This is a genomic window from Pseudomonas sp. P9_31, assembly GCF_034008235.1.
Classification (GTDB): Bacteria; Pseudomonadota; Gammaproteobacteria; order Pseudomonadales; family Pseudomonadaceae; genus Aquipseudomonas.
Window position 1 is genome coordinate 2984645 of the sequence record NZ_CP125375.1, and the last position, 228197, is coordinate 3212841.

199 protein-coding genes, 2 tRNA genes and 12 pseudogenes (2 of these 213 running past the window's edge) are annotated in these 228197 nt (G+C 59.2%); 87 read left to right on the forward strand and 126 right to left on the reverse strand.

The features are described from left to right. The 3 genes in view from QMK51_RS13090 to QMK51_RS13100 are tightly spaced (at most 2 nt apart) and all read left to right on the forward strand, a layout consistent with a single transcriptional unit that may run on beyond the window. Positions 1 to 192, forward strand: the final stretch of a protein-coding gene (locus tag QMK51_RS13090) for an efflux RND transporter periplasmic adaptor subunit (protein WP_320394330.1). It extends 1005 nt beyond the left edge of the window; the window shows 192 of its 1197 coding nt (coding positions 1006-1197); its start codon lies off the left edge, out of view; its stop codon occupies positions 190 to 192. A gap of 2 nt (positions 193 to 194) precedes the next feature. Further along, a complete protein-coding gene (locus QMK51_RS13095) occupies positions 195 to 3341 on the forward strand; it encodes an efflux RND transporter permease subunit (RefSeq protein WP_320394331.1) in 3147 nt (1048 codons plus the stop codon). Next, positions 3338 to 4735, forward strand: coding sequence for an efflux transporter outer membrane subunit (locus tag QMK51_RS13100; RefSeq protein WP_258700370.1), 1398 nt, complete (start codon positions 3338 to 3340; stop codon positions 4733 to 4735). The genes QMK51_RS13095 and QMK51_RS13100 overlap by 4 nt, the downstream gene beginning before the upstream one ends. Positions 4736 to 4814: 79 nt before the next feature. On the opposite strand, the gene QMK51_RS13105 is transcribed toward QMK51_RS13100, so the two are convergent. The 15 genes from QMK51_RS13105 to QMK51_RS13175 all read right to left on the reverse strand — a co-directional run bounded on the left by QMK51_RS13105 (position 4815) and on the right by QMK51_RS13175 (position 25097). Then, on the reverse strand, positions 4815 to 6350 hold the full coding sequence (locus QMK51_RS13105; protein WP_320394332.1) for a tyrosinase family protein: 1536 nt from the start codon (positions 6348 to 6350) through the stop codon (positions 4815 to 4817). 43 nt (positions 6351 to 6393) lie between these two features. Then, positions 6394 to 8571 carry a multicopper oxidase family protein gene (locus QMK51_RS13110; RefSeq protein WP_320394333.1) on the reverse strand — a complete coding sequence of 726 codons (2178 nt, stop codon included), beginning with the start codon at positions 8569 to 8571 and terminating at the stop codon, positions 6394 to 6396. 113 nt (positions 8572 to 8684) lie between these two features. Beyond that, positions 8685 to 9065: a hypothetical protein gene (locus tag QMK51_RS13115; RefSeq protein ID WP_320394334.1), complete on the reverse strand. Its 381-nt coding sequence runs from the start codon at positions 9063 to 9065 to the stop codon at positions 8685 to 8687. A gap of 204 nt (positions 9066 to 9269) precedes the next feature. Next, positions 9270 to 10325: a hypothetical protein gene (locus QMK51_RS13120; protein WP_320394335.1), complete on the reverse strand. Its 1056-nt coding sequence runs from the start codon at positions 10323 to 10325 to the stop codon at positions 9270 to 9272. Between the two features lie 31 nt (positions 10326 to 10356). Beyond that, the gene (locus QMK51_RS13125) at positions 10357 to 12165 is read right to left on the reverse strand and encodes a hypothetical protein (protein WP_320394336.1); all 1809 of its coding nucleotides are present in this window, start codon (positions 12163 to 12165) and stop codon (positions 10357 to 10359) included. A 3-nt stretch (positions 12166 to 12168) separates the two neighbouring features. Continuing rightward, positions 12169 to 13461: a hypothetical protein gene (locus tag QMK51_RS13130; protein WP_258700376.1), complete on the reverse strand. Its 1293-nt coding sequence runs from the start codon at positions 13459 to 13461 to the stop codon at positions 12169 to 12171. Between the two features lie 19 nt (positions 13462 to 13480). After that, the gene (locus tag QMK51_RS13135; RefSeq protein WP_258700377.1) at positions 13481 to 14404 is read right to left on the reverse strand and encodes a hypothetical protein; all 924 of its coding nucleotides are present in this window, start codon (positions 14402 to 14404) and stop codon (positions 13481 to 13483) included. Positions 14405 to 14477: 73 nt separating this feature from the next. Further along, positions 14478 to 16838 carry a hypothetical protein gene (locus QMK51_RS13140; protein ID WP_320394337.1) on the reverse strand — a complete coding sequence of 787 codons (2361 nt, stop codon included), beginning with the start codon at positions 16836 to 16838 and terminating at the stop codon, positions 14478 to 14480. A 12-nt stretch (positions 16839 to 16850) separates the two neighbouring features. Further along, positions 16851 to 17990, reverse strand: coding sequence for a hypothetical protein (locus QMK51_RS13145; protein ID WP_320394338.1), 1140 nt, complete (start codon positions 17988 to 17990; stop codon positions 16851 to 16853). Further along, the gene (locus QMK51_RS13150) at positions 17969 to 19414 is read right to left on the reverse strand and encodes an alkaline phosphatase family protein (protein ID WP_320394339.1); all 1446 of its coding nucleotides are present in this window, start codon (positions 19412 to 19414) and stop codon (positions 17969 to 17971) included. The genes QMK51_RS13145 and QMK51_RS13150 overlap by 22 nt, the downstream gene beginning before the upstream one ends. Then, positions 19404 to 20636: a metabolite traffic protein EboE gene (gene eboE / locus QMK51_RS13155; RefSeq protein ID WP_258700381.1), complete on the reverse strand. Its 1233-nt coding sequence runs from the start codon at positions 20634 to 20636 to the stop codon at positions 19404 to 19406. Before eboE ends, QMK51_RS13150 begins: the two co-directional genes overlap by 11 nt. Further along, a complete protein-coding gene (locus QMK51_RS13160; protein WP_320394340.1) occupies positions 20633 to 21517 on the reverse strand; it encodes a TatD family hydrolase in 885 nt (294 codons plus the stop codon). Before QMK51_RS13160 ends, eboE begins: the two co-directional genes overlap by 4 nt. A 12-nt stretch (positions 21518 to 21529) precedes the next feature. Continuing rightward, the gene (locus tag QMK51_RS13165; protein ID WP_320394341.1) at positions 21530 to 22327 is read right to left on the reverse strand and encodes an EboA domain-containing protein; all 798 of its coding nucleotides are present in this window, start codon (positions 22325 to 22327) and stop codon (positions 21530 to 21532) included. Continuing rightward, complete coding sequence (locus QMK51_RS13170; protein ID WP_320394342.1) at positions 22324 to 23214, reverse strand: UbiA family prenyltransferase; 891 nt, start codon at positions 23212 to 23214, stop codon at positions 22324 to 22326. The genes QMK51_RS13165 and QMK51_RS13170 overlap by 4 nt, the downstream gene beginning before the upstream one ends. Continuing rightward, entirely contained in the window at positions 23214 to 25097 is a 1884-nt protein-coding gene (locus QMK51_RS13175) for a 3-dehydroquinate synthase (RefSeq protein ID WP_320394343.1), read from the reverse strand. Before QMK51_RS13175 ends, QMK51_RS13170 begins: the two co-directional genes overlap by 1 nt. 449 nt (positions 25098 to 25546) lie before the next feature. Between QMK51_RS13175 and QMK51_RS13180 the strand changes: the two genes are divergently transcribed. Then, positions 25547 to 25795, forward strand: coding sequence for a hypothetical protein (locus QMK51_RS13180; protein WP_320394344.1), 249 nt, complete (start codon positions 25547 to 25549; stop codon positions 25793 to 25795). A gap of 121 nt (positions 25796 to 25916) precedes the next feature. Here the strand turns inward: QMK51_RS13180 and QMK51_RS13185 are convergent. From QMK51_RS13185 to QMK51_RS13200, 4 genes and pseudogenes are all read right to left on the reverse strand, one after another. Then, positions 25917 to 26255 (reverse strand): annotated as a pseudogene (locus QMK51_RS13185) (CesT family type III secretion system chaperone); the annotation flags it as partial. A 61-nt stretch (positions 26256 to 26316) separates the two neighbouring features. Beyond that, positions 26317 to 27081 carry an ABC transporter substrate-binding protein gene (locus QMK51_RS13190; protein ID WP_320394345.1) on the reverse strand — a complete coding sequence of 255 codons (765 nt, stop codon included), beginning with the start codon at positions 27079 to 27081 and terminating at the stop codon, positions 26317 to 26319. A gap of 193 nt (positions 27082 to 27274) precedes the next feature. Further along, positions 27275 to 27763: a hypothetical protein gene (locus QMK51_RS13195; RefSeq protein WP_320394346.1), complete on the reverse strand. Its 489-nt coding sequence runs from the start codon at positions 27761 to 27763 to the stop codon at positions 27275 to 27277. After that, the gene (locus QMK51_RS13200; protein WP_320394347.1) at positions 27764 to 28039 is read right to left on the reverse strand and encodes a hypothetical protein; all 276 of its coding nucleotides are present in this window, start codon (positions 28037 to 28039) and stop codon (positions 27764 to 27766) included. It abuts the gene before it with no gap. Between the two features lie 75 nt (positions 28040 to 28114). On the opposite strand from QMK51_RS13200, the pseudogene QMK51_RS13205 reads away from it, so the two are divergent. Next, positions 28115 to 28525, forward strand: a pseudogene (locus QMK51_RS13205) (methyl-accepting chemotaxis protein); the annotation flags it as partial. Between the two features lie 14 nt (positions 28526 to 28539). On the opposite strand, the gene QMK51_RS13210 reads toward QMK51_RS13205, so the two are convergent. From QMK51_RS13210 to QMK51_RS13220, 3 genes are all read right to left on the reverse strand, one after another. Further along, positions 28540 to 29493, reverse strand: coding sequence for a PDR/VanB family oxidoreductase (locus tag QMK51_RS13210; protein WP_320394348.1), 954 nt, complete (start codon positions 29491 to 29493; stop codon positions 28540 to 28542). Positions 29494 to 29529: 36 nt separating this feature from the next. Beyond that, on the reverse strand, positions 29530 to 30597 hold the full coding sequence (locus QMK51_RS13215; RefSeq protein ID WP_320394349.1) for an aromatic ring-hydroxylating dioxygenase subunit alpha: 1068 nt from the start codon (positions 30595 to 30597) through the stop codon (positions 29530 to 29532). Between the two features lie 88 nt (positions 30598 to 30685). Then, on the reverse strand, positions 30686 to 31585 hold the full coding sequence (locus QMK51_RS13220; RefSeq protein WP_320394350.1) for an alpha/beta hydrolase: 900 nt from the start codon (positions 31583 to 31585) through the stop codon (positions 30686 to 30688). A 123-nt stretch (positions 31586 to 31708) separates the two neighbouring features. On the opposite strand from QMK51_RS13220, the gene QMK51_RS13225 reads away from it, so the two are divergent. Together QMK51_RS13225 and QMK51_RS13230 are read left to right on the forward strand one after the other, a co-directional pair. Then, positions 31709 to 32539 carry a p-hydroxycinnamoyl CoA hydratase/lyase gene (locus tag QMK51_RS13225; RefSeq protein ID WP_320394351.1) on the forward strand — a complete coding sequence of 277 codons (831 nt, stop codon included), beginning with the start codon at positions 31709 to 31711 and terminating at the stop codon, positions 32537 to 32539. A gap of 164 nt (positions 32540 to 32703) precedes the next feature. After that, a complete protein-coding gene (locus QMK51_RS13230) occupies positions 32704 to 34608 on the forward strand; it encodes a feruloyl-CoA synthase (RefSeq protein ID WP_320394352.1) in 1905 nt (634 codons plus the stop codon). A gap of 53 nt (positions 34609 to 34661) precedes the next feature. Here the strand turns inward: QMK51_RS13230 and QMK51_RS13235 are convergent, their stop codons facing one another. Continuing rightward, complete coding sequence (locus QMK51_RS13235; RefSeq protein ID WP_320394353.1) at positions 34662 to 35153, reverse strand: MarR family transcriptional regulator; 492 nt, start codon at positions 35151 to 35153, stop codon at positions 34662 to 34664. Between the two features lie 78 nt (positions 35154 to 35231). Next, the gene (locus QMK51_RS13240; protein WP_320394354.1) at positions 35232 to 37007 is read right to left on the reverse strand and encodes a sigma 54-interacting transcriptional regulator; all 1776 of its coding nucleotides are present in this window, start codon (positions 37005 to 37007) and stop codon (positions 35232 to 35234) included. Between the two features lie 293 nt (positions 37008 to 37300). On the opposite strand from QMK51_RS13240, the gene QMK51_RS13245 reads away from it, so the two are divergent. The 6 genes from QMK51_RS13245 to QMK51_RS13270 all read left to right on the forward strand — a co-directional run bounded on the left by QMK51_RS13245 (position 37301) and on the right by QMK51_RS13270 (position 46474). Next, on the forward strand, positions 37301 to 38776 hold the full coding sequence (locus QMK51_RS13245) for a benzaldehyde dehydrogenase (protein ID WP_320394355.1): 1476 nt from the start codon (positions 37301 to 37303) through the stop codon (positions 38774 to 38776). A 76-nt stretch (positions 38777 to 38852) separates the two neighbouring features. Beyond that, complete coding sequence (locus QMK51_RS13250; protein ID WP_320394356.1) at positions 38853 to 39620, forward strand: coniferyl-alcohol dehydrogenase; 768 nt, start codon at positions 38853 to 38855, stop codon at positions 39618 to 39620. Positions 39621 to 39798: 178 nt separating this feature from the next. After that, positions 39799 to 41448, forward strand: a complete 1650-nt coding sequence (locus tag QMK51_RS13255) for a DUF1302 domain-containing protein (protein WP_320394357.1) — start codon at positions 39799 to 39801, stop codon at positions 41446 to 41448. A gap of 15 nt (positions 41449 to 41463) precedes the next feature. Further along, positions 41464 to 42825: a DUF1329 domain-containing protein gene (locus QMK51_RS13260; protein ID WP_320394358.1), complete on the forward strand. Its 1362-nt coding sequence runs from the start codon at positions 41464 to 41466 to the stop codon at positions 42823 to 42825. 69 nt (positions 42826 to 42894) lie between these two features. Then, positions 42895 to 43998: a WD40/YVTN/BNR-like repeat-containing protein gene (locus QMK51_RS13265; RefSeq protein WP_320394359.1), complete on the forward strand. Its 1104-nt coding sequence runs from the start codon at positions 42895 to 42897 to the stop codon at positions 43996 to 43998. A 52-nt stretch (positions 43999 to 44050) separates the two neighbouring features. Then, entirely contained in the window at positions 44051 to 46474 is a 2424-nt protein-coding gene (locus QMK51_RS13270) for an efflux RND transporter permease subunit (protein WP_258700402.1), read from the forward strand. Between the two features lie 431 nt (positions 46475 to 46905). On the opposite strand, the gene QMK51_RS13275 is transcribed toward QMK51_RS13270, so the two are convergent. Continuing rightward, a complete protein-coding gene (locus QMK51_RS13275; protein WP_320394360.1) occupies positions 46906 to 47844 on the reverse strand; it encodes a class I SAM-dependent methyltransferase in 939 nt (312 codons plus the stop codon). Positions 47845 to 48044: 200 nt separating this feature from the next. Between QMK51_RS13275 and QMK51_RS13280 the strand changes: the two genes are divergently transcribed. Next, positions 48045 to 48452, forward strand: coding sequence for a response regulator (locus tag QMK51_RS13280; protein WP_320394361.1), 408 nt, complete (start codon positions 48045 to 48047; stop codon positions 48450 to 48452). A gap of 131 nt (positions 48453 to 48583) precedes the next feature. Next, the gene (locus tag QMK51_RS13285; protein ID WP_320394362.1) at positions 48584 to 49252 is read left to right on the forward strand and encodes an HAD-IA family hydrolase; all 669 of its coding nucleotides are present in this window, start codon (positions 48584 to 48586) and stop codon (positions 49250 to 49252) included. Positions 49253 to 49285: 33 nt separating this feature from the next. On the opposite strand, the gene QMK51_RS13290 is transcribed toward QMK51_RS13285, so the two are convergent. Next, on the reverse strand, positions 49286 to 49945 hold the full coding sequence (locus QMK51_RS13290) for an isoprenylcysteine carboxylmethyltransferase family protein (protein ID WP_320394363.1): 660 nt from the start codon (positions 49943 to 49945) through the stop codon (positions 49286 to 49288). A gap of 257 nt (positions 49946 to 50202) precedes the next feature. Here QMK51_RS13290 and QMK51_RS13295 point away from each other — a divergent pair, with 257 nt between their 5' ends. After that, on the forward strand, positions 50203 to 51150 hold the full coding sequence (locus tag QMK51_RS13295) for a pyridoxal-phosphate dependent enzyme (protein ID WP_320394364.1): 948 nt from the start codon (positions 50203 to 50205) through the stop codon (positions 51148 to 51150). 44 nt (positions 51151 to 51194) lie between these two features. Here the strand turns inward: QMK51_RS13295 and QMK51_RS13300 are convergent, their stop codons facing one another. Next, positions 51195 to 51512, reverse strand: a complete 318-nt coding sequence (locus tag QMK51_RS13300) for a DUF2388 domain-containing protein (protein WP_258700408.1) — start codon at positions 51510 to 51512, stop codon at positions 51195 to 51197. A 292-nt stretch (positions 51513 to 51804) separates the two neighbouring features. On the opposite strand from QMK51_RS13300, the gene QMK51_RS13305 reads away from it, so the two are divergent. Then, the gene (locus QMK51_RS13305) at positions 51805 to 52311 is read left to right on the forward strand and encodes a DinB family protein (protein WP_320394365.1); all 507 of its coding nucleotides are present in this window, start codon (positions 51805 to 51807) and stop codon (positions 52309 to 52311) included. 146 nt (positions 52312 to 52457) lie between these two features. On the opposite strand, the gene QMK51_RS13310 is transcribed toward QMK51_RS13305, so the two are convergent. Beyond that, the gene (locus QMK51_RS13310; protein ID WP_320394366.1) at positions 52458 to 53852 is read right to left on the reverse strand and encodes a HAMP domain-containing sensor histidine kinase; all 1395 of its coding nucleotides are present in this window, start codon (positions 53850 to 53852) and stop codon (positions 52458 to 52460) included. Continuing rightward, complete coding sequence (locus tag QMK51_RS13315) at positions 53830 to 54513, reverse strand: response regulator transcription factor (protein ID WP_048397077.1); 684 nt, start codon at positions 54511 to 54513, stop codon at positions 53830 to 53832. The genes QMK51_RS13310 and QMK51_RS13315 overlap by 23 nt, the downstream gene beginning before the upstream one ends. Before the next feature lie 161 nt (positions 54514 to 54674). On the opposite strand from QMK51_RS13315, the gene QMK51_RS13320 reads away from it, so the two are divergent. From QMK51_RS13320 to hcnC, 4 genes are all read left to right on the forward strand, one after another. Beyond that, positions 54675 to 54998, forward strand: a complete 324-nt coding sequence (locus QMK51_RS13320) for a hypothetical protein (protein ID WP_320394514.1) — start codon at positions 54675 to 54677, stop codon at positions 54996 to 54998. Positions 54999 to 55408: 410 nt separating this feature from the next. Further along, the gene (locus tag QMK51_RS13325; protein WP_320394367.1) at positions 55409 to 55723 is read left to right on the forward strand and encodes a (2Fe-2S)-binding protein; all 315 of its coding nucleotides are present in this window, start codon (positions 55409 to 55411) and stop codon (positions 55721 to 55723) included. Next, positions 55720 to 57129 carry a cyanide-forming glycine dehydrogenase subunit HcnB gene (gene hcnB / locus QMK51_RS13330; protein WP_258700412.1) on the forward strand — a complete coding sequence of 470 codons (1410 nt, stop codon included), beginning with the start codon at positions 55720 to 55722 and terminating at the stop codon, positions 57127 to 57129. The genes QMK51_RS13325 and hcnB overlap by 4 nt, the downstream gene beginning before the upstream one ends. Further along, on the forward strand, positions 57122 to 58381 hold the full coding sequence (gene hcnC / locus QMK51_RS13335) for a cyanide-forming glycine dehydrogenase subunit HcnC (RefSeq protein WP_320394368.1): 1260 nt from the start codon (positions 57122 to 57124) through the stop codon (positions 58379 to 58381). The genes hcnB and hcnC overlap by 8 nt, the downstream gene beginning before the upstream one ends. A gap of 51 nt (positions 58382 to 58432) precedes the next feature. On the opposite strand, the gene QMK51_RS13340 is transcribed toward hcnC, so the two are convergent. The 8 genes from QMK51_RS13340 to QMK51_RS13375 all read right to left on the reverse strand — a co-directional run bounded on the left by QMK51_RS13340 (position 58433) and on the right by QMK51_RS13375 (position 66753). Then, positions 58433 to 59302, reverse strand: coding sequence for an isocitrate lyase/PEP mutase family protein (locus tag QMK51_RS13340; RefSeq protein WP_258700414.1), 870 nt, complete (start codon positions 59300 to 59302; stop codon positions 58433 to 58435). A 248-nt stretch (positions 59303 to 59550) separates the two neighbouring features. Beyond that, positions 59551 to 60585, reverse strand: a complete 1035-nt coding sequence (astA, locus tag QMK51_RS13345; protein WP_320394369.1) for an arginine N-succinyltransferase — start codon at positions 60583 to 60585, stop codon at positions 59551 to 59553. 61 nt (positions 60586 to 60646) lie between these two features. Continuing rightward, complete coding sequence (locus QMK51_RS13350) at positions 60647 to 61663, reverse strand: arginine N-succinyltransferase (protein ID WP_320394370.1); 1017 nt, start codon at positions 61661 to 61663, stop codon at positions 60647 to 60649. Between the two features lie 119 nt (positions 61664 to 61782). Next, the gene (locus QMK51_RS13355) at positions 61783 to 63132 is read right to left on the reverse strand and encodes an APC family permease (RefSeq protein ID WP_258700417.1); all 1350 of its coding nucleotides are present in this window, start codon (positions 63130 to 63132) and stop codon (positions 61783 to 61785) included. A 55-nt stretch (positions 63133 to 63187) separates the two neighbouring features. After that, positions 63188 to 63940: an N-formylglutamate amidohydrolase gene (locus QMK51_RS13360; protein ID WP_320394371.1), complete on the reverse strand. Its 753-nt coding sequence runs from the start codon at positions 63938 to 63940 to the stop codon at positions 63188 to 63190. Further along, complete coding sequence (locus tag QMK51_RS13365; RefSeq protein ID WP_320394372.1) at positions 63924 to 65255, reverse strand: glutamine synthetase family protein; 1332 nt, start codon at positions 65253 to 65255, stop codon at positions 63924 to 63926. Before QMK51_RS13365 ends, QMK51_RS13360 begins: the two co-directional genes overlap by 17 nt. Further along, positions 65252 to 65896, reverse strand: a complete 645-nt coding sequence (locus tag QMK51_RS13370; protein ID WP_258700420.1) for an isochorismatase family cysteine hydrolase — start codon at positions 65894 to 65896, stop codon at positions 65252 to 65254. The genes QMK51_RS13365 and QMK51_RS13370 overlap by 4 nt, the downstream gene beginning before the upstream one ends. Positions 65897 to 65898: 2 nt before the next feature. Next, positions 65899 to 66753 (reverse strand): MurR/RpiR family transcriptional regulator, encoded by an 855-nt coding sequence (locus QMK51_RS13375; RefSeq protein ID WP_320394373.1) that lies wholly within the window; start codon positions 66751 to 66753, stop codon positions 65899 to 65901. A gap of 405 nt (positions 66754 to 67158) precedes the next feature. On the opposite strand from QMK51_RS13375, the gene QMK51_RS13380 reads away from it, so the two are divergent. Both QMK51_RS13380 and cobF read left to right on the forward strand, forming a co-directional pair. Further along, positions 67159 to 67731, forward strand: coding sequence for a histidine phosphatase family protein (locus tag QMK51_RS13380; protein ID WP_320394374.1), 573 nt, complete (start codon positions 67159 to 67161; stop codon positions 67729 to 67731). Then, positions 67731 to 68486 carry a precorrin-6A synthase (deacetylating) gene (gene cobF, locus QMK51_RS13385; RefSeq protein ID WP_320394375.1) on the forward strand — a complete coding sequence of 252 codons (756 nt, stop codon included), beginning with the start codon at positions 67731 to 67733 and terminating at the stop codon, positions 68484 to 68486. The genes QMK51_RS13380 and cobF overlap by 1 nt, the downstream gene beginning before the upstream one ends. Positions 68487 to 68503: 17 nt before the next feature. Here cobF and QMK51_RS13390 read toward each other — a convergent pair. Next, positions 68504 to 68815 (reverse strand): annotated as a pseudogene (locus QMK51_RS13390) (DUF3422 family protein); the annotation flags it as partial. Positions 68816 to 69189: 374 nt separating this feature from the next. Here QMK51_RS13390 and QMK51_RS13395 point away from each other — a divergent pair. The 4 genes from QMK51_RS13395 to QMK51_RS13410 all read left to right on the forward strand — a co-directional run bounded on the left by QMK51_RS13395 (position 69190) and on the right by QMK51_RS13410 (position 72235). Next, positions 69190 to 70077: a universal stress protein gene (locus tag QMK51_RS13395; protein ID WP_320394376.1), complete on the forward strand. Its 888-nt coding sequence runs from the start codon at positions 69190 to 69192 to the stop codon at positions 70075 to 70077. Between the two features lie 65 nt (positions 70078 to 70142). Continuing rightward, positions 70143 to 70823 (forward strand): phosphoribosyltransferase, encoded by a 681-nt coding sequence (locus tag QMK51_RS13400; protein ID WP_320394377.1) that lies wholly within the window; start codon positions 70143 to 70145, stop codon positions 70821 to 70823. A 75-nt stretch (positions 70824 to 70898) separates the two neighbouring features. Continuing rightward, positions 70899 to 71228, forward strand: coding sequence for a hypothetical protein (locus QMK51_RS13405; RefSeq protein ID WP_258700426.1), 330 nt, complete (start codon positions 70899 to 70901; stop codon positions 71226 to 71228). Between the two features lie 281 nt (positions 71229 to 71509). After that, complete coding sequence (locus QMK51_RS13410; RefSeq protein ID WP_320394378.1) at positions 71510 to 72235, forward strand: transporter substrate-binding domain-containing protein; 726 nt, start codon at positions 71510 to 71512, stop codon at positions 72233 to 72235. Between the two features lie 66 nt (positions 72236 to 72301). Here the strand turns inward: QMK51_RS13410 and QMK51_RS13415 are convergent, their stop codons facing one another. Next, positions 72302 to 72982: a glutathione S-transferase family protein gene (locus QMK51_RS13415; RefSeq protein ID WP_320394379.1), complete on the reverse strand. Its 681-nt coding sequence runs from the start codon at positions 72980 to 72982 to the stop codon at positions 72302 to 72304. Between the two features lie 318 nt (positions 72983 to 73300). Between QMK51_RS13415 and QMK51_RS13420 the strand changes: the two genes are divergently transcribed. Next, positions 73301 to 74218 carry an alpha/beta hydrolase gene (locus QMK51_RS13420; protein ID WP_320394380.1) on the forward strand — a complete coding sequence of 306 codons (918 nt, stop codon included), beginning with the start codon at positions 73301 to 73303 and terminating at the stop codon, positions 74216 to 74218. Here the strand turns inward: QMK51_RS13420 and QMK51_RS13425 are convergent. The 4 genes from QMK51_RS13425 to QMK51_RS13440 are packed head-to-tail and all read right to left on the reverse strand — an operon-like array spanning position 74195 to position 78811. Further along, the gene (locus QMK51_RS13425) at positions 74195 to 74659 is read right to left on the reverse strand and encodes a response regulator (protein ID WP_258700430.1); all 465 of its coding nucleotides are present in this window, start codon (positions 74657 to 74659) and stop codon (positions 74195 to 74197) included. The genes QMK51_RS13420 and QMK51_RS13425 overlap by 24 nt on opposite strands. Then, complete coding sequence (locus QMK51_RS13430; protein WP_320394381.1) at positions 74656 to 76983, reverse strand: ATP-binding protein; 2328 nt, start codon at positions 76981 to 76983, stop codon at positions 74656 to 74658. Before QMK51_RS13430 ends, QMK51_RS13425 begins: the two co-directional genes overlap by 4 nt. After that, positions 76980 to 77630, reverse strand: coding sequence for a response regulator transcription factor (locus tag QMK51_RS13435; protein ID WP_320394382.1), 651 nt, complete (start codon positions 77628 to 77630; stop codon positions 76980 to 76982). Before QMK51_RS13435 ends, QMK51_RS13430 begins: the two co-directional genes overlap by 4 nt. Further along, a complete protein-coding gene (locus tag QMK51_RS13440) occupies positions 77627 to 78811 on the reverse strand; it encodes a sensor histidine kinase (RefSeq protein ID WP_320394383.1) in 1185 nt (394 codons plus the stop codon). The genes QMK51_RS13435 and QMK51_RS13440 overlap by 4 nt, the downstream gene beginning before the upstream one ends. A gap of 170 nt (positions 78812 to 78981) precedes the next feature. Here QMK51_RS13440 and QMK51_RS13445 point away from each other — a divergent pair, with 170 nt between their 5' ends. Further along, a complete protein-coding gene (locus QMK51_RS13445) occupies positions 78982 to 79500 on the forward strand; it encodes an SgcJ/EcaC family oxidoreductase (protein ID WP_258700434.1) in 519 nt (172 codons plus the stop codon). A gap of 112 nt (positions 79501 to 79612) precedes the next feature. Here the strand turns inward: QMK51_RS13445 and QMK51_RS13450 are convergent, their stop codons facing one another. Beyond that, the gene (locus tag QMK51_RS13450; RefSeq protein WP_320394384.1) at positions 79613 to 80581 is read right to left on the reverse strand and encodes a bifunctional methylenetetrahydrofolate dehydrogenase/methenyltetrahydrofolate cyclohydrolase FolD; all 969 of its coding nucleotides are present in this window, start codon (positions 80579 to 80581) and stop codon (positions 79613 to 79615) included. A 654-nt stretch (positions 80582 to 81235) separates the two neighbouring features. Here QMK51_RS13450 and nirB point away from each other — a divergent pair. From nirB to QMK51_RS28970, 5 genes and pseudogenes are all read left to right on the forward strand, one after another. Further along, positions 81236 to 83797 (forward strand): nitrite reductase large subunit NirB, encoded by a 2562-nt coding sequence (gene nirB, locus QMK51_RS13455; RefSeq protein WP_320394385.1) that lies wholly within the window; start codon positions 81236 to 81238, stop codon positions 83795 to 83797. Next, on the forward strand, positions 83797 to 84183 hold the full coding sequence (gene nirD, locus QMK51_RS13460) for a nitrite reductase small subunit NirD (RefSeq protein ID WP_320394386.1): 387 nt from the start codon (positions 83797 to 83799) through the stop codon (positions 84181 to 84183). The genes nirB and nirD overlap by 1 nt, the downstream gene beginning before the upstream one ends. 31 nt (positions 84184 to 84214) lie before the next feature. Beyond that, on the forward strand, positions 84215 to 84655 hold the full coding sequence (locus QMK51_RS13465; protein ID WP_258700438.1) for a CBS domain-containing protein: 441 nt from the start codon (positions 84215 to 84217) through the stop codon (positions 84653 to 84655). A gap of 165 nt (positions 84656 to 84820) precedes the next feature. Continuing rightward, a pseudogene (locus QMK51_RS28965) lies at positions 84821 to 85576 on the forward strand (MCP four helix bundle domain-containing protein); the annotation flags it as partial. A gap of 132 nt (positions 85577 to 85708) precedes the next feature. Further along, positions 85709 to 86434 (forward strand): methyl-accepting chemotaxis protein, encoded by a 726-nt coding sequence (locus QMK51_RS28970; protein ID WP_408980628.1) that lies wholly within the window; start codon positions 85709 to 85711, stop codon positions 86432 to 86434. Between the two features lie 30 nt (positions 86435 to 86464). Here the strand turns inward: QMK51_RS28970 and QMK51_RS13475 are convergent, their stop codons facing one another. After that, positions 86465 to 87238: an L-iditol 2-dehydrogenase gene (locus QMK51_RS13475; RefSeq protein ID WP_320394389.1), complete on the reverse strand. Its 774-nt coding sequence runs from the start codon at positions 87236 to 87238 to the stop codon at positions 86465 to 86467. 619 nt (positions 87239 to 87857) lie between these two features. Here QMK51_RS13475 and QMK51_RS13480 point away from each other — a divergent pair. The 3 genes and pseudogenes from QMK51_RS13480 to QMK51_RS13490 all read left to right on the forward strand — a co-directional run bounded on the left by QMK51_RS13480 (position 87858) and on the right by QMK51_RS13490 (position 89218). Then, a pseudogene (locus QMK51_RS13480) lies at positions 87858 to 88543 on the forward strand (helix-turn-helix domain-containing protein). Between the two features lie 320 nt (positions 88544 to 88863). Beyond that, a tRNA-Cys gene (locus QMK51_RS13485) sits at positions 88864 to 88937 on the forward strand. A 194-nt stretch (positions 88938 to 89131) separates the two neighbouring features. Then, a tRNA-Leu gene (locus QMK51_RS13490) sits at positions 89132 to 89218 on the forward strand. Positions 89219 to 89291: 73 nt separating this feature from the next. Here the strand turns inward: QMK51_RS13490 and QMK51_RS13495 are convergent. Continuing rightward, positions 89292 to 89840, reverse strand: a pseudogene (locus tag QMK51_RS13495) (tyrosine-type recombinase/integrase); the annotation flags it as partial. On the opposite strand from QMK51_RS13495, the pseudogene QMK51_RS28975 reads away from it, so the two are divergent. Both QMK51_RS28975 and QMK51_RS13505 read left to right on the forward strand, forming a co-directional pair. Then, positions 89794 to 90258 (forward strand): annotated as a pseudogene (locus tag QMK51_RS28975) (DUF3644 domain-containing protein). The pseudogenes QMK51_RS13495 and QMK51_RS28975 overlap by 47 nt on opposite strands. 641 nt (positions 90259 to 90899) lie before the next feature. Further along, positions 90900 to 91004 (forward strand): annotated as a pseudogene (locus QMK51_RS13505) (DUF159 family protein); the annotation flags it as partial. A gap of 790 nt (positions 91005 to 91794) precedes the next feature. Here QMK51_RS13505 and QMK51_RS13510 read toward each other — a convergent pair. Then, the gene (locus QMK51_RS13510) at positions 91795 to 92121 is read right to left on the reverse strand and encodes a hypothetical protein (RefSeq protein ID WP_320394391.1); all 327 of its coding nucleotides are present in this window, start codon (positions 92119 to 92121) and stop codon (positions 91795 to 91797) included. 428 nt (positions 92122 to 92549) lie between these two features. On the opposite strand from QMK51_RS13510, the gene QMK51_RS13515 reads away from it, so the two are divergent. Both QMK51_RS13515 and QMK51_RS13520 read left to right on the forward strand, forming a co-directional pair. Then, positions 92550 to 93707, forward strand: coding sequence for a two-component system response regulator (locus QMK51_RS13515; RefSeq protein ID WP_320394392.1), 1158 nt, complete (start codon positions 92550 to 92552; stop codon positions 93705 to 93707). Positions 93708 to 93750: 43 nt separating this feature from the next. Then, a complete protein-coding gene (locus tag QMK51_RS13520; protein ID WP_320394393.1) occupies positions 93751 to 98139 on the forward strand; it encodes a response regulator in 4389 nt (1462 codons plus the stop codon). A gap of 204 nt (positions 98140 to 98343) precedes the next feature. Here the strand turns inward: QMK51_RS13520 and QMK51_RS13525 are convergent. Beyond that, a pseudogene (locus tag QMK51_RS13525) lies at positions 98344 to 99027 on the reverse strand (transposase); the annotation flags it as partial. A gap of 292 nt (positions 99028 to 99319) precedes the next feature. On the opposite strand from QMK51_RS13525, the gene QMK51_RS13530 reads away from it, so the two are divergent. From QMK51_RS13530 to QMK51_RS13575, 10 genes and pseudogenes are all read left to right on the forward strand, one after another. Then, entirely contained in the window at positions 99320 to 100372 is a 1053-nt protein-coding gene (locus tag QMK51_RS13530) for an alpha/beta hydrolase family protein (protein ID WP_223490085.1), read from the forward strand. An 800-nt stretch (positions 100373 to 101172) separates the two neighbouring features. Next, positions 101173 to 101633: pseudogene (locus tag QMK51_RS13535) on the forward strand (tyrosine-type recombinase/integrase); the annotation flags it as partial. Positions 101634 to 102339: 706 nt separating this feature from the next. Beyond that, positions 102340 to 102870, forward strand: a pseudogene (locus QMK51_RS28980) (iron-containing redox enzyme family protein). A gap of 66 nt (positions 102871 to 102936) precedes the next feature. Continuing rightward, complete coding sequence (locus QMK51_RS13545) at positions 102937 to 103800, forward strand: thymidylate synthase (RefSeq protein WP_320394395.1); 864 nt, start codon at positions 102937 to 102939, stop codon at positions 103798 to 103800. After that, positions 103784 to 104347 (forward strand): inosine/xanthosine triphosphatase, encoded by a 564-nt coding sequence (locus tag QMK51_RS13550; protein ID WP_320394396.1) that lies wholly within the window; start codon positions 103784 to 103786, stop codon positions 104345 to 104347. Before QMK51_RS13545 ends, QMK51_RS13550 begins: the two co-directional genes overlap by 17 nt. Beyond that, a complete protein-coding gene (locus QMK51_RS13555; RefSeq protein ID WP_320394397.1) occupies positions 104344 to 105024 on the forward strand; it encodes an HAD family hydrolase in 681 nt (226 codons plus the stop codon). The genes QMK51_RS13550 and QMK51_RS13555 overlap by 4 nt, the downstream gene beginning before the upstream one ends. Then, positions 105014 to 106306, forward strand: coding sequence for an amidohydrolase family protein (locus QMK51_RS13560; RefSeq protein WP_320394398.1), 1293 nt, complete (start codon positions 105014 to 105016; stop codon positions 106304 to 106306). The genes QMK51_RS13555 and QMK51_RS13560 overlap by 11 nt, the downstream gene beginning before the upstream one ends. Beyond that, entirely contained in the window at positions 106303 to 106932 is a 630-nt protein-coding gene (gene purN / locus QMK51_RS13565) for a phosphoribosylglycinamide formyltransferase (protein ID WP_320394399.1), read from the forward strand. Before QMK51_RS13560 ends, purN begins: the two co-directional genes overlap by 4 nt. Next, positions 106913 to 108121 carry an MFS transporter gene (locus QMK51_RS13570; RefSeq protein ID WP_320394400.1) on the forward strand — a complete coding sequence of 403 codons (1209 nt, stop codon included), beginning with the start codon at positions 106913 to 106915 and terminating at the stop codon, positions 108119 to 108121. The genes purN and QMK51_RS13570 overlap by 20 nt, the downstream gene beginning before the upstream one ends. Before the next feature lie 57 nt (positions 108122 to 108178). Then, positions 108179 to 109177 (forward strand): nucleoside hydrolase, encoded by a 999-nt coding sequence (locus QMK51_RS13575; protein ID WP_413817529.1) that lies wholly within the window; start codon positions 108179 to 108181, stop codon positions 109175 to 109177. A 57-nt stretch (positions 109178 to 109234) separates the two neighbouring features. Here the strand turns inward: QMK51_RS13575 and QMK51_RS13580 are convergent, their stop codons facing one another. From QMK51_RS13580 to QMK51_RS13620, 9 genes are all read right to left on the reverse strand, one after another. Next, a complete protein-coding gene (locus QMK51_RS13580) occupies positions 109235 to 109471 on the reverse strand; it encodes a hypothetical protein (protein ID WP_320394401.1) in 237 nt (78 codons plus the stop codon). A gap of 33 nt (positions 109472 to 109504) precedes the next feature. Continuing rightward, on the reverse strand, positions 109505 to 109765 hold the full coding sequence (locus tag QMK51_RS13585) for a DUF6429 family protein (RefSeq protein WP_258696221.1): 261 nt from the start codon (positions 109763 to 109765) through the stop codon (positions 109505 to 109507). 69 nt (positions 109766 to 109834) lie between these two features. Continuing rightward, entirely contained in the window at positions 109835 to 111352 is a 1518-nt protein-coding gene (tnpC, locus tag QMK51_RS13590; RefSeq protein ID WP_320394402.1) for an IS66 family transposase, read from the reverse strand. Positions 111353 to 111370: 18 nt separating this feature from the next. Further along, positions 111371 to 111730, reverse strand: coding sequence for an IS66 family insertion sequence element accessory protein TnpB (gene tnpB / locus QMK51_RS13595; protein WP_320394403.1), 360 nt, complete (start codon positions 111728 to 111730; stop codon positions 111371 to 111373). A 299-nt stretch (positions 111731 to 112029) separates the two neighbouring features. After that, on the reverse strand, positions 112030 to 112302 hold the full coding sequence (locus tag QMK51_RS13600) for a hypothetical protein (RefSeq protein ID WP_258700466.1): 273 nt from the start codon (positions 112300 to 112302) through the stop codon (positions 112030 to 112032). 1022 nt (positions 112303 to 113324) lie between these two features. Beyond that, on the reverse strand, positions 113325 to 113588 hold the full coding sequence (locus QMK51_RS13605) for a hypothetical protein (RefSeq protein WP_320394404.1): 264 nt from the start codon (positions 113586 to 113588) through the stop codon (positions 113325 to 113327). 109 nt (positions 113589 to 113697) lie between these two features. Beyond that, positions 113698 to 114384, reverse strand: coding sequence for a phytanoyl-CoA dioxygenase family protein (locus tag QMK51_RS13610; RefSeq protein ID WP_320394405.1), 687 nt, complete (start codon positions 114382 to 114384; stop codon positions 113698 to 113700). Positions 114385 to 114456: 72 nt separating this feature from the next. Beyond that, a complete protein-coding gene (locus QMK51_RS13615; RefSeq protein WP_320394406.1) occupies positions 114457 to 115200 on the reverse strand; it encodes an anti-sigma factor in 744 nt (247 codons plus the stop codon). After that, positions 115193 to 115705 (reverse strand): sigma-70 family RNA polymerase sigma factor, encoded by a 513-nt coding sequence (locus QMK51_RS13620; RefSeq protein WP_320394407.1) that lies wholly within the window; start codon positions 115703 to 115705, stop codon positions 115193 to 115195. Before QMK51_RS13620 ends, QMK51_RS13615 begins: the two co-directional genes overlap by 8 nt. 153 nt (positions 115706 to 115858) lie before the next feature. Between QMK51_RS13620 and QMK51_RS13625 the strand changes: the two genes are divergently transcribed. Both QMK51_RS13625 and QMK51_RS13630 read left to right on the forward strand, forming a co-directional pair. Further along, positions 115859 to 116827: a metallophosphoesterase family protein gene (locus QMK51_RS13625; protein ID WP_320394408.1), complete on the forward strand. Its 969-nt coding sequence runs from the start codon at positions 115859 to 115861 to the stop codon at positions 116825 to 116827. A 14-nt stretch (positions 116828 to 116841) separates the two neighbouring features. Continuing rightward, entirely contained in the window at positions 116842 to 117150 is a 309-nt protein-coding gene (locus QMK51_RS13630) for a cupredoxin family copper-binding protein (protein WP_320394409.1), read from the forward strand. A gap of 18 nt (positions 117151 to 117168) precedes the next feature. Here the strand turns inward: QMK51_RS13630 and QMK51_RS13635 are convergent, their stop codons facing one another. The 8 genes from QMK51_RS13635 to QMK51_RS13670 form a co-directional block, all read right to left on the reverse strand. Further along, the gene (locus tag QMK51_RS13635) at positions 117169 to 117291 is read right to left on the reverse strand and encodes a hypothetical protein (protein WP_320394410.1); all 123 of its coding nucleotides are present in this window, start codon (positions 117289 to 117291) and stop codon (positions 117169 to 117171) included. 54 nt (positions 117292 to 117345) lie between these two features. Then, positions 117346 to 117630 (reverse strand): hypothetical protein, encoded by a 285-nt coding sequence (locus QMK51_RS13640; RefSeq protein ID WP_258700473.1) that lies wholly within the window; start codon positions 117628 to 117630, stop codon positions 117346 to 117348. 372 nt (positions 117631 to 118002) lie between these two features. Continuing rightward, the gene (locus QMK51_RS13645) at positions 118003 to 118233 is read right to left on the reverse strand and encodes a hypothetical protein (protein ID WP_258700474.1); all 231 of its coding nucleotides are present in this window, start codon (positions 118231 to 118233) and stop codon (positions 118003 to 118005) included. 132 nt (positions 118234 to 118365) lie between these two features. After that, positions 118366 to 118626 carry a hypothetical protein gene (locus tag QMK51_RS13650; protein ID WP_258700475.1) on the reverse strand — a complete coding sequence of 87 codons (261 nt, stop codon included), beginning with the start codon at positions 118624 to 118626 and terminating at the stop codon, positions 118366 to 118368. Between the two features lie 83 nt (positions 118627 to 118709). Continuing rightward, positions 118710 to 119789: a molybdenum ABC transporter ATP-binding protein gene (gene modC, locus QMK51_RS13655; RefSeq protein ID WP_258700476.1), complete on the reverse strand. Its 1080-nt coding sequence runs from the start codon at positions 119787 to 119789 to the stop codon at positions 118710 to 118712. 3 nt (positions 119790 to 119792) lie between these two features. After that, positions 119793 to 120473, reverse strand: coding sequence for a molybdate ABC transporter permease subunit (gene modB, locus QMK51_RS13660; RefSeq protein ID WP_320394412.1), 681 nt, complete (start codon positions 120471 to 120473; stop codon positions 119793 to 119795). Further along, positions 120474 to 121232: a molybdate ABC transporter substrate-binding protein gene (modA, locus tag QMK51_RS13665; RefSeq protein ID WP_320394413.1), complete on the reverse strand. Its 759-nt coding sequence runs from the start codon at positions 121230 to 121232 to the stop codon at positions 120474 to 120476. Between the two features lie 280 nt (positions 121233 to 121512). Beyond that, positions 121513 to 122577: a nitronate monooxygenase gene (locus QMK51_RS13670; RefSeq protein WP_320394414.1), complete on the reverse strand. Its 1065-nt coding sequence runs from the start codon at positions 122575 to 122577 to the stop codon at positions 121513 to 121515. 177 nt (positions 122578 to 122754) lie between these two features. Here QMK51_RS13670 and QMK51_RS13675 point away from each other — a divergent pair, with 177 nt between their 5' ends. Together QMK51_RS13675 and QMK51_RS13680 are read left to right on the forward strand one after the other, a co-directional pair. Beyond that, positions 122755 to 123738, forward strand: coding sequence for an MDR family oxidoreductase (locus QMK51_RS13675; protein WP_320394415.1), 984 nt, complete (start codon positions 122755 to 122757; stop codon positions 123736 to 123738). Between the two features lie 53 nt (positions 123739 to 123791). Further along, positions 123792 to 124280 (forward strand): GyrI-like domain-containing protein, encoded by a 489-nt coding sequence (locus QMK51_RS13680; protein ID WP_320394416.1) that lies wholly within the window; start codon positions 123792 to 123794, stop codon positions 124278 to 124280. Here the strand turns inward: QMK51_RS13680 and ada are convergent. From ada to QMK51_RS13705, 5 genes are all read right to left on the reverse strand, one after another. Further along, entirely contained in the window at positions 124244 to 125317 is a 1074-nt protein-coding gene (ada, locus tag QMK51_RS13685; protein ID WP_320394417.1) for a bifunctional DNA-binding transcriptional regulator/O6-methylguanine-DNA methyltransferase Ada, read from the reverse strand. The genes QMK51_RS13680 and ada overlap by 37 nt on opposite strands. An 87-nt stretch (positions 125318 to 125404) precedes the next feature. Beyond that, the gene (gene alkB / locus QMK51_RS13690; protein ID WP_320394418.1) at positions 125405 to 126085 is read right to left on the reverse strand and encodes a DNA oxidative demethylase AlkB; all 681 of its coding nucleotides are present in this window, start codon (positions 126083 to 126085) and stop codon (positions 125405 to 125407) included. Continuing rightward, entirely contained in the window at positions 126075 to 126743 is a 669-nt protein-coding gene (locus QMK51_RS13695; protein WP_413817538.1) for a 2OG-Fe(II) oxygenase, read from the reverse strand. The genes alkB and QMK51_RS13695 overlap by 11 nt, the downstream gene beginning before the upstream one ends. 171 nt (positions 126744 to 126914) lie before the next feature. Next, positions 126915 to 127091, reverse strand: coding sequence for a hypothetical protein (locus QMK51_RS13700; protein WP_320394420.1), 177 nt, complete (start codon positions 127089 to 127091; stop codon positions 126915 to 126917). Positions 127092 to 127113: 22 nt separating this feature from the next. Then, entirely contained in the window at positions 127114 to 127416 is a 303-nt protein-coding gene (locus QMK51_RS13705; protein WP_007900033.1) for a DUF1883 domain-containing protein, read from the reverse strand. Between the two features lie 212 nt (positions 127417 to 127628). Between QMK51_RS13705 and QMK51_RS13710 the strand changes: the two genes are divergently transcribed. Further along, positions 127629 to 127985 (forward strand): hypothetical protein, encoded by a 357-nt coding sequence (locus QMK51_RS13710; protein ID WP_258700485.1) that lies wholly within the window; start codon positions 127629 to 127631, stop codon positions 127983 to 127985. A 72-nt stretch (positions 127986 to 128057) separates the two neighbouring features. After that, complete coding sequence (locus tag QMK51_RS13715) at positions 128058 to 128288, forward strand: hypothetical protein (protein ID WP_258700486.1); 231 nt, start codon at positions 128058 to 128060, stop codon at positions 128286 to 128288. Between the two features lie 170 nt (positions 128289 to 128458). On the opposite strand, the gene QMK51_RS13720 is transcribed toward QMK51_RS13715, so the two are convergent. Both QMK51_RS13720 and QMK51_RS13725 read right to left on the reverse strand, forming a co-directional pair. Beyond that, on the reverse strand, positions 128459 to 128740 hold the full coding sequence (locus QMK51_RS13720; protein ID WP_320394421.1) for a hypothetical protein: 282 nt from the start codon (positions 128738 to 128740) through the stop codon (positions 128459 to 128461). 144 nt (positions 128741 to 128884) lie between these two features. Further along, positions 128885 to 129073 (reverse strand): hypothetical protein, encoded by a 189-nt coding sequence (locus QMK51_RS13725; RefSeq protein ID WP_033055162.1) that lies wholly within the window; start codon positions 129071 to 129073, stop codon positions 128885 to 128887. A 281-nt stretch (positions 129074 to 129354) separates the two neighbouring features. On the opposite strand from QMK51_RS13725, the gene galU reads away from it, so the two are divergent. After that, positions 129355 to 130194 (forward strand): UTP--glucose-1-phosphate uridylyltransferase GalU, encoded by an 840-nt coding sequence (galU, locus tag QMK51_RS13730; protein ID WP_258700488.1) that lies wholly within the window; start codon positions 129355 to 129357, stop codon positions 130192 to 130194. Positions 130195 to 130323: 129 nt separating this feature from the next. Further along, a complete protein-coding gene (gene gorA / locus QMK51_RS13735) occupies positions 130324 to 131682 on the forward strand; it encodes a glutathione-disulfide reductase (RefSeq protein ID WP_320394422.1) in 1359 nt (452 codons plus the stop codon). Here gorA and QMK51_RS13740 read toward each other — a convergent pair. Beyond that, positions 131679 to 132698: a DNA-binding protein gene (locus QMK51_RS13740; RefSeq protein WP_320394423.1), complete on the reverse strand. Its 1020-nt coding sequence runs from the start codon at positions 132696 to 132698 to the stop codon at positions 131679 to 131681. The two genes, gorA and QMK51_RS13740, sit on opposite strands and share 4 nt — an antisense overlap. Positions 132699 to 132876: 178 nt before the next feature. On the opposite strand from QMK51_RS13740, the gene QMK51_RS13745 reads away from it, so the two are divergent. The 3 genes from QMK51_RS13745 (at position 132877) to ahpF (ending at position 136211) form a co-directional block, all read left to right on the forward strand. Beyond that, complete coding sequence (locus tag QMK51_RS13745) at positions 132877 to 133815, forward strand: site-specific integrase (RefSeq protein ID WP_320394424.1); 939 nt, start codon at positions 132877 to 132879, stop codon at positions 133813 to 133815. Between the two features lie 138 nt (positions 133816 to 133953). Next, on the forward strand, positions 133954 to 134517 hold the full coding sequence (gene ahpC, locus QMK51_RS13750; protein WP_095079203.1) for an alkyl hydroperoxide reductase subunit C: 564 nt from the start codon (positions 133954 to 133956) through the stop codon (positions 134515 to 134517). A gap of 131 nt (positions 134518 to 134648) precedes the next feature. Continuing rightward, on the forward strand, positions 134649 to 136211 hold the full coding sequence (gene ahpF, locus QMK51_RS13755) for an alkyl hydroperoxide reductase subunit F (RefSeq protein ID WP_320394425.1): 1563 nt from the start codon (positions 134649 to 134651) through the stop codon (positions 136209 to 136211). A gap of 173 nt (positions 136212 to 136384) precedes the next feature. On the opposite strand, the gene gloA is transcribed toward ahpF, so the two are convergent. Beyond that, positions 136385 to 136906 carry a lactoylglutathione lyase gene (gene gloA / locus QMK51_RS13760; RefSeq protein ID WP_320394426.1) on the reverse strand — a complete coding sequence of 174 codons (522 nt, stop codon included), beginning with the start codon at positions 136904 to 136906 and terminating at the stop codon, positions 136385 to 136387. Positions 136907 to 137040: 134 nt separating this feature from the next. Between gloA and QMK51_RS13765 the strand changes: the two genes are divergently transcribed. Beyond that, entirely contained in the window at positions 137041 to 137565 is a 525-nt protein-coding gene (locus tag QMK51_RS13765; protein ID WP_320394427.1) for a DUF4946 domain-containing protein, read from the forward strand. A gap of 174 nt (positions 137566 to 137739) precedes the next feature. On the opposite strand, the gene QMK51_RS13770 is transcribed toward QMK51_RS13765, so the two are convergent. Beyond that, positions 137740 to 138105 carry a histone-like nucleoid-structuring protein, MvaT/MvaU family gene (locus tag QMK51_RS13770; RefSeq protein WP_258700495.1) on the reverse strand — a complete coding sequence of 122 codons (366 nt, stop codon included), beginning with the start codon at positions 138103 to 138105 and terminating at the stop codon, positions 137740 to 137742. Positions 138106 to 138436: 331 nt separating this feature from the next. Next, entirely contained in the window at positions 138437 to 139309 is an 873-nt protein-coding gene (locus QMK51_RS13775) for a LysR family transcriptional regulator (RefSeq protein ID WP_320394428.1), read from the reverse strand. 77 nt (positions 139310 to 139386) lie between these two features. On the opposite strand from QMK51_RS13775, the gene QMK51_RS13780 reads away from it, so the two are divergent. Both QMK51_RS13780 and hppD read left to right on the forward strand, forming a co-directional pair. After that, positions 139387 to 140334, forward strand: coding sequence for a DMT family transporter (locus tag QMK51_RS13780; protein WP_320394429.1), 948 nt, complete (start codon positions 139387 to 139389; stop codon positions 140332 to 140334). A gap of 244 nt (positions 140335 to 140578) precedes the next feature. Then, the gene (gene hppD, locus QMK51_RS13785) at positions 140579 to 141655 is read left to right on the forward strand and encodes a 4-hydroxyphenylpyruvate dioxygenase (protein ID WP_258700498.1); all 1077 of its coding nucleotides are present in this window, start codon (positions 140579 to 140581) and stop codon (positions 141653 to 141655) included. 99 nt (positions 141656 to 141754) lie between these two features. On the opposite strand, the gene rarD is transcribed toward hppD, so the two are convergent. Continuing rightward, on the reverse strand, positions 141755 to 142633 hold the full coding sequence (gene rarD, locus QMK51_RS13790) for an EamA family transporter RarD (RefSeq protein WP_320394430.1): 879 nt from the start codon (positions 142631 to 142633) through the stop codon (positions 141755 to 141757). A 226-nt stretch (positions 142634 to 142859) separates the two neighbouring features. After that, positions 142860 to 143873 (reverse strand): aldo/keto reductase, encoded by a 1014-nt coding sequence (locus QMK51_RS13795; RefSeq protein WP_258700500.1) that lies wholly within the window; start codon positions 143871 to 143873, stop codon positions 142860 to 142862. 445 nt (positions 143874 to 144318) lie between these two features. Here QMK51_RS13795 and QMK51_RS13800 point away from each other — a divergent pair, with 445 nt between their 5' ends. After that, the gene (locus QMK51_RS13800) at positions 144319 to 144678 is read left to right on the forward strand and encodes a DUF6124 family protein (protein ID WP_320394431.1); all 360 of its coding nucleotides are present in this window, start codon (positions 144319 to 144321) and stop codon (positions 144676 to 144678) included. A gap of 208 nt (positions 144679 to 144886) precedes the next feature. On the opposite strand, the gene QMK51_RS13805 is transcribed toward QMK51_RS13800, so the two are convergent. Next, positions 144887 to 146197 carry an MFS transporter gene (locus QMK51_RS13805; RefSeq protein ID WP_320394432.1) on the reverse strand — a complete coding sequence of 437 codons (1311 nt, stop codon included), beginning with the start codon at positions 146195 to 146197 and terminating at the stop codon, positions 144887 to 144889. A gap of 168 nt (positions 146198 to 146365) precedes the next feature. Between QMK51_RS13805 and QMK51_RS13810 the strand changes: the two genes are divergently transcribed. From QMK51_RS13810 to QMK51_RS13825, 5 genes and pseudogenes are all read left to right on the forward strand, one after another. Then, the gene (locus QMK51_RS13810; protein ID WP_320394433.1) at positions 146366 to 147487 is read left to right on the forward strand and encodes a sugar diacid recognition domain-containing protein; all 1122 of its coding nucleotides are present in this window, start codon (positions 146366 to 146368) and stop codon (positions 147485 to 147487) included. Positions 147488 to 147759: 272 nt separating this feature from the next. Then, a complete protein-coding gene (locus QMK51_RS13815; protein WP_320394434.1) occupies positions 147760 to 148902 on the forward strand; it encodes a glycerate kinase in 1143 nt (380 codons plus the stop codon). Positions 148903 to 149231: 329 nt separating this feature from the next. Continuing rightward, positions 149232 to 149999, forward strand: a pseudogene (locus QMK51_RS28985) (MCP four helix bundle domain-containing protein); the annotation flags it as partial. Continuing rightward, positions 149994 to 150857, forward strand: a complete 864-nt coding sequence (locus QMK51_RS28990) for a methyl-accepting chemotaxis protein (RefSeq protein ID WP_408980629.1) — start codon at positions 149994 to 149996, stop codon at positions 150855 to 150857. The pseudogene QMK51_RS28985 and the gene QMK51_RS28990, both read left to right, overlap by 6 nt. 40 nt (positions 150858 to 150897) lie before the next feature. Beyond that, positions 150898 to 152085, forward strand: coding sequence for a pyridoxal phosphate-dependent aminotransferase (locus QMK51_RS13825; RefSeq protein ID WP_320394436.1), 1188 nt, complete (start codon positions 150898 to 150900; stop codon positions 152083 to 152085). A gap of 145 nt (positions 152086 to 152230) precedes the next feature. On the opposite strand, the gene QMK51_RS13830 is transcribed toward QMK51_RS13825, so the two are convergent. The 5 genes from QMK51_RS13830 to QMK51_RS13850 all read right to left on the reverse strand — a co-directional run bounded on the left by QMK51_RS13830 (position 152231) and on the right by QMK51_RS13850 (position 157574). Further along, positions 152231 to 153208: a D-glycerate dehydrogenase gene (locus tag QMK51_RS13830; RefSeq protein ID WP_320394516.1), complete on the reverse strand. Its 978-nt coding sequence runs from the start codon at positions 153206 to 153208 to the stop codon at positions 152231 to 152233. A gap of 21 nt (positions 153209 to 153229) precedes the next feature. Continuing rightward, positions 153230 to 154528: an MFS transporter gene (locus QMK51_RS13835; protein ID WP_320394437.1), complete on the reverse strand. Its 1299-nt coding sequence runs from the start codon at positions 154526 to 154528 to the stop codon at positions 153230 to 153232. A gap of 61 nt (positions 154529 to 154589) precedes the next feature. Next, complete coding sequence (locus QMK51_RS13840; protein WP_320394438.1) at positions 154590 to 155609, reverse strand: sugar kinase; 1020 nt, start codon at positions 155607 to 155609, stop codon at positions 154590 to 154592. Further along, a complete protein-coding gene (locus tag QMK51_RS13845) occupies positions 155602 to 156384 on the reverse strand; it encodes an AP endonuclease (RefSeq protein WP_320394439.1) in 783 nt (260 codons plus the stop codon). The genes QMK51_RS13840 and QMK51_RS13845 overlap by 8 nt, the downstream gene beginning before the upstream one ends. A gap of 164 nt (positions 156385 to 156548) precedes the next feature. Beyond that, positions 156549 to 157574, reverse strand: coding sequence for a LacI family DNA-binding transcriptional regulator (locus tag QMK51_RS13850; protein WP_320394440.1), 1026 nt, complete (start codon positions 157572 to 157574; stop codon positions 156549 to 156551). A 258-nt stretch (positions 157575 to 157832) separates the two neighbouring features. Between QMK51_RS13850 and QMK51_RS13855 the strand changes: the two genes are divergently transcribed. After that, entirely contained in the window at positions 157833 to 160679 is a 2847-nt protein-coding gene (locus QMK51_RS13855; protein WP_320394441.1) for a hypothetical protein, read from the forward strand. 239 nt (positions 160680 to 160918) lie between these two features. Continuing rightward, a complete protein-coding gene (locus QMK51_RS13860) occupies positions 160919 to 163456 on the forward strand; it encodes an autotransporter outer membrane beta-barrel domain-containing protein (RefSeq protein WP_320394517.1) in 2538 nt (845 codons plus the stop codon). A gap of 100 nt (positions 163457 to 163556) precedes the next feature. On the opposite strand, the gene QMK51_RS13865 is transcribed toward QMK51_RS13860, so the two are convergent. From QMK51_RS13865 to QMK51_RS13875, 3 genes are all read right to left on the reverse strand, one after another. Next, entirely contained in the window at positions 163557 to 164198 is a 642-nt protein-coding gene (locus tag QMK51_RS13865) for a DUF1345 domain-containing protein (RefSeq protein ID WP_258700513.1), read from the reverse strand. A gap of 191 nt (positions 164199 to 164389) precedes the next feature. Beyond that, positions 164390 to 167488, reverse strand: a complete 3099-nt coding sequence (locus QMK51_RS13870) for an efflux RND transporter permease subunit (protein ID WP_320394442.1) — start codon at positions 167486 to 167488, stop codon at positions 164390 to 164392. 14 nt (positions 167489 to 167502) lie between these two features. Further along, complete coding sequence (locus tag QMK51_RS13875; RefSeq protein WP_320394443.1) at positions 167503 to 168660, reverse strand: efflux RND transporter periplasmic adaptor subunit; 1158 nt, start codon at positions 168658 to 168660, stop codon at positions 167503 to 167505. A 294-nt stretch (positions 168661 to 168954) separates the two neighbouring features. On the opposite strand from QMK51_RS13875, the gene QMK51_RS13880 reads away from it, so the two are divergent. Continuing rightward, positions 168955 to 169656 (forward strand): response regulator transcription factor, encoded by a 702-nt coding sequence (locus QMK51_RS13880; protein WP_320394444.1) that lies wholly within the window; start codon positions 168955 to 168957, stop codon positions 169654 to 169656. A gap of 4 nt (positions 169657 to 169660) precedes the next feature. Continuing rightward, positions 169661 to 170962 carry an ATP-binding protein gene (locus QMK51_RS13885; protein ID WP_258700517.1) on the forward strand — a complete coding sequence of 434 codons (1302 nt, stop codon included), beginning with the start codon at positions 169661 to 169663 and terminating at the stop codon, positions 170960 to 170962. A gap of 135 nt (positions 170963 to 171097) precedes the next feature. On the opposite strand, the gene pncA is transcribed toward QMK51_RS13885, so the two are convergent. Continuing rightward, complete coding sequence (gene pncA / locus QMK51_RS13890) at positions 171098 to 171727, reverse strand: bifunctional nicotinamidase/pyrazinamidase (RefSeq protein ID WP_258700518.1); 630 nt, start codon at positions 171725 to 171727, stop codon at positions 171098 to 171100. A gap of 295 nt (positions 171728 to 172022) precedes the next feature. Between pncA and QMK51_RS13895 the strand changes: the two genes are divergently transcribed. Both QMK51_RS13895 and nudC read left to right on the forward strand, forming a co-directional pair. After that, positions 172023 to 172835 (forward strand): crotonase/enoyl-CoA hydratase family protein, encoded by an 813-nt coding sequence (locus QMK51_RS13895; RefSeq protein ID WP_320394445.1) that lies wholly within the window; start codon positions 172023 to 172025, stop codon positions 172833 to 172835. 6 nt (positions 172836 to 172841) lie between these two features. After that, a complete protein-coding gene (nudC, locus tag QMK51_RS13900) occupies positions 172842 to 173672 on the forward strand; it encodes an NAD(+) diphosphatase (protein ID WP_320394446.1) in 831 nt (276 codons plus the stop codon). On the opposite strand, the gene QMK51_RS13905 is transcribed toward nudC, so the two are convergent. After that, entirely contained in the window at positions 173640 to 174419 is a 780-nt protein-coding gene (locus QMK51_RS13905; RefSeq protein ID WP_320394447.1) for a TSUP family transporter, read from the reverse strand. The genes nudC and QMK51_RS13905 overlap by 33 nt on opposite strands. 190 nt (positions 174420 to 174609) lie before the next feature. Further along, entirely contained in the window at positions 174610 to 175848 is a 1239-nt protein-coding gene (locus QMK51_RS13910; protein ID WP_320394448.1) for an acyl-CoA dehydrogenase family protein, read from the reverse strand. Between the two features lie 338 nt (positions 175849 to 176186). On the opposite strand from QMK51_RS13910, the gene sfnG reads away from it, so the two are divergent. Continuing rightward, a complete protein-coding gene (sfnG, locus tag QMK51_RS13915) occupies positions 176187 to 177287 on the forward strand; it encodes a dimethylsulfone monooxygenase SfnG (RefSeq protein WP_258700523.1) in 1101 nt (366 codons plus the stop codon). A 57-nt stretch (positions 177288 to 177344) separates the two neighbouring features. Here the strand turns inward: sfnG and QMK51_RS13920 are convergent, their stop codons facing one another. Both QMK51_RS13920 and QMK51_RS13925 read right to left on the reverse strand, forming a co-directional pair. Continuing rightward, positions 177345 to 177821: a nuclear transport factor 2 family protein gene (locus tag QMK51_RS13920; RefSeq protein WP_258700524.1), complete on the reverse strand. Its 477-nt coding sequence runs from the start codon at positions 177819 to 177821 to the stop codon at positions 177345 to 177347. A gap of 56 nt (positions 177822 to 177877) precedes the next feature. Then, a complete protein-coding gene (locus QMK51_RS13925) occupies positions 177878 to 178441 on the reverse strand; it encodes a TetR/AcrR family transcriptional regulator (RefSeq protein WP_258700525.1) in 564 nt (187 codons plus the stop codon). Between the two features lie 218 nt (positions 178442 to 178659). On the opposite strand from QMK51_RS13925, the gene pssA reads away from it, so the two are divergent. The 7 genes from pssA to QMK51_RS13960 all read left to right on the forward strand — a co-directional run bounded on the left by pssA (position 178660) and on the right by QMK51_RS13960 (position 187243). Beyond that, entirely contained in the window at positions 178660 to 180003 is a 1344-nt protein-coding gene (pssA, locus tag QMK51_RS13930) for a CDP-diacylglycerol--serine O-phosphatidyltransferase (protein ID WP_320394449.1), read from the forward strand. A gap of 204 nt (positions 180004 to 180207) precedes the next feature. Next, positions 180208 to 181224, forward strand: coding sequence for an AraC family transcriptional regulator (locus QMK51_RS13935; RefSeq protein ID WP_258700527.1), 1017 nt, complete (start codon positions 180208 to 180210; stop codon positions 181222 to 181224). 274 nt (positions 181225 to 181498) lie between these two features. Further along, the gene (locus QMK51_RS13940) at positions 181499 to 183163 is read left to right on the forward strand and encodes an AMP-binding protein (protein WP_320394450.1); all 1665 of its coding nucleotides are present in this window, start codon (positions 181499 to 181501) and stop codon (positions 183161 to 183163) included. A gap of 16 nt (positions 183164 to 183179) precedes the next feature. Further along, entirely contained in the window at positions 183180 to 183941 is a 762-nt protein-coding gene (locus tag QMK51_RS13945; RefSeq protein ID WP_320394451.1) for an SDR family NAD(P)-dependent oxidoreductase, read from the forward strand. A 12-nt stretch (positions 183942 to 183953) separates the two neighbouring features. Continuing rightward, positions 183954 to 185147, forward strand: a complete 1194-nt coding sequence (locus QMK51_RS13950) for an acetyl-CoA C-acyltransferase (RefSeq protein WP_320394453.1) — start codon at positions 183954 to 183956, stop codon at positions 185145 to 185147. 180 nt (positions 185148 to 185327) lie between these two features. Beyond that, a complete protein-coding gene (locus QMK51_RS13955) occupies positions 185328 to 186455 on the forward strand; it encodes an acyl-CoA dehydrogenase (RefSeq protein ID WP_258700530.1) in 1128 nt (375 codons plus the stop codon). Between the two features lie 14 nt (positions 186456 to 186469). Then, a complete protein-coding gene (locus QMK51_RS13960) occupies positions 186470 to 187243 on the forward strand; it encodes an enoyl-CoA hydratase (RefSeq protein WP_320394454.1) in 774 nt (257 codons plus the stop codon). 136 nt (positions 187244 to 187379) lie between these two features. Here the strand turns inward: QMK51_RS13960 and QMK51_RS13965 are convergent, their stop codons facing one another. The 11 genes from QMK51_RS13965 to argH all read right to left on the reverse strand — a co-directional run bounded on the left by QMK51_RS13965 (position 187380) and on the right by argH (position 199622). After that, entirely contained in the window at positions 187380 to 188531 is a 1152-nt protein-coding gene (locus QMK51_RS13965; protein WP_258700532.1) for an acyl-CoA dehydrogenase family protein, read from the reverse strand. A 3-nt stretch (positions 188532 to 188534) separates the two neighbouring features. After that, entirely contained in the window at positions 188535 to 189641 is a 1107-nt protein-coding gene (locus QMK51_RS13970; RefSeq protein ID WP_320394455.1) for an enoyl-CoA hydratase/isomerase family protein, read from the reverse strand. A 243-nt stretch (positions 189642 to 189884) separates the two neighbouring features. Further along, the gene (locus QMK51_RS13975) at positions 189885 to 190580 is read right to left on the reverse strand and encodes an HPP family protein (protein ID WP_258700541.1); all 696 of its coding nucleotides are present in this window, start codon (positions 190578 to 190580) and stop codon (positions 189885 to 189887) included. Between the two features lie 159 nt (positions 190581 to 190739). Beyond that, a complete protein-coding gene (locus QMK51_RS13980; RefSeq protein WP_320394456.1) occupies positions 190740 to 191918 on the reverse strand; it encodes an MFS transporter in 1179 nt (392 codons plus the stop codon). 102 nt (positions 191919 to 192020) lie between these two features. Beyond that, entirely contained in the window at positions 192021 to 193484 is a 1464-nt protein-coding gene (locus tag QMK51_RS13985) for an MmgE/PrpD family protein (protein ID WP_320394457.1), read from the reverse strand. Continuing rightward, positions 193481 to 194368: a polysaccharide deacetylase gene (locus QMK51_RS13990; protein ID WP_320394458.1), complete on the reverse strand. Its 888-nt coding sequence runs from the start codon at positions 194366 to 194368 to the stop codon at positions 193481 to 193483. Before QMK51_RS13990 ends, QMK51_RS13985 begins: the two co-directional genes overlap by 4 nt. Further along, positions 194361 to 195209 carry a polysaccharide deacetylase gene (locus tag QMK51_RS13995; protein ID WP_320394459.1) on the reverse strand — a complete coding sequence of 283 codons (849 nt, stop codon included), beginning with the start codon at positions 195207 to 195209 and terminating at the stop codon, positions 194361 to 194363. The genes QMK51_RS13990 and QMK51_RS13995 overlap by 8 nt, the downstream gene beginning before the upstream one ends. A gap of 279 nt (positions 195210 to 195488) precedes the next feature. After that, a complete protein-coding gene (locus QMK51_RS14000; RefSeq protein WP_320394460.1) occupies positions 195489 to 196313 on the reverse strand; it encodes an ABC transporter substrate-binding protein in 825 nt (274 codons plus the stop codon). A gap of 53 nt (positions 196314 to 196366) precedes the next feature. Continuing rightward, positions 196367 to 197131, reverse strand: a complete 765-nt coding sequence (locus QMK51_RS14005) for an amino acid ABC transporter ATP-binding protein (protein WP_223484254.1) — start codon at positions 197129 to 197131, stop codon at positions 196367 to 196369. Positions 197132 to 197142: 11 nt separating this feature from the next. Beyond that, on the reverse strand, positions 197143 to 198021 hold the full coding sequence (locus tag QMK51_RS14010; RefSeq protein ID WP_105346141.1) for an amino acid ABC transporter permease: 879 nt from the start codon (positions 198019 to 198021) through the stop codon (positions 197143 to 197145). A 173-nt stretch (positions 198022 to 198194) separates the two neighbouring features. Beyond that, positions 198195 to 199622 (reverse strand): argininosuccinate lyase, encoded by a 1428-nt coding sequence (gene argH, locus QMK51_RS14015; RefSeq protein WP_258700547.1) that lies wholly within the window; start codon positions 199620 to 199622, stop codon positions 198195 to 198197. A gap of 339 nt (positions 199623 to 199961) precedes the next feature. On the opposite strand from argH, the gene QMK51_RS14020 reads away from it, so the two are divergent. Further along, on the forward strand, positions 199962 to 200927 hold the full coding sequence (locus tag QMK51_RS14020; protein ID WP_320394461.1) for a LysR family transcriptional regulator: 966 nt from the start codon (positions 199962 to 199964) through the stop codon (positions 200925 to 200927). Between the two features lie 2 nt (positions 200928 to 200929). Here QMK51_RS14020 and QMK51_RS14025 read toward each other — a convergent pair whose 3' ends face one another. The 16 genes from QMK51_RS14025 to QMK51_RS14100 form a co-directional block, all read right to left on the reverse strand. Next, entirely contained in the window at positions 200930 to 201298 is a 369-nt protein-coding gene (locus QMK51_RS14025) for a GNAT family N-acetyltransferase (protein ID WP_320394462.1), read from the reverse strand. A 22-nt stretch (positions 201299 to 201320) separates the two neighbouring features. Further along, entirely contained in the window at positions 201321 to 202943 is a 1623-nt protein-coding gene (locus QMK51_RS14030) for an ArnT family glycosyltransferase (RefSeq protein ID WP_320394463.1), read from the reverse strand. Further along, complete coding sequence (locus QMK51_RS14035; protein ID WP_320394465.1) at positions 202916 to 204295, reverse strand: UDP-glucose/GDP-mannose dehydrogenase family protein; 1380 nt, start codon at positions 204293 to 204295, stop codon at positions 202916 to 202918. Before QMK51_RS14035 ends, QMK51_RS14030 begins: the two co-directional genes overlap by 28 nt. Then, positions 204292 to 204705, reverse strand: a complete 414-nt coding sequence (gene arnF, locus QMK51_RS14040; RefSeq protein ID WP_320390578.1) for a 4-amino-4-deoxy-L-arabinose-phosphoundecaprenol flippase subunit ArnF — start codon at positions 204703 to 204705, stop codon at positions 204292 to 204294. Before arnF ends, QMK51_RS14035 begins: the two co-directional genes overlap by 4 nt. Then, on the reverse strand, positions 204702 to 205046 hold the full coding sequence (arnE, locus tag QMK51_RS14045) for a 4-amino-4-deoxy-L-arabinose-phosphoundecaprenol flippase subunit ArnE (protein WP_253423060.1): 345 nt from the start codon (positions 205044 to 205046) through the stop codon (positions 204702 to 204704). Before arnE ends, arnF begins: the two co-directional genes overlap by 4 nt. After that, on the reverse strand, positions 205043 to 206698 hold the full coding sequence (gene arnT, locus QMK51_RS14050) for a lipid IV(A) 4-amino-4-deoxy-L-arabinosyltransferase (RefSeq protein ID WP_320390579.1): 1656 nt from the start codon (positions 206696 to 206698) through the stop codon (positions 205043 to 205045). The genes arnE and arnT (QMK51_RS14050) overlap by 4 nt, the downstream gene beginning before the upstream one ends. Further along, a complete protein-coding gene (arnD, locus tag QMK51_RS14055) occupies positions 206695 to 207582 on the reverse strand; it encodes a 4-deoxy-4-formamido-L-arabinose-phosphoundecaprenol deformylase (RefSeq protein WP_320390580.1) in 888 nt (295 codons plus the stop codon). The genes arnT (QMK51_RS14050) and arnD overlap by 4 nt, the downstream gene beginning before the upstream one ends. Then, positions 207579 to 209573, reverse strand: a complete 1995-nt coding sequence (arnA, locus tag QMK51_RS14060; RefSeq protein WP_320390581.1) for a bifunctional UDP-4-amino-4-deoxy-L-arabinose formyltransferase/UDP-glucuronic acid oxidase ArnA — start codon at positions 209571 to 209573, stop codon at positions 207579 to 207581. The genes arnD and arnA overlap by 4 nt, the downstream gene beginning before the upstream one ends. Further along, the gene (arnC, locus tag QMK51_RS14065) at positions 209570 to 210589 is read right to left on the reverse strand and encodes an undecaprenyl-phosphate 4-deoxy-4-formamido-L-arabinose transferase (protein WP_320390582.1); all 1020 of its coding nucleotides are present in this window, start codon (positions 210587 to 210589) and stop codon (positions 209570 to 209572) included. Before arnC ends, arnA begins: the two co-directional genes overlap by 4 nt. Continuing rightward, entirely contained in the window at positions 210586 to 211734 is a 1149-nt protein-coding gene (gene arnB, locus QMK51_RS14070) for a UDP-4-amino-4-deoxy-L-arabinose aminotransferase (protein WP_320390583.1), read from the reverse strand. Before arnB ends, arnC begins: the two co-directional genes overlap by 4 nt. Positions 211735 to 212233: 499 nt before the next feature. Beyond that, a complete protein-coding gene (locus QMK51_RS14075; RefSeq protein ID WP_258700559.1) occupies positions 212234 to 213304 on the reverse strand; it encodes an ABC transporter ATP-binding protein in 1071 nt (356 codons plus the stop codon). Further along, the gene (locus QMK51_RS14080; RefSeq protein ID WP_413817539.1) at positions 213301 to 214782 is read right to left on the reverse strand and encodes an ABC transporter permease; all 1482 of its coding nucleotides are present in this window, start codon (positions 214780 to 214782) and stop codon (positions 213301 to 213303) included. Before QMK51_RS14080 ends, QMK51_RS14075 begins: the two co-directional genes overlap by 4 nt. 121 nt (positions 214783 to 214903) lie before the next feature. Beyond that, positions 214904 to 215920, reverse strand: coding sequence for an iron ABC transporter substrate-binding protein (locus tag QMK51_RS14085; RefSeq protein WP_320390585.1), 1017 nt, complete (start codon positions 215918 to 215920; stop codon positions 214904 to 214906). A 200-nt stretch (positions 215921 to 216120) separates the two neighbouring features. Then, positions 216121 to 217650: an ArnT family glycosyltransferase gene (locus QMK51_RS14090; protein WP_320390586.1), complete on the reverse strand. Its 1530-nt coding sequence runs from the start codon at positions 217648 to 217650 to the stop codon at positions 216121 to 216123. A 44-nt stretch (positions 217651 to 217694) separates the two neighbouring features. Beyond that, positions 217695 to 219416, reverse strand: a complete 1722-nt coding sequence (gene arnT / locus QMK51_RS14095) for a lipid IV(A) 4-amino-4-deoxy-L-arabinosyltransferase (RefSeq protein WP_320390587.1) — start codon at positions 219414 to 219416, stop codon at positions 217695 to 217697. A gap of 187 nt (positions 219417 to 219603) precedes the next feature. Beyond that, the gene (locus QMK51_RS14100; protein WP_320390588.1) at positions 219604 to 220284 is read right to left on the reverse strand and encodes a histidine phosphatase family protein; all 681 of its coding nucleotides are present in this window, start codon (positions 220282 to 220284) and stop codon (positions 219604 to 219606) included. A gap of 291 nt (positions 220285 to 220575) precedes the next feature. Here QMK51_RS14100 and QMK51_RS14105 point away from each other — a divergent pair, with 291 nt between their 5' ends. Then, the gene (locus QMK51_RS14105) at positions 220576 to 221847 is read left to right on the forward strand and encodes a HAMP domain-containing sensor histidine kinase (protein ID WP_320390589.1); all 1272 of its coding nucleotides are present in this window, start codon (positions 220576 to 220578) and stop codon (positions 221845 to 221847) included. Between the two features lie 6 nt (positions 221848 to 221853). Here the strand turns inward: QMK51_RS14105 and QMK51_RS14110 are convergent, their stop codons facing one another. The 7 genes from QMK51_RS14110 to QMK51_RS14140 all read right to left on the reverse strand — a co-directional run. Then, complete coding sequence (locus tag QMK51_RS14110; RefSeq protein WP_320390590.1) at positions 221854 to 222408, reverse strand: PqiC family protein; 555 nt, start codon at positions 222406 to 222408, stop codon at positions 221854 to 221856. A gap of 16 nt (positions 222409 to 222424) precedes the next feature. Beyond that, complete coding sequence (locus QMK51_RS14115) at positions 222425 to 224080, reverse strand: intermembrane transport protein PqiB (protein WP_320390591.1); 1656 nt, start codon at positions 224078 to 224080, stop codon at positions 222425 to 222427. Then, entirely contained in the window at positions 224061 to 224717 is a 657-nt protein-coding gene (locus QMK51_RS14120; RefSeq protein WP_320390592.1) for a paraquat-inducible protein A, read from the reverse strand. Before QMK51_RS14120 ends, QMK51_RS14115 begins: the two co-directional genes overlap by 20 nt. Continuing rightward, the gene (locus QMK51_RS14125; protein ID WP_320390593.1) at positions 224714 to 225310 is read right to left on the reverse strand and encodes a paraquat-inducible protein A; all 597 of its coding nucleotides are present in this window, start codon (positions 225308 to 225310) and stop codon (positions 224714 to 224716) included. Before QMK51_RS14125 ends, QMK51_RS14120 begins: the two co-directional genes overlap by 4 nt. 188 nt (positions 225311 to 225498) lie before the next feature. Next, positions 225499 to 226800 (reverse strand): NAD(P)/FAD-dependent oxidoreductase, encoded by a 1302-nt coding sequence (locus QMK51_RS14130; RefSeq protein ID WP_258700726.1) that lies wholly within the window; start codon positions 226798 to 226800, stop codon positions 225499 to 225501. Next, positions 226797 to 227885, reverse strand: a complete 1089-nt coding sequence (locus QMK51_RS14135) for a polyamine ABC transporter substrate-binding protein (protein WP_320390594.1) — start codon at positions 227883 to 227885, stop codon at positions 226797 to 226799. The genes QMK51_RS14130 and QMK51_RS14135 overlap by 4 nt, the downstream gene beginning before the upstream one ends. A 150-nt stretch (positions 227886 to 228035) precedes the next feature. Further along, a protein-coding gene (locus QMK51_RS14140) for a glutamine synthetase family protein (RefSeq protein ID WP_320390595.1) crosses the window boundary here: on the reverse strand, positions 228036 to 228197 show its 3' portion. 1197 nt of this gene lie beyond the right edge of the window; only the last 162 of its 1359 coding nucleotides appear in the window; its start codon lies beyond the right edge, outside the window; the stop codon is at positions 228036 to 228038.

Genomic DNA, 228197 nt, shown 5'->3' on the forward strand with positions numbered 1-228197 from the left:
CAACGCGTGCTGACCATCGACCGCGCCGTGGGCAACCAGTGGTGGGTCACCTCCGGCCTGACGGCGGGTGATCAGGTGATTGTCGAGGGCGGGCAGAAAGTCCGGGTCGGCGCCCCGGTGCTGGCGCAGAACCCCGGCACTCGCAGCCGCACGCTGCACTCGGCGCCTACCGCCATTGCGCAGGAGGGTTGAGCATGGCGCGGTTCTTTATCGATCGACCGATTTTTGCCTGGGTCATCGCCATCGTCATCATGCTTGCCGGGGCCTTGTCGATCAGCCAGTTGCCGCTGGAGCAGTACCCGGACATCGCGCCGCCGACGGTGCGGATCTCCGCCACCTACACCGGCGCCTCGGCCAAGACCGTGGAAGACTCGGTGACCCAGGTCATCGAACAGCAGATGAAAGGGCTGGATAACCTGACCTACATGTCGGCCTCCAGCAGTTCGGCGGGCAGCGCCAGCATCAGCCTGACCTTTGCCGCCGGCACTGACCCGGATGTGGCGCAGATGCAGGTGCAGAACAAGCTGCAGCAGGCCGAGTCGCGACTGCCGCAATCGGTGCAGAGCGAAGGGCTGACCGTGACCAAGGGCGGTTCGGACTTCCTGATGATCGCCGCCCTGGCCTCCGACAACGAGAGCGTCACCGGTACCCAGATCGGCGACTACATTTCCAGCACCTTGCTGGACCAGATCAGTCGCATCGATGGCGTCGGCGACGTGCAAACCCTCGGTTCGGGATATGCCATGCGCATCTGGCTGGACCCGGCCCTGTTGGAAAAGTACGCGCTGATGCCGTCTGATATCAGTAGCGCCCTGGAAGCACAGAACACCGAAGTGTCCGCCGGCCAGCTCGGTGCCTTGCCAGCGGTGGCCGGGCAGCAACTGAACGCCACTATCAGTGCCCGCAGCAAGCTGCAAACCGCCGAAGAATTTCGCAACGTCGTGGTCAAGTCCACCAGCAAGGGTGCCGTGGTGCTGCTGGGGGATGTCGCGCGGGTCGAACTGGGCAGTGAAAGCTACGACGTGAGTACTGCCCTCAACGGCAAACCCGCCGCCGCCATGGGCGTGCAGCTCGCCGCCGGGGCCAATGCCCTGAGCGTGGGTGAAGCCGTGAAGGCCAAGCTCAAGGAGCTGGAGCCTTTCTACCCAACGGAAATGCAGCTCAAGAACGTGATCGCTTACGACACCACACCCTTTGTCAGCCTGTCCATCGAAGAAGTGGTCAAGTCCCTGGGGGAGGCCATCGTGCTGGTGGTGCTGATCATGTTCCTGTTCCTGCAGAATCTGCGGGCCACGCTGATCCCGGCGATCACCGTGCCGGTGGTGCTGTTGGGCACCTTCGGCGTGCTGGCGCTGTTCGGCTATTCGATCAATACCCTGACCATGTTCGCCATGGTGCTGGCCATCGGCCTGTTGGTGGACGATGCCATTGTGGTGGTGGAAAACGTCGAGCGGGTGATGGGCGAGCAGGGGCTGTCGGCCCTGGCGGCGACGCGTCAGTCCATGGCGGAAATCACTAGCGCGCTGATTGGCATCGCGCTGGTCCTCAGCGCCGTGTTTATTCCCATGGCGTTTTTCGGCGGTTCCACCGGGATTATCTATCGGCAGTTTTCGGTGACCATTGTTTCGGCGATGTTGCTGTCGGTGCTGGTGGCGATGACGCTGACGCCAGCCTTGTGTGCAACCTTGCTCAAGCCGTCCGATGCCCTGGGCCATGGCGCGCAAAACGGCTTCTTCGGCTGGTTCAATCGCAGTTTCGAACGCAGCGCCAAGCGCTATCAACAATGTGTGGGCGGCATTCTGCAGCGCGGGCGTCGGAGCCTGCTGGTGTACGGGGTGATTCTGCTGGCAATGGGCGCAGGTTATGCCAGCCTGCCCACTTCGTTCTTGCCGGATGAAGACCAAGGCATCCTCATGGCGCAGATCCAGTTGCCGGTGGGCGCCACCGATAGCCGCACTCAGGCGGTGATGAAGCAGTTCGAGGGCTACATGCTCGAACAGCCGGAAGTTGAGGCGCTGATCAGCATCAGTGGCCTGGGCATGGGCGGCAACAGCCAGAACACCGGCCGGGCTTTCATCAAGCTCAAGGACTGGAGCGAGCGATCGGGGAAAGGCCAGGATGCGGCCTCGATAGCCCAGCGGGCGACCCAGGCGCTGGCGAGCATTGGCGATGCCAACGTGTTTGTCATGCAGCCGCCGGCCGTGCGCGGCCTGGGGCAAAGTTCGGGTTTTGATCTGCAACTCAAAGACCTCGGTGGTCTGGGGCATGACGCCCTGGTCGCCGCGCGGGAGCAGTTTATCGAGTTGGCGAAAGAAGACCCGCGACTGCTGGGGGTACGCAGTATTGGTCTGGACGATACACCGCAGCTCAAAGTCAGCATCGATGATCGCAAGGCCGGCGCCTTGAGCCTGAGCACCAGCGACATCAACGCCACCTTGTCCACGGCGTTGGGCGGCACTTACGTCAATGACTTCCTCAATCAGGGCCGGGTGAAGAAGGTCTACGTGCAGGGCGAGGCCTCGGCGCGCATGCAGGCGGCCGACCTGGAGCATTGGTTCGTGCGCAACAGCAACGATGAGATGGTGCCGTTTTCCTCGTTCGCCAGCAGTTCGTGGAGCTATGGCTCGCCGTTGCTGGAACGCTACAACGGCAACGCCTCGCTGGAGGTGGTTGGCGATCCGGCGCCGGGGGTGAGTTCCGGGGTCGCCATGGACGCGGTGGAAGCGATCATCAAGCAACTGCCCGAAGGCATCGGCTACGAGTGGACCGGGCAGTCTTATCAACTGCGCCTGTCCGGCTCCCAGGCACCGCTGCTGTACGGGATCTCGGTGCTGTTTGTGTTCCTCTGCCTGGCGGCGTTGTACGAGAGCTGGTCGGTGCCGTTCTCGGTGATGCTGGTGGTGCCGCTGGGGGTGGTCGGCGCGGTGCTCGCGACCCGTTTCAGTGGTTTGAGCAATGACGTGTACTTCCAGGTCGGCCTGTTGACCACCGTGGGCCTGGCGGCGAAGAACGCGATTCTGATCGTCGAGTTCGCCAAGCACCTGCAAGAGCAGGGCAACAGCCTGCGGGACGCGACCCTGACCGCCGTGCGCCAACGCCTGCGACCGATTCTGATGACGTCTTTGGCCTTCATGTTCGGCGTGTTGCCACTGGCGTTGAGTTCCGGCGCCGGTTCCGCCGGGCGCCAGGCCATCGGCACCGGTGTGCTGGGGGGCATGTTCAGCGCCACGGTGCTGGGGATCTTCTTTGTGCCGTTGTTCTTCGTGCAGATCCGTCGCCGTTTCGGTCGCGTATCCACCGCATCGACCGCCAACCCAACCGTCCAGAAAGGTGATGCATGATCAAGTTTCATTGGCCATTGTTGGCCGCTCTGGCGTTGCTCAGCGGCTGTATCAACCTGGCGCCGCAGTATCAGCGCCCCGAGGCGCCGGTTTCCGGGCAATGGATGCCGGCGACCCGCATGCCTACAGGCGATGCGGCGGCGGATATCCACTGGCAGCAGTTCTTTACCGACAGTCGCCTGGCGCGCTTGCAGACCCTGGCCCTGACCAACAACCGTGACTTGCGTCTGGCCAGCCTGAACATCGAAAAGGCCCAGGCTCAATACCGCATTCAGCGGGCGGCGGCGTTTCCCGCCATCGATGCCGGCGTCAGTGGCACACACAGTCGCACACCAGGCTCGGTGTCCAGCAGCGGCGCGGCGAGTACCAGTCATGAGTACAGTGCGCAACTGGGTTTGAGCAGCTACGAGCTGGATGTGTTCGGGCGGGTGCAGAACCTTCAGGACGAAGCGCTGGAAGACTACCTGGCGCTGACCGAAACCCGGCGCAGCACCCAGATCAGTCTGGTGGCGGAAGTGGCCACGGCCTGGCTGACCCTGGCGGCGGACAACGAGCGCCTGCAACTGGCCGAAGAAACCCTGCGCAGTCAGCAGGCAACCTACGAACTGACTCAGCGCAGTCACGCCTTGGGTGGTTCTTCCGGTCTGGCCCTGGCCCAGGCGCAAACCACCGTGGAATCGGCCCGGGGCGATGCGGCGGTCTACGCCAGTCAGATTCTCCAGGACCGCAATGCCTTGCGCTTGCTGGTCGGCAGCGATATACCCGATGAGCTGCTGCCCGGCGCCAGTCTGCAATCGGCCGCGCTGCTGGTTCAGGTGCCGGATGAGTTGCCGTCCAGTCAGTTGCAACGGCGCCCGGATGTCCTGGCCGCCGAACACACGCTGAAGTCGGCCAACATCGATATCGGTACGGCCCGTGCGGCGTTCTTTCCGAGCATCAGCCTGACCGCCAATGCCGGTTCCGCGAGCTCGGCCCTGTCCGGCCTGTTCAAGGCCGGCAGCGGCGCCTGGACCTTTGCCCCGAGCGTCAGCCTGCCGATCTTCGATGCCGGCAGCAATCGTGCGACGCTGGATGCGGCCAGGGTCGAGCGTGAAATCCAGGTGCAGACCTACCAGCAAACCCTGCAGACAGCCTTCAAGGAAGTGGCCGACGCCTTGGCGGTACGCAGCACCCTGGACCAACGTCTTGAAGCTCAGCAAGCCTTGACCGACGCCAGCCGTAAAAGCTTTGAACTGGCCGACGCGCTCTATCGCGGCGGCTCGCAAAGTTACCTCGAAGCCCTGGACGCCCAGCGTTCGTTGTACAGCGCGCAACAGGACTTGATCACCCTGCGACTGGCCGAGCAGAGCAACCGGGTAAGTTTGTACAAGGTGTTGGGGGGTGGCTGGAATTAAAGGTTGATGCCAGCCACGGTTGCCCTACAAATCGCTTCCAGGCCCAGAGATATCCAACCCTCTGAGCCTGGCGGCAGCGCTACTGCGTTTCCAACAACAGATGCACCTCAATGGTGGGGTTGCCCATTAGCTTCTGCGGGAACCGATCACCGATGAAGTCCTTGTTCACGGGTTCGACCCAGACGCTCAGCTGGCCGCCCTGTACAGCGGTTATCGGCAGTTTGAAATCGAAGTGGGCCAGGGCGTTGGCCACGCAGTTGGCGCATGTCTGAACCTCCACGGGCTGAAACAGTGCTTTGGAGGCGATGGTCTTTCCATCCTTCTGCAAGTGCACCGAGAAGCTGCCGGGGATCTTCAAGCGGTTCACGCCGCTGACCCGCACGTTGACCTGGTCGGCTTCGACCGAGAACCCCCTGGACGCAGCGAGCGTGCGCTGGGTCTTGGGCAGGAAGTCTACCGGCGAGGCCGCCGCTGGGGGGGCGTAGTCGACGTCGAGCTGATTCACCGAGTCAATGATCGAGAGCGTGTTCAGTTCCGGCGGGTTGCTGGTGAACGGGTTCAGGGACTGTAGCGCGGCATCGTTGAAGATCTGATAGCTGAGGGGATCGGATACGTCGTTGATGGTGGTGAGCAGGCCATGCAGGTCGGTGGCCCCCATCTTCTTCTGCCATTCCCAGAACAGCCTGTCCCAGTTGCAATGGAAGAACCAGAACACCGGGTCGAAGGCCGCCACTTCCTGATGCTGCATGGTCAGGCCGATTGAGTTGTGGCCACTGTCATGGGCGGCAATGATGGTGTCGTAGTCGGCATCGGACCAGTAACCGTGAAAGTCTTCCCAGTCAGTCTTGCTCATGGCCCGATTGATGTCGGCAGTCACGCCGTACTGCACAAGGTTCTGGGCAATCTGGTCATAGTCAAAACGTGTGGTGACGTAACCCTCGGGATACTTGGGGCCTACCGCTTGCGGCAGTACGTACTGGTCGAAGGGCGGGCTCTTGAGTACGTCGGGGAAGGGCGTGGTGATATCCCAGTAGGGCAGGGTCACGCTCTCGCAGCCAGGCACCGACCTCAGGGCGTTTTCGAAGCTGATCAGATAGGCCCGGTGCCAAGGGTTGTAGCCCGGCACATGGTGCATGCAATACGTATTGGGGGCTGGCAACCAGTGGTATCCGGCCTGCACGAAATAGCTGTTCGGGTCGCTGGGATCCTTGTCCAGGAGGGCGGAAAACGCTTTCTTGAGCAGATCGAGTTCGTAGCTGGACAGCGTGGTGATGTCCTTGCGGACCCTGCCGACAGGTGCCGCGACGCTGAACAGGGACCTGGCGGCGAAATTCGTTTCGGTGGCGTTGGCGGGGGGCGTTCCCTTTGGGTAGCCATTGTTCATCCAGTTGAGAAAGGTGCCCACCCAATCGGCAGGCCAGGGATTACCTCGCGGCATGTTGCCCGCCGCTACCTGTTGATAGATGTTGCCGGCGTGGTCCATCACGACGTTGTAGCTGGCCAGATCAAGGCCTAGCCTGGCCATGTGTTCTCTGTCTACGGAGGTAAATAGATCGCGGATCTGCCCGTACCAGGTGGGGTTGGTGACAGGGGCTGTTGTGGAGGTAAGCGTCATGACCGACTCCTTGTCGTCAATTTTGGTGCAAAAGGATCGCCCATCAGTGCTGGTGGGTGTCCGACGGTTGATTCGAGGCGTGCTTCATACCTGCCATGCCAATGCCGCCGCCCTTGGCATTGAGGTCTGGAACGATCTGGATGTTGGTCATCATGCCGCCGTCTTCGTGGTCGAGGATGTGGCAATGGATGACGAACTCACCGATGTAGCGGTCGTAGTGCGTGCGCACCAGAACCTGGTAGTCGTTCTGCACAAAGAGGGTGTCCTTGAACTCATGCCACATGCCGCAGTACTGGTTTTGCAGCCCCAGCTCGTCGGCCGGCACCAGGCACTCGCCGTTGGGGCCGAAAATGCTCTTGGGTTTCTCGCCGGGTTTGGCGTAGAGCACGTCCATCACCTGGAACGGGTTGACGTGAATGTGAAAAATGTGGGGTTCTCCCTGTGAAGTCAGGACCCAGTCGTCTGTCGTGTTGACCTGGCGGGTGAAGTCGATGCGGTCCGGGTCATAAGACTTGTAGTTGATGAAAAATCCGAACGCACCGGTCCAGGGATCTCCCGGCTTTTGGGGGGCTGTGGCTGGCGGCGAGGGCGGGAAGGGTGGATGGCCGATGAAGAAGTCGACCTTCTGGATGTCGTCGTTGATCACCGCGTTCTTCAGATCATCCATCCCGCGCCAGGGTTTCAGGTCGCCGGTTCGCAGTCCTTCGAGGGCCGCGACAGGGAGCGATTTGTCCGCTTTGTTGGCGTCGTACAGCGCTTGCTGGATATAGCTTTGCGGATCGTCTGTCACGGCCTTGCCGCCAGACACGATGACCGTGGCCAGCAATTGAGTTTCGTTCGGGCCTTGGCCGCCCGGGCCGCCTTTGGGGCCGGCATTGGCGCGTTCAGCGGGTGTCGCCGCCTGGTTCAGCACACAGTAGGTGCCGTCGCGGGGGAACATGAGCAGCACATCACTGCGATAACCGGGTTGCAGGAAGTTGCTGCCGATGCCGCCGCTCACGCTCTTTTTGTTCACGCCGATGGGGCGGATCGCGGTGCGCGTGAGTCCGTCGGCGGCGATCTCGAACTGAGGCACGAGTTCGACCGGTTTGCTGGTGTCCGGCACGGTCGCCGGGCACAGGTCGGCGATCATGGCGGCCTGTTCCTTCGGCGTACCGCTGAGCACACCTTTCAGCGCGAGCAGGGCTTTTGGACTGGTTGTATTCATGGGCACGATCTGCAGGTTCACAGTGTCGTGGATACCCCCATGAATGAAGCGCCAGCGTTGTATTTCTCCCGCGGCGATGCCCTCAAGCGTCGGCTGGACCACGCCGTTGATGCTGGTGAACCGACCGCTCTCGTCCCAGACCGTGGCCGAGGAGAGCTGCGCATCGAAGTCTTCCACCACGCCTGTTTTCCCGCTGGGGCACGTCCAGGTGCCATCCTTCTGCATGATGTCTCCCTTGTCGTCGAAGCAGGCATAGGGGATTTGCTGGAACAGAAAGACCTGCTCGGTAATGGGGCGTCCCGAAGCGTCTTTGAGAATGGTGTCGATGTCTCCTGGCTTGCCACCGGTGTAGGGACGGTCGCCGCGGACGATCAGGGCCCCCGCGGCACCGCTGGCGACTTGCAGCGCAGTGGAGCCATGTCGATGGGCGTGGTACCAGAAGGTACCCGAAGGGTGATCGGTGGGGATGTTGACCTCGTACTCGAACCTGGTTTGCGGAGCAATGTTCAACAGCACATTGTCACTGTTGCCCGAAGGCGAGACGTGCATCCCGTGGTAATGCAGATTGATCGTGTTGAAGCAGCCCGGCTTGCCATTCGCCGGGTCGCCTCCGCCCGGACAGCTTGGATCGTTTTTTTCCAGTTGGTTGTCCAGGTGCACACGCAGGGTGTTGCCTGGCCGCACATCGATGAGCGGCCCGGACAGGCAGCCGCCATAGGATCGCAGTTTGACCTTGTCTTTCGCGCCATCGGGATTGCCCGGGTTGTAGATCTGATTTTCGCGTTTCTGGACTTGCAGGTTCAGCTCGACGGTTTGACCGTCGCGGGTGATGTCGCCCGCGGGGTTGCAGCCTGTTTTCTCAAGCGCCAGCTCGTTCGCCTTCAGCGTGCCGGGAGGTCCTTTTTCAAGGAGTCTGGGCGGTGCCAGGAAAGGTTGTGGAGCAAGTTCGGCGAGTGCTGCCGAGGATGTCGTACAGACCATCAGCCCGGCCAAGACCATGCGAAGCAACGTCATGTTGTTCTCCCTGCGCCATTGCGCGAATGAAGGCGACAGCCTGTTCGGCCGCGTGTCCTTTGATCATCTGACTTTCGTGGGGACCAGCATCAACCCTGCGGTTGCTGCACTTTTTACGGCGGATAACCTTTGCTCTTGAGCACTTGCGTGACGGTCTCGGCCATGCCGGAAAATTCACACGTGCTGCCGGCGCCAGGGGTATGGACAGGTGGCCGGGCGACGGAGGGATCGCCGCGGGTGAAGGGAGGACAAGGATTGTACTGGAGGGTCAGTTGCACCTTTTGGGCAACGACGTCGCTGGAAATCAAGGCGATGATTTTCAGCGCCTCATCCAGTCCCGACGAGATGCCGCCGGTGATGCGTTGTCTGTCGACGACGTAACGTGGATGACCTCCACGGCGCATGGCCTGGCTGTTGCGACAAGGCGAAGCGGCGGATTTTGCCGCCTCGGTCTGCGAGGGTGCGCTGCTGGCGTACCGTCCTGGTGCGGGCATGGCTCCCTCCTTGGGGAACACCGCGCGGCGAACGCGTTTGCGTCGCCAGGTGATGAAGCTTCCTGCTAATCAGCGATGCGATGCCCGGACGGCAAGACCGGAGGTCCTGCTGCCCGGAGCCAATGTCCTGCGGGGCAGCTCTGGGGAGCATAGCCCGCACCCGTTCACGTGCAAGGTGTTTTCGTCGGCTGGTGGCCATGCTTTTCAGAGCGGCACCCGACGCAGTCGACCGCTCAACGGGACGACGTTGTCGTCTGGCGTGGGCAGTGGCCGGCCGGCTAATCCCATGCCTTCGCTCACCAGTACCGCCCCCTCCAACAGGCACAGGTTGGAAGGGGTATCCAGGCCGCGGGCGAGCACGGCGACCTGGGCGGTTTGCAGGTTGCAGCTCAGCAGTCGCCCCGTGAAACGTGTGAAGCCTCCATGCAGTGGTTCGCCGTTCCAGTCCGGCGGCAAGGGTTGCTGAAGGCGGTCGCAGAGCTCCAGGACCAGTACATTCCCCTTCGGGCACAGCGCCAGTCCGGTGGGCAGTTGCAGGCCGCGAATCAGGATCTCGATTTGCCCGCTGGCAGGCCAGACCCGAATCACCTGGCCGGCCTTATCGGTAAAGTCGATGCCCTTGCGCGAGGGGTCGCCCTGCAGCTCTCCGGAGAACAGACTGATCAGCACGGCGTCTGTCGCCGGTTCGTACACCAGGGTCACGGGGACGGCTTCCTGGCCCTGGTCCAGTTCGGGCAACTGGACCAACACACGCTCGTCCTGTCCTGTGGTGAACTCCACCAACTGGTTGGTATCGGGTTTGACCGCCAGCCAACTGCGACGGGTCGGGTGATAGCACAGCGCATTCAGATTGCCACGGCTGTGAAACACCGGTTCGGGCGGTGTGAATTGCAGGTCCAGCAGTTTGGAACCTTCGACGTAATCGGTCTGGCTGACCAGACAGCGCCCGTCACCACAGGCGATGTCCGACAGCCCCATGATTTCATCGCGCAGCATGCGGGCCTGCATGTTCATGGCGCGAAAACCTTGCGCCAGTGTTTCGCGGGGCAGGTAGGCGCCGGGCCTGTGCGGATCCGGCCGAAGTCGACTGATGCGGCCGCTGAAGGGCTGGTCCGGCAGGCCCGAGCCGGCTTCGGTCAGCAGCAGGCTGCCATCGGCCTGCACACAAATGCCCCGAGGGTTCAGCAGGCCCTCGGCGATGATCGTGCTCGGGCGCAACGTTTCAGTCGGTTGCGCCGGGATATGAACGGGAACGGGCATAAGGTCTCTCTCCATGGACAAGGGGGCACGACTACTGCGGCGGTTGCCACGGTTCACCGGTGAGATACGCCCGGAGCAGTGCCCGCTGGCAGGGCGACATCGAGCGCACCACGGGCATGAACAGGGTGGTGCCTTTGTAGGCGTCCGAGGTGCGGGCGAGGATGGGGTTCTTGGCGCCCATGACCGCGTCGGGCTGATTGAGCGGGATGTAGCGCGACATGGCGGGGAAGGCCAGGTAGTGAAAACGCAAGACGTTCGGGTACATCAGCTCCCAGGTGATGGGGGTGCCCGCGGGGATGCCGAAGTCGGTCTGTGCGTATTTGCGAAAACTGGTGAAGTAGCCACCGTTTTTAAAGCCATTGATCGCGTAGGTCAGCGCGACAAAGCCCGCTTGGGCGGCAGTACCCGGTTTGACGGTGACAGGGAAACTGACTGCGAGCTGGCCGGGTTCTACGGTCAGCGAGGCCGGAAACTCGAGGAAATTCCAGTACTGCGGATTTTTGTATACCGCAGGTGGACTGGCTTTCAGGTCGATTTCGGTGGCTTTGGTGACCGGGCCGCCCAGACATCTCACCTGCAGGGTGATCGACAGGCCATTGGGGTAGTCCTCCAGATAAACGTTGCGCTGATCGGCATACACCCTATAGGTCGATTCGATTGCGTTTAGTGTGGTGTCGGCAACTTCGTCGGGTGCGGTGATGGCCAGCTCGTTGGTCCGCACCGCGTCCTGTTGGCTGGTACTCAGGGGCAGGTCGACGATGCCGCCATACACGTAGTAGTTGAATAACGGACTGGTTGTCGGGTCGAGGGTGGTCAGGGTGGTTGCGCCTGCAGAGATGGTGACGAGACCGTAATCCGCGTTCGGTCCGATGGGGCTGGTGATGTCGTCTCTGACGGCCCTGAAGGTTTGCTTCGGGATGACGTTCACCATGTCGATGCTCAGGATGCCGCTGTCGCCCAGATCGGCATAGCCAGTGCTCTTGGTGCTCTGGTTGACCAGCTGCCGGCCCGGCTGACAGTTCTTCGGTTCGTCCGCGAAAGCCGGAGCCAGTGTACCGATGACCCGGCCGATGCTCGGATTGGGGGTGTATCGGCCGGCGGCGTAATCGGCATCCAGTTGCTCGGTGGTCATCGTGGGGCACATCTCGAACATGACAAAGCGCAGGACAATGCCTGTCGCACCCGGCGCCTGGATGATCGATCGCAGGCCACTGCTGTTCTGGTTCCAGCTGACGATGCTGCTCAGGGGAAAGGTCAGCTGAAACGTGCCGCTGAGGCGGAAAGAACCCGGCGCATCCATCTCCTCTGGCTCCAACACCCGCTTTTTGACATCCAGGCTGCTGCAGACCGTGTTCGCGCGAATCAGCAATTGGATGTCGCTGTTACCGCCAATTTGCAGACCGCCGACGAATATCTGGGTGGTCGTTGAGGAGGTGGGGTCCAGGTCGACCATCATCGGGCCGGAAACGGGGCCCTGTCCGGTCACCGGGTCCACCGAGCCGAGCAGATAGACCGGCTGGCCCACCATATCGCCGGTGGTGCTGATGCTGCCCGGATTACCCTGGGAACTGATCAAGGCGTTCTGCATGTCGACGACGTGCTGCCCGTAGTGATTCCAGCCGCCGGCGGTGTAGTAGTCGCCGTCGGGCGCGTTGATCATGTTGTTCAGCTGATCGTCGGTGTAAGACTGGGCACCCGGTGCCAGGGTCGAGGTGGTCAGGTCGAAGAGCGGCCATTCCTCATCACCGTCGTAAGGGATGGTGGGTGAGTTGTTCGGCAAGCTGACGTCCGTGCGGATGCCGCCCCAGAAATTCAGCCGTGGTCCATTGAGTATGCTCATGATCTATTCCTCGTCCTTGGTGGTTTTGCCGACAGGCGCATTGGCGAATTTGAACAGGTAGGAGTAATCGGACTTGTAGGGGCTCTTGACCGGTGTCGCCATGGAGTGGCAATTCATGCAGCTGCTGTTGGGCTGGATGTAGCTCTCCATGGTCACGTTGGCCGACAGGGAGGGTGTCGGCTGCCCCAGTGGGTTGCTGGGGTTGTCCGGCATCAGCGGGCGTTGTGTGGTGATGAGCTGGTAGTACTTCAGCACGCTTCTTTGCAGGTCCGGGTCGGTGCGGTAGTTGGTGTTGACCCCGTTGGTGACTTCGGCAATCGGGGTGACCCGGTTCAGCGGGTTCGGTGTCTGGAACGTGGTGCCGGGTTTGGGCACGCAGACCAAATGTGCGCCCTGAGTCTGCCAGTCGCAGGGTGATTGGTTGAGGGAGGCGGCGGGGGCGGCGGGGTTGAAGTAGGAGTAGGCTGTGCCGGATGTTGGCTGGTCGACCCACTGGCCGTTCACCAACGCCTTGGGCGCAACGTTGTCGATCTGCTCGAAAGTCGACCAGATCCACTGGGGATAACCGTTCGCCTTGGTGATGATGTGCAGGCCCACCAAACCCAGGTAAGCCTCGGTGACGCCGGTGCGCTGGCCTTGGTCGTCGAACTTGGCCACGCGCGCGAGCATGGTCAGGTAGTGACTGGCGTTGTCGTTGGGGGTGAGGATGCGCCAGCTCGATTTGACCTCGATGACCCCATAGGGAAAGTTGATGTTGTTGGCTTTGGAAACGACATCGGCGTTATAGAAGCTGTTGTCGACGATGTAGTTATAGGACGTCTCGTTGGCCGAGATGTCGTAGTAAGTCGGGTTACCGGCCTGGTCGATCAGCCAGCCGCCGACAGCCTGGTCGACGGCATTCACCTGAGTGCTGTTCTTCAGCGCGGCGATATTGATGATGCCCAGGCTTTTGGCGGTCTGCGGGGTATTCCACGGGCCAGGATCGGCCCCCCTCGGCAGAAAGATTTCCTCCACGGTCTTGTAGGTCTGCCAGACGGTGTAGCCGGGATCCCCAGGCTGTTTGGCGCAGTCAGGATCACCTCGCTGCCCATCCTGTGCAGGCCAGTTCAAGGCGATGAACATCTGCCAGCTGTATTGATCGAACAGGTCCTGACTGGCCGTGGCGGCCGGCGCGGTGCTGGGGGGTTGGCAATTCAGGTTGCTGGTCTGTGTCGACGGCATGGCCTGTTCCCGGGCCAGTGTCGGCAGACTGGCCAGGCCCAGTAGCATCATGGTGAGACTGAGTGTGGTTTTCATGGCGATCCTTCGTCGTTGTTCAGGGTTTGCGCTGCATGAGCTTGTTCCACTGCGCCTTTTGGCCGTTGCTCTGTGACGCCGGTGGCTCGAACAATTGGCAGGGCGGCGGATTCGCCGGGCACATGGCGGCCACCTGCGCCCAGGTCTGGGCCGGGTCCGGTTTGGCGATGCGGAAGTTGGTGTAGTTCTGGCTGACGATGGGGGCATTGGCGACGCTGGTGTCACCGGAGAAAAAGAACGACTGGGGATGCCGGTAGGGCGGTTGTCCCGACGGTTTTTTGTAGAAGGCATAGCCGAACAGGATCGGACCTTGCGGTGATTCGAGGTCCAGAGCGTAGGCCTGCACGCTGCCATCGAGGTTTTTGCTGCGCTCGGCGCTGTAGGGCAGGTGCTGGATGAAGTCTTGCCGCGGCGGATGATTCATCGGCGAAAACATGCAACAGGCCGGCATGTCTTTGGGGCGGTCTTGCGGGTAAGTCAGGAAGTACGCCTTGTTGCCCAGGGACACGAAGGAGCAGGTGTAGTTGTTGTTCTTGATCGGGAAGATCGGCAGGCAGTATTTCTCGTAGTGCTCCATCATGGCGCCGAAACCGTCGCCATCCGGCGGGATGTAAGCGGTGTCGTAGTAGCTGGTACCTCGGGAGACGGTGTAGTCCGCCGGGGTGAGCGTGGTGGGTGGATTGCTGTAGGGCGGCGGGTTTTTCTCGTAGTTGTGCATCACCCGGTACATGGTCCAGTCGCTGATCCAGTACGCCGGGAAAAACGGATCGGAAGGGTCGCCCGGTGCTCGTTTAGCGATGCAATTGCCATTCTGTTCATTGCACCCCTCGGTGTTGTGCACCCCCATGGTGAAGTACACGGCGCCGCTGTCCGCCTGGGCGAATAGAGCTGGGCTGAGCAGCAGGGTCAGCAGCAACAATCGGTTCAAGATGCTGGCTTTCATATGACACTCCTGTGAAGTGCCGGGTGACAGGCTCGTCACCCGGTGGTCCTGCGTGAGCGTTGTTGTTATAGCCTTACTCGTAGTCGCTCATGTTGAGCTGGAAGGGTGGGTATTTCTGTTGCACCAGGGCCTGCGCCCAGAGCTCCAGTACTGCGCGTCGGCTTTGTGACATATCGCGGGTGATGGGCATGGCGAGTGTGCTTTCTTCCTGGTACTCCTTGCTGATCAGCACAATGAGTTGGTCGACGGCACCCTCTATCCGTTCCAGCGAATTGAGCGGCATGTATTTGCTCATGATCGGGTACAGGTAATAGAAGGGCTGCAGGATGCGCGGGTAGATGAAGCTTTCCCATATCAGGACCCGGGCATCGGGTTTCGTGCAGATCTGGTTCCATTCGTCGACAAAATCCTGCTGCATTTGGGGCTCCAGCGGCAGGACCCGCAACGGTGCGAGGAAGTCTGTATAGGCGCTCATGTAGTTGAAGCTGAAAGGGATCTCGGGCGGCTGCTCACCTTCCTGCACGAAGAAACGCAAGATCGGGAAGCCCGGAGCCTGTGCCTTGACGGTCAGTCGTGCGATGCCATCGGCGTCGGTCTGAATCTGCGTCAGGCAGTAGTGCACGGTGCTGTTTGGGGGATCCTGAAGAACACCTTCCATGAGGATGGGGTTGTCGAACGACAGGCAGGGGCTCAGGGCGACCGAGCCGGGTGTCGGCAGGTATTCCTGATAGCTCACCGGTCTCCCGGTATCGGTATCATCTGCGGCCTGAGTTGCCATGAGCCGACGGCCAGCGCCCTCGGTCACCAGGCTTTGTACCGCGCAAGTACCGGTAAATTGCGGCAGGTTGGAGCTGTTGTTGGCGCGATTTTTCGGATGGTCTTGGAACAACGCAAAGTCGGCCGGATTGCTGAACGCCAGATAGTAATCAGTCGTGCACATCATGTAGGCGTTGCCATACTCCGCCACCGATAACACGGTGCCGGCCGGTGCCGGCCGGCCGTCATATTGCACCATGATCTGCAGCGTCTTGCTGTCGCCCACGTCGATGAAACTTGCGCTCTCAACCACTTCGGCCGTCCACATCTGCTGGGTCGCGGCTTGCAAGGGGGTTGTTCCCTCCAGTTGCAGCTCCAGCGATCCGGTTTGCAGCTTTTTCTGCGCGTCGGCGCTGAGTGGCAGGTCAAGGATGCCGGAGCGTTTGTCGAACGCCGCCTGTTGATAGTCTTCAAAGCCAAAACTGGCCAATGGGGTGAATTGTCCGTCCTGGCGTATCCCCAGTTGGTAGTTGCCGGCATCGTATTTTTCGGCCATCGGGATGTCAGCTGCCTTGTCGATCGGATAGCACGGGAAGGTGTTGGTGAGGTCCAGCGACAAGGTATCGCCATGGGCCTGTGCCGAGATTACGCCCAGCGTCATGCTGGTGGCGTCGGAACCGGGTTTTTGAAGAGGCACAGCCTTGCCGGGGACCAGACGCCGACCTGCCGGTGCGGTGGGGAACTCGTCGTCAAACCACAGGCCCAGGGTACCTACGGTGCGGCTGTAGGCGGGGTTGAAGAAGATGCTGGCGACGTTATCCAGTCCTTTCTGGTACATCTCTTGTACATAGGCCATGTCCGTCGGGGTGGTGGAGTGGGAGTTGATGTAGGGGTAGTTGTTGAAAATGCCGTTTTTGTCGTAGCAGGTCAGGTAGGTGGAAAACCGGAACATCAGGCCTTTGGCTTTTTGTAGTTCCATCTGTTCCTGGAGGTTTTTCAGCAGGGCCGAATTGCTGATCGCCCAGGTCAGGTTTTCTTTCGGGAAGCAGGTTTGCCAGGTGGTGGTCACATAAATCAGGCCACCCAGGTTTGCCCAGTTGAAGTTCAGGAAGCGATCGAGCATCCGGTGTTGACGCTTGAGCGTCAGGCCGCATTGATCGTCGCCCAGCACCAGTTTGTCGAAGTACAACGCTGTGAAGGTGTTCTGCCAGGGGCTGACGTCGACAAAGCGGGCCGGGGTGGGGCTCTTGCTGCCAAAGGGATTGCCGAGCAAGTTGTAGCTCTGGTTAATCAGGGCATCCTGATCAACGTACCCGCCGGTCGGGAGTTCGCCGCCGATGATGACGGACTGGGTCTGGTTGTAGCTGACGGTGCCACAGGCGTTGTCACCGAACAGGTTCCATTCTCCGGGGATCATCGTTGGAGGATTCTGTTTGACATTGCCCGGCACCTGCGTGACGTAGTCGGGCGCCTCGTGTAACACCCGAGGGGCGATAGTCCAGGGCATCAGTGTGCTGGCGGCATTCTCTGGCGTGATGTTGTAGTAATCAAGAAACCGCCAGTTCATCTGCATTTTTACCGCATCGTAGAGCGGGTACATATCGTTGTTGTTGGCCGTCGGCGGGTTCCAGAACATGTGGCCGTTGAGGTAGATACGGGGGAAATTCAATACGCTCATGTCATGCTCTCCTTAGCGTTGCCACTGGGCGCGTTTGAGCGACCAGACGAAGTCCAGTTTGTTGTAACCGGTGAAGGCCGAGTCCGGCAGGGCGGCGGTGGGGTAGACGATGCCGCCCTGTTCTTGCATGGCGAAATTGAAGTAGCCCTTCTTTCTCGAGTACGCGGCGGTGTCATGGCAGGCAAAGCACGACGACTGGCTCTGAAAGGCGGACTCCAGCTGAGAGTTGGCCAGCAAGGTCGGGTTGGTTTTGGACTGGACTGCGATCAGTTCGTACTTCGACAACCCGGGATATTGAGCCTGGAATTGGCTATTGACGGGCTTGGCAGCGGCTGTCGGCCCGGTGCTGTTGGTTATCGGGGTGGGCGGGATGGCGTTGGTGACGGTGTACTTGCTGTTGTTGATGTTTTCGAAGGTGGTCCAGACCCAGCCGGGATTCAGCTTGTTGACGACGTGCAAGCCGCTCAGCGCCGCATAACCGACCTGGTAGTTGCCGTCTTGCAGGTAATAGGCCTGGGCGATGTAGTAACCGTCGTTTTCCAGTGTCTGTTTGTAGGTCGTGTCGGAGCCGATCCACAGCCAGGCGGATTTCAACTCCCAGGCGGTGGAGGGGAACTCCAGGCTGCTGGTCAAGGCAGCCTGGCCGTTCATGTTGTAGACCTGGCGTTGCACGATGTAATCGAAAGTTCCCTCGCCCATCAGCAGTTGAAAGCGCACGGGTTGGCCAATTTCTGTCGTCGGCACCGCACCGCCCATTTCCAGAATCAAGCCATCGACCTGTTGCGTGGCGTTGATGTTATGGAAGGTTCGGGACAGGTCCATTCCTTGTGTCTTGGCTTTCGTCAGCACGGCGTCCGGGGGCGGCACGGGCGTGCCGTAGGCGGCGGGCTTGGCACCATCGGCCAGGTAGACCTGGTCGGAGGGCTTCATGGATTCCCACTCGCGGTTGGGGCTGCCCGCGGCGGCGGGCTGGTTCAGGCAGACGAACCAGTTCCAGGCCATGGTCTCGGGACTTTGCGCAAACGCAGTCCGGGTCTTGTCGACGTCTCCTTCAAACTGCAGGAAGTTGTTGCAGTCAAAGGTGTTCGTGCTCTGAGCCTGAGCCAAACCGGCCAGGGCAGTCAGAACTGTTATAGAAATGGCTCGCCGCATGGAAGCTCCTTGGCATTGGCCGGGTCGGTGTGTGGGTGCCCCAGGAAGTGTTCCAGGAGCAGTTGCTTCACCGCCGTGGCCGCAAGGCGCTGGGGCAACGGCAGATCGCAATTGGTGATGAGCAGCGGGCCGGTCTGTTCGCTTTCGGGCAGGCGGCCATGGCTGCCACGGACCAGACGGGTGTCCAGCGGAATCAGGTCCATGTAGTAGCGAAAACCGAGTTTTTTCTGCAGCAGGCGACGCGCCACTTTCAATTTCGGGAAGCGAATGGCCGGGTCGATGAACAGCTCCAGTGGGTCGTAGCCAGGCTTGCGATGGATGTCCACGGTGTGGGCAAAGTCGGGAGCCTTGCTATCGTCGAACCAGTAGTAGTAATCGAACCAGTAACCCGGCGCGGCCACGGTCACCAGCTCGCCGCTGCGCGGATGATCCAGCTGCCAGGTCCGTTGTTCGGCTTTATCCAGCACCTGCTCGATGCCGGGCTGGCGTTGCAACAGCGCTTTGACGCGAGGTATGTCTTGCGCCTGCTTCACGTAGATATGAGCAATCTGATGATCGGCCACGGCAAAGGCCGCGCTGGCGCCGGGGTCGAGCAACTCCCAGGTCAGCGATTGGCGCACCTGCAACAAGCCTTCCGAGCGCAACAGCCGGTTGATGGAAACAGATTGCTGTACCGCTTCGATCCCGTACTCGGACAGCAGCATCACCGCCGCGCCTTGCTCCTGGGCAAAGGTCAGCAGGCGACCGACTTCACTGTCGATGGCCCGTACCTCGTCGGCAATCGACGGATGATCAGGGCCCAGTCGCTGCAGGCTGTAGTCGAGATGGGGCAGGTAGACCAATTGCAGGTCGGGCTGATCGAGCTGGAATTCGGCGATGGCGCAGTCGACGATCCAGCGGCTGGATGCGATGCCGGCCGCCGGGCCCCAGAAGCTCGGAAAAGGGAATTCGCCGATCTGCTGCTCGATACGCTCGTGCAACGAGGCCGGTGTCGAATACAGGCCGAACATTTTGCGGCCATCAGCCGGGTAGTGAGGGCGTGGGGTGATGGCGGCATCCACGTCCGCATACATGTTGTACCACCAGAACAGCTGGCTGCAGCGAAACCCGGGGAGCTCACGCTTGAGCTGCTGCCAGACTTTTTCACCCTGGATCAGTGCGTTGGGTTGCAGCCAGAAACGCACTTCGGCCTGGTCGCGAAAATACCAGCCATTGCCCACAATGCCGTGTTCCGACGGCGACAGGCCGGTGAGGATCGAGGACTGCACCGTGGACGTGACGGCCGGAAACACCGGTTGCAGGCTGGCCATTTTGGCCGTTTTCAACAGGGCATTGATGTGCGGTGTCGCCGGCCCCAGCAGCGCCGGTGTCAGCCCGACCACGTTAATCAGCAGCAGCGGTTGACGCGGTTGATCAGAGGGCATCGGCGTACGCCTCCCACGATTGGGGTTGCAGCAATTTTCGCTGCCGCAATTGGTCTTCTACCCAGTGCAGTTCCGCAACGATTCCCTGGAGTTGGGCGTGCTCGGTAGTGGGCCGCAGTTGGGCGGGCAGGACGCCCCAGCTGTAGGTTTCCACTTCCAGCACAGGACGAAAATCCCCATGGTCTGCGAGAAAGTCGAAGGTCTGCGACAGGGCGATCTGGCTGCCGCTGAGTTCCGGCAGCAGCAAGTGTTCGCTGAACAGCGGAATGTGGAAATGAATCCGCAGTTCGGGGTATTGCCCCAGGTTGTTTGCGCAATCCTCTAGCGCTGCGGGAAGGTCGGCCCAACCCGACAACCGCTCCTGCGCATCACGGGCTTTGACTTGATGCAGGTAGGTGGTTTCGGCGAAGTCGCTCAAGGTTTTGAGGACGTGTTCGCGTCGGTTGTCGTTTTCAGCGGGCAGGCGACAAATCAGCGCGTTGGACAGCTGAATCTTGCCGACGGGCACTCGGGCCTGACGCAGCTTTTCCAGCGACTGATAGCAGTGCTCGAAGACCACGGCCTGGTGGCAAACATCAAAACACAACGCCAAATAGTCATGGTGCGGGTCCGTGGCTTGCCAGCGGTGGAAGAAGGCGATGGCCTGGTCGGTGTTTTCCAGCACGCAGTCCGGCTCCATCTCCAGGCAGAACACGATCTTCTTGCCCGTCTCCAGGTGCAGCCTGGCCAGCGAAGCGGTGAGTTGGCGCAGCAGATGCTCGGCACGCTGCTGTAACTGCGGGTTCCAGTTGGCGGCGTAGCCCAGCGGCACGGTGGAAATTACACCCTGGGGACAGTCCGGCGGCAGGGCATCGGCGAGGATCCGCGCCAGATTCAGGCTGTACGCCAGCCGTTCAGACTCCGCCCAACTCGGCAAATAAACCTCGGCTTTCACCGCGCCCTGATGAAACTGGCCGTAGGGAAAGCCGTTAAGGGAGGTCAGGCGCAGCCCGCTGCGTTGCAGCAGGTCCAGGAAGTCCGCGCGAGCCGATGGCTGCTGTAATTCGGCCGCGGCGAGGGCGCTGATCCACAGTCCACTGTCCTGCTCGTCCAGCCCGCGCAGTGTTCGCACGCCCTGAAAATGCTGTTCGATGGATGACCGTAGCCCCGCCAGGTCACGGGTCGGGTGCACATTGCTGCAATAACCGACCTGCGCGGCAGCCCAACCCGTGCCGGCACTCATTTGATCACCGGTTCCTGGCCGCGCAGGGCGGAGTTGTCCTGCCACTGCCGACGCTGGTCGATGGGCAGCGGGGTGCTGACGAGGGCTTTGTCCAGTTGGCCGCTTTGGGCAAAAAAGTCCACGGGGTTGTGGAACAGCACCTGTTCGACCTGGGCTTCACTGAACCCTGCAGCCAGCATCGCCTCGCCCGTTTTTGGCACCTTGAGCGGGTCGCTGATCCCCCAGTCGGCGGCACTGTTGACCACCATCTTCTCAGTGCCGTACTCCTTCAACAGGGCGACCATGCGCTGTTCCGACATCTTGGTGTTGGGGTAAATGGAGTGGCCGCGCCAGCAGTCGCTGTCCAGCACCAGCGGCAGAGTCAACTCGTTGAGGTGGTCGATGATCACCTGATGCTCGGCAATCCCGACTTCGCGAATCACCGCCAGGGTGCGTTTGGTACCACCGATCTTGTCGCGGTGCGGAGTGTGCACCAGCACCGGCAAATTGAATTGTTTGGCCAGCTCCAACTGAGCGGCGAGAAAGCGATCTTCCTCGGGGGTGATGTCGTCGTAGCCGATTTCGCCGACCGCCACGACGCCGTCTTTCACCAGGTAGCGCGGCAGAATCTCCAGCACTTCATTGGCCACCGACAGGTCATTGGCCTCCTTGGGGTTGAGGCCGATGGTGCAGAAGTGATGGATGCCGAACATGCTGGCGCGAAAGCGTTCCCAACCCAACAGCGTGTCGAAGTAGTCAATGAAACTGCCGACACTGGTCCTGGCCTGGCCCTGCCAGAAGGCCGGCTCGATCACCCCGGTGATGCCGGCGGCCGCCATGTTCTGGTAGTCATCGGTGGTGCGGCTGACCATATGAATATGCGGGTCGAAGTACTTGAGCATGGTGAATCCTCGTCAAGGGGCGGGAGCCGTTGTGCGTGAGTTCAGTGGGGGGCCGGCCAGATGCTCGTGCCATTCCGGTGGCAAGCGTTGCTGCTGGCTCAGGTTGACCAGGCGCTGGCGTTGCGCCGGGCTGAGCAGGTCGAAGGCAATCACCCAGGGCAATCCCGCGGACACCGTTCGTTCGGCTGCGAGCTGTTCGTCCAGCAGGTCGAGGGCCAACTGGTTGAGGGCGACGCTGTGTCGTTGGGTCAGGCCGATCAGGCGTCGTACGTCGAGCCCCATGCCCAGCGTCTTCAACACCAGTTGGTGGAAGGCCCGTTCGCTGTAGTGACGCGACGGGTAGAGGGTGTCCAGGGCGAGGGCGGCGAACACCTGGCTGTTACTGGTTCGCCCGGCCTGCAATGCCAACTCCACACAGAGCCCACGGCTATCGAGCCAGTCGAGGGCCTTCAAGGTGGCGATCTTTTCCTGATCGTCGCCCCACAGAAACAGCTGGCGCAGCAAGGGCAGTTGCCTGGCGAGGGGGTGTTGCTCCAGGACCTGAGCCAGCAACAACGCCCGCGCCAATTGGACCTGACTCCAGCCATTACTGTCGGGCAGTGCCGACGCCTTGAGGCTGCGCTTGCACTGGCTGCTCAAGAGCGCCGCGGTGTTGGCGTCCGGGCGTTGGTCAAGCTGCTCCTGCGCCTGACGCCACCATCGCAACTCAGCATCATCGAGCTGCTGAGTGAGGGCCAGGCGTTGTTCGGCGAGGCAGTCGTGGCGCATTTCGAGGGCCGCCGATGGCGGCGCAGCGACGTCCATGTTCATGTCGGTTTGATCCAGCGCTGGAAGTGTGGAAGCAGGAAAAACACCAGAACACATAACAGGCTGCCCAGTGGCTGGTTGGCCACGGCCAGCACCAGGGCATCGAACAGCGGCAGGGCCGCCAGGCCAGCGCCGATAAAGGCACGGACCTGCCGTTGCTGCGGGTTGGCCAGGTTGTGCCAGTAGTGCCAGCCCAGCCAGCCAAGCCAGAGCGTCAGCACGGGCCAGAACCAGACATTGTCGGAATAGATCGCCAGCGCCAGTGGGCTCAACATCAGGAGTAGAGGGAGGCGGCTGAGCAACTGGTTGCGATGTTCCTGGCGGGCCAGGTAGGTCAGGCCGCTGATGTAGACGCCGAGCAACATGGCGCAGAGCCAGATTGGCTCCGGTGGTACCGCCAGGCTGGCCGCCGCCGTGAGGTAGAGGGCCGAGCGGCAGGCGCCCATCAACCAGACGCTATGGGCGTATTTCTTGTGCAGCAGGTTGTAGCCGAGAATGCAGCTCACCAGCAGGGTGACGCTGCCCAGCAACCAGTGCGGCTGGTCGATCAGCCGGCTCAGGCCCAGCACCGAGGCCGCGGCCAGTATCAGCAACAGCACAGTGGCCAGCCCCACTTGCTGGCGGCTGACCAGGCCCAGGGTGATGGGACGGGGGTTATGGTGTTGTTGGTCCCAGTCGGCGTCGAGCCAGTCATTCAATAACATGCCGGCCAGATACAGCAGCGACAGTGCGGCCAGCAGCAGGATCCACACCAGCGACGACGGCGGCGCCAGGGCACCTGCGCTGCTGGCCAGCAGAGCGGCGGCCAGGGTGTTGGTCCACACGGTGGGCAGGTTGGATACCCGGCCGAGGGTCATCCAGGTCTTCAGGTTCAGCGGTGTCTGGCTCATTACGCGCAGCCCTCGCTCAAGCCGAGCACCGGGTCGATGCGGGTGGACAGCCGTTGCAGTGCTTGCTCCATCCGCGCGGCATCGATTTCATGCAGGTCCACCGACTCGCCAATCCGGCTGAGCATGGGGATGGAGAGTTGCCCGCCCAAGTGTTGGCGGAACTCCTCCAGACCGAGCAACACCTGCGAGCGTCCCTGTGCATCTTTCAAGGCCAGTTCCGGCGGGCACAGGCTGAAGCCGAGCTTGAGCAGCAGGTTCAGAACCCGTTCAGTGTCGGCATCGCTCAACAGCCCCAGGGCATTGGCATAGAGGCCATCCAGGGCCATGCCCACCGCCACGGCTTCACCATGGCGCAGCCGGTGTTGGCTGAGGTTTTCCAGTTTGTGCGCGGCCCAGTGCCCGTAATCCAGTGGTCGCCCGTTACCGCGTTCGAAGGGGTCGCCGGCACCGGTGATGTGCGCCAGGTGCAGTTCGGCGCAGCGGCGGATGGCATAGCGGCTGGCCGGGTGATCGAAGTGGGCGAGGGCGTCGGCCTGTTGCTCCATCCATTGGAAAAACGCCTGGTCCTTGATCAGCGCCACCTTGACTGCCTCGGCCAACCCGGCGATCTGGTCACGGCGGGTCAGACTGGTCAGCAGCTGGAAGTCGTTGATCACCGCGGTGGCGGGGTAGAAGGCGCCCAGCAGGTTTTTCTGGCCGAAGGCATTGATGCCGTTTTTCACACCAATGCCTGCATCGTTCTGCGCCAGCACGGTGCTCGGGATGCGGATCAGGCGAATGCCACGGTGGAAGGTGGCGCAGGCGTAGCCCACCGCATCCAGCACCGCGCCACCGCCCAGGGCCAGCACATAGCAATGCCGGTCCAGCCCATGGTGCAGCATGTCGGTGTACAGCTGCTGCAACACCTGTGAGTCCTTGCTCAGTTCGCCGGCCGGCACCGCAATCGGCGCGGTCTGCAACCGCAGGTCCGCCGCATGGGCAGCAAAGTAGGCATCAATCTGTTGCAGCAGTTGCGGGGTGCTTTGCAACAGGTGTTCATCGGCGAACACCAGCACCGTCACCGGGCCCCTGTGCTGTGGGGTGAGTCGTGCGGTGAGTTGGTGATGCAGGCAAGGATTGGACGGATCGAACAAGTGATCGGTAAACACCACCGGATAGTCGTAACGGACCTCGAAACGTCCATGCAGCGGTTGCTCCGCGTTGTGCCGACGCAAGGTCTTGAACAGGCTATACCCGGCGATAAACAGCCCGGGCAATACCATGCTGGCGAGAATGGTCACCAGCAGCGCGTTCTGCTCGACGAGGAAGGTGCCGATCACGCTGTAGGCCAGCGCCAGGCCGGCATTGGCCAGGGTAGTGACCAACACAAATGCGCGCAGCGGATAACGTTGCATACCAGCGGCCACCACCGAGGTTTCCGCCAATACCGGCACGCCGCGCAGGCAGATCAACGACAGCGTGCCCAGCCGATACGCCAGCTGCCCAGGTTGGCGCTGATGCAGGCCCAGGCGGCCAGACAGCAAGCGAAAATAGCCGGCCCCCAGCGCATAACCCAGCCCGGCACCCAGGCACAGGCCAATGAAAATCACCAGGTAGCCGCCAAGACTGCCCAGCATGGCCACGGCCAGCAGCGCGACCATGCTCGAAGGTACCGGCAGCACCACGTCCAGCGCCAGCAGGGCGATCAGCAACAGCGCCAGGTTGAGTTTCTGGGAAGGCGTGGAGGGCAGGTACAGGTTGAGATGGTTCAGGAAGTCCTGGATCTGTTGTTCGAACAACAGAAAGCTGGCGATCACCAGGCCCGAGAAGCAAAGCAATGAAACCCAGAAATGTCCGGCTGGCCCTTTTTGCGAGAACGCACGATACCCACAGCTGCGCTTCATCAAGCATCCCTCTTTATTGTCATGACTGATTCCATGTCAGTAACTAAAAGCAGCGTCTGGTGTGTTTTAGATCAATGGACTCTCTCGCCTGAGGGGCTGGTTTATGTACGGTTTGGTTACGCCTGTAGAGATAGTTCTGAACTTAGACGGTCGTGGTGTTTTTGCAAGGTAGCCTGATGGCAATCTGACTTTTTTCACCTGCGTGAACGCGACCTTGTAGCAGCAGTCGAGCTTGCGAGGCTGCGTTCGGCTGCGCAGCAGTCGTAAAACCAGACATTGCGATGTATCAGGCAAACCGCGTCAGCCGGATTCACGACGGCTTCGCCGCCGAACGCAGCCCCACAGGCTCGGCAGCTGCTACAGAGCGCGCGTCGCGGCTATCGATGCTCCTGAGTCAATGTTAAGAAATGTTATTTTAAAAAAATACTTCACATTATCTGATCATTGGAGTGGGGGTACGCCTTGGCCAGGCCTCGGTGATCCTGGCCAGGCAATATGGTCTGGAAACGGTGGTGTCATGGATCATGGGTGCGAACAAGCCGAGCCAGCACATCGTTCAGGCCATCGGCGCGCGTCTGTGGGCGCGCCTGCCGAATATCGCCCGATTCGGTGAAACCCGTGCCAATGTCCTGCTGTTTGGCTTGCCGCTCCATGAAGAGCTCTCGAGCCCGCCGCCACTGTTCAATCAAGACGCTTGATAGGACACAGATCAACCTGTGGGAGCGGGCTTGCTCGCGAAGGCGGTGTGTCAGGCGACATGGGTGCCGGCTGACACTCCCTCTTCGCGAGCAAGGCGGCTCCCACAGGGGATTTCGGTGTCGCGATTTCGCGCATCAATACCGCAACGCTCACCTTTTCCCGGGCGATGCTTTGATAGGCAAAATACAAACCGCTGCCGGCATCCCAGCCGAGGCCCGGACCGGCGCTGACGAGGGGGTTGAGTGCGCCGCCCAGCAAGCGCTGCAAGGGCAGGTCTTTTGGCGTCTCGAGCAAACCGATCAGCAGCAGGCGCTGGTGAGGGTCATTGCATGCCAGCTTCAGTGGATAGGTGTCATCGATGATCAGATCGCACATTCCCCGGGCGTCGAACGCCAAGGGCTGCATCTCGAGGGCGGTGGAAAGATCTTTGAGCAAGGTTTTGTAGAAGAGGCCACTCATGGCTTAACCCGTAAATGATGGACATAGGGGCTAAGTGGTGCGGCGGGTGCTGTCGGTTTCGTTATTGCGGTAAATAGCTCTTTTGTATACGTGCCAGGGTGCCGTCTTTGCGAAGCGTTTCAACCGCCTCGCGCAAGTCTTGCACCAGTTGAGCGGAGCAAAGTTTGGAGCACGCCAGATAGAGTTCCGCTCTGCTCATGACGGGGCTCATCCGCAGTTTTTGTTCCGACACCTTCGTCCAGATGTATCGACTCTCCGGGATACCATTGAACCAGGCGTCGATGCGACCTTTCAGGAGCATCTGCGCGGGGTTGTCGCCAATGGTCAGCGGGTAGATCTGATCATCGCTGAAGCCTTGCGTACGCAGGATTTCCTCCTGAGCACTGCCCAGGCCTACGCCGATCACCCGGTAGGTTTTCTTCGCTTGCTCGAAGCTTTCCACCGGCCGCTCAAGGCTGAAAAAAGCGCGCTCCATGGGCATGATCGACGCGATCCAGGTGAAGCGATCCTCACGTTCTGGCGTGCGTGACAAGGGTGCGATCAGCATATCCTGCTTCTCGCTGACGTGTTTTTGCGATCTGGCCCAGGGCAGCCCATGGACATGAGCGACATAGCCGGCGTTGGCGATGGCCGTCAGGACGGCTTCTCCAACCATGCCGTGGCCTTGGGAGCCATCGACGAACGTCAGTGGCGGAGCATCCGGGATATACAGTTCGAGCGGCAAGGATGCGCCACACGCGTTATAGGCAATCAGCAGCGATGCCGACAGACAAAACCCGCAAAGCGCCTTTGGATAGGCAGTTAATACCCGTGAGCTCGCGCTCATGGTTGATCGTTCAGGCATTGAAGGTAAAAGAGCGCCACAATTCACCAGTGGTGTTGATCACAGGGATGATGAGTCTGTTTTTCTATTGGATCCGGTACGAACACGGCATTCTACGCAGACTTTAGGCGGGGGCACATCCTCCCGCAGGTGAATGTGTCAGGCGGGAGCCGCGACCCTATGGCAGGGTCGCCTGTTACTCGTTGGTCATTTGCGCAATCAGTGCGCACAGATACGCAGGCCCCCTCTCACCGATCGCGTTGCGCAAAGTCCTCTCGCTTGCCGTGACCGCGTTATGGTTGGCTGCCCGGCAAAATCGATACACCAGATCCACGGTTTTTTGCGGGTCCGGCGCCTGCTGTGCGTGCGCATCACAATGGGCAAGCAGCAGGTAGCGCAAGGTCAAGGTCCGGATGGCCAGTGTGGTCGCCCACTCGGTCAGGCTCACGCCGTAATCGACCACGGCACTGGTACTGGAAATGAACGGAAAACCCGTGTGAGTCATTTCGGCGGCAATGAAACGCTTCAGGATCGGCTCGCTGCAGGCTATTGACGGTTCATATTCTGCCGCCAGATTGGGTAGCTCTTCGGCCCAACCGGCATAGGGTAACGTTGTCAGCCGAGCAGCGATCCAGTGCAGGCGCAGCAATACCTGGCCGGTGGACAGTTGCGACGACAGCGCCATCTACAACACAAAGCCGACCACTGAACGCCATTGCGACGAGTCCAGGCCCGCAAACGCCTGGTTACTGGCCCCGTAAAGATGGAAGTCGTCTTGTTGGCTTTCCTCGATATGGTACGGGTCATCGCCATACAGCCCCAGACGGGCAATTTCCGGGCAGCTCATGGTCGCAGACTTCACCAGTGCGCCATTGATCCGGCGATACATGCGCGGGTAGTTGGCACAAGTATCGGTGAGTACCTGTTCGCCCTGCTGCGCATGAGCGAGCAAGCACCCCAAGCGGTAGAGGTCTTGCTGGCCGAAGCCCGGCCGGCGTTTGTGGAGTGGTTGCGAGTGGTCAACCAAAAGGCGGCTACCGAGAAGAATACGCAGCACATGCACAAGCAGAGTGATGAAGTGATCCAGGCCGCCACGGCGGTCAACCAGATGAGTACGGTCGTCGATGATGTGGCACGCAATGCCGCGTCGACTTCAGATTCATCGGTCATCGCCAATCGCTCTTCCCGCCAAGGGCGGGACCAGGTGCTTGCAACGGTCGGCGCGATTCAGAATATGGCCGATGAATTGGGCCAGACCTCGGCATTGGTCCTGGGGCTGGCCGATAAAAGCCGGGAAGTCGGCCGGGTGCTGGATGTGATCCGTAACATTGCCGATCAAACCAATCTATTGGCACTCAATGCTGCCATCGAGGCCGCCCGTGCCGGCGAAAGTGGCCGAGGTTTCGCCGTTGTGGCGGACGAGGTGCGGGCTCTGGCACACAGAACCAGAGCGTTGCAGGCTCAGAGATCAAGCACCAGCATTGCGCTTCTGGAGCGTGAGCAACAAGGTGTGAATTGATCATTGAGGGCCTGTTCCTCCTCGGTCAGGAACAGGTCGCGATGCTCCGGTTCGCCGGCCAGGACGCGAGTCAGGCAAGTGCCGCAGATGCCTTGTTCGCAGGACATGGGAATGTCAAAGCCTTTGCCCAGCAGCACATCGATCACCCGGGTGTCGGCGGGAATCGACAGCACCTCGCCGGTACTGCTGATTTTCACTTCAAAGGCGCCATCCGCCGAATGATCCATCGGTGCGGCGCTGAAGTATTCACGGTGCAACCGCTCCTCGGGCCAGCCTTGGGTCCGGGCGCTGGCCAGAATGTACTCCATGAATCCCCCCGGCCCGCAGACGTACAGGTGGCTATCCGGCTCGGGGTTTGCCAGGACTTCGGCAGCCTGCAGCTTCTGCGCATCGGTGCCGCTGTCGTAATGAATCTGCACTTGCCCGGCAAACGCTGCCTTCGCGAGGCGCTCACCGAAGGCGGTACGCTCCGCTGAACGAGTGCAGTAATGCAGCGTAAAATCGGCACCGATGCTGGCGAGTTTTTCGGCCATGCAGAGGATTGGCGTGACCCCGATGCCACCGGCGAACAGCAGCGTGCGGCGAGCATTGTGGCGCAGCGCGAAGAGGTTGCGCGGTTCACTGATCTGCAATACGTCGCCGACCCTGAACTGCTCGTGGATATGGCGCGAGCCACCCCTGGAGTCAGCATCCTTGAGCACCGCGATCTGGTAGCGATGCTGCTCGTGGGGAGGGTTGCACAAGGAGTACTGGCGGGTCAGTCCATTCGGCAAATGCACATCGATATGCGCGCCGGCCTCGAAGGCGGGCAGGGCGCCTCCATCGGCCAGTGCCAGTTCAAAGCTGCAGATATCCAACGCTTCGGTGTGTCTGGCGACTACTTTTACTTCGAGCATGGCGGCACCTGTTGAAAGATCCGTTAGGGGGCTGACTCAGGCGCTGGCGATCAGCGTCGAGGGGGCGGTCGATCCGGCGGCTGTTTCCTGGGCGATGTACCTGTCAAGGACGCGCCGCGCCTGCACGCCACCGGCATCGATATTGAGCTTGAGCAGGCTGCGCTCGGGATGCGCGAGCAAGTTCTGTTGCTGGCGTTCGAGCATTTCCAGGTCTTCGGAGAAGATCTTGCCCTGGCCTTCGCGGATGCTCTCGGTGAGCGCTTGGTCCTGTGGGTTGAAGTTGCGCGCCATCCCCCAGAAGTACCAGATCGAGGTGTCGGTTTCGGGAGTGATGAAGTCAATCACAATGCTGGCGGCCTTGTGGGCGGGGTCGGCGTTGTAGCCACCTTTACCGGCGTGCGCTACACCGACTTCGATCATCACGTGGCTGGGAGGGGTGAAGCGGCAGATCTGCCAGCGGTCTACCGGAACGTCGTCGGCCAGACCGTTGCCACGCAGGGCCATGCGCCAGAACGGTGGTGCGCCGATGTTTTCCATGTGGCGACTGGTGACCACCAGGTCGCCGTCGACAGTGGTCTTGGGCGCGGCTTCGTCGATTTCCTTTTGACCGATGCTGCTGGCATGGACGTAGGTCTCGTGGGTCAGGTCCATGAGGTTGTCGATCATCAAGCGATAGTCGCAGTTGATGTGAAAGAGCCCGCCGCCGTAGGCCCAATCCGGGTGGTCGGCCCATTCCAGAGGGTGAATCGAGGCAGGGTCGGCGAGGGCCTGGTCACCGGTCCAGACCCAAATGAAGCCGTAGCGCTCTTCGACGGCAAAGGCGCGGATGGCGGGGAAACCACGGACACGCTGCCCCGGCATTTCCAGTGTTTTTCCGTCACAGCCCATGGTCAGGCCGTGATAGCCGCAGATCAGCTTGCCGTCCTCGACAAAACCCAGAGACAGCGGAGCGCCACGGTGTGGGCAGAAGTCTTCAAGGGCCGCCACACGACCCTCCGGGCCACGGTAGAAAACGATTTTCTCACCACAGATCTGCCGGCCCAGGGGCTTTTCCTGGATTTCATCGGGCGTGCAGGCAACGTACCAGGCATTTCTCGGGAACATGATGAAGGTCTCCTAGGGGTATTTGTTTTTATTGGCTCAATAGTTATATGTGGTAACTATGTTCGTCAACCTAAAGCCCGGGCCGATGTCAACGACCCAGGTGCCGAAGAAGAAAGGCGCTGATCTGGTCCAGTGCGCGGCGGGCTTCTTCGAGTTGATCGCCCATGCTCTGGAAGACATGAATCATCCCCGGCCAGACGTCCAGGTGTACCGCCACTTCGGCGGTGGCCAGGCGGCTGGCGAGCCGGGTTGAGTCGTCCAGCAGGCATTCCCGACTGCCGACCTGGATCAGCACTGGCGGCAGGCTTTGCAGGTCGCCGTATAGAGGGGAGGCCAGCGGATTCAGTGGCTCGGCGCCCTGCAGATAGGTGTCGGACATCAGGGTCTTGCCAGCAAGCGGGCCGAGCAATGGATCTCGATCCTTCTGCAAGTTCCAGGACTCACCGGTCTGAGCCATGTCCACCCAAGGCGACATCAGTACCGCAGCCGCCGGCAGCGGCAAACCAGCGGCCTTGGCGGCCAGCATCAGGGCCATGCACAGACCGCCGCCGGCACTGTCGCCGGCCAGTACCAGGTGCTCGGCGCTCACGCCTTTTTCGAGTAGCGCGCGGTAGACCTCCAGAGCATCTTGTATGGCGGCCGGAAAAGGGTGTTCCGGGGCCAGGCGGTAATCGATGCAAAGGGTACGAATCCGGCTGCGGGCCGCCAATTGGCTGATGAGCGGGCGATAGGCCCGGGCACTGCCGAATGAGTAGCCTCCGCCATGCAGGTACAGCAACACGAAGTCAGGCCGGGTATCGGTGGGAATGGCCCAGAGCCCGCTGACGCTGGCCAGGCTGGCGGACTCGAAGGTCACGCCCTCGGCACAGGAGGCGGCACCGAAGAGCTGTTCGGCCTGTTGACGTTGTTGATCGGGCGTCAGCGAGCTGAGGGGGGGCAGTTTGCTGAGTTGTTCGATGAGGCCGTCGATGTTGTTGTCAGGGGGCATGTGGTCTCCGGGGCGCGCTTTGTGGGTTAAACAAGTTAGCTGTGATAATAGTTAATTGACATAACTAAATTAGCAAGATAATTTCGCTTCATCCACAGCGAACAACAACAGAGGGTGTGTGAAATGAGCAACTACGAAGGCCGTTGGCAGACCGTTAAGGTCGACGTCGAAGAGGGCATCGCCTGGGTCATCCTGAACCGACCGGAAAAACGCAATGCCATGAGCCCGACCCTGAATCGGGAAATGGTCGAGGTGCTCGAGGTGCTTGAGCAGGACGCGGATGCCAAAGTGCTGGTGTTGACCGGGGCCGGCGAGGCCTGGACGGCGGGGATGGACCTCAAGGAGTATTTCCGTGAGGTCGATGCCGGGCCGGAGATTCTCCAGGAGAAGATCCGTCGCGAGGCGTCGCAATGGCAATGGAGGCTGCTGCGCATGTACAGCAAGCCGACCATCGCCATGGTCAATGGCTGGTGTTTCGGCGGTGGTTTCAGCCCGTTGGTGGCGTGCGATTTGGCGATTTGCGCCGACGAGGCCACCTTCGGCCTGTCGGAAATCAACTGGGGCATTCCACCGGGCAACCTGGTCAGCAAGGCCATGGCCGACACCGTAGGCCACCGTCAGTCGCTGTACTACATCATGACCGGCAAGACCTTCACCGGGCAGAAGGCTGCCGAGATGGGGCTGGTCAACCAGAGTGTGCCGCTGGCGCAGTTGCGTGAAGTCACCCTGGAACTGGCTCGGAACCTTCTGGAGAAAAATCCGGTGGTGCTGCGCGCCGCGAAGATTGGCTTCAAGCGTTGCCGCGAGCTGACCTGGGAGCAGAACGAGGATTACCTGTATGCCAAGCTGGATCAGTCACGTCTGCTCGATACCGAAGGCGGACGCGAGCAGGGCATGAAACAGTTCCTCGATGACAAAAGCATCAAGCCCGGCTTGCAGAGCTACAAGCGCTGATCGCCTTCCCCGGGCGCATCCCGGGGTTGACCAAGCTGTTCGAATAATCACAAAAACAAGCTGTTCAACAAGGTCATAACAAGCACAAGGTAGCGGCCTGGCGCCGCAATGCGCTGCAGATGTCCCGCTCTTGCGAGCCGGCATGAATCGCAGCGCGACCCTTGATGGAGGAAGGCGAAGTGAGTGTCGAGCCCCAATCGCAGTCGGTTTTGTCCACCGCTGCCCAGCCGATTTACCGCCGCGTATCCATCGGCCATGCGCCGATTCAGGTGCGCGAGGATGAGCGCGGCATCCTGCATATGCAAGCGTTGGAGCCATTGAGTCCGCTGCCTCAACGCTTGCTGGATCGTCTGGTGCACTGGGCCAGTATCTGCTCGGAAAAAACCTTTATCGCCGCGCGTCAGCAAGGGGGAGAGTGGCGGCACATCAGCTATGCGCAGATGCTTCAGAGCACCCGAGCCATTGCCCAGAGCCTGCTCGGCTACGGGTTGTCCGCCGAGCGGCCGCTGGTGATTCTTTCAGGCAATGACCTGGAGCACATTCAGTTGGCCTTCGGTGCGATGTACGCGGGCATTCCCTATTGCCCGGTGTCGCCGGCCTATTCCCTGCTGTCGAAGGACCTGGCCAAGCTTCGGCATATTGTCGACCTGCTGCAGCCGGGGCTGGTGTTCGCGGCCGACGCGCAACCGTTCCAGCGGGCCATTGAAACCCTGCTAGCGGATAGCGTTCCCCTGATCTTCACCCAAGGCCGATTGGCCGGTCGCCCGTGCGTCTCTTTCGACAGCCTGCTCAGTGAACCGGGGGGCGCCGAGGCCGATGTGGCGTTCAGGGCGACCGGGCCTGACAGCATCGCCAAGTTCCTGTTCACCTCCGGTTCGACCAAGCTGCCCAAGGCGGTGCCGACGACCCAGCGGATGCTTTGTGCCAATCAGCAGATGCTCCTGCAGACCTTTCCGGTGTTCGGCGAAGAGCCGCCGGTACTGGTTGACTGGCTGCCCTGGAACCACACCTTCGGTGGTAGCCACAACGTCGGCATCGTCTTGTACAACGGTGGCAGTTTCTATCTGGACGACGGCAAACCGACGGCTCAAGGGTTCGCCGAAACCTTGCGCAATCTCAAGGAGATTTCACCGACGGCTTATCTCACGGTGCCCAAGGGCTGGGAGGAACTGACGCGCGCGCTGGAGAACGACGGTGAGTTGCGCGAGCGCTTTTTTTCCCGGATCACCTTATTCTTTTTTGCCGCCGCCGGGTTGTCGCAAAGTATCTGGGATCGGCTCGACCGGGTTGCCGAGGCCCATTGTGGCGAACGCGTGCGCATGATGGCCGGGCTGGGCATGACTGAAGCCGCGCCTTCTTGCACCTTCACCACCGGACCGTTGTCGATGGCCGGTTACATCGGGCTGCCGGCACCAGGCTGCGAGGTCAAACTGGTCCCGGTGGACGGCAAACTCGAGGGCTGTTTCCGTGGCCCGCATGTCATGGCCGGGTACTGGCGCAACCCTGAACAGAACGCCGAGGCGTTCGATGCACAAGGTTATTTCCGTTCGGGTGATGCGCTCAAACTGGTCGATGTAAACAACCCGCAACTGGGGCTGATGTTCGACGGCCGCATCGCCGAGGACTTCAAGTTATCGTCGGGTGTGTTTGTCAGCGTCGGCCCGTTACGCAATCGTGCGGTACTGGCGGGTGGGCTGTATGTACAGGATGTGGTGGTCGCCGCGCCTGATCGAGAGTGCCTGGGATTACTGGTTTTCCCCCGGTTGGCGGATTGCCGGACACTGGCCGGACTGGCCCGCGATGCGTCGGATGCCCAGGTGCTGGCGGCAGCGCCGGTGCGCAACTGGTTCTCCCATTGGTTGCACCGCTTGAACGACGAAGCCACGGGTAACGCCACGCGGCTGCAATGGATCGCTCTACTGGTGGAGCCACCTTCGATCGATCTCGGCGAGATCACCGACAAAGGTTCGCTCAACCAGCGAGCAGTCCTGCAATGGCGTGCGGCGAAGGTCGATGCGCTGTATCGCGGTGAAGACGACAGCCTCATCTACGACGGTAACGGTTTGTAGCCGTATCAGCTGAACCTGTGGGAGCGGGCTTGCTCGCTCCCACCATGGGATCCTCACTCAGCGTTTTCGTTGTGATAAACCTTGTGCAGCAACGCCAGCAACTGCTGGCGTTCGACCGGACTCAGGCTTGAGGTGGCAGTGATGTCACTCTGGGCTGCGATCTCCTTGAGTTGTTTGAGGAGTACTTCCCCGGCTTTGCTCAAAAAGATGCCGTACGAGCGCTTGTCAGGTTTGCAACGAACCCGCACCGCCAGGCCACGGCTTTCGAGCTTGTTCAGCAACGTAACCACTTGTGGCGGCTCAATGGTCAGTGCGCGGGCCAGATCGGTTTGCATCAGCCCTGGCTCACTCTCGATGATCACCAATGCAGAGAACTGTGCCGGGCGCAGGTCGAACGGGCGAAAGTCTTCGATCAACTGCTGGAACATTTTCAATTGCGCGCGACGCAGGGCATAGCCAATCAGCGAATCCAGAGAAGCGTCCAGTGGAACGTTCTCGTCAGGAGCGGAAAGCGCTTGGGTAGTGGCGCCAGGCTTTCTGGGCATGGGGTGAGAATCCTTGAGTTTCATAGTTAACATCGTTAATCATTTTCGCACTGTTCACCGTGCACTGACCAGCCTGAATCAGGCCAAGGCTTGTCGGTACTTCTTCAGTCGGTAAGCAAACTGCGCGCGGCTCAGCCCTAGCAGTCGCGCGGCGGCGGCGAGATTGCCTTCACTCTTTTGCAGCGCTTCGTCGATCAGGCGCGACTCCAGTCCTTCAATGGAGAAGCCGTGTTCCAGGCGAGCCAGGGTTTCCAGCAAGGCTGGACGCGGTTGTGTGCCGGCGGGACTCTGGTCGATTGCTGCGAGGCTGCCATTACCGTCCAGAGAGTACGCCTCCTGCGGCATGGGTTCGTTGCGAAACAGGTGGACCAGATCGATGGCTTGACCGTCTTCGCTGGCGATCAGGCCGCGCTCCACCAGGTTTTGCAGTTCCCGTACGTTGCCGGGGAAGTCATAGCGCAACAACACCTTGAGCGCGCGCATGGTCAGCCCGGCGGGCTTGCGGGCATAGGCCTGACAGAAGCGCCGCAGGAACGCGTTGACCAGCAACGGGATGTCGTCGCGACGTTCGCGCAGTGGCGGCAGGGTGATGGGGTAGACGTTCAGCCGGTAGAACAGGTCCTCGCGAAAGTCTCCCGCCGCCACGGCCTTGCGCAGGTCGACATTGGTGGCCGCCACCACCCGGACGTCAACCTTGATCGGCTGACTGCCGCCGATGCGCTCGATCTCGCGCTCTTGCAATGCACGCAGCAACTTGCCCTGGCCCGGCAGGCTCAGGCTGGCGATTTCGTCGAGGAACAGGGTGCCGCCATGGGCGCGCTCGAAGCGTCCGGGGCGCGAATGGCTCGCGCCGGTATAGGCGCCGCGTTCGACACCGAACAGTTCCGCCTCGATCAAATTGTCCGGGATCGCGGCGCAGTTGAGGGCCACGAAAGGCGCTTGGTGGCGGGGGCTGAACTGGTGCAACTGACGGGCGAACAACTCCTTGCCGACCCCGGACTCGCCGCTGAACAGCACCGTGGCAGGCGTCGGCGCAACGCGCTGCAAGGCGAGGGTCGCGGCGTTGAAGGCTGCGCTGGCGCCAATGGGTTTTTGCCCGCCGGATAGCTCGCTGTCTTCGTCCTGGGGGGCGGGCGCCGGGGCTGGACGTTGTCTGGGGACGACGCCGGAGGGCGAGGCGGTGAGATAACTCAGGTCCTGTTCGACATCGCCCCATTGCTCGGCGGTCTTGCCGATCACCCGGCAGCACTCATGGCCCATGCCCCGGCATTCGGTTTCACGGAAGATCACCAGACGGCCGAACAGCCCGCTGACATAACCGATGGCATAGCCCAGTTCGGTCCAGCACACCGGGTCCTGACCGATCCCGTACGCGGCGATATGTTCATCGGCCTCACAGGAGTGGTGCCAGAGGAATTCACCTTCGTAGAAGCCTGAGTCGGCGTCGAATTTGAAGTGCAGGGGTTCGACCTTGGTCATGCCTTCGAGTGTATGCAGACGCGTGCCAGCCGAGAAAATGGCCGCGGCGTCGGCGTCTGGCCAGCGCTCGCGGATCAATCGCGCATCCCGTGCGCCGGACAGATAGCCGGTGCGGGTAAACAGACCGCGGGTTTGCTCCAGCCCCTGGCGGTCGATGATCTCCCGCCGCAGCGCGCCGAAGGATGAACTGTGCAACAGCAGCATGCGCTGGTCGTTGAGCCAGATACGTCCGTCGACGGGGGAAAAGAACAGGCACTCGGCTAACTCGGCCAGGGTCGGTGAGTTGCCCTCGGCCAGTTGCGTGCTGTCTCCTCGGGGCGAGAAATGCTCATCCTGCACCGTGAGATGAGGAAGCAGCGAATGGGGATTATTCATTGTTATGCCCCTGAGCGAGTCGACTGATCGAAATGATCAGTTAGCAAAACAGTTATTAAACATAACTTTATCATTTGGACAAGTGGCGGGGGTGCCCACCCTGCGCCGAACACCTTGTCCTATTTGTCAGTGCTCCTCCCAAGCCAGCAGGCCAGAGCCTTCGCCACCTAAAGCGCGGCGCAATGCAGAAAGTCGGCACAGCCCTTGCTCTACAGCTTTCACGACGCAGACGACCTACATCGTTTAGTAAGGCCGCGTCAGGCAATTACAAACACAAGAGCCGGGAGACCGAAATGTCGGTAAGTGAACCATCTGATTTTCTGCGGGACGAGCTGTGGTGCGAGCGCATCTTCAATGGCGACTGGATACGTCCATTGGGCGGCAGCAACAGCGTCATCGAACCGGCCACCGGTGAGGTGCTGACTGTCACAGGTTTGGCCGATGCGGCGGACATCGCGTTTGCCAGCCTGAACGCTGCCCGTGCTCAACCGGCCTGGGCGGCCTTGGGGCCACGGGAACGCGCCGGGATCTTTCGCAAAGCCGCAGCACTGGCCCAGCAACACTTTGCCGAGCTGGCGCTGTACATCGCTCGGGAAAGTGGCGGCAGCCTGTTCAAGGGTGAACATGAAGTCCGTGAGGCGATCGTCTTGCTGCATCAGGCTGCCGGCCTGCTGTCGCAACCCCATGGCCTGGTCCTTCCCAGCGAGGCGGGACGTTTGTCTTATGCGCGCCGGCTGCCCCATGGCGTGGTCGGGGTGATCTCGCCCTTCAACTTTCCTCTGGTGCTGTCCCTGCGTTCAGTGGCACCGGCGCTGGCGGCCGGCAACGCCGTGGTGCTCAAGCCCGATCCGCAGACCCCGGTCAGTGGCGGTTTCATTATTGCCCGGTTGTTCGAGGCGGCCGGTCTGCCCAAGGGGCTGTTGCAGGTTTTACCGGGCGCCGCAGTGGCCGGTGAGGCCCTGTGCCGCGACCCGCATGTCCGGATGATCGCGTTCACCGGTTCGACGGCGGCCGGGCGCAAGGTCGCGGAGGTGGCCGGGCGTCATCTGAAAAAAGTCGCCCTGGAGCTGGGCGGCAAGAACTCGCTGATCGTGCTCGAGGATGCCGATCTCGAGCTGGCAGCCAGCAACGCCGCGTGGGGTGCCTGGCTGCACCAGGGCCAGATCTGCATGGCCACCGGACGCATCCTGGCCCATGAGTCAATCGCGCAAGAGCTGATTCGCCGGCTGGCAGAGAAGGTACGGGCGATCACGGTCGGCAATGCCGCTCGTGGCGAGGCGGTACTGGGGCCTTTGATCAACAAGCGGCAGTTGCAACGCGTGCATGAAATCGTCACCGAGAGTGTGAAGGCCGGGGCAACTCTGGAAGCCGGCGGCGAGTTTGAACGGCTCTTTTACCAACCGACGGTACTTTCCGGCGTGCGCCCGGGCATGCGCGCATTCGACGAGGAGATCTTCGGCCCGGTCGCCACGGTGGTGAGTTTTGCCAGCGACGAGGAAGCCATCGAATTGGCCAACCACACCGAATATGGCTTGTCCGCGGGGATCATTTCGCCTTCGGTCGGGCGCGCGATGGCGATTGGCGAGCAACTCAATTGTGGTCTGCTGCACATCAACGATCAGACGGTGGCCGACGAGTGCATCAATCCATTCGGCGGACGCGGCAGCTCGGGAAATGCCGGCAGCGTTGGCGGCCCGGCCGACTGGGACGAATACACCCAATGGCAATGGGTGACGGTCAAGGACACCGCGCCGCGCTACCCGTTCTGACGGGCCAGCTTTTTTTACCGGGGCCGACGAGATGGGTCGGCCCACCGAGTACACAAAAATAATAAGAGGACTCAACATGAAACTCGACAACAAGATGGTGCTGGTGACCGGAGTCTCCTCGGGTATCGGCGCCGCCACTGCAAACCTGCTGCGCGCCCACGGCGCCCACGTGATTGGCGTGGATCTGAAGGCCCCGCACATGACCCTGGACGGTTTTGTGCAAGGTGATTTAAGCAGTGCCGAGAACATCGACCGGCTATTGCCGCAGTTACCGGCACGGATCGACAGCCTGTGCAATATCGCCGGGGTGCCGGGCACCGCAAACCCGCAACTGCTGGCGACGGTCAACTACCTGGGGTTGCGTCACCTGAGCCGCGCATTGCTGCCGCGCATCAGCGCTGGCGGCAGCATCGTCAATATCGCCTCGATCCTCGGCGCCGAGTGGCCGTTACGCCTGGAACAGCACAAGGCGCTGGCACGCATCGAAGGTTTCGCCGCCGCACAAGCCTGGCTGGCCGAGCACCCGGTACCGGACGAGACCTGCTACCAGTACTTCAAGGAAGCCTTGATCGTCTGGAATTACCTGCAGGCCCAGCCCTGGTTTCTCGAACATTCAGTGCGCATGAACAGCGTGGCGCCGGGCCCGGTGTTCACACCCATCCTCGGCGACTTCGTGAGCATGCTCGGTGAAGCACGGACCCAGGCCGATGCCCATCGCATGAAACGCCCCGGCTATGCCGATGAGGTGGCGGCGGTGATCGCTTTCCTGTGTGCCGACGAGTCGCGCTGGATCAACGGCGTCAACCTGGCAGTCGATGGCGGACTGGCCTCCACCTACATCTGAAACGCTGTGGTGAGGGGGCTTGCCCCTGTTCGGCTGCGAAGCAGTCGTAAAACCGGCACACGAGTCTCTTGAGAGAACTCGTTGCCTGAATTCAGGGCCGCTGCGCGCCCCAGCGGGGCAAGCTCCCTCGCCACACGTGCAAAGCCATGCCAAAAAATAAAAATAATGAGGAGCGTCCATGAACAACGTTAAACGTTGCTTTCGTTTCAAGCATTGCGCCCTGTTTCTGGCGTTATGCAGCGCAGGCGTGATGGTCGAAAGGGTCGAGGCCATGCAAATGGAGCTCGGGGATTCCGACTGGAAACTGCGTTGGGACAACACCATCAAGTACAGCCAGGCCTGGCGTCTGCAAGGTCAGGACAGCCGATTGGTCAACGCGCCGACCGCCAACGGCCTGTACCCCTCTATCCAGAGTCAGGGCGATAAAAACTTCAGCAGCGGCCTGGTCTCCAACCGTCTGGATCTGTTCTCCGAAATGGACCTCAGCCGGAAAAACTATGGGCTGCGCGTGAGCGGCGCGGCCTGGTACGACGATATCTATAACCAGGACACCGACAGCAGCGAGCAAACCCACTTCCTCAGTGAAACCCGCAAGCTCCACGGTCGCGACGCTGAAATTCTCGACGCCTTCGTGTTCCTGCGCGGTGACCTGGGCGAAGACTCCCAGGGCGTGGTGCGTCTGGGGCGGCACAGCTTGATCTACGGTGAAAGCCTGTTCTACGGTGGCAACGGCATCGCCAATGCCCAAGGCCCGACCGATGTGGTCAAGTTGCTCAGCGTGCCGGGCACCCAGTTCAAGGAGATCCTGCGTCCGGTCAACCAGATCTCCGGGCAGTTGCAGATCAACCCGCAGTTGTCGGTGGGCGCCTACTACCAGTTCGAGTGGGAGCGCTCCAATCTGCCCGGTGCCGGCAGCTACCTGAGCGATGTCGATGCCATCGGCTACGGCACCGGTTCGCTGCGCGAAGTGTTCGGCAACGACACGGTGAATGGCGGTGATTTGAAACCGCGAAATTCGGGGCAGGGCGGTATGCAGATTCGCTTCAAACCCGCCGGGACCGAGCTGGAGCTGGGTTTCTATGCCGCGCAGTATCACGACAAAACCCCGATTGGCCTGTATGCCTACCTCGACGGTGCAGCCGCGGCGGCCACCGGGTTGCCGATCCTGAGTTCCTATCGTCAGGTCTACGCCGAAGATATCAAGACCGCCGGCGTCAGCTTCTCCACCGCTTATGGGCCGTTCAACTTTGCCGGTGAAACCTCCGTGCGCTGGAATGCGCCGCTGGTGAGCAACCTGCAAGTGGTGACCCCAGGCATGGAGGCCGATGGCGGCGATGACTCACTGTTTGCCCGGGGCAAAACCGCTCACGCCAACCTGTCGGCGATTTACCTGCTATCGCCGACGGCTTTCTGGGACGGCGGCTCGGCACTGGCCGAACTGGCGTGGAACCGAACCCTGAGCGTCACCGAGAACGCCGCCGCGCTGGATGCCAATACCACCCGCGATGCCACGGCGCTCCGGGTATTGGTGGAGCCTGCGTACTTCCAGATTGTCGACGGGATCGACCTGACCGTGCCGATCGGCATGGGCGTGGTGCTCGACGGGCGTTCTTCGGCCGTCAACAAGTCGGGCTTCGGCAATACCCATTCCGGCGACTGGAGTGTCGGGCTCAAGGCCACCTACCTACAGCGCTGGGATGTCGGCCTCAACTACGTGAACTTCTTCGGCGCACCGAAAGCCGGGCTGCGCGAGGACGGCAATTTCAGTTACGGGCAGTCGCTGGCCGACCGCGACTTCGTTTCGCTCTACGTGAAAACCTCATTCTAATAAGGTGGATTCGCCATGCAGAACAATGCTTTCCTGAACACTTGCGTCCTCACCCTGGCCCTGGCTGGCATCAGCCTGGCGCAGGCGGCGGTATCGCCTGAGCAGGCTGCACGTTTGAAGTCTGAACTGACGCCTCTTGGCGGCGAGCGCTCCGGCAACGCCGATGGCAGCATCCCGGCCTGGGATGGCGGCTACACCAAGGCCGCGCCGGGCTACAAACCGGGTGACAAACGTCCCGATCCATTCGCCGGCGAGAAGCCGCTGTATTCGATCAAGGCCTCGAACATGGAGCAGTACGCCAGCGTGCTGGCCGAAGGCACCAAGATTCTGTTGAAGAAATACCCGGACTATCGCCTGGACATATACCCGACCCATCGCTCGGCGGCAGCCCCGCAATGGGTGTATGACAACACCAGCAAGAATGCCACCCGTGCCACGCTGGATGTGGAAACCGAAAAAGTCGCCAGCGCCTATGGCGGCATTCCGTTCCCGATCCCGGAGAACGGCGCGCAAGTGCTGTGGAACTACCGGTTGTCCTGGCAGGGCGGCGAGACCATCAGCTCGCCGTTCGATACCTGGCTGATGACCGCCGGTGGCAAGAAGGTCCAGGCGACCCGAGCCCTGTTCAGCTATCAGTTTCCCTACTACTCGGAAAGTGGCAGCCTGGAAAATTTTGCCGGCAAGTACCAGGTTGGCAAGCTGCTGACCGAACTGCCGTCATCCAAGGCCGGCGAAGGCTTGATGACCCATTGGGACATGGACCCGGCCAACCGTGCGGCCTGGCAGTATCTGGTCGGTCAGCGCCGGGTACGCCGAGCGCCGAACATTGCCTACGACACCCCGGACTTCGTCACCTCTGGCGTCGGTCTGTTTGACGAAGCGTTCATGCTGTTCGGGCCTACCGACCGCTACGATCTCAAGCTTGCGGGCAAGAAAGAACTGATCGTCCCCTACAACAATAATCGCGCCGGCCTTGCCAAGAGCGACGACTTGGTCAAACCGAACTTTCTCAATCCTGATCTGGTGCGCTGGGAGAAGCATCGGGTCTGGGTGGTCGAGGCCACGCTCAAATCCGGCAAGCGCCATGTGGTGCCGCATCGAACCTACTACGTCGACGAGGACTCCTGGCAGATCCTGATGGTCGACGGGTATGACGCCCAGGGCAAACTGGGACGGCAGATGTATTCGCTGACGCTGCTGGCGCCAGACCTGCCGGCGCTCACTGCGCAAGTCATGTGGGGCAGCTACAACCTCGATACCGGCGCCTACTTCCTTAACTCTTCGAGCAACGATCTGGCGGTCCAGTACCAGACGATCGCAAAACCTTCAGCTTCCTATTACACACCGGACGCCATGGCCAACGAAAACATGCGTTGAACCATGGAGCGCCGTGACGAGCGAAAAGCTCGTCGCGGTCGCTAGCGATTTTCCAGGCAGGATAAAGACATGAACGTTGAAAAAATCTTTGCGAGTTTTGGTCTGCGATGGAGTGCCTGCGCGCTGGCGTTGTGTCTGTTGGCGAGTACCTCCATAGCTGCGCAGGCCGCGACGTTCGCGGTACTGCAGCAGCCGGCACCGCCGACCGCCAAGGCTGCGCGTGCGGTATTGCTTGGGTTGGCCCGGGCTGGAGAGCGCCTGGTGGCGGTCGGCGAGCGCGGCATCGTGCTGCTCTCGGATGACTCTGGAATGACTTGGCGCCAGGCCCGTGTGCCGGTCAGCGTCAGCCTGACCGCGGTGCAATTCGTCGATGCCGAGCAGGGCTGGGCGGTCGGTCATCTGGGCGTGGTGTTGCACACCGAGGACGGTGGCGAAACCTGGCACAAGCAACTCGACGGTGAGCGTGCCGCCGCGCTGGCGGTGCAGGCCGCGGAGCGCGATGCCGATCAACCGGGCGGTGCCAGCAACCTTGCGCAGGCACGGCAGATGCTCGACGACGGGCCGGATAAACCGTTTCTCGACCTGTACTTCAGTGACCGCCTGCATGGCTACATCGTTGGCGCCTACAACCAGATCTATCGCACCGACGACGGCGGGCGAAGCTGGCGGCCGTGGATGCAGCATGTGAACAATCCGCAGGGCCTGAACCTGTATGGGATCCGCGCTTCGGGTAACGACCTGCTGCTGGTGGGGGAGCGCGGTTTGCTGTTGCGATCCTCCGATGCCGGGCATTCGTTCCAGGCCCTGAAGTCACCTTATGAAGGCAGCTTTTTCGGTGTGCTCGGCACTCGCGGCGGAGCCTTGATTGCCTATGGTTTGCGCGGTAACGCCTGGTGGTCCGATGACCGTGGTGGCAGTTGGCGACGGCTCGACACCGGCATCGAATCAACGTTGGCGAGCGCCATCGAACTGCGCGATGGCAGCCTGCTGTTGGCCAGCCAGAGCGGTGAATTGTTGTTCAGCCATGACCAGGGTCGCAGCTTCGACAAACGGCGGAGCCGTAGCGGCGGGACGGTCGCCGCCCTGCAACAGGCGGCCGACGGCAGCCTGGCCAGCGTCGGTTTGAGTGGCGCGGCGGCTGACCAGGACCCGCGGGCCTCCGGCAAACCTTGAAACTTCACGGTGTAGCGCTAGCGGGCCATGGCCCGTGCAACAGGAGTCAGACTTGAAAGACGACAAAACCCAAACCGTGATCGGCCGCCTGGAAGACTTCGACCAGGCGTCGGGCAACTTCGCTGAGCGGATGATCTTCAATCATCGGCCGCTGGTGATCCTGCTGTGTCTGCTGGTGACCCTGGTGCTCGGCTGGCAAGCCACGCGCATCGGCATCAATGCCAGCTATGAGAAGACCATCCCGACCGGCCACCCCTATGTCGCCAACTTCCTGGAGAATCGCAGCGAGCTGAGCGGCCTGGGCAACGCGTTGCGAATCGCCGTGGAGGTCAAACAGGGCAGCCTCTTCACCAAGGACTACCTCGACACCCTGGCCCGGCTCAACGACGAGCTCTATCTGCTGCCGGGTGTCGACCGGCCTTACATGAAATCGTTATGGACCCCGACCACGCGCTGGACCGCCGTGACCGAGGAGGGGCTCGATGGGGGCACCGTGATCCCCGACGACTACGATGGTTCGGCGGCCAGTATCGAACAGGTGCGAACCAACGTCGCCCGTTCCGGTGAAGTGGGTCAACTGGTGGCCGGTAACTTCAAGTCCAGCGTGATCTTCGTGCCATTGCTTGAAATCAGTCCGCAGACCGGCAAAGCCCTGGACTACGGCGAGTTTTCCCGGCAGCTGGAAGCCCTGCGAGACAAATACCAGACCGATGACCTGCGAATCCACATCACCGGTTTCACCAAGATCGTCGGCGACCTGATCGAGGGGCTGACCCAGGTCTTGTTGTTCTTCGTGATGGCGGTGCTGGTGACTGTGGTGGTGCTTTACGGCTACACCCGCTGCGTGCGCAGCACTCTGGTGGTGGTGACCTGTTCGCTGGTGGCGGTGCTCTGGCAGATGGGCCTGCTCGCGATGCTGGGGTATGAGCTGGACCCATACTCGGCGCTGGTGCCGTTTCTGGTGTTCGCCATCGGCATGAGCCATGGCGCGCAAAAGATGAACGGCATCATGCAGGACGTCGGTCGCGGCACCCACCGGGTGGTGGCCGCGCGTTATACCTTTCGCCGCCTGTTCGCCGCCGGCATGACCGCTTTGCTCTGCGATGCGGTGGGTTTCGCGGTGTTGCTGCTGATCAACATCCGGGTGATTCAGGATCTGGCGATTACCGCGAGCCTCGGCGTGGCGGTACTGATCTTCACCAACCTGATTCTGCTGCCCATCCTGCTCAGCTACATCGGGGTCAGCCCGGCAGCGGCGCAACGCAGCCTGAGTTCGGAAACCGCCGAGTTGCAGGCGCAGATCAAGCATCCGTTGTGGCGTGTGCTCGATTTGTTCACCCAACGGCGCTGGGCCATTGGCGCCATGCTGGGCGGCCTGCTGCTGGCAGCGTTCGGTTTTGCCGTGAGTCTGCACCTGAAAATCGGCGATCTCGATCCCGGCGCCCCGGAGTTGCGCGCCGACTCGCGCTACAATCAGGACGCACTGTTCATGACCCGCAACTATGCGGCCAGCTCGGATATTTTCGTGGTCATGATCAAGACGCCGGAAGATCAGTGCACGCGCTACGCCAGCCTGTCCGCGGTGGACGCATTGGCCTGGCGACTGGAGCAATTGCCAGGCGTGGAGTCGACCACCTCGATGGCGGCGCTGAGCAAGATCGCCACGGCCGGTTACAACGAAGGCAATTTCAAATGGTACGAGCTGATCCCCAATGACGGTGCGCTGGGCGCAGTGCAGACCAGGGCCCCGCGGGAGCTGTTCAATCAGGGTTGTTCGATGCTGTCGCTGTACGTTTACCTGGCCGATCACAAGGCCGATACCCTGAATCGGGTGGTGGAGGCCAGCGAGAAATTCATCAGCGAGCATCAGGTGCCAGAGGTCAAATTCATGCTGGCCGCCGGCAGCGCCGGGATCGAAGCCGCGACCAATATCGTGGTGAAAAAATCCATGCGCGAAATGCTGTTCTGGGTCTACGGCGCGGTCAGCCTGTTATGCCTGGTGACCTTCCGCAGTTGGCGCGCAACCCTGTGCGCGATGCTGCCACTGATGCTCACCTCGATTCTTTGCGAGGCGCTGATGGTGGGGCTGGGCATGGGGGTGAAAGTGGCGACACTGCCGGTCATCGCACTGGGCGTGGGCATTGGTATCGACTACGCACTCTATGTCTTGAGTGTGATCCTGGCTCGAATGCGTGCCGGTGACACCCTGGCTCAGGCGTATTACCAGGCACTGTTATTCACCGGCAAAGTGGTCTTGCTGACCGGCATGACACTGGCGGTCGCGGTATCGACCTGGGCCTTCTCACCGATCAAGTTCCAGGCCGACATGGGCATCCTGCTGGCCTTCATGTTCCTGGTGAACATGCTCGGCGCCTTGATCTTGCTGCCGGCACTGGCCTGGTGGCTGCTGCCGCAGAAGGTCTTTGCAAAGAAGCCTGAAACGAACCTGCTTGCGCAGTTAGTCAAGGAGCGTTGAAGGGCTGAGGTAATGCCGGTCAGTTAAGCGCAATCCTATGTGGGGGCGCTTAAGTGAACAGCATTATGGTCGGATACCGGGCTTTATGGGGGCTGCAATTCTTGCAGGCAAAAAAGAGCCTCGAGGCTCTTTGATGGGGAGGAAGTAGAGCCCAGAGGCTCAAGATGCGCATGAAACAAGTGGTGAGCTTATTGGGGTTCAGTTCACCCACCACCTACGCAACGGCTTTAACCTCCAACCGCTGCGTATCATCATCGTAGGAAGCCACGGGTTCGCGCTCAAGTACCATTAGTCTAATCCCCCCTGCCATGACTCAACGTCAAAAGATCGCAGCCTTCGGCAGCTCACATTGGAGTCGCGTACACCCGTGAAATATCGGGGCGGGCACAAATTCTGTGAGCTGCCGAAGGCTGCGATCCTTTGATCTTCAATTAACCCTGCCTGAACACCAACGCCTTCAACCCGCACTCAACATCGGCATCGGGAAACTCCGGCGGATTCTCCAGCCGCTGCTCAAACCGCAGGCTCGGCGCTTCGCGGGTAACGCCGTCGATGAGAAAGTCCGCACCAAAGGCCGGGTCGTTCATGCAGGCCAGTACCGTGCCTTGCGGGCTGAGCAATTCCGGCAGACGGCGCAGTACGCGCTGGTAATCCTTGGTCAACAGAAAACTGCCTTTCTGAAAGGACGGTGGGTCGATGATCACCAGGTCGTACGGGCCCTTGCCGATCACCTTGCCCCAGGACTTGAACAGGTCGTGGCCGAGAAAACTCACTTTGCTCAGGTCGTGCCCGTTGAGCCGGTGATTGTCGCGACCACGGCTCAGGGCCGGGCTGGACATGTCCAGATTGACCACCTGCAACGCCCCTCCCTCGATGGCCGCCACCGAGAAGCCGCAGGTATAGGCGAACAGGTTCAACACCCGCTTGCCATGCGCATTGGCCCGCACCCAATCACGGCCGTAGCGCATGTCGAGAAACAGGCCGGTGTTTTGTTTGCGGCCCAGGTCCACCCGATAATGCAAGCCGCCCTCGGTGATCGTTATCTCGTCGATTGGCTCCCCGAGCAGCCATTCGCTGGTGCTTTCCAGCAGGTAGCGATGTTGCAGCAGCAAGGTATGCGCGCCGGATGTCTTCCACGCAGGCGATTGCGTGATCGCCATCAGCCACTGCTTCAAATCCTCCAGTTGCGCCGCTTGCGGTTCCTTGAACACGCATACCAGGACCACGCCCTGCAGCCAATCGACGGTCAACTGTTCCAGTCCCGGCCAGCAGCGGCCACGGCCGTGGAACAGCCGACGGGTTTCTGCGGGGGCGTCCGCAAGCGCGGTCAGCAAATGGTCGTGAAGGACGGAGAGGGCGTCTGGGTTCATCGGGCAAGGTCGGCAAAGTAGAAGGGGCGGCATTTTAACCACAATTATGCGCTGACAAACGGTCGTGTTTGTCGGCCTGGACGCAGAATGTCCAAGTCAGGTGTATCAAAAATGAATTTCCACGCTGTCCACTGCTCATACCTGTAGGGGGCGGGTTTGGGCCTGCGAAATCATTTACGTAATCAGGGAGTGGCACAGTCATGAGTCCAGTATCGACGGCGGGCGAACACTTGTCTGACGGTTTGATTCTTGTGGTTGAGGACGACCCGTTGATCCTGGAGTTTCTTTGCGAAATTCTTCAGGAGGAGGGCTTTGCGGTTGAACCGCAGGTCAGCGCGGATGCTGCATCGCAGTTTCTGGAGCAACACGCTCCGCAGGTGGGACTGCTGCTGACGGACATCACCATGCCGGGCAAACTCAATGGCGCGGACCTGGCCAATCAGTTTGGCGACCGTTGGCCAGGCAAACCGATCATGATCATGTCCGGCTTCGAAACTCCGAAAAGTGCCGGGGTCAAGCACCCTGTTTCGTTCATCAAGAAACCCTGGGCAGTGGGGCAGTTGCTCGATTGTGTGCAAAGCGCCTTGCAGTCGAGCCGCACCCTGTAGGAGCTGCCGCAGGCTGCGATCTTTTGATCTTCACTTTAAAAGCAAAAGATCGCAGCCTGCGGCAGTTCCTACAGGGGTGGTGTACATTGGCCGACAATACTTGCCTGGTTCTTGCGAAAGGAAGTCGCCCTTTGTCTGTGAACACATCCCTGCTCAACAGGTCATACCGAGCCTTCTTGTTCGATATGGACGGCACCGTCCTCAACTCGATCGCCGCCGCCGAGCGGATCTGGACGATCTGGGCCCTGCGCCACGGCGTCGATGTCGAGACCTTTCTGCCGACCATTCATGGCGTTCGCGCGATCGACACTATCAACCGTCTGGCCTTGCCCGGGGTGGACGCTGAAGCTGAAGCCGCATGGATCACCGAGGCGGAAATCGACGATGTGGAGGGGGTTGTCGAGGTGTCCGGCGCGGCGAGTTTCCTCAAATCGCTGCCCGCCAACCAATGGGCCATCGTTACCTCCGCGCCACGAGCGCTGGCCCTGCGCCGAATGGCGGCGGCCGGTATTCCCGAGCCGGGTGTGATGGTCACCGCCGAAGACGTCAGCGCCGGCAAACCCGACCCTGCGGGCTATCGGTTGGCCGCCCGTCGACTGCAAGTGGAGCCCGCCGAGTGCCTGATCTTCGAAGATGCCGCCGTCGGTATTCGCGCAGGCGAAGCGGCGGGTGCCAACGTCATGGTTATCACCGCGACGCATGTCCATCCGCTCCAGACCCCGCATGCCACCCTGGCCAGTTATGACGTGGTCGAGGCACGAGTGGATCTCGACAACCAAATCAGCCTGTACACAATCTAATGTGGGCTTGCTCCCAAAGTTGATTGTGGTCGGTCAGTAAACCCCGGGAATCAATCGCCAGCTACGGGCGCAGTAAGCCTCGTATTCACTGCCGAACTGCGCATGTAACAGGGCTTCTTCGGAGCGAATGCGTGCGATCAGCGGGATCAACATCAGCGCGACTAATAGCAACCCGACACCGGAACGAAAAGCCAGCGCCCAACCCACGGCATTGATCAGCAGGCCCAGATAGCTGGGGTTGCGCACGTTCCTATAAATCCCGTCGGTGACCAGGCGGTGCCCCGGCTGAATCGCCACCAGTCCACTGAAACGTTTGCCCAGCACAAACACCGGCCACATCCGCAGTGCGCCGCCGCCGATGAACAGCAGCGCCCCCAGCCAACGTACGCCCTCACCACCGAAGGTCCAGAAGTCGATCCGGTCGGTGTAGGCCGGCAGATACCCGCTCAACAACCCAAGCACCCCGAAAACCGGCAGCACCCAGCGATTGGCCCGGTCTTCACGTTCACCGGAGCTCAGGTTGCCCTCGCTGAACAAGGACAGAATTGCCATCACCAGGGTTGCCAGCGCAATGACCACCAGCGGCGGGTGGGAGAAAAAAACCGCTAACCCGCCCAGCCCGAACACCGCGAGAGCGAGGTAGGCAAGGGTGGTGGTGAGGGTGAAAAACGCGAGTTTGGCCGAAATTTTCATGACTGACTTCGCAAAAAGGGCATATGACCAGTGTAGGAGCTGCCGAAGGCTGCGATCTTTTGATCTTTCGGGCGGTGTTGGTAGGTGCAAATCAAAAGCAGAGTCAAAAGATCGCAGCCAGCGGCAGCTCCTACGGGGGGGCAGCGCGTTATGAGGACGGTAGTCGTGAACTAAGCTTGGATAAGGATGAGCCTGTCCGTTCCCCCCTGGCTTGTTGAAAGATCTCAACGAGCCGGTACTGCCACAAGGAGCACACGATGCTTCACATCAGAACACCTCTGATTCTGCACCCGGGCCTGTCGACCCCGGCCCGGCGAATCTGGCTCAAGCTGGAAAACCTGCAACCCAGCGGCTCGTTCAAACTGCGCGGCATGGGCTTGCTGTGCAGCCAGGCAGCGGAGCAGGGCAAGCGCAAAGTCGTCTGTCCTTCCGGTGGCAACGCCGGTTTGGCCACCGCCGTGGCCGCCGCCAGCCTTGGGCTGAAAGCCTGCATTGTGGTGCCGAACACTACCCCGGAAACTACCCGCGCCAGGATCAGGAAAACCGGTGCCGAGGTGATTGTCCACGGCAAGGTCTGGGACGAAGCCAATCAACGGGCGAAAGAACTCGCACAGGGTGCGGACACCGAATATGTACCGGCCTTCGATCACCCGGTGTTGTGGGAAGGACACAGCACGATGATCGATGAGATCCTCGAGGACTGTCCTCAGGTCGATGTGTTGGTGACGTCGGTGGGGGGCGGCGGATTACTGGCGGGTCTGCTCACCGGACTGATCCGTCATCAGCGCATGGATTGTCGAATCGTTGCGTGCGAAACCCAGGGCGCGGCGTCTTTCGCGGCCGCCGTCAGTGCCGGACACCCGGTCAGACTGCCGCGCATCGACACCGTCGCCACATCACTCGGCGCGGCGCAAGTGGCCGCCTGGCCGGTGCAGCACATCCTCGACTTTACGCACGAATGCGTGGTGCTCAGCGATGATGAAGCGATCATGGGGGTGGTTCGTTACGCCAACGACCTGCGTCAGTTGGTCGAGCCGGCGTGCGGTGTTTCATTGGCGGTGGCGTACCTCGACCATCCGGCGATTGCCGAGGCCCATGATGTGGTGATTGTGGTGTGCGGCGGCGTCAGCATCAGCGCGCAGTTGGTTGCCGGCTGGGCACGCCTGTCCGTCGGGGTCGAGAAAAACAGCGCTGAAGCAAAGTAGGGCTGGAAACGCTATCCAGCCCCTATCGCTTACGTTTGCAGACGTTAGTTACCTGCTGAAATGCCTTCCTGAACGAGGATCGCTCTGGCCAGGTCTTCGTCGCTGGCCTTGAGGCCGGGATGATTTTGGCGAATTTCCTTCAACACCGACTCCAGGTAAACGCCACGGATCGTACCGCCACTGGCGACGAAACTGGAGGCGTCATCCCGGGCGGGAATGGCCATTTTGTGATCCTTGAACGTCGAATACAGCGATGCGGAAACCCCGGCCGAGGTGGCGACATCGCCCGCATCCACACGGGCCATGGCCGAACCAAAGGGCAAACAGAGCACGAGTGAAGAGACTAATAGCAGACGGCGCATGACGGTGTCCTCTGAAAGCGTGAAGCGTAAAAGAAGTACCACATATTTTAGGATTCCTGGTGGCGGTCAGGAGTTCCCTGGCGAAGTCATATATGCACCAGCGGCACGTTCACCCGTCAGTTCGGTCGTCATGCGATCCGTAGCAGCCTTCGGCAGCTGCTACGCAGATCGTTTGTAACGGTGATGTGGTCATGATCGCCCGTTAACGAGGATTCCGGTGATCGGCGGCTGCGATGCCGATCGCCACGGGGGCTATTCTTGGCAATGCGCCCATCGACATGGGAGACCTCTGATGATCAACGTACGCACTGCCCATATGCTCGCCGATTACAGACGCTGGGCCGATCAGCGACTCTTCGACAGCCTCATGGCGCTGCCACCGGAGGAGCTCAACCGCAAACGGTTGTCGGTGTTCAACAATATGATCGGTACCTTGAACCACATCTACGTGGTGGACTGCATCTGGCAAGCCCACCTGGAGGGCCGGGGGCACGACTTCAAAACTTCCCATGACCTGCTCCATACCGAGCTTGCCGAGCTGAGAATGGCGCAACAGGAGATCGATCAATGGTTCTGTGGATGGAGCTCGGCCCAGACCGATGACTCGTTGGATGAACCCATCGAATTCACCTCCGTGTCGGGGGAAAACGGGGTCATGAGCGCCGGCGCCATGCTGTTGCACGTGGTTAACCACGCCAGTTATCACCGGGGCTGGGTGATCCAGATGTACTTCGAGATTCCGGCGATGCCGCCGATCACCGACCTGTCAGTGTTTCTGCGCGAGGTGCCGGGGTATTGAGTCGAGTTTCCCGGCCCAAACAAATCCAATGTGGGAGCGAGCCTGCTCGCGATGACCTAGTGTCAGACAACATCAGTGTTGACTGAAAGGCAGCCATCGCGAGCAGGCTCGCTCCCACAGGGATCTTCTTTGTTATCGAGATTGGGTCAGGCCTGAGAAATCAGGCTCTGCCGGCAATCGAGCACCAACAGCGCACCACCCAGTTCGCTGTTGCCGACTTCCAGCGTAAACCCATGCAGGCTGACAATCGCCGCGACGATCGACAGCCCCAGCCCGAAACCGCTTTGCGGGTTGCCACCTTCGGCGCGATAGAAACGCTGAAACACCGCCTCACGCTCGGCCAGCGCAATGCCGGGACCGGAGTCGAGCACTTCAATCCGCGTGTGCCCAGCGTCATTCACCCCACGCAAAATCACCTGGCCACCCGGCGGCGTGAACTTGATCGAGTTGCTCAGCAAATTCGCCACGGCTTCGAACAACAGCGCCCGGTCACCGTTCAGTCGGGGCAGGGATTCGGGTAGTTGCAGTTCAAAGGTCAGCTCACCTTCTTCCGCCAGCGGCAGGTAAAAGTCATGCAGCTCTTGCAGCAACGGCACCGGGTCCAGTTGCACGAAACCCGAACGACGCTGACGATCTTCCAGCTCGGAAATCCGCAGCAAGCCACGAAACCGCGCCATCAAGGTATCCGCTTCGCCGAGCACGGAATCCAGTTGCACGGCCAGCGTCGATCCGTCATCGGCCTGCTGCTGAATCCGGTACAGCTGGGCCCGCAGGCGCGTCAGCGGCGTGCGCAGGTCGTGGGCGATGTTGTCGCATACGCCCTTGACCTCGTGCATCAAGCGCTCGATGCGTTCGAGCATGGCGTTGACGATGGCGGCGAGCATGTCCAGCTCGTCGCGGCGATTGGACAGTGGCAGGCGTCGGGTCAGGTCGCCGGCGACGATGGCTTCGGCGCTGGCCTGGATCGCCCGGATCCGCCGCAGCGGGCGCCGCCTTAATAAATGCCAACCGGCGATGCCGGGCAGAATGGTCAGCGACACGCCCCACAGCAGCGCGTGCAGGATGATCCGGGTCACGGCAAACAATGAACCGTTGTCCCGCACCAGCACCAGCCAGCGCCCGTCCAGGGTGCGGGTCGCCACGGCGTCGCAGCTGTCGGTGGGCAGGGTCGGGTCGTCGGACTTGGCGCAGTCGCCGAGCATGTGAATCTTGCCGTCCAGCGGCAGGCCTTCGGGGATCTGGCGCAGGGCACCGCTGAGGTAGCGCTGCTGGTCATCGAACAGGCCATAGGCATCGATGCCGCGAATGTCGAAGGTCATGCTGGCTGCGAGGGCGTCCACCAGTTGCTCGCCCTGAAAGCGTGCAAACAGATGCTGACGTTGCATCAGCGAATGCTTGGCCAGGGTGTCGAGGTAGCTGGACACCTCGTAGTACATCACCCCCATGAGAATCCCGCTCCAGGCCACGAACAGCGAGCTGTAAAGCGCCAGCAAGCGGCTGCTGGAGGAGCGCCAGCCTTTAGAGGGGTTCAGCAATGACATAACCCGAGCCTCGCACGGTCCGAATCAGTGGGACTTTGCCTGGCGGGTCGATCTTCTTGCGCAGACGGCCGATGTGCACGTCGATCAGGTTGGTGCCAGGGTCGAAGTGATAACCCCAGACTTCTTCGAAAATCATCATCCGCGACAGAATCTGCCCGGTGTTGCGCATCAGAAACTCCAGCAACTTGTACTCGGTGGGCAATAGCGTCAGCAACTGGCTGTCGCGGCTGGCTTCGTGGCTGATGAGGTTCAGCTCCAGATCGGCTACGCGCAATGTGGTGGCCTGGGCCGTCACGGTGTTCTGCCGGCGCAGCAAGACTTCTACCCGGGCGGCCATTTCATCGGTGGCGAACGGCTTGGTCAGGTAATCGTCGCCGCCGGCGCGCAGGCCGCGAACCCGTTCATCAACGTCGGAGAGGGCGCTGATCATCAGGATCGGCGTGGCCACGCCCATGGTGCGCAGGGTGGTGACAATCGCCAGGCCATCGAGCTCCGGCAGCATGCGGTCGAGGGTGATCAGGTCGTAGTCGCCGCTGACCGCACGCGCCAGGCCTTCACGGCCATTGTCGACCCAATCCACGTCAAGGCCGTGGCTACTCAGTTCGGCGACGATTTCCCGGGCGGTCACAGCGTCGTCTTCGATGGTCAAGATGCGGGTCATAGGGCTGGCCTGATAATCGGTTCAATACGAAGTTGGGGGCATTTTGCCAAGAATTGAGCGCGGCTTTTTAAATTAACTTTCATGTGGCCTCGTGAGCCAGGCCAGAACGTTGATATCATCCGGCCATAACTCTAAAGGGAAGCTGCACTGTGCGCACTTTAATGATTCGTGGCTGGATGCCGATGTTACTGCTGCTGTTGTGCATGTTCGGCTCATCCGCCTGGGCTGCCAACACGCCGTGTTCAGGGAAGAAGGGCGGTATCGATCGTTGCGACGGCGATCTGTTCCTGTGCAATGACGGCTCCATCAGCGGCTCGAAGAAAAGTTGCTCGGCGATGTTTGGCAGTAAAAGCCAGGCGCGACCGCAGACCCTGTTACAGGATACCGATGGCTGTGCCTGCGGCACCGGTACGTTTTGCACCGGGCCAAGAGGCGGGGTGTATTGCCTGACGCCCAGCGGCAACAAGAGTTACAAGCGCAAGTAGTTCGTTTGCAGCCAAAAAACGGGTCGCCCAGCTGCCGCTTCTACCTCGAGTAGAGGCGGCAGTTTGCTTTTTGGGCCTAGAAGCGACGATGTTGCCTGCCATGCCGTCTTCGCGAGCAGGCTCGCTCCCACATTAGTCCGTGGTGTTCAGGAGCTTTGTGCCTGCCCCATAACCCCTGTGGGAGCGAGCCTGCTCGCGAAAGCGACCTGTCAGGGCGCAGACGTTTTCACTGGCCTGGATCAATATTTCCTTCGGCGAAACTTCCTAATATAAAAGTTCCAGGCCCCTCCTGCGGCATCGGCCACAGTGCTCTGGCGCGCAACGGTTGCGCTATCCGGTTGGCCGGCAAGGTGTAAGTGCAGCATGGAGCTGGCAACCCTTACCTGAACTTTTCAAGGATGAACTTCGCAATGCAACGCTTAGACAGAACCTTCGATATCCAGCCGCTGATGCAGGCGGATTTGACTGTGCGCATCAATGGCCAAACCGTCAGCGCCGCCATCGGCGAAACCGTCCTGACGGTCATTCAATCACTGGGCATTCGCCAGGTGGCCCGTAACGATCACGATCAAATCAGTGGTGCCTATTGCGGCATGGGTGTGTGCCAATGCTGCCTGGTGAAAGTCAATGGTCGGCACAAACGTCGCGCCTGCCAGACGATCGTGCGTGAGGGCATGAGCGTCGAAACCCGGGTCAACCGTATCGCCGGGCAGGAGGTGTCATGAGCCTGCGTCCGGTGATCGTCGGCGGCGGGCCGGCGGGTATGGCCGCGGCCATTGAACTGGCCCGGCACGGTGTGCGCAGCACCTTGCTTGAAGAAGCTTCGCGGCTCGGTGGGGTGGTCTATCGCGGCCCCTTGCGCGATAACGTTCAGCTCGACTATCTGGGGCCGCGCTATTCAGAAGCGCTGGCCAAACTGCATGGGGAGTTCCAGGATCAGTCGAGCCTGATCGATGTGCGCTTGAACCATCGCGTGGTCGGTGCCGAAGGCACTCGCGCACTGGTGCTGCTGGACGCCGATGAGCGTTTGCAAGAGGTCGAGTATCCGCAGCTGCTGTTGGCGGCCGGTTGCCACGAACGCAGCGTGCCATTCCCCGGCTGGACCTTGCCCGGCGTGATTCTACTGGGTGGTTTGCAGCTGCAGATCAAGAGCGGCGTCGTTAAACCCCAGGGGCCGGTAGTGATCGCGGGCACCGGCCCGTTGTTGCCGCTGGTGGCCTGCCAGCTGCACGCGTCGGGGGTGAGCGTCGCCGGGGTTTACGAGGCGTGCGCGTTCGGCAAGATCGCTCGGGAAAGCCTCGCGCTGTTGAACAAGCCGCAGCTGTTTCTCGATGGCTTGAGCATGCTCGCGTACCTGAAACTGCACGGCATCCCCATGCACTATGGCTGGGGTGTGGTCGAGGCACAGGGCGAGGGTGAGTTGAATTCAGTGACCGTTGCGCCGTACTCCAGTACCTGGGAGCCAGACCTGAGCCGCGCCGTACGAGTGGCCGCGCAAACTCTGGCGGTCGGCTACGGCTTCATTCCACGCACCCAACTCAGCCAGCAAATGGGCCTGAACCACGGCTTCAGCGATGACGGCTATCTGCGGGCCAGTGCCAATGTCTGGCAGCAAAGCAGCGAGCCCCACGTGCATCTGGCCGGTGACATGGGCGGGATTCGCGGTGGGGAGGCGGCCATGCTCGCGGGAAGGATTGCGGCCGTGTCGATCCTGCTGCAACGGGATGTGATGGACGCGGAACTGGCGCGGGTCCGGCGTGACCGTTACCTGTCGAAACTCAAATCCATCGTGCGTTTTCGCGCCGCCGTCGACCGCTACACCGAACGGGGCGCCGGGCAGACCGCCTTGCCGGCCGCCGACACGGTGATCTGCCGCTGTGAGCACGCGACTCGTGCCGACATCGATCGGGCGCTGGAGCAGGGCGTGCAAGATCTGGCCAGCCTGAAAATGCGCACCCGAGTGAGCATGGGCGATTGTCAGGGGCGCATGTGTGTCGGGTATTGCTCCGATCGTTTGCGCGAAGCCACCGGGCGGCAAGACGTGGGCTGGTTGCGACCGCGGTTTCCCGTCGACCCGATTCCTTTTTCAGCGTTCCAGTCTGTCGGCACGGAGGCCGCAAGTCATGAGTAAGTTCTACGACGTGGTCATCGCTGGTGGCGGTGTGATCGGGGCGTCCTGCGCCTATCAATTGTCCAAGCGCAAACACTTGAAAGTCGCGCTGATCGACGCCAAGCGTCCCGGCAACGCGACTCGCGCTTCGGCCGGCGGCTTGTGGGCGATCGGTGAATCGGTGGGCCTGGGGTGCGGGGTGATCTTCTTCCGCATGATGTCGGCCAATCGCAAGCGCGAAGCCCAGGGCGCGGCAGTGGCGGTGGATTCCAGCACGCCGCACATCCTGCCGCAGTCGTTCTTTGATTTCGCCTTGCAGTCCAACGCGATGTACCCGGATTTACACCGGGAGTTGCAGGAAAACCACGGGATGGATTTCAAGTTCGAGAAGACCGGATTGAAATTCGTGATCTACGACGATGAAGACCGGCTCTACGCCGAGCACATCGTCGCTTGTATTCCGCACCTGGCGGATCAAGTGCGCTGGCTCGATCAAACGGCGCTGCGCGAAGCCGAGCCGAGTGTCAGCCATGAGGCGAGGGGGGCGCTGGAGTTTGTCTGCGACCATCAGGTCAGTCCGTTCCGCCTGGCCGATGCCTACACCGAAGGTGCTCGGCAAAATGGCGTGGATGTGTATTTCAACACCAACGTCACCGGCGTGCTGCACCACGGCGCGCGGGTCAGCGGTGTGCAGACCGCCGAGGCCGGAGTGTTCCATTGCGACACGTTGATCAACGCCGCCGGCGCGTGGGCCGCCGACCTCAGCGAGCAGGCCAGCGGGATTCGCATTCCGGTGAAACCGGTGAAAGGCCAGATCCTGCTGACCGAGCGCATGCCGAAAATCCTGCGCGGTTGCCTGACCACCAGCGATTGTTATGTGGCGCAGAAAGACAACGGCGAAGTCCTGATTGGCAGCACCACCGAAGACAAGGGGTTCGACGTGACCACCACCTACCCGGAAATCAGCGGCCTGGTGCAAGGCGCGGTGCGCTGCATTCCAGCACTCGCCGACATCAATTTGAAACGTTGCTGGGCGGGGTTGCGTCCTGGCTCGCCGGACGAGCTGCCGATTCTCGGGCCGATGAAAGGGGTAGAGGGTTACCTGAATGCCTGCGGACATTTCCGCACCGGCATCCTGACTTCGGCGATTACCGGCGTGTTGCTGGACAAACTGGTGAATAACGAGCCGTTGCCACTGGATATCACACCGTTTCTGGCGGATCGGTTTGAAGTGGCGCCGCAGATCGGACTGACGGAAATGCAAATGGCCTGACCTCAACCTCACCACAGACGCGCGAGCGCTGTGGTGAGGGCACTGGCGCGGTCACTCTTTAACGCTCATGAACTCCTTGGCCCAAAGAATGTAGTCTTCCGGCTTTGTATAGGTATGAGTCAGTTCGGTCGCGTTCAGGTCGCAGGCCTGGGTGAAAATCTGGCGTTGTTCGCGCAGGCTGTCGTAAGTGGCTTTGATGGCGGCGAAATAGGCGCCATGGCCGTCGATCGTGACGCGTACGCCCAATTCGGCCAGGCGTTTGTCGTCACGCAACAGCGGGTTGCCGTAGGTGACCAGCATCAGTGGCACGCTCAGGTGCTCGGCTATCTGCTCCAGTTGGTCGAAATCCTGCACGCCCACCATGCAAATTCCGTCGGCCCCGGCCTGCTGGTAATGCCGGGTGCGGCTGATGATTTCCTGGATCGGCAAGATCCCCGCGTTGGTGCGGGCGATGATCGCCATTTCCGAATCGACGCGGGCTTCCAGTGCCGCGCGAATCTTGCCGACACCTTCGGCAACCGTGATCAGATCGGTGGACTTACGGCCGAATTGCGCCGGCAGCAGGGTGTCTTCGATGGTCAGGGCGGCTACACCGGCGCGTTCGAGCTCGACAATGGTGCGCATGACGTTGAGCGCGTTGCCGTAGCCGTGGTCGGCATCGGCGATGACCGGCAATTGCGCCACTCGGCCGATGCGGGTGGCCTGTTCGGCGAACTCGCTGAGGCTGATCAAGGCAAAGTCGGGGGCGCCCAATACCTGCAACGACGCGACCGAACCACCGAGGATCCCCACTTCAAAACCCAGGTCGGCGGCGATGCGTGCCGACATGGGGTCGAAGACCGACGCCGTGTGATAGCAGGTGTCGGAAGCCAACAGTTGGCGGAAATTACGGCGTAAATCTTGATGAGACAGCCTGGACATATGAGTTCCACCATACAAAGGAATGGAAGGGCTTGAGCAAAGGTGTCAACGCCGAAGGAACAAAAGGCTATCACGCGGGCGGGTAAAGAATGATGACGAATTTGCAGGCGAGGTGGACGCAAGATCAAAAGATCGCAGGCTTCGCCAGCGCCTACAGGGTGTTCAACGATCCAATGTGGGTGGGTGTTGTCTCGAAGAATGAACGACATCCCAATGCAGGAGCTGGCGAAGGCTGCGATCTTTTCCGATCACGCCGCCACCGCCTGTTGCTGCTGGTTGAGCAGCGGCACCGCGCGCACCGAGTTGCCGGGTTGCAGTTGCAGGCGCTTAGCGGTGAGCCGGTCGACGATCAGGTTGTTGCCCACTTGCCGGGCACGGGCGGCGGTGATGCGGCAACTCTCGAGGCGGCGGTTGTGGATCAGCCATACCGGAGCCTGATCATCGGGCGTGCCGATGGTCAATACCAGCGGTTGGCTGTCACGCACGGTGCGGATTCTCGATACCGGGGCTTCGATCACCGGGCCTGCGTCGAAGATGTCGATGTAACCCTTATGGGCAAACCCCTCGGCGGCGAGGATCTTCAGCGCAGGTTCGGTGTTCGGGTGAGGTTTGCCGATCACCGCCTGGGCCTGTTCGGTGAGCAGGCAGGTGTAGAGCGGCTGGCGCGGCATCAGTTCGGCGATGAAGGCTTTGCTGCCCAGCCCCGACAGGTGATCGGCATGGCTGAAATCCATCTTGAAAAAGTGTCGGCCCAAGCTGTCCCAGAACGGTGAACAGCCCTGTTCGTCGGCGCTGCCGCGCAGTTCGGCAATGAGCTTGTCACCGAACAGGTGGGGGAATTCGGCGACGAACAGCAGGCGCCCCAACGACAGCAGTCGACCGTTACTGCCGTGACGTTGATCGTGTCGCAGAAACAACGAGCAGATTTCCGATTGCCCGGTCATTTCGTTGTTCAGGAACAAGGTGGGGATCTGACGCTGAATGCCCAGGTCTGGTGACGAGCTGACCGTCAGCCCGACCCGATAGTTGTACCAGGGCTCCCGCAGGCCGACAGCCCCCAGGAGCGCACTGACGCCGACCACTTGTTGATCGTCGTCTTCGAGTACAAACAGGTAGTCGGCATCCGCGCGCTCGACCTGTTCGGCGAAGGTCCGCTGGGTCCAGCGGACTCGATGGGCCAAGCGTTCTTCGTTGGCCGGCAGGGTGGTGAACCCGGGGCCGGCCCGTTGCACCAAATCCAGCAAGGCGGGCAGGTCGGTGACTCGAACCGGGCGGACAATCATGATGCAGCTCCTTCTTCGCGCCTGTTCGGGCGCTGTCGTTGGGCACGGGGCCGATGGCGGCTCACAGGGCGATCAACCGGATCTCAGCGGCGTCGGTCACGTTCAGGGCCGCGCACATCTCGGCGCTCAAGGTCACGGGTTGCCCGGCGTGGTAGTCCAGCTCGGCGACGATGGCGCGGTAGTCCTTCAACGAATCATTGCTCACCAGATAACTGCCGCGGGCATCGATGGCTGAGCCCGTTTGCGCCGTACCGATATGGCTCTGGGCGATGGAGCGAATGCTTGAGGTGCGGGCATACAGTGTCGGGCCGCCGTCGAACAGGTCGATGTAGCTGCCGGTCTCGAAGCCTTCGCGTTCCAGAATGTCGAAGGCCTCCTGGCCATCGGGGTGGATTCGACCGATGCAATCTTGCGCAGCCGGCGGCAGCATCGGCACGTAGATCGGGTATTGCGGCATCAGTTCGGCAAGGAATGCCCGGCTCTGCAGGCCGCAAAGCCGCTGGGCCTCGACGTACGGCAGGTCGAAGAAATGCTTGCCCAGCGCATCCCAGAACGGCGACTGCCCTTGTTCGTCGCTGTAGCCCACGATCTCGGTAATCACCGCTTCGGCAAAGCGCGTCTTGTGGGCGGCGATGAACAGCAGCCGCGCCCGGGACAGCAACTCGGAAAATGGCGTGCGTTCCAGCGCCGGGTCGATATGGAAACTGCACAGCAATGAATGGCCGCTGAGGTCGTGACACAACGACAACGCCGGCACCCCATGCTCGATGTTCAGCTCCCGTGAGGCGCTGGTGAAATGGCGGTTGCGCAAACTGTAGAACGGCTCGCTGAAACCTGCGGTGGCGAGGATTTCCGAGCAACCCGTCAGACGGCGGGTCGTCAGGTTTTCCAGCACGAAGAAATAGCTCTCCGGGCCGTGACTCTGGACGTCTTTTTCGAATGACGCGCAGGAGCCAAGAATTTTCTCGCGCAGGTGTTCGGTGTCGTCTGGCAAGGACGTGACTCCCACCAGGCTGTCACGCGCCAGTTGCTGCAACTGGGGCAGGTCGGCTAACTCGACTGGACGTAAGACCAGCATGGACATACTCCTGTATCAAAGGGTTCGGCGGCTTGCACCGAACCTGACTATCACTGTCGGTTTCCACGCATTAAATCGGCAGTCGCCTGAATTCATGTCAGACGTTGCTCTTTTTCTTGTCAGCCGTTGCTTGGGTCGGGCAGTACCGTACTGGCACCCTGTCTGTTGAGGAAGAACAGATAGACCAGGCCCAGGGCAATCCAGATCAGGCCGAGTTTCTGTGCATCGACGCCCATGTTGTACATGATGGCTGCGACGATGATGAAGCCGATGACCGGGCAGACCAGGTGACGGATCACCTGGCCGGACTTCTGCCGACGCCAGTAGTAATTGATCACGGTCAGGTGCAGCAGCATGAAGCCGCTCAGGGCGCCGAAGTTCACCAGAGAGGTGAGGGTGTCCACCGAATTGATGAACAGGTAGCAGATCACCAGCGACAGCACCGCCACCAGATAAATGCTCAAGTACGGCGTGTTGTGTGTCGGGTGTACCTTGGCCAGCACTTTCGGCAGTTTGCCGTCCCGGGCCATGCCGAATAGCAGACGCGAAACCGCGGCTTGCGAGGTGATAGCGACCGCCACGCCCCAGGCCAGCGCGGTGGCCACGGCGGTCAGGGTTGCCAGCCAACTGCCAGCGGCGATTTCGGCGATTTCATAGAACGCGGTGTCGGCGGACTTGAAGCCCAGGCCGGCGGCCAGGTCGGTGGCAATCCAGGTCTGCACGACGAAAATCACGCCCATCACCAGTAGCGTGATCAGCGCAGCCTTGCCGACGCTGCGGCCGGGATCGCCCTTGATCTCTTCGGCGAGGGTGGAAATTGCATCGAAACCGAGGAACGACAGCACCGCGATCGACACCGCTTGCATCAGCAAGGCGAAGTTGAACGTCTCGGGGTTGTACAGCGGCGCCAGGGTCAGTTGACCGTTGCCGCCGCCGCTGTGCAGGGCATTCCAGGCATAGAACAGGAAGATCCCCAGTACCACCAGTTGCGCCAGTAGAAAAACGATGTTCATCCGCGCGGTGAAGGTGATGCCCCGCAGGTTGACGAAAGTGGCGCTGACCAGAAAGGCCAGGATGAAGCCGACTTTCGGGATGTCCGGGTAGAGGTGATTCAGCGCCATCGCCGCGTACACGTAGAGCAGCGGCGGAATCAACAGGTAGTCGAGCAGCATCAGCCAGCCGGCGATAAACCCGACATGGGGGTTGAGGCCGCGTTGTGCGTAGGAGTACACGGAGCCCGCAATCGGAAAGGCCCGGGCCATGCTGCCGTAACTGAGGGCCGTGAACAGCATCGCCACCATGCCGATGATGTAGGCCAGCGGCACCATCCCCGGTGCTTCGGCGTTGACGTAGCCATAAACACCGAACGGCGCGATGGGGATCATGAAGATCATCCCGTACACCACCAGGTCCGTCAGCGACAGGCTACGTTTCAACTCTTGCTTGTAACCGAATTCTTCAATTTCCATGAAGCCCTTCTCCTTGATATGAAAGCAGCTGCACGCTGCAAGTTTGAAGCTGTTTCTATAGCAGCGGTGCCAGATAGCCGGTCCAGCGACCGACGTCTTCGGGCGTGCGCAGCAGATCGTTGCGCACCTCGATCAGCACCGAGTCCAATCCTCGGGCGTCACCGTGAACCGGCACGGTCATGTCACCCCGCGGATCGACTTTGTACGGCTGATTACCGACGACTTTCAATGGATGTCGACTCAGCCCCTCGATCACTCGCTGGGCGTACTCCCTGGCCTGCCCGTACAACACGCCGACTTCCATCGGCCGTGGCTGGCCGAAATAAATTGGCGTGAAACTGTGAATCCCCACCACTCGTACCGGCCGACCGTGCGCCACACGGGCGTCGATCAAGGTTTGCAGGCGTGCATGAAACGGCTTGAACAGGCAGTGCCGGCGGTACTCGCGGGTGGTCTCGTCCAGATTCCGATTGCCCGGCACCTGATAAATCTCACTCTGCAACGGAATGCTGTCCGGCGCATGGCGCGGGCGGTTGAGGTCGACCAGCAGCCGTGAATAATTGGCCGCCAACAGGGTCGCGCCCAGTGCTTCGGCCAAACGCTCGGCCAACGCCAGGGCGCCGATGTCCCAGGCGATGTGTTCGCGGGCGGCCTCATCGCTCAGGCCCAGGTCATTTAACTCGGCCGGGATAAAACGACTGGCGTGTTCACACACCAGAATCAGCGGGTGCACGGAGGCTTCCCGGCTCAGGGTGTACGCAGGCTGGGTGTAGAGGCCCCGTTCGGCGGATTCAGTACAGGCGCGCATAGTGCTCGCAGAGGTTGGCGGGCGAGAGCTTTTCCGTCAGCGTCAGTTCCTCGGTTTTCAGGGCGAAGTAAGTGTCCAGCAAGGCGCTTGGCAGGGCTTCGATCAACGCTTCGCTGTGGCGCAGGCAATCCAGGGCCTGGGACAAGGAAGCGGGCAGGGCGACGATGCCGCGGGCCTGGCGTTGCTCTTCGTTCAGCGAGTCAGGGATTTCATCGGTGATCGCGTTCAAGGCCAGGCGCTGCTCGATACCCAGGCGCCCGGCGATCAGCAACACGGCCATGGCCAGGTGCGGCGAGGCCGTGGCGTCCATGGCGCGAAATTCCAGGTTGTATTGCGCCGCCACGGCTTTGTCGCCCAGGCTCACCGTCGGGCAGATCCGCAGCGCCGCTTCGCGGTTGCGTTGGCCGAGGCAGGCGTAGGAAGCGCTCCAGTGATGGGGCCGCAAGCGTTCGTAGGAAACCGGTGTCGGCGCGGTAAAGGCGCAGAGCGCCGGCAAGTAATGCAGAACACCGGCGGCCCAATGCTGGCCGAGGGTCGACAGGCCGTTGGTGGTGCCGGCGTCATACATCACCGATTGGCCGGCCAGGTCCTGCAGGCTCATGTGCAGATGCACGCCATTGCATACGGCATGCTCGGACGTCTTGGGGGCGAAACTCAGGTCCAGGCCCATTTGCCGGGCGATCTCACGGGTGATCTCACGCACGTTCACCGCGCGGTCGGCGGCGGCGACGCCGAGGGCCGGGCGGCAGGTGATTTCGTACTGGTGTTTGCCGTATTCCGGCAGGAACATTTCCGGCTCCACACCGCCGGCACGCAGTGCACTGAGCAGCCAGCCGCCGAATTCGGCACCCTGGCGCTGGGCCTGCAGGGAAAATGCCAGGTGCTCCGCCGCGCCGCTGCCGAGGTTGAATTCATGTTCGAACGCGGCGTTGACCTGTAAGCCCAACTCGTCGTGATAACGTTCCACTTCGTTGCGCAACAGCGTACGCGGGCAGGTGCCCCACGGGCGGCCATCGGTTTTACGAATGTCGCCGTGAATGAAGTCCAGCGCCGGGGCATTGGTGTCCGGGCCGTTGTTGACGGTCACGCGACTGCTCAAGTCGGGAATCAACCGTAAATCCCCATAAGCGCCCCATGGGTTGCCGGAGGCGATGATGTCTTGTGGGGTCAGGGCGCTGTTGGCCGGCACCCAGCCGCAGCCGGCCACTTGATAGGCATCGAGTTCGTCGGTGGGAAAGGAGCGGCCGCGTGTCACGCCGATCAGGTCGGTGGTGACGATCGTGGTCATGGGCAGCGGCGACAGGCGTTCATTCATGGCTGCATCTCCTGCAACCGGCTGAGCACGGTCTGGGTGTCAGTGATCCAGCAGTAACCCTTGATGGCGTTCAGGCAGGCGTGATGCCGTTGTTCGGTGTAGGTGGCGCAGGCGTCTTCGACCAGCGTCACCAGATAGCCACGGTCGGCGGCGTCGCGCACGGCCATGTCGACGCATTGGTCGGTAACGATGCCGGCGATGATCAGATGGCGGGTTTCCAGGTTGCGCAGCACATAGTCGATGCTGGTGGAGTTGAACACTCCGGAAGAGGTCTTGGGCAGCACGATTTCGTTTTCGAGCGGCGTCAGGTCATCGATGATCTGCGCTTGCGGGCTGCCCTTGGGCAGGTGCATGTCCGAGAGTTTGTGATCCAGCGAGCGGTCGCGGCCATCGGCGGTGAGGCTTTCGATGAGCGTGTGCAACACGTTTTGCCGGGCGCCGCGAAAGGCACTGAGCAGCCTGCGTTGATTGGGCACTACCTGCATGTGGGCGCGGGTCAGAAAGTAGTCGGCATCTGGCGCGTTGAGGTGCGGGTCGAACTGCGGTTCGAGCCAGGCACGCTGCATGTCCACCAGCAACAGCGCGGTGTGGTCGGCGGTAAACGGCAAGTCTCGGGGTGAGTGGTGGGGGAGTGCGAACATCCTTATTTTTCCTCCAGCAGATGGGTGTCGAAATCGGCCCGCAGGGCGTCGATGCCTTCCAGGCGATCGGCCAGATCGGGGCTACGCAGGGCCAGGCAGGCAATCAGCGCTTCAACCTGGGCCAGCGCCGGCACCATCGAGTCGAAGGCCGACGCCGACTCTACCGGTGCGCTGATGATCAGGTCGGCTATTTCCCGTAGCGGTGATGCATAGATGTCGGTGAACAGCACGATTCGCGCATGTCGGCTCTTCGCGGCATTGGCGACCCGCAGGGCCTGGGACTGGTAGCGGCGGTAGTCGAACACCAGCACCACGTCCTGGCGTTGCAAGTCGAACAAGCGGTCCGGCAATTGTGCGTTGTCTTCCAGGGCGAAACAGCCGGGCCGCAGCAGGCGCAGATGGTTGAGCAAGCAGTGGGCGAGGAAACTGCTGAAGCGGCCGCCGAAGCAATGGATCTGATGGCGGCTGTCGAGCAGCCACTCGACCAGAATTCGTACATCTTCGGGTTGGGTCAGCGCCTGGGTGTCTGCCAGTGCCCGATGGCTGTGCGCCAGATAGTGGCTCCAGGGGTCGTCTTTCTTGAGATGGGCGCGAGGTTGCAACAGGGTACTGGGGGAGCGCAGGCGGTGGTCCATGTCACTGAGCAAGGCTTCCTGAAAGTCGGCGTAACCGCTGAAGCCAAGCTTTTTTACCAGCCGCACGATGGTCGGGTCGCTGACACCGGCGTGTTCGGCCAGACGTGACATCGGGCCCAGTCCGTTACGCGGATACTGGTCCAGCAAGGCTCGTATGACTTTGCGTTCCGATGGCGTGAAGTCCAGGCCGGGATCGGTGATCAGGTCTCTGAGAGGGGGCATCCGGGCTCCTGCTGGATGAGTGTGTCGATTTTATTTCATAAATCGCTAAAACAGTATTTATGTAACGTGCGCTACATGTCTAGCGAATTTTTGTGTGGATTCTCAAAGCACTGAAATGGAGCGAAACCCCTGTGTATATTGGGCTACGCGGATATCGACTGACCTTGTAGGACATTGCCCATAGTCGTGTGAGATATCGACCCTGCCAGTCAGTTAAGTGAAGACCAAGCCCCCTCGCCACAGGTTCTGCACTTGGCACGTACTTTTCAAACTGACTGGCATTAGGCTGCGAGCCTGATCGGCCGGTGGAAACGAAACGCGCCGGGTGGCGCTTCTTACGGCACAATGAGTCGGTTACTGGCGGCCTCGTGCCGCTTTTTCTTTCCATCGACAGAGTGATCTTCCGTGCAGGCGACCCGCTTGACCCTGATTTGCCACGCTCGAACCGTCGCACAGAAACTGGCGCGTTTTCCTACGAATGAACCCGTGGAAATGGATTGGCAATCGGCGAAGGGCTCGCGCTGCAGGCAGTTCAAGCGAGCGCCACGTTTACTCTGCGGCCCGGAACTGCGGACCCGGCAAACCGCTGAGCTGTATGGCGACAGCGTGGAAATTGTCACGGCGCTGGAGGAGTGCGATTTCGGACGCTGGAAAGGCACGTCGATCGACGACCTGCAACAATCCGAGCCCGCGACGCTCCAGGCCTGGCTCGATGACCCGGCCTCGGCGCCCCACGGTGGAGAATCGGTGGTGCAACTCGGTGAGCGTGTGGCTGCGTGGTTGAAGACCCTTGAGGCGACACCGGGGCATATCGTTGCCGTCACCCATCCGTTTGTCATTCGCGCTGCGCTGATGCAGGTGTTGCAGGGCGCGGCGTTCAACCAGATCGACGTCGAGCCGTTGTCGGCCATCGAGTTGCGGTTCAACGGTCGCTGGCGGCTACGCTTGTTGGGCTCTGACCCTGAAGGAGCGCTTTGATGAAAAAACTGTTGGTTATCGGTGTCGGCGCCGGCAACCCCGACTACATCACGATGCAGGCGGTGAAGGCACTGAACCGGGTCGACGTGTTTTTTCTCATGGACAAGGGCCAGAGCAAAGACAAACTGATCGAGCTGCGGCGCGAGATCTGCGAGCGCTATATCACCGATCGTGACTACCGCTTTGTCGAAGCCCATAGCCCTGAGCGCGAGCGCGGGGATGTGGACTACAACGCCAGCGTCGAAGACCTGAACCGCGCCAAGCAGCAGACCTTCGAGCGGCTGATCAACGAGGAAATGACCGACGACCAGTGCGCCGGTTTTCTGGTGTGGGGCGATCCGGCGTTGTACGACAGCACCCTTCGGATCCTGCAGGCGATTCTGGCGTCAGGTCGTTGTGTGTTCGAGTTCGAGGTGATCCCAGGTATTACCAGCGTGCAGGCGTTGGCGGCGCAGCATAAGGTGTCGCTCAATCGCATCGGTCACTCGATTGAAATCACCACCGGCCGGCGGTTGGCGGCCGGGCAGGTGAGCGATGCCGACAGTGTGGTGGTGATGCTGGATGCGCAAGATGCCTACCATCAGGTGGCCGATCAAGAGACGGAGATTTACTGGGGGGCTTACCTGGGAACACCGGATGAAATCCTGATCCACGGCAAACTCAAAGACGTGGCAGATGAGATTGAGCGGGTGCGCAAGGCGGCGCGGCTGGCGAACGGGTGGATCATGGATACCTACCTGTTGCGCAAGCCTTGAACGCCGCAACGTGATGGTCAGTGCTCTTTGGCTTTCCTGATCCTGATCAAAATGAACAGCAGGATACACAGCGCGAGCGGGGTCATGGCCAGCATGGCGTCTCTGGCGGAAATGTCCGCGCCCATGGTGTGCAGACCCGAGTAGAACAGCTTGAACAGGCTCAACAAGTAATAGGTGATGGCGATAATCGACAGGCCTTCGACAGCGCGCTGGATTTTGATTTGAGTATCGGCGCGGGCGTTCAGGCTCTTCAGGATTTCCGAGTTCTGCTCTTCCATTTCGACCTGTACCCGGGCCTGCAGCAGGTCCCCGAGGTTGGCCACGCTTTTGGAGATGAAACACGTGGGCGGGCTCGTTGAAATACAGAGAAGGGCGTGCGTGCAACTCGTTGTGCAGGGGCAGTCTTTGCGGATGCATGCTATCGATGCCATGTTGGAGTTGTTTGTTCTTGGGACTGGGTGCCCAATTCCCGAGTCACAAACAAACCCCGACCATCGACCAATGCCAGTCAGTCAAGCGCAACTCATGTGGGCGGGCTCCTTAAGGCAATGCGGATGTAGGGCCCGAGCCCGGCACGGGATGCACAGCACCGTTGTGAACTATTCTTTTCAAGTGGCCCCTTCAGGAATTGATTTGAATCGAGGCCTACGATTGCCGATGGGCGGTGAGCGGCGTCGAGGACTAACCTGTCTGGAGACAGATCATGAGCCAGTATCAACGCTTATTACTGATCATCAACCCGCTCCTGCGTCATTCTCCTGCGATCAATCAGGCCGCTGCCGTGGCCAAGGCCAGCGGGGCGAGCTTGCACATTGCCGCGCTGATTCCGTCGTTGGACATTCTGTCGTTGCTTGAAGAAGGCGACCGGAAAATGGCTCGGGCAAGCTATCTGCAGGAACACCGCGACTGGCTCAAGGAGCAGGCGCAAAAGATGCAGGGCAGGGGGATCAAGGTCACCACCGAAGTCGCCTGGGCCGACAATATGCGCCAGGACATTCTTGATCACGTCACGGAAATGCAACCCGATCTGTTGATCAAGCAAGTGCAGCATGAGCCCGTGCTCAAGCGCGCGTTCTTTACGCCGCTGGACTGGCGTTTGTTGCGCCATTGTCCGGTGCCGGTTTATCTGGTCGGTGCCGAAAGCCATGCCCTGCCGCAGAAGGTGGTGGCCGCGGTTGATGTGACAGATACAGAGCCTTCGAACAGCGAGCTCAATGACCGGATCATCCTGCAGGCTTCCAGCCTTGCGATGCAGTGCAATGCCGAGTTGCATCTGCTGTACGCGTGTGACATTTCGGCCGCTTTTCTGGCGGATATAGGCGGTGGTCTGCCGCTGGCGGAGCTGACCAGGGAGTTGCGCAGCGACCTGGAAACGTCATTTCTGAAGCTGGCCGCCCGGTTCGGTGTGCCCCCTGAGTATCGGCATTTCATCATGGGGCAACCTGTCTCGGTGCTGAGTGAGTTCGCCCACGAGCATCAGGTGGATGTGGTGGTGATGGGCAGAGCTCAGTACAGCGGCCTGGAGAGGCTTCTCGGCAGCACGACGGAACATATTCTGTATCAGGTGCCTTGCAGCGTTCTGGCGGTGTAGTCGCGAGCACCCTTGCCAACGTTGGCTAGCCCGTTTTTGGGGCCCCGCCTCAGGGAAGTTGTCAGATGAATCATAGTCCTTCATTGCAAACCATCTTGCATGACCGGGTTGATGCCGGCCGAAGCCTGGTGGAGCCGTTGCGTAAATACGCTAAAAGAGCCGATGTCATCGTCCTGGCCTTACCCCGTGGCGGCGTCCCGGTCGCCTATGAAGTGGCCACGGCCCTGGAGGTTCGCCTGGACCTGATGCTGGTCCGCAAGCTGGGGGTGCCGTCCCACCAGGAGTTCGCCATGGGCGCCATTGCCAGCGGTGGCATACAGATCGTCAATGACGATGCGCTGCGGGCCAACGGTATCGATCAGCGCACGCTCGATGGCGTGGTTGTGCGGGAAACGCAGGAATTGTTGCGTCGCGAGCTCGTATACCGGGCCTCGCGCATGCCTGTGGCACTCAAGGATCAGGTGGTGATCCTGATCGATGATGGCCTGGCCACAGGGGCCACGATGATGGCCGCGATACAGTCCGTGCGCCTGCAAGCGCCGTCGCGCATTGTCGTTGCCGTGCCGGTGGCACCGCTTGAGACGGCAGAGGCGCTGCGTGACGAGGTGGACGAACTGATTTGCCCGCTCATCCCCGATTGGCTGATCTCGATCGGCCATTGGTACACCGACTTTACTCAGACGTCGGACGAAGAGGTCATCGATCTTTTGCGTCGGGCCTGGCAGAGAGAATCAGCGATGAAATGAGGCAAACTGCTGGCCCCCAGATCTGTGCTTCGTTGTCAAACTCGCTTTCTTTTCAGAAGGTTAGGCATTGGCGATATGCGGACTTTGGTGTGGATGGCTGCAACGTTTGTCCTGGTGGCTTTCTCGCTTGGGGCTCAGGCAAAGGAACTGAGCAAGAACTCTCGCTATATTTGCAGCTGGGGCGCGGAAATAGCCGAGGGCGCGCAAGCCTCGAAGCTTTCCGGGCTTACGCTTTACGGGGCACGCAGAAAACTGCAATCGCGCAAATTTCCCCGGCCGTGGATGCGCATGACAGCCATGGGGATCACGGAACAAACCTACAACAGCTCTTCGCGTCTCAAGCCGGCCGGCATCAAGCAAACGTATTACGAGCAATGCATCAACCATGAATTGGCGCAACGGTAGTCCGCCACCGCTCTGCATGTGCACCGAGCGCGGGTTGTAGGCGCTGCCGCAGGCTGCGATCTTTTGACTTTGGTGCCTGTTCAGGTAACGAGTCGCCCGTTGGAAAGATCAAAAGATCGCAGCCTGCGGCAGCTCCTACGGGATATTCGCAGTCGACCACGAGGTGGAGCAGGCCTTGGTCTTGCACTCGACGGCGCCGTTCGCCTATGGTTTCGACGCGAAGGACGGCTTCTTGAAGCCGCTGCAGGTCGTGACATCAATTTTTTGTTTCGGAGCCCATGATGAGTGCTGTTTCCCCTGCGGTCATTGATGACCTGGCGCCCGATGGTGTGCTGCGTGCGGCGATCAATTTCGGCAATCCGGTGCTGGCGCAGCAGGGTCGGGACGGAACTCCCCAAGGCGTCTCGGTGGCGTTGGCAACGGCTCTGGCGCAAGAGCTGGGCGTGCGTCTGGAAATGATCACGTTCGATGCCGCCGGCAAGGTGTTTGCCGCGCTGGAGGAGGGCGCATGGAACATCGCGTTCCTCGCCATCGAGCCGGTGCGTGAACAACAGATCGCGTTCAGCGAGCCTTACGTGATCATCGAAGGCACCTACCTGGTGGCGGCCGATTCGGCTTATACGGCGGTCGATGATCTGGATCGGCAAGGATTGCGCCTGGCGGTCGGCAAGGGCGCGGCCTACGACCTGTTCCTGACCCGTACCTTGAAACAGGCGCAACTGGAGCGGGCAGAAACGTCCGCCGCCGCCGTCGACCTGTTCTTCGACAAAGGCCTGGATGCGGCGGCGGGTGTGCGCCAACCGCTGGAAAAGGTCGCTGCCGCTGATCCACGTTACCGGGTCCTCGAAGGCGCCTTTACCGCCATACGCCAGGCGATGGCCGTACCCCGCAAGCGTGAAGCGGGGGCGGCCTATGTGACGGCTTTCGTCGAGCGCAAGAAGGCCGAAGGATTTGTCCACGCCGCCTTGCTCGAGAGCGGGCAGGCCGATGTCACGGTGGCGCCATAGGTTGGCGGCTTGGATGTCCGGATGTCACAGGCTGTTATCTGGACGCCGGCGTGAACTCAACGCGGGTCATGGGGGGGCCGAGGGCTGGCGGAACCGCTGCGCGATGTCATCCGCAAACGGATAGAGCGAAAACCAGGGCCTGGCTTCGTCGATCACTCGCTGGAATGACGGTCGCTGTATCAACCGGTCGAAATAGGCGCTCAAGTGCTGGTAGTCGTCGGGGAACGGCAATAGCGTGCAGGCATAGAAAAGTGCCGGGGCCGCGGCGCAGTCGGCCAGGCTGAAGTCCGGGCTGGCCACCCAGATTCGGGACGCCATCCGGCGCTCGAGCATTCTGTACGCCGTTTCTAGCGTGGCCCGTTCTCTGGTCAAATCACCGTTGGTCGCGTGTAGTCGATCGCTGACAATCCGTTGGATCGGTGTTTGTAGATAATGGTCGAAAAAGCGGTCCCATAACCGCACCTCCAACGCGGTCTCCCAATCGTCCGGAAGCAGGCGCTGTTCACCTGGATACAGTCGATCCAGGTACTCGATGATGATGCTGGACTCCGGCAGATCACGTTGTCGAGCAGGGTCGCGAATAACCGGGAATTTTCCGATTGGCCACAGAGCCTGAAGCTCTGCGCTGTCGGCAGCGTCTGCGAGATCGATGATTCTTCTTTCGAAGTCGGTCCCGTTTTCGTAGAGCGCGATGAGCACTTTATGGCAGTACGACGCCAGCGGATGGTAGTAAAGCGTCAGCGACATTTTTCAAGGCCTCGTTGGACGTGAGGGGCGGGCCGCACAAAGCTGTAAGCCCTGAGATGAAAAAGGCGGGGGGCAATTAACAATCATAGGCGGATGTCGGTAGAGCGTCTGGGCCGTCACTTTCAAGCGTGCGTGCTTGTACGCGGAAAAATCCCTGCTTAACTGAGAACCACTGGTCGGTTAGTGACTTATTGGTCATGGCGCTCATCTCAGCGCCCTTGTACCGTTGTTGGTTCGTGCTGTCAGGCTTGACCGGAGGACGCCGGGTAGCCGATCACGCTGTGTGCCTGATCCAATTTGTTCAAGGAATAGAATGAAATGATGCTGAAGACTGCCATCGTCGAGATTGGTAAGAAGTACAAGGTTTATACCGAGCACTATCTCAACACCGCCGCTGACAAGACCATCATTCTGGTCAATGGCTCGTTGGCAACGACCGCATCCTTCGCGCAAACGGTGCGCTACCTGCGGCCACGCTTCAATGTGGTCCTCTACGATCAGCCCTACGCCGGTCAGTCGAAACAACACAACCTGCATGACCAGCCGATCCGCAAGGAAGACGAGGCTGAAATACTGCTGGAGTTGATCGAGCATTTTTGTGCACAGCATGTGCTGTCCTTTTCCTGGGGCGGGGCGGCGACCCTGGTGGCACTGGCTCAGCGGCCGCGCCGAATCGAAAAGGCAGTGATCAGTTCATTCGCCGCGCGGATCAACACGCCGATGCGTGATTATCTGGAGAGCGGCCGGGACTTTCTCCAGGCGTACGATCGTCGCAATGTCGGGCGTTTGATCAACAGCACGATCGGCAAGCACCTGCCGTCACTGTTCAAGCGTTTCAATGAACGCCATGTCATCAGCCTGGACGAACACGAATACCGGCAAATGCATTTTCACGTCAATGAGGTGCTGACCCAGGACACTCACTGCTACGTTTCCTGTGCCGACGCCATCGAAATCCCGCTGCTGTTTATCAACGGCGAACGGGATGAGTACACCTCGGTGGAAGATGCCCGTCTTTTTGCAGCTCATTCCCGTCAGGCCCAGTTTCAGACCATCAAGAACGCCGGGCATTTCCTCGATATGGAACACCCGACGGCCTGGCATGACACCCAGCAAGCCTTGCTGGGCTTTCTGCAGCCGGCCTCCAAGGCGCCGAGCCAGCCCCGTGACTTGGCTTTCAGTAGCAAATCGTCAGTGATTCCGCCTCTTCGGTCAGCTAGCTGGGTGCGGCTTTAACTGGCGCAGCAACTCGATCTGATCCGCCGGGACCCGCGTGCGCAGGGCTTTATACAGTGCGCGGGTTTCAAGCAGGTTCCAGACCCGCAGCATGGTTTCCAGGGCGTCCAGTGGCTTGCTGATGAAGTCCTTGGCGCCGAGCGCCAGTGCGCGCAGGCGGGTATCTCGGGTGGCGTCGGCGGTGAGCACGAGGATCGGCAGGTATTCGCCGGCCGGGATGCGCCGGTTGAGCTGTTCAAGTACGGCGAAGCCGTCGAACTCCGGCATGTGCAGGTCGAGAATGACCAGGTCAGGCTCGAAGCCGTTGAACAGGTCCAGAGTTCGCAGTGGCTGGGTGCTGCTCAGTACGTTGCTCAGCCCCTCGCGGACAAGCAGCTGCTCCATCAAATCGAGATTGGGCCGTTGGTCGTCGATGATCAGAATGCGCAGGTCGGTGTTCACACGGGCTCCGGTAGGTGCTGGTCAAGATGGGCGAGGAATGAAGGAATGTGAATCGGCTTGGTCAGCACCGCGGTCGCTCCCGCCTCGAGCAAGGCCAGGTGAGTGAGGTCGCTGGCATCGGCGGTGATCATCAGCACTGGAATGGCGCGGGTGATGGAGAACTGACGCAAGCGTTGCAGAACGTTGAAACCATCCAGGTCCGGGAGTGCCACGTCCAGCAAAATCAGTTGCGGTGCATGTTGACGGGCCAGGTCCAGGCCCATTTGCCCTTGCATGCTTGAGAGTAACTGGATGTGCGGTCGCCGTTGCAACAGGGTTTCGATCAGGGCCAGGCTCGACAGATTGTCTTCGATGCACAGCACTTTGCCCTGGTAATCGGGGGCGGCGCGGGCGGAAGTGGCCGTAGGGGCGCTGATTCGTGCAGTCGCGGGCTCAGTGGCTGGCTGCAGGCGCACGAAGGGCAGCTCCAGGGTGAAACTGGAGCCTTCGCCGGGCCGGCTTTTGACCGTCAGGCTACCGTTCATCATTTCCACCAGACTCTTGCTCAAGGCCAGGCCCAGACCGGTGCCTTCCACGTTTGGATCGGACTCCAGGCGCTCGAACGGTTTGAACAGTTGATCCTGTCGATCTGCCGCAATGCCCTTGCCGGTATCGCAGACCGACACGGCAATTCGTTGTTGAAGAACCTTGACCTCAATGTGCACCCGACCCTGGGGCCGGTTGTATTTGATGGCGTTGGACAATAGGTTGAGCAACACCTGAACCAGGCGTTGCCGATCGGCGACGATCCCGCTGTCGGCGGTCAGCATCGGCAGTTCACCCAGATGGACGCCGGCGTCGCAGGCCATGGGGGAAACCAGCGTCAGGGCTTCTTGCAGCACCACCGCCAGGGGCACGGATTCAACATTCAGTGGCAGGCGCCCGGCCTCGATCTTGGCGATGTCCAGCACTTCGTTGATCAGGGTCAGCAGGTGTTTTCCGGCCCGCAGGATGTGACCGATCTGCGCTCGTTGCCCCTTGGGTGAATCCATGTCCAGCAGTTGCGCGAAGCCGAGAATGGAGTTGAGGGGGGTACGCAGTTCGTGACTCATGCGCGACAGAAACTCGCTTTTGGCGCGGCTGGCGCGCTCCGCCTCTTCCCGTGCGGTGCTCAGCGCGATCTCGGCCGCACGGCGGTCGGTGATGTCGCGGGTAATCTTGGAGAATCCACGCAAGGCACCACTGCTGTCGTATTGCGCGGTAATCACCACGCTGGCCCAGAAGCGGCTGCCATCCTTGCGGCAACGCCAGGCCTCTTCCATGTAATGGCCATTGCGAGTGGCCTCGCGCAGCGCCATGTCGGGATGCTGCGGGCACTCTTGCGGCAGATAAAACATCGAGAAATGCTGGCCGACGATCTCCTGTTCCGTATAGCCCTTGATCCGTTGGGCGCCCGCATTCCAGCTGGTCACGAAACCTTGTGTATCGAGGGCGAAAATACCGTAGTCCTTCACCCCGTCGATGATCAACCGCAAGCGTTCTTCATTGTCGCGTATTGCCCGTTCACGTTCGGCCAGCAACAGCCCGGCTTCGACCAGACGCGTACCCAATTGACCAATTTCATCGTTCTCCGGAGGTTGTGGCAGCAACGGCTGACCGAGTGCCAGCCGTTGTGCGTTACCCTGAACCTGCTGCACCCGGGCGACGATGCCCTTGGACAGAAACAGCACCGCCACAATGGCACCAAACAGCCCGCAAACGGCAGCCAGCAGGGTGGAGAACAACAGGCGTTGTCGAGTGGAGGCCGCTGCTGCGGTGCGTTCGGCCAGCAGGGTGTCCTCGAGGGTGCGCATGGCGCTGATGCGTTCGCGTAACTCGTCGAGGATGTGCTTGTTGCTGATCAGGATGGTGGTGATCGACTCAGGAGTTGCGTTGCGATCATCCAGCAGTTCTACCAGGCCCTCGACCTTGGTTTCGATCAGCGGCGTGATCGCTTCCAGATGCTTGCGCACCCGCTCATCGCGAACGTTGCTGTCCAGTCGCTGCAAGGCCGATTCGATCAAGGGTCTGGCTTGCCGATAACCCGGCAGGAAATCCTCGCGGCGCGTCAGCAGATAGCCGCGCACGCTGGCGGCGGCCTCGGCGAGCAAGGTATGTACGGTCTGGATATCGCCCTGTACCAGCAGCACGCGGCGCACGTCTTCCTCCGCGCGAGCCGTCTGGCGCTCGGTGGTGTAGATCAGCACCAGCGAGAGCAACAGAATAACCAACGGCAGGGAAATCACCACGAGGGCTTTGCCGCGTAACGCCAGATCGGCCCAGCGGCGGGCATTTGACGCTTTCATGACTGGGTCACCAGGCCCAGAGCAATGCCACGCACAGCGGCCTGGGTGCGGTCGGCGGCGCCGAGTTTGCCAATGACCCGTTCCACGTGGGCTTTGGCCGTGCCGGTGGTGATGCCGAGTTCTTCGCCGATTTCACGGTTGCTCATGCCGTTGGCCACCAACCCCAGTACCTGGCGCTCCCGCGGGGTCAGGGCATCGAAGGCCACGCCGCTGGCATTGCGTTCGGTCATGCGGCGCAGCAATTGGGCACTGACTGAGCTGTTGAGGGCTTGCTCGCCGGCGGCGACACGTTGCAACGCGTCGATCACCTCGAGGCGGCTGGCATCCTTGAGCAGATAGCCCACGGCGCCGGCGAGCATGGCGGCTTCAAGGTGGTCGGGGCTGTCGTCCATGGTGAACATCATCACTTTCAGGGCCGGCAGGCGCTCTTGAAGCATGCGTGCCGCGCCCAGCCCGTTGAGCACCGGCATGCGGATGTCGAGGATGACGATGTCGGGTAAAAGACGCTCACACAGGTCCAGCGCTTCCTGGCCATTGCAGGCCTGGCCGACCACTTCGAATTGCGTCAGGCCGGCCAGCAACGAGACAAAGCCGGTGCGCGTGACTTCATGATCGTCCGCGACCACCAGTCGTATAACGTGAGTCATTGAGGGGTTCCATTCAGGCCAGAAGGGACGGTGGCGCGCAGTTGCGTTCCGCCGTGCGCATGGCTGATGCAGGTGAAATCACCGCCCAGCAGGCTCGCGCGTTCCTGCATCGCGGCAAGCCCCAGGTGCTGGGCGCCGCAGGTGTCGAGGGGTTGTTCCATGGCAAAGCCCTGGCCGTTATCGTCCACCCGCAGCGAGGCCTGGCCTTCGTGCAGCTCCAGCGCCAGCACGACGTGGCTGGCCTGCGCGTGTTTGAGAATGTTGTTGATACCTTCCTGGGCAATCCTGAACAGGGCGATCTCCACCTGGCTGGGCAAGCGTGCTTCGCAACGCGCATTCCAGCTGACTTTGATCCCGGCTTCGCGCAGGCGATCGGCCTCTTTGTCGACCGCCTTCAGCAAGCCAAAATCGTCGAGCACCGTCGGGCGCAGGCCGCTGATCAATTGCCGGCCTTCACCCACGCAATGTTGGGCCAAAGCAAGAATCGTTTGTAAGTCCGCGTCGAGTTCGTCGGGCAGTGGCGGGCAGCGGCCGGCAAAACCTTGCAGGCGCTGATGCAGCCCGGCAAGGGTTTGTGCCAGGCCGTCGTGCAGGTCGTAGGCCATGCGTTTGCGTTCGTCTTCCTGTGCTCTGAACAGCCTGTGGACCAGATCGGACATGGTGCGTTCGCGCGCCACCAGTGCGTCCAGCAAGCGCTTGTTTTCCAGGTGCGCGGCCAGCAGGGTGGCGAGTAATTGCAGGGATTCGAGGTCTTCGGTGTCCGGTGCACTGATGCTGACGCTGTTGGCCAGCACCAGCGCACCGAAGGCCGTGCCATCACCACCGCGCAAAGGCACCCGCAGCACATTGGGCAGGACCGCGCTCGGCTGCTCCTGCCATTGCGGGGCGCTCATCGCGGTATCGGCGAGGCGCGCGAGACTGTCTAAACGCTCGCGGCTGCCTTGACTGGCGGTGGTCCTGACTTGCGCATCCACGTCCCATTCCAGCAGCAGCGCGTGGTCCATCGCCAGGAAGGCACAGGCCCGTTGCAGCACGCGTTGACGCATGGCCTCGGGAGCCAGTTGGGTCAGTTCCTGGCCGGTATCCACCAGCAGCCGCAGCCGCGCGGCGCGACTTTGCGACTGCCGATACTGGGTACGAATGGCCAAGGCGCTACCGGGGTCATGATCAGGGTTTTGCATGGGCAGGTTCCGGCGCGGGCACGCCCGTTCGGGCAGGGGCGTCATTAAACCTTGTTAACGGGGCAGGGCGCTATCTGCCGAATGGCATAGGCAAATGGCTCCGGTTGGCCGATGGCGGGCGGCGTTCCGGACGGCACAGTGAGCCCATCGACCACCATTGGAATAGCGCAATGACATTCAAGACCTCAACCATCGCCCTGTTGTTCGCCCTGACCGCCCCGCTGGTTCAGGCATTGGAAGCGGTGCCTTACGTTTACAGCAGCGTGGCGCAGCAACCCACCAACGTGAAGGATCGTGAAATCGCCGCCCTGTTTGACCATTGGAACAGCGCGTTGAAGAGCGGCAATGTTCAGAGCGTGGTCGACCTGTATGCGCCGAACGCCGTGCTGCAACCGACGGTTTCCAATCAGGTGCGCACCACGCCGGCACAGATCAAGGACTACTTCGATCACTTCATGGCGCTCAAGCCGGTGGGCCAGATCAACTTCCGTGAGATCCGCCCATTGGGCGCCAACGTGGCCATGGACAGTGGCGTCTACACCTTTACGTTGACCGAAGCCGATGGCAAGACTCGTCAGGTGCAGGCGCGCTACACCTTTGTCTATGAGCAGGTGGGCGGTCAGTGGAAGATTCTCAACCACCACTCTTCGGCGATGCCGCAAACGCAGGTGTTGCACGCCGGGAAATAAAAAGAGGATGTGCAAGACTGACGGAGCCCAATGCCAGTCAGTTAAGCACAAGCCCGCACAGGTTCCGCATCACCGACACGGCCCACTTTGAAGTGGGCCGTGTGCGTTGTGCTCAGTTCAACGCCAGGTCGTCCTCAGGCTGCTGACCGCGGGCCTGCGCCGCGCGTTGCAACCGGCTGGCAATCAGAGTGTTCTTCAGCAGATAGGCAATGGTCATCGGCCCGACGCCACCGGGCACCGGGGTGATCGCACGGGCGACGGTACGGGCGCTGGCGTAGTCGACATCGCCCACCAGACGGTTGCCGGACTCGTCGGTAATTCGGTTAATGCCAACATCGATCACCACCGCGCCGGGCTTGAGCCAACTGGCGTCGATCAACTCGGGCTGCCCCACCGCCGCGACCACGATATCCGCCAACCGACACAACGCCGGGGCATCGACACTGCGCGAGTGCACCACGCTGACCGAACAGTTGGCCTGCAATAGCAAGGTCGCCATCGGCTTGCCGACAATGTTCGAACGACCGATGACCACCGCGTGCAAGCCGCTCAAGTCAGTACCGCAGGTTTCGTACAACAGGCGCATACAGCCGCTGGGCGTGCACGGGGTCAGAACCTCGATGCCTTGCACCAGCCCACCGACGTTTTCCCGATGAAAACCGTCCACGTCCTTGATCGGGTCGATGGCATGAATCACTGCCTGCTCATCGATAGCGGCGGGCAAGGGCAGTTGCACCAGGATGCCGTTCACCGCGGGATCGGCATTGAGTTGTGCAATCAGTTCCAGGACCTGGGCCTGGCTGGCGGTTTCCGGCAGGCGGTATTCAAGGGAGCGGATGCCGACTTCCTTGGCGCGCAGCAGTTTATTGCGTACATACACGTGGCTGGCCGGGTCGTCGCCGACCAACAGGACCGCCAAGGCGGGATAGATCTGCTGGCCGGCCAGGGCCAGAACCTCTTCCCGGACCTCGTCGAGAACCTGGGCAGAGATGGCTTTGCCGTCGATATCGCGGGCAAATGCGGGGGTGCTGCTGATCAAAAGAGCCACCGTTGTCTTGATTGAAAGGAATGAAGTGATCATCAAGGCGTCTTCTTGCGCCGATAATCCATCAGAGACATGCAGGCAAGGGGCTCAGGCTACCAGTTGAGGGCAGGCCAATACCACCGCAACACCGCAAGACAAGACAGGCAGGGGATCGTGGGCAATCTGTAGGAGCTGGCGAGGCCGCGTTCGATTTGTAGCGGCTGGCGTAGCCTGCGTTCGGCTGCGTTCGGCTGCGCAGCAGTCGCAAAATCAGGCACTGGCGGCCGTCGGGCACAAAGAGTGCATTAGGCAAAAGGCGTCCTTATCCACCGAGATACATGCACTTTTATGAAGCTCATCGCACATGGCTTGCACTATGCCAAGGCAAAAACCGAATCGTCTTTATCCCCGATGGCCTTGAAGGGAAATCACGCTGAACCCCGATAAATCCTCACTGAAACAGCGTTTCTAAAGCGCTCGATCCACAGCTGGCACAAACGCTGCATTACATCGTTCAAGGTCCACGCAGTGGGCCGCCCCGTCGATCAACGAAGATCGACCGGCCGAGCAGGTCGTGGGCAACATCGGTGGATCAGGCGAAGGCGCCAGGTCGAACACCGCGAAGAACAGGCAAAGACGCCTGAAACCGAGAGGTTTCAGGCGTTTTTTTTTGCTTTTTTAACCGTGATTGGCTTTGGCTGGGTGCTTACTATGAATTCCAATGTTGCCGCATTGAACAAACTGCAAACGCTGATCGTGATCGGCAATGGCATGGTCGGACATCATTGTGTCGAGCAGCTCATCGAGCGCGGCGCCCTCGACCATTACCACCTGCATGTCTTCAGCGAAGAGCCGATGCGTGCCTACGACCGTGTGCATCTGTCCGAGTATTTCAGCGGTCGCGATGCCGAGTCGCTGGCCCTGGGCGAAGCCTCCCTGTACCAGACGCCGGGCGTCACCCTTCATCTGGGCGTGCCGGTGCTGGAAATCGACCGAGCGCGACGCCAGGTGATCACCGCACAAGGTTGCGTCGCTTACGACAAACTGGTGCTGGCCACCGGTTCTTATCCGTTTGTGCCGCCTATTGAAGGTGCAGAAGGCGACTCGCGCCTGGTGTATCGCACCCTTGAAGACCTCGACGCGATTCGTGCCGCGGCAGCCAATGCCCGGCGTGGCGTGGTGGTCGGCGGTGGCCTGCTCGGCCTGGAAGCCGCCAATGCCCTGAAAAGCCTGGGCCTGGAAGCCCACGTGGTGGAGTTCGCCCCGCGCCTGATGCCAGTGCAATTGGACGAGCAGGGTGGCTTGGCGCTGAAGGCGCAAATCGAGCGGCTCGGCGTAGGTGTGCACCTGTCCCGTGGCACGCAGTCGATCAGTGCCGGCGAGCAGTACCGCTACCGGATGAACTTTGCCAACGACGAATTTCTCGAAGCCGACCTGATCGTGTTCTCCGCCGGCATCCGCGCGCAAGACGCGCTGGCCCGCCAATGCGCGCTGGACATCGGTCCGCGTGGCGGCGTGGTGATTGATGACCAATGCTTGACCTGCGATCCGAATATCTACGCCATCGGCGAGTGTGCCGCCTGGAATGGCAGCCTTTTCGGTCTGGTCGCTCCCGGTTACCAGATGGCCCGTGGCGTCGCCTCGCTGCTGTGCAATCAAGTGGCGGAGCCGTTCCAGGGTGCCGACATGTCGACCAAGCTCAAACTGCTCGGCGTCGATGTCGGCTCCATCGGTGATGCTCACGCCCACACGCCGGGTGCACGCAGCTATCAGTTTATCGATGAAGCCACGGCCAGCTACCGTCGCCTGGTGGTGGATGCTGACAGCAAGCGCGTGCTCGGCGCGGTACTGGTCGGCGACAACAGCTATTACGACACCCTGCTGCAATACATGCAGAACGGCATTGCCTTGCCGTCGGAACCGGCCAGCCTGATTCTGCCATCGTCCGCCGGGGCGCCAACCCTGGGCCCGGGCGCGTTGCCCGAGTCGGCAACAGTGTGTTCGTGCCATAACGTCACCAAGGGCTCGATCTGCTCGGCCATCGACGGCGGCTGCACCGACCTGGGCCTGCTCAAATCGCAAACCAAGGCCTGCACCGGTTGCGGCGGTTGCGCCGGGCTGCTCAAGCAAGTGTTCGAGCACGAACTGATTGCCCGTGGCGTCAGTGTCGACAAGAGCCTGTGCGAACACTTCGCCTACACCCGTCAGGAGCTTTATGCGCTGGTGCGGGTAGAAGGGGTGATCACCTTCGAAGAGCTGCTGGCCAAGCATGGTCGTGGTCACACCGGTTGCGACGTGTGCAAACCGGCGGTGGGCTCGATCCTCGCCTCGTGCTGGAACCAGCCGATCATGGACGCTTCGCTGGTGCCGTTGCAGGACACCAACGACACTTTCATGGCCAACATGCAGAAAAACGGCACCTATTCAGTGGTGCCGCGCATCGCTGGCGGTGAGATCACGGCCGACAAACTGATCGCGATCGGCGTGGTCGCGAAGAAATACGACCTCTACACCAAAATCACCGGCGGCCAGCGGATCGACCTGTTCGGCGCGCAGTTGCATCAGTTGCCGGACATCTGGTCCGAGCTGATCGAGGCCGGTTTCGAAACCGGGCACGCCTACGGCAAATCGACTCGCACTGTGAAGTCTTGCGTGGGCAGCACCTGGTGCCGTTACGGCGTGCAGGACAGCGTGAAGATGGCCCTGACCCTCGAGGATCGCTACAAAGGCCTGCGTTCGCCGCACAAGCTCAAGTTCGCGGTTTCTGGCTGCACCCGTGAATGTGCCGAGGCGCAGAGCAAGGACGTGGGCGTGATCGCCACCGAGAACGGCTGGAACCTCTATGTGGCCGGTAACGGCGGCATGCGCCCGCGTCATGCCGAGCTGTTCGCCACCGACCTGGACGATGAAACCCTGATCCGTTACATCGACCGGTTCCTGATGTTCTACATCCGCACCGCCGACAAATTGCAGCGTACTTCCGTGTGGCGCGAAAGCCTGGAGGGTGGCCTGGATTACCTCAAGGACGTGGTTATCAACGACAGCCTGGGCCTCGGCGCAGAACTCGAATCGCAGATGCAACTGGTGGTCAACCGCTACGAATGCGAATGGGCCAATGCCCTCAAAGACCCGGAAAAACTCAAGCGCTTCCGCACCTTCGTCAACGATCAACGTCCTGACCCGGACATCCATTTTGTTCAGGAGCGCGGTCAGCGCCGGCCGATCATGGCCGCCGAACTCAACCTTATCCCTGTCACCGAGGAGAATGCCTGATGAGCCAGCCCACTACCCAGCGTGTCGATGCCCTTGCCACCGCGGCCAATGCCCAAGCCTGGCAGGCGGTGTGCAGCCAGCAGGATCTGGTCAGCAACTCCGGTGTCGTCGTCTGGCTCGACGGCGCCCAGGTGGCGCTGTTCTATCTGCCGCAGGCTGAAGGTCGGACCCTCTACGCCATCGACAATCATGATCCGCAATCCGGCGCGAACGTTATCGGCCGTGGATTGATCGGCAGCCTCAAGGGCGATCTGGTGGTGGCGTCGCCGATCTACAAGCAGCATTTTCGTCTTGAAGACGGCAGTTGCCTGGAGTACCCGGAGCAGCGCCTGCGGGTCTGGCCGGTGCGCCTGAATGCCGGGGTCGTGGAAGTCGCGGCGGCTTGAGCACCGCCCTGAACCGTATCGGAGAACGTTGATGAAAACAGCCGCACAGTTACTGAAACTGAAAGTCGTGCAAAACCAGCAGGTGCACAGCATTGCACCGGATCAGATGGTCCTCGACGCCCTGAAAATGATGGCCGAGAAGAACGTCGGCGCGTTGCCTGTCATCGAAGACGGGCGGGTGGTGGGCGTCATCAGCGAACGCGACTATGCGCGCAAGGTGGTGCTACAGGGCCGTTCTTCGGTCGGTACGCCGGTGCGCGAGATCATGAGCGCACCGGTGGTGACCGCCGACAGCCAGCAGAGTATCGAGCGCTGCATGGCGGTCATGACCGACAGCCATTTGCGCCATCTGCCGGTGCTGGAGAGCGGCGAACTGATCGGGCTGTTGTCGATCGGCGATCTGGTCAAGGAAGCTATCGTCGAGCAGGCCGATTTGATTCGCCAGCTTGAGCACTACATTCGCGGGCATTGAGCCCGCTGCATCGCCCGAATCACAAGGTCAAGCGCGAAAAGGTATACCGCAGGTCGAAAAAATCGGCTCAAGTGGAAATAAGCCTCAGTAACCGGTTGAAACAGTCGATAACCCTAACAGCAGGCAACTAGCCGACCACGCACATGCCGCCAGGGGAATCACCGAGTGTCCATAAAATTACGTTTGATCTTGTTGATCGGCACCAGTTTGCTCACCGCCCTGATCGTGAGTCTGGTCAGCTATGTGGGCAATACCCGGATGGCTGAAGCGGTGAATGACAACGAGGTCAGCATGACCGCGCTGCGCAACCACCTCGAAGCCGACATGATGCACGATGCGCTGCGCGCCGATGTGCTGTCCGCGATGCTGGTAGGGCTGGGCAAGAGCCCTAGCAGCAAGGCCGAGGTGCGCAGTTCACTCAATGAGCATGCCGCGCATTTTCGCGAGATGCTCGGTGACAACCTCAAGCTGCCGGTCAACGACACCCTCAAGGCCGCGCTGGACAAGATCAAGCCCAGCCTAGATACGTACATCAGTGCCGCCGAGCGCATTGTCGGGCTGGCGCTGGATGATCCGGATTCCGCACAACAGCAACTGGGCACGTTCAATAACGCGTTCAGCCAACTGGAAGACCAGATGGCCACCCTCAGTGAGCTGATCGAAACCAACACCCAACAGACCAGCGCGGGCACTCGCCAAACCATCAGCAGTGCCAACTTCACCCTCGGCGCCGTACTCATTGCCAGTTTGTTGCTGCTGCTCGCCCTGGGACGCTCGGTCATCCTGAGCATCATGGGGCCGTTGCAGATTGCCAGCCGGATTGCCGAAAGCATCGCCCATGGCAACCTGAGCGAACCTATCGTCGAGCCCACTCGCAAGGATGAAGCCAGCACGTTGATTCGCAGCCTGGCAACCATGCAGCGCGACCTGCGCGGCATGATCGAGGTGGTTCGCAGCAATGCCCATGGCGTGAGTGGCATGAGTCAGCAGTTGAGCAGCGGCTGCCATCAGGTCGCGGGTAGCAGCCAGCAGCAAAGCGTCGCCGCCAGCACCATGGCCGCGGCGGCCAGTGAAATGACCGCGAGCATCGAGGAAATCACCCGGCATGCCGAGCGTGCACTGAACATGGCCAACCAGGCCGAGGAATTGGCGAAGGACGGTGGTCGGGTGATTCATCAGGTGGTCAGCGACATGGACGGGATTGCCCGTTCGGCGCAGCAGTCGGCCCAGGTGATCCGCACCCTGGACAAGGAGTCCGAGGGGATCTTCAGCATCATTCAGGTGATCAAGGGCATCGCCGATCAAACCAACCTGCTGGCGCTTAACGCCGCCATCGAGGCCGCCCGCGCCGGCGAGCAGGGCCGTGGTTTCGCCGTCGTCGCCGATGAAGTGCGCAGCCTGGCGGGACGCACCAGCGCCTCCACCCAGGAAATTGCCGCCATGGTCGCGCGCATCCAGCAAAGCACCCGTGAGGCGGTCAGCAGCATGGAGGCGGGCGTTGCGCAGGTCGACAAAGGCATGGCAGTGACCGCCGACGTCGAGCGCGCCATCCGCGAAATCCTCCAGGCCACGCTCAACACCACTGAGTTGGTTAATGACATCAGCCGCACGATCGGTGAGCAGAGCCTGGCCAGTAACGAAATCGCGCATCAGGTGGAAATGATTGCCGGCATGTCCGAAGGCAACAGCAAGGTCATCAACCAGACCGCCTCGACCACCGATGAGCTGTCCACCCTGGCTGGACAGCTCTCGCAATCAGTGGGTCGTTTTCGCCTTTGAGGCATTGGCTGGCCCTGTTCCCGGGGCCAGTCAACTCATCCAGTTGCCGCCATCGACGTTATAAGTCTGCGCCACGATGTAATCGCTCTCGGCCGATGCCAGGAAGATCGCCGTATCGACAAGATCGTCTGCCGTGCCCATGCGCCCGTACGGTATTTCCTGTCCCGCCAGTTTTTTCTTCTCCCCGATCGGCCGGTTTTCATAGCGGGCGAACAGCGCATCGACGCCATCCCAATGCTCACCGTCCACCACCCCCGGCGCGATGGCATTCACGTTGATGCGATGGGGAATGAGATTGAGCCCGGCCGATTGCGTGAGGCTGATTACCGCCGCCTTTGTCGCGCAATACACCGCGACCAGCGCTTCACCGCGCCGCCCGGCCTGGCTGGCCATATTGATGATCTTGCCGCCGTGGCCCTGGCGGATCATCTGTTTGGCCGCGGCCTGCAGCGTGAACAGGGTGCCGGACACGTTGATCGAGAACAGCCGTTCGTAGCTGTCTCGAGCAATGTCCGTAATCGGTGCGAGATCAAACAGTGCTGCGTTGTTGATCAGGATATCGAGCTTGCCTGCGGTTGCGATGACCGTGTCGAGGGCTCCGTCGATTGATTGCTGGTTGGTAACGTCCATCTCCACCGCATAGGCATTTGGACCCAACTCAGTTGCCGTGGCTTGCGCACGCTCCAGGTTGATGTCTGCGATCGCAACCGTAGCGCCTTCGCGGATATAGGCTTGCGCGAACGTTCTCCCGATCCCTCTGGCGGAGCCGGTAATAAGGGCGCTTTTTCCTTCCAGACGTTTCATTTTTTCCATCCATTCGTAAGAGCCCGTTGAGGGCATTGCAGTGTGTGAAGCCCCCCCTGTGGAAGCGGGCTTGCTCGCGAAGAGGCCGGCACATTCAACATCGATGCCGCCTGACCCAGCGCTTTCGCGAGCAAGCCCACACACACACACACAGTGATTGCATCAAGCCGTCGCTACTTGGGATAACCGGCGCGTCTCATCTCGCGTTCGGTGATTTGCTGGGCAGAGGACAGCACGGCGGACAGAAAGAGCGCGCTTGGAATGTTCTTCATCGTGTTCTCCGCTCTGCGCCTTGGGCGGCAGAAGCTCTTATTTTTGTTGTAATCCACGGTGCGAGTCATATCCGCAACGGGATGACCACAGGATTACAGCTACCCAAACGGTGAACAAATGAATGGCGTACGCGGCGCTGATACTTGTTTGACCGTGGAAAAAAAGTATCAGTGGGCGTCATGTAGCGCGCTAGGCACCGGGTGTCGTTAGTGTGAGTCTCATGTCGGCGTCCTGAGACTTCGACTCGTCCCAGGCTTCGCGCTACCTTGATAAAACCAACAAAAACGGAATCGCCAGGGTGAAGAACCATCACGTAACCGCAGACAAGCCGCCAGCGCTTGAAGTCATTCTGAACGAGCCGCAGCACAGCTTTCGTTCCTGGGCAAAGGGGAGGTGATTGCCGGCTGTGACGTGGTGTTGCAGTTCGATGGTCAGATGCTGATGCAACTGCGCGACAAGGTTCCTGAACTCAGCGAGTTGCAAAGCCTGTTTCGCCAGGCGGCGCAGGGCATCGAGTTTCACGGTGTTACCCGCAAAAAAAAGGCCCGACTGCTGGAAGACATCGGCCGGTGCCACGGGTTGCAGCGGTTGTGCCTGTTCCTGTCGTTGTTGCAGTTGCTGGCATCGGCCCCTGACAGCGAGAGACAGACGCTCGCCAGCCTGCAATATGCGCCCATGCTCGATGCATTGACGGCCCAGCGCATGAGCATCGTCTTCGACTACATCCTGAACGACCTCGCTGACGAGCTGCGGATGTCGGTCATCGCCCAGCGTCTGGATATGAACGAACCGGCCTTCTCCAAATTCTTCAAGCGCGCCACCGGCCACACCTTCGTCGACCTGACGCGAAAACTACGGGTCCAGCGTGCCTGTCGTTTGCTGGCGCAAAGCAGTTTCAGCGTTGCCGATATCTGCTTCGAAGTGGGTTATGCCAACTTGTCGAATTTCAATCGACACTTCCGCCACGAAATGCACGAGACGCCCAGTGAGTATCGGCAACGGTTGCAACGGGCGGTGGCGGTCGGACATTGAAGGTGGAAACAAGATCAAAAGATCGCGGCCTTCGGCCGCTCAAGGGTCGATGTTCACCGAAATATCGCGGAGGAACGCCGCCCTCTGTAGGAGCTGCCGAAGGCTGCGATCATTTACGGCCATTCCCGCGATAACGTATCTGGAATTATTTTCCTCCAGTTCTTGACATGCCTTTCGATCCAGTCCAGAATTGCGTCCATTCCTGATTCAGGAACACGAAAACCCCTTAGATTTCAAAGGGTTGGAAGCTAGATGAGAGTCTTGTTTCCAAGTGCGAGTTTACACGTTTGATGTTGCGCTACAGAACATCAGATGTTTGAGGCCGAATAGCAAAATGGTTATGCAGTGGATTGCAAATCCACCTACGCCGGTTCGATTCCGACTTCGGCCTCCACTTTAAACAAGCTCCGTAGATCCATGATCTACGGAGCTTTTTTATTTTCGCCATCCTGCAAGATTTAGTCTTGAAAAGGATCTTTGCGAACTTGCTTCACCGGGGCGGGATGTATATATTTCCCCCTCTGTTACACAAGCGTCGGAACTGCCAGATCGTATTGGTCAGTCTCCAGACAGCTTTACCGCGCTACCGCCCGAATGGCGAAACTGGTAGACGCATGGGACTTAAAATCCCCCGCTCGTAAGGGCGTGCCGGTTCGATTCCGGCTTCGGGCACCATGAATATCAAGGGCTTGCGTGAGATACCTCATGCAAGCCCTTATTTCTTTACTCCGCAATCCGCTGCCACTGATCATTTTGTGGGCGCGACTTTCATCCCTTTACGCATTCGAATGTACTGCTCCGTCATACCAACGGTGGTGTGCCCTAGTTGATCGCGTGCTGCTCGTATATTGCCTGTCGATTCCTCCTCGTCTGTAGCTGCCTTCGCCCGTAAATCGCGCATCTGAAATTCTGCTTTTGGAATCCCGGCGGCTTCCCTGGCGTCATCAAACCTTTTCCTGAGCGTGCTCGTCGTCATCGGCTGTCCAGAGTCGATTACCACCAGGCGTGTTGATCTGATTTTGTGGCCAGCCTTTCTAGCCATGATTCGGTCTATTACGATTTTGAGCTCTCCAATGATCTCAATCCTTCGTTTTGCGCCAGTCTTCCCTTGCTGGACGGAAAGCTTTCCGTCTTTTATGTCTCGCTCATCCATCTTCAATGTGTCAGCCACCCTTTGACCTGTCAGATAGAACAGGTCCAAGGTATCTTTCAATGGTTGATCGGCATACTGATAGGCTTTGGCAAGTACGTTGTCTTCGACATATACGTCGCGACCAGATTCCTTATTACCCTTTAAGTACCGAGAGGAAAGCTTTTCGGTTTTATGCATCAATGCTTGGGAGCTGCTATTTAAAGCAAAAATTCTTAGCCTGTCGAGTAACAAGGTAGCGTCGCTTTATGCGATGGAGTCCTGAACTCTAAAAAATGGAGAAAAGTCCAAGTTGCTACGTCCAAAAACGAATAGAGCTGGCAACTCTATGTCTGTCAGCTTATTTGAGACTTATCGAATAATAACTGAAGATTTTGGAAGTAAGATTGAAAAGCCCGTCATAGATAACATTACTGCTCTGGCTGAAATTAGAGATAACTCTATACATTTCATTAATGATGACATTATGCTCAGCCTTAAAATACAAGGGCTGGGCAGTGCCTCATTACAAAATTACGCAACCATTGTTAAATGGCTGGCACGGCGGCATCCTAGCCAGATATAACTTTTACTTAATGCCTATCTCGTTTTTCAGAGGGTTTGATGAAGCTCCAGGAGTCATGTTGGACCCCAAAGAGAAAAGGTTTTAGAGTACATTGGTCGAGCCGAGAAGTTTTATGATAATGAAGATGTCAGTGCTTACAGTTTGACCCTTAGAGTGGATATAAAGTTTCATAAGGTAAAAGCGTCTCTGCTCTACCTATCCAGTTTTCTACGGATAGCAGTGCAACAAAAAATTATAATAACAGAGCTGGAAATTTCTGAAAAATGCCCATGGAACTACGAAGCTCTTACAATACGTCTAACTCGTAGATTCAGAAATTTCAAACGAAACCAGAAGTATCATGATATTCGCAAAAATTAGAAGCAGAAGAAAAGTTCGCGCACAGGCGATACCTTAACCCAAATAACACGGCGGGGATGACTAAAGCATTTTATAATCCAAATATTTTAAAAGAGTTCGACGCTCATTATGGAAAAATTTGGCTCCCGATAAACGGTCAAAGCTCTGGTGGTATTCAGAATTTAGTTTTAATTTAAGTACTCAAATTTTATATTTTTATCCGCAGTCCTTGCTCTCATCTATTAGCTTTAATGCGGACAGTTTGAATAGGTAAGGTCCTCACCTTCAAAGTTATCACTCTAGTAGCCCATGGCCTATTCCTCAAAGCTCTCTGGCCGCACCGAGCAATCATCGCGATCAACAACTGGTTTGAATGGGTGAATGAGGGCGGGCCAAAGAAACAGCCCTAGCTGGTCGCTTTTGGCCGATTTCCGCTTTTCGCGAAGACCCGCAATCAACCCAAAGCTGTCGATCAATACTTGGCGGATAGCGACCAAATTGGTCAGCATAATTTAATGGGTTGTCTTTGACATAGGCATAGAACCTATCCCCAAAATTTTATCGTCGCATCCGTGCGGATTCCATCAAGGCATTTGCAGCACTCTGCCGAATAACCCTGCAAAATTTTGCCACCGCTGCATTATTAATGCATGTATTGGAATTTAATATAATCCTATTCAGGTCATCATCTGAGACAGTCGCATCGATATGTCGTATCGCCCAATTTTGAAAGTCAGGGTGTGTTTTTGCAAGTGCGACAAATGTACCAAGCTGATCCCATCTTTGGGCGAAGAGGTTCGCCACGGCTTCAGAGTAGCCTTCGCCAAGCTCACCATCATCACAAGAAGCGAAGACTCTCTGATGCTTAAAAAGGGAAGACCAATCTACGCGCGCATCAACTAACAAAGACCCTGCTCGGCTAGTCATCTCGGGAGGGCAGTTTCCGTACACCGAAGCCTGAGAGAATGGTACACATCCCAATCCAAGTCCGAACAACAAGACCAAGAAGGTCAGGGAGCGAGCACATACAGATCTGATGAGAATCATGATTTTCGCCCTAACGATCACACTACTGTGGTTGAGCACGCGCTTTGGTACGAAAGCCATTGCAGTTGATATAAATACACGCCGCACAAGTATCAGCTGTAGAATTATCCAGAGTATATACGCCTTCTGTCACACCTCCCCAATATTTTGTTAGCTGGGTGGGGTTATCTTCAATGTCTGAATAACATCCTTTGGTTTTTTCTTGTGGCATTTAATCATGTGGTCGCAATAGTCGCCAATAGTGCGAATGGTTAAATTGCCAGAGCTTATTGCTTTATATGTTTCTCTGTCACATACATCGAGAATATCGCCTTCAGCTTTATCGTATTCATTCGGATTAAATAGACCAGGAGGGCGGCTAGCTTTCAAATCATTCCCAAATACCGCCTCTTTGTTAAGAGAGTCCACGGGGATGTTGAAGATGTTCGCAATTCTCTGTAAGGCAAATTCACGGATAATTTCATCTGTCTCGCTCATGATACATTCTCATGCAATCATTTATCACAATCGTATTTACCTGAGGAAGTTGCATTCCAGGCAGCCTTTCCTATCACACCCAATTATAGACACGGTCTGCGACTACCGAAGCAGTAGCAACAATATTCGCGATAACCTCAGCAGTTGTTCGTCCAAGAACTCCCGCTGTTGGACTGGCCATAAGGGTCGTAGGTGTATTCGTGGTGAGCGCTCTGAGGAGGTTGGCCGATACCGAGGAGATGACGGCACCAGTCGAATGACCACAGCCGATTTCTGCCTGTCACGAGGGGGAGAAATCGGCCAGAAGCGGACCCCCATAAGCCTCCGACTTTCTCCTAGCGATTGCAGATTTTCTAGCTACGCTTGCCAGCAAGGGAATGGCGTAGGTGTGGCCTCTCCTTAATTATCAGGCAAGGGAGCCAACACCCATGGATAGCATGCAGAACGTTTATCCATCAGCCACCGTTCTGGTGGTCGACGACACCCCCGACAACCTGATGTTGATAACCGAGTTGCTCAAGGACAGATATCGGGTCAAGGCAGCCAACAGCGGCGAGAAAGCGTTGCGTCTTCTCCAGGGCGACCCACTTCCCGACCTGATCCTGCTGGACATCATGATGCCGGGCCTGTCCGGCTACGACGTTGCCGAGCAGCTCAAACTTGACAACCGCACTCGCCACATTCCGATCATTTTCCTTACCGCCATGGCTGCCACCGAGGACGAGATTCGCGGCCTGAGCCTGGGCGCTGCGGACTACATCACCAAACCGATTATCCCCCCGGTACTCATGGCCAGGGTCGCGACCCAGATCAAGGTCAAGGCGGCTGCGGATTTCCTGCGTGACAAGAACGAATTTCTGGAGCAGGAGGTGCAGCGCCGCACCCGCGAGGTGACCGCCATCCAGGACGTCACCATCCACGCCATGGCATCGCTGGCCGAAACCCGCGACAACGAAACCGGCAACCACATTCGTCGTACCCAGCACTACATCAAACTGCTGGCCGAGCTGCTGCGCGAGCATCCACGTTTCCGCCACTTCCTCGACGAGGAAACTATCAAGCTGCTGTTCAAGTCGGCACCGCTGCACGATATCGGCAAGATCGGCATTCCCGATCGCATCCTGCTCAAGCCGGGACGTCTCACCCCGCAGGAGTTCGAGATCATGAAGACTCACACTACATTGGGGCGCGATGCCATCCAGCACGCCGAGGATCAGTTGGGGATAGGCGTCGACTTCCTTCTTCTGGCCAAGGAAATCGCCTACGGGCACCAGGAAAAATGGGATGGCAGTGGCTATCCGCAAGGCGTGGCCACCGACGATATCCCCATCAGCGCCCGTTTGATGGCCGTGGCGGATGTCTACGATGCGCTGATCAGCCGCCGCGTGTACAAGCCCGGCATGCCCCATGAGCAAGCGGTGGAAATTATCCGCGAAGGTTGCGGTTCGCATTTCGACCCAGACATCTGCGACGCCTTTCTGGCCAATGCCGAGCGGTTCCGGGAAATTGCCGCGCGGTTCGCCGATAGCGACCAGGACATGGCCAAGCAGTTGGCCTCACTTGAGCAGATCGCTGAGCAGCCCTGAGCCCTTTGCATCATTCTGCACATCAAGCTAAACGAGGCGGTATATGAACAGACTGTTCGAGCTGCTCGAGCGCTTGTCTCTGCGCAGCAAATTGATCATCGGCTTCGCTGCGTTGCTGATATTGATCCTGATGCTGGGCGTGCAAAGCCTACGCACCCAGTATTCACTCAGGTACGAAATGCAGCAGTTGTACCAGCAGGATCTGGTCGGTATCCAGCATGTGCAGGAGGTTCGGGTGCAGCTGCCGCATCTGTTGCTGGCACTGCAACGCGCCGTCGCTACCAGCAACGCGGACATCCGCATCAGCGCCAGAGCCCAGATGGCCGTCGCTCAGGAGCGTCTGCACGAGGCCCTGGAGCAGGTTCGTCCAACGCTGCGGCGACAGAGCAGCCTCAACAGCTTGTTGGCGTTTGAGGTGGTATTGCAGCGCCTGCAAAAAAATGGCGATGAAGCGCTGGAGTTGGTCGGCAAGGGTTCCCTAGGTCAGGCGTTGATGTTGCTCAACAGTAAGGAATTTCTCGCGCTGGAGCAGGAAAGCGACGAGCTGCTCATCCAGATAGAGAAAAACAAAGAAGCCGACATCCACGATACGGCGAAGAGTCTGGCCGAGTATGCTCAACGCAGCAGCACGATCACTTACGTATTGCTGCTGGGCGGTTCGACGCTGGCCTTGCTGCTGACCTGGCTGGTCAGCCGCTCCATCCGCGTGCCGCTGAACCGCGTACGCGCGGCGGTTGACGAGCTGGCATCCGGCAAGTTGGACAGTCAGATCCCTCACACCGATCTGCGCAACGAAACCGGTGACCTGGCGCGCGCCATCGCCACGCTGCAACTGGAGGCTTGTCAACTTGAGCGCCAGCGCTGGGTCAAAGCCCATGCCTCGCTCCTGCAAGTGGATCTGCAACAGGCGGAGACGCCGCAGCAGTTGGCCCAGGCTTTCTTTTGCCGCATCGCGCCACAGCTGGGTATGTGTCAGGGGGCGCTGTACGTTCTCTATGACGGTGCGCCACGCCTGCAATTGCTGGGTGGTTATGCGGCGGACAGTGAGCACCCACTGCGTGCTGAGCTGGAACTCGGTGAAGGGCTACTTGGCCAGTGTGCACTGGATCGCCAACCCCGCCAGCTCAACGATCTGCCTGAGCAGTTCTGGCGTGTGCGCGCGCAGTTGGGCGAAGCCCCTGCCAGCCATCTGCTGGTTCAGCCTGTGCTGCGTGGCGAGCGTCTGCTCGGGGTTGTGGAAATGGCCGGCTTTCGCCCGTTGGAAGAGAATGAGGCATTGCTGCTGCAGGAAGTGCTACCGAGGCTGGCCGGTGCCATGGCCATTATGGAGCGCAGCGAGGCGGCCCAGGCGCTGCTGCAGGAAACTCGTCGCCAGGCTGACGAAATGGGTGCCCAGGCCCAGAAACTGGAACTCCAGGCCCAGGAGCTGGAGGCTCAGCAGACGGCACTGCGCGCCACCGAGGCGTGGTACCGCGGCATTATCGAGGCGGCACCGGACGGCATGCTGGTGCTGGGCGCCGACGGCCACATCCTGATGACCAACCCGCAGATGGATGCCCTGTTTGGCTACGAACACGGCGAACTGATCAGTGCCAGCATCGAGCGTCTGGTGCCGCAGGCGGCCCGCGAGCGGCATGTTCGGCTACGCGACGGGTTCATTGCCAGCGGTGGAACCCGGCAGATGGGCGGCGACTTGAATGACCTGCACGGCGTACGCAAGGACGGCAGTCTGTTCTCCGTGGAAATTGGTCTGTCCCATCTGCCCCGCTTGGAGGGGCGTGGCGTCTGTGTTTGTGCCTCGGTGCGCGACGTGAGTGAGCGCAGGGCGATGGAGGCCAAGCTACGTACTGCCAGTGATCGCCTGAATCTGGCGCAAGAGGCCGGGGACATCGGTCTATTCGACGTTGACCTGGTCAGCGGTAAAAACTATTGGACGCCACAGCTCGAAGCGCTGTTCGGGCTTGAGCCTGGCGGATTCGGTGGCACTCTGGAGCACTGGAAGGCGTTGGTGCATCCCGATGACGTGGCGAGTATCAGTCGTACGTTCGAGAGCGCAGTCCAAAGTGACGATGATCGCGTCGAGTTCGACTTCCGCATCGTGCGGCAAAACGATGGGCTGGTGCGCACGTTCAAATCGCTCAACCGATTCTCACGCACGCCTGACGGCAAGCCATTGCGCGCAACCGGCATCAACATCGATGTGACTGCACTGGCAGAGGCAAGGGCGGCGGCCGAGGACGCGACCCAGGCCAAAAGCGAGTTCCTCGCCAACATGAGCCACGAGATCCGCACGCCAATGAACGCCATCATCGGCATGAGCCACTTGGCGCTGCGTACCGAACTGGATAATCGCCAACGCAACTACATTGAAAAGGTGCACCGCTCGGCGGAGAACCTGCTGGGGATCATCAACGACATCCTCGACTTCTCCAAGATCGAGGCCGGCAGGATGAACCTCGAACAAACCCCCTTCCGCCTGGAGGACGTACTCGACAGCTTCGCCGCCATGATCGGCCTCAAGACCGAGGACAAGGGCCTGGAGTTGTTGTTCCAGACCCAGCCTGAGTTACCCACCGCACTGCTCGGAGACCCCTTGCGCCTGGGTCAAGTGCTGATCAACCTAGGCAACAACGCTGCCAAATTCACCGAGCGCGGCGAGATTGTGGTCGGCGTGGAAGAAATTGGCACGCACGAGGAGCGCGTGCAGCTGCATTTCTGGGTGCGCGACACTGGCATCGGCATGACCGTCGAGCAGTGTTCGCGCATGTTTCAGTCGTTTAGTCAGGCCGACAGCTCGACCACGCGCAAGTACGGTGGCACCGGGCTGGGCTTGTCCATCTCGAAGAAGTTGGTGGAGCTGATGGACGGCCACATTTGGGTTGAGAGCGAGCCAGGGGTCGGCTCCACGTTCCATTTCCAGGTACGCATTGGCGTGCAGCAAGGCGTTCAGCCGCGTCGCATGTTCAAGGCCGACGAACTGCTGGGTATGCGGGTGCTGGTAGTGGACGACAACGCTAGTGCTCGTGAAATCCTCTCGGGCCTGGCGCGCAGCTTCGGCCTGGAGGTGGATGTCGCGGAGAACGGTAGCCTGGCGCTGCACATGCTGGCCGATGCCGAACATAAGGTGCTGCCCTACGATCTGGTGCTGATGGACTGGCGGATGCCTGGCATGGATGGCATAGAAGCCGTGAGTAGAATGCATTCCGCCAGCCTGACGCATACGCCGTCGGTCATCATGGTCACCGCCTTTGGCCGCGAAGAGGCACGCGAGGAAGCCGAGCGCCAGGGCGTCCAGTTACCGGTGGTGCTGACCAAGCCAGTAACCCCGTCCTCTTTGCTCGAAGCCATCGGTGTGGTGCTGCGTAAAGGCCCGCAGGGCGATACTCGGGCCGGTGAACGCTCCCAACAGAATGCCAGCACCATAGCCAGCCTGAATGGGGCCCGGCTGCTGCTGGTAGAAGACAACGAGCTGAATCAGGAACTGGCCTGCGAGCTGTTGGAGAGTGTCGGAATAAAGCTGCGACTGGCCAGGCACGGCCAGGAGGCTCTGGACATCCTGACCGAGGATGGCCGCTTCGACGGCGTGCTGATGGATTGCCAAATGCCGGTGATGGACGGCTACACCGCCACCCAGAGGATTCGCCAACAGCCGAGCTTTAATGCTTTACCGGTGATCGCCATGACCGCCAATGCCATGGACGGTGATCGCGAGCGAGCCCTGAGCAGTGGCATGAACGACCATATATCCAAGCCACTCAATGTCGATGACATGTTCGCCACACTGGCAAAATGGATCAGGCCACAGGATGCTCCAGCATCGCCAAATGTAGGCCTGTCGGATGGACTGCCGGGCCGTCTTGAGGGCATTGATATGGTTGTCGGCCTAGCGACCTGTATGGGCCGGCGAGAACTCTATCTGCGCCTGCTCTGCAAGTTTCGCGACACTCAGACAGGTTTTGCCGAGCAATTCCAGGCCGCACTGGCCGACTCGGATAATAGCGCGGCCGGACGTGTGGCTCACAGCCTGCGCGGCACGGCCGGCAACATCGGTGCCAGGGCCGTAGCGCAGGCCGCCGCTGCCCTGGAGCAGGCCTGCCAGAACGGCGAGCCCGCTCGAGTGGTACATGACCTGGCGACGGAGGTCGAGCGTTGCCTGCTGCCGACGTTGGCTGCCTTGGCCGCCCTGGCCGCCCTGGCCGGAAACGCCCCGGTATCGATGGGCGAGGGCCTGCAGGATGGCTCCGAGTTGAACGAGCAGTTGAACAGGCTCAAAGGTCTGTTGGCCGAAAGCGACACTGCAGCCATGGACGCGCTTACCGAGCTGCGCAATCTGTCACTCGATCGGGCTTTGGCCAAGCGTCTGGCTCTGGTCGCGGAGCAGGTGGAGCTGTTCGATTTTGATCGCGCCCTGGAACTGTTGCAGGACTGCTGAGTTTTGCCAGGAAAGGAGCTACTGACCTCTTCTGGTAGCTAGAGACCGACTGGCTGGTTTGGGTCGATTCTGTTGAAAAAGTCGGATTTTCAGATCGCCTGAACCCAGGCATGGCTACCACCGGAGAACCTACTCACCACATTGAGTGGTTTCTAGGCCCTTCGTTGACCGTTGCTGCTCTGTTATCGGGTTAATTTGAGGTTGCTCGGTATCGATCAGATAATTCGTGGAGTAAGCGTAGAACGCTGGGTCACCTGGAGCTGCGGTCCAGCGGGCTTGAGGATCAGTCAGCGACAGGCGCTTCGGTAGCGTTTCGGCCAGAGCCTCTTCATCGAGTGCCTCAAGATACTCACGCACGGCGCGGGTGCTCAGGGCCGGATCGCTCCAGTTGACCTGTTCATCACCCGGTACACCGCGCTGCCGGCTGGCATCCGCTTTGATGATGCTGGCGTCCACGGCAAATCCTTCACCTTTGACCAAGCCTGCGTCCATGCAACGACGCAGCACTTCATTGAACAACCAGCGAAAGAGATCGCTGTCCCGAAAACGGCCGTGTCTATTTTTGGAAAAGGTCGAGTGATTGGGGACTTCATCTTCAAGGCTTAACCGGCAGAACCAGCGATACGCCAGATTCAAATGGGCTTCTTCGCACAACCGCCCCTCTGAGCAAATGCCGTAGCAATAGCCGACGATCAGCATGCGAATCATCAGTTCAGGATCAATCGACGGACGCCCGATCGGGCTATAGAAATCGGCGAGGTGATGGCGCAGGTCGCTCAGATCGAGACACCGATCAATGCTGCGCAGAAGGTGATTGGCTGGGATGTGATCTTCAAGGTTGAACGAGTAAAACAGCCGTTCCTGCCCACTCGATAACTGTCCCATCATGCTGCGTGCTTCCCTGCCGGCTGGTGCGAAGATTTTGCCGCAGGCCAGACAGGGGAGCTACTTTTTCAACAGAATCGGCCAATAGCGGCCCTTCGGACTTACCCCGAAAGCCCGGCTGCTGACCGGTCAATGCAGATAACGAAAACTATACATGTCAGTCGGAGTATCGGCTTTAATGTCGGTGCAGATTCACCTGCTCACGGCGCAGGATTTCTATAATTTGCGAGATGTGATGCACGCTATCGGTGGGTTCCAGGTTCTGAACCCTATCTAAATCAAGGAAGACAACCCATTGAAAACAGCTCTCGGCGCTCTGCTTTTAACCTGTCTGACGACCAGCGCTCTCGCTGACGTCAACTCTGTCGGCTTCCAATCCTACACCCTGCCGGACCCATACAATGAGCGTCCGCTGGAGATGGTCGTCTGGTATCCCAGTACAACGACCGTGACCCCACAGTTGATCGGTGACGATGTGGTGTTTGTCGGTGCTTCTGCGGTTCGCAACGCGCCACCCTCTGCTGGCGAGCACCCATTGGTGGTGCTCTCCCATGGATTCAGAGGCAATTGGAACAATCAAAACTGGTTGGCGAGTGCATTGGCCCATAAGGGTTACATTGTCGCAGCGGTCAACCACCCCGGCACCACGACCCATGATCGAAGCCCGCAAGCGGCGGCGCAGTTATGGCAGCGGCCCATTGACCTGCATCGGGCCATTGAGGCGGTCACCACTCAACCTGAAAAATTTGGCGTGGTCACAAAGCGTCAAATTGCTGTAGTGGGCCATTCACTCGGCGGCTGGACTGCAATGGAGATCGCCGGCGCTCGTTTCGACCCGGCCCTGTTTGCCCGTGACTGCAAACTCCATCCGCAGTTATCCAGTTGCACCAATTATCAAAAGATCAACCCTGAGAGTACTCCGGCATTAAAGGCTGGTCTGGCCGGCGATTTGCGCGATCAACGCGTCACCGCTGTGGTTTCTTTGGATCTGGGACTCTCGCGCGGGATGACAGATGAGAGCCTTGCGGCACTGCCGGTGCCGGTGCTAGTTATCGCTGCCGGCGCACCATCGGTGGAACTGCCTGCTCAGTTGGAGTCCGCCAACCTGGCCACACGCCTGCCCCAAGCGTCCAGCCGCTATGTCGAGATAAGTGACGCCAGCCATTTCAGCTTCTTGTCGATTTGCAAACCAGGTGCAGTGGCATTGCTCGAAGAGGACATTCCTGGCGATGGCATCATTTGCGGGGATGGCGACAATGCTCGCCCGCGCGAGGTAATCCAACAGCAGGTTACATCACTGATCACCGAGTTTTTGACGCAGTCCGCGAACAACAAAGTGGAGCTCTAGGATTGCTGGCACTCGGCAACTCAGCAGACCTGAAATTTGCGTAGGAGCGCAATTTTTGTGTCGAATCCAACCACCTATTACGATCAAAAACGTTTTTACACAGCCTCGGACGATTACTGCCGTTCCTATTAATGCCGCAGCCGCGTGATGGCGTCAGTGATGCTTCGCGCATTGGTATCAAGCGTTTCCATTGCCGCCATTGCGTTATCGGCCACATTCCCAGCATTTTCAGACAGATACGTTGTCAGTTCTTCAATGGCTGCACATATAGCGTGCTGATTATGCAGCAGTGTGAGAGCGTCTGCTGTGGCTACGCTTCAGAGTTATCTGACATGGGTATGGTCCGTGAGTGCGTGATGCGAGGAGACTAGCTTGCGCTAGCAAAACCTACTCTACAGACAGAAGTCAGTCTGCCTTGCCTTAGCCCAATGCGGGTATCCCGACAGCGCGTAGTTCATTCCGAAATTTATTTTTAGGCGCTGATTTTACTGGCTTTAAACGGGCAGAAAATTGGTGAGCCGCGGAAAAATAATCATCCTAAGGATATGATTTATAGATAGAAATGTATGGACTTAAAATCCCCCGCTCGTAAGGGCGTGCCGGTTCGATTCCGGCTTCGGGCACCATCTTACATTTCACTGAGCGCTTTTAAGTTCTTTGGAAGCCTTGAAAAACCTGCCTTCTGGCGGGTTTTTTCGTTTTAGCATTCCGTCGGATTCTCGTCCATTCTTCTGGAATCCAGTCATTTAGAGGGTAGAGTTAGGGGTAGTCTTTGGTTCGTGATTAAGGATGATACCCTTATGTCGCGCACAACGGCTGCGCTTACCGACGCTGCTTGCCGTTTAGCAAGGCCAACGGGCCGTCCCTACAAGCTTTTCGATGGCGACGGTCTCTATCTCCTAATTCAACCCAATGGCCGTAAAGGCTGGCGTCTCAGGTATGTAAAGCCTGACGGCCGGGAGGGGGTTGACCTCCCTCGGCAGCTATCCCGTGATTGGCCTGGCCGAAGCTCGCCAGAAGCGTTTAGATGCGAAGCGGATGCTCGCAGACGGCATTGATCCCGTCGAGAACAAGCGTAAAGCCAAAACGGAAGATGCTGTTAACGGCCGTACTTTTGAAAGCGTTGCGTTGGACTGGCACAAGAACATGTCGGCCAGATGGACACCCGACCATTCCAAAAATGTGTTCAACCGTCTGAGTAACTATGTGTTCCCGTTTATCGGTGCTCGCGCGATTGCTGATCTCGATACTTATGATCTGAGGGAGGCCAAGCGGACCCTCGGCCGTTTCTTTGCTTTCCGTGCCAAGGATGCTTTTTCCTTAAAAACTTTACAAATCAACTATTTACAAAATTATCAAGAGAAAATAAAAAAATTGTATTGCGATACATGTCTGTATCGCTTATCGTTTTCCAACTTATTTTAGAAAGGATTTTAAATGAGCGCTTTTATCATGGAAGTTCCCCGCCCCTCGTCCCCGCATTGCCAAACAAACTCCTTGATGAACAGATCATGGATCTGATTCAGATATCTGATTTGGACGGTTTTTTCTCGCAAAATAAAGCTCGCGAAGTAACTCTGATAGAGCTCACTACACAGAGCATCGAGTTAGCATTTTCGAAAGGATGCTAAGCAAGTAAGACGGCGATTAACTCAATCTTGTTCGAGATGTATCGTTAGCACTCGGTCACTCCGATGTCGCCAGCATCAATTAATCAATTAAACCCTACTTTGATTCGGATCAGAATCCCTCATCGAGCGTCATTGGATTGAGAAAGAAAAAAATGCAAGTGGCAAGAAATGGTATTGATTATGGGAGGGATTTTTCCAGCTTTCTGAAGTAGATCTGCCTGTCTCACAGGGCGTCACGGCATGAGATATTCGACTATCTCGCCTTGGAAGCGAATGAGCAACAGCTTTGCTACTTTTTTAAAAGTGTTAGTACTTTAAATTTGCACTTTTTTTGACATCTTAGCTATGGCTCTTCACGGCTCAGGGCTAAGTGCTAGAGGGGAAATTGCACGAAATCTGTGGGATGAGATCGGGCATGGCAGCGATCACCTGACACATGTTGATTTATATAAGAATTTACTGGTGCGAAGAGGTATTCCATTACCGGAAGATCACTTTACATCACTGTATCACTGGTAAGGCTCGGCTGGATTTAATGCTTTCATGCTGGGTGCTGTAAATCATCAGCACTATTATAAGCTGATTGGCTTGTTGACGATGACTGAGTTGCTAGGCCCTTCTCAATATGAAAAGCTTGTTCAAGGTTGTGAGCGATTGGGGCTGCGCAAACAGGACACTTCTTATTATCGAGAACATATTCAGATCGATGTTATTCATGCTCAGGGGTGGCTGAACAATGTGGTGACGACTTTGGCTACGCGCAAGGCCGAAGCCCTTGATGAATTCTATTTTGGCGCGCAGTTGAGATTGGATACCTGTGCGGCCTATTATGATGACCTACTGAAAATAGTAAAGTCGCGGGCTTAGACGTCAAGAAACATAAGCCAGTGTTTGCAGTTTTAGGATGTATATTTTACCAAGGAGTATGGTGTGATGAGTTTTTTAGGTAAAACAGTTGAGTGTGTAGAAGTGTCACATGCCTTTATTGATGTCGTCGCAAATAGCGTTGATGGCTTGGTCAAGAAAGGCATTGTTAATATCCTCGAACATGGTCATGCTATTTCTTCGAGAGCGGGTGGTGCTCGTCAGGCATATGGGGTTAATTATATTCTTACAAATCCTCTTAATCGAATCCACTCGTTAAGAAAGGGTGCAAAACGCTATTTGTGTAGAGAGTTGTTAGCTTACTTTAGCGGTAGTCTAAATGCCCAAGAAGGATTGGCCAAAGCCTCAAATTTCTGGATGACGTTGGTTGATGAAGAGGGCAATGTAAACTCCAATTACGGTTATTATGTTTTTCACGAGCCTGTGTTGGGGCATGAGAATCAGTATAATTGGATTATTAATATGTTAATGGCAAACCCTGACTCACGGCGCGCAATCATAAATATAAATCAAAATTACCACAAGTCGGATACTAAAGATTTCCCTTGTACGGTTGGTATGCAGTTTTTTATCAAGGATCGTACGTTGTTCTGTGAAACAATTTCCCGTAGCACCGATGTGATTACGGGATTGCCATACGATATGGGTTTCTTCTCATTTGTTCACGAGCTGGTTTTCGCCGACTTAGTCGAACGAGGCATGTCGGAATTACGGCTTGGCTCGACCATCATGAAGACTACGTTTACACAAATTTATGATAATGCCGTCGAGAAGGCTAACGACGCAATGCTGAACGTGGGTGTGATAGAGCAGATGCCAACCATACAGTCTGCTGTTACCACACTGGCTGATATTTATGGGCACACTCAAAAAACTGAAGTTGTCCGGTGGGTTCATGAAAATGCAGAGTGAATTACCAGTTTTTGTCCTGGCGACCAAGAATATCGCTAAGATCAATGCTTTGAGTGATGTGTGTGGTGACTTGTTTGGAACCTTTACTTTGATACCTTTTGACGCAGAGTCAGGTGTATCAGAGACCCCTACTACCGATGAGGAAGCAATTCGTGGATGCCTTGGTAGGCTTGAGAGTGTGCAGAGGCATTCTAATGAGCGGGCCGATTATTATGTCGCCCTTGAAGGATTAGTTGAACACCTCTCTTTCGGCAGCTTCGTGTATGGTTGGGCCGCGGTGAAAGATCGGCACACTGGTGATGTTTTCTATGGCTGCAGTGGCAAGGTCATGCTCCCGCCTGAAGTTGTTGCCAGGATAAGGCCCGAATTGAAACTCTCTGCAATCATGCAAGAGCTTTATCCCGAAACGGCTGGTGACATGGATTTGTTAGGCTGTAATGGGATAATTACGGCAGGAATGTATAGTAGGGTAGACGAATTTAAAACTGCGCTGCGCTGTGCATTGGGCGCTGCTTTGGCCTCAGATGTTGGCGTGATTCGGCAATGATCCAGTGTGTTCTATTTGATATCGACGATACGCTGCTTAACCATCAGCAAGGACATCTGTACGCAATGGACTGGTTGGAAAGTTTCTTGGCCAGCCATGATTACGCTAGCGGCAACGATGAGTTCGAGCGCTTTCACCAGTTTTACGATGAGATGAACCAGAGACTATGGTCTCAATTTGAAGGCGGTGGTCTAAGCGTTGAGAGCTTACTAAGCCAACGTTTTCAGCATGTGTTTGATTGGTTTGGCGTTCGCCGGACTCATCGCGATGAAATTGAATCAACGTTCATATGCAAGTACGCGCAATCCTGTGTTCCGACCGGCCCTTGGCTGAATATTTTGAAATATTTTCGCCAGCGTGGAATTATCCTTGGCGTATGCAGTAATGGCGCTGAGCGAGTCCAGAGATTGAAACTCGAAGCAAGTCAGTTAGCATCCTATTTTGATTATTTTTTCTTTGGTTTTTGCGCCCCTCAGTGCAAACCCCACGAAAGCTTTTATCAACATGTGAAGCGTGAGTTGGATGTCGCCTTTGAAGACATTTTGATGGTCGGCGATAGTCTAGAGAATGATGTCTTACCCTGCCAAAAATTGGGGATTAAAGTGCATCATTTTTCAAAGCGAGCCGACTTTAGTAAGTCAATCGCATCGTTGATGGAGATTGTAGATGCTGGATGAAGTTATTTATAAAGGCGTGAGGTATCTGTGCCCTGATACTCATCGGTTGGCCCATGGCAGTCTTCACGTAAAAGGATCCACGATTTTCGCGATCTACTCGCCGAGCTGCTCGCTTCCGGATGGTGTGCGCATTGCTGATTGCTCAAATTTAATCTGTATGCCGGGCTTGGTTAACGCGCATTTACACCCGAGCAAAGAATTATATGGCGGGCTGATGGAATATTCTCCCATTAGTGCCGTGCTGGATGCGGTACATAAAAACAACGAATTGGAAACCCGTGAGGTCCAAGGTGTCGCTACGCTATACAGCCTGATGAAAGAGATTCGTAAAGGGGTTACTTGTGTTGGAGTGTTCACCAGTCGGCCTGAAGTCGATATTGATGCCTGCAAGAAACTCGGCGTACGGGCAGCAATCAATTATTGCCAAAGCAACCAGTGGATTGGCGCGGGGGCTCGCCCAGAATTTAAACCTATTCATAGTATTGTCGAGAATTTCGTATCGACTAAGCAACAATACCAGTCTGACACTCTAAGTGTAATACCCTCTACCGCTTCCGAACTTTCCGCCAACGAAGAGCTATTTAAATATCTTCATGCAGAAGCAAAAAAAGCTGGGTCGGTATTTTCTCTTCATCTTCATGAGGGCGCAACACAAGTTGCGCTTTTTAAGGAGGTGTTCGGTATGACGGCAATCGAGTATCTGCATGCTTTAGATATATTGGATGAGTCTACGACATTGATACATGCTTCTTGTGTGTCACCCGCCGACCTCGCTATCCTTCAGCAGAGTCGTTGTAATATCATTCACTGCCCCGTAAGTAATAGTTATGTCGGAGCCGGTACACTGCCTTTGGCATCACTGATGGAGGGTCGATCGGTCGGTCTCGGTACTGATGCAGCAATGGTAAATCCAATAGGCGACATTACATTTGATGCGCTATTCACTGTTTATCATCATGGCCCAGATAACCTAGATAAAAAGCCAAGTGCACGTGAAATACTAAAAATGCTGACTTCCTCAGGAGCTCGCGCGCTTGGATTGAAGGACGTAGGTGAGTTGCGCGTAGGCTTTCTTGCCGATATTGCCTTCTACGATAGCGCCAACTTTTCTGATCATTACTTGGATAACCCAATTTCTTTTTTGAACATGATCCACAAGGAGAGTCCGGTGCGGGTCATGGTTGGTGGTACCGTAATTTTTGAGTTCGGTGAGTTTGTGTGCCACTCACTGGTGGACGTGCGATCCACTTTTTCCAAATTCAAGGAGCATGTAGTCGGATGAAAAAAATAGCTTTTTTATTTTCAGGCCGTGGATCATTAATTGACGCGGTAAAAAATGGGATCGAAGAGGCAGAGCACGCTGCTAGGCTTGCATTGGTCATCACCAATAATGCTAGTTTCGATGCTGGGGCCGATACCCGATTTTCCGATGTGAAGGTTAATAAAGTAATTCATTCGGATTATCCGAGCCGCGCGGAATTCGAACGGGAAATCGCAATATTGCTGGAGGGTGCACAGATCGATGTGATCGTCTTGGGAGGCTTTCGCAGGATATTTTCGCCTGAGTTTGTTAGTCGGTTTGGCAGTAGAACCATCAATACACATCCATCTATCCTACCGGCTTTTCCGGGCGACAAGGCCCAACGCCGGGCTCTGGAGGCAGGTGTAAAGATCACGGGGGCCACGGTCCACTTTATCAATGATGAAGTGGACGCAGGACCTATTATTGATCAGGGCACAGTTAGAATCACCTCACAAATGACTGAAGCGATGCTACGCGAGGAAATCATTTGCGTAGAACAGAGTATTATTTGTACAGCTGTTGCGGGCCTCATTGATGAGCAGATTTTTGTTGAGCAGGGCCGAGTCGTGAACAAAGGAGTGCGCAATGGGCTTCCAGAGTCGTAATTTCTTGCCCGCAGTGGTCGTCGCTTCAATGCTATTTGTGGCCATCACTAGCCTAGGGATATCTGTTGCTGTACTTCCACCCTATATCAACAAGGTGTTGGGGCTGCCCGGTAGCTATGTCGGTTTGATCGTGGTGATGGAATCAGTCGCGACGTTGTTATCCCGTCCGTACGCAGGCCGATTTTCTGATCGGCATGGTCCAAAGCGAGCAATGGTCACTGGTCTACTGCTCCTCTTCGCTGCCGGTACAATATGCTTCATTCTGACTGACCAGAGTGTATTGTCTGCTATGCCTGTCTTTGCCCTTGTGTGTTTTAGCCGGTTATTAATGGGCGTGGGAGAAAGCTTAGTGTTTACCAGTAGTGGAACTTGGCCAATCGGTTTGATAGGGCGTGAGCATGCTGGGAAAGTTATGTCCTGGGTCGGTATCGGTATGTTCCTTGGACTCGCGATTGGCAATTATATTGGAGCATATTTATTTCGTGAGAACTCTGTATTGCTATCAATGTTGATCATGTCATGCCTCCCGTTTTTTGGTGTCATGGTGGTGTTGTTTGTCGAAGATGCTAAGGTGCCCGGCGAGCCGATGAGTATCTCGACTTGGACGGCAATACGTAAAATATGGCGACCTGGCTCAGGTTTTGCGCTGGGCAACGTTGGTTATGCATCAATAACTTCGTTTTTGTTACTGTTTTTGATGGAGAAAGGATGGCAGACAGATGCGCCGATGATTTTGTCGTTATTTGGTGTGGGTTATGTCGTCGCGCGACTAATGCTCGGAAAAAAGGCGGATGCCTATGGATTAAAAGCCGTATGGATATCATTGATTGTCGAATCACTAGGCCTTTTGCTGGTGGCCAATGCGCCCCAGGTTGATGTAGTGATGCTAGGAGCGTTTATGACTGGTCTCGGATTGTCGATGGTCTATCCGTTATTGGCATTACCGGCCATTAAGAGTTTGCCGGACACTAATATCGGGCTAGCGCTTAGTACGTACGAAGCTTGTTTCGATATTGGCATTCTTCTGGCTGGCGGCGTAGGAGGACTCTGCGTGAGTCACTTCGGATATGCGTCAGTGTTTTATTTTGCGTCAGGTTGCGCTGTTGTTGCCATGTTTAGTTCTTGGCTCGCCTACCGCGAGCTGCAACGCGCGAGCGTTGAGGTGAACCTGATTAAGTTACAGTCATAAGTGCGTATTAGTTTGTTTTTTTTGCATAAGGAACAGTGGGCATTGAAGGAGTATTTTATGAGGGTATGGTTGTTTTTCGTGATGCTATGTCTGTCTTGTGGAGCATTAGCAGAATCGCGAACCAATTTAATCATCGATACTGATCCAGGTGCCGACGACATGATCGCGCTTTTGGTGGCTTTCGCGTCGCCGGACAAATTGAACTTGCTAGGTGTGACGACTGTAGCGGGGAACGTGCGAATCGACAAAACTTCACGCAACGCCCGGATTGCAAGAGAGTGGGCCTCTCGTGGAGACGTCCCCATTTACTCGGGCGTCGCACGTCCGTTGGTTCGCTCTCCGGTGTATGCGGAAAGCGTCCATGGCCCCGAGGGAATTTCCGGGGTAAAGGTGTTCGAGCCTAAACAACCCCTAGCGGGTGATGACGCTGTCTCGTTTATTATTACGACACTACGGGCGGCACCAGCGCATTCGATTACACTAGCATTGTTAGGGCCGGAAACTAATCTCGCGCTTGCTTTAAAACAAGCGCCTGATGTCGTCAAAGGGATCAAGGAAGTTGTAGTAATGGGTGGAGCGCACTTTCAGGGCGGTAATGTAACACCTACTGCGGAATTCAACATGTTTGCGGATGCAGAGGCCGCGAAATATGTTCTAGACAGTGGCGTGCAAATCACTTATTTACCTATTGACGTCACTCATAAATTATTGACAAGCGAGGGACGAATCTCAGCTTTAGATCAGTTGGGTAATCAAGCGGGACACCACGTGGCCTCCATTCTTCGCGGCTACATCCAGAGCTACGTTGAGCGCTATGGTTTGCCGGGCGGGCCGGTCCACGATGCTACTGTGATTGCTTATCTGTTAAATCGAGAGCTCTTTCGTGGCCGAGAGATCTACCTTTCAATCGACACGCGCGAGGGCTTAACATATGGCCAGACGATAGCAGACTGGTATGGGACACTAAACAAAAAACCAGATGCATTTTGGGTTGAGGACGGCGATGCTGACGAGGTGTTCAAATTGATTACTTCGCGTATATCGAAGCTCAATTAAATCAGCTCAACCCAGCCAAATTTGACTAGCCACACCGTGGAGCAGATGCGCAGGTGGCTAGTCCAAGTCGCCGCCTTCTGATCGAATGATTGCCTTAGCGGCCCCTAAGGCGGCCATGATTGGTGGGTATTGCGTTTCAGCTTTCTCATGGTGGTCAGCAAGAATCGTACCATCAATGAGCATGGTTATGATAAATGCAGTTTTTTCTGCAAGCTCCGGCTTCAGCACAAGCACTGACCTGAGCTGTTGGGAAAGTTGCTCCTTGAATTGCTTGTTGATTTGTATGCGACCCATAAACCCCACCTACCGGATGGCCGTGGTATGAAGTCAGGTATCCGACTCGGATACATGCTCCCCTTGGGTTCCTACCCCAAACAACCGGTCGGCTATCTGCCGACCTCGCTCCAACCCTTCAGCCGTTAACCAAATCGATTTGTTCTTGTTCACCGGATTACTGATGAAACCCTGTTCATGTAGTCGGCTCATGGTCTCGAAGTCGAACCCTTTCCAAGCATTGCCGTTATCAAAGCTGAAGGTTGCCAACAGGGCAAGCACGGCTTCTTCAATCAGTTTATCGTCGTATTCCATGATCGTTGCTCCGCTCGTATTCTTTAAGCTCACCGTAAACCCTACCAGCCAGCAAGATGGGTAGCGCGTTTAACTACGCGATACCGGCGAGCAGTTCCAGGGCAGTAAAGCTTCGTAATCCTCAACCGAAGAAGCCGTCGGCAGGCGCTCAAGTGCGTGGCGCAGCCACGCATAGGGCTCTTGGCCGTTGGCTTTGGCGGTCTCGACCAAGCTATAAAGTTGGGCACTAGCCGTCGCACCTTTGGGCGTGTCGCTGAACAACCAGTTCTTTCTTCCGATCACGAAGGGCCTGATGGCTCTTTCGGCAGGGTTGTTGTCGATTGGCAAATAGCCTTCCTCGACGTACCGCTCAAGTTTGTTCCAGTTGCTCGCCAGGTAGCTGATGGCTTTGCCCAGGGCGTTTTGAGCGGTGACCTGGGGTTGGGTCTTTTCCATCCAGCTTTTCAACTGAGCCAGCACCGGCAGGCTGTGCGCGTGACGACCGGTTTTTCGCTCGCCGTCGTTGCCGGCCTGTAGGTCGCGTTCGATGCCATAAAGCTTGTTGATCAGGTTCAGCGCGATGTCGGCACGTCCCGTCTTGCCTTTGGGCTGCACTTTTTGCGCTTCGACGAATTTGCGCCGTGCATGCGCCCAGCAGCCTAAACGCTCCACTCCTTCCTGCGCGCCCAGCGCGTTGTAACCGGCGTAATCATCGGTCATCACGTAGCCGCGATAGCCATCAAGCAGGCGCGTCGGCACCTCCTGAGCCCGGCTGGTGGAGTAGTCGAAAAGGATCACTGGTTTGTCGGGTGGGCCGCCGGTTTGCACCCACATCCAGGACTGGCTGCTGGGCTCCCGATCCTGCTCTTTCAACACCTGCACGCGGGTTTCATCGCAGTGGATGACGCGGCTTTCCAATAACTGGTCGCGCATTAAATTCAGCAGTGGTTGCAAGTGTTCACCGCACTGGATAACCCAGCGGGCCAGGGTCTGACGCGGGATATCGATGCCATGGCGGCCCAGCACTTTTTCAAAACGGTGAAGCGGTAAACCGTCCACGTATTTGGTGGTCAGCAGCATCGCCAGCACGCTTGGGCTGGCCATACTTTTTTCAATCAACTGAGCGGGCTTGTCCGCAGTGACCGGAGCCGTTTCACAGGCACGGCAACCGTAGACCTTACGGACGTGTTTGATCACGCGAATTTGCATCGGCACGATTTCAAGCTGCTCGCTAACTTCCTCGCCGATGGCGTGTTTGCGGCAGCGGCAGCCGCAGGCACAGGTCAGTTCATGTTCGGGCAGTTCGTGAATGACTTCGATGCGGGGGAGATCGGCCGGCAGCGGTTTGCGTTTGCCACGCCGCTGGGTCGGCGCAACAGCCTCTTCTCCTGCCGCTTCATCAATGGGCTCGACGACGCTTTCCGCCTCATTGAACAGGGCCAACTGCGGCGTTGCCGGATCAACCGTTTGCTCGGACTTGCGTCCGAACAGGCGCTGACGCAACAGCGCATTTTCTTCTTCGAGGAAACCGACTCTGGACTGCATCTTCGCAAGCATCTGCTTGAGCAATTCAGGATCATCGGGGAGGTTTTCGGGCATGGAAATCATGCCATGGATTATACCGAATCAGGCCACGTATCGCGGTGTCAAAACCTGATGAGGGCGGTTGCGCCACAGATCAAAACCATCCAGTAGCCAGTTCAGTTCCTGGACGGTCAGGATGATCGCTTCATCGTTGGCATCGGGCGATGTTTTAAATCGTTCGGATTCGAGGCGCTTGAGCCAAAGGCAGAAGCCGTTGCGTTCCCAATACAAAATCTTCACGCGGTTGCGTGGCTTGTTGAGGAAGACGAAAAGCACGGGGTCGAATACCGCGACTTTGATATCCAGTTCGACCAGTGCGGCCAGGCCATCAATGGGTTTTCGAAAGTCGACGGGCTTGGGGTAGAGATAGACTTTTTCGACTTTGGCATCGGGTCGCATCATGGCGGGCTGGCTCCTGAGGGAATCGGGAGCACAGCATCCGGGATCAGCTAAGCGCTTTGAATGTGGGGTTCATGGAGCGTTTACATTGCAACGGCTGACGCCTGCCGCAATATTCAGGCGGGCTGGTAGTGCTCGGCAGCGTGCATTGCCAAATAGGCTTTGAGGTTTTCGTCACTGCGCTTCGAGATTTGACCCAACGCATGCTCAACGAATTGTCGGAATCACCAACGATGACCAGCATCATGTAAGATGCTGGTCACGTAGTGCATGCGCTTGAAGTTATTCAACGCATTTTGATGTTATTGATTATTTGATGCGAGCGGTTTAAGAGTTTGACCACGATCTTTTACAAGGTTGTCTTCTATGACGATTTGACTGTCAAAGGCAACGTAATAGATGCCTGATTGGGCGTGTCCTTTTATAGCCATCAAGTAACCTCTTGGATCATTACGTCCCCATGTGTCACCGCTGCCGGGCTCCAGTGGGTAATAATTGTCACTGCCGCCTCCTGCCCATACGCTGACTGCAACTTGAACCGTTCTGCTTGCTCCGTTTGTGATCGAGATGCTCATATTTATATCCTTTTTGGATTGAGTATTCCATGAGTTGGCTCCCTATTTTTAAAACATAGATGCAGACTTGCCACTGCTACAGAAAAATCAGTAGTTAGGTTAACTCATTGAAGCTTTCATGTATTACAGATGTTTTTATTGATCAGTGTTGGATGTGTGAGTTCGTTGGGTTGAAATTTTTTATCTTGTCTCAAGTTGAGGCAAGACTTCAGTCAAGCCTGTAAACGCGCAAATGCAAGGCATCCTCACCTTTATGAGTTGACGATTCCGACGAGTGGTAAGGCCTTACCGATCGTCAGCGACCAATTGAGCAATTACCTTATTATTCGGATACTGTATTTATATCCAGCCTTGAGCAAGGAGTGCATTTCCTGACTGTGCCCATGAGAGAACGCGGCGTCGCCAGATCCAAAAGGGATATCGCCAGTGCCGAGCCTGTCACGGGCGATATCATTTCCTCCAGTGCGCCATCTGACATCCTCAAAAGAACGTCCAGCGCCGTGTCTCTGCGACATGGTGCCCTGGTCAGGTGAGGTGCCACCGCTTCGGCCGCTTCTTGATGCTCGCCCGACCAGCATGGCAACGCTCGGTTTCACACTGAGTGGTCTGGAAGAGGTCGAGAATGTTCTGTACGCGCAGTCTTGGTACTGCAGGGAGATTTGATTGTTTTCGGTCGGCAGAACGCCGAACCACTGCAGGAAGATCCAACGCTAAGTTGTTGATACATCAATAGCTTGCATTGGTTTTACGGTCTTGTTATTGCGTCTTGGGCGGTGAAATGCTGTTTGAAGCCCATGCTTTGAGCTGAGCCTCGGGGAATGATTTTGTGATGCCGTTAAATATTCGAGTGTAAATCGGAGTCTTGGCCCTGCCGAGTATGCCGGCTGCATATAAACTTCTGAATACATCCGCTCCGGACTTCTGATGCTTGACAAAAAAACGCAATGTTGAGATATCAGCGTATGTTTCGGCCTTAACTAGATCTACTCTACGATCAGGCAGACTGAAGTTTCTATCGATTTTTAGATCCTTTGCGTGCATAAGTTCATGATAAAGAAACAATGCTTGTAAAGCCCAAAACAATGATTCGCTATCTTCTTGGCTAATGCCGGATGGGGTTGAGCCAAGAAATATAGCGCTCTGTGGCGGTTTTCTAGGTCTGCTTCTGCATTTCTGCCCGTAGCAGTAATGTCGATAAAGTTGATGTGCTTGCAGATGTCAAGGTTCGCTTCTTTCAGCTGATCAAACGCAGCCTTCATTACCAATGGTTCGCTTTGAGGTTGCATCTTTTATCCTTTAGTTGAGTCGGTTCTTCCCAGTGTCTTAGCTTTTTCACCGGCATTGATTTCCCTTGCGGGCGAAAGCTGATGCAAACCCTTGTTTGTTTCCGGTCCGCTATTTTGGATGGCTTGAGCAGGCAAAATCCGAAGGGTCGAACCGATCGGTCGTGTCCATCCGAATACTTCGCAGGCCCACCGTTTCCAGGTGTAACGCGTATAGAGGCTCCGAAAAATAACTCATCAGGATGGAGCGACGGCGTGCGCCGATGGCGTTCAGACTGCCCGCATGCACTAAATCCACATCAAACACCAGGATGTCACCCGCGGAGCCTGAAAGCTGCACAGACCGGGACTCGTCATTGAAGCCGAATGGCGGCTCTCCCTGGTCAGGGCGGTGGCTGCCGGGAACGATACGTGTTGCGCCGTTCTCGGGGCCATAGTCGTCGAAATAAGCCAGGGCGTTCACAATGTCGCCTGGCCGCAGGGCCGACAAGTCGCGGTGCAGCTGCTGATGACCGCCACCTGCAAGGGGCTCGCGACCCTCCACCTGCGAGAGGAAGAACCGTTCTCCAATCAACTCACCAACCACCGCCAACACCTCCCGCAGACGACACACAGCCTGAACCTTCGAATCAGCGTCCAGCAGCGAATGGCGCCAATCCATGCCACGCGGCACTGGCCATTGGTCCGCCGGCTTCACGCCCGCATCGAACACGGCACGAAGGTCACCCAGCCACTCGGCCGGAATCGCTCGACGAAGCAGCGCATAGCCATCTCGATGGAGTTGCTCGCGGTCAGTCATGGATTCCTCAACTCCCTTACCACCAACGCTTCTTGCAGAACGGCCCGGAACCAGGCAACAGCATCGAGCAATTCAGGCACCGTCCCTGAGCAACTGGCTGAACGCCTCCAGTTCACTTTTCTCCACATCGGAAACCAGCACGAAACGCATGTGGTTGGCTTGCCAGGACACTACGTTAAAGCCACGAATCGTCTGGGTCTGCCGCGGCTTGTCTGCCTCCGGCATGGGCAGGATAAACACATTGATGATGTGCCTGGCCCTCCCGTAACTGAGGGCTGCCGTGGTCTGGTGTTGCAGATAATCCAGCCGCCCGCCCAGTAATGGAAATCCCTGCGCCGAGTAATCGAATACCGGCGGCGAGAAGTCGAGTTTGCCGGTGAACCAGGGCTTCACGGTGTGACGGTCGGAGGACACCACATCGTTCAGATGCTCGCCCATCAACGAGCGGACATGGCTGGAGACCGCCTCGTCCATCAGCGGTTGTTCACTGCCCGGCGTCATCACATAAAACACCACCGCCAAGGCCAGCGCCGTTGCGGAAAACGTCGGTGCGAACCATTTCTGCCAGCGCTCGACGGCGCGAGTCGCGGGCGCACCAGCGGCAAACACGCTGGCCGCCAACGATGCCGGCGCCGGGTAATACGGCGCCTGGCGCTTCACACTGACCTTCAGCAGTTTCACTTCATCATGCAGCCGCGCGCACTCGGCGCATGCGGCCAGATGCGCAGCCACATCCGCAGCCGTCGCAGGATCGAGTTCCTGATCCAGATAGCCATGCAGCCGTGTCTGGCAAACCGTGCAGTCGAGTTTATTCATGATCGTGCAACTTCAGTAGTTCGAGCTTGAGCATCGCGCGTGCCCGGGCCAGTCTCGACATGACGGTGCCGATGGGAATATCGACCACCAACGCGATGTCCTTGTAAGGCATGTCTTCGAGTTCTTTCAGCACAATCACCTCACGAAACGCCGGCGGCAGGGCGCACAGCGCTTGCTGGATCAGGGCCGCGTTTTCCGTTTGAATAGCCAGCAACTCCGGGGTCTGGCTGTGGCTCAGTGCCCCTTCGTCGTCGCCAATGTCGTCACCGATAGCAACCCAATGCTGCCCGGCCGAGGCTTTGAGCCAGGTGTAGCTTTCGTTGCGCACGATGGTCAGAAACCAGGCCTTGGCGTTGCCATCGGCGAAACGCTGCAAAAACCTGAAGGCGCGCAGGGCGCTTTCCTGCACGACATCGCGTGCGGCGCTGTCGTTGCCGGTGAGCCAGCGCGCGAGGTTGTAAGCGGCGTCCAGATGGGGCGCAATCAGTTCCTCAAATCGCTTCATAGTGGTTTCCGCACCGCCACCCCCTTATAACCGTGATGCGTCGTCATTTATTCCCTGAAAAAATTTGTTTTGCGGCGCGGAATAAACACTCGTCCCGCAAGGTTTACCTCGTGTCAGCTACATCACTGTAGTCCGCCAGCGAGGACCCTACCGATGGACATTCAATCAAAACACCCAGTGCGCACCGACGGCTTGCTGAACCCTGACCGCCGAGCGCTGCTCAAGTGCTCGGCGTGGGCCGGGGCAGGGGTAATCTGGGCCCTGAGCGGCGGCATTCCCAGGGCCTTTGCGCTGGATGAGGCAGGCAATGTCGCCGACCCCAAGGCACTGGCCAGCACGTTTCACTTTGTGCAGATCAGCGACTCCCACATCGGCTTCAACAAGGAAGCCAACCCGGAGCCGGCAAAGACGTTACAGGTGGCGATCGACAAGGTCATCGAGCTGCCAAAACGGCCGTCGCTGATCCTGCATACCGGTGACATCACGCACCTGTCCAAGCCTGAGGAGTTCGACACTGCGGCACAGTTGCTCAAAGGCCTGCCGTCCACCGTGCATTACGTGCCGGGTGAACACGACACTCTCGACGAGGGCGGCGGCAAGCTTTACCTGGAGCGTTACGGCAAGGGCACCAAAGGTAATGGCTGGTACAGCTTCGACGACCACGGCGTGCATTTCATCGCGCTGGTCAATGTTTTCAACTTCCAGGCTGGCCATGAAGCCACCCTTGGCGCCGATCAACTGGCCTGGCTGGCCGATGATTTGCGGGCGGTGACGACCAGTACACCCATCGTCGTGTTTACCCACATTCCGCTGTGGACGATTTATCAGCCGTGGGGCTGGGGCACCGAGGATGGTGATCAGGCGATTGCGATGCTGCGCAAGTACGGTTCAGTGACGGTATTGAACGGCCACATCCATCAGGTCATCCAGAAGGTCGAAGGCAACATCACCTTCCACACCGCCCGTGGCACGGCCTATCCGCAACCTGCACCGGGTGCGGCACCGGCACCAGGGCCGATGACGGTGGCTGCCGATCAATTGCGCAACTATCTGGGGATCACCGATGTGCGAGCGACACAGGGCGATCATCCGCTGGCGCTGATTGATTCGACACTGGTCTAGGGGAGGGCGGTCAGATGAAAACGCGACTGTTGGCGGTTGTGTGCCTGATGCTGTCGATGCCGGCGTGGGCTCAAGAGGTGAAGATCGATATCAAGGCGTTCATGTTTGAACCCAAGGATTTGACCGTGGCCGTGGGCACCAAAGTGACGTGGGTGAATGATGATCAGATTCCGCACACGGTGGCAGAAACCCACAAGGTGTTTCGCTCGGGGGCGCTGGATACGAATGACAGTTTTTCCTGGGTGTTCAATACGCCGGGAGAGTTCGAGTATTTTTGTGCGCTGCACCCGCAGATGATCGGGAAGATTGTGGTCACCCAGTAAACAGAGGGCGCTGGAAGGTCAATAGCCGTGTAGGGCAGCGTTGCGCAGATGATCGAAAAAATGCAAAAACGATCCGCGCGGAGGCAGCAGAGAAAGCCAAATCCCGGAAGTGACAAAGCCCTGAATAATCAGGGCTTTCATTGCACGTCACTTGCTGCGCCCGAGTCATAAGCCAGGCACGGCCAAACGTGTCAGTTACACAAATGGCTGGCCAGTAAAACCACGCGGCAGTCGTTGCAAACCGGGCATCTCGATCAGCCGTTGCATCCAGGCTGCGCGCCAGTCACTGGCGGTGTGGGTGGCTTTGGCCTTGCGTGCGGCCCGACGTGCGGCGTTGCGTTCGTCTTTGCGCGCTTCTTTGAACGCGTCGGTGTTGCGGCAGCTTCTGCATTTAACTCGAGTCAATATGCTGCTTGAGGTCAGGTTGCTGCCTTTGTGCCCGCAGGCCAGGTGCCCGCCGACTTTGAAGTGAGTGACCATGAGACATCTCCTTCGTGATGTGTAAACGTTCGACACCCGGCGAATGAGGGCGTTCGTTCGCGGTACGGCAGGCAAAAAAATGGCCCGCATGCGGGCGGGCCAGGGGGGGTCTTCAAAGGAGCAAGTTAACTGTAGGAGGTGGCTTGTGAAGGCGGTGTGAAATGGGCGAAGGGGCCGCAAAAAAATCCCGGCGAACTGGGCAATGCCCGTCAGTTAAGTGCCCGCTCCCACAGGTTCAGCAGCTTGACTGACTGGCATTAGGCAAACCGGGTAGCACATGGCGAGCAGGCAGGCATAAGCCTGGTAACGACGATGTCACCGTTCAGGTGTCCTGAATCGGGCTCTGACCCTGGTTTGAGTATCTGGGTCGACTCATCTGAACCGAGGCAGCGGCGGTTCGACAGGTTTGAGCGCAGACAGCGCGCTGCGAATCTGCGGCGTGTCTTTCTCGATGTCGTTCAGACGATCGCGAATCCTGAGGGCTGTCGGGTGCCCCCCTTGATTATCGACCCAGTCGGCGATCTCCTTGCACGCGGCGGCAAGGCGCGCCTGACGGGAGTCAAGCAGGGTGAGCAGAGTGGCGATGGATTCTTTCTCGGACATGACAAACACCTCCGTTCAAAGAAATCGGCTAAAGGGCAACAAAAAGCCCGCGGGGGAGCGAGCTTTCTGCCGATGGGTCGCTGGTCCTTCAGCTCCTTCAAGTATAGACCCGGAAAATGGAAGGGGCCGGCTTCAGGCCAACCCGTGCGACGCCTGCGAACTGACCGCGTTAAGCCTGCGACATTCGCGTTCGGCGTCCTCTTCAAGATCGAAGCCGTCACCGATGAAACCACGAGTGCGGGTATCGACGATGCGATACCAGACGACGGTGTCGGATGGCGGGTTATCGGCTTCTCCGGCCCGGCGGCCATGAACGATGATCTTGTTGCAGCGTTTCACAACGAAAATGTCTTCCATGGCGTCACCGAAGCTATTCGTGTTCAGATCAAGCATAGAAGCCCGTTGCGATCATGCAAAAAACTGGCGGGGCAGTTCGTCGGTTCAGTACGCCTTTGAATACGGTCTCGGCGACGGGGTCAGGCCAACACCGCCACCGCTTTGATCTGCGCCCAGAGTGGCTGGCCGGGGTGCACGCCCAATTGGTCCCGGGAGTAACGGGTAATCCGCGCCAGCAGCGGTGTGCCAGCCGCGTTCAGGCGGATCAGTACGTGGGCGGCGTTGTCGGCGCCGATTTCACTGATCACCGTAACCGGCAGGCGATTGAGGATGCTGCTTTGCTCGACGCCTTGCAGGCTCAGGCTGACATCCCGCGCCTGGACCTTGCAGCGCAGTGCCTGACCCTCAGCCATCGGCGAATGGGCGACCCGAATGCTCAGGTCCGTGTTGGGCAGTTGCAAGGTCAACAACTGGTAGTCGGCGTCATAAGCGCTGACGTGTCCTTCGATCACCACGCCGGCGTCGTCGCCCAGGGCCAGCGGCAGATCGAGCCGGGCCAGGGTTTCGCCGATGGGACCGCTGGCCAGGGCCTTGCCGTCGCTGAGCAGGACGAGGTGGTCGGCGAGCCGCGCGACTTCATCCTGAGAATGGCTGACGTACAGCACGGGGATGTCCAGCTCATCGTGCAGCCGTTGCAGGTAAGGCAGGATTTCGTTTTTACGCTGGGTATCGAGTGCCGCCAGCGGCTCGTCCATCAGCAACAGCTTCGGGCTGGTGAGCAGCGCGCGAGCGATGCCGACCCGTTGGCGTTCACCGCCCGAAAGGTGCTGCGGATCACGGTCGAGCAAATGGCCAATCCCCAGAAGCTCAGTGGCGTGGGCCATGTCGACCCGACGCTGTTGGCGAGGGATGCGCTTGAGGCCGAACTCAAGGTTGGCCCGCACCGATAGATGGGGAAACAGACTGGCTTCCTGGAAAACGTAACCCAGGGCGCGTTTATGCGGCGGGACGAAAATCCCCTTGTCGCTGTCCTGCCAGACTTCATCGTTGACCTGAATAAAACCCTGTTCGGCCTGTTCCAGACCGGCGATGCAGCGCAGGCAGGTGGTTTTGCCCGAGCCGGAATGACCGTAAAGCGCCGTCACCCCGCGGCCGGGCAGTTGCAGGTCGACATCCAGGGCGAACCCCGAATAACTCAGTTTCAAGCGCGTTTGAATCATTGATCAGCTCCAGACCGTTTTGGTTTTACGGCTGGAGTAAAGCGCCAGCAACACCGCAAAGGAGAACACCAGCATCGCCCCGGCCAGCCAATGCGCCTGGGCGTATTCCATGGCTTCGACGTGATCGTAGATCTGCACAGAAACCACGCGGGTCTTGTCGGGAATGTTGCCGCCGATCATCAGCACCACGCCGAACTCGCCGACAGTGTGGGCGAAACCGAGAATGGCCGCGGTGATGAACCCGGGGCGGGCCAGCGGCAGAATCACGCTGAAGAACGTGTCCCAGGGATTGGCGCGCAAGGTCGCGGCCACTTCCAGTGGGCGTGTGCCGATGGCGGAAAATGCATTTTGCAGCGGTTGGATCACGAACGGCATCGAGTACAGCACCGAGCCGATCACCAGCCCCGCAAAACTGAAGGTGAGGGTGCCGAGCCCCAGCGACTGGGTGAAGTGGCCGATCCACCCGTTCGGGCCGAGGGTCAGTAACAAGTAAAAGCCAATCACCGTGGGCGGCAGCACCAGGGGCAGGGCGACGATCGCCCCGACCGGGCCGCGCAGCCAGGAACGGGTGCGCGACAGCCATAACGCAATCGGAGTGCCGATAACCAACAGGATGACGGTCGTCAGGGACGCCAGTTTCAGGGTCAGCCAGATGGCGGAATAATCGGCACTCGATAGCGTCATTTAGAGTTGGTAACCGTAGGACTTGATGACTGCAGCGGCTTTCGGACCTTTGAGGTAGTCAACCAGTGCCTTGGCGGCCGGGTTGTCCTTGCCCTTGTTGAGGATCACCGCGTCTTGTTTGATCGGGTCATGCAGGTTGGCCGGAACGATCCATGCCGAACCGCTGGTGACTTTGCCGTCTTTGTAGATCTGCGACAAGGCCACAAAACCAAGTTCGGCGTTGCCGGTGGAGACGAATTGGTAGGCCTGGGTGATGTTCTGGCCTTCCACGATCTTGTCTTTGACCTTGTCGGTCAGGCCCTGCCTGGCCAGTACCTGAGTGGCAGCCAGGCCATAAGGCGCTGCTTTCGGGTTGGCGATGGACAGGTGCTTATATTGGGTGTCGCTCAGCACCTTGCCCTTGGCATCGACGTAACCTTCCTTGGCCGACCACAGCGCCAGGGTGCCGATGGCATAGGTGAAGCGCGAGCCCTTGACAGTGTCGCCTTCGGTCTCGAGTTTTTGCGCGGTGGTGTCGTCCGCCGAGAGGAACACTTCGAACGGTGCACCGTTCTTGATCTGGGTATAGAACTGACCGGTTGCGCCATAAGCAGCCACCAGTTTATGCCCGGTGTCTTTTTCGAAGTCGGCAGCGATGGCCTGGATTGGCGCGGTGAAGTTGGCGGCGACGGCGACCTGGACTTCATCCGCCTGGGCGGACCCGAAAGCGAACAGGCTGAACAGGCACGCGGGGACAAAACGTGAGGCACGAACGATCATGGAACGGCTCCGTGGTAGGCGAGTGCAACGAGGGACGAAACGCTATATAGCGGAATATATAGCGAATTGCCTGTAAACGGAACTTGCCAGATACAGAGTACAAGGAGGGCTGGACCTAATGCTGGTCGGTATAGGCGCGGAACCTGTGGGAGCGAGCCTGCTCGCGATGGCGGCAGCAAAGCCAACATTGATGTCACCTGACACACTGCCTTCGCGAGCAGGCTCGCTCCCACATGGATTGCGCTTAACTTGCCGGCATTAGGGTTAGCCCCTTCAGGGTTTAGCGCTGAATCAATTTGGCCAACGCCTCATCCGCCAAACGCCGGGTCAACTCTGCCGAAGTCATTTCAACACCCAGCGTGAACGCCTGCCCGGCCCAAAGGCTGCTGAAATCCGCTTCTGCCTTGGCCCGCAAGGGCATCAGCGCGCCGCCCGCCAAGGGGAAGGCCGGTGCCTTGGCGCATATCGGCCCCAGTTCACGCATCACCCGATTGAGAATCCCCCGCGCCGGGCGCCCGGTGAAAATGTTGGTGACCGCCGTCTCGCTTTCCTTGGCCGTGCGCAACGCCTTGTGGTGAGAAGCGCTGATCTTGGCCTCCGGGGTGAACAAGTAAGCCGTGCCCACCTGGGCCGCCGAGGCGCCCAGCAGAAAAGCCGCCGCGACGCCCCGCGCATCGCCAATCCCGCCCGCCGCAATCACCGGCACTTTCACCGCGTCGACGATCAGTGGCACCAGCGCGAAAGTCCCCACCTGGCTGCTCAGTTCGTCACTGAGGAACATCCCCCGGTGGCCACCGGCCTCGTAACCCATGGCGATGATCGCATCGCAGCCATGCTGCTCCAGCCAGATGGCCTCTTCGACCGTAGTGGCCGAGGAGAGAATTTTCGCCCCGGTGGCTTTTACCCGAGCCAGCAAGGACTTTTCCGGCAGGCCGAAGTGAAAACTCACCACCTCGGGACGAAACTCTTCGATCACTTCGCAGGCGGCATGATCGAATGGCGCACGATTGGACACCGGTGTCGGCGCGTCGAAATCGACACCCAATTCCCGGTAGTAGGGTTCCAGCAGATTCTTCCAGTCCTGGGCGCGTTGCTCATCGGGTGACGGCGGTTGATGGCAGAAGAAGTTGACGCTGAACGGGCGCCGGGTGTGTTGGCGAATCGTTTTCAGCTCCTCGCGCAACTGCTCGATGCTCAGCATTGCAGCGGGCATTGAGCCCAGGCCGCCAGCGTTGCTCGCCGCAATCACCATGGCCGAAGTCGTCGCGCCCGCCAGGGGGGCCTGGATGATCGGCAGCTCGATCCCGAGCAGGTCAAGAATACGGGTATCTGGCCATAGGCTCATTTGCAGTGTTCTCCGACGTCGAAACAGGGCAGGGACGGTAGAAGCGAATTTGTATCAGTAATGACTGACGCAAGGCCAGTTGAGTTTTGGGGAATGGCTTAAAGTCGGGTGCGGTGATGTGCTTCCATGTGTTATTTCAACGGCACGACAACTGAGCGATTCCATCGGGAGGCAGTGATGTTCAAAGGCATATTGATCGACAAAGACGACAGCGGTTACCGGGCCACACTGCAAGAGATCAATGACAATCAATTGCCCGAGGGCGATGTGACGGTGCGTGTGGCGTACAGCACGCTGAACTTCAAGGATGGCCTGGCGATCACCGGCAGCAGCCCGGTGGTGCGCAAATTCCCCATGGTGCCGGGGATCGATCTGGCGGGCACTGTCGAAGTCAGCAGTCATCCGGACTACAAGGTGGGTGATCAAGTCCTGCTCAATGGCTGGGGCGTGGGTGAAGGACACTGGGGCGGATTGGCGCAGAAAGCTCGCCTGAATGGCGATTGGCTGATCCCGCTGCCCAAAGCGTTCACCGCTGCGCAAGCGATGGCCATTGGCACGGCCGGTTACACGGCGATGCTGAGCATCCTGGCGCTGGAGCACAACGGCGTGAACCCCGAGCAGGGCGAAGTGCTGGTGACGGGCGCCAATGGCGGCGTAGGCAGTTTCTCCATCGCGCTGCTGAGCAAACTCGGCTACCGCGTGGTGGCGTCCACCGGCCGCACCTCGGAGCACGACTACCTCAAGCAATTGGGCGCCAGTGAAATCATCGATCGCGCCACGCTGTCCGAGCCGGGCAAACCGTTGGCCAAGGAGCGTTGGGCAGCGGTGATCGACTCGGTCGGCAGCCACACACTGGCCAATGCTTGCGCCAGCACCCGGGCCAACGGTACCGTCGCCGCCTGTGGCCTGGCCCAGGGCATGGATTTTCCAGCCTCCGTCGCGCCGTTCATTTTGCGCGGTGTGACCTTGGCCGGCATCAACAGCGTGACCCAACCCAAAGCCAAGCGGATACTGGCCTGGAATCGTCTGGCCAAGGAGCTGGATTTCGCCTTGCTGCCGCTGATCAGCCACGAAATCGGCTTGAGCGAAGCCATCGACGCTGCGCGGCGCTTGCTCGCCGGCCAGTTGCGCGGTCGGGTGGTGGTCGACGTCAATCGTTGATCATCTCAATGCCAATCAAACAGACAAACTGTAGAAACAAGGAAACATCGACAATGGATGTAAAACTGCGTGAAGTGCTGCCCTTTAGCGTCTCGGGTTTGCAGGTGCGAACCCTCAATGCCGCCGAGCAGCAGCCCGATACCGCGCGTATCGGCCCGATGTGGGAACAATTTTTCGTTGAGGACATTTTCGACAAGATCGCCCACAAACAGCCGAACGCCTTCATGTACGGCGTCTATTCCAACTACGAGTCCGATGCTTCGGGCCCGTTCGATGTGACGGCGGGTGCGGCCGTCACCGCGCCCTCCGAAGACTTTGCGCTGGTTCAGGTTGAGGGCGGCGATTACCTGGTGTTCAGCGCCAAAGGGCCGATGCCCGATAGCGTCATTCAGACATGGGGCCTGGTCTGGGCTTACTTCGAGGATAACCCGCAGGTTCGCCGCAAGTTCGCCACGGACTTCGAGGTCTACACCGGCCCGGAGTCCGTGGCGGTCTACATCGGCATTCAGGACTCAGCCGCGTTTTCACGTTCCAGTAACTGACGCTTGCGCTCCACGCCCCAGCGATAGCCCGACAGGTTGCCGTCGCTGCGCACCACGCGATGGCAAGGGATCGCCACCGCCAGGCTGTTCGCGCCACAGGCCTGGGCCACGGCGCGTACGGCTTTCGGTGCGCCGATGCGCTGAGCGATATCGGCATAACTGGCGGTGCTGCCAGCGGGAATCTCCCGCAAGGCTTGCCACACCCGCTCCTGAAACGCCGTGCCGCGTACGTCCAGCGGCAAGTCCAGGCCGAGCGCCGGGGCTTCGATAAAACCGACGACCTTGGCGATCAACTGCTCAAACTCATGATCGGCACCAATCAGGTTGGCGCGTCGAAACTTGTCCTGCAGATCACAGACTAATTGATGCGGGTCGTCCCCCAGCAGGATCGCACAGACGCCGCGCTCACTTTGTGCCACCAGAATCGCCCCGAGGGAACACTGGCCGACGGCAAAACGAATGTCGTTGTTCTGCCCGGCCGCGCGGTAGTCGCCGGGTTTCATGCCCAGCAGTTGATCCGCCGCCTCATAGAAACGGCTGTTGGAGTTGAAGCCGGCGTCATACAGCGCGTCAGTGACCGTGCCGCCGTCTGCCAGGCGTTCGCGAACCTTGCGCGAACGGTGGGCGGTGGCATAGCCCTTGGGTGTCAGGCCGGTGATGGCCTTGAACACGCGATGGAAGTGGAAACTGCTCAGGCCGGCCGCGTCCGCCAATTCATTCAGCGCCGGCAACGTTTCGGCGGATTCGATGTGACGGCACGCGGCGGCCACGGTCACGGCGTGTTGTGCGGCGACATCGCTTTGATCCTTCGCGGCCCGTTTGCTGGGGCGATAACCCGCCGCCTGGGCTTGCTCGGCCGTCTCGAAGAACTCGACGTTCTGCGGTTTCGGCAAGCGTGCCAGGCTGCTGGGGCGGCAGTAGATGCCGGTGGTTTTCACCGCATACACAAACTGCCCGTCGGCGCGGGGATCGCGTGCGACCACGGCGGCCCAGCGAGGATCGTTTTCGGTGGGGATTGTTGTCGATTGAGTTGTCATGGCTTCATGTCCGTTGACCCGTTTCATGCAGATTAAACAGCGGGTGCAGGCACCGCACTCCGGGTCTTGCGGTCGAATTCGAAAGCTTCATCCCGCGGTACGAAAGGTGAAGTTGATCCGTTGTTCGCCCAGTCGCGGATGTTGGCCATCCTTGATCGGCAATACGCCGTGATAGCGTAAACGGTCCACGCCACCCCAGACCACGATATCGCCGTGCAACAGCGGCACTCGCTGGCTTTTGGCGCTGCGTTCGAAGCCACCGAACAGGAACGTCGCCGGCAACCCCAAAGACACCGACACGATGGGGGCCGCGTAGGAACCTTCGTTTTTGTCCTGATGCAATGACATCCTGGCACCTGGAACATAGCGATTGATCAGGCAGGAATCCGGTACAAAATCCATAAATCCCGCCTCTCGCGCCGCTGCCTGGGCCAGTTCGAAAAACACCTCGGGCATTTCAGGCCAGGGCGCGCCGGTCTGCGGATCGTTACGGGTGTACTGGTAGCCGCTGCGGTCGGTTGTCCAGCCCCAGGTGCCGCAACTGCTCAAGGCCACCGACATGGTAAAACCGCCGGGCGTGATCATCTGCCGAAAGGGCGCCGCTGTCAGAACCGCCTCCAGTGCCGGCAGCAACCGGTCGAGCCAGGGCAGGGCAAAGCCGCTCAGAACGCAGGATTGTTCGCCGATCTGCTCACGCCGGGGCTGCTGCTCGGGTTCGGCGTCGGCAAACAGATCGAAGGTGATTGGGCTCATGGGGTCATAACGCATCGTGAAAGATGATTCCAAGGGTATGCCGTTTTCCACTGTGCAGGCGACTCACCCCGTGACGCATGGTCACTCGGTAATAACCGCGAACGCCTTTTACCGGGCGCAGGTTCACGGCAAAAATCAACGCATCGCCTTTCTTCAGGCCGATGACTTGCGGGCGTGACTGCATCCGTGGACGTTGTTCAGTCAGCACAAACTCGCCGCCGGTGAAATCCTCCCCTGGTTCTGACAGAAGAATCGCCACTTGCAGCGGGAAGACATGTTCGCCGTACAGATCCTGATGCAAGCAGTTGTAGTCCTGCGGGCCGTATTGCAGCAACAAGGGGGTCGGGCGTTCCTGACCGGCGGCATGACAGCGCTGCAGAAATGCTTCATGCGACTCAGGAAAACGGGTCGGCAGGTCCATGGATGCGTACCAGCGATTGGCGATTGGAACCAGTCGAGGGTAGAGCGCACGGCGCAACCGGGCCACTGGATCCGGCAGCGGGTATTTGAAGTATTTGTACTCGCCACGGCCAAAACCGTGGCGAGCCATCACCACTTTCGATCGAAAGGTCTCGGGCCGGTCGTACAGGGCGCTGATTTCATCGCAGGTTTCATGGCTTAAAAGCGACCTGATGATCGCGCAGCCATCCTGGTCGAGTTGTTGCTCGAGCATGGCCCAGTCGAGGGCATCGTCGTGAATCGGGTAAGTAAACAAGGGCTCTGACTCCTTGACCAAAAGGTCGAGGCGGCCAGTTTAGTGAGCGCTGCGGGAGTGGACACTCCGGTGCTTGCGGTCGAATTTCAAGGCTGGGAGCAGACGTCCATGTTGTCGCTCCACAGGGTGTTACAGCGCTTTGCTTACGCTGATTTCACTGATGACGTCTTCTGTCTGGCCATGAATGACGTCCAGTGCTGCCTTGGCTTCTTCTATCGTGCCGTTTTCAAGCTGGGCAAATTCGAAGCGGCGCTCGCCGTTGAGTTTATATTTGATGACGTACTTGGTCGTTTGGGCCACGGTCATTTCTGCCTGTATTCGTGTGAGCTCAGCTCAGTTTCGAGCTGGAGCGGCGGATGATCTTGATCGAGTGCGTCAGGGTCGGTTTGCGGGTCACGCTGATCGGCCGGCGGTTGACCGTGTCGATGGTGATGTTCCAGAAACCGGTGCTCGGCGCGGTGATCCGGGCTGGGAAGGTGTCGAAGGCGCCGCCGTGGTAAGTATGACGACCGCCGTTCTTGAAGCTGCGGAAGTTGGCGTCGTTCATCAAGCGGATGTTGCACATTTGGGAGCACTGGATGACGACGATGTCGTCTTCGTTGAGGTGCTCGCGCTGGTGGATAAATTTCATGAGGCGCCTCCAGAAGGGCTTTTTCTACAAAATCAAAACGATAGCATGGGCGATTGGCGCAGTTTATCAGCCCGAACAGGTTATTATCTGGCTGTCGGGGTTCGCTTTGACAATTAAAAACAGTTATTCGGAATTCTATGAGCGATAAAAGCAATGAGCCTCGGAGAAAAACAGCAGTTGTGCTGTCGGAGGGTCTTTATCGGAGGTTTTGTATGAAGTGGGGTGTTCTGGTCGTGCCGTTGGCATTGGCAGTGGGTGGATGTGCGACGGTCTCGGACATCAATGAGTCGCTGCCTACCATGAGCGTGATTTCAGGCAAGAAGCCCCATGAGTACGCGAAGTGCCTGGAGGAGAAACTGGCCGATAGCCGTGGAGCCCTGCAAGTCGAGCCGCAGAAGGACGGCGTGCGGGTTATCGTGCCGCAGAAGTTCTCCTCGGGGCCGGCAGCGGTGTTTGACATCGAAGACCGCTCCGGCGGCAGCAGCATCAAGCTGCATGAACGCATCTCCAACGTGCCCTTGCGCCCATGGGATGTGCGCAATGCCGCCACCGCGTGCATATCCGGCTGATAAACTACCCCCGGTCAGCATCGATGCCGTCAAAGTCGCGCTTTGACGGCATTGTCATTTCTGGAGTCGAGCATGAAGCGAGAACAGGTGCGGGAGCGCCATGCAGAGGGTCATATCTCTGCCACCCATGTGATTCAGAACCCGGCGAATCCGGGAGAATGGATCGTGTTTTTCAAGAAAAGCGCCGGGCGCAGTTATTTCCTGGTGGATGACAACGATGAAGTCGAGTCCTTTAGCCGCCTCGACGAATTGATCGAGACCGTGCGCGGGCTCGGGATCAAGTTTGCTGAAATCCATATATAGGACAGGGGAAGCCCTGATGCCGGTAAGTCAAGATACTGAATCTGTGGGAACGAGCGCGAAGAATGTACCGCGGTTTTTCAGGTATTACGCGTCATCGTTCTTCGCGGGCAAGCCACGCTCCCACAGGATTTGCGTAGCTCAAGTTTCTTGATTTATCGGTATTGGGAACCCTACTTGCAGACCACCACCACGCTGCGGTTTTTGTAATTGCCGACGTCGACGCCCAGGGTCTTGTCGCTTTCCTTGGTCGACGGTGTGCCGTCGGTACCGACAATCCGATAGCCGGTGCCGGCGCAAGAGGCATCGGCTTTTTCGTAGCAGCTTGCCCAGTCGTTGGCCTCCCCGGAACAGTCGATGCTCAGGCCTTGTTCGCCATTTTTCAGGTAAGTCGTTTCGGACGTGGCGCAGCCGCTCAGGGCCAATACCGCAATCAGTGGCAAAAATCTATTCATGTCGTGGTCGTCGTCAAGTGATGGGGGCTACTAAACGCTGTGACAGCGGCGGCCGCGAAAGATTATAGCTAATGGCCACTTCGCTGGCGGCAATCACAAAAAAGCCCTGCACAAAGGCAGGGCTGCGGTCATGTCCGGTTCAGCTCAAGACTTGTCCTTGCCGCGACGCTTCGGGGCTGGGTGTTCGAGCTCCAATACGGATGCTACTTCAATCGCCAACGCCTCGGTCGGGAAAGGCCCGGCAATATTCTCGCCGCTTGCACTGTCTACCCACCACTGGCCGTCTTTCGCCTGATTGATCAGGAACCCGTTGACACTTTTTGCTACCGACATCTATCTGCCTCGTTGGCTGGTTCAATCGGGCAATGATAGCGCCAAATGCCCGCAACGGGTGCCGAAGGGCGTAGGGTGGGGCAGATTGTGTTTCGGCTGATGGTCGTGCAAATCTGCCGATCTCTGCTATCTATAAGAGGTTATGCAGATTATCTGCGGAACTATCCATCAGAATATTTCTCTATGATGGCATCGGTTAGCCAGTGCGGGGCATTGTAAGGTGCACGCCGCCTGATTAGACTGCGCCGAAACTCGTACACACAGCCCTTTCAAGGACTTATATGATCAAGAAATGCTTGTTCCCAGCAGCCGGTTACGGTACTCGCTTCCTGCCAGCGACTAAAGCCATGCCCAAAGAAATGCTGCCGGTGGTAAACAAGCCACTGATCCAGTACGGCGTCGAAGAAGCACTGGACGCTGGGTTGACCGAAATCTCCATCGTTACCGGTCGCGGCAAGCGCGCCCTGGAAGACCACTTCGACATCAGCTACGAGCTGGAAAACCAGATCAAGGGCACCGACAAGGAAAAATACCTGGTCGGCATCCGTAAACTGCTCGACGAGTGCTCGTTCTCCTACACTCGCCAGACCGAAATGAAAGGCCTGGGCCACGCGATCCTGACCGGTCGTCCACTGATCGGCGACGAACCCTTCGCTGTGGTGCTGGCGGACGACTTGTGCGTCAACCTGGAAGGCGACGGCGTACTGACCCAGATGGTCAAGCTGTACAAGCAGTACCGCTGCACCATCGTGGCGATTCAGGAAGTTGATCCATCAGAAACCAACAAGTACGGCGTGATCGCCGGCGACCTGATTGGTGATGACCTGTACCGAGTACGCAACATGGTTGAGAAGCCTGCCCCTGAAGATGCGCCGTCGAACCTGGCAATCATTGGCCGTTACATCCTGACACCGGATATCTTCAAGCTGATCGAAGAAACCGAGCCAGGCAAAGGCGGCGAAATCCAGATTACTGACGCCCTGATGAAGCAAGCCAAAGACGGTTGCGTGATTGCCTACAAGTTCAAAGGCAAGCGTTTTGACTGCGGTGGCGCTGAAGGCTACATCGAGGCAACCAACTTCTGCTTCGAGAATTTCTACAAGACGGGTAAGGCTTACTGATAGCGCCTGAGCTGCTTGTACTGAAAAGCCACCTTCGGGTGGCTTTTTCATTTTCCGGTCCCATATCGTTTGCAATGCTTGCTCAACGGACACCCGCAGGTATGCTGGTGACCTGCCGAGGAGATAGTAATGGCCTACGATTTTGACTTGTATGTGATTGGCGCCGGTTCCGGCGGTGTTCGGGCTGCGCGGTTTGCGGCCGGTTTTGGCGCGAAAGTCGCTGTGGCCGAGAGCCGCTACCTGGGCGGTACGTGTGTAAACGTCGGCTGCGTGCCGAAAAAATTGCTGGTCTATGGCGCGCACTTCGCCGAAGACTTCGAGCAATCGCAAGGTTTTGGTTGGACCCCGGGTGAGGCGAAGTTCGACTGGGCGATGCTGATCGCCAACAAGGATCGCGAGATCAATCGTCTGAACGGCATCTATCGTAATTTGCTGGTCAACAGCGGCGTGACCTTGCATGAAGGCCACGCGAAAATCGTCGATCCGCATACCGTCGAGATCGATGGCGAACGCTACACCGCCAAAAACATTCTGATTGCTACCGGTGGCTGGCCGCAGATCCCGGAGATTCCGGGGCACGAGCATGCGATCAGTTCCAATCAGGCGTTCTTCCTTAAAGAGCTGCCCAAGCGCGTTCTGGTGGTCGGTGGCGGTTACATTGCGGTGGAGTTTGCCGGGATTTTCCACGGGCTGGGGGCCAAAACCACGCTGCTGTATCGCGGTGATCTGTTCCTGCGTGGCTTCGACGGTGCGGTGCGCAAACATTTGCAGGAAGAGTTGACCAAGCGCGACATGGACCTGCAATTCAATGCTGATATCGAGCGCATCGACAAACAAGCCGACGGCAGCCTGAAGGCCACCCTCAAGGATGGTCGCGAGCTGGAAGCAGATTGCGTGTTCTACGCCACCGGCCGGCGTCCGATGCTCGATAACCTGGGGCTGGAAAACACCGGCGTCAAACTCGACAAGAAAGGGTTTGTCGAGGTCGATGAGCAGTATCAAACCGCAGAACCATCGATCCTGGCTCTGGGCGATGTGATCGGTCGAGTGCAACTCACGCCGGTTGCTCTGGCCGAAGGTATGGCCGTGGCACGACGCTTGTTCAAGCCCGAGCAATATCGCCCGGTGGATTACAAGATGATCCCGACCGCCGTGTTCAGCTTGCCGAACATCGGCACGGTCGGCCTGACTGAAGAGGAGGCGCGAGAAGCCGGGCACGATGTGGTGATCTTCGAAAGCCGATTCCGGCCGATGAAGCTGACCCTGACCGAGTGCCAGGAACGTACCCTGATGAAGCTGGTGGTGGACGCCAAGACCGACAAGGTCTTGGGTTGCCACATGGTCGGCCCGGATGCCGGTGAGATCGTTCAGGGGCTGGCGATTGCCCTGAAGGCGGGCGCGACCAAGCGCGACTTCGACGAAACCATCGGCGTGCATCCGACGGCCGCCGAAGAGTTCGTCACCATGCGTACGCCAGTCGGGGGTTAATCGTCTTTTTGCGGCGTTGATGTGTCTGGCCCTGTCGCAACGACAGCGGCCAGGCGCACGCTTTCATCCAGGCTCGCCTGCAACTTGATCAGTTCAACTTCCAGCGCTTTGTTGATGTGCGACTGTTCGTCGATGTTCTGCTTGAGTGACTGGCTTTCCAGCAAGGCAATGCGCAAGCGTTCCTGGAGGAGGGTGCGTTCACTGTCGATACGGTTGACCTGTTCCAGCAGCTGATCCTGTCGGCTGTTGGTGTGCTTGAGTTGCTCTTGCGACAGGCTCAACTCCCGCAGCGTTCCGCGGTTTTCCGTCAGTAAGCGCTCGTTATCGCGATGCAGCTGGGTGATTTCATCCTGGCGAACCAGTGCGCTTTGCTGCGCCTGGCGCAACTCCATCTGAATCTGCTGTACCTGACCTTCGTGGCGGCGCTGCTCCTGCTCGCGCTGGTCCTTGACGGCGCTGCGATAGTGTTCCAGCGCTTCGCGGGCGTGCAGATGCTTTTCTTCCAGCGAGCGGATCTGCTCGTCCTTGTCCTGCAAGCGTAATTCGAAATCCGCCAGCGCCTGGTTCAGGCCGGCGTTGCGGGTTTGCTCGGTTTGCAGCATGGAGCGGGTGTCTTGCAGCTCCGTCGATTCCTGGGTCAGCGCCAGGCTTTGAATTTCGTATTGCTGCTGCAATTGGGTGTTGGTCTCGCGAGCCTCGTGCAGCTGGGTTTCCAGTTCTTTTCGTTGTTGCTCGAACTGTGCGCGCGCCTGGTCGATGGGCTCTTGCGCCTGCTCTTTCAGGCGTTGCGCCAGCCGCGACACCAGGCCTGCCAACTCATCGTCAATAGGCTCGGAAGGCGCTTGCTCGGGTTCGGCACCGTCATCGAGCTCCTTCATATAGCGATGGATCGTGGTTTTTGAGCCGGTATTGCCCATCTCGATCCGTACCGCGTCGATGCTCGGGTGTTCGCCCCGGGCAAGGATCGCCGAGCGTGCCGCCTGCACCAGTGCCTTGTTTACGCCGCCACGTGCCATGTGTTCTCCCACGATTTGATACTGTGGTACGTACCACTAATATGCGCAATGTACCACGAAACGAATAAACTTAAAATATCGTGATCCATCATGCGGGATATACTGGTATTACCCCGCGTGATAAACCTGACAGCGGGTTTTCAAACACTCACGCGGTACGTTTTCGAGAACTGAGGCCATGACCGAGCTGGATCGCTACCTGCAAGCCGCCACTCGCGACAACACCCGTCGCAGCTATCGCGCGGCCATCGAACACTTCGAAGTCAGTTGGGGCGGGTTCCTGCCGGCGACCGGCGATAGCGTGGCGCGCTATCTCGTGGCTCACGCGGGCGTGCTGTCGATCAATACCTTGAAGTTGCGCTTGTCCGCGCTGGCGCAGTGGCACAACAGCCAGGGATTTGCCGACCCCACCAAGGCGCCTGTGGTGCGCAAAGTGTTCAAGGGTATTCGCGCACTGCACCCGGCCCAGGAAAAACAGGCCGAGCCGTTGCAGCTTCAGCACCTGGAGCAAGTGGTTGCCTGGCTGGAGCAGGAAGCGCAAACCGCCAAGGCGCAGGGCGATCAACCGGGTTTATTGAGGGCCAGGCGCGACACGGCGCTGATCTTGCTGGGCTTTTGGCGCGGTTTCCGTAGCGATGAGTTGTGCCGTGTGCAGATTGAACATGTGCAGGCCAGCACCGGTTCGGGCATCACCCTCTACCTGCCACGCAGCAAGAGCGACCGCGAGAACCTCGGCCAGACATACCAGACGCCGGCCTTGCAGCGCTTGTGTCCGGTGCAGGCCTATATCCAATGGATTACTGAAGCAGCGTTGGTCCGCGGGCCCGTGTTCCGGGCTATCGACCGCTGGGGCCATTTGAGCGAGGAGGGCTTGCACGCCAATAGCGTGATCCCGTTGTTGCGTCAGGCACTGGAGCGCGCCGGCATTGCGGCCGAACACTACACCAGTCACTCCTTGCGTCGTGGCTTTGCCACTTGGGCCCATCAGAGCGGTTGGGATTTGAAGTCGTTGATGAGTTACGTGGGCTGGAAGGATATGAAGTCCGCCATGCGCTATGTTGAAGCCAGCCCGTTTCTCGGGATGACCCGCATCGCTGAAAAGCCGTTGATGCCGTAGATCACATTTTCTTCTATTAATACGCTCTGCTAATAGTGAAAACCAATCAGTAGCATCATGTTTGCCAATGAGCCATCCGTCCGTCGAGTAGGTAAAGTTCACTCCATCAACTTCTTAACCCCTGACGGAGAGTCAACGATGCCTATCATCAACAGCCAAGTTAAACCGTTCAAAGCTACCGCCTACAAAAATGGCGACTTCGTACAAGTGTCGGACGCTGACCTGAAAGGCAAGTGGTCTGTCGTTTTCTTCTACCCGGCTGACTTCACCTTCGTTTGCCCGACCGAACTGGAAGACCTGGCTGACAACTACGCCGAGTTCCAAAAACTGGGCGTCGAAATCTACAGCGTTTCCACCGATACCCACTTTGCCCACGCTGCCTGGCACAACACTTCGCCAGCCATCGGCAAAATCCAGTACACCATGATCGGCGACCCGACTCATGTCATCTCCCGCAACTTCGACGTGCTGATCGAAGAAGCTGGTCTGGCTGACCGTGGCACCTTCGTGATCAACCCGGAAGGCCAGATCAAAATCGTTGAACTCAACGACGGCGGTGTAGGCCGCGACGCTTCCGAGCTGCTGCGCAAAATCAAGGCTGCCCAGTACGTTGCTGCTCACCCAGGCCAGGTTTGCCCAGCCAAGTGGAAAGAAGGCGAGGCCACTCTGGCTCCGTCCCTGGACCTGGTCGGCAAGATCTAAGTCTGTGACGCGCTTCACCAGGGCGGAACTCCGCACCTCTTAAGTAAGCTGCACCGCCCTCAAAAACGCCCGGGCGAGATTCGCTCGGGCGTTTTTTTTATGTCTGATCAAAAGAATAGGAAATCGCCCGTATGTTGGACGCCAATCTTAAAGCCCAGTTGAAATCGTACCTGGAACGGGTCACCCAGCCGATCGAGATCGTCGCATCCCTCGACGACGGTGCGAAATCCCAGGAAATGCTCGCGTTACTCAAAGACGTTGCCAGTCTTTCCACCCAGATTACTTTGCTCGACAACGGCGACGATGCGCGTAAACCATCGTTCTCGATCAACCGCCCGGGAGCCGATATCAGCCTGCGTTTCGCCGGCATCCCGATGGGTCACGAATTCACGTCCTTGGTGCTGGCCCTGCTGCAAGTCGGCGGCCATCCATCGAAGGCCAGTATCGAAGTGATCGAACAGATCCGCTCGCTCAAAGGTGAGTTCAACTTCGAGACTTATTTCTCGCTGTCCTGCCAGAACTGCCCGGACGTGGTCCAGGCGTTGAACCTGATGGCCGTGCTGAATCCGAACATCCGTCACGTCGCCATCGACGGCGCGCTGTTCCAGGCTGAAGTCGACGAACGTCAGATCATGGCCGTGCCAAGCGTTTACCTGAACGGTGTGAACTTCGGTCAGGGCCGCATGGGCCTGGAAGAAATCCTCGCCAAGATCGACACCAGCGGCATCGAGCGTCAGGCCGAGAAAATCAGCGCCAAGGAAGCCTTTGACGTGCTGGTCGTCGGCGGTGGCCCGGCCGGTGCTTCGGCGGCGATCTACGCTGCTCGTAAAGGCATTCGCACCGGTGTGGCGGCGGAACGTTTTGGTGGTCAGGTGCTCGACACCATGGCCATCGAGAACTTCATCTCCGTGCAGGAAACCGAAGGGCCGAAACTGGCCGTGGCGCTGGAAGAGCACGTCAAGCAGTACGACGTGGACATCATGAACCTGCAACGCGCCGACAAGCTGGTGCCGGGTAAAAATGGCGAGCTGCACCAAATCCATTTCGCCAGCGGCGCTTCCTTGAAAGCCAAGACCGTCATTTTGGCGACCGGTGCCCGGTGGCGTGAAATGAACGTTCCGGGTGAGCAGCAATACCGCAACAAGGGCGTGGCGTACTGCCCGCACTGTGACGGTCCGCTGTTCAAAGGCAAGCGTGTGGCGGTGATTGGTGGCGGTAACTCCGGCGTCGAAGCGGCCATCGATCTGGCCGGGATCGTGTCCCACGTGACCTTGCTGGAATTCGACGTACAACTGCGCGCCGACGCGGTGTTGCAGCGCAAGTTGCACAGCCTGCCGAACGTGACCGTGATCACCAGTGCGCAAACCACTGAAGTGACTGGCGACGGCCAAAAGGTCAACGGCCTGCGCTACAAGGATCGCCAGTCGGATGAGTTGCGCACGGTCGAACTGGAAGGGATTTTCGTGCAGATCGGTCTGTTGCCTAACACCGATTGGCTCAAAGGCACCATCGAGCTGTCGCCACGCGGCGAGATCATCGTCGATGCTCGCGGTGAAACGTCGATGCCCGGCGTGTTCGCAGCCGGTGACGTGACCACCGTGCCGTACAAGCAGATCGTGATTGCGGTGGGCGAGGGCGCCAAGGCCTCCCTGAGCGCATTCGATCACTTGATCCGCACCTCGGCACCGGCATGATCCGACGCTGAGAACACAAAACCCCATGAGCGATCATGGGGTTTTTTGTGCTTCACGCATTCCCAACGTGGGAGCGAGCCTGCTCGCGAATGCGGCGTGCCTGACGACTCAGATGTTTAATGTGAGTCCGCCATCGCGAGCAGGCTCGCTCCCACAGGGATTTGTGGTGAGTTTTACAGTGGTGCAGGCTGAATGATCTCGACCCAGTAACCATCCGGGTCCTTGATGAAGGCCAGGCTCTTCATGCGGCCGTCGTTCAGGCGTTTCTGGAAGTCGCAGCCCAGCGCCTCGAAGCGTTCGCACGCGGCGCGAATATCCGGCACCGAAATGCAGATATGACCGAAACCGCGCGGGTCGGTATTGCCATTGTGGTAGGTGAAATCCGCGTCGTTCTCGGTGCCGTGGTTGTGGGTCAGTTCGAGAATGCCGGGGATCGATGACATCCACTCGGTGCGAACTGCGGCATCGGCCGGGATCTGGTTTTTATCGACCAGCGCCAGGAAGTACAGGCTGAACTCGGCTTCCGGGAAATCGCGTTTTTCCACCAGCGAAAAACCCAGGACGCGAGTGTAGAAATCCAGGGATTGGGTGATGTCCTTGACCCGCAGCATGGTGTGGTTGAAGACGAACTTCTGGGTGGCGATATCGGGTTGGGCGGTCACGCCGGGAAAGGTATTGAGTTCGTGCAGGCTCATGGGCCCTCCGGAAAATAAGTGGGGCTACGCAATGATACGCAAGGGCTCTGGCATCGCCAAACCAAAACCGCACGCTTGCCTGACAGCCGGGCGAGGCTCAGACTTTGCGCCTCAATTCGTGAGTGTTCATTGCAATGATCCGATTCTGTCAATCGATGTTCGTCCTGATGTGTCTGCTTTCAGGTGTTACCGCCGCTCATGCGGAGGCACCGGTCGTGACCTGGCCCAGCGGATGGACCGTCGAGGCCGTTCCGCAAGACGAGGCCAAGCCACAGGTTTCCCGGCAGCGCGCGGTAAAAAATGGTCAGGACGGTACACCGGTAATGGTGATGGAGTTGACCATGACTCAAGTGGAAAGCGGTCACCAGGTGAATCTGGAGGGTGTGTTGCTGGAAATGCGCAAGTCGGTGCAGAAGGATTTTTTCCAGGGGGGATATCAGAGCGTTTGCACCAAAATTCACCCGACTACCTTGAGCCGGCTATCGGCGCTGGAAACTACCTGCACGATTACGCAGAACGGTCGACATGTGCTGTCTCAAACATTGGTCGCTGCGGTGGACGCCGATAAGGCCTATGTTCTTTCCTACGCGGGGCAGGCTGAGGTTTATAAAGCAAGTCAGGACGACATAGAGGCTGCTCGAAACAGCTTGAAACTTTAGTTTGAGGTTTACGTATCCGCAGATTTCAGCACGCTCGGCATTTTTTAGATAGCCAAAGGGATTAAGCAAAAAGTTGGTCGGCATGTAACGAGTTGATCGACGACTATCGTTGCATTTAGACGCCACCCATGAAAAAGCCCTGCATTGGCAGGGCTTTGTTATTGCCGTGAGTGCTTAAGCACGCAGCCAGGAATCAACGGTGGCTGCACCGTATTGTTCCTTCCAGGCTTTCAGGCCACGGTGGTTGCCGCCCTTGGTTTCAATCAGTTCACCGGTGTGCGGGTTCTGATAAACCTTGACCACACGAGCGCGGCGGGTTTTAGGTGCTGCTGCCTGCTGCAGGCCGGATTTCGCCGGGTTCGGATCGAGGATGGCGATGATGTCACGCAGGCTCTTGCCGTAGGTTTTCATCAGCCCCTGGAGCTTTTCTTCGAATTCGATTTCTTTCTTGAGCCCGGCATCGTTCTTCAGCGATTCCAACTGCTTGAGCTGTTCTTGAAGGGCCTTTTCAGCTGCACGGAATTCAGCGAGTCTGGACAATATCTTTACTCCAATAGTGTGTTTGGCTGATACCAACCGCAAACAAAGCTATAAGCCAAGAGCCTTGAAGCGACTCGGTGATAATGGCTCACCTGCCTATTTTGCACAGGTATGAAAAATTGTAGTAGTTAATCGGCCAAGAGTAAATCCTGACTTTTTCTTCATGTAACAAGAGTAGTCTTTTGATTCAATTTTGTGCTCATCATCATGATCTCGGCGCTTAAAGTGGTTAGTTAATGATCACTTAATGCACTAATCAATTCTGCGCCGGGCATCGGCCGACCGAACAGATAATCTTGCAGGAAGTTCACGCTGTTGCCGCTTATGCCGCTCAGCGATCATTCAGGCTCGAAGCCAGTTTGATAAAGGCCAGCGTTGCAGGTGATGACTGACGCTGATCGAGGACCGCCAGGCCAACCTGGCGACTGATCGGTGGTGACAGCGGTTTTTTCACGTAGCGACTGTCGTTGTCGTCAGGCAATGCCCCTTCGGCGACGACGGTCAGGGCATCGCCACGGCCCACGGTGTCCAGCGTGCTGAGCAACTGCGAGCAGCGATAGCGAATGTTCGGCGTCAACCGCGCTGCATTGAATAACCGCGACACCAGTTCCGAAGACCCGGCTTCGGTCAACACGAAAGGGTCGTGGCACAAGTCGCTCAGGCTCAAGCTGTCGCGACCGGCCAGCACATGACCGGCAGGCAGCAACGCGACCATCTGGTCCTCGATCAGTGCAACGGTGTCGAAACGCTCTTGGGGCAACACCACAAAGCCGATGTCGATACGCCGCTCTTCCAGCCACTGGATCACCTGGCGGTCCGGACCTTCGTCGATGTGAACCTCGATGCCAGGGTGGGCGGCGCGGTAATGCTGCAAGATTCTCGGCAGCAGTTTGATCGATGAGGTCGGGCCGAACGAGCCGATGCGCAGGGTGCCGCGCTTCATTCCACGGGCATCGGCCGCTTCCTGGCGCAAGGTGTTGGCCAGCCCGAGCATCGCCCGGGCGCGCAACAATAGCTGCTGGCCGATGTCACTCAGCTCGACCTGGGACTGATGCCGGCGCAGCAGTTCGACGCCCAACTCCTGTTCCAGCGACTTGAGCGCGTGGGAAACCGCGGATTGAGAGATTCCCAAACGATGGGCCGCCGCCGTGAAGCCGCGCAGTTCGGCCACCAGCGAGAAAATCTCCAGCTGAGTCAGGGTCATGAGTATTTACTCATTTTACGATGATCAATCATTAGTCAAATGATACGCCATGTGCCCAATTTTGGTGGTGGAGACTTATGACTACGTGTGAACAGACCCTTTCGAGTCCTTCGGATGTATCGGTTTATCTAAAGCTGGCGGCGGTCACCATGATCTGGGGCGGGACGTTCGTCGCCGGGCGGTTTCTGGCCGACAGCCTCAGTCCGTTGTTGGCGGCGAGCCTGCGGTTCTTGCTGGCGAGCATGGCGTTGCTGCTATTTGTGCTGTTGGCGCGGGTGCCTTTGGTGCGGCCCAGCCCTCGGCAATGGCTGCAATTGGCGCTGCTGGGTTTTTTCGGGATCTTTTTCTACAACCTGTGCTTCTTTTATGGGTTGCATTACATCAACGCGTCACGGGCGTCCTTGATCGTGGCGTTGAACCCGGCAGTGATCGGCCTGGCGTCGTGGTTGTTGTTCAAGGAGCGACTGAGCGGGGCGAAAGTGGCCGGGATCGCAATCTGCATTGCCGGTGCCAGCCTGGTGATTGTCAGCCGCAATCCGCGGCTCTTGGCCGGCAACGCCGATGCCTGGATCGGCGATCTGTTGATCTTCGGCTGTGTGCTCGGCTGGGGCATTTATTCGCTGTTCTCCAAAGAGCTGAACCAAACGCTGGGGCCGGTGCAGACGGTGACGTATTCGATTTTGCTGGGCACGCTGATGCTCTGGGTGACCAGTGCCGTGCGGGGTGAGCTGAGCGTCGCGGCGCTCACCGAACTCGGCACGCAACAGTGGTTGAGCCTGATATACCTGGGCGTGCTGGGTTCGGCGTTGGCCTACATTGGTTATTACGACGGTATCCGCAAAATCGGCGCGACGCGTTCGGGCGTGTTCATCGCCCTGAACCCGCTGACGGCCGTTCTCCTCGGCGCATTGTTGCTGGGTGAGCAACTGACTCTGGCGATGTACCTGGGGGGCGGGCTGATCCTGGCAGGGATTTTTCTGTGCAACAAACCGCTTGCGCAAGCCACGAAAAGGGGGATTTTATAAGAAGGCGGACAAACTGATTTACGCTGTGTAGAATCCGGTTACGCATATAAGAATAATCGTCTTCTGGCAGCAGAAGCCTCGCCCGCAAAAGCCTTGGGTCGACAATGAAGATATTTGGGTTTCAATTGATCTACGGTGACTTCCTCGCCCGCAGCGTGCGGGGCATCTCCTGCGCGCCACCCGCCGGTCTCAGCATTGCTAGCAACTAACATTCGTTAATTGATAAAAATGATGAGGCGCCAAAATGGCAGATTTATACGAAAACCCAATGGGCCTGATGGGTTTTGAGTTCATCGAATTCGCATCGCCGACCCCGAACACCCTGGAGCCGATCTTCGAGATCATGGGCTTCACCAAGGTCGCGACCCACCGCTCCAAAGACGTGCACCTGTATCGCCAGGGCGCGATCAACCTGATCCTCAACAACGAACCCCACAGCGTGGCCTCGTACTTCGCGGCCGAGCACGGTCCGTCGGTGTGCGGCATGGCGTTCCGCGTCAAGGATTCGCAAAAGGCCTACAAGCGAGCCCTGGAACTCGGCGCCCAGCCGATCCACATCGAAACCGGCCCGATGGAGCTGCATCTGCCGGCGATCAAAGGCATCGGCGGCGCGCCGCTGTACCTGATCGACCGTTTTGGTGAAGGCAGTTCGATCTACGACATCGACTTCGTGTTCATCGAAGGCGTGGACCGCAATCCGATCGGGGCCGGTCTGAAGATCATCGATCACCTGACCCACAACGTGTATCGCGGTCGCATGGCCTACTGGGCCAACTTCTACGAGAAACTGTTCAACTTCCGTGAAATCCGCTACTTCGATATCAAAGGCGAATACACCGGCCTGACCTCCAAGGCCATGACCGCGCCGGATGGCATGATCCGTATCCCGCTGAACGAAGAATCGTCCAAGGGCGCCGGGCAGATCGAAGAGTTCCTGATGCAATTCAACGGCGAGGGCATCCAGCACGTGGCGTTCCTCAGCGACGACCTGATCAAGACCTGGGATCACCTGAAAAGCATCGGCATGCGCTTCATGACACCGCCGCCAGACACCTACTACGAAATGCTCGAAGGCCGTTTACCGAACCACGGCGAGCCGGTCGATCAACTGCAAGCGCGGGGCATTTTGCTGGATGGCTCGTCCGAGGCGGGCGACAAGCGTCTGCTGCTACAGATTTTCTCGGAAACCCTGATGGGGCCGGTATTCTTTGAGTTCATCCAGCGTAAAGGCGACGATGGCTTTGGTGAGGGTAACTTCAAGGCACTGTTCGAATCCATCGAGCGTGACCAGGTTCGTCGGGGTGTGCTCTCCACTGACTAAGCTGGTTCAGCTGTAGAAAAGCCCGGTCAGCAGCAATGCTGGCCGGGCTTTTTTGGGCTGACGCAATGCCCGCTCCCACAGGAGGCGTCATCGCTTGGCTTATCGTCGAAGACGCATCAAATGCTTGAACCCTTCAAACACCAACACCACCACCGCCAGCCAGATCGCAATGTAGGTCAGCCATTCGCCGGCCTTGATGCTTTCCCCCAGCAGCAACGCAACGCCGAGCAACAGCACGGGTTCGACGTAACTCAACAGCCCGAACAGGCTGAACGGCAGCAGCCGGCTGGCTATGATGTAGACCACCAGTGCTGAAGCGCTGATCACGCCGAGCAGCGGAATCAGCAGCGACAGCCACGGATGTTGGTCGAAGACGCCGAAGCCTTGTTCACCTCCCTGCACGAACCAGAGCGCCACCGGCAGCATCAAGGTCATGTCCAGCCAGAGCCCGCCGAGGTTGTCTGTTGCAAGGTGCTTGCGCAGGATGAAATAGATCGGATAGCCGACCACCACCAGCAAAGTCGCCCAGGAAAAACCGCCGACCTGATACAACTCATTGAGCACGCCGAGACTGGCGAAGAACACGGCTATTGTCTGCAGGTAGGAAAGACGTTCGCCATAGGCGATTCGCCCGGTCAGGACCATGGACAGCGGCAACAGGAAATACCCGAGCGACACATCAAGGCTATAGCCGTTGAGCGGCGCCCACATGAATAGCCAGAGTTGCAGGCCCAGCAGCGTTGCAGAGCCGATCAGGCCGATGATCAATTTCGGCGTGTTGATCAGCCGGCCAAGCAGCTCCACCACACGCTTCCATTCGCCGGACACCACCATGAACACAGTCATGCACGGCGCGGTCAGCAGCATCCGCCAACCGAAGATCTCCACGCCGCTCAAGGGTGAAAGCAGCGAAGTGTAGTAATACATGACGGCAAACAGCATCGAGGCTGTGACCGATAGAGCGATGCCTTTAGACAAACTGCCCTCGCGAGGTTGAACGTGAAACGGGTGCGGAGGATACGTGGTTTTCGAAGCGAATATTGTCCGAACGATCAACACACAACGAGTGTGGCAGAAGCACAAGCAAATGGTGGATGCAAAACCGCCATCGCGGGCAAGCCCGCTCCCACAGTTGATCGTGATTGACTGTAGATCTGGCGGGCCACACAAAACCCTGTGGGAGCGGGCTTGCCCGCGATTAATCTCAAGCCGTACGCGGTTTACGACCTGACACAAAGTGGCTGACGTCATTGAACCCCGGCGTCGACGAATGCCCTGGTGTCACCAACGAATCAATAAACGCCTCGTCCTCAGCCGTGATCTTCACTGCCTGCGCCTTGGTGTAGGCGTCCCACTGTTGTTCGGTGCGCGGGCCGACGATGGCCGAGGTGACGGCGCTGTTGTTCAGCACCCAGGCAATGGCGAACTCGACGATGCCCACGCCACGACCCTGGGTGTACTCCTGGATCTGTTGGGCAATGCGCAAGGACTCGACCCGCCATTCGGTTTCCAGAATGCGTTTGTCCTGGCGACCGGCGCGGCTGTTGGCGTCCGGTGTCACATCCGGCGCGTACTTGCCGCTGAGCACACCGCGCGCCAGCGGACTGTAAGGCACCACGCCCAGGCCATAGCTTTGCGCGGCGGTGAGCTGCTCGGTTTCCGCCTGACGGTTGACGATGTTGTACAGCGGCTGGCTGATGACAGGCCTGTCGACACCGAGTTTGTCGGCGATGCGGATGACTTCGGCGATACGCCAGCCACGGTAATTCGACAAACCCCAGTAGCGGATCTTGCCCTGGCGGATCAAATCGCCGATGGCAGACACCGTGACGTCCAGCGGCGTGTCGTGGTCTTCGCGGTGCAGGTAATAGATGTCCAGATAATCGGTGCCCAACCGCGTCAGGCTGGCGTCGATGCCGTTGAACAGGTGCTTGCGGCTCAGGCCGCTACGGTTCGGCACGCCGTCCACCGGGCCGTAGCCGACCTTGGTGGCGAGTACCCATTCGTGGCGGCGGCTGGCGATCGCTTCACCGACGATCTCTTCGGAGCGGCCGTTGGTGTAGACGTCCGCGGTGTCGATGAAGTTGATGCCCTGGTCCCAGGCCTTGTCGATGATTCGCAGGGAATCTTCGGTGCTGGTCTGTTCGCCGAACATCATGGTGCCCAATGTGAGGGTCGACACCTGTAAACCCGAATGACCCAGCGTGCGATAGCTCATGAGGAAATCCTTTTACCGGTCAGAAAGGCCTAATCAAATACCAGAACCGTGGCCGGGAGCAATCTGAATTATCGGCTCCTACACTGGATAAGTGGCAATAAACAGCAATGTTTAAAAGGCATCGATGGATGCTCTCAGAGGCTACACATTCTTGCGCCGTTGCCTACGACTGCGCCAGAATCCGCCGGCTAGTGCGCCTTGGGCCCGGGCTATATCGTTTCCTTGTCGCTGAAAAACAGCGATCGGGTTTGGTAGCCCGGGTCTCTATTTTCAAAGCACGACCTTTCGCCGAGATTTTTCGTCTCGTCTTTATGGTGGTCATGCGCAGGGCGCCTTCGGGCGCGCCGTTTTCCTGGAGCCCGGTCTACCAACCTGCGTCTGGCCACCACCCTTCGTTTGGTAGCGAGAGTGATGGCTCCTTTTAAGTGCTTTAGGAGTTTCATCTATGTTCAAACCAACGCCAAATCCTCCGGAAACAGACGACGTTTCCCCCTACGAATCCCTCGATTCCAAAAAACTCCACGAAGCCGCCGACCGCGCCCTCGACCACTACCTCAAACCCCCAACTCCCAAAGACACCAAGCGCAAACCCAGCACCATTTACCATGTCGGCGCGAAGGTCGATAACGAAACCCTGCTGGTCAACGCCTGCGAATCCCTGGCGTCAGCGAGCGTGATGCTCAGTGAGTTCGCCGGGTTGATGGACATGCCTCATCGCAACATGATGCTGGGGATTCAGCAGGTGGTCATGCTCGGCGAGCTGGCAGTCAACCGGGTGCTGGATAACCTCGATCCTCAGAACTGAGCGATCCACTGTGGCGAGGGTGCTTGCTCCCGCTCGGCTGCGCAGCAGTCGTAAAACCAGCGATTGCGGTTTATCTGATGCATCTGGGTTGAATGGTTTTGGGGTCGCTTCGCAACCCAGCGGGAGCAAGCTCCCTCGCCACAAAAGCATTTGCATATGCCCGAAATGAGAAACGGCCCGAAAGGGCCGTTTTTGTTTTTGCTGAACCTTAAACCCGCAACGTCCGCGTCATCCGCAACGCCAGCAAACTCCCGCAAACAATCACACCCGCCAGCAGATACAACGCCGCATCGGTCGAACCGGTGCTGTCCTTGACCCAACCCACCAGATACGGGCTAAGGAAACCCGCCATCTGCCCCATGGAGTTAATCAACGCCAACCCACCGGCAGCCGCACCGGCGCTGAGCATCGCCGTCGGCACCGGCCAGAACATCGGCAAACCGGTGAGGGCGCCCATGGTGGCGAGTGTCAGCCCGAGGATGGCGATGGCCGGGTTGGCGGCGAAGTTCACCGCGATCAGCAGACCGACTGCGCCCATCAGCATCGGCACCACCAAATGCCAGCGACGCTCTTTGCGCAGGTCCGCCGAGCGGCCCACCATCAACATGAACACCGCCGCCAGCAAGTACGGAATCGCGCTGAGCCAACCAATCACCAGGTTATCGCTGAAACCCAGGTTCTTGATGATCGACGGCAACCAGAAGTTGATCGCATAGACGCCGCTCTGGATGCAGAAGTAAATCAGGCCGAAGGCCCAGATCGCCGGGTTCTTGAACACCGCGCGCAGGGAGTCGGTGGTGGTTTTCGGTTTGCTGGCCAGGTCTTCTGCGTGATCGGCCTCAAGCACCGAACGCTCGTAAGGGGTCAGCCACTTGGCGTTGGCGTAACTGTCGCTGAGCAGGAAGTAGGCGAGGGCGCCGAGAATAACCGTCGGAATGCCTTGCAGCAGGAACATCCACTGCCAGCCCGCCAACCCCGCCTGGCCGGCGCCGAAGTGGTTGAGGATCCAGCCGGAAAACGGGCTGCCGAGCAGGCCGGACACCGGGATCGCCGACATGAACAGCGCCATGATGCGGCCACGGCGGAACGTCGGGAACCACTGCGAAAGGTAGAGCACCACGCCGGGGAAGAACCCGGCTTCGGCGGCACCGGTGAAAAGGCGCAGGGTGTAGAACTCGGTGGGTGTGGTGACGAACAGCAGGCAAGCCGAGAGCATGCCCCAAGTGATCATCATCAGCGCGATCCAGCGTCGCGGGCCGAATCGGGTCAGGGCCAGGTTGCTCGGTACGCCGCACAGTACGTAGCCGATGAAGAAGATTCCGGCGCCTAGGCCGTACACGGTTTCGCTGAATTTCAGCGCGTCGAGCATCTGCAGTTTGGCAAACCCGACGTTCACCCGGTCGAGGTAGTTGAACAAGTAGCAGATGAAGATGAAGGGAATCAAACGCAGGGTAATGCGTTTGTAGACGGCGTTCTTGTCGTCAGCGTTGGCCAGGGTAGCTGTGGCGCTCTGTGACATGGCGGGCTCTCTCTTTATTATGATTTTTTGCGACGCAAGGGTAACGTTGATCGCCCATTGAGTCTCGGCCACCCCTTGGGTGGTTGTCTTTGTGCCTGAGCACAGGGTTTGCGACCAAGGCCTGTGCGGGTGAACAACCCGTTCCATCACGTTTCAAGGAACCGCGCTATGTTCGAACTCGATCACGACCTGGCCCAGGACATCGTCGACCGGGCTATGGCCATCCTGCCGTACAACGTCAATGTCATGGACAGTCAGGGGCTGATTCTCGGCAGCGGCGAGCCGGAGCGCATCAACACCCGCCATGAAGGCGCGCAACTGGTGCTGGCCAACGGGCGCGTGGTGGAGATCGACGCGCAAACCGCGATTCACCTCAAAGGCGTGCAGCCGGGGATCAACCTGCCGCTGTTACTCGATCGGCGTTTGATTGGTGTGCTGGGTCTCACCGGCGAACCCGAGCAATTGCGCACCTACGCCGAACTGGTGCGCATGACTGCCGAGATGTTGGTGGGCCAACGCAATCAACAGGCCGAGCAGCAATGGCGGCGCCAGCGTTGCGACGATCTGCTGGCGCTGCTGCTCAGCGAAGCGGGGGATTCGCCGCGGTTGCTGGACGAAGCGCAACAACTGGGGCTCAAACCGCAGTTGACGCGGGTGCCGTACCTGTTCGAGTTGGGCCTGGAACACGGCCCGGGCCAGACCGTCGAAGCGCTCAGCGCCTGGTTGATGTCGCGCTACCCGGACAGTTGGTGTGTGAGCTCGGCCAAATCTTCGTTGCTCTGGTGCCGACCGGCCACGCCTGCGGTCGAGAACGAGCGGCTGCTGGAGAAACTCGATGGCCTGGGCTGGAACATTTTACGCATCGCCGTGGGCGGGCAGGCTGATGGATTGTCGGGGTTGCGCCGCTGCTATCGGCGGGTCGGTGACTTGCTGGCCTACGGACGTGATGTGTTGCCGCACTCGCGTTTGCTGACCCTGAACCGTTATCGGTTGCCGGTGATGCTCTGGCGGCACCGCAACGACGATGCGCTGGATGAACTGCTGCGGCCGCTGCGCAAAGTCATCGCCAAGGATGGTAACGGCCAACTGCTGGCGACCCTGCGCAGTTGGTGCGAGCACGACGGCCAGAGCCAGGCCTGTGCCGATGCCCTGGGCATCCACCGCAACAGCTTGCGTTATCGCATGGAACGGATTGCCGAACTCAGCGGCGTTGATCCGCTGAAGCTGGACGGGATGCTCGCGCTGTACCTCGGCGTCCAGCTCCTGCCCCAGGCAGACGCCAACCCATGAATCACACAATTCCCTGTGGGAGCGGCGGTGCGGCGATCCGACTTGCCCGCGAAGAAGCCATCACGTCCAACATGCATGGTGACTGACACACCGTCATCGCAGGCAAGCCCGCTCCCACAATGATTTGTGGTGGTGCACAGATTTGTGAACGACGCTGCATCCGCAGGGTTTTGTGGAAATGAACAATAATCCTCATGGCCGCTTGTGCAACGGACCGGCGTTATTGTTCATGGCGGCTGGCAGCATGGATGCATTGGAACTGGAGAACTCGCATGAAAATCGTCATCGCCCCCGATTCGTTCAAGGACAGCCTGAGTGCCCAAGGTGTGGCCGAGGCCATTGCGTTGGGATTGGCGCAAGTCTGGCCGGACGCGCAATTGCTCAAGTGCCCGATGGCTGACGGTGGGGAAGGCACGGTCGAGTCGATTCTGGCCGCGTGCGACGGAGAACTGCGCCGCACCCGTGTTCGCGGGCCATTGGGTGCAACGGTCGATGCCGCTTGGGGCTGGTTGCCACACAGCCACACCGCGATCATCGAAATGGCCGAGGCCAGTGGTCTGCAATTGGTCCCGCCTAACCTGCGCGATGCGTGCACCAGCAGTACCTTCGGCACCGGTGAATTGATCCGCGCCGCGCTGGATGCAGGGGCGCAACGGGTGATTCTGGCGATTGGTGGCAGCGCCACCAACGATGGCGGCGCCGGGGCAATGCAGGCCCTGGGTGTGAAACTGCTGGACGCTCAAGGCCAAGCCCTGGCGCCGGGCGGTCTGGCCTTGGCGCAACTGGCCCGTCTCGATCCGAGCGACATCGACCCGCGTCTGGTCAAGGTGCGCTTCGACATCGCCGCCGACGTCGATAATCCGTTGTGCGGCCCTCACGGCGCGTCCGCGATTTTCGGCCCGCAGAAAGGTGCGTCGCCCGAGCAAGTCCTGCAACTGGACCACGCTCTCGGGCATTTTGCCGAGCTCTGCGCGCAAGCCCTGGGCAACGACGTGCGCGATGAACCGGGCAGCGGCGCGGCGGGTGGCTTGGGGTTTGCGGCGAAGGCGTTTCTCGGCGCGCAATTCCAGGCCGGTGTGGAAGTGGTCGCCGAACTGGTGGGGCTGGCCGAGGCGGTCAAAGGCGCCGACCTGGTGATCACCGGCGAAGGTCGTTTCGATGCCCAAACGTTGCGCGGCAAAACGCCGTTTGGCGTGGCGCGCATTGCACGCCAGCACGGTGTGCCCGTCATTGTCATCGCCGGCACCTTGGGCGAGGGCTATCAGGCCCTGTACGAGCATGGCATCGATGCGGCCTTTGCATTGGCGAGCGGGCCGATGACATTGGAGCAGGCCTGCGCCGAGGCACCGCGTTTGTTGCGTGATCGCGGCAGTGACATCGCACGGGTTTGGCGGGTGGCTACCCGAAGCAATTGAACACCGCAGCCCTTGTGGGAGCGAGCCTGCTCGCGATAGCGGCGGGTCAGCCAATATTGATGTTGAATGTGCCGCCGTCATCGCGAGCAGGCTCGCTCCCACAAGGGCTGCACCTCGCGTGGCATGTGTTTCACCGCTGAAACACTTCTGTTCCCCATGGAAAATATTTCTCCAGCCCTCTGCAAAAAACCTCAACTGCGGCCGATACAACGAATAGGCGTACACACACCTATTACAACAGTGGCGCCAAACTGAAAGGCACGCGCCATCGCCCGCCCGACAGTGATCACGGCAAGGATGCTCGCCGCTTCAATTACCGAGATCATCCTATGTCACTGCGTAATCTGAACATCGCGCCTCGAGCTTTCCTGGGTTTCGCCTTCATTGCCTTGCTCGTTATCGTGCTGGGTGTGTTTGCGGTGAGCCGCATGTCGATCATCCGACAGGCCTCCGTGGACATGCAAAGCAATCAGCTACCCAGCGTCGGCTTCCTGGGCACCATGACCGAAAACGTGCTGCGTCTGCGCATTCTCTCGTTCCGGGTTCTGGTGAACCGTGAGCCCGCGAGCCTGCAAGAAGCCGAAACCCGAATCGGGGTGCTGGTGGACAAGGTCAAGCAAGCACAGGCCGGTTATGCGGCATTGCCGGCCGACGGTGAGGAAGCGGCGTTATTCAAGACATTTTCGGTCACGCTGGACAAATACCTGCAAGCCGTGCGCGAGATGACGGATCTTTCGCGGCAGAACAAACTGGAGGAAATGCGCAACCTGATCAATACCCGGGTCAAGGAAGGCACCGATCAGATGGGCGAGCAGTTGAACAGGCTGATCGCCATCAACAAGGCTGACGCGACGGCGGCCGACGTCGAGGCCAACGAGCAGTATGCCTTTGCCACCAACGGCATCATCGTGGTCTCGGTGGTTGCGGCCTTGATGACCGTGCTACTGGCCTGGCTGTTGACCCGCAGCATTCTCACGCCGCTGAACCGTGCAGTGCTCGCAGCCGAAACCATTGCCGGCGGCAACCTGAGCAAAGTCATTGAGGTCGACGGCAACGACGAACCGGCCCGTTTACTCGGCGCCTTGTCCGCCATGCAGACCAACCTGCGCAAAACCATTGAGCAGATCGCCGGCTCCGCGACGCAACTGGGTGCGGCCGCTGAAGAACTCAGCACCGTGACGCAAGAAGCGTCCCGTGGCCTGCAACAGCAAAACAACGAAATCGAACAGGCGGCCACCGCCGTCAACGAAATGACTGCCGCGGTGGAAGAAGTGGCGCGCAATGCGGTGTCGACTTCGGAAGCCTCGAACCAGTCGACCCAGGCGGCACACGAAGGTCGTAACCGGGTGGTGGAAACCGTCGACGCCATTCAGACCATGACCCACGACGTGCGAAACACTGCGCTGATGATCGAGGGCCTGGCCGCTCAGGGGCGCGACATCGGCAAAGTGCTGGACGTGATCCGCGCCATTGCCGAGCAGACCAACCTGCTGGCCCTCAATGCCGCGATTGAGGCCGCCCGTGCCGGGGAGGCCGGGCGTGGCTTTGCGGTGGTGGCGGACGAAGTCCGGGCGCTGGCCCATCGCACCGCGCAATCGACCCAGGAAATCGAGAAAATGGTGGCCGGCATTCAGAACGGTACCGGTGAGGCGGTTTCGTCGATGCAACAAAGCAATCAGCGCACCCAAAGCACCCTGGAAATGGCCCGCGCCGCAGGTGTCGCGCTGGAGCAGATCACTCAATCGATTCAGCTGATCAACGAACGCAACCTGGTGATCGCCAGCGCTTCGGAGGAACAGGCTCAGGTGTCCCGTGAAGTCGACCGCAACCTGGTGAACATCCGTGACCTGGCCACCCAGTCGGCCGCCGGTGCCGATCAGACCAGCGCCGCCACCCACGAACTGTCGCGGCTGGCGGTAGATTTGAACGCAATGGTGGCGCGTTTCGTGATTTGAGATAGGGTTGAGACTGGACCTCGCGCGTTAGGAGAAGTACATGCGCTATTCAGCCTTGACCCAACGAATCTCCGGTGACGGAGCAGCAGCCTGGAAGATTCATGATCGAGCGCTGGAGCTGCGAGAGCAGGGCGTCGACGTGCTGCTGCTGTCGATCGGCGATCCGGATTTCGACACCCCGCTGCCAATCATTCACGCCGCCATCGACAGCCTGCTGGCCGGCGACACCCATTATTCGGATGTACGCGGCTCCCACACACTGCGCAGCAGCATCGCCCGCCGTCATCAGCAGCGCAGCGGCCAGGAGGTGGACGCCGACCATGTGATCGTGCTGCCCGGTGCGCAGTGCGCGGTGTATTCGGTTGCGCAGTGCCTGCTCGATCCGGGTGATGAAGTGATCGTCGCCGAGCCGATGTACGTCACTTATGAAGGGGTGTTCGGCGCCTGCGGGGCTCGCGTGGTGCCGGTGGCCGTGCGTCCGGAGAATGGCTTTCGGGTCGAACCGGCGGATGTCGCGGCACTGATCAGCCCTAAAACCCGGGCTATTCTGCTCAACAGTCCGAACAATCCTTCCGGTGCCAGCCTGTCGTTGAAGAGTTGGCAGGCGTTGGCTGCGTTGTGCATGCAGCATGATCTCTGGCTGATCAGCGATGAGGTCTACAGCGATTTGTTATTTGAAGGCGAACACATCAGCCCGGCCAGCCTGCCCGGCATGGCCGAGCGCACGGCGACCGTCAACAGTCTGTCCAAATCCCATGCCATGACCGGCTGGCGAGTGGGTTGGATGATCGGCCCCAAACCGCTGGCCGACCACGTGATGCATCTGTCGTTGTGCATGCTGTTCGGGATTCCGGATTTCGTCCAGAACGCCGCGCAGGTGGCGCTCGATAAAGACTTGCCTGACGTGGCGTTGATGCGCGAGGAATATCGCCAGCGTCGCGATCTGGTGTGCGCGAGGTTGAGCGGTTGTCCCGGTATCCGGCCGATCAAGCCCGATGGCGGGATGTTCGTCATGGTCGATGTGCGCCAGACCGGCCTTGGTGCCCAAGGTTTTGCCGAGCGCTTGCTGGAAGGTTATGGCGTGTCGGTGCTGGCCGGTGAAGCCTTCGGGCCAAGTGCGGCGGGGCATATTCGCATTGGGCTGGTGGTGGATCAGGTGAAGCTGGCGGATGCGTGTCAGCGGATTGCCTTGTGTGCGGTGGATTTGTTGCAAGTGCGGCGGGCTTGAGGGATTTGTGTTGTTTGGGCTGGCCTCTTCGCGAGCAGGCTCGCTCCCACAGGGGATCTGCCTTGGGCACAAATTCGGTGTGCGCCGCAGATCCAATGTGGGAGCGAGCCTGCTCGCGATGGCTATCTGAAAAACACCAAATCCCTTAACCCTTCCACGCTCGCCCATTCACCAGATTCATCGGCCGCTCCCCAGCCAACGCCGCCAACAGATTATCCACCGCACACCGGGCCATGGCCTCCCGTGTCTCATGGGTCGCCGAACCGATATGCGGCGTCGCCACCACGTTGCTTAACTGCAACAGCGGCGAGTCATGGTTCAGCGGCTCACGTTCGAACACATCCAGCCCGGCAGCGCGAATCCGGTTCTGCTGCAATGCCTCGATCAGCGCCGCTTCGTCCACCACCTTGCCCCGGGAAATGTTGATGAAGATGCTCTGCGGGCGCATCAAGGCGAACTCCCTGGCGCCGATCAGCTTTTCGGTTTCGGCGGTCAGCGGCAAGGTCAGGCAAATGAAGTCGGCCTGCTGCAACAACTCGGTCAGGCTGCGGTATTGCGCATTGAAGCGCTGTTCCACCGCCGGTTTCGGCGAATGGCTGTGATACAGAACCGGCATGCCAAAACCGAAGTGCCCGCGTTGCGCCAACGCCTCGCCAATCCGCCCCATGCCGATGATGCCCAGCGTTTTGCCGTGCACATCGCTGCCGAAATGCGCCGGGCCGATGTTGTGGTTCCACTGGCCGGCGCGAACCATGTTCGCCAGTTCCACCACGCGCCGGGCGCTGGCCAGGATCAGCGCGAAGCCGGTGTCGGCGGTGGTCTCGGTCAACACGTCGGGGGTGTTGCTGAGCAAAATCCGCCGTTCGGTCAGGTAGTCGATGTCGTAGTTGTCGACGCCGACGGACACGCTGGCAATGGCTTTCAGGTTCGGCGCCAGATCCAGTAACCCGGCATCCAGTTTCAGGCTGGCGCCGAGCAACCCTTGGGCGCGGGGCAGGGCCTGGCGCAGCTTGGCCAGGCCCTCGGCGTCGAGGCTGTCGATCAACGTCACCTCGGTCTGCTCATGCAGGCGAGCCATCAGCAGTGGCGAGAGTTTCTTGTACAGCACCACCTGTTTTTTCATCGTCGTCATATCAACATCCATTCAGGAATGAGTCGCCATCGGCCGGGCCGTCGCAGCCTTGGCCAAGACCCGGTCACTGGCGCCGGGCTTGAGGAAAATCGTCAGCACCACCGACAGCAGCAACGCGCCGCTCATCAGCAGATAGGACGCACCGGGCGATCCGGTGGAGCTGTTCAGGTAACCGACCAGATAAGAGCCGCCAAACGAACCGAGTGCGCCCATGCTGTTGATCAACGCCATGGCGCCACCGGCCACGTTGGCCGGGAGGATTTCCGGGACGATGGCGAAGAACGGGCCGTACGGGGCATACATGCAGGCGCCGGCAATCACCAGCAGGGTGTAGGACCACCAGAAATGTTCCGCGCCCAGGGCGTAGGAGCCGTAGAACGCAATCGAGGCGATCAGCAGCGGTGGCCAGACAAAGCGTTTGCGCTTTTGCAGTTTGTCCGAGCCCCAGGACACCAGCAGCATGCCGATCACCGCCGCCAGGTACGGCAACGCCGACAGCCAGCCGGCCTCGATCATGTCCATTTGCGCGCCGGCCTTGAGGATCGACGGTAGCCACAGCACGAAACCGTAGACGCCGATGCTCCAGCAGAAGAACTGCAAGGCGAGGATGATCACCTTCGGCGAACGGAAGGCTTCAGCGTAGTTTTTTACCGCTTTGATGCCGACTTGCTCGGCGGCCAGGGCGCTTTCCAGGTCCTGCTTCTCCTGGTCGTCGAGCCACTTGGCCTGAGCCGGACGGTCATCGGCCAGACGCCACCAGATAAACGCCCACAACACTGCCGGCAAGCCTTCGATGATGAACATCCAGCGCCAGTTGAAATGCTGGATCAGGTAGCCCGACACCACCGACATCCAGAGCATGGTCACCGGGTTGCCGAGGATCAGGAAGGTGTTGGCGCGCGAGCGTTCGGCGCGGGTGAACCAGTGGCACAGGTACACCAGCATCGCCGGCATCACCGCGGCTTCGACCACCCCGAGCATGAAGCGAATCACGATCAGCCAGTAGGCGTTGGAGACGATCCCGGTCAAGGTCGCCAGGCCACCCCAGAGGATCAGGCTGACGAAAATCAGTTTCTTCACGCTGTGTTTCTGGGCGTAGATCGCGCCCGGGATCTGGAAGAAGAAATAGCCAAGGAAGAACAGCGCGCCGAGCAGGGAGGACAGGCCTGGGGTGATCATCAGGTCCTTGGCCATGCCGGAGGCGGCGGCGAACCCGTAGTTGGCGCGGTCCAGATACGCCAGGCTGTAGGTGATGAACACGATGGGCATGATGTACCACCAGCGGCGGGTGGCCAGTGTTGCGGTTTTCATAGTGGTGCTCCTGAGCTTGTTGTTTTTGTCGCAGCAGGTAACGGTTTTAAATCTTCAGTGACTATGCGGGCCTCATCGCGGGCAAGCCCGTTCCCACAGGATTTGCGCGAATCCCTGTGGGAGCGGGCTTGCCCGCGATGGCGGCCTCGAATTCAACGGATAACTCCCTTCGATCGGGCAACCCCTCCATATCCCCACGGTTCTGCACCGCGCGGCTGCCGATCCAGTTGGCACGCTGCACGGCGTGGGCAACGCTGTAGTTTTCCAGCAGGGCGCTGATCAGGCCGACGGCAAATCCGTCACCGGCACCGACCGTATCGACCACTGTTTTCACGGGTACGCCTGCAACGAAACCTTCATCGTAATGCGTGCGGTAATACGCGCCGTGCGGGCCAAGCTTGATCGCTACGGCTTCAACGCCCTGGTCGAGGTAAAACGCCGCGATGTCGGCGGGGTCTTCGAAACCGGTGAGCAAACGCCCTTCACTCAAACCCGGCAGCACCCAATGGGCGAGGGCGGCGAGGCGGTTGACCTCGGTGATCATCTGTTGCTCGCTGGCCCACAGACTCGGACGCAGGTTGGGGTCGAACGACACGCTGCGCCCGGCATCGCGCAGGCGGGTCATCAGTTCGAAGGCCATGTCCCGGGCCGATGCAGACAGCGCCGGGGGAATGCCCGTGGCGTGCAAGTGCCGGGCCTTGAGCAGCTCCGGTGCAATCGACCGCACCGACAAATGACTGGCCGCCGAGCCGCGCCGAAAGTATTCGACAACCGGATCGCTGCCATCATCGGCGCGGGATTTGAGCTGGAACCCGGTAGGGTGTGCCGGGTCGATGTCGACATGGCTGCAATCAAGGCCTTCTTTTTTCAGCGTATCGACGACGAACTTGCCGAGAGAGTCCGCGCCAACCCGGCTCAGCCAGGCGACGTTAAACCCCAACCGCGACAAGCCAATGGCGACGTTGCTGTCGGCCCCGGCAATGCGTTTGTGGAACTGGCCGACGTCGGCCAGTTCACCGTGCTGCTCGGCGACGAACATCGCCATGGTTTCGCCGAACGACAGGATATCGATCTCAGACATGCGCAGGCTCCAGGCAGGATTGACCGAGGCGGGCGAGGGTGGCGACATGCTCGGTGGTCAGTTGCACCAGGTCGTCACCTTGCAGTGGATATTCCGCCGCACGCATCACGCCCTGGGGCATGTGTTGCAACAGTTGTCCCCACAGATGCAGGTCGCTGGCGGCCGGTGGCACCGCCACCCGTTTGCCGTCGGCCCGGCGCGCCACCGCTTTGCAGTGCACATAACCGACGTGCCGACCGAGCAACCGCGCGGCGCTGGCGGCCGACTGGTCCTGCCATTGCCAATTGCCGATATCGAAGGTCATTTTGATCGGCAGGTTGTGTTGCTCGACGTCGGCGAAGAAGCGCTGGAAGGGTTCGATTCGGCCACCGTGCAAGGTCTGGTCGTTTTCCACCAGCAACTGTACCGGGCTCTGTTTCAGCTGAAGGGCCAGCGTCTGTAGATCGTTGTTGTCGGTGAAATAACCCAGGGAGACTTTCAGCCATCGGGCGCCGAATGACTCGGCGCGCTTCAGGGTCCAGAGCAGTTCAGGGTTGGGTGTCGAGTGCCCGGCCAGCCACAACTCCAATGGTGAGGAATACACGCTTTCGAGGCCCTTGGATTGGCTGGCATCTGCCAATTGTGCAGGGTCTTCGAGGGTCAGCAGCTCTTCGCGCCATTCGATGTGTGTGGCGCCGGCAGTGGCCAGCATCTGGACGAAACTGCCTTGGCCGCGTTGGCGAACAAGGTCTGCGCCGTAGCTGGACAGGCTGATGGAAACGGGTGGTTTGTTCATCGTTATGCACCTCTGAAACCGGTTTCATTTTTAGTCAAAAAAATTTGGTTTGCGTTATGTGATGATTTTCAGGGCCCTATCGCGGGCAAGCCCGCTCCCACAGGTTATGTGAACGCCACAGATCCCCTGTGGGAGCGGGCTTGCCCGCGAAGAGGCCCGAACATTCACCGAAGATTCCCCAGGGTCGACCCCCGAACAATCAACCGCGCCGGAAAATCCAAAGTCCGCACCGGCCCGTCATCACCTCGCAAGCGCCTGAGCAAACACTCAAACGCACTCGCGCCAATCTCCGCCGTCGGCTGGGCGAGGGCGGTAATCCCGCTGCCCACCAGCGGGTACCAATCCAGATTATCCAGGGCAATCAGCCCGACATCCTTGAACAGATTGCACTTCAACTCACGCAACGAATGGGTGCTGGCCAGCGCAGCGATACCGTTGGCGCAGAACAGCGCTTTCGGGCCAGGGCCAGAGGTTTGCAGAAAAGTTTTCAAGTAGCCGGTCAGGTCGCTGCCCGTTTCGACCACCGCGCCTGAGAGCGCCGGGCGCTGCGCAATCTGAGCCTTGAAACTGCTGACCCGCTCGATCCGCGAACTGGTGCCGTCATAAGGCTCGGTCACCAACAGCACATCGCGATAACCGCGTTCCTCAAGGTGGGCAATGGCGATCTCGACGGCAGCCGGATTATCCAGCCCCACCAGGTCGCTATCGAGCTGCTCGACCTTGCGATCCACCAGCACCATGGGCATTTCGCGATGCAGTTCGCGCAGCTCATCCCGATGGTGGCCGAGGGTGTTCACGATCAAGCCTTCGATGTTGTACGAGCGCAGCAACGCCAGGTGTTGGCGCTCCTGCTCGTCATCGCGATCGGTGTTGCACACCACCAGGCTGTAGCCGTGCTGACGGCAGGCGGTTTCCACCCCATGCATCACGGCAATCGAATAAGGGTTACGGATATCGGCCACCAGCATGCCGATCAGGCGGGTACGCCCGCGTTTCAGGCCGCGGGCCATCTGGTTCGGGCGGTAGCCCAGTTCGGCAATCGCCTGTTCGATGCGCAAGGCAATGGCATCGGAGAGCAGGGCGCGGTCATCGCCGATGAAGCGCGAGACGCTGGCCTTGGAGACCCCGGCGTGTTCGGCGACGTCGAGCATGGTCACACGGCTGCGTTGGGCGGCGGAGAAATCGTTCACGGTGGGTGTCGACCTTGTTATTGGAACTGAGTTTGCCTGGTTCTGAAACCGGTTTCAGATAACAACAGATGACTGCGAATCGTCAAGACATGGAACCCGACACAATGATTGGAACCGGGTAAAACAGACAAACGGTCGTTCTACCTGTCAGAACTGACAGTTGGAAACATTAACTAACAAGCGTCTAATTTCCCCGCCAAGCAACAAAAAACAACGAAGCCAATACCCGAGCAATCCACATCAATCGGTGAGAAAACTATGACCCCGATGCCGTTGAAACAATACCGCGACATTGCCAACGGTCCACTGGCGAAGCCGATTTCCGTGGAGGGCGTTGACGATACCGACCAGGAAGGACATATCTCTCGCGAGATTCTGCGTAACGGTACTCGTATCGTAATTCCTTACTGGAGCGAACCAGAAGACGACGATGAACTCTGGGTGATGTTGCGTCAGAACGGTGTGGTAAACAGGCTCTACACAGTCTTTTATCCAAAACCGCTGAGCGCTTCTTTTTTATATTTCGATTTGACGTCACAACACTTGGCAACCGATGGCATTGCGTGGGTGTATTACAAAGTCTGGAAAGGTTCGGGTGGTAATGATGACCCCTCGCCCGAAAGACAACTCACTATAGATCACACACCGCTTTTAACTTTGGAAGAGCCGATGTTCCCTCACGCCACACCTTGGGGGTATCTGAATAACAACACGAAGCCGCCATTGACAAGTGGCGCCACAGTTGCAATGCCCGCTTCTACTAATGTCGCCTTGCCCGGGGATTTGGCTAAGGTTTATTGGCAGGGGTATCCGAGTCTGAATGGCAGTGGTGTACCGGTGCCGGAAGCTTATGGCGTGTGGGATCGGCTGTTGTCCGAGCAGGATATAAAAAACGGATATGCGTTAGTTGTACCGTTTGAGCCGCACATAAGAACGCTATTTGATAATGACTCGGCAGTTGTTACATGTCAGTTGTTCAGGGCGAAGCGACTTATTGCAGAGTCAAAAAAGGGCTTAGTGAAAATTGACAGGGTAATACCTAGTGTAAGTGGCCCGTCCGGGCTTAATGAAGGAGATAGGGAAATGACAGCGCAAGAGAAGTTACCACGGAAAGTAAGGGCCAACCCTCCGAGGATCGGTGAGGAATGGATTGGTATACAGGCGACATCCGTTAGTGTCGACAAGCTGGCTGATGAGTCTATAGCGATCAGTGTTCTGGATTCGGGAGAGATGACTTTCAAGTTGGCTCGTTTCACCGAGGAGGATGATCTCGATGAAGTGGATGTTTACTTTGCAAAAACAGGCGACGCCATGGCGCTGCTGAAAGGTTTCATTCCGCTTGGGCCGATCGCTGGCCGTGATCCGGTTGCGATGGAGATTAAGGTTCCGACAGATGAATTCAAAGAGCTATCCCAGCCGGCTACCCCCACGGGCTATCAGGTGCAGTTGGTCGTTTACAAAGGTAGTGCCGGTAACGACGACCCTTCGAACATTGTAACGTTCAACATCGACCGTACTGCGCCGTTTGAGGTCAAGTATCCGACACGCAAAAAGAATCCACCGACGCCTGCTCCCACCTTTGTCAATGCCCCGGTGGATGCTCAAAGGCTTGTCAACGAAAACTGGATAAAAGATCCTGCGAACGCGGATTTAAAATTCACTGTGTTTGTCGGTTATCCATTGCGTCGTCTTGATGATGAACTTCGTGTTTTTCTGACGTCGGGCAGTGTGAAGCTAGAGGTGTTCAACGGTACCGTTAACGCTGCTGGCGAATTCACGGTACCCAACACTGTATTGCGCGATCTCCCGAATGGGCGGGTCACGATCTCTTATAATTGGACAGACCTGCCTGGGAACTTTAGTGAAAATTCCGTTCCAGCTGCCGTATTAACTCTCGGGCTGGCGTTGGATCCTAAACTGAACAAAGGACCTTTGGTTCCGAAAACCGATCCGAATCGAACCACGCCGATCTATCTGGACGACATGGTGGCCAACGATGTGTTTGCGATTGTCGAGCGCGCGTCCATTGATAATGCGGAGCCGGGCGATCAGATTACTGTCTATGCCGAGGATCCGAATGATGTGACGAATTTCGTGGACTTTGGTACTCAACCACTTGCAAGTGTGGATTTGAGTTTCCAGCTCACTTACAAAGATAAACTTGAAAAAATCTTTGATTCGTCGACCGAGACCAAAGAAATCAAACTCTGGTTCGAACTCACCCGGGGAGGGGAAATGTTTTCTTCGCCAGATACCTACATCTGGCTGGCATTTGATCACGCAGGGGGAGTCAATCCGGCTTTACCTGACTTGACGAACCCCGACGCCGTGTTGCCCGTCGTCACCGGAGCTTCCAAAACGCCAAACGAACTACTCCCCGGCGATCGTGACCAATCGGGCGAATTCAAAGTAACTCTAAAACTTACGGATCCAGCTATTACGTCAGCGGAAACAGCCAAGTGCTATTTGAATAATCAACTTGTGGGTGAATTTTCACCTTTTGTTGACGCGGTAGAGTTCAGTGTTCCCATCAGCGCTGACATTATATCCAGACTGCCCACTCCCACGGTTCCAGCCTATTGGACGATTCAGAAAACGGGCGTTGACAAGAACGTAATCAAGTCCTTGCCCGAGACCGTGAAAGTCAATGGCAAGAAAATTGATTTGTTGCCGCCGACCATCAGGATCCGCAACCCTGCGGTCAAGAATCAAATCGATTGTTATGCAATGAACAATGCCACTACCAACTGGCGACTTGCGGTGACCATCCCCAAGGATCCGGTCAATCTGCCGCAAGGGAAAATCATTATGGTGCATTTTGCAGCCTACAGTGATGCTGCTGGTAATAATTTGATTTCCGACACAGAGGATTCCCAACCTTATACCATCCAGGCCGCCGGGACTGTTGACGTTGCAAGTGTTGCCAGTGCAGACGTATTCAAGGCAGCTCAGCCGCGTCTGGGTACAAAGGCATTTGGCAAGTATTGGTACACAGCCGATATCGGCGGTTTGCAAACTTCGGTGCCGATCATCAAGCCGCTGGACACGATTACTTCCAGTGGTGAGTACTGTGACCGGTTGGCTGTTCCTCCAGCCACGCCTTGATAATTAGATATTGAAAGAGGTCTATCGCGAGGGAGATTAATTTCTCTCGCGATATCGATATTTTTCTGTGAAGTAGCAAGCCATAAATCCCATCGATTTGCAGATAATTCCTACTGGGCCGAGGAATATTCCTACATCTAACTTTCAGATTGCTGATTAGTCTGTCAGACGTTTTTTGGGGCGATTTTTCGTTACGTCAGAAAAATCGCTTTCGGATTTGTTTGCAGTGCGGAGTTCTCATGCCCCTACCATCAAGTTTCAAACATTGCAAAACTACAGGATGCTTGTTTACCGCAATTGTCCTCGGCACACCCGCGGCTCACGCCAGAACACTTCTTCCTGGTGAAAGCGCGACTGTTACCAATCCACCTGCGCCAGAGGCATGGGTGGTATCCCAAGGTGGGACACTAACGATCAACGGTGCCAGCGCTCTGTCGATCAGCTCGCAAAATGCCACTGTCATTTTCGACGGTGGTCAAAGTGCGCGGATCGAGGGCCGTGAGGGTTCCAGGCTCGCACTGACAGGTGCGACAGTGAACAGCGCATCGGGCAGAGGAGCCATTGCGCTTAGTGACAGCTCTGCCACTATCGATAACAGCACCATCACCAGTACCAACAGTTTTGGACTTCTTCTGGGACGTAACATCAATACTCCGACATCGTCCAGCGCGACGGTTACGGGCAATAGTGTAATCACCGGCGCTGCTGGGGGCGCGAATGCCGTGGGTTTTGCGGTGTTGAACCTCGAAAACTCAACTGTTCGTGGCACCCGTGCAACCAGCTACGGCGTCCAACTGGGCGGCGCAACACTCTCTGCGACGGGCAGCACCATTTCTGGCGGGCTGGATGGCCTGCAAATCATCACTGACAATACTGGTGTCAACGCCAGCACCGTCACGCTGAACAGTACCCGCGTGACGGGGGAGACTGGCTCGGCGATCGTATTGGGTTCATCCGGCAGTGCCGGAACCGTCGCGAATATCGAAGTGCTCGGCGGTAGCGAGTTGATTGCCGGCAACGGTACGTTGTTACAGGCGAGCAACCGCTCCACGGCCAACCTTAAAGTAGATGCCAGTGCATTGAGCGGCAACGTCGTTGCCGATACCGGCAGCACGGTTGCGCTGCTGATGCAAAATGGGGCTTCCCTTGACGGCAATTTGCAGAACTTCACTCAGACCCGGCTCGATACACGCAGCACCTTGAACGGCAACGTGCAAGCGGTAGCTGGCACTGGAGCCACGGTCAGCCTCGACAATGGATCGGTGATCCACGGCAACCTCGACAACGTCTTCAGCTTGTCGTTGAACAACGGTAGCACCTTGACCGGCGACGTACTCACAGACGCCAATGGCAGCGTAGTGCTGGACAATGCCTCGGTGCTGACGGGGCAAATCAACAACTCCACCCACTTGAATATCAATAACGCCGCACAATGGGTGTTGACCGGCGAGAGCACTGTGCAACGTCTGGCGCTGAATAACGGCGTGGTGCGCATGGGCACGAACGAGCAGTTCCAGCAACTGAACGTAGGCGACCTTTCCGGCAGCGGCACCTTTGTGATGGGCACCGATTTGGGCAACGGCAACACCGACTTCCTGAACGTGACGGGCAACGCGAGCGGGCAACATCGATTGCAGATTTCTGCGACTGGCACCACCCCGGCCACTGCCGAACCGGTGAAAATCGGCAATATCGCCGCCGGCGATGCGAGTTTTTCGCTGGGCACGCGCGAAACCGTGGACGCGGGTACATTTGTATACCGGCTGGCAAAGGACGGTCAGGGGCTGTACCTGAGTCCGGACAAGGAAACGGTGAGCACTTCAAGTAATACGGCACTGGCTCTGGCGGGCAGTGCGCGCAGTGTGTCGAATGCCGAAATGGCCATGCTCAATGATCAGATCAGTGATCGAGGGCTCAGCGCCCGGCCTGATGCATCGCTTCGCGCGGCCAGCGACAGTAACACCACTGCGTTGAGCAACAGTGTCTGGGTTCGTACTTACGGCAATCAAACCAATGTCGATAACGCCTATGGCGATGGCTATACCCAAAACCAGACCGGTATCACCGGCGGTGCCGATACATTGGTCGAGCTTGGCGGTCGCTCGTGGGTGTTGGGCGGGTTTGTCGGGAGCAGTCGTACCTACATGGATCTCAAATACGGATCCAGCGCCACCGTCGACAGCCTGAATGCCGGTGTTTACGGCAGTACCTTCGATGTTGAAAGTGGTGTGTTCGTCAACGTCATGGCCAAGATCAACCAGTTCGACAACAAGGCAAAAGTCACCATGAGTGACGGCACGCGGGCCAAGGGCGACTACAAGGCTTTGGGCGCCAGCGGTTCGGTGGCCGTGGGCAAGCATATTCGCCTGGAGGACAACTACTTTGTCGAGCCGCAAGTCCAGGTTGCTGCCGGTGCCACTCAAAGCGACAGCTACCGACTCGACAATGGCCTGCAAGTCAAAGCCGATACCATGCGTTCATTGCAGGGCAAGGTGGGTGTCAGAGGCGGGCGTGTCATAACCCTCGACAATGGCAGCCTGCTGGAACCCAGTCTGTCGTCGGCGGTTAATCATGAGTTTGTGAACACCAATGAGGTGAAAATCAATGACGACCGATTTGATGATCACCGCGCCAGTAGTTCGATCGAGTATGGAGCGGGTTTGAAATGGACACCGGCTCAACGCAACTGGCAGGTATCCGGCCAGGTCGGTGGCAGTAAAGGCACCACTGTCAGCCAGGAGTGGAGCGGTAGTTTGAGAGTGAGCTATTTCTTCTGATGAACGGTGTTTCTATGAAATGACCTAAAAAATGCCCCCGACAATAGTGGGGCATTTTTTTTGCTTTCTGATTGAGTCGAGATCACGCCAGTGGCAGCCATCAGCCAAACAGGCCCGCCGCGATATTGATCGAAAACCCGAGAATCGCCGTGTTGAACAGGAAACCGATCAACGACTGCGCCAGCACGATTTTGCGCAAGTCGCGGGTGGCCACACCTACGTCCGCCGTTTGCACGGCCACGCCGATGGTGAACGAGAAGTACAAGAAATCCCAATAATCGGGCTTCAACTGCCCCTCGGCAAACCGCAGTGCAGGCTCCTTGCCTTCCCAGGTGTAGAACAGCCGCGCGTAATGCAGGCTGAAAATCACCCCGATCAGCAACCATGAGCCGATCACCGTCAACCCGGTGAAGCCGTAGTGCAACAGCCGGTGATAAGTGTCCAGATCCTTGCTGTCCGCCAGTTGGAGGGTGATGGCGGCGAGGCTGGCCAGTGCAGCCATGCTCACGGTGAACAGCACCAGCCCGGCGTTTTCGTCCTCGACTTCGGCAATGCGTTTCACGTCATCGGCTTTGGAGCGCATCGTCAGCCAGACGATCAGCACCAGATACGTCCAGACCCCGGCGTTCCAGCCGATGAGGATTTTGCCGAGGATCGAATCGGCTGGCGCCAGAATGCCCACCGCGATACCGAACGTGGCAGCGGCGGACAGGCGAGGGTGGGTGCGGGCGAGTAGGGGCATGGAGGCTCGATGCGTCTGGGCTTTGCAAACACCATAGCCCAGCGCAGTCTGTTGTGACCACAAAGCTGAATCCAATGAGATCGAATGTGGGAGTGGGCTTGCTCGCGAAAGGGCCGTCACATTCAACATTGACATTGACTGAGACGCCGCCCTCGCGAGCAAGACCGCTCCCACAGTTGATGAGTGTTTGGTCAGGTGTTTTTATGGCGTTTGCGCACCAGCTTCATTACCACCACAAAAAACACCGGCACAAACACCACCGCCAGGGTTGCGGTGATCATCCCGCCGATCACCCCGGTGCCGATGGCTTGCTGGCTGGCCGAACTGGCCCCGGTGGCGATGGCCAGCGGCACCACGCCAAGGATGAACGCCAGCGACGTCATGACAATCGGCCGCAACCGCAGGCGCGCAGCTTGCAGGGTGGCGTCGATCAGGTCGTGGCCTTCGTCGTACAGGCTTTTGGCGAACTCGATGATCAGGATCGCGTTCTTCGCCGACAGGCCGATGATGGTGATCAGCCCGACCTTGAAGAACACATCGTTGGGCATCCCGCGCAGGGTCACGGCCAACACGGCACCGAGTACCCCCAGCGGCACCACCAGCAGCACCGATGTCGGAATCGACCAACTCTCGTACAGCGCCGCCAGGCACAGGAACACGATCAGCAGCGACAGCCCGAGCAGAACCGGTGCCTGGCTGCCGGACAAGCGTTCCTGCAACGACAACCCGGTCCATTCCTGACCCAACCCCGCCGGGCCTTGCGCCACCAGCCGTTCGATTTCCGCCATGGCTTCGCCGGTGCTGTAACCGGGTGCCGGTTCACCGGAAATGCTGATGGCCGGGTAGCCGTTGTAACGGGTCAACTGCGCCGGGCCCTGGGTCCAGTTGGCCCGGACGAAGGCCGACAACGGCACCATTTTCTCAGCGTTATTGCGCACATGAATCTTCAGTAGATCGGCCACCTGACTGCGTTGATCGCCTTCGGCCTGGACCACCACCCGTTGCATCCGCCCCTGGTTGGGGAAGTCGTTGATGTAGGCCGAACCCACAGCGGTGGACAGCACGTTGCCGATGTCGGCAAAGGAAATGCCCAACGCGTTGGCTTGCTTGCGGTCGACTTCCAGTTGCACCTGTGGCGCTTCGGCCAGGGCGCTTTCGCGCACGTTCATCAAGATCGGGCTCTTCTCGGCGGCGGCCAACAACTGGCTGCGCGCCTGCATCAGCGTGGCATGGCCGAGGCCACCACGGTCTTGCAAGCGGAACTCGAAACCGCTGGACGTGCCAAGGCCATCGACCGGCGGTGGCAGCACTGCAAAGGCCACGGCGTCCTTGATCTGGCTTAGAGCCATGTTGGCCCGGTCGGCAATCGAACTCGCCGAGTCGTCGCTGCCCCGATCCGACCAATCCTTGAGCGTGGTGAACGCCAACGCGGCGTTCTGCCCGCTGCCGGAGAAGCTGAAACCGAGAATCACCGTGCTGTCGCCGACGCCCGGCTCGGTGGCATTGTGGGCTTCGATCTGCTCCACCACATTAATTGTGCGGTTCTTGCTCGCGCCCGGTGGCAGTTGAATGTCGGTGATGGTGTAACCCTGGTCTTCCACCGGCAGGAACGAAGAGGGCAGGCGACTGAAACACAAGCCCAGACCGACCAGCAGCACGCCGTAGATCAACAGGTAACGACCGGTACGCTTCAACGCATAGGCGACCCAGCCCTGATAACGCTCGGTCAGTTGTTCAAAGCGCCGGTTGAACCAGCCGAAGAAGCCGCCCTTGGCGTGATGCTCGCCCTTGGCAATCGGTTTGAGCAGCGTTGCGCACAGTGCCGGGGTCAAGGTCAGGGCGAGGAACGCCGAGAACAGGATCGACGTGGCCATCGACAGCGAGAACTGTTGGTAAATCACCCCGACCGAGCCCTGCATGAACGCCATCGGAATGAACACCGCCACCAGCACCAGGGTGATGCCGATGATCGCGCCGGTGATCTGCTTCATCGCCTTGCGCGTCGCGTCCTTGGGCGACAGGCCTTCGGTGGCCATGATCCGTTCGACGTTCTCCACCACCACAATCGCGTCATCCACCAGAATGCCGATGGCCAGCACCATGCCGAACATGGTCAGCACGTTGATCGAGAAGCCCAGCGCGAGCATGGTCGCGAAAGTCCCCATGAGCGCCACCGGCACCACCAGCGTCGGAATCAGCGTGTAGCGGATGTTTTGCAGGAACAGGAACATCACCGCAAACACCAGCACCATTGCCTCGCCGAGGGTATAGACCACTTTGGTGATCGAGACTTTGACGAAGGGCGAGGTGTCATACGGGATCTTGTATTCGACGCCGGCCGGGAAGTAGCGCGCCAGCTCATCCATCTTCGCCCGCACCAGCGTTGCAGTGCTCAGGGCATTGGCGCCCGGCGACAGTTGCACGCTGACGGCGGTGGACGGTTTGCCGTTCAGCCGCGTGGAGAACTGGTATTCCTGACTGCCGATCTCGACCCGCGCCACATCGCCGATGCGCACGGTGGAGCCGTCAGGATTGGCCTTGAGCACGATGTCGGCGAACTCTTCAGGTGTCGACAACTGGCCTTTGACCAGAATGGTCGCGGTGATTTCCTGCGTGGTGCGGGTCGGCAAGTCGCCGATGCTGCCGGCGGAAACCTGAGCATTTTGCGCAACGATGGCGGCGTTGACGTCAGCCGGGGTCAGGTTGAAGCCGATCAGCTTCTGCGGATCGATCCAGATCCGCATCGCCCGTTCGGCACCGTACAACTGGGCCTTGCCAACGCCGTCCAGACGCTTGATCTCGTTCATCACGTTGCGCGCCAGATAGTCGCTGAGCGCTACATCGTCGAGCTTGCCGTCGCTGGAAGTGAGGGTGATCAGCAACAGGAAACCGGCGGAGACTTTCTCCACCTGCAAGCCCTGCTGGGTGACGGCTTGCGGTAAACGTGACTCGACCGCTTTGAGGCGGTTTTGCACATCGACCTGCGCCATCTCCGGATTGGTTCCCGGCTGGAACGTCGCGGTGATGGTGGCGCTACCGAGGCTGCTCTGGGATTCGAAATACAGCAGGTGGTCGGCGCCGTTGAGTTCTTCCTCGATCAGGCTGACCACGCTTTCGTCCACGGTCTGCGCCGAAGCGCCCGGGTACGTGGCGGAAATTTCGACTTTCGGCGGTGCCACATCGGGGTACTGCGCCACCGGCAACTGCGTAATGGACAACGCACCCGCCAGCAGGATGAACAGGGCGACCACCCAGGCGAATACCGGGCGGTCGATAAAGAACTGCGGCATAAAAAGCGTCCTGCTTACTGACCAGAAACCTGGGCAAGTGGAAGAGGGGTGTCGTCGATCTGGACTTTTTCACCGGGGCGCGCATGTTGCAGGCCTTCAGTGACGATGCGGTCGCCGGGTTTGAGACCGCCGGTGACGATCCAGCGATCGTTCTGCACCGCGCCCAGTTCTACCGGTTGCTGGGCGATCCGCTGTTCGGCGTCGAGCAACAGCACTTGGGCAACGCCGGCGCTGTCACGCTGGATGGCCCGTTGCGGCACGCTGATGCCTTGCTGATTGAATGCTTGCTCCAGACGCACGCGAACGAAGCTGCCTGGCAGCAGGTCGAGGTCGGGGTTGGGGAATTCGCTGCGCAGAATGATCTGACCGGTGCCCGGGTCGACAGTGATGTCGGTGAACAACAACTTGCCCGGCAATGGATAGAGGCTGCCGTCGTCCTGGATCAGCGTGGCTTTGGCCTGACCTTGGCCCACTTCCTTTAACTGGCCGGAGCGGAACGCGCGGCGCAGGTCGTTGAGTTCACGGGTCGATTGCGTCAGGTCGGCGTGGATCGGGTTCAATTGTTGAATCAGTGCCAGTGGCGTGGTTTCGTTCTGCCCGACCAGCGCGCCTTCGGTCACCAGCGCTCGGCCGATGCGCCCGGAAATCGGCGCCGTGACGGTGGCGTAACCCAGGTTCAGCTTCGCCCGTTCCACGGCGGCTTTGTTGGCGGCGACATCGGCGGCGGTCTGGCGGGCATTGGCTCGGGCGTTGTCGTAGTCCTGAGCGCTGATGGCGTTGCCTTCGATCAACTGGGCGTAGCGCTGCTCTTGCAATCTGGCCTGGAACGCATTGGCCTCGGCCTTGCGCAGCGCGGCTTCGGCGCTGTCCAGGTCGGCCTTGAACGGTGCCGGGTCGATACGGAATAGAACGTCGCCTTTTTTTACGTCGCTGCCTTCGCGAAAGGAACGTTGCAACACCACGCCGGCGACACGGGCGCGGATTTCGGCGATGCGCGGCGCGGCAATTCGACCGCTCAACTCGCTGCTGATCGACAAGGGGCGGGCTTCGATGGTTTCGATGCGCACTGTGGCAAGCGGGGCCTGTTCTTCGGCGATCGAGGGCTGGTCACAAGCGCTCAGCGTCAGCGCCAGTGCAATCAGGCTGAGCCGGGCAAGCAGATTCTTTGACATGGAAATACCCCAATAATGACCGCCCTTATCCTACGGGGGGCCGGCGAGGGTAGCGGTGAAGCTTTGTAGGCGCTGTGTGAAATTGTGTAAGGGTTTTGCTCAGGTGCGTGTGAGGGCGTATATCCTTGGCGGCTTGATTCCTTTGCGCCTGGTAAATCGCTATCGCGAGCAGGCTCGCTCCCACAGTGGTCCGGTAGTGTTCACAGAGTTTGTGTCCACATGAAATCCCTTGTGGGAGCGAGCCTGCTCGCGATGACGGTTTATCCGGCGCCACTGCACTTTCTGGAAACACCCATGCCCAACATTCTCCTGGTCGAAGACGACACCGCGCTTTCCGAACTGATTTCCAGCTACCTGGAACGCAATGGCTATTCGGTCAACGTGATCAGCCGTGGCGATCACGTGCGCGAACGGGCGCGGATCAATCCGCCGGACCTGGTGATCCTCGATCTGATGCTGCCGGGGCTCGACGGCTTGCAAGTCTGCCGCTTGTTGCGGGCCGATTCGGCGACCTTGCCGATCCTGATGCTCACCGCCCGCGACGATAGCCACGATCAGGTGCTAGGCCTGGAAATGGGCGCTGACGACTATGTCACCAAACCCTGCGAACCACGGGTGTTGCTGGCCCGGGTGCGGACCTTGCTGCGCCGCAGCAGCCTCAGTGAGCCGCTGACCGCCAACGACCGCATCCTTATGGGCAACCTGTGCATCGACTTGTCCGAGCGCACCGTGACCTGGCGCGAACAGCCGGTGGAACTGTCCAGCGGTGAATACAACCTGCTGGTGGTGCTGGCCCGGCATGCCGGCGAAGTGCTGAGCCGCGACCAGATTCTGCAACGCCTGCGCGGTATTGAATTCAACGGCACCGACCGCTCGGTGGACGTGGCCATCTCCAAGCTGCGACGCAAGTTCGACGACCACGCCGGCGAGGCGCGCAAGATCAAAACCGTGTGGGGCAAGGGCTATCTGTTCAGCCGCTCCGAGTGGGAATGCTGAACCCATGTTCAGAATCCTGTTTCGTCTCTATCTGGTGACCATCGTCTCGTTCAGCGCGGCGATCTACCTGGTGCCGGACCTGGTGATCCAGGTTTTCCATGAGCGTTTTGTCACCTACAACCTCGATTACTCCCGAGGTTTGCAAACGCTGATCGTCAAGCAGTTTCGCGCGGTGCCTGTCGAACAGTGGCCAGCGCTGACGGCGGAGATGGACAAGGAGTTCCAGCCGCTGCACATCGTGCTGGCCCGCAACGACGACGCCGAATTCACTCCGGACGAACGTGAACGCTTGCAGCGCGGTGAGAATATTGTGCGCATCGGCGACTGGGGCTGGCGCACCCTGGCTGTGGCGCCATTGAACGAGCGGATGGTGGTGGAAATGGTCGTACCGCCGGACCCGACGGACGTCAGTTGGTTGTACTGGAGCATCAACGTGCTGATCGGCGCGACCATGCTGGCCTGTCTGTTGCTGTGGCTGCGCCCGCACTGGCGCGACCTGGAGCGCCTCAAAGGCACCGCCGAACGCTTCGGCAAGGGCCACTTGAGTGAGCGCACGCAGATTTCCCCGAGTTCCAACATCGGCAGCCTGGCCAACGTCTTCGACACCATGGCCGGCGATATCGAAAACCTGCTCAACCAGCAGCGCGATCTGCTCAATGCGGTGTCCCACGAACTGCGCACGCCGTTGACGCGGCTGGATTTCGGCCTGGCCCTGGCGCTGTCCGACGACTTGCCAGCCACCAGCCGCGAACGTCTGCAAGGTCTGGTCGCACACATTCGCGAACTGGATGAGTTGGTGCTGGAACTGCTGTCTTACAGCCGATTGCAAAACCCGGCGAGCTTGCCGGAGCAGGTCGAGGTGTCGCTGGATGAATTCATCGACAGCATTCTGGGCAGCGTCGATGAAGAGCTCGACTCACCGCAAATCGTCATCGATGTGCTGCTTCATGGCCAGCTCGAACGCTTCTCGCTGGACCCGCGATTGACCGCCCGGGCGATCCAGAACCTGCTGCGCAACGCCATGCGCTATTGCGAAAAACGGATTCAGATCGGTGTGCAGGTGTGCCCCAAGGGGTGTGAGATCTGGGTGGACGACGACGGCATCGGCATTCCGGAAGAAGAGCGCGAGCGGATTTTCGAGCCGTTCTATCGCCTGGATCGCAGTCGGGATCGAGCCACTGGCGGGTTTGGGCTGGGTTTGGCGATCAGCCGCCGGGCGCTGGAAGCGCAGGGTGGAACGCTCACCGCGCAAGCGTCGCCCCAGGGTGGGGCGCGGTTCCGACTTTGGTTGCCGACATCGGTTTAACGCCTGTCCTGGAGTCACTCCTTTGCGGGTTTTACTCGATCCAAATGTAGGAGCGGTGTAAGTCGCCATGCAGGGGGGCAACGGGGGGCAAGCCCCCTCGCCACAAGGCATCACCAGCCACAGTTTTTTGAGTGTTCAGTCGAGTAGTTCGGTTGACTCAATCAACCCGACCCCCGCCACCTGCATCCGCTCAATCGCCGCCGCCAGCGAGCCTTCCAGATCAATCGCCCGACAAGCATCCAGCACCACAAACGCATTGAACCCCGCCGCCCGCGCATCCAGTGCGGAGAACATCACGCAGAAATCCAGTGCCAGCCCGACCATGTAAACCGTGTCGATGCCGCGCTCTTTCAGATACCCGGCCAGGCCGGTGGTCGTGGTTCGATCCGCCTCCAGAAACGCCGAATAGCTGTCGATGTCCGGGTTGCAACCCTTGCGGATGATCAATTGGGCGTGGGGCAGGTCCAGTTCCACATGGAATTCGGCGCCGGGCGTGGCTCGCACGCAATGCTCAGGCCAGAGTGTCTGCTCGCCGTAAGGCAACTGAATCACATCGTAAGGCTTGCGCCCCGGATGGCTGGACGCGAACGAGGCATGGCCCGGTGGGTGCCAGTCCTGGGCAATGATGACCTGCTTGAATTGACGGCCGAGACGGTTGATCAGGGGCACAATCAGGTCACCTTCCGGCACCGGTAGTTGACCGCCGGGAATGAAGTCGTTCTGGACGTCGATGACCAGCAAGGCCGCGCGTGAAGAAATTGGCATGGGTAGGTTCCTCCTTGGAAAGTCAGGCGCAAGCGTAGTGACAATTTCGCTCATGCGCTAAGCCGGCTTCGCAATAATTTCGGTGGTGCGGCCAATCGCGAGCAGGCTCGCTCCCACAGGGGATGTGTGAACGCCGCAGATCCAATGTGGGAGCGAGCCTGCTCGCGATAGGGCCGGCACGGACACCATGGAACTCAGGCCAGTCCCGCATTTGGCCGAACCGCTGCCTTACTGCCGGCACGGATGCCTTGTTATAGTTCGGGCCTCATTTTCTGCCGGGTAAAGGATCACTGCCATGTCTCAGTACACCGCCTTCAGCGTCGAACTGGCCGATAACATCGCCCATGTGCAGATCAACCGTCCGGAAAAAATCAATTCGATGAACGCCGCGTTCTGGAACGAGATCATCGAGATTTTCCAGTGGGTCGACGATACCGACGAAGTCCGGGTGGTGGTGCTCAGTGGCGCCGGCAAGCATTTTTCTTCCGGCATCGACCTGATGATGCTGGCCGGTGTGGCCAACGAACTGGGCAAGGACGTGGGCCGCAACGCGCGCCTGCTGCGTCGCAAGATCCTCGCGCTGCAAGCGTCCTTCAATGCCGTCGACAACTGTCGCAAACCGGTGCTGGCGGCGATCCAGGGGTATTGCCTGGGCGGCGCCATCGACCTGATTTCGGCGTGCGACATGCGTTACGCGGCCCAGGACGCACAATTTTCCATCAAGGAAATCGATATCGGCATGGCGGCCGATGTGGGCACTTTGCAACGCTTGCCGCGGATCATCGGTGACGGCATGCTGCGTGAACTGGCTTACACTGGTCGCACCTTTGGCGCCGATGAAGCGCGCAGCATCGGTCTGGTCAATCGCGTCTACAGCGACACCGCCAGCCTGCTTGAAGGCGTGATGGGCATTGCCCGTGAAATCGCCGGCAAGTCGCCGATTGCCATCACCGGCACCAAAGAGATGATCAGCTACATGCGCGACCATCGCATCGACGACGGCCTTGAATATGTCGCCACCTGGAACGCCGCCATGCTGCAATCCACCGATCTGCGCGTGGCCATGGCCGCCCATATGAGCAAACGGAAACCCGAATTTCTGGATTGATTAACCATGACTTTACGCTGGACCACCGCAGTACTGGACACCGATCAACCCGGCGGCTGGGCCGTGGCGCGCAGCCCCGAAGGTTTTTTGTTCGATGACAATGGCGCGCTGTTTCCACGGGAATGGCTCAAGCGTCAGGACTTGTCGATTCTTGCCGAGCACGGCATCGGGCACCTCGATGGTGAACCGGTCTACCTGCTGGAGCTGCGCAGTCACAGCGAAGTGCCGGGCTGCAACTGGAAAGGCCTGCGGGCGTTCATGCTCGAGGGCGATCACACCGTCTACAAGGTGCTCGGCTATGCCGCGCAAATCGGTACCTGGGCCCGCGAGCACCGCTTTTGCGGCAACTGCGGGCTGGCGATGATCCAGGTGCCGCGTGAACGGGCGATGTACTGCGAGCCGTGCGATTTACGCCACTATCCACGGATTTCACCGAGCATGATTGTGCTGGTGACCCGTGGCGACGAGGTTCTGCTGGCCCGTTCGCCACGCTTTGTCACCGGGGTCTACAGTACGTTGGCGGGGTTTGCCGAGCCGGGTGAGTCGGCAGAAGACTGCCTGATTCGCGAGGTTCGCGAAGAGGTGCAGATCGAGGTCAAGAACGTCCAGTACATGGGCAGTCAGTGCTGGCCGTTCCCGCATTCGATGATGCTCGGCTTTCATGCCGAGTACGCCGGGGGCGAGATTGTCTGTCAGGAAGACGAGATCGAAGACGCCCAGTGGTTCAACATACGCGAACTGCCGCCGTTGCCGGCATCACGCTCGATTGCCCGTTACCTGATCGACGTTTACGTGGCGCGGCGCTTAGGTCACGCTGAACCAGTGCTGCCAGGCTAAGCGCACGGTCAGGCCGAGCACCACGGTGATGAACACCGGGCGAATGAATTTCGCACCGCCGCTGATGGCGGTGCGCGCGCCGAAGAAGGCGCCGACCATCACCGACAGGCCCATGCTCAGGCCGATGATCCAGTCCACCTGGCCTGACAAGATGAACACCGACAGCGCCGCGATGTTGCTGACGAAGTTCATGCTGCGCGCCACGCCGCTGGCCTTGACCAGGTCGATGGGGTAGAGCAACAGGCTGCTGACGGTCCAGAACGCCCCCGTTCCCGGGCCGGCCACGCCGTCATAGAAGCCGAGGCTGAAGCCTTGGGTCGATTGCCACTTTTTCTTGATGGGTGCGTCGCTGTCCAGCGGCGCTTTCGGCGTGCCACCGAACAGCAGGTACAGGCCGCAGGCGAAAACGATCACCGGCAGCATCTTGTTCAGCCATTGCGCCGGCAGGTAATGAGCGACGATGGCACCGGTGAGTGCACCGATTAGCGTGCCGATGATGGCGTGCATCCATTGCCGTGGATGGAACAGCTTGCGCCGGTAGAAGGTGAAACTGGCCGTGGCCGAGCCAAAGGTCGAACTGAGTTTGTTGGTGCCCAGCACCAGGTGCGGCGGCAGGCCGGCAGTCAGCAGCGCCGGGGTGGTCAACAGACCGCCACCGCCAGCGATGGCGTCGATGAAACCGGCAATGAAAGCGACGAGAGCCAGAACGGCCAGGGTAGTGAGGTCAACACTGAGTTCGAAGGGCATGGAATGGGCTTATTCGGCAGGTCGCAGAAGAGGGCTGCGGGGAAGGGGCGGTATCTTACCCATATCCAACTTCTGCGGCGACCGGTCTGCCATCATCGCGAGCAGGCTCGCTCCCACAGGGGATCTCTTACATAGCACAGATCAATGTGGGAGCGAGCCTGCTCGCGATGGCTTACTGGTAGGCGCTACATCACTTTCGGTCGAGCCCATTGCCGATCTGCCACACAAACGGCGGTTCAGTCCCGTTAATCGCCCAGTCCCCGACAATCCGTGCCTTGTAGATCAGCGGATTGTGCGACGACACGGTTCGCGCATTGCGCCAATGCCGATCCAGCGATTTGCCTTCGCGCACATCCGAAGCCCCGAGTGCATTGAACAGCGCCGTGGTCGCCCGCTGGATCAATTCCGCGACCACCACCTGAGCCCTGGCCGATTCGATTTCCGCCGCCACATTCGCCGCCCGTTCCTGCGCTTCATCCCCCGAGAACCGCGCCAGATAAGCCCGCTGCGCCGGTTGCGCAGCTTTCAGGGCACTGGCTTCGGCGGCATACACCCACGCCGCCACTTCACCGACAACCTGCTGCACTTGTGAATCCTCGCTGACCCGCTGTGCATTGCCATGGCTGTAGATGCGCTTGCGCTCGCGCACCTGATAAGCCACATCACGTAACGCGGCGCGGCCAATCCCGGCCAGGGCCGCCAGCAGCACCAATTGATAAAACGCCGTCTGGTATTTGAAGCGGGTGGCGAAGTCGATGATGTTCTCGGCGTCCACCTCGGCCTCGATAAACCGCGAAGTGCCGCTGCCGGTGGTGCGTTGGCCGAAGCCGTCCCAGTCATCGCTCTGCACAATCCCCGGCTGGCGTGTGCGGACGGCGGCAATCACATCGCCGCCGGTATCGCTGCGCTGGGCATAGACGTCGATCCAGTCGGAGAAAAGGCTGCCAGTGCTGTAGAACTTTTCACCGTTGAGCCGCCACTGATCGCCGTGGGGCGAGACTTTGGTGATCACATCGCCGATCGCCACGGTGCCGATCTCGGTCCAGGCATTGCCGACGATGTCACCGTCGACAAAGCGTTTGAACCACAGATCCCGGCCCGGCCCCGGCGGTGAGTTCAAGCGGTCCTCGACAAAGGCGAAATGCCCGCGCAGGGCCTGGGGCACGTTGGAATCGGCTTCGGCCAGTTCGATCAGCAGCTCGAACAATTGCGGCAGGGACGCGCCGCCACCGCCGTATTCAACCGGCACCCGCACGGCGCCGAAGCCAGCCTCCTTGAGCCATTGAATCGGCTCGTAAGGCAGGCTGCGGGTCTGTTCGCGCTCAACGGCACCGGCGGCGATGCGCTGGAAGATCGGCCGGAATCGCGCGGCCAGCGCTTCGTAGTCAGTGCCAATGGACAGCGGGTTGATTATTTGGTGTTCGGTCATGGGACAGCTCCTTGGAACGGCAGTGAGTGTCATAGGGGATTGCACGGTCCATGCCGACATTCATAGTCCTGTCATTGCGGGTTGGTATGTGGGTTATCCCCACTGCAACTGTTGCCGTACCAACAGTGCATCAGCAAATTGCTTCAGCTACAACCGAATTCCTGTGGGAGCGAGCCTGCTCGCGAAGGGGCCATCAGACTCAGCATGGATGTTGGCTGAGACAGCGCTTTCGCGAGCAGGCTCGCTCCCACAAGTATTTCACTTGGCTTAAGGCGGTCGTGTCACAGCGCTGGCACGGTTGCTGCTCTGGCTAAGGACTTCCCTGAAAACCCGAGGACATGTCAATGAGTCAGCAAGCCGTCAAATTTGCCTACTGGGTGCCGAACGTCAGCGGCGGGCTGGTGGTCAGCAAGATCGAGCAGCGCACCCACTGGGGCATCGATTACAACCGCAAACTGGCGCAACTGGCCGAAGAGGCCGGGTTCGAATATGCGCTGACCCAGATTCGTTTCACTGCCGGTTATGGCGCCGAGTTTCAACACGAATCCGTTGCCTTCAGCCATGCGCTGCTGGCCGCGACCAACAAACTGAAAGTCATCGCGGCGATCCTGCCGGGGCCATGGCAGCCGGCGCTGGCGGCCAAGCAACTGGCGACCATCGATCAGCTCACCAACGGCCGGGTGGCGGTGAACATTGTCAGCGGCTGGTTCAAGGGCGAGTTTCAAGCCATCGGTGAACACTGGCTGGAGCACGACGAACGTTATCGCCGCTCCGAAGAATTCATTCGCGCGCTCAAGGGTATCTGGACCCAGGACAATTTCACCTTTCGCGGTGACTTCTACCGCTTCGACAACTACAGCCTCAAACCCAAGCCGCTGGGCCAGCCGGAAGTCTTTCAGGGCGGCAGTTCCCGGGCGGCACGGGACATGGCGGCGCGGGTTTCGGACTGGTACTTCACCAACGGCAACACCCCCGAGGGCATCAAGGCCCAGGTCGACGACATTCGCACGAAAGCATCCGCGAATAATCACGCGGTGAAGGTCGGGGTGAATGCTTTCGTCATCGCTCGCGACACCGAAGAAGAAGCACGGGCGGTGCTGGCGCAGATCATCGACCAGGCCGACCCGGAAGCGGTGAATGCCTTTGGCGATGCGGCGAAGCAGGCGGGAAGGGCGTCGCCCGAGGGCGAGGGCAACTGGGCCAAATCGACCTTTGAGGATCTGGTGCAGTACAACGATGGCTTCAAGACCAACCTGATCGGCACACCACAACAGATTGCCGAGCGGATCGTCGCGTTGAAAGCGGTGGGCGTGGATTTGGTGCTGGCGGGGTTTCTGCACTTTCAGGAAGAGGTGGAATACTTCGGGAAGCGGGTGTTGCCACTGGTGCGAGAGCTGGAGGCCAAAGTGGCTATCAAGCATCAGACCGCGGTCGCCTAAACACCATAAGACCTGTGGGAGCCGGGCTTGCCCGCTCCCACATGGATCTCGGTGAGGTTACAGGCCCAGGTCGGACAAGCCCGGGTGATCATCCGGCCGACGGCCCAGCGGCCAGTGGAACTTGCGGTCGCTTTCCTTGATCGGCATGTCGTTGATGCAGGCATAACGGTTGTACATCAAGCCGTTCTCGTCGAACTCCCAGTTCTCGTTGCCGTAGGAACGGAACCAGTTGCCCGAGTCGTCGTGCCATTCGTAGGCATAACGCACGGCGATCCGGTTGTCGCCATGGGCCCAGAGTTCCTTGATCAGCCGGTAGTCCAGTTCCTTGGCCCATTTGCGGGTCAGGAAAGCTTTGGCTTCTTCGCGGTTGTGGGCGAATTCGGCGCGGTTACGCCACTGGGTGTCCAGGGTGTAGGCCAGGGACACCCGTTCCGGGTCGCGGGAGTTCCAGCCGTCTTCGGCCAGGCGAACTTTTTCGATAGCGGATTCACGGGTAAACGGCGGCAATGGCGGACGAACTTCGGCAGTAGACATATAAAGTCTCCCTATCAAATTAACGTTCAAACACGTTGTCGGGCTTATCAGAAGTGTTACAGGTCCAATAACTTTCGCGCCATGCATTGCGCATTATCGGCGGCACTGTGATCACCCATCACAAGCGCTACGGTAATGGCACCGTCGATCAGGATCAGCAGCTGCTTGGCCAGCGTCTGCGGGTCTGTGGCGCCATGTTCGGTACAGAGCTCGCGCACGTAGTCGAGCAGCTTCTGTTTGTGGTCTTTGGCGACCAGGCGAACCGGGTCTTGCGGGTCGCCGGTTTCGCCGCTGGTGTTGATGAATGCGCAGCCACGAAAGCCCTCTGAGGCGAACCAGGCCTTGAGCACGGTAAACAGGTTGAGGAGCCGCTCGGCCGGGGTTTGCGCCTTGCCGACTTCGCTCCGATACCAGTGCATCCAGCGCACATCACGGCGTTGCAGGGCCGCGACGACAAGCTCCTCCTTGTTGGCGAAGTAGCGGTAAATACTTTTTCTGGAGACGCCGGCGGTTTTCACCAGAAGATCCATGCCGGTGGCAGCGATGCCACTTTTGTAGATCAACTTTTCGGTGACATCCAGAATGATGTCGCGTGTGTCGTTGCTAGTGATTTCGTTCATGTGGCCAACAGTAGAATGATCGTTCTTCTTGGTCAAGAAATTATTTGTGGTGACCGTGAAGTTGCCGTCGCGAGCAGGCTCGTTCCCACATTTGAAATGCATTCCCCTGTGGGAGCGAGCCTGCTCGCGAAGGGGGGCTTTACAGACACTAACAAGACCCAAGGCAATCCATGGTGTAAGCTCTCAGGCTCTTCGGATTCGACCCTTTTGCGAGCCCTATGCCGTCGCTTTTCAAACGCTCTCTGCTGCCTAAACTGCGCAGTTTTCCGCTGACCGCCGATGCCGTCACCATCCTCTCTGGCGCTGCCGAGTTCCGTCGTTGCCTGCTGGAACAAATCGCTCAGGCAACCCGGCGTATCTACATCGTCGCGCTGTACCTGCAACAGGATGAGGCCGGCCAGGAAATCCTCGATGCCCTGCACGCCGCCAAACTGGCGCGTCCGGAACTGGACGTGGTGGTGGTTGTGGACTGGCTGCGCGCCCAGCGCGGCTTGATCGGCGCCGGCAAGCAGCCGGGCAACTCGGCCTGGTATCAGGAAACCACCCGCACCCACCACAGCGTTGTGCCGGTGTACGGCGTGCCGGTGCAGACCCGCGAGCTGTTCGGTGTGCTGCATTTGAAGGGCTTCGTGATCGACGATTGCGTGATTTACAGCGGCGCGAGCCTGAACAACGTTTACCTGCACAAATTCGACAAGTACCGCTTCGACCGCTATCACCTGTTGCAGAACCAGGCGCTGGCCGATTCCATGCAGCACCTGATTCAGCACGGTCTGATCACTTCCAAAGCGGTACATCGCCTTGACCTGCCGAACCTGCCGACCACCCGTAGCCTGCGCCACGACATCGGCGACCTGCGCAGCCGTCTCAAGCACGCGGCGTATGACACCACGGCGGGCAGCACGGCGAAGGGCGGTTTATCGGTCAGTCCGTTGCTCGGGGTGGGCAAGAACAACCCGTTGAGCCGGGTGATCTGCGAGCTGATTGCCAGTGCGCAGCATCAGCTGACCATCTGCACGCCGTACTTCAACCTGCCGCTGGCGGTGACCCGGGAAATCAATCGGGCCCTGGCGCGGGGCGTGAAGATCGACATCGTCGTCGGCGACAAGACCGCCAACGATTTCTACATTCCGCCCAGCGAGCCGTTCAAGGTGATCGCGGCGCTGCCATACCTGTACGAGATCAGCCTGCGACGCTTCGCCAAACGTCATCAGCGCAGCATCGACAGCGGCAAGCTGAACCTGCATTTGTGGAAGGATGGCGACAACACCTATCACCTCAAGGGCATGTGGATCGATCAGCGCTACACCTTGCTGACCGGCAACAACCTCAATCCGCGGGCGTTCCGTCTCGATCTGGAAAACGCGTTGCTGATTGATGATCCGCAGGGCGAGTTGCTGGAGCCGCGTGGCAAAGAGCTGGCGGAGATCTTCCAGCACACCCAGCGCATTGAGCGGTATCAGAGTCTGGAGACGCTGCCGGATTATCCGGCGGGGGTGGCCAAGTTTCTCAAGCGCGTGAGTCGGGTGCGGATCGAGCGGTTGTTGTATCGGATTTTGTAAGGGGTAACACGGCGGGGCGGGTGTGTTGCCGGTGAGTACGCCTTCGCGAGCAGGCTCGCTCCCACATTGGAATTGTGATCGACATAAATCTTCGCGGGCAAGCCCGCTCCCACGGGATTTAGGCTGCCCACAGGGATCTGCGCCGGGCTGGTGGCTGCGCTAATATGCCCACCACTTAAACAAGAACAAGGCTCGCCACGGTCAATGTCGGAAAAAGACACCATCTCCATTCAACTGGTGCGTGAGGCGCTGTTGCAAAGTTGCGCCCCGGGCGCTGCCACCGAAGAGGTGTTGAACAAGGTCGACATCGATCCGGCGTTGCTGGAAACCAACGACGCCCGTGTTCCAGCCACCGCCTATGCGCGCCTGTGGCGATTGCTGGCGCAGCGCCGGGACGATGAGTTTTTTGGCATGGACCCGCGCAAGCTCAAGTCCGGCAGCCTGGCGTTTCTGTGTCGCTGCTCCATGGTCCAGCCGAGCCTGGCCGCCGGGCTGACCTCGGGCCTGAGCTTCCTGTCGTTGATGCTCGAACGCCTGCCCGCGCAACTGGTTCGGCAGCAAAGCCTGGCGGAAATCGTCCTGTTGGAGGACGACGAAGACCCGCGCCGCGCCTTCACTTATTTCACTTACTGGATGATCGTCCACGGCGTGGCCTGCTGGCTGGCGGGGCGGCGGATTCCGATCCTGGCCATCGAGTTGCGCTGCCCGGCGCCGGATTTTTGCGATGACTATCGGGTGATGTTCTCCGAGAACCTGCGATTCGACCGGCCGCGCACGCGGATGATTTTCTCGGCCGATTGCCTGGATTTGCCAATCAAGCGCAGCGCCGAAGAGCTCAAGCGCTTCCTCGCCCATGCGCCGGCCAATATCCTCGTCAAGTATCGTGATCCGGAGAGCCTGGCCAGCCGGATCAAGCACGATCTGCGGCAACTGCCCGCCGAGCACTGGCCGGAAACCGAGGCGCTGGCGCAGCAACTGTGCATGTCGGCCTCGACCCTGCGTCGACGCCTGGCCGAAGAAGGGCAGACGTATCAGGGGCTCAAGGACAGCGTGCGCAAGGAACTGGCCATCGTCTGGCTGGCCGAGCCGGCCATCAGCTTTGCTGAAATCGCTACACGTTTGGGGTTTGCCGATGCCAGCTCGTTCTACAAGGCGTTTCGCAAGTGGTCGGGGTCTAATCCGGGGCATTATCGGAGTTTGATTCTTAACGAACCCAGTTGATCCGGATTCTGTGGCGCCTAGTCTGGTGCCATCGCGGGCAAGCCAGCTCCCACAGTGATATGCGGTGACCATAAATGTCGTACACGCCGTAAAACCTGTGGGAGCGGGCTTGCCCGCGATGGCGGTCATCCGGGCGCCGCATCCTTCAGCCCTTGGCCAAACCAGTCACACAATTTGATAGCTTTGACCATTGTCCCGCTCCCCGCGCAGAGCGAGTATTTCCCTGTTAGTTACGGTTCCCGCAGCCTAATAAAAATACAAAGGGATTCTGGCAATGCGCGATTATTTGTCTGCCACGTCACAGTTCAATTATCAGCACGCCGTCGATGCCGCGCTCACGGGGTCGTTGAGCGCGCTCAACGCCTGCGTCGAATGTTGCGACCGGCATGCCTTGCCGGGGCGCATCGCGCTGTTCTGGGAAGGCCGCGAAGGCGCCAGCGCGACCTACACCTTCAGCGACTTGCAGGACAAAGCCGCGCGCTTCGCCAATTTCCTGTTGGCCCAGGGCGTGAAGAAGGGCGATAAAGTCGCCGGCCTCCTGCCACGCAATATCGAATTGCTGATCACTGTGTTCGCCACCTGGCGCATCGGCGCGGTCTATCAGCCGCTGTTTACCGCCTTCGGCCCGAAAGCCATCGAACATCGCCTCAACAGTTCCGGCGCCGCAGTCGTAGTAACCGATGCGGTCAATCGCCCGAAACTCGCTGAAGTGGCCGACTGCCCGACCATCGTCACCGTTGGCAGTCCCAAGGGCCAGGGCATCGTGCGTGGCGATTTCAGTTTCTGGGCCGAACTGGCCAATTATTCCCCTGAATGCGAACCGGTATTGCTGACCGGTGAAGACCCGTTTCTGCTGATGTTTACCTCGGGCACCACCGGCCCGTCGAAAGCGCTGTCGGTGCCGCTCAAGGCCATTGTCGCGTTCCAGAGTTACACCCGTGACGCGGTGGATTTGCGCCCTGAAGACGCGTTCTGGAACGTCGCCGATCCGGGCTGGGCCTATGGCATTTATTTCGGCGTCACCGGCCCGATGTCGATGGGGCATCCAATCACCTTTTACGATGGCCCGTTCACCCTCGAAAGCACTTGCCGGGTGATCAACAAATACGGGATCACCAACCTCACCGGTTCACCGACCGCCTACCGCTTGCTGATTGCCGGTGGCGACGAATTCGCCCGTTCGATCAAGGGCAAGCTGCGCATCGTCAGCAGTGCCGGCGAACCGCTGAACCCGGAAGTGATTCGCTGGTTCGCCGATAACCTCGGCGTGGTGATTCATGACCATTACGGCCAGACCGAACTGGGCATGGTCCTGTGCAATCACCACGGTCTTGACCATCCGGTGCACGTCGGCGCCGCCGGTTTTGCCTCGCCGGGCCACCGCATCGTGGTGCTCGACGAGGAATACAAAGAACTGGGCGTCGGCCAGCCGGGCATTCTGGCCATCGACCGTACCCAATCGCCGATGTGCTGGTTCAGCGGTTACGAAGGTGCGCCGACCAAGGCCTTCGTCGGCAACTATTACCTGAGCGGCGACACCGTGGAATGGAACCCGGACGGCAGCATCAGCTTCGTCGGCCGCAGCGACGACGTGATCACCACCTCCGGCTACCGCGTCGGCCCGTTCGACGTGGAAAGCGCACTGATCGAACACCCGGCGGTGGTCGAAGCCGCGGTAATCGGCAAACCCGACCCGGAGCGCACCGAGCTGGTGAAAGCCTTTGTCGTGCTCAGCCCGCAATACCGCGCTGAGCCTGCGTTGGCCGAAGAGCTGCGCCAACACGTGCGCAAGCGTCTGGCGGCGCACGCTTACCCCCGCGAAATCGAATTTGTCAGCGAATTGCCGAAAACCCCAAGCGGCAAATTGCAGCGCTTTATCTTGCGCAACCAGGAAATCGCCAAGGCTCAAGAGGCCAGCGCGAAGAACGTTTCAGCTTGAATCCAAGGAAACAATGATGCAGATCGAAAACAAGATTTTTCTCGTCACCGGCGGTGCATCCGGCCTCGGTGCCGCCACTGCGGAAATGCTGGTGGCGGCTGGCGCCAAGGTGATGCTGGTGGACATGAACGCCGAAGCCGTCGCGGCCCAGGCTGCACGTCTCGGCGCGCAAAGTGTGGTGGCGGATATCAGCAACGAAGCAGCAGCCGAAGCGGCGGTGCAGGCGACGGTCAAAGCGTTTGGCGGCCTCAATGGTCTGGTCAATTGCGCCGGCATCGTCCGTGGCGAGAAGATCCTCGGCAAGAACGGCCCCCATGGGTTGGCCAGTTTCAGCCAGGTGATCAACGTCAACCTGATCGGCAGTTTCAACATGCTGCGCCTGGCGGCGGCGGCGATTGCCGAAACCGAAGCCGATGAAGACGGCGAGCGCGGCGTGATCATCAACACCGCGTCGGTCGCGGCCTTCGACGGCCAGATCGGCCAGGCCGCGTACTCGGCCTCGAAAGGCGCGATTGCCAGCCTGACCTTGCCCGCCGCCCGTGAACTGGCACGCTTCGGCATTCGCGTGATGACCATCGCACCGGGCATTTTCGAAACGCCGATGATGGCCGGCATGACACCGCAAGTGCGCGAGTCTTTGGCCGCTGGCGTGCCGTTTCCACAGCGATTGGGCAAGCCGAGCGAGTACGCCGCGCTGGTCAGGCATATCATAGAAAACAGCATGCTCAACGGCGAGGTGATCCGTCTCGACGGTGCCTTGCGCATGGCCGCCAAATAAGGAGTATTTGTCATGACACTGTCCAACGATCCGATTGTTATTGTCAGCGCCGTCCGCACCCCGATGGGCGGTTTCCAGGGCGAACTGAAAGGCCTGACCGCGCCGCAACTGGGCGCCGCCGCGATTCGTGCCGCCGTCGAGCGCGCCGGTATCGCCCCTGAGTCCGTAGAAGAAGTGTTGTTCGGCTGCGTGCTCTCCGCCGGCCTCGGTCAGGCCCCGGCGCGGCAAGCGGCACTGGGCGCCGGGCTGGATAAATCGACCCGTTGCACGACGCTGAACAAAATGTGCGGCTCGGGCATGGAAGCCACGATCCTGGCCCACGACATGCTGATCGCCGGCAGTGCCGATGTGGTGGTCGCTGGTGGTATGGAAAGCATGTCCAACGCCCCGTATCTGCTGGACCGTGCCCGCAGCGGTTACCGCATGGGCCACGGCCGGGTGCTCGATCACATGTTCCTTGACGGCCTCGAAGACGCCTACGACAAGGGCCGCCTGATGGGCACCTTCGCCGAGGATTGCGCTGAAACCAACGGCTTCAGCCGCGAAGCTCAGGACGCCTTTGCCATCGCTTCGACCACCCGCGCGCAGCAGGCGATCAAGGACGGCAGCTTCACGGCCGAGATCGTGCCGCTCACCGTGACCGTCGGCAAAGAGCAGGTGCTGATCAGCCACGACGAACAGCCACCGAAAGCCAAGCTGGACAAAATCGCCTCGCTGAAACCAGCGTTCCGCGACGGCGGCACCGTGACGGCGGCGAACTCCAGCTCGATCTCGGACGGCGCGGCGGCACTGGTGCTGATGCGTCGTTCCGAAGCCGAAAAACAAGGCCTGAAACCGCTGGCGGTGATTCACGGCCACGCCGCGTTTGCCGACACACCGGGGCTGTTCCCGGTGGCACCGGTGGGCGCGATCAAGAAGTTGATGAAAAAAACCGGCTGGTCCCTGGAAGAAGTCGAGTTATTCGAAGTCAACGAAGCCTTCGCGGTGGTGAGTCTGGTGACCATGACCAAACTGGAAATCCCCCACGAGAAGATCAACGTCCACGGCGGTGCCTGCGCTTTGGGTCACCCGATCGGTGCATCTGGCGCGCGGATCCTCGTGACCTTGCTCTCGGCCCTGCGCCAGAAAGGCCTGAAGCGCGGCGTTGCAGCGATCTGCATTGGCGGCGGTGAAGCCACGGCCATGGCTGTGGAATGCCTGTACTGAGGCTAATGGGGCGCAACCTGTGTGTGGGGCTTTTGTGGCGAGGGAGCTTGCTCCCGCTGGGTCGCGAAGCGGCCCCAAAAGCTTTGCGACTGCTGCGCAGTCGAGCGGGAGCAAGCTCCCTCGCCACACAAGTCCGCTCCCACAGGTCTTGCGTTTCAACTCGATTTTTAAGGACTTGGCATGATCCCCAATGACGAACAACTTCAGATCAGCGACGCGGCCCGGCAGTTTGCCCAGGAACGGCTGAAACCGTTCGCCGCCGAATGGGACCGTGAACATCGCTTCCCCAAGGAAGCCATCAGCGAGATGGCCGACCTGGGTTTCTTCGGCATGCTGGTGCCGGAGCAGTGGGGCGGTTGCGACACCGGTTATCTGGCCTACGCCATGGCCCTGGAAGAAATCGCTGCCGGCGATGGCGCCTGCTCGACCATCATGAGCGTGCACAACTCGGTGGGTTGCGTGCCGATCCTCAAGTTCGGCAACGACGACCAGAAAGAACGCTTCCTCAAACCGCTGGCCAGCGGCGCGATGCTCGGTGCGTTTGCGCTGACCGAACCGCAAGCCGGCTCCGATGCCAGCAGCCTGAAAACCCGCGCCCGGCTGGACGGCGATCACTATGTACTCAACGGCTGCAAGCAGTTCATCACCTCCGGGCAAAACGCCGGGGTGGTGATTGTGTTTGCGGTGACCGACCCAACTGCCGGCAAACGCGGGATCACCGCGCTGATCGTGCCCACCGATTCGCCGGGCTATAAAGTCGCGCGGGTCGAAGACAAGCTTGGCCAACATGCTTCCGATACCTGCCAGATCCTCTTCGAGGATGTGAAAGTCCCGGTGGCCAATCGACTGGGTGAGGAGGGCGAAGGCTACAAGATCGCCCTGGCCAACCTCGAAGGCGGCCGCGTCGGCATTGCCTCGCAATCGGTGGGCATGGCCCGCGCCGCGTTCGAAGCGGCCCGCGACTACGCCCGTGAACGCGAGAGTTTCGGCAAGCCGATCATCGAACACCAGGCGGTAGCGTTCCGCCTGGCAGACATGGCCACCCAGATCGCCGTGGCCCGGCAGATGGTGCATTACGCGGCGGCGTTGCGCGACAGCGGCAAACCGGCGCTGGTGGAAGCCTCCATGGCCAAACTGTTCGCCTCGGAAATGGCCGAAAAGGTTTGCTCCTCGGCGTTGCAAACCCTGGGCGGTTACGGTTACCTGAACGACTTCCCGCTGGAGCGGATCTACCGCGACGTGCGGGTGTGCCAGATCTACGAAGGCACCAGCGACATTCAGCGCATGGTCATTTCGCGCAATCTTTGAGAAGGAATCCACCTATGAACTACGAAACGATTTTGCTGGAAGCCCACGGTCGCGTTGGGCTGATCACCCTCAACCGCCCGCAAGCGCTGAACGCGTTGAATGCCCAACTCGTCAGCGAACTGAACCACGCCCTCGATGGCCTGGAAGCCGATTCGAACATCGGTTGCATCGTGCTGACCGGTTCGAAAAAAGCTTTCGCCGCCGGTGCCGACATCAAGGAGATGGCCGAGCTGACCTACCCGCAGATCTACCTCGACGACCTGTTCAGCGACAGCGATCGCGTGGCCAACCGCCGCAAGCCGATCATCGCCGCGGTCAACGGTTTCGCCTTGGGCGGTGGCTGTGAACTGGCGCTGATGTGCGACTTCATTCTGGCCGGCGACAACGCCAAATTCGGTCAGCCGGAAATCAACCTCGGCGTACTGCCTGGCATGGGCGGCACCCAGCGCCTGACCCGCGCCGTGGGTAAGGCCAAGGCCATGGAAATGTGCCTGAGCGGGCGCTTGATCGATGCGGTGGAAGCGGAGCGATGCGGGATTGTGGCGCGGATCGTGCCAGCGGATGAGCTACTGGAAGAAGCGCTGAAAGTCGCGACGCTGATTGCCAAGAAGTCGCTGCCGATTGCGATGATGATCAAGGAAAGCGTCAACCGCGCCTTTGAAGTCAGCCTGTCGGAAGGCGTGCGCTTTGAACGCCGGGTGTTCCATGCGGCGTTTGCCACGCAGGATCAGAAGGAGGGGATGGCGGCGTTTATTGCCAAGCGTGAGGCGGAGTTCGTCGGCAAGTAACCCACACTGATCGTTCCCACGCTCTGCGTGGGAATGCCTCAACGGACGCTCCGCGTTCGGCTTTTGATGGGACGCGGAGCGTCCCGGGCTGCATTCCTTTGCTGCGCGTGGGAACGATCATGTCTGCGGCGACGCTCTAGACCAAGTAGTGCTTGAGCTCCCGGGCAATCACCATCCGCTGTATCTCGCTCGACCCTTCATAAATCTGCGTGATCCGCGCATCCCGGTAGTAACGCTCCACCGGGTAATCCTCCAGATACCCGTACCCGCCATGAATCTGTATCGCCGACGAGCAGACCTTCTCGGCCATCTCGGATGCAAACAGCTTGGCCTGTGAAGCCTCCGACAGGCACGGTTTGCCAGCACTGCGCAAGCGCGCGGCGTGCAGGATCAGCAAGCGCGCGGCGTTGAGCCGGGTGTGCATGTCGGCCAACATGTTGGCGATGCTTTGGTGCTCGATGATCGGCTTGTCGAACTGCACCCGATCCCGCGCGTAAGCCAGCGCCGCTTCGAATGCCGCACGGGCGATGCCCAAGGCTTGCGCGGCGATGCCGATGCGGCCGCCTTCGAGGTTGGAGAGGGCGATGGCCAGGCCTTTGCCGCGTTCACCCAGCAAATTCGCCTCGGGAATCGTGCAATTGTTCAGGGTGACGGCGCAGGTATCGGAAGCGCGGATGCCCATCTTGTGTTCACTGCGGTCGACGATGAACCCCGCTGTTTCGGTCGGCACCAGGAACGCCGAGATGCCGCGTTTGCCCAGCTCCGGATCGGTCACGGCGAAAACGATCGCCAGTTTCGCCCGTTTGCCATTGCTGACGAATTGCTTGGCGCCGTTGATCACCCACTGGCCGTCGCGCAGTTCGGCGCGAGTGCGCAGGTTGTGGGCTTCGGAACCGGCCTGGGGTTCGGTGAGACAGAAGCAACCGATGGCCTGGCCGCTGGCAAGGTCGGGCAGCCATTGCTGTTTCTGTTCTTCGGTGCCGTAATTGAGCACCGGCCCGCAGCCCACGGAGTTGTGGATGCTCATCAGTGCGCCAGTGGCGCCGTCACCGGCGGAAATCTCTTCCACTGCCAGCGCATAGGCCACGTAGTCGACGTAGGTGCCGCCCCATTCCTCGGGCACCACCATGCCCAGCAGACCCAGTTCACCCATCTTCGCCACCAGACCGTCATCGATCCAGCCAGCCTTTTCCCAGGCCTGTGCATGGGGCGCGATTTCGCCGCGGGCAAAATCCCGGGCCATGTCGCGGATCATCACTTGCTCTTCGCTCAATTCGATATCGTGCATGGCTCAGTTCCCGCTCTGGTCGTACCCGGTGAAAAAACTCGCGACGTGCTCGGCGTCCAGCGTTTGCAGGGTCGGCGGGTTCCAGCGCGGGTTTTTGTCTTTGTCGATCAGCAAGGCGCGCACGCCTTCGATCAGGTCGCCGCGCTCGAACCACTGGCGATCCAGGTGCAGTTCGAGGGCGAAGCACTGTTCCAGGCTCAGGTGCCGACCGCGCCGCAGCATTGCCAGGGTCACGCCCATGGCCAACGGTGAACGGCTTTCCAGCAGGTCGGCGGTGGCGGTGGCCCATTCATGGCTGTCGGCGACGGTCACTGCACGCAGTTGTTCCACCATACTCGGCACATCGGGCAGGGCGAAGAAGTGATCGATGGCCGGCCGCAACGCCGCCAGGGGCGCTGCCGGCAGTTGTTGCACCGCGAGTTTCGCCAGCACGCCTTGCAGGTCCTTGAGCGGGGTGTCGTGCCATTCGAGGCGATCGAGTCGCTCGTCCAGCGTGCCTAGTTTTTCACTGTCCAGATACCAGTCGGCCAGGCCGCAATAGAGCGCATCGGCCGCGCGAATCTGCACGCCGCTGACGCCGAGATAAATGCCCAGCTCACCGGGAATGCGCGGCAGGAAGTAACTGCCGCCGACGTCCGGGAAATACCCGATGGCCACTTCCGGCATCGCCAGGCGGCTGCGCTCGGTGACCACCCGCAAATCGGCGCCTTGCACCAGCCCCATGCCGCCGCCCAACACAAAGCCGTCCATCAAGGCCAGGACCGGTTTGCGATAGTGGTGGATCGTGAGGTCGAGGGCGTATTCCTCGACGAAGAAATCTTCGTGCAGGGTGTCGCCGCTTTTGAAGCTGTCATACAGCGAGCGGATATCGCCGCCGGCACAGAAGGCTTTCTCGCCGGCACCGCGCAAGACCACCGCGTGTACCTGCGGATCCTGGGCCCAGGCATCGAGCTGAAGTTGCAGGCTGCGGACCATGTCCAGGGTAATGGCGTTGAGGCCGGCGGGGCGATTGAGGGTCAGGTGACCGATGTGATTGCGAACCTCGGCCAACACTTCGTTTTGCGTGGCATCCATGGACTGTGTTTGCGGGGTTGAAACCTGAGCAGTCATCACTAACTCCCTGCTTTTATTGTTCTTTATAGAGAAACTCGCGCGCGAGCGATGCTGGATCGTAACAGTGCAAATTTGCCCTGTACAACCGGGATACGTGCAGGTCCCGCCTGCATTTTTACCTTAACCAAAAATCAAAAGATCGCAGCCTTCGGCAGCGCCTACATTGACAGCGTTCGCGTATGAACACCGATCACGCAGGAGCCACCGAAGGCTGCGATCGTTTGATCTTTCTTTTGATCTTCAACCCTTGCTGGAAAACACATCCCCGATGCTGCGCCGCTTGGCATGCAACTCACAGGCATGAATCAGTTGTTCGAGGTCTTCGGGGGTGACGTCGTAGAACGCTTCCATGTCGGTGAGGGCCAGTTTCAGATCCGCGGCAGTGATCGCCTGGCTGGCGGGGACGGGCATCATCGGCACCGGCTCAGCGGGACGTTTTGGGTAACGAATGCGCGTCAGGTTGTTGTACGCCAGTGCGCTGAACAGCATCGTCGAGCCACTGAGCATCACCGGGCCGAGGGCTTTCCAATCCAGGGCAATGGTCGCCGGGTCCGCCAGCACCAACAGCAATGCCAGCGCTCCGGCCGGCGGGTGCAGGCAACGCAGCCAGCACATCAGAATCAGCGACATGCCCGCCGCCAGGCAGGCGCTGCCGAGGGTGCGTCCGAGCACGTGAGCGACCAGCAACGAGACCACCCCGGCGCTCAAATAGCCGCCAAGTATCGACCAAGGCTGGGCGAGGGCGCCCGAGGACACAGCAAACAGCAATACTGCGGATGCACCCAGCGGACCGATCAGGTGCTGCGCCACTTCCATACCAAATACCTGACTGCAGAGCCAGACGCTGAACATCGTGCCCAGCGACATGCCGATAGCGGCGCGGCTCCATTCTGAAGGACGGGTATTGATGGCGGCAGGTAACCAGCGAGCGAACATGAGGCAAACGATCCGTAGAAAAAACGAGGCAAAAAAAAAGGCTTAGCTGGGAGACCCAGAAAGCCCTTGAAGTAGTTCCAACTATTGGGGGAGGAACGCCGCACAGTGTGCCGATCATTCCAGATACTGACAAATTCATATTAATGCAGTTTCAGTGCATTATTTTTGCAGTATAGCCACCCGCCGACCACTCATGAAGCAGAGGAAACCGCCCATCGCCGTCAACGCACTCAGCGCATAGAACATGGTGGGCGCAGGCGTGTGCATCAGCAGGAAGCCGCAGATCACCGGGCTCAGCGCACCGCCGAGGGCCGCGAGGTTCTGCGCGCCGTAGTAGCTGCCACGCAGTTCTTCCGGGGCCAGGGTGTCGACGAAGAGGAACTCGGCCGGGTAAATGATCATTTCACCGAGGGTGAAAATGAACATCGCCACGCACCAACTCACGAGGCTGTCGGCCAGGCTGAAACCGATCAACCCGAGGATGAACAGGCTGGTGCCACCGGCAATCCAGTAACGCAGTTGTTCACGTTTGAGGAACCGGCCGATCTGGTATTGCAGCAAGATCACGCTGATGGCGTTGCAGGCGAGCAGGGCGGCCATGGTTTCCAGGGCACGTTTGGTGTCTTGGGTGACCAGCAGGTATTGCGACAGGTACAGGGTAAAACGACCGTGCACCACGGTGCTGAGCAGGCAGCCGCAGGTGAACATGATCAGTGTGCGGTCGTTCTTCAGGGTGATCAGGGTTTTGAGAAAGCTCTGTGGCTGGCCGATGGCGGGTGTCTGGGCCGGGTCTTTGGGAATCCCGCTCATCAGGAAAATACTGAAGAAGGCGATGCCACCGGCAATCAGGAACGGCGCCAGCGGCTGCACCCCGGCGATCACCACACCGAGCATGGGACCGGTGGCGTAGCCGATGTTGGTCAGGGTGTAGCGCAGCGAAAAGGCTTTCGCGCGCTGACCCACCGGCAGGTTTTCGCTGAGAATCGCCTTGGACCCGATCAGGAACAGCGCCGAGGCGGTTTCGGTGATCACCAGGGTGGCGGTGGTCAGGTACAGGTTTTGAGCGAAGGTCAGCAACACGAAGCCGATAGCGCTGGAGAGCATGGCCAGGATCAGCAGTCGACGCTTTTCAAGGCGGTCGATGATGTAACCGCCATAAAGGGCGAGCAGGGTGGCGATAAACACCGCGATGCCCAGCAGCAGGCCGACGTCCTGTTGGTTGAGGCCGAGTTTGTTGCTCAGAAACAGGGTGAGCAACGGGCTGGTAATGGCGCGGCTGACGACGATGGTCAGCGAAACGATCATCAAGCGGCGAATGACGAGGGAGTAAGTGGCCACGGTGGGGGCAAATGTCCTTATTCAGATTCTGTGGTATCGACGCGATACCGAGTTGCTGCCAATCGCGGGCAAGCCCGCTCCCACAGGCTTTGTGTCGAGCATTTAATCGTGGCTCGACGTGAACCTTGTAGGAGCGAGGCTTGCCCGCGAAGAGGCCCGCACAGACATCGCAACATTCAAGTCTGCCACCGATTCAAGCGCTTCCAGCCGCCACAACTGCGCAAGCAATTCTTGCACTTGCTGTCGCGGCATCACCCGCCCCGCCAGGCTGAAAAACTTCTCCTCCAGCGCCTCATCGCTCAGCGGATTCCCCGGCGCACCCAACGGCACCTCAACACACAAACTGGCGTGCCGACCATCCACGGTCTGAACGCTGACCACAGGCTCGCCATCCTCCGACAGTCGCGGGTCGACTTCAAGGCGAATGCGCGACATCCAGTGTGCAATCCGCGGGTGGTGGCGCTGTTCGTCGTCGTAGGCCTCCAACCGGCAATGACCATGGACCAACCGGGCCGCGAGGGCATAAGGCAAGCTCATCTGCGCCGCCGCCAGGCCGTTGATGTCCTGACCGCCACACATGTCTTGCAGGAATCCGCACAACGAAACCTCAACGCCCTCAACCTGATCCGCGCTGACCTGCAATTGATTCAGCAACAGGCCCAATGCATCGATCGCCGAATGCGTTCCCCGGCATGCCGCGTAGGGTTTGATTGAGCAGCGGGAGAGTTTCCATACCTGGCCCAGTTCGGCATCCAACGCCTCAGGCACGGCGGTATCCGCCGCTAGGGTCTTGAGAAAACCGCCCCAGACATCATCGAACAATTTGGTCGGCCCAGTGATGCCTTGTTGAGCAAACCGCGCCGCCAGCAATCCACCTTCGGCGGCCCGACCGCTGTGGAGTTTTTTGCTTTGCGAGCCGTCATGGATGAAGGCCCAAAGACCGCCACTGAAGCTACCGGCGATGCCCAGGGCCGCCAGGGTTTGCTGTGCATCCAGCCCCAGAATTCGCGCGCTGGCCGCTGCCGCACCAAACACCCCGCACGTCGCCGTGGAGTGCCAACCGGCGCCGTTATGGGCCGAGTAACTGCCGCAGGCTTCGAGCACCCGACGGCCAATTTCGTAGCCGATCACTATCGCGGTGATCAACTCGCGGCCACTTACCGGTGTTTCAGAAACCGATAACTCAGACATCGAGACAGCGGCCATCACCGCCGGCAGCACCACCGCGCCGGAGTGGTCGCAACCGCCGGTGTCGTCCAGTTCCAGGGCATGCGCGGCGATGCCGTTGAGCATGGCGGCCTGCGCCGCGCCGACCCGCTGATCAGTGCCCCAGATCAGCGTGCTGCCGGCTTCACCCTCGAAGACCTGACGCGCTTGTTTCGCCACGTCGCTGTCAGCCCCGGCCAGCGCCGCGCCGAAGGTGTCGATAATGTGCCGCCTGGCTTGTGCGACCAACGCGGGTGGTAAATCTTCAAAGCGAGTATCGACGCAAAACTGCGCCAACCGCTCCATCCGCATCACCCCATCGTAGGCGCTGCCGAAGGCTGCGGTCTCTTGATCTTTCATACGCCGTAATCCCGATAATGACGTTCGTACACCGCCGCCGGGTGATCCTCGCTCACGGGCGCTGCCGACTCGGCCCACCATCGGGCGACCTCGGCCCCGGTGGCGATCCAGACGTCATCGTGCTGTTGAATGCTCTGCAGCAATTCCCGCAACACGCCGATCCGTCCAGGCGTGGCGATGATTTCCGGGTGCAGCCGCAGTGCGTAACACAGCCCGAACCGATGAAACCCGGCGAAGTCCATCTGCAGGTTGCCCAAGGTGTGGCTGTAGGAGGCGATGCGCGATTGCGCAGGCGGCACCGCCGGGCTGAGGTTAAAGGCGAAGTAGGGTTCGTCTTCCAGTTCGTAGTGCAACGGCAGCTCGATCACGTCGCATGTCGTCGGGTGAGCGAAGGGCAAATCATCGCCGCGCCATGACGAGGACCAGCGAATGCCGTGATCGCGCAACGCCTCGATGAAGCCCGGCGCACCGTTGCCGGCGGGGATGCGAAAGCCTGTCGGACGCTGACCGGTCAGCGCGCTCAAGGCCGAGCAGCCCTTGGCGACTTCGGCGCTTTGCTCGGCCAGCGTCAGGTTGTCGTAGTGCTGATGGCGATACCCGGCGCAGGCGATTTCATGTCCGCCGGCCAGGATCGCCCGGATGTGCTCCGGGTTTTCCTCGGCGACGATGCCGGGAATGAACCAACTGCTGGAAACGCCCAGGGCTTCGAACAATCCGAGCAAACGCTCGACACCGCGTTGCGTGCCGTAGCGCCACACCGATAAGGTCTTGTCGCGCCCGGCGACTTCCGGGGCCTGGGTGAGAATGCCGTGGATGTCGTTGTAATCGACGGTCAGCACCACGGCACAGCGGTAGCCGTCAGGCCAGGCAGTGGAATCAGCCATGATGATGCTCCTTCAGCCACCAGTGGGCGACGTCGCGGCAGGTGGCGAACCAGACGTCGTCGCGTTGGCGCATGTGTTCGAAGAGTTTTTCCAGCAACAGGATGCGTCCCGGTTTGCCGGTGATCTTGGGGTGGAACAGGGTGGTCAGGCACAGCCCTTCATCCATGGCGCCGTCGAACTCGCGGCACCAGTTGTCGAGGGTCAGCGCGTAGCTGGCCGTGCGGTCGAGCCCCGAGGGAAAGTCTGGCGCGCGGGTGTAGGCGAGGGAGGCGTAGTCGTCCATTTCCCAGCGACCGGGGATTTCCACCAACGGCGTGTCGAAACCCGGCACTTTCACCAGGTACGGCCGGTCATCGCCACGCATGCTGCTGGAATAGGTCACGCCGGCTTCCACCAGCATGGCGGGGGTTTCGGCTCGCCAGTCGCCGGATGGCGTGCGGAAACCTTCGGCGCGGGTGTTCAGGTATTTCCAGAACACCTCGCGGGATTTGTTCATCACGTCCTTCTGCTGGTCCAGCGTCAGGGCGTAAAAGGATTCGTGTTTGTAGCCGTGGTACGCCACCTCATGCCCGCGCTCGACAATCGCCTGGCACTGTTTCGGCCAGTTTTCCACGACCCAGGCCGGTACGAAAAACGTGGTCGGGATCCGGAACTCATCCAGCACGTCGAGAATCCGCGGCAGCGCCCGATAGGGGCCGTAACCACCAAAACCGAAATACTCGGGCTTGCGCCAGATCGAGCCGTTGAGCATCGCATCACCGGTCGGGCCATCAAGGTCGAAGGCCAGGGCGAGGCAGGCTGTGTGCTGGTCCGGCCAGGTCGGTTGTAGCGAGGAGGACATGTGGTGCTCCAACTATTTATAAGTAAACGCCAGACCCTGTGGGAGCGAGCTTGCTCGCGATGAGGCCGGTACATTCAACATGCGTGTCGCCTGACAGACCGCTATCGCGGGCAAGCCCGCTCCCACAGGTTTATCGGTTGGCCACAAAATTGTGATCGGCCCGGGTTCAGTGTGGGAGCGAGCCTACTCGCGATGAGGGCGGTGCATTCAACATCTATGTCATCTGACAGACCGCTATCGCGAGCAGGCTCGCTCCCACAAAGGCATCACACCGATCCATTATTTCCCGGCGTTAATGGTCACGGTCTTGATCGCGCCCAGTTCCAGGTCCCACTTCTTCAGGATCGCCTGGTAGCTGCCGTCATCGACCATGCTCTGCAACGCGACTTTCACCGCTTCACTCAGCTCAGGCTTTTTCTTGCTCACGCCCATCCCGGTGAACTGCTTGGAAATCGGCAGGCCCACGGTTTTGTACATGTCCTTTTCCTGGGTCTTGAGGTACGGCAGGGTTTCGCTGCCCTGCATGGCCGCGTCGATGCGGCTCTGGCGCAGCTGTGCGCGGGCGTCGGCCGAGCCTTCGGTGCCGATCACGTTGATCGCAGGCTTGCCGGCGGCTTCGCAGTTGGCCTTGCTCCACGCGGCAATTTCCGCCGGGAAGGTCGTACGTCGGCTGGTGCCGACTTTCTTGCCGCACAGGTCGATGATCTCGTTCGTTTCCTTGTTTTTCTGCAAGGTGTAGAACTGCGGACCGCTGGTGAAGTAGTCAACGAAGGTCACACTGGCCTGACGCTCGGCGGTGTCGGTCATGCCCGACATCACCATGTCCACGCGGTCGGTGGTCAGCGCGTTGATCATTTGCTCGAAGCCGGTTTCCTGCCATTTAATCTTCACGCCCAGACGTTCAGCCAAGGCGTTGCCCAGGTCATAGTCGAGCCCTGTGAGGGTGTTGGTGGCCGGGTCCTTGAAATCCATCGGCGGGTAGTTCGGCATGATGGCCACAACGACCTCGCCTTTGTCCTTGATGCTGGCCGGTAGCTCGGCGGCCCAAGTGAAACTGGAAGCCATAACGCCTGCGAGTACTGCGGGGATAACAAAATTCTTCATGGTCGTTCTCTTATGAGTGTTGTGAGGTCCGCTCTTGGTTTACGAGCCAGGGCCTAGGTTCGAACGGCAGAAATGAAGCTTTGGGTGCGTGGGTTTTGCGGACTTATTAGTATTTCTTCGGGGCTTCCAGCCTCCACGATCTGCCCGCCGTCCATGAACACCATGCGGTTGGACACCTCGCGAGCGAAGCCCAGTTCATGGGTGACGACGATCATGGTCATGCCGGTCTGCGCCAGATCTCGCATTACCGACAGCACCTCACCGACCAGTTCCGGGTCGAGTGCCGAAGTGGGTTCATCGAACAGCATCAGCTTGGGTCGCATCGCCAGCGCGCGGGCAATCGCCACCCGTTGTTGCTGGCCGCCCGACAGTTCGATCGGGTAGCTGTTGCGCTTGTCGGCGAGGCCGACGCGCGCCAGCAATTCCAAGGCTTCTTCATGCGCTTCTTTGGGCGAACGCTTGAGCACCTGGCACGGCCCTTCGATGATGTTTTGCAGCACGGTCATGTGCGGGAACAGGTTGAAACGCTGGAACACCATGCCAGTGGCCAGGCGCTGACGGGCGATCTGCGACTCGTTGAGCTCGTGCAGCTTGTTGCCGGCGATGCGGTAACCCACCAGTTCGCCGTCGACCCACAGGCCGCCCTTGTCGATCTTTTCCAACTGATTCACGCAGCGCAGCAGGGTGCTTTTGCCGGAGCCGGACGGGCCGATGATGCACAGCACTTCGCCTTGCTCGACCTCGATGTTGATGTCCTTGAGCGCGTGGAAATGGTCGTAATACTTGTTCAGGCTCACGGCCTTGACGATGCTTCTCATGTGGGGGCTCCTCAAGAACGCTTGCCGGCGCCGCGAGCGAAACGACGCTCCAGACGGCTTTGACCAAAGGACAGGACGGTGACGGTGGCCAGGTACCAGATACCGGCGACGATCAGCAACTCCATCACGCGGGCGTTGGCGTAGTAGATGTTCTGGGCGTTGTAGAGCAGTTCCGAGTACTGGATGACACTCGCCAGGGACGTCATTTTCACCATGCCGATGAACTCGTTACCCACCGGCGGAATGATGATCCGCATGGCCTGGGGCAAGATGATCCGGCGCAACGCTTGCAAGCGCGGCATGCCGATCGACTTGGCGGCTTCGTACTGCCCGGTGTCCACCGAGAGCAGGCCGGCGCGCACCACTTCGGCGGTGTAGGCGCCCTGGTTGATGCTCAAGCCGAGGAGGGCGGCCACGAACGGCGTCATCAGGCTCACGGTGTCCATTTCGAACAGGCCGGGGATGCCGATGGTGGGGAAGATCAGCGCCAGGTTGAACCACAGCAGCAGCTGTAGGATCAACGGCGTACCGCGGAACAGCCAGGTGTAGGTCAATGCCACATAGCGCAGGATCGGGTTGGCCGACATGCGCATGATTGCCGTGATCACCCCGAAGACAATACCCAACGCCATCGCCAGCACTGCCATGACGATGGTGTTGAGCAGGCCCCACATAATGGCCTGTGAGGTGAGGAACTGGCCGATGTACGACCATTCAATCTTGCCTTCGGCGAAGGCCCGCACCAATCCTATGATCGCGATGACTATTACAGTGGCGAAAAAAATCCGTCCGTAGTAACGCCGTGGCACATGCTGGTACTGGGTGATATCGAACTGGTTTTCCGCCAGTTTGCGCTCCGCCTGGAGTCGTTCTGCCTGAGTCTGGCTCATGTTGTTTCTCCGTACGCCGCGCTCAATCAAGACGGCGTGTATGGTTTTTCAGGTTAAGCGCAATCCCTGTGGGAGCGAGCCTGCTCGCGATGGGGGCGGGTCAGTCAACATGGATGTTGAATGTAATACCGCAATCGCGAGCAGGCTCGCTCCCACAAGTTTTGCGCTCTGACTTAAAGACGGAAACCCTGATAGTTCTCGGTCCATTGCTGCTGGGCGGCGAGGGCAGTCTTCAAACGGCCGATCTGCTCACGCACCTGTTGCGGCGCGGTACCGCCCCAGCCACTGCGGGCGGCGATAGCGGCTTCGAGGGTCAGGCTGTCACGCACTTCAGGCTTGAGGCGCGGATCGATCTCGGCCAGCAGCGCCGGGGAGGCTTCCCACAACTCGATGTCATGCTTCTCGCAGGCCTGGACCAGTGCGCCGGTGATTTCGTGAGCTTCCTTGAACGGCACGCCGCGCACCGCCAGCCAGTCGGCCACTTCGGTGGCGAGGGTGAAGCCCAACGGTGCCTGACGACGCAGCTCTTCAACGTTGACCTTCATGGTCGCAACCATCCCGGCCATGGCCGGCAGCACCAGCAGCAGGGTGTCGACGCTGTCGAGCACGCCGTTCTTGTCTTCACTCAAGTCGCGGTTGTACGACAGTGGCAGGGATTTGAGGGTCGACAGCAAACCAGTCAGGTTACCGATCAGGCGACCAGCCTTGCCCCGGGCCAGTTCGGCGATGTCCGGGTTTTTCTTCTGCGGCATGATCGAACTGCCAGTGGCGTAGGCATCGTCCAGCGCGACCCAGCGAAATTGCCGCGACGACCACAGGCAGAACTCTTCGGCGAGGCGGGAAATATTGATCCCCAACATGCTGGCGATGAACAGGAACTCGGCGACGTGATCACGGCTGGCCACGGCGTCGATGGAGTTTTCGCAGACGCCGCTGTAGCCCATTTCCTTGGCCGATTGCTGCGGCAGGCGAGCGATGGCGGAACCGGCCATGGCCGCTGCACCGAGTGGCGACAGCGAGGTGCGCACATCCCAGTCCACCAGACGCTGCACGTCGCGCAGCATCGATTGGGCGTGGGCCAGCAAGTGATGAGCGAAGACGATCGGCTGGGCCTGTTGCAGGTGAGTGAAGCCCGGGCAGATGCTTTCGACGTGTTGCTCGGCCTGCTCCACCAGTGCCTGCTGCAAGGCCAGCACTTCAACGGCCAAAGTACGGACGTGATCACGCAGGAACAGCCGCAGGTCGTTGGCGGTCTGGTCGTTGCGCGAACGGCCGGCGCGCAGCTTGCCGCCCAGTGCGCCGAGGCGTTCGGTCAGCAGGCGCTCGATGAAGGTGTGGACGTCTTCGTCGTCCAGCGTCGGCGCGATGCTGCCAGCACGGAAGTCATCACCGATGCGCTCCAAAGCATCGAGCATGGTCTGGGTTTCCTGCTCGCTCAACAGCCCTGCGCGCTGCAATTCCCGGGCATGCGCCTTGGAGCCGGCGAGGTCGTACGGGGTGAGGCGAAAGTAGCGCTCGGGGCAACGGGACAGGGCCGCGAGAGCTTCGGAAGGGCCGCTCTTGAAGCGGGCACCCCAGAGACGGTCGGTGGTTTGAGACATTGTTGTTTTCCTCGTCATTGCTCGGAAGTTAAAAAATCGGGTGTCAGGCCAAAGAGCTTTGCCAGCAAGCCGGATCGCCGCGCCGATCGCGCCTACAGGTCGAAAAGATTCAACCGGGCGTGGTTAGGCCAAAGCAGTTTTCAAGAGGGCAGTTACGAAGTGGCGAGAGCTGATCGAAGTGTCAGCTTTTAATAGTTCGAAATCAGTGAGTTGGCACTGATCTGTGGAATTTATTAGCGGTTGCCAAGCCTTGTTTTCTGTGTTCATTATTATTGGTCGGCTATGTTTTTGTTGTTGGACACAGATTGTTGAATAGGGCACCTGAGGTAAATAAGCATTATGGAAACCCCACTTTCCAATTCTGGAAACCCGCCGCCAAAAACGGTACATCGGGCACCACTGGCCCTCAGCGGCCTGGACTTCAAACTGCTCAAAGTGTTCAAGGCCGTGGTCGAGGCCGGTGGTTTCAGTGCCGCCCAGAACGAACTGAATGTGGGCCTGGCGGCCATCAGCAAACAGATTTCCGACCTTGAAATCCGCATCGGCATGCGCCTGTGTACTCGAGGCCGAGAGGGGTTTCATCTGACCGAAGAAGGGCGTCTGGTGTATCAGGCCTCGATTGATTTATTTGCCTCGGTCGACAACTTTCGTGATCGGCTTAGTTCGGCGCAGAACGAACTTATTGGCGATCTTGGGGTAGGCGTTATTGATAATACGATCACAGATTCAAGTTCGCCGTTAGTTGCTGCGCTTAGAAAAATAAATGAAGAGTCACCGAAAGTAAGGTTTCAACTTCAGGCATCTCAATTAGATGAGGTGGAAAGAGGCGTCGTCGAGGGACGGTTAGTGGCCGGGATCGTGCCGGTTTATCAGAAAAGAGAGGAGTTCGATTACTTCCCGCTCTATGAAGAGCGCTCGTACGTGTATTGCGCCGTCGGCCATCCTCTGTTCTCAATGCCAGAGGCGGACATGGGCGGCAATGTGCTGGAGGATTACGAGTGCATCAACCACCGCTACGCGATCCATCGGGACAAACTGAATTTTGCCCGCTACGACAGCTTTTCGGCCTCGGCGACTCAAGTGGAAGCCGTGGCGCTGCTGGTCAAGACCGGCCGTTTCGTGGGTTTTCTGCCCGAGCATTACGCCGCAACCCTGGTGGCCCAAGGAGAGTTTCGGGCGGTGCGGCCGGACCTGATCAACATCGTCACGCCGTTCAATCTGATCCTGCGCCACAACACCGTGCGCAGTCCGCTGGTGAAGGCGTTTGCCCAGGCGTTGGGGGTGGATTTGAAGGCGCCGGCTTGAGGCTAACGCAGCTTCAAACGCATCGCACAGCGTCGCTCCCCTGGCAAACCGTGGTTGATTTCGTTGTTCAACACCGACGTTAAACGTGGGCCGATTTCAGCCGGGCTCAATGTTTCAAAGCCGAACCGCCGATAAAACGGTTCATTCCAGGGTAAGTCGCGAAACGTGGTCAAAGTCAGAGAGTGGAGCTCTCGTTTGTCTGCGTGTTCGAGTGCCGTTAACAACAACAACTTGCGGCCAGCGCCCTGGCCCTGAAACTGTTGGCTGACAGACAGTTCATGAATATGTAGCTCCATACCGGGCTTTATGTAGGAGCTGCCGCAGGCTGCGATCTTTTGATCTTGATCTTCAGCAACATCGAAGCGGCCCAAAAATCGCGACCTTCGGCAGCGACTACAAGGGGGGCGTGTGCAGCAACACGAAATCGTTTTTATCGAAACGCCCACTCAACACTGGTTGCAAGTTGCCCAGGCGAGTGCCTTGCAGGGCCTTCAGGTCGTTGCGGTCCATCATCAACCAGGCCGGGCCGGGCAGGGCCTCCAGTTCCTGAATGGATTCTGTGAACACCGGTTGCAAATCCTGCTCGATATTGACCATGAACTTGATCGCCTTGGCGTCCTTGCCCATGCCGTGCAGCACCAGCGGCGCCGGGTCTTTCTGTACCTGTGCGAATGCCGCTCGACTGAAGGTTTGTGTGTCGTAAAGCTGACGCTCGACCGGTTCAAATACCAGGATGTACACCGACCACAGTGCCAGAACCGCGCAACAGGCCAACACCTCGGCCCGCCAGTGGGTGCGGAACCACGCCGTCAGCGCGATGATTTGCAGGGCTGCAAGCACGATCAATACCGGCACGAAGGCAGGCGGTTGTGCTGGCAGACGCCACAGAGCGATCAGCAATGCGACGATCAACACCCCCGGAATCAACAACCATAGCCCTTGCATCAAACCCCGCAACCAACCGAACACCCGACCCTGTGCCACCTGAAACGGGTACGCCGCAATGATCGCCGCCATGGGCAGCATCGGCAGCAGGTAACGGGCCTTTTTCGCTTGGGGAATCGATAAACCAATCATCACGATCAACCCGGCTGCCGTGCAGTATTGCAACAGGCGCAATGCCGGACCGGCCTGCCGTGGATTCGTCAGCCAGACCGCGGCCAATGCCAGCAGCGCCAACGGATAGGCGAGTGCATAGTTGCCTAACGACGCGGTGAAGTAATACAGCGAACCACTGACGCCTTCACTGCCGTCCATGCGCCCCATGAACTGCATGCGCACCACGTCCTGCATGAAAGCCGTTCCACCACTGGCTTCGGCCAGCCACAGTAATGCGCCGACGCACACCGCCAGCAACACCGCCGCCAACAGGCCAAAACCGAACAACCGCGACCATTGGCGATTGAGCAGGAAGTAGCTGCACAGCATGCCGGTGGGGATTACCAGCCCGATCGGCCCGCGAATCCCGAAACCTAATAACAGCAATGCAAAGATCAGCGGCCACCGACGGGGCATTGCGAAATGATCAGCGGCGTACCCGAGGTAGAACACCGAAAAGGCGACGGCCGCCAGCATCAGGTCCTGGGACACGGCACGGGTTTCAGTGACAAACGTACTGGTGAGCAACATCAGCGCGATGCTCAGCAGCGCCCAGCGTGTGGAGCAGGGCGCGAGCAACCGGTACATCAACGTGACGATCACTGCGGCGCCGATGGCGCTCGGCAACCAGGCGCTGAGGCTGTTGACCTGCCCGAACGGCAGCGACAGCAACCAGACGAACAACGTCGACAGCGCCGAGTAATCAGCATAGGGCTGGCCATAGGTGGTCGGGAAAAACGACGGCCCGTGGCGCAGCATCTCCTGGGCGAACAGCACGAACCGCGAATCGAAACCGATCGCCGTTTGCTGATACGCCCCGGCGATGAACAGCATCAGCGTCAGCAGCCCGAACCCTAAGGACTGCCGACGAATGCCGGGCGATACCGCACTCACGCGACGACTGAGGCCGCTGGCCATTGCTGATGGGGAATCGGTAACTTGCACGATTCACCGCGGCCCATCGGGAAGTACAAGAAACCGCTGCGGGCCAGGCGCTCGGCGTCGTACAGGTTACGCCCGTCGAAAATCACCGGTGCATTGAGACGTTGCTGGATCAGGTCGAAGTCCGGCGCCTTGAACTGCTGCCATTCGGTGCAGATGATCAACGCGTCGGCCCCCGTGAGGACCGATTCCGGCGTGCCCATGAGCATCAGCTTCGGTTCGTCAGGATAAAGCTGTTGGGTTTCCTGCATGGCTTCCGGGTCGAACGCCCGCACATTGGCCCCCGCAGCCCACAGCGATTCGAGCAGTACCCGACTCGGCGCATCGCGCATGTCGTCGGTGTTGGGTTTGAAGGCCAAGCCCCACACGGCGAAGGTCTTGTCGCGCAAATCACCCTTGTAGAAGGCATTGATACGTTCGAACAGTTTGTGTTTCTGCCGCTGGTTGATGGCTTCCACCGCTTGCAGCAGGTCGCTGTTGCAATGGGCTTCTTCGGCACTGTGAATCAGTGCGCGCATGTCCTTGGGGAAACATGAGCCGCCGTAACCGCAGCCGGGATAGATGAAGTGGTAACCGATGCGCGAATCGGCACCGATGCCCAGTCGTACCGATTCGATGTCGGCACCCAGGTGTTCGGCCAGTTCGGCGATCTGGTTGATGAAGCTGATTTTGGTCGCCAGCATGCAGTTGGCGGCGTATTTGGTCAGCTCGGCGCTGCGCAGGTCCATGAACATGATGCGGTCATGGTTGCGGTTGAACGGTGCATAGAGGTCACGCATCACGTCGCGCACCTCATCGCCTTCACAGCCGATGATGATGCGGTCCGGGCGCCGGCAATCGGCCACGGCCGAACCTTCTTTCAAAAACTCCGGGTTGGAAACGATATCGAACTGCAACTGCCGGCCGGCCTTGAGCAGGTATTTTTCGATATGGGCGCGCAGCGTATCGCCGGTGCCCACCGGCACCGTGGATTTCTCCACCAGGATTACCGGCTGTTCACGATGACGCGCCACCGCTTCACCCACGGACAACACGTATTGCAGATCTGCCGAACCATCCTCCCGGGACGGCGTGCCGACGGCAATGAACAGCACCTGGCCATGTTGCACCGCGAATTTTTCGTCCGAGGTGAAGTGCAGCCGCTTGGCTTCCAGGCTTTCACGCACCAGGCTGGCCAGCCCCGGCTCGAAGATGCTGACGTGGCCCTGTTGCAGCAACGCAACTTTTTTCTCGTCAATGTCCATGCACACCACGTCATGGCCGACTTCAGCCAGGACGGCGGCTTGCACCAGACCAACGTAACCGCTACCAAATACACTGATTTTCATGATGCACTCCTGAGTTCGGGCGCGCGAGCAGGTCGAGAATTAATAGTGATGACACCGAGGATGACCAGCGCCACCCCCAGGGTTTTTGAAAGACTGAAGGTTTCGTTGAACAACGGCAGGCTGGCAGCCAGCACATACACCAGCGCGTAGCTGATGCTCAGCAGCGAGTAGGCCCGGCCCAGGGGCACATCCCGCAGGGCGGCGAGCCAGGTGAGCATCGACACCGCATAGGCGAGGATGGCGGCCAGCACGACGATCACAGCGGACACATCGATGCTGCCGCCGCTCAAGGCCGGTAACCATTGTTCGGGATGCGGCAAGCGGGTCATGCTCCAGCGCATGCCTAGCTGCGCGGTGGTGCCCAGCAGCACGCTGCCCAGGGCGAAGGCGATTCCGCGACGCAGGCTCATGCGTGTTGCCCCAGCAGCGCCACGCCACCGATCACCAGCGCCACGCCCAACCAGTGACGGCGGTCGATGACTTCGTGAAAGACGAAACGGGCGACCAGTGTGATCAGCACGAAATTCAGGCTGAGCATGGGATAGGCGATTCCGACTTCGAGACGCTGCAACACCAGCAACCAGACCAGCAAGCCCAATCCCAGAGAGACGAGCGCCAGCCACAGCCACGGCGAGCGCAGTTTCTCGCCCCAGCCCGAGGTCTTGCCACGCCAGCTTTCCACGGCGTACTTCTGGGCAATCTGGCCCAGGCAAGTCAGCAGGCAGGCGGTCAGTAGCAGCAACAGGCTCATGACGCGTCCCGAGGGAAGATCAGAATCACCAGGTTACCTTGTTCATAACGTTTGCCATCCTTGGGCAGCCGTTCGATTTCTTGCAGCTCGTCATCCCCCTTGACCCGCATCACCACGCCGACCGAGCCACTCTGGCGCGCTTCACGCATCCACTGTTGTACGTGCTCGAGATCGACCCGCTGCTGCATTGCGTCGGGATCAGGATAAGCGAGGCCGTATTTCAATTCGCCTATCGTGTTGTACAACGCCACCTCCGGGCGTTTCAAGCGCCAGGCCAGGGCCGAGGCAGCGCCCAGGTCGTTGCTCATTAGCTTGTCAGTCTGCGCCAGTTCCGGGGCGTGCTGGAGGATGAACTGGTCGGGCATCTTGTTCGCCACCACCGAATCCGGCATGCCGGCCGGCAGCACGCCGATCAGCAGCAAACTGCCGAAGGCCGGTGCCGCCCAGCATTGCAAGGGGCGGAAGGCTTGCAGCAGATTGGCCATGATCCAGCCGATCAGCCCGATGAACACCAACACCAGGTTGTGCAGTTCGTGGGTGTACAAGGGTTTTTTCAGTTGCAGCCAGACCAGCGCAATCAGGACGATCAGGCCCAGCGTCAGGTTCAGTAGGCCATTGATCCCCAGCACTCGGCCCTGCTCCAGCTTCAGACGATCCGCCAGGGTATGACCCAGCAGCAACGCCAGGGGCAGCAGGCAGGGAATGATGTAGGTCGGCAGCTTGCCGTTGCTCAAGCTGAAAAAAAACAACGGCATCAGCAGCCATAGCAGCAGGAAAGCGATACTGGCTTGACGCCGGGTCTGCCAGGCCTGTTTCAGCGCCGATGGCAGCAACGCCGCCCATGGCAGGCTGAACGCCACCAGCAGCGGCAGGTAGAACCACCAGGGTGCATCGTGTTGGGCGTCATCGCCGGCGAAGCGGCGAATGTGTTCGTGCCAGAAGAAGAACCGCCAGTAATCGGGTTCCTGTGAGTGCACCGCCAGGGCCCAAGGCAGGCTGACTGCGATGGCCACGACGATCGCCAACGGGCCGTAAACCAACAGTTCACGCCAGCGTTTTTGCCAGAGCATCCAGGGCAGGGCGACCAGCACTGGCAACAGCCAGGCGAGAAAACCCTTGGTCATGAAGCCCATGCCGCAGGCCAGCCCCAGCACCGTCCAACCGAGCAGACGCGGGCCACGGTTGACGCTGTCCAGCGCAAACCACAAAGCCACCAGACTCAGATTGACCCAGAAGGTGAATTGCGGATCGAGGTTGGCGTAACCCGCCTGGCCGGCAATCACGGTGAAGCTCATGTACAACAGCGCGCAGGCGAAACTCTTGCGCGGCTCGTTCCACAGCCGGTGGGCGATCAGGTAACACAGCAACACGCTCAGCCCGGTGCTCAGCACCGAGGCGATACGCACGCCAAACAGATTGTCGCCAAACAGCGCCTGGCCGATGGCGATCATCCAGTAGCCCGCGATCGGTTTTTCGAAGTAACGCAGGCTCATGAAGTGCGGCGACACCCAGTTACCGCTCAGGAGCATGTCCTGGCTGATCTGGGCGTAACGGGTTTCGTCGGGAATCCATAGGCCGTGAGAGCCCAGCGGCAGCAAGTACGCCAGCGCCAGAACGACCAGTAATAACGGTAATGCCCAGGGTTTGCTCATGCGCCTTGGACCCCTAGCCAGCCTTCACGCCCCTCAAGGGTGCCGCGTACGACCCGGCCCTTCGGCAAAGTGGCGGGGGCCTCGGGCAGCAGATCGCCCAAGGGTTGGAAGTGAATGTCACGTTGGCGAGCATCGGCCAGTAGCTGGCGAAAATCGTTGGCCATCAGAATCCCTTCTACTTCGGCATGGATAGTGTAGACGTTGAGTTTTTGCGGGGAAAACCGCTCAAGAATGAAGGTGTTGAAGTCTTTGGCTGTGACGGTCGGGCCGACCACCTCATCGAAGGTCGGCAGGTCCACCGGAATCTGCGGTGCCCCCGAACTGCCATCGGCCAAGGTCGGCCGGAACAGGCCCTGGCCCCGACAATCGCTGTTGTAGCGAAAGCCGAAACCCTGCTTGGCCTCGATCACACGCTCGTCCGCACGCCAACCGGCGGACGCCGAGCATTCGACTTTTTGCCCGAGGATGTCACTGAGGCTGTCGACGCCACGGCGAATCTGCTCGATCAGTTGCGCCTGGCTCCAGCGTCCGGCATTGGCCTGCCAGCCGTGGTGATCCCAGGCGTGCAGGCCGACTTCATGCCCGGCCGCCTGGGCCTGACGCATCAGGTGCCCGAGGTCGCGACCGATCGGTTTGCCCGGCCACGCGGTGCCGGCTAGCAAAATGTCCCAGCCATACAGGCCGGCAGCATTGGAACGAAGCATCTTCCAGAGAAACTGCGGACGGATCAGGCGCCACAAGTGGCGCCCCATGTTGTCTGGTCCGACGCTGAAGAAAAACGTCGCCTTGACCTGTGCTTCATCGAGCATTTCGAGTAACCGAGGCACCCCCTCACGGGTGCCTCGGTAAGTGTCGACATCGATTCGAAGGCCTGCCTGCGTCAACGTTTTTTGTCCGCGATTTCGAGCATGGCTTCGCGCAAGAAGAAGTCCAGCGTGTTGCCGATGGTCTCGCTCATCTCCACCGTAGGTGCCCAGTCAAGCAGACGTTTGGCGTTGGCGATGCTCGGTTTGCGGTGAGACACGTCCTGATAGCCCGTGCCGTAAAAAGCCTTGCTTTCCACATCGCGGAAACCGGCGAATGGCGGGAAGTTGTCACGCAGCGGGTGAGCCTCGAACTGACGCAGCAGTTCTTCGCCCAACTGGCGAATGCTGGCTTCGTTGTCCGGGTTGCCGATGTTGATGATCTGACCGTTACAGGCGTCGTTGTCGTTGTCGATGATCCGCGCCAGGGCTTCGACGCCATCGGCGATGTCGGTGAAGCAGCGTTTTTGCTCGCCGCCGTCGAACAGGCGAATCGGCGTGCCTTCCACCAGGTTCAGGATCAGCTGGGTGATGGCCCGGGAACTGCCGATGCGCGCCGAGTCCAGACGGTCCAGGCGTGGTCCCATCCAGTTGAAAGGGCGGAACAGGGTGAAGTTCAGGCCTTTCTGGCCGTAAGCCCAGATCACCCGGTCGAGCAGCTGCTTGGAGATCGAGTAGATCCAGCGTTGCTTGTTGATCGGCCCGACCACCAGGTTGGAGCTGTCTTCGTCGAAATTGGCGTCCTGGCACATGCCATAGACTTCGGAGGTCGACGGGAAGATCACGCGCTTGTTGTATTTGACGCAGTAGCGAACCAGTTTCAGGTTTTCTTCGAAATCCAGTTCGAATACGCGCAGCGGATTGCGGGTGTATTCGATCGGCGTGGCGATCGCCACCAGTGGCAGGACCACGTCGCATTTCTTGATGTGGTATTCGATCCACTCCGAGTGGATGCTGATATCGCCTTCGACGAAGTGGAAATTCGGATGGCTGCGCAGGCGCTCGATGGCGTCCGAGCCGATGTCCAGGCCGTACACTTCATAGCGGTCGTCACGCAGCAGACGCTCGGACAGGTGATTGCCGATGAAGCCGTTGACGCCAAGGATCAGCACTCGGGTGCGACGCGGTGCACGGCCCGATTCGGCGCCACGCAGCACCGAGCCATCGACCAGCCCCAGTTCGTTGGCCAGTTGCGGGCCGCTCAGGTACAGACCGTTGTCGTTACGCTGGCCGGCGTTGATCACCAGCGAGTCTTCACCGCAGGCGATCCGCAACGGGTCGACGCTGATGACCCGGCCCGGGGCCTGGCCTTCGTTGCCCTTGACGACGTCGGCGCTCCAGACAATCAGCTTGTGCTCGCCCACGGCACAGAACGCACCCGGGTAAGGTTGGGTCACGGCACGCACCAGATTGAACAGCTCTTCGGCCGGTTTTTTCCAGACCAGTTTGCCGTCCGCCGGGGTGCGACGGCCAAACACCGTGGCTTTGGATTCGTCCTGTGGGGTTTCGCTGGTTTTGCCTTGAAGCAGTGCGGGCAAGGTGTCGCGCAGCAGATCGCTGGCGGCCAGGCGCAATTTGCCGTGCAGGGTCAGCGCGGTGTCGGTGCGCTCGATCGCCACCCGTTGCTGGGCGATGATTGCGCCGGCGTCGGCACGTTTGACCATGCGGTGCAGGGTCACGCCGGTTTCGGTTTCACCGTTGACCAGCACCCAGTTGGCCGGTGCCCGGCCACGGTAACGCGGCAGCAACGAGCCATGCAGGTTGAACGCGCCTTTGCTGGCTGTGGCCAGCAGCGGTTCGCTCAGCAGATTGCGGTAGTAGAACGAGAACAGGTAATCGGGGTTGAGCTTGCTGATGCGCTCGATCCACAGTGGGTGATTGGCGTCTTCCGGGGCGTGAACCGGGATGCCTTTGCGGGCGCACAGTTGGGCAACAGAGCCATAGAAGGCGTTTTCCTTCGGATCATCGGCGTGGGTGAACACGGCGGCAATCTCGAAACCCGACTCGAGCAGGGTTTCGATGCCGGCACAGCCAATATCGTGATAGGCGAAGACAACAGCTTTTACACTCATGAGAGAACCTGATCTGAAGAAGTGGAAGTGAGACCGTCAACGGTGACAACGGGAGCAGGGGCAGCGGGGGTGCTACGCAGAACCTTTTCAATGAAGAACCGTGGGCGCGCCCGGACATCGCCATACATACGGCCCAGGTACTCGCCCAACAGGCCCATGCCGATGAATTGCCCACCGGTGAAAACGAACAGCACGGCGAACAGGACGAACGTACCGCCGCCGGCCCAGCCGGCACCGAAAACCATGCGCAGCACAACCAGCGCGATGGCGAACAGCACGCCGAGCGCCGCCATGCCGAAACCAACGATACTCAGCAGGCGCAGGGGCGTAGTCGTCATGCAGGTGATCAGGTCGAACATCAGGTTGATCAGGCGCATCGGGCTGTATTTGGATTCGCCGTGTTCGCGCTCGGCGTGGGTTACCAGAATTTCGGTGGTGTGCCGGGCGAAGCTGTTGGCCAGGATCGGGATGAAGGTGCTGCGTTCGCGGCAGGCGAGCATGGCGTCGACGATGGTCCGGCGATAGGCGCGCAGCATGCAGCCGTAATCGGTCATGGCGACGCCGGTGGAGCGCTGCACGGCCAGGTTGATGAGCTTCGACGGCCAGCGACGCAAGGCCGAGTCCTGACGGTTGTTACGCACCGTGGCAACCACGTCGTAGCCCAGTTCGGCCTGAGCCACCAGCCGCGGGATTTCTTCCGGCGGGTTCTGCAGGTCGGCGTCGAGGGTGATGACCACATCGCCCTTGCACTGTTCGAACCCGGCCATGATCGCCGCATGCTGGCCGTAATTGCGGTTGAGAATGACCGCCACCACCGGGCTGCACTCGCGACTGGCAGCGTCCTCGAGGATTTGCGCCGAGTTGTCGCGGCTGCCGTCGTCGACCAACACAATTTCGTAGTCCTGGTGCAGTTGCTTGCACGCCGCTTCGGTGCGCCTAAGCAACTCGGGCAGGCTGTCTTGCTCGTTGTAGACCGGGATGACGATTGATACGCAACGGATCGGATAAGGTTTCACAGGCTTCTGTCCAGTGTTTTTTCAATGGCGCCGACGACACGATCGACATCATCGGTGGTCATGTCGGGGAACAACGGGATCGAACACAGCCGCGCCGAATTCCATTCGGTGTTGGGCAGGTAGATGTTGGGGAAACGCTGGCGGTAGTAGGTGTGCAGGTGGGTAGCAATGAAGTGAATGCCGGTGCCGATGTTCTGTTCCTGCAAGGCCTTCATGAACGCCTCGCGGTCCAGCCCGCAACGTTCGGTGTCGATGCGCAGGATGAACAGGTGCCAGGCGTGCTGCTGGGCATACGCTGGAATGGCCAGCGGTTGCACCGGCAAGCCTTCGAGGCGTTGCAGGTAGGTCTGGGCCAGTTCCGTGCGCTTGGCGTTGATCGCGTCCAGACGTTCCAGCTGCACCAGGGCGATAGCCGCGTTGATGTCGGCCAGGTTGTACTTGAAGCCGGGCTCCATCACCTGGGCCTGGGGTTTGCGGCCGTGGGTCAGGCGGTCGTAGGCGTCGACGCCCAGGCCATGAAACTTGAGCATGCGCACCCGAGTGGCCAGCGCTTCATCATCGCTGACGAACATCGCGCCTTCGGCGCAGGTCATGTTCTTGATCGCATGGAAGGAGAAGATCGCCGTGCCCTGAGCACCGACGTGCCGACCTTTGTAGAAGGTGCCCGCCGCGTGAGCCGCGTCTTCGATAACAGCGATGCCGTGTTTGTCGGCCAGTGCGTAGAGCGGATCGAGGTCGAATGCCGCGCCGGCGTAATGCACCGGAATGATGGCCTTGGTGCGCGGCGTGATTGCCGCTTCGATGCTCGCCAGGTCGCTCATCAAGGTGTCGCGATCAACGTCGACGAAAACCGGCGTCGCGCCGAGCAGGCAGATCATGTTGGCGGTCGACACCCAGGTCTGCGACGGTGTGATGACTTCGTCGCCAGGACCAATGCCCAATGCCAGTAACGTGATATGCATGCCACCGGTGGCCGAGGACAATGCGACGGCATGCCGACAGCCGACATAGTTGGCGAAGTGTTCTTCCAGTTGCTGGTTTTTCGGCCCGGTAGTGATCCAGCCGGAGCGCAGTACTTGCTCTACCGCAGCAATTTCTTCCTCGCCGATACTGGGGCGAGAGAAGGGGAGAAACGCCTGACTCATGGGCACCTCGGAACTGAAAAAATAAATAGCCTAGCAGGCGAAAACGTTGGATCCAAGATCAGCATAGACGATAAAACAAAAGGGGCATCAAGCAGTTGCCAGAAATTAGTGATAAATCACATTGCTTGATTTTTCTTGTCGTGACCGGCAGGTTCGACGCTATCAAGGCGCCATCTCGTATCCATTGAGGTTAAGCGCGATTTTGTGAAAGGAACATGAAAACCCGGTAGGTGATTCGTTTATTTGAACCCCATACAGGCGCTGTTCAGGCTTCTGCCGTTTATCGCGCTTTTTGTAGGAGAGGGCGTACAGAAGTGTCCGCCTTAATGGACTTGTGCTGCGTTGCTTAGTTGTTTTTTGAACAGTTTTTATTCAAGGCGATTTCGTTTGACTGTCCTGTTACCGATTCAATCGCTTAATAACCAACCCGTTAACCCCAATGCCAGTCAGTCAAGACGCGGTCCATGTGGGAGCGAGCAAGCCCGCTCCCACATGGGGCTTAAGGTTCGCTCAGTACATGGGCATGGCCGATGGTCGACACATGAACCTCGCTGCCAGCGGGTGGCGCGTGCATGCCGGAACTGCGCACCAGCAATGAACGACCCGGGCGTTCTGCCGCTGCCAACGACTGCAATTCCACGGTCAAGGTGCAGGTGTTACCACCGAAATCGCATTCGGTGACCACACCGCGACAGCCGTCCGATTGCGCCAGCCCCTGGGGGGCGCTGGTCACCTGAAGTTGCTCGGGGCGCAGCATGATTTGCGCTGATTTGTTATTTCTGTGGTTGTTGACCGGTATACGACCCAGATCGCAATGGGCCCAGCCCGCTTCGATTCTGGCCGGCATGACCACGGCATCCCCGAGAAACAGGGCGGTTTGTTCATCGTCGGGATAGCGGTAAAGGTCCAGCGGATGACCGGATTGCACTAACCGGCCCTGACGCATCACCGCCAACTGATCGGCGAACGACAATGCTTCACTTTGATCGTGCGTCACCAGAATGGTCGTGACACCGGCGTCTGCCAGAAGCCGTGCGACCAATTTGCGCATGGCGGCGCGCAAGCCGGTATCGAGCGCCGAAAACGGCTCGTCCAGCAACATCAACCGTGGTTGTTGCGCCAGGGCCCGGGCCAGCGCGACACGCTGTTGCTGGCCGCCGGAGAGTTCATGCGGCCAACGCTTGGCCATGCTCGAATCCAGCGCCACGCTGTCCATCAACTCAGCGACACGCTCCTGTTTGGCAACGCCCTTGGCCGCAAGCCCGAAACCGATGTTGGCGGCTACGGTCATGTGCGGGAACAGTGCCCCATCCTGCGGAACATAGCCGATCAACCGCTGATGCGCGGGTACCTCGTGGGTGCTGTCGACCAGCATCTGGCCATTGAGCGAAAGGCTGCCAGAGTCCGGGAATTCGAAGCCGGCGATCATTCGCAGCAAGGTGGTCTTGCCCGAACCGGACGGACCGACGATAACCGTACGGCTTCCTGTCGGCACCGACAGGCTGATGTTCTCCAGGGCTCGGTGAGAACCGTAGGACTTGCAGATCGAGTGGAGTTCAAGAGCGTTCATCGGCCAGCCGTGCGTTTGGATTGGTGATAAAGAAGTCCGGTCAACGGAAGCGACAGCAGAATCATGAGTAAGGCATAGGGCGCAGCGGCGGCATAGTCGATTTCACTGGTCATCGCCCAGAAACCGGTGGCCAGGGTGCGCGTGCCATTGGGGGCGAGCAGCAGGGTCGCGGTCAACTCATTGCTGACCGCCAGAAACACCAACGCGGCGCCAGCGGCAGCACCGGGTGCGGCCAGACGCAGAGTGATCAGCCACAACGCCCGACCGGGCGAACGGCCGAGGCTGCGGGCCATGTTCTCCAGCTCCACCGGCGCCTGGGCGATGCCCGCGCGCAAACTCACCAGGGCGCGGGGCAAAAACATCAGTAAATAAGCCAGCAGCACCGTGACGGTGGTCTGGTAAATCGGCCGGGCAAAATGAATCGTCAGGGTTACCAATGCCAGCGCAACGACGATCCCCGGCAACGCGCTGGTAATGTAGTTGCAGCTTTCCAGCACGCGCTGCAACGGGCCCGGCGAGCGAATCGACAGCCAGGCAATCGGGATGGCCGCGCATGTGGTAATGAGCGCGCCGGCGGCCCCGAGCATGAGCGTTTGTTCCAGCGCCGGCAGCAGTTCGCTCAGTTGCCAGACTTGCGCGCCACCGGCGATCAGCCACTTGCCAAGGGTGATCAACGGTACGCCGAGCGCCAGAGCACAGGTCATGCCTTGCAGCATGAGCGCGAGCAGGGTGGTGCGCAAATTCAGACGCACGATCCTTTGTTCGCGCGCGCTTCCCGACCCGACCCGGGCGTAACGCGCCGTGCCGCGGGCAGCCGACTCGGCCGTCAGCATGGCCAGGCAGCAGAGTGCGAGGACGCCGGCCAGCATATTGGCGGCAGGCCCGTTGAAGGTGGACTTGAACTGATCGAAGATGGCCGTGGTGAAGGTGTCGAAGCGGATCATCGCGTATAGACCGTACTCGGCCAGCAGGTGCAGCCCCACCAGCAAGGCACCGCCGCAGATGGCCAGGCGCAATTGCGGCAGCACCACGCGAAAAAACACCGCCCAGGGCTTGAGCCCCAACGACTCGGAGACATCTTCGATGGCCGGGTCGAGCCGGCGCAAAGTCGCCGCTATCGGTAGGTAAAGAAACGGGAAATAGGCGATGACCGAAACCAGAACGCCGGCAAACAGCCCATGAATCGGTGGGACCAGACTGACCCAGGCATAGCTGTGCACGAATGCCGGTACCGCCAGCGGCGCCGTCGCCAACAGCGACCACCAACGCCGCCCCGGCATGTTGGTGCGTTCCGTCAACCAGGCCAGAGCCAGCCCGAGTGCGATGCACAAGGGAATGGTGAGCAACACCAGCAACACGGTGTTGATCAGCAACTCGCCGACGCGTGGGCGCCATACCAGCGTCACAAGCGTCGCCCAGCCTGTCTGCACCGACACGCCGATGACGAAAGCAATCGGCAGTAACGCCAGCAACGACATCAGCACCGACAAACCAATCACCCATGCGCCACCGCGGCCCGCGAAGACGCCGCGAGAACGTGCGCGCAAGTTTGCAGAGGTCGGCGCAACGACCTCTGCCGGTAGAGTTTCGGGAAGCAATTTAGAGCAACCCGGCCTGGGTCATCAGCTCTACCGCCTTTTTGCTGTCGAGTTTCGAGACGTCGACAGTCGGGGCGTCGAGTTGCTGCAACGGTACCAGTTTCGGATTGGACTCTGCGTTTTTGCCCACGGCGTATTCAAACGAGTTGCCAGTCTTGAGAATCGCCTGGCCGTCTTTGCCGGTAATCCATTTCAGGAAGGCCTGGGCCTGTTCCTTGTGTTGGCTGGAAGCCAGAACACCGCCACCGGACAGGCTGACAAAGGCACCTGGATCCTTGTGTTTGAAGTAGTTCAACGAGGTGTTCTTGCTGTTTTCGCCAGTTTTGGACTGATCGACGAAGCTGTAATAGTGATAGATCACGCCGCTGTCGATCTGACCGGCATTGACCGCCTTGAGCACAGCGCTGTTGCCCCGGTAGGCAGTGAAGTTGGTTTTCATGGCTTTCAACCAGTCGAGGGTAGCGGCTTCACCCTTGAGCTCCAGCACGGCAGCGACGATGGCCTGGAAGTCGGCACCGGCCGGCGAAGCGGCCCAGCGGCCTTTCCAGTTCGGCGCGGCGAGGTCCATCAGCGATTTTGGCAAGTCCGCTTCGGCCAGCTTGCCCGGGTTGTAGACGAACACCGTGGAGCGTGCGGCAATCCCTACCCATTTGCCATGCGCCGGACGATAGGCCGCGCCCACTTGTTCCAGCGTGGTCGGTGCAACCGGCGCAAACAGCCCCGCGTTGTCGACCAGCACCATGGCCGGGGAGTTTTCGGTCAGGAACACGTCGGCCGGGGAGCCTGCACCTTCCTGCACAATCTGATTGCCCATCTCGGTGTCGTCGCCATTGCGCACGGTCACTTTGATGCCGGTTTCCTTGGTGAAGCCTTCGACCCAGGATTTGGTCAGGCTTTCGTGTTGAGCGTTGTAGACCACGATACCGTCAGCCTGCGCGGCGGCATACACGTGACCGGCGCTGAGGAAAGCAGTGGTCAGCAACGCTTTTTTAAGGAACGAGGGGATGCGGGAAATCATTCTGTAGACGGCTCCTGTTTTTTTAGTCAACACGCGCGGATTCACTAGCGGAACAATGCGAATCATTTGCATGTTTGAGTCGCCGCGAATGTAGAGCGCCAAATGAGAAAAAAACGTCAAAAAAACCGTTAATAGATGTCATTTTAATATCGACGGAAACCCGATCCGACGCCGTGGCGGGTAAACGCGTGCACTGACGCTTATTCACCCTGGGGAATAAACGCCACGCTCTGGTCTTCACGGGCCTGGAATATTCGCTCGCCGTTGGTGGGCGTGGTGGTGAGGACCTGATGGTCGGCACTCAGGTAGTTCAGCGGCAGCGCATCGCCATTGCGGTACTGAGCGACAATGATGGTGCGTTGCGGATCCCAGTGCTGACCACTGGTATTGTCCAGCCAGGCCATCAGCGCGGCGGTATCGCCCGTGCGCGGAAAGTCCTGGGTTTGCTGCACGTAATAGAAGGGTGCGCCGCCGGTTTGCAGGTACATCGGCACTTTGTTGTCCACTTCGATCATCACCATGTGCCATTGACTCAATGGCGCTCGCTTGCCAGCCTCAAACCTGACCGCCTCACCGAATTGGACCACGCCGCCACCGCCGTTGGTCCAGGGATAGAACACACCGAGTATTGCCATCAACAACGCGGCGGTCAGGCCGAAACCGATTTTCAATCGGCGACTACCGAACCTGCCTGTGGCGTTGCGTTCGGCCATTCGCCGGGTGATCCACCAGGCACCCAACAACTGGGCGAAGGGCACCAGGGGCAACACGTAGTAACTGCGTCGACTGCCGCTGGCCGTGAAAAACAGCATCAACAAACCCAACCCCCAAACCAGCCAGCGCGTATTGGGTTCGACGCTGCGCCAGTTGCGCAGCACATACCACAACGCCAGCAGCCAGCAGGGTGCCCACGGCAGGGTGTAGACCGGGAGGTAAAGCAGATAGGTGTAAATCGGTCCGATGTTGTCGAATGGCTGGAAAAACCGCACGACGTTTTCCCGTAATACCAGGCCCAGACCGCTTTCGCCATAAGTCGGCGCGCCATAGAGGTGCGACAACATGAATGGCGTCATGTAAAACGCCCCGGCGATTATCAGTGCCGCGCACAACCGCAGATTGAGGTGGCGTTTCCAGCGACCTTCCTGCAAGACATGCGGTAACAGCAGCAAGCCCGGCAGAATGAAGCCGATCAGGCCTTTGAACAATGAGGTCAGGGACAGCAGCAGGAAGAACACCAGGTAACGGCTGAAACGCGTATCTTGCGGCCCGCGCCAGTACCACCAAACCGCCGCCAGCACACCGCACACCGTGAGGATGTCGGCAGTGGCTACCCGTGCCCAAAAGACGAAATAGAACGTTGTTGCCAGCATCCAGCCGGCAATCAGCCCGGTGCCTTTGCGGTACAGCCTCTCACCGATCAGATACACCAGCCAGACACTCAGCCACGCGGCGATCACCGAAGACAGGCGCAATGACCAGTGTCCCAAACCGCCGGTCAGCCAGGCCGTGGCCGTGATCAGCCAGTAGGAGGGCAGCGGTTTGTCGTAATACGCTCCGCCCTTGAGGTAGGGATCGAAATAGTCACCGCTCTGCAGCATTTGCAACGCGATGTTGGCCCAGCGGGTTTCCGCGCCCCATAACTCCCGCGTGCCCAGTCCCAACAACAAAATCAGCGCAGACGCGCCCAGCAGGAGCACCAACGCGCCCCTGTCACTTGCCCAAAACTTCATGGCGGGTTTCCTGTCGATGGGAACGCGACTGCACAGTGACTGTGTCAGGGTTGGCTCTGCGGGAAAATCAGAATCTCCAGGTTGCCGCGCTGGTAACGCTTGCCATCGATGGGCAACAGCTCGACTTCCTGTATTTCCGCGACACTGTTAACCCGCATCACCACGCCGACCGCGCCTTTTTTGCGGGCCTCGGTCATCCATTGCCCGACGTTGTCCATGGTGACTTTACGTGAGGCCATGGCGGGGTCGTCGAGGCCATATTTCAGCTCGCCGATGGTGTTGAACAGATCGACCTGAGGCCGCTTCAGGCGCCACGACAAGGCGGACGCTGCGCCCAGGTCGTTGCTAAGCAATGAGGTTGTCTGACTCAAGGCATCCAGATGCTCGGCGATGAACTGATCGGGCATCTTGCTATCGACGATCTGGCTCGGCATCACCGCCGGCAATAACGCCACCAGCAGCCAGATGCCGAGTGCCGGCACGGCCCAGAACACCAAGGGACGCAGCACCTGCAAGGCGTTGGCGATGATCCAGCCGAGCAACACGATGAACACCAGAGACAGGGCGAACATCTCGGTGTTTCCGTAGACCTCTTTGGTGAATTGCAGATAAAGCAGGGCGATCAGGGCGCAGGTGGCAATGACGACGTTGAGCACGCCGTTGATGCGAATTGCCCGGCTTCGCCCTCGACTCAACAGCGCCATCACGGCGTGCCCCATCAGCAACGCCAGAGGCAACAGACACGGCATGATGTAGGTCGGCAGCTTGCCGCTACTCAGGCTGAAGAACGCCAGCGGCAACAGCATCCAGAGCAACAGAAAACCGATCACGGGCTGGCGCTTTTGCTGCCAGGCCTGAACGAACGTCGTCGGTAACAAGGCGGCCCACGGCAGGCTCGAGGCGACCAGCAGCGGCAGATAGAACCACCACGGGCGCGCGTGTTGCGCATCTTCGCCAGCGAAACGGCGGATGTGTTCGTGCCAGAAGAAAAACCGCCAGAAGTCCGGTTCCTGATGATGAATGGCAAGCACCCACGGCAGGCAGACCACCGTCGCCACGACCACCGCCAGCGGCCCGTAGCGCAACAGCTCTCCCAGGCGTCGCTGCCAGATCATGTAGGGCAGGGCGATCAACACCGGCAACAGCCAGGCGAGAAACCCTTTGGTCATGAAACCCATGCCACAGGCAAAGCCCAACAGTGCCCAGGCGCCGAGTTTGCCGCGAGAAGAATGGCTGCTGATGGCAAACCACAGCGCGACCAGACTCAGGTTGACCCAGAGCGTGAATTGCGGATCGAGGTTGGCGTATCCGGCTTGCCCGGCGATCAGGCCGAAACTCATGTAAAGCAATGCGCAGGCGGAGCTTTTTCGCGGGTCGTCCCAGAGGCGGCGGGCAATCAGATAGGTCAGCCAGACGCTCAGCCCGGTGCTCAGTGCCGAAGCGATACGCACACCAAACAGGTTGTCGCCAAACACCGCTTGACCGATGGCGATCATCCAGTAGCCGGCGATGGGTTTTTCGAAGTAGCGAATACCCATGAAATGCGGGGACACCCAGTTACCGCTCAACAGCATTTCCTGACTGATCTGGCCATAACGGGTTTCGTCGGGAATCCAAAGACCATGGGTGACTAGTGGCAGCAGATAGAAAACCACGTACGCCAGCAGCAGGACGGGCACGATCCAGCGTTCAGTGATGGGCAGCGCACGCGCGGCGCCACGCAATAAAGAGCCGTCGGGGTGGGGCAACAAGTTATTGGACGTCATGACTCGACCTTGGCGCAGAAGGATAGTGTTCCGCTCGGTGCACGCTTGCACTAGCGAAACTTCTTACATAACGCAACGCGATAGCGATTTGGACTACAGAAGTTGCACCAGCCATCTAATGGTTACGGACTAGTTATAGTCTGCCCGAACAAAAACGCTTTCTTGGCATCGACGTTTTTTGCCACGGTTATTGTTTCAAGGCTTTACGGTGCAACAGCGTCTGCCAGTCAGTGGCATTCACAATGCCGAGCACCTGAGGTTGCCCATCGGCGGCAATGTGCACGAACAAGGCACTGCCATACTCACTGGTCGTCGCGTGCTCGAAACCGGTCTGGGCTTCGAAATCGCTGATGCAACCGCTGTGCGTGACCAGCACCAGATTTCGATGGGCTTGCTTGTGCGCCACCACATCGTTACGCAGGGTTTTGCCACAACTGACCAGCCATTCCTGGGTAACCGCGTCTTTGCCGAACATGTAGTGCGAGGTTTGCGCCGTGCGGGTAGCCGGGCTGCTCAACACATCGGTCTGCGCCATGCCCAACTGCATAAAACCTTGCCCCACGGCTGTTGCGGCAGCACTGCCGATTTGAGTAATGCCGTCGGCGGGGCCAAGGCACGGGTTGCTGGAGCGGTCGCAACGCTCGGCATGACGAACCAGCGCCACCACTTCACCGGCTTGCCAGCGATGGACCAGACTGCTGGTCACCTCTGATCCGGCAGTCCCCAGATTGACCGGAGATCTGGGCCACCAGACAAACCCCATCACCAGCGCGGCGATGACCAGAGCCGCCGCTACTGCAACCAGTTTGATGAGCCGCGATGTAATGATTCGTGCCGTTGGCAGTTTGCGCGATACATAATTAACCACGTTTTGTTCATCCGTCGGTACGCAATAGAGAACAACTTTCAAATACGACCCTGCGTAGCAACGCTTGAAGGGCTTTGGAAAGACACTAGTTCAAGGCAGGTGTCGGAGTAGTGAAAGGGATGTGAAAATTTTGCGTAGAGGAATTTAACTGCTTATTTGGTTGGTTGTTGCAACACTTGTCTTGTACACCACGTACAGTGGTCTATCTTTGGTTCGCGCCTCGGCTCTGCGGCCATCGGCCCGAGTCAGCAGATGTCGCGGTTTGAACCGGCAGTGGAGCCAAGCAATAGAATGGATTTCAAGCAGAGCCTGAAAAAACGGATTGTCATCGTATTTGCCTTGATGAGCGCCTTGGTCGCGGGCGTATTTGCGCTGGGTATCGTCGCGACCGTGCATGTGGTGGAGCGAAATCTCACGGCCTCCCGCCTGGGAGGCGGGTTGCACCGCTTGCTGTTGATGGAAAACAGCGCCGGGTGGACCCATCAGCCGGAGAAGGACGAACTGTTTTTCATCCAGGACGGCCCGGGGTCGATGGCGCTGGATACAGAACTGGCGGCGCTTGCACCGGGTTTTCAGGAAATCCTCTACGCGGGTACGAAGTACTACGCCATGGTGAACATGGTGGGCGGTCGCAAATACGTTTTGTTGCGAGACCGGCGAAGCGTCGAACAGCGTGAACAGGTGCTGTTCTCGGTGGTGGTCGTCGGGTTCGTCTTGAGCAGCCTGCTGGCGGTTGTGTTGGGACGGTTGCTGGCCAGGCGCGTGATGGCGCCAGTCATTCGTCTCGCGCGCCAGGTACGTCATCGCGATCAGTTGCTGGAAATGGCCCCCGCGCTTCATCCCGACTATGCGGTTGACGAAGTGGGAGAGCTGGCGCTGTCCTTCGATCAGACCCTGGGCCGGTTACGTGAGGCACTGGGCCGGGAAAAACGCTTCACCAGTGATGTCAGCCACGAGCTACGCACGCCGCTGATGGTATTGGCCAGTTCCTGCGAATTGCTGCTCGCTAATCCCTCGCTTGACCAGCGCTCGGTGGCTCAAGTCAGTCGAGTCGCCCGCGCGAGTGACGAAATGCGGCAGTTGGTCGATACGTTTCTGATGCTGGCTCGCGACCGGGAAGACGCCGATACGGCAGCGAGCGCGACGATTAAAGGGGTTGCCGATTCTCTCATGGGGATCTGGGGGCCGCTGATCCGGGAAAAGGGCATCGAGTTCATCTACGACGACGAACACATTTCGTCGGATCGCCATAACGTGACGTTCCTGCAATCGGTCATGGGCAATTTGCTGCGCAATGCCTGGCATTACACCGATCACGGCTACATCCGCCTGACCTTGCGGGCGAACGGCTTCAGCGTCGAAGACAGCGGCATAGGTATCCCGAAAGAAAAACGCCAAGCGATGTTTCAACCCTTCGTTCGCGGTGACGAGCGCCGGGGAGAAGGCCTGGGGTTAGGCCTTTCATTGGTCCAGCGGATTTGTACCCATCAGAATTGGCGAGTGGAGCTCAGTAGCCTTCAGCCCAACGGCTGTTGTTTCACCGTCGAGCTGGAAGGCGCCTGATGACTGCTATTTGACCGCCGGACAGTTTCTCGATGTGCTGGCGGCGGCCTGGCTGATGGTGGCAGCCAAGCGTTTCACATTGTTCTGATGGGCCACCACCAGGTCATCGATACTCGCGCCGGAAGGGGTCTGCAAGGTGCTGCGGCAGGTGACCGATGCGGCATCGCCTTCGCCGAGATTGCGCAGGCGCCATTTGACGTCGATCAATGCGTACTGACCGGGTATCGAATCAAAACGCTGAACCTCCAGTCGCAACGATACTTTGCGCTGCGGGTTACTGTTGACCAATTGATCGACCAGGGCACTGCGCAATTCATCCGACAGGCTCGCGCCCCACCATTGTGTTTCGAGGATTGCCAGGCCGGCGTTGCCCTGACGAATGACGATCTGCGGGCGGTCGACCTGGGGCGGCACTGTGATGCTTTCGATCTGGATGTCCGCTGCACCGCTTGCACCACTCGGATGAGCCGGGGTCAGGGTGTGGAATTGAATCGGATCACTGCGGCAAGCGGTGAGCAACAACAACGCAGTGACCAGCGTGATCTTCAGCGAAAAAGCCATGGTGTAGCTCCTGTGGTCAGTTGCGCGGTGGCCCTTGCAGATCCATCGGCGCGGCATTGTCGGGGCGGCCGCGAATCAGCGATTCCGGATGCCGGCCCATGTAGTCCGAGAGTTCACGCAGCGAGCGCGACATGCGTCCGAGTTCGTCCAGGGTCTGGCTCAGTTGTTCCCTTTGCGGTGAGTCCTCGGCGAGGGTCGAACTGGCCGATTGCAAGGTCTTGCTGACGTCCGCCAGGGTAGTCTGCACGCCGGGCAGGGTCCTGGCGTTGAACTGTACGAGGCCCTTGCGCAGTTCGACGAGGTTGCTGTCGAGGTTGCCGGCAATGCGTTCGATGGGCAGCTGGTTGATCTTGTTGATCATGCTCTCGAGTTTTTCCTGCAACTGCTCGAGGCTGCCGGGAATGGTGGGAATAACGACGGGGCGGGCGGTCGGATCGAACACGACTTTCTCTGCTTTGGGGTAGAAGTCGAGTGCGATGTAAAGCTGACCGGTCAACAGATTGCCGCTGCGGGCCTGGGCTCGCAGGCCGTTATCGATGAAGCTGCCCATCAGTTTTATGCTGGCGGCTTCGTCATTGGGATCATGATTCAAGGCCTTAAGCATCTTGGTGTGGGCCTGGCCGAGTCGTTGCGGGTAGATCACGATGCCGACATTGAGCGGAAAGCTGCGTTTCTTCGCGTCGAAATCCAGATTGATCGCCACGACTTTGCCAATTTCGACACCGAGGAATTCCACCGGTGCATCGACCTTGAGCCCGCGCAAGGCCTGATCGAAACGCAGGCTCAGGTACTGTGCCTTGCCGTTGGGCGGGGCCAGAGCGGTTTGCTCATCCTCGAACAGGTCGAAGGTATTATCCTCGACGGCCGCTTGATCGTTGGGGCTGTATTCCGGCGCGCGGAACGCGATGCCGCCCACCAACAGGGCCGACAGGGACTCGGTCTTCACCGCAAAACCGTTGGCGCCAACATTCACATCAATACCACTGGCGTTCCAGAACCGCGTATTTTCGGTGACATAGGCATCGTTGGGCGCGTGGACGAAAACTTCGATGTTCACCCCTTTGCCGTCGGCATCCAGCGCATACGCCACCACTTGCCCGACCGGGATCTTGCGGTAATAAACGGGGGAGCCGATGTCCAGCGAGCCGAGGTCCTGAGTGTGCAGCATGAAGCGTTTTCCCGGCTCGCCGTAGGTAATGGGCGGCGGGTTTTCCAGCCCCGTGAAGTGTTTGGAACGGGCATCGGCCTGGCCGATGTCGGCACCAATGTAATCACCCGAGAGCAAGGTATCGATGCCCGAAACGCCGCCGGCACCGATACGCGGCCGCACGACCCAGAACTGCGAGTCTTTACGAGTAAAGCTTGCAGCCTGTTTGTCGAGCTGGATCGTGGCGCTGACGCTTTTCTGGTCGCCGCTCAGTTTCACCTCCGAGACATGGCCGATGACCACGTTGCGGTATTTGACCTCGGTCTTGTTGGCCGTGAGACCGCTGCCGGTCTTGAACGTGACAGTAATGGTCGGACCTTCCTGCATCCAGCTGTGCACCACCAGGGAAATGCCCACCAGCACGGCAACGATCGGCACGATCCACACCAGCGACACGCTGAAGCGACGAGTCTTGATAGCGGCCTGGCCGGGGGCTTGCGGCACGTCAGTGGCTTGGGACTTCATCCGTGAGCTCCTCATTGGGTGGGTTGTTCAGCTCTGTATCCCAGATCAGTCGCGGGTCGAAACTCATCGCCGACAGCATGGTGAACACCACCACCAGACCAAAGAACAGAATGCCCTGGCGCGGTTCGATATCGCCCAGGGCCTGGAATTTCACCAGTGCCGCGACTAGCGCGACGACAATCACGTCGAGCATCGACCAATAGCCGATCAGCTCGACGAAACGGTACAGCTTCGAGCGTTCCTTGCGAGCCCAAAGGCTGCCGCGTTGCACCGTGATCAGCAACAGGGAGAGCGCAACGAACTTGATGCCCGGCACCGCGATGCTGGCGATGAAAATGATCAGGGCAATGTCCCACGCACCGTGCGCCCAGAACTCCAGCACACCGCTCATGATGGTGCTGTCGGAGCCGTTGCCGAACAGACTGGTGTTCATGACCGGCAATAGATTGGCCGGGATATAAAACACCAGTGAGGCCAGCAAATAGGCCCATGTGCGGGTCAGTGAGTTGGGTTTACGGGCATGCAGTGACGCGCCGCAGCGTTCGCACTCTTGAGGTTGATCGGTCATGTCACAGGCCATGCCGCAGCTGTGGCACAGGCACAGGTTGAGTTCGCTGGCGAGCGGCGGCCTGTTCATAGGCTGTCCCACAATTCACGCACATCGCGTCCGGCGATGCGGATCAGCAACAGGCTGAGGACGGCCAGGGCAAACAGGCCTGTACCGGGTATTACATCCAACAACCCTGCGAGTTTGAACACTGCGACCATTGCGCCCAGCAGACAGACCTCGAGCATGCTCCAGGGCCTGAGAGTTTCCAGCCAGCGCATGCACAGCTTGAAGCCGGGCGAGCGTCGATGCACGAGGGCGAAGCTCAGGACCCAGATCAGCAACACCAGTTGAAAAAGCGGTGCAATGATGATGGATATCGCCGCTACCAGCGCAATAAAGGTGATCGGCCCCTGGCTCAACGCCAATACCGAATCCCACAGCGTCGCACTGTTTTTCAGGCCCTTCAGGCTGATGCTCATGACTGGATAGAAATTGGCGAAAATCCACAGCACCGTTGCCGTGAAGGCCAAGGCCAGATGCTGCTCCACCGACAGTCCGTTATAACGCTGAAGCACGCCGCCGCAGCGGGTGCAGAGGGCTTTTTGATGTTTGGCGAGCGTGACTTTTTCATACACGCAGTCGCAGTGCTCGCAGATGATCAATGAGTCAGTCGTCGCCATGGGCCGCACTCGCCGGGTGGCAGAAAAGTCAGAGCACCTCCTCAATATAGAAGTGACTTGCGATTGAGCAAATTAAATGGCTGTTCAAGAGGATGGGGGCATGAAGTCTGATCGACCGCGTCATCGTTCTTCGCGAGCAAGCCCTGACATTCAACCAATAACGTCGCCTTTGCAAAGGGTATCCCCCTTCAGCCAAGCAATTCACGCAGGCGATACCAGAACATGCCCAGGGCCAGCAGCGGCGAGCGCAGGACTCGTCCGCCGGGAAAGGTCATGTGCGGCACCGCGCTGAACACGTCCAGCCCCTGGCTGTGCCCGGCGTGAATAGCTTCGGCCAGCAGCCGTGCGCACCAGTGGGTCACGTTCAGGCCATGGCCGGAATAGCCCTGGGCGTAAAACACGTTCGGGTACTGGCTCAAGCGTCCGGCCTGGGGAAAGCGGTTGGCGGTGATGCCGATCTTGCCGCCCCATTGATAGTCGATGCGCACATCCGCCAGTTGCGGGAAGACCTTGAGCATTTTCGGCCGCATGTAGGCACCGATGTCCACCGGATCGCGCCCGGAATAATGGCAGGCACCGCCGAACAGCAAGCGTCGATCCGCTGAGAGTCGGTAGTAGTCGAGGCCGACTTTCTGGTCGCACAGCGCCAGGTTCCGCGGGATCAATTGCGCGGCAACCTCAGGCGCCAAAGGTTCGGTGGCGATGATGTAGCTGCCCGCCGGCAGCACCTTGCCGCTCAGGCGCGGTTCGAGCTCTTCCAGATGCGCGTTACACGCCAACACCAGACGGCCGGCGCGTACCGTGCCGCCCGCGCAGCGAACCTGCACGGTACTGCCGTGGATCAACTCCAGCACCGGGCTCTGCTCGAAGATCCGCACCCCGAGGGCTTGCGCCAGCCGCGCTTCGCCGAGCACCAGATTGAGCGGATGCAAGTGGCCCGAGCCCATGTCGATCAGGCCGCCGGCATAAAGGTCCGAGCCCACCACTTGCTGGCGGAGTTGCTTGGGGCCGACGAGTCGGGTTTCATGGGCGTAACCCAATTCGGCGAGACTTTGCAGTTCAGCCTTGAACGCCGCGAATTGCGCCGGGGTATTGGCCAGCTCGCAGAAGCCCCAGCGCAGGTCACAATCGATCTCATGTTCACGGATGCGATTACCCACCAGTTCCACGGACTCGATGCCTGCACGCTCCAGATAGCGCACGCCTTCCTCGCCGACATAACGGGCGAAACCGCTGACGTCATGGCCGATGCCTCGGATCAACTGCCCGCCGTTACGACCGCTGGCGCCCCAACCGATCCGCCGGCCCTCCAGCAGAATCACCGAGAGTCCGCGCTGCGCCAGTTCGATCGCGGTATTGACCCCGGTAAAACCGCCGCCGACCACGCAGACATCGGCCTCAAGGTCCGAGTCCAGTGTGGGGCAGGGCGCCATGCCATTGGCCGACGCCGCGTAATAGGAGCGGGCATGTTGGTTGTCGTATTGATTCATTGGTTGGACTTCACTTTGCTCCAGGAACGGGTCATCAGACGCATGATCGCCTGGGGCGGGGTGGTGGAGATGTAAAGTTTGTCGAGGACATTCTGGGGTGGGTAGACCTCTGGATTATTGACCAGCTCAGGATCCATGTATTGCTTGGCCGAAGGGTTCGGATTGGCGTAACCCACCGAGGCACTGACCTTGGCGATCACTTGTGGGTCCAGCAGGTTATTGATGAAAGCGTGAGCCTCTTTCGGGTTACCGGCGTCGGCGGGAATGGCCAGCAGGTCGAACCACAGGTTGCTGCCTTCCTTCGGGATTGAGTAGGCGATGTTCACGCCGTTCTTCGCGTCCTTGGCGCGATTGGCCGCCTGGAACACGTCGCCGGAATAACCGAAGGCTACGCAGATGTCACCGTTGGCCAGATCCGACACGTACTTGGATGAGTGGAAGTAGGTGATGTAAGGCCGGATGCTCAAGAGCTTGGCTTCGGCTTTTTTGTAGTCCTCAGGGTTTTCGCTGCTTGGGTCCATGCCCATGTAGTTCAGGACTGCCGGGATCACTTCATCGGCCGAGTCCATCATCGACACGCCGCATTGGCTGAGTTTCTTCAGGTTTTCAGGTTCGAAAAACACGGCCCAGGAATCGATGTGATCGATGCCCAGCACCTGTTTGACTTTGTCGACGTTGTAGCCGATGCCATTGGTGCCCCACAAATAGGGCACGGAATGCGCGTTCTGCGGATCGTTTTTCTCCAGCAGCGTCAGCAATTTCGGGTCGAGGTTTTTGAAATTGGGCAGCTGCGCGCGATCCAGCTTGAGGAACGCGCCGGCCTTTACCTGGCGCGCGAGAAAGTGGTTGGACGGCACCACCACGTCATACCCGGTGCGGCCGGCGAGCAGTTTGCCCTCCAGGGTTTCGTTGGAGTCGAACACGTCGTAGATCACCTTGATCCCGGTTTTCGCCTGGAAATCGGCGAGGGTGGTGTCGCCGATGTAATCGGTCCAGTTGTAGACGCTCACACTTGGCTGAGCCTGTGCTGCAGTGCTGAACAACACCGCCAGCGCGACCGGAACCACGGATTTCAATAGACGCATATCGACACCTCTTTGAGTTATTCGGTTTTCAGGTGTTTCTTTGGTGTTGTGGCGACCCTCTTCGCGAGCAGGCTCGCTCCCACAGGGAAACGCATTCCAAATGTGGGAGCGAGCCTGCTCGCGATGAGGCCCTAACGGACAACGCAGGCCTCAGACGCTAAGCAATAAAAATTCCCGCTCCCAGGAGCTGATCACGCGTTTGAAGTTTTCGTGTTCGGCCCGCTTGACCGCGACATAACCCCGGACGAATTTTCTACCCAGGTAACGCTCGATGGTTTCGCACTCTTCCATGCGGGTCAGGGCGTCCTCGAT

What these genes read in the sequence shown, in the direction of transcription:
- QMK51_RS13300 (WP_258700408.1), bottom strand. Translation starts at nt 51,512, where the DNA reads ATGCGCCGTCTGCTATTAGTCTCTTCACTCGTGCTCTGTTTGCCCTTT.
- modA (WP_320394413.1), bottom strand. Translation starts at nt 121,232, where the DNA reads ATGATCGTTCGTGCCTCACGTTTTGTCCCCGCGTGCCTGTTCAGCCTG.
- hppD (WP_258700498.1), top strand. Translation starts at nt 140,579, where the DNA reads ATGGCAGATTTATACGAAAACCCAATGGGCCTGATGGGTTTTGAGTTC.
- QMK51_RS13885 (WP_258700517.1), top strand. Translation starts at nt 169,661, where the DNA reads ATGTTCAGAATCCTGTTTCGTCTCTATCTGGTGACCATCGTCTCGTTC.
- QMK51_RS13560 (WP_320394398.1), top strand. Translation starts at nt 105,014, where the DNA reads ATGCTGGATGAAGTTATTTATAAAGGCGTGAGGTATCTGTGCCCTGAT.
- argH (WP_258700547.1), bottom strand. Translation starts at nt 199,622, where the DNA reads ATGTCTCAAACCACCGACCGTCTCTGGGGTGCCCGCTTCAAGAGCGGC.
- QMK51_RS13325 (WP_320394367.1), top strand. Translation starts at nt 55,409, where the DNA reads ATGCAACGCTTAGACAGAACCTTCGATATCCAGCCGCTGATGCAGGCG.
- QMK51_RS13165 (WP_320394341.1), bottom strand. Translation starts at nt 22,327, where the DNA reads ATGAACATGGACGTCGCTGCGCCGCCATCGGCGGCCCTCGAAATGCGC.
- ada (WP_320394417.1), bottom strand. Translation starts at nt 125,317, where the DNA reads ATGACAACTCAATCGACAACAATCCCCACCGAAAACGATCCTCGCTGG.
- tnpC (WP_320394402.1), bottom strand. Translation starts at nt 111,352, where the DNA reads ATGATTTCCATGCCCGAAAACCTCCCCGATGATCCTGAATTGCTCAAG.
- QMK51_RS13105 (WP_320394332.1), bottom strand. Translation starts at nt 6,350, where the DNA reads ATGACGCTTACCTCCACAACAGCCCCTGTCACCAACCCCACCTGGTAC.
- arnE (WP_253423060.1), bottom strand. Translation starts at nt 205,046, where the DNA reads ATGAGCCTGTTGCTGCTACTGACCGCCTGCCTGCTGACTTGCCTGGGC.
- arnT (WP_320390579.1), bottom strand. Translation starts at nt 206,698, where the DNA reads ATGAGCAAACCCTGGGCATTACCGTTATTACTGGTCGTTCTGGCGCTG.
- QMK51_RS14105 (WP_320390589.1), top strand. Translation starts at nt 220,576, where the DNA reads ATGGATTTCAAGCAGAGCCTGAAAAAACGGATTGTCATCGTATTTGCC.
- QMK51_RS13670 (WP_320394414.1), bottom strand. Translation starts at nt 122,577, where the DNA reads ATGAGCCTATGGCCAGATACCCGTATTCTTGACCTGCTCGGGATCGAG.
- QMK51_RS14035 (WP_320394465.1), bottom strand. Translation starts at nt 204,295, where the DNA reads ATGAAAATCAGTGTATTTGGTAGCGGTTACGTTGGTCTGGTGCAAGCC.
- QMK51_RS13720 (WP_320394421.1), bottom strand. Translation starts at nt 128,740, where the DNA reads ATGAATAGATTTTTGCCACTGATTGCGGTATTGGCCCTGAGCGGCTGC.
- QMK51_RS14125 (WP_320390593.1), bottom strand. Translation starts at nt 225,310, where the DNA reads ATGGCGACGACTGACTCATTGATCATCTGCGAGCACTGCGACTGCGTG.
- QMK51_RS13290 (WP_320394363.1), bottom strand. Translation starts at nt 49,945, where the DNA reads ATGAAAATTTCGGCCAAACTCGCGTTTTTCACCCTCACCACCACCCTT.
- QMK51_RS14135 (WP_320390594.1), bottom strand. Translation starts at nt 227,885, where the DNA reads ATGCGTCTATTGAAATCCGTGGTTCCGGTCGCGCTGGCGGTGTTGTTC.
- QMK51_RS13880 (WP_320394444.1), top strand. Translation starts at nt 168,955, where the DNA reads ATGCCCAACATTCTCCTGGTCGAAGACGACACCGCGCTTTCCGAACTG.
- QMK51_RS13260 (WP_320394358.1), top strand. Translation starts at nt 41,464, where the DNA reads ATGCAGAACAATGCTTTCCTGAACACTTGCGTCCTCACCCTGGCCCTG.
- QMK51_RS13115 (WP_320394334.1), bottom strand. Translation starts at nt 9,065, where the DNA reads ATGCCCGCACCAGGACGGTACGCCAGCAGCGCACCCTCGCAGACCGAG.
- QMK51_RS14130 (WP_258700726.1), bottom strand. Translation starts at nt 226,800, where the DNA reads ATGAATCAATACGACAACCAACATGCCCGCTCCTATTACGCGGCGTCG.
- modB (WP_320394412.1), bottom strand. Translation starts at nt 120,473, where the DNA reads ATGACGCTATCGAGTGCCGATTATTCCGCCATCTGGCTGACCCTGAAA.
- tnpB (WP_320394403.1), bottom strand. Translation starts at nt 111,730, where the DNA reads ATGATGCGACCCGATGCCAAAGTCGAAAAAGTCTATCTCTACCCCAAG.
- QMK51_RS13950 (WP_320394453.1), top strand. Translation starts at nt 183,954, where the DNA reads ATGACACTGTCCAACGATCCGATTGTTATTGTCAGCGCCGTCCGCACC.
- QMK51_RS13435 (WP_320394382.1), bottom strand. Translation starts at nt 77,630, where the DNA reads ATGACTCACGTTATACGACTGGTGGTCGCGGACGATCATGAAGTCACG.
- astA (WP_320394369.1), bottom strand. Translation starts at nt 60,585, where the DNA reads ATGATTGTCCGCCCGGTTCGAGTCACCGACCTGCCCGCCTTGCTGGAT.
- QMK51_RS13845 (WP_320394439.1), bottom strand. Translation starts at nt 156,384, where the DNA reads ATGAACAAACCACCCGTTTCCATCAGCCTGTCCAGCTACGGCGCAGAC.
- QMK51_RS13940 (WP_320394450.1), top strand. Translation starts at nt 181,499, where the DNA reads ATGCGCGATTATTTGTCTGCCACGTCACAGTTCAATTATCAGCACGCC.
- QMK51_RS13780 (WP_320394429.1), top strand. Translation starts at nt 139,387, where the DNA reads ATGACTACGTGTGAACAGACCCTTTCGAGTCCTTCGGATGTATCGGTT.
- QMK51_RS13600 (WP_258700466.1), bottom strand. Translation starts at nt 112,302, where the DNA reads ATGAGCATCTCGATCACAAACGGAGCAAGCAGAACGGTTCAAGTTGCA.
- QMK51_RS13355 (WP_258700417.1), bottom strand. Translation starts at nt 63,132, where the DNA reads ATGGAAATTGAAGAATTCGGTTACAAGCAAGAGTTGAAACGTAGCCTG.
- QMK51_RS13965 (WP_258700532.1), bottom strand. Translation starts at nt 188,531, where the DNA reads ATGCACGATATCGAATTGAGCGAAGAGCAAGTGATGATCCGCGACATG.
- QMK51_RS13475 (WP_320394389.1), bottom strand. Translation starts at nt 87,238, where the DNA reads ATGAAACGTCTGGAAGGAAAAAGCGCCCTTATTACCGGCTCCGCCAGA.
- QMK51_RS13095 (WP_320394331.1), top strand. Translation starts at nt 195, where the DNA reads ATGGCGCGGTTCTTTATCGATCGACCGATTTTTGCCTGGGTCATCGCC.
- QMK51_RS13445 (WP_258700434.1), top strand. Translation starts at nt 78,982, where the DNA reads ATGACATTCAAGACCTCAACCATCGCCCTGTTGTTCGCCCTGACCGCC.
- QMK51_RS13710 (WP_258700485.1), top strand. Translation starts at nt 127,629, where the DNA reads ATGAAGTGGGGTGTTCTGGTCGTGCCGTTGGCATTGGCAGTGGGTGGA.
- QMK51_RS13835 (WP_320394437.1), bottom strand. Translation starts at nt 154,528, where the DNA reads ATGAAAACCGCAACACTGGCCACCCGCCGCTGGTGGTACATCATGCCC.
- cobF (WP_320394375.1), top strand. Translation starts at nt 67,731, where the DNA reads ATGAAAAAACTGTTGGTTATCGGTGTCGGCGCCGGCAACCCCGACTAC.
- galU (WP_258700488.1), top strand. Translation starts at nt 129,355, where the DNA reads ATGATCAAGAAATGCTTGTTCCCAGCAGCCGGTTACGGTACTCGCTTC.
- QMK51_RS13360 (WP_320394371.1), bottom strand. Translation starts at nt 63,940, where the DNA reads ATGCGCGCCTGTACTGAATCCGCCGAACGGGGCCTCTACACCCAGCCT.
- QMK51_RS13550 (WP_320394396.1), top strand. Translation starts at nt 103,784, where the DNA reads ATGAAAATGCAGAGTGAATTACCAGTTTTTGTCCTGGCGACCAAGAAT.
- QMK51_RS13775 (WP_320394428.1), bottom strand. Translation starts at nt 139,309, where the DNA reads ATGACCCTGACTCAGCTGGAGATTTTCTCGCTGGTGGCCGAACTGCGC.
- hcnB (WP_258700412.1), top strand. Translation starts at nt 55,720, where the DNA reads ATGAGCCTGCGTCCGGTGATCGTCGGCGGCGGGCCGGCGGGTATGGCC.
- QMK51_RS14110 (WP_320390590.1), bottom strand. Translation starts at nt 222,408, where the DNA reads ATGGCTTTTTCGCTGAAGATCACGCTGGTCACTGCGTTGTTGTTGCTC.
- QMK51_RS14020 (WP_320394461.1), top strand. Translation starts at nt 199,962, where the DNA reads ATGGAAACCCCACTTTCCAATTCTGGAAACCCGCCGCCAAAAACGGTA.
- pssA (WP_320394449.1), top strand. Translation starts at nt 178,660, where the DNA reads ATGCCGTCGCTTTTCAAACGCTCTCTGCTGCCTAAACTGCGCAGTTTT.
- alkB (WP_320394418.1), bottom strand. Translation starts at nt 126,085, where the DNA reads ATGCGTTATGACCCCATGAGCCCAATCACCTTCGATCTGTTTGCCGAC.
- QMK51_RS13150 (WP_320394339.1), bottom strand. Translation starts at nt 19,414, where the DNA reads ATGCCCTCTGATCAACCGCGTCAACCGCTGCTGCTGATTAACGTGGTC.
- QMK51_RS13960 (WP_320394454.1), top strand. Translation starts at nt 186,470, where the DNA reads ATGAACTACGAAACGATTTTGCTGGAAGCCCACGGTCGCGTTGGGCTG.
- QMK51_RS13870 (WP_320394442.1), bottom strand. Translation starts at nt 167,488, where the DNA reads ATGCCGCAGTTCTTTATCGACCGCCCGGTATTCGCCTGGGTGGTCGCC.
- QMK51_RS13255 (WP_320394357.1), top strand. Translation starts at nt 39,799, where the DNA reads ATGAACAACGTTAAACGTTGCTTTCGTTTCAAGCATTGCGCCCTGTTT.
- QMK51_RS13430 (WP_320394381.1), bottom strand. Translation starts at nt 76,983, where the DNA reads ATGAAAGCGTCAAATGCCCGCCGCTGGGCCGATCTGGCGTTACGCGGC.
- QMK51_RS14000 (WP_320394460.1), bottom strand. Translation starts at nt 196,313, where the DNA reads ATGAAGAATTTTGTTATCCCCGCAGTACTCGCAGGCGTTATGGCTTCC.
- QMK51_RS13650 (WP_258700475.1), bottom strand. Translation starts at nt 118,626, where the DNA reads ATGCTTGATCTGAACACGAATAGCTTCGGTGACGCCATGGAAGACATT.
- QMK51_RS14075 (WP_258700559.1), bottom strand. Translation starts at nt 213,304, where the DNA reads ATGAACGCTCTTGAACTCCACTCGATCTGCAAGTCCTACGGTTCTCAC.
- QMK51_RS13585 (WP_258696221.1), bottom strand. Translation starts at nt 109,765, where the DNA reads ATGGAATACGACGATAAACTGATTGAAGAAGCCGTGCTTGCCCTGTTG.
- QMK51_RS13410 (WP_320394378.1), top strand. Translation starts at nt 71,510, where the DNA reads ATGAGTGCTGTTTCCCCTGCGGTCATTGATGACCTGGCGCCCGATGGT.
- QMK51_RS13570 (WP_320394400.1), top strand. Translation starts at nt 106,913, where the DNA reads ATGGGCTTCCAGAGTCGTAATTTCTTGCCCGCAGTGGTCGTCGCTTCA.
- arnA (WP_320390581.1), bottom strand. Translation starts at nt 209,573, where the DNA reads ATGAGTGTAAAAGCTGTTGTCTTCGCCTATCACGATATTGGCTGTGCC.
- QMK51_RS13265 (WP_320394359.1), top strand. Translation starts at nt 42,895, where the DNA reads ATGAACGTTGAAAAAATCTTTGCGAGTTTTGGTCTGCGATGGAGTGCC.
- QMK51_RS13465 (WP_258700438.1), top strand. Translation starts at nt 84,215, where the DNA reads ATGAAAACAGCCGCACAGTTACTGAAACTGAAAGTCGTGCAAAACCAG.
- QMK51_RS13920 (WP_258700524.1), bottom strand. Translation starts at nt 177,821, where the DNA reads ATGTCTACTGCCGAAGTTCGTCCGCCATTGCCGCCGTTTACCCGTGAA.
- QMK51_RS13810 (WP_320394433.1), top strand. Translation starts at nt 146,366, where the DNA reads ATGTTCGAACTCGATCACGACCTGGCCCAGGACATCGTCGACCGGGCT.
- QMK51_RS13440 (WP_320394383.1), bottom strand. Translation starts at nt 78,811, where the DNA reads ATGCAAAACCCTGATCATGACCCCGGTAGCGCCTTGGCCATTCGTACC.
- QMK51_RS13645 (WP_258700474.1), bottom strand. Translation starts at nt 118,233, where the DNA reads ATGTCCGAGAAAGAATCCATCGCCACTCTGCTCACCCTGCTTGACTCC.
- QMK51_RS13235 (WP_320394353.1), bottom strand. Translation starts at nt 35,153, where the DNA reads ATGCCCAGAAAGCCTGGCGCCACTACCCAAGCGCTTTCCGCTCCTGAC.
- QMK51_RS13510 (WP_320394391.1), bottom strand. Translation starts at nt 92,121, where the DNA reads ATGAGCGAGACAGATGAAATTATCCGTGAATTTGCCTTACAGAGAATT.
- QMK51_RS13800 (WP_320394431.1), top strand. Translation starts at nt 144,319, where the DNA reads ATGTTCAAACCAACGCCAAATCCTCCGGAAACAGACGACGTTTCCCCC.
- QMK51_RS13405 (WP_258700426.1), top strand. Translation starts at nt 70,899, where the DNA reads ATGCGGACTTTGGTGTGGATGGCTGCAACGTTTGTCCTGGTGGCTTTC.
- QMK51_RS13575 (WP_413817529.1), top strand. Translation starts at nt 108,179, where the DNA reads ATGAGGGTATGGTTGTTTTTCGTGATGCTATGTCTGTCTTGTGGAGCA.
- QMK51_RS13140 (WP_320394337.1), bottom strand. Translation starts at nt 16,838, where the DNA reads ATGAGCGTATTGAATTTCCCCCGTATCTACCTCAACGGCCACATGTTC.
- QMK51_RS13725 (WP_033055162.1), bottom strand. Translation starts at nt 129,073, where the DNA reads ATGTCGGTAGCAAAAAGTGTCAACGGGTTCCTGATCAATCAGGCGAAA.
- QMK51_RS13225 (WP_320394351.1), top strand. Translation starts at nt 31,709, where the DNA reads ATGAGCAACTACGAAGGCCGTTGGCAGACCGTTAAGGTCGACGTCGAA.
- QMK51_RS13610 (WP_320394405.1), bottom strand. Translation starts at nt 114,384, where the DNA reads ATGACTGACCGCGAGCAACTCCATCGAGATGGCTATGCGCTGCTTCGT.
- QMK51_RS13860 (WP_320394517.1), top strand. Translation starts at nt 160,919, where the DNA reads ATGCCCCTACCATCAAGTTTCAAACATTGCAAAACTACAGGATGCTTG.
- QMK51_RS13190 (WP_320394345.1), bottom strand. Translation starts at nt 27,081, where the DNA reads ATGAGCGCGAGCTCACGGGTATTAACTGCCTATCCAAAGGCGCTTTGC.
- QMK51_RS13160 (WP_320394340.1), bottom strand. Translation starts at nt 21,517, where the DNA reads ATGCTCAAGTACTTCGACCCGCATATTCATATGGTCAGCCGCACCACC.
- QMK51_RS14090 (WP_320390586.1), bottom strand. Translation starts at nt 217,650, where the DNA reads ATGAAGTTTTGGGCAAGTGACAGGGGCGCGTTGGTGCTCCTGCTGGGC.
- QMK51_RS13675 (WP_320394415.1), top strand. Translation starts at nt 122,755, where the DNA reads ATGTTCAAAGGCATATTGATCGACAAAGACGACAGCGGTTACCGGGCC.
- QMK51_RS13310 (WP_320394366.1), bottom strand. Translation starts at nt 53,852, where the DNA reads ATGTCATTGCTGAACCCCTCTAAAGGCTGGCGCTCCTCCAGCAGCCGC.
- QMK51_RS13240 (WP_320394354.1), bottom strand. Translation starts at nt 37,007, where the DNA reads ATGAATAATCCCCATTCGCTGCTTCCTCATCTCACGGTGCAGGATGAG.
- QMK51_RS13515 (WP_320394392.1), top strand. Translation starts at nt 92,550, where the DNA reads ATGGATAGCATGCAGAACGTTTATCCATCAGCCACCGTTCTGGTGGTC.
- QMK51_RS13615 (WP_320394406.1), bottom strand. Translation starts at nt 115,200, where the DNA reads ATGAATAAACTCGACTGCACGGTTTGCCAGACACGGCTGCATGGCTAT.
- QMK51_RS13100 (WP_258700370.1), top strand. Translation starts at nt 3,338, where the DNA reads ATGATCAAGTTTCATTGGCCATTGTTGGCCGCTCTGGCGTTGCTCAGC.
- QMK51_RS13865 (WP_258700513.1), bottom strand. Translation starts at nt 164,198, where the DNA reads ATGCCCCTACTCGCCCGCACCCACCCTCGCCTGTCCGCCGCTGCCACG.
- QMK51_RS13195 (WP_320394346.1), bottom strand. Translation starts at nt 27,763, where the DNA reads ATGGCGCTGTCGTCGCAACTGTCCACCGGCCAGGTATTGCTGCGCCTG.
- QMK51_RS14080 (WP_413817539.1), bottom strand. Translation starts at nt 214,782, where the DNA reads ATGTCGTTGCTGGCGTTACTGCCGATTGCTTTCGTCATCGGCGTGTCG.
- QMK51_RS13230 (WP_320394352.1), top strand. Translation starts at nt 32,704, where the DNA reads ATGGAGGAAGGCGAAGTGAGTGTCGAGCCCCAATCGCAGTCGGTTTTG.
- QMK51_RS13450 (WP_320394384.1), bottom strand. Translation starts at nt 80,581, where the DNA reads ATGATCACTTCATTCCTTTCAATCAAGACAACGGTGGCTCTTTTGATC.
- QMK51_RS14115 (WP_320390591.1), bottom strand. Translation starts at nt 224,080, where the DNA reads ATGAAGTCCCAAGCCACTGACGTGCCGCAAGCCCCCGGCCAGGCCGCT.
- QMK51_RS13765 (WP_320394427.1), top strand. Translation starts at nt 137,041, where the DNA reads ATGATCCGATTCTGTCAATCGATGTTCGTCCTGATGTGTCTGCTTTCA.
- QMK51_RS13305 (WP_320394365.1), top strand. Translation starts at nt 51,805, where the DNA reads ATGATCAACGTACGCACTGCCCATATGCTCGCCGATTACAGACGCTGG.
- QMK51_RS13895 (WP_320394445.1), top strand. Translation starts at nt 172,023, where the DNA reads ATGTCTCAGTACACCGCCTTCAGCGTCGAACTGGCCGATAACATCGCC.
- QMK51_RS13250 (WP_320394356.1), top strand. Translation starts at nt 38,853, where the DNA reads ATGAAACTCGACAACAAGATGGTGCTGGTGACCGGAGTCTCCTCGGGT.
- QMK51_RS13990 (WP_320394458.1), bottom strand. Translation starts at nt 194,368, where the DNA reads ATGGCTGATTCCACTGCCTGGCCTGACGGCTACCGCTGTGCCGTGGTG.
- QMK51_RS28970 (WP_408980628.1), top strand. Translation starts at nt 85,709, where the DNA reads ATGGCCGCGGCGGCCAGTGAAATGACCGCGAGCATCGAGGAAATCACC.
- QMK51_RS13620 (WP_320394407.1), bottom strand. Translation starts at nt 115,705, where the DNA reads ATGAAGCGATTTGAGGAACTGATTGCGCCCCATCTGGACGCCGCTTAC.
- arnB (WP_320390583.1), bottom strand. Translation starts at nt 211,734, where the DNA reads ATGAGTCAGGCGTTTCTCCCCTTCTCTCGCCCCAGTATCGGCGAGGAA.
- QMK51_RS13375 (WP_320394373.1), bottom strand. Translation starts at nt 66,753, where the DNA reads ATGCCCCCTCTCAGAGACCTGATCACCGATCCCGGCCTGGACTTCACG.
- QMK51_RS13135 (WP_258700377.1), bottom strand. Translation starts at nt 14,404, where the DNA reads ATGAAAGCCAGCATCTTGAACCGATTGTTGCTGCTGACCCTGCTGCTC.
- QMK51_RS13320 (WP_320394514.1), top strand. Translation starts at nt 54,675, where the DNA reads ATGATTCGTGGCTGGATGCCGATGTTACTGCTGCTGTTGTGCATGTTC.
- QMK51_RS13415 (WP_320394379.1), bottom strand. Translation starts at nt 72,982, where the DNA reads ATGTCGCTGACGCTTTACTACCATCCGCTGGCGTCGTACTGCCATAAA.
- QMK51_RS13630 (WP_320394409.1), top strand. Translation starts at nt 116,842, where the DNA reads ATGAAAACGCGACTGTTGGCGGTTGTGTGCCTGATGCTGTCGATGCCG.
- QMK51_RS13925 (WP_258700525.1), bottom strand. Translation starts at nt 178,441, where the DNA reads ATGAACGAAATCACTAGCAACGACACACGCGACATCATTCTGGATGTC.
- eboE (WP_258700381.1), bottom strand. Translation starts at nt 20,636, where the DNA reads ATGAGTGCCGGCACGGGTTGGGCTGCCGCGCAGGTCGGTTATTGCAGC.
- nirB (WP_320394385.1), top strand. Translation starts at nt 81,236, where the DNA reads ATGAATTCCAATGTTGCCGCATTGAACAAACTGCAAACGCTGATCGTG.
- QMK51_RS13945 (WP_320394451.1), top strand. Translation starts at nt 183,180, where the DNA reads ATGCAGATCGAAAACAAGATTTTTCTCGTCACCGGCGGTGCATCCGGC.
- QMK51_RS13215 (WP_320394349.1), bottom strand. Translation starts at nt 30,597, where the DNA reads ATGTTCCCGAGAAATGCCTGGTACGTTGCCTGCACGCCCGATGAAATC.
- QMK51_RS13695 (WP_413817538.1), bottom strand. Translation starts at nt 126,743, where the DNA reads ATGCTCGAGCAACAACTCGACCAGGATGGCTGCGCGATCATCAGGTCG.
- nirD (WP_320394386.1), top strand. Translation starts at nt 83,797, where the DNA reads ATGAGCCAGCCCACTACCCAGCGTGTCGATGCCCTTGCCACCGCGGCC.
- QMK51_RS13830 (WP_320394516.1), bottom strand. Translation starts at nt 153,208, where the DNA reads ATGAAAAAACAGGTGGTGCTGTACAAGAAACTCTCGCCACTGCTGATG.
- QMK51_RS13805 (WP_320394432.1), bottom strand. Translation starts at nt 146,197, where the DNA reads ATGTCACAGAGCGCCACAGCTACCCTGGCCAACGCTGACGACAAGAAC.
- QMK51_RS13700 (WP_320394420.1), bottom strand. Translation starts at nt 127,091, where the DNA reads ATGACCGTGGCCCAAACGACCAAGTACGTCATCAAATATAAACTCAAC.
- modC (WP_258700476.1), bottom strand. Translation starts at nt 119,789, where the DNA reads ATGATTCAAACGCGCTTGAAACTGAGTTATTCGGGGTTCGCCCTGGAT.
- QMK51_RS13840 (WP_320394438.1), bottom strand. Translation starts at nt 155,609, where the DNA reads ATGTCTGAGATCGATATCCTGTCGTTCGGCGAAACCATGGCGATGTTC.
- QMK51_RS13220 (WP_320394350.1), bottom strand. Translation starts at nt 31,585, where the DNA reads ATGCCCCCTGACAACAACATCGACGGCCTCATCGAACAACTCAGCAAA.
- QMK51_RS13545 (WP_320394395.1), top strand. Translation starts at nt 102,937, where the DNA reads ATGAGTTTTTTAGGTAAAACAGTTGAGTGTGTAGAAGTGTCACATGCC.
- hcnC (WP_320394368.1), top strand. Translation starts at nt 57,122, where the DNA reads ATGAGTAAGTTCTACGACGTGGTCATCGCTGGTGGCGGTGTGATCGGG.
- QMK51_RS13125 (WP_320394336.1), bottom strand. Translation starts at nt 12,165, where the DNA reads ATGAGCATACTCAATGGACCACGGCTGAATTTCTGGGGCGGCATCCGC.
- QMK51_RS13275 (WP_320394360.1), bottom strand. Translation starts at nt 47,844, where the DNA reads ATGAACCCAGACGCCCTCTCCGTCCTTCACGACCATTTGCTGACCGCG.
- pncA (WP_258700518.1), bottom strand. Translation starts at nt 171,727, where the DNA reads ATGCCAATTTCTTCACGCGCGGCCTTGCTGGTCATCGACGTCCAGAAC.
- QMK51_RS13875 (WP_320394443.1), bottom strand. Translation starts at nt 168,660, where the DNA reads ATGTCAAAGAATCTGCTTGCCCGGCTCAGCCTGATTGCACTGGCGCTG.
- QMK51_RS13795 (WP_258700500.1), bottom strand. Translation starts at nt 143,873, where the DNA reads ATGAGCTATCGCACGCTGGGTCATTCGGGTTTACAGGTGTCGACCCTC.
- QMK51_RS13370 (WP_258700420.1), bottom strand. Translation starts at nt 65,896, where the DNA reads ATGTTCGCACTCCCCCACCACTCACCCCGAGACTTGCCGTTTACCGCC.
- QMK51_RS13145 (WP_320394338.1), bottom strand. Translation starts at nt 17,990, where the DNA reads ATGCGGCGAGCCATTTCTATAACAGTTCTGACTGCCCTGGCCGGTTTG.
- QMK51_RS13395 (WP_320394376.1), top strand. Translation starts at nt 69,190, where the DNA reads ATGAGCCAGTATCAACGCTTATTACTGATCATCAACCCGCTCCTGCGT.
- QMK51_RS13315 (WP_048397077.1), bottom strand. Translation starts at nt 54,513, where the DNA reads ATGACCCGCATCTTGACCATCGAAGACGACGCTGTGACCGCCCGGGAA.
- QMK51_RS13740 (WP_320394423.1), bottom strand. Translation starts at nt 132,698, where the DNA reads ATGGCACGTGGCGGCGTAAACAAGGCACTGGTGCAGGCGGCACGCTCG.
- arnF (WP_320390578.1), bottom strand. Translation starts at nt 204,705, where the DNA reads ATGAGCCTGCGTCGCGGAATCGCCTTCGCCCTGGGCAGCGTGCTGCTG.
- QMK51_RS14085 (WP_320390585.1), bottom strand. Translation starts at nt 215,920, where the DNA reads ATGATTTCCCGCATCCCCTCGTTCCTTAAAAAAGCGTTGCTGACCACT.
- gloA (WP_320394426.1), bottom strand. Translation starts at nt 136,906, where the DNA reads ATGAGCCTGCACGAACTCAATACCTTTCCCGGCGTGACCGCCCAACCC.
- QMK51_RS13855 (WP_320394441.1), top strand. Translation starts at nt 157,833, where the DNA reads ATGACCCCGATGCCGTTGAAACAATACCGCGACATTGCCAACGGTCCA.
- QMK51_RS13130 (WP_258700376.1), bottom strand. Translation starts at nt 13,461, where the DNA reads ATGAAAACCACACTCAGTCTCACCATGATGCTACTGGGCCTGGCCAGT.
- QMK51_RS13715 (WP_258700486.1), top strand. Translation starts at nt 128,058, where the DNA reads ATGAAGCGAGAACAGGTGCGGGAGCGCCATGCAGAGGGTCATATCTCT.
- ahpC (WP_095079203.1), top strand. Translation starts at nt 133,954, where the DNA reads ATGCCTATCATCAACAGCCAAGTTAAACCGTTCAAAGCTACCGCCTAC.
- QMK51_RS13210 (WP_320394348.1), bottom strand. Translation starts at nt 29,493, where the DNA reads ATGCTCGAAGTAAAAGTAGTCGCCAGACACACCGAAGCGTTGGATATC.
- QMK51_RS13605 (WP_320394404.1), bottom strand. Translation starts at nt 113,588, where the DNA reads ATGCAACCTCAAAGCGAACCATTGGTAATGAAGGCTGCGTTTGATCAG.
- QMK51_RS13295 (WP_320394364.1), top strand. Translation starts at nt 50,203, where the DNA reads ATGCTTCACATCAGAACACCTCTGATTCTGCACCCGGGCCTGTCGACC.
- QMK51_RS13970 (WP_320394455.1), bottom strand. Translation starts at nt 189,641, where the DNA reads ATGACTGCTCAGGTTTCAACCCCGCAAACACAGTCCATGGATGCCACG.
- QMK51_RS13625 (WP_320394408.1), top strand. Translation starts at nt 115,859, where the DNA reads ATGGACATTCAATCAAAACACCCAGTGCGCACCGACGGCTTGCTGAAC.
- sfnG (WP_258700523.1), top strand. Translation starts at nt 176,187, where the DNA reads ATGTCAATGAGTCAGCAAGCCGTCAAATTTGCCTACTGGGTGCCGAAC.
- QMK51_RS28990 (WP_408980629.1), top strand. Translation starts at nt 149,994, where the DNA reads ATGCAGACCAACCTGCGCAAAACCATTGAGCAGATCGCCGGCTCCGCG.
- QMK51_RS13975 (WP_258700541.1), bottom strand. Translation starts at nt 190,580, where the DNA reads ATGTTCGCTCGCTGGTTACCTGCCGCCATCAATACCCGTCCTTCAGAA.
- QMK51_RS13745 (WP_320394424.1), top strand. Translation starts at nt 132,877, where the DNA reads ATGACCGAGCTGGATCGCTACCTGCAAGCCGCCACTCGCGACAACACC.
- QMK51_RS14120 (WP_320390592.1), bottom strand. Translation starts at nt 224,717, where the DNA reads ATGAACAGGCCGCCGCTCGCCAGCGAACTCAACCTGTGCCTGTGCCAC.
- QMK51_RS13110 (WP_320394333.1), bottom strand. Translation starts at nt 8,571, where the DNA reads ATGACGTTGCTTCGCATGGTCTTGGCCGGGCTGATGGTCTGTACGACA.
- QMK51_RS13350 (WP_320394370.1), bottom strand. Translation starts at nt 61,663, where the DNA reads ATGCTGGTCTTACGTCCAGTCGAGTTAGCCGACCTGCCCCAGTTGCAG.
- QMK51_RS13555 (WP_320394397.1), top strand. Translation starts at nt 104,344, where the DNA reads ATGATCCAGTGTGTTCTATTTGATATCGACGATACGCTGCTTAACCAT.
- QMK51_RS13580 (WP_320394401.1), bottom strand. Translation starts at nt 109,471, where the DNA reads ATGGGTCGCATACAAATCAACAAGCAATTCAAGGAGCAACTTTCCCAA.
- QMK51_RS13280 (WP_320394361.1), top strand. Translation starts at nt 48,045, where the DNA reads ATGAGTCCAGTATCGACGGCGGGCGAACACTTGTCTGACGGTTTGATT.
- ahpF (WP_320394425.1), top strand. Translation starts at nt 134,649, where the DNA reads ATGTTGGACGCCAATCTTAAAGCCCAGTTGAAATCGTACCTGGAACGG.
- QMK51_RS14030 (WP_320394463.1), bottom strand. Translation starts at nt 202,943, where the DNA reads ATGGCCAGCGGCCTCAGTCGTCGCGTGAGTGCGGTATCGCCCGGCATT.
- QMK51_RS13910 (WP_320394448.1), bottom strand. Translation starts at nt 175,848, where the DNA reads ATGACCGAACACCAAATAATCAACCCGCTGTCCATTGGCACTGACTAC.
- QMK51_RS13825 (WP_320394436.1), top strand. Translation starts at nt 150,898, where the DNA reads ATGCGCTATTCAGCCTTGACCCAACGAATCTCCGGTGACGGAGCAGCA.
- QMK51_RS14010 (WP_105346141.1), bottom strand. Translation starts at nt 198,021, where the DNA reads ATGAGCCAGACTCAGGCAGAACGACTCCAGGCGGAGCGCAAACTGGCG.
- QMK51_RS13995 (WP_320394459.1), bottom strand. Translation starts at nt 195,209, where the DNA reads ATGTCCTCCTCGCTACAACCGACCTGGCCGGACCAGCACACAGCCTGC.
- QMK51_RS13340 (WP_258700414.1), bottom strand. Translation starts at nt 59,302, where the DNA reads ATGTCCAGGCTGTCTCATCAAGATTTACGCCGTAATTTCCGCCAACTG.
- QMK51_RS13680 (WP_320394416.1), top strand. Translation starts at nt 123,792, where the DNA reads ATGGATGTAAAACTGCGTGAAGTGCTGCCCTTTAGCGTCTCGGGTTTG.
- QMK51_RS13170 (WP_320394342.1), bottom strand. Translation starts at nt 23,214, where the DNA reads ATGAGCCAGACACCGCTGAACCTGAAGACCTGGATGACCCTCGGCCGG.
- QMK51_RS13365 (WP_320394372.1), bottom strand. Translation starts at nt 65,255, where the DNA reads ATGAATGAACGCCTGTCGCCGCTGCCCATGACCACGATCGTCACCACC.
- nudC (WP_320394446.1), top strand. Translation starts at nt 172,842, where the DNA reads ATGACTTTACGCTGGACCACCGCAGTACTGGACACCGATCAACCCGGC.
- QMK51_RS13400 (WP_320394377.1), top strand. Translation starts at nt 70,143, where the DNA reads ATGAATCATAGTCCTTCATTGCAAACCATCTTGCATGACCGGGTTGAT.
- QMK51_RS13520 (WP_320394393.1), top strand. Translation starts at nt 93,751, where the DNA reads ATGAACAGACTGTTCGAGCTGCTCGAGCGCTTGTCTCTGCGCAGCAAA.
- QMK51_RS13175 (WP_320394343.1), bottom strand. Translation starts at nt 25,097, where the DNA reads ATGAAGCGCAGCTGTGGGTATCGTGCGTTCTCGCAAAAAGGGCCAGCC.
- gorA (WP_320394422.1), top strand. Translation starts at nt 130,324, where the DNA reads ATGGCCTACGATTTTGACTTGTATGTGATTGGCGCCGGTTCCGGCGGT.
- QMK51_RS13935 (WP_258700527.1), top strand. Translation starts at nt 180,208, where the DNA reads ATGTCGGAAAAAGACACCATCTCCATTCAACTGGTGCGTGAGGCGCTG.
- QMK51_RS13420 (WP_320394380.1), top strand. Translation starts at nt 73,301, where the DNA reads ATGATGCTGAAGACTGCCATCGTCGAGATTGGTAAGAAGTACAAGGTT.
- QMK51_RS13815 (WP_320394434.1), top strand. Translation starts at nt 147,760, where the DNA reads ATGAAAATCGTCATCGCCCCCGATTCGTTCAAGGACAGCCTGAGTGCC.
- QMK51_RS13635 (WP_320394410.1), bottom strand. Translation starts at nt 117,291, where the DNA reads ATGAAAGCCCTGATTATTCAGGGCTTTGTCACTTCCGGGATTTGGCTT.
- QMK51_RS13985 (WP_320394457.1), bottom strand. Translation starts at nt 193,484, where the DNA reads ATGAAAGATCAAGAGACCGCAGCCTTCGGCAGCGCCTACGATGGGGTG.
- QMK51_RS13955 (WP_258700530.1), top strand. Translation starts at nt 185,328, where the DNA reads ATGATCCCCAATGACGAACAACTTCAGATCAGCGACGCGGCCCGGCAG.
- purN (WP_320394399.1), top strand. Translation starts at nt 106,303, where the DNA reads ATGAAAAAAATAGCTTTTTTATTTTCAGGCCGTGGATCATTAATTGAC.
- QMK51_RS13245 (WP_320394355.1), top strand. Translation starts at nt 37,301, where the DNA reads ATGTCGGTAAGTGAACCATCTGATTTTCTGCGGGACGAGCTGTGGTGC.
- QMK51_RS14005 (WP_223484254.1), bottom strand. Translation starts at nt 197,131, where the DNA reads ATGAGAAGCATCGTCAAGGCCGTGAGCCTGAACAAGTATTACGACCAT.
- arnT (WP_320390587.1), bottom strand. Translation starts at nt 219,416, where the DNA reads ATGACGTCCAATAACTTGTTGCCCCACCCCGACGGCTCTTTATTGCGT.
- QMK51_RS13905 (WP_320394447.1), bottom strand. Translation starts at nt 174,419, where the DNA reads ATGCCCTTCGAACTCAGTGTTGACCTCACTACCCTGGCCGTTCTGGCT.
- QMK51_RS13640 (WP_258700473.1), bottom strand. Translation starts at nt 117,630, where the DNA reads ATGGTCACTCACTTCAAAGTCGGCGGGCACCTGGCCTGCGGGCACAAA.
- QMK51_RS13120 (WP_320394335.1), bottom strand. Translation starts at nt 10,325, where the DNA reads ATGCCCGTTCCCGTTCATATCCCGGCGCAACCGACTGAAACGTTGCGC.
- QMK51_RS13705 (WP_007900033.1), bottom strand. Translation starts at nt 127,416, where the DNA reads ATGAAATTTATCCACCAGCGCGAGCACCTCAACGAAGACGACATCGTC.